This window comes from Streptomyces sp. NPDC055239, assembly GCF_053606205.1.
Map to the genome: position 1 here is coordinate 740,994 of NZ_JBSGRD010000002.1, position 224,531 is coordinate 965,524.

A 224,531-nucleotide genomic window follows, 5' to 3' on the forward strand; every position below is an offset into this window, starting at 1 on the left:
TCGGCACGCGCGGTCTGGGCGCCTTCACGCTGACCGTCGGCGGCCAGGTCGTCTTCGACGGGTCCGAGGTGATGGGCCCCGAGTCCGACCCCTTCGAGGCGTTCTTCGGCTCACCGGTCGAGCGCGCCAAGGTGGGTCTGACAAAGGGCGAGACGGTCGAGGTCTCCCTGCTCCACCCGCTCGACAAGGAGTACGCGGCCCCCCTGCCCGGCGTCGTGTTCTCCTTCGTGCACCTGGAGCCGCAGCGGGACGCCGACGAGCTGATCGCGGAGGCCGTCGACGCGGCACGGGGCGCCGACACCGCCGTCGTGGTCGTCGCCACCACCGAGCGCGTCGAGTCCGAGGGCTTCGACCGCAAGGACCTGCGACTCCCCGGCCGCCAGGACGACCTCGTACGCGCGGTGGCCGCGGCCAACCCCCGTACGGTCGTCGTCGTCAACTCCGGCTCCCCGGTGGAGCTTCCGTGGCGCGAGGACGTCGCGGCCGTGCTGCTCAGCTGGTTCCCCGGACAGGAGGGCGGCGCGGCGCTCGCCGATGTGCTGCTCGGCGCCGAGGAACCGGGCGGGCGGCTGCCCACGACGTGGGGCGCCTTCGCGGACGCGCCGGTCACCCAGGTCACCCCGAACGAGGGTCAACTCGCCTACACCGAAGGCGTGTTCATCGGCTACCGCGCCTGGGACCGTGACACCGAGGAGCACGCGGGCGCCACTCCCGCGTACGCCTTCGGTCACGGCCTCGGCTATACCGACTGGGCCTACGAGTCCCTCGCCGTGGAGGGCGCGACGGCCACGGTCCGCGTCCGCAACTCCGGCCGGCGAGCGGGCCGCGAGGTCGTCCAGGTCTACCTCGCCCCGGCCGCGAACGACGGCGACCGCCCGATCCGCTGGCTCGCCGGCTTCACGGGCGTCGAGGCGGCGCCCGGCGAGAGCGCGGAGGTGCGGGTCGAACTCCCGCGCCGCGCCTTCGAGACGTGGGACGAGGCCACCAACTCCTGGACGTACAGGTCTGGTTCGTACGAGATTCAGGTGGGCCGCTCGATCGCCGACCGCCGCTTGAGCGAGACGATCGCCGTCTGACATGAACCGTCTGACGTGAACCGTCTGACGTGAACCGGCCGCCCTAACGTACCGAGAAGCCGTACACCGTCTCCGACCTGTACACCCCACCCGGCCGCAGCACCGTGCTCGGAAACTCCGGCCGGTTGGGGGAGTCGGGGAAGTGCTGCGTCTCCAGCGCGACCCCGTCACCGGGCGCGAACGGCAGCGGCTGCGCGAAGTGGTCCCCCGTGTACAGCTGGATGCCGGGCTCCGTCGTCGCGACGGTCAGCACGCGCCCGGACGCCGGGTCGCTCAGCTCCGCCACCTCGACCGGCAGCTCGGTGATCCCCTTGTCCAGCACGTAGTTGTGGTCGATCCCGTCCCCGACCTTCCGCGCCGTCCGGAAGTCGAACCGCGTCCCGTCGACGTCCGCGTGCGTCCCCGTGGGAATCTGCGTCTCGTCCGTGGGCGTCATGCGCGCCGCGTCGATCCGCAGCTCGTGCCCGCCCGCGCCGCCGCTCCCGGGCACGGCCCCGGCGAGGTTCCAGTACGTGTGGTTGGTGAGGTTCACGACCGTCGGGGCGTCGGTCGTCGCCTCGTACGCGATCCGCAGCTCGCCCGCCTCGCCCAGCGTGTACGTCACCGACAGCGCGAGCCGCCCGGGATACCCCTCCTCGCCGTCCGGGCTCACCCGGGAGAGCCGCACCCCGTGCTCGACCTCCGTGGCCTCCCACACCCGCTTGTCGAATCCGGCCGCACCGCCGTGCAGCGCGTTGGGTTCGTTGTTCCGCGCCAGGCTGTGGGTCCTGCCGTCGAGGGCGAACTCACCGCCCGCGATCCGGTTCGCGTACCGTCCCACCAGCGCACCGAAGTACGGCCCTGGGTGGTCGAGATAGCCCTGGAGATCGTCGAAGCCCAGGGACACGGGATCGCGTCGCCCCGAGCGGCCGGGAACTTCCGCCGACTGGATGATCCCGCCGTACGTCAGGACGCGTACCCGTACCCCACCCCTTTCCAGGATCCAGCGATGGACGGGCGTGCCGTCGGGGAGAGTCCCGAAGAGTTCACTGCGCATGATCGCGACCCTACGCCGGGTCGCCACACTGCCAGCCTCCCAGGTCCCCTAGGCCTCTAGGCCCCTAGCTCTTGGGGTCCTTGGCCTTCACTTGCCGGTAGGCCAGCTCGGCGAGGCGCGACTGGCCGTCCTTGCTGGGGTGGAACCAGTCCCAGTGGCTCAACTGGTCGCCGTCGAAGCGGTAGTCGAAGACGGCGCCGCCGTCGTACCGGCAGCGCAGATCCTTCGCGCACACCTCCTTGAGCACCTCGTTGTACGCGATCACGCGGCTGTGCACCGTGGCACGCCGCTCCGTCGCCGCCGCGTCCCTGGCGTCCGGGTCCGCCAGCATCGAGGAGCAGATGCCGAGCTTCCAGATCTGCTTGCCCAACGGGTTCGTACGCCCCTGGGACCAGAGCCGCTTCAGATCCGGTACGGAGGTGACGTACACCTGGGTCTTGGGAAGCTCGCGCCGCAGTGTGCGCATCGCCTTCTCGAAGTCGGCGCGGAACTCGGCGACCGGGGTCATGGAATCCGCCGAGGGACGGCAGGCGTCGTTCGCGCCCGCCATCACCGTGATCAGCTCGGGGCGCTTGAGTGCGGCCTGCTCGACCTGCCCGGTGAGATCTTCCATGCGGGCGCCGGTCTTCGCGTAGTTCCAGCTGTTTCCCGCGGCCCGCTCCTTCCCGAGCAGGCGGGTCGCGAGGCTGCGCACATCGGGACCCGTGCCGGTCGCCCAGGACGCCTCGGGGCAGTCGGCGAGCACCGAGCAGGCGTCGAAGCCGCGGGTGATGGAGTCGCCGACGGCAGCCAGGGAGTTCGGGCTCGCGTCCCACGTAGGGGTGGGTTTGGGGGAGGGTTTGCCGGCCGATGGTCCGCCCGGCGCCGGGGAGTCGCCGCCGGATGCGTCACATGCGGTGACTGCCGTGGCGCCGAGAAGAACCGCCGTCGCCATCGCGACGGCGGCACGTGGACGGTGCCTTCGGTTCCGCATCCCCGGGTCCCCTCTGTCGCGGGCCGATCCGTTGCCACGATCAGTGTCGTAGGCCGACCGCGCCGTTTCGACGCACCTGCGAGTGAATGGTGGGTGATTCCTGGCCTTGGGACCGACGGTACGTCACACTCCTTGCGCCGACGCACGGTAGCCTCGCCACCCAGTGGCACTCCGCTCTTTCGCTTCCGCTAAATTACATCACGTCACATCTGTCCCGTTTTTGGGAGTTTCCCTGATTCGGGGCCACAACGCTCGGCACGGGCGCGAGGCCGCTGGGGAAGGCGAACCTCGACCCACACTGGAGGTCCCGGTGACGACACGTGGAGTTCTGTACGTGCACTCCGCACCGCGCGCGCTGTGTCCGCACGTCGAATGGGCAGTCGCGGGCGTACTCGGCGCGCGCGTCAACCTCGACTGGATCAGGCAGCCCGCGGCGCCCGGCAGCTGGAGATCGGAGTTCTCCTGGCGCGGCCCGGTGGGCACCGCGTCCAAACTCGCTTCAGCCCTGCGCGGCTGGCAACTGCTGCGCTTCGAAGTCACCTCCGAGCCGTGTCCCACGGCCGAGGGCGAGCGGTACAGCGCCACCCCCGAACTCGGGATCTTCCACGCGGTCACCGGTATCCACGGCGACATCCTGATCCCGGAGGACCGTCTGCGGGCCGCCCTGGCCCGCTCCAAGGGCGGCGAGAGCGACCTGGAGGCCGAGCTCGCCAAGCTGCTCGGCAAGCCCTGGGACGACGAGCTGGAGCCCTTCCGGTACGCGGGCGAGGGCGCGCCCGTGCGGTGGCTGCACCAGGTCGTCTGACGCCTCAGCTGCATGCGCGAAGGGCCCCCACCATTCGGTGGGGGCCCTTCGCTATGTACAGGCGCTATGTACAGGCGACTACGCAGATGCTCAGACGCTCCTGAACGCGAGCACCACGTTGTGGCCGCCGAAGCCGAACGAGTCGTTCAGGGCCGCGATCCTGCCCTCGGGCAGCGCGCGGGCCTCGTCGCGGATGACGTCCGCGTCGACCTCGGGGTCGAGGTTCTCGATGTTGATCGTCGGCGGGGCGATGCGGTTCTTCAGCGCGAGGACCGTGGCCACGGTCTCCACGCCGCCCGCGCCACCGAGCAGGTGACCGGTCATCGACTTCGTGCTGGCGATCGCCATGTGGTCGACGTCGTGCCCGAACGCCTTGCGCAGAGCCTTGATCTCCGCGACGTCACCCTGCGGCGTCGAGGTCGCGTGCGCGTTCACGTGCACGATCTCGGCGGGCTTGAGGTCCGTACCGTCGATGAGGTTCTGCAGCGCCGCCGCGATGCCGTTGCCGGACGGCTCGGGCTGCGTGATGTGGTGGGCGTCGGCCGAGATGCCCTGGCCGACGGCCTCCGCGTAGATCTTCGCGCCGCGGGCCTTGGCGTGCTCCTCGGACTCCAGGACGATCACGCCCGAGCCCTCACCGAGCACGAAGCCGTTGCGGTCGGCGTCGTAGGGGCGCGAGGCGCCCTGCGGGTCGTCGTTGTTCTTGGACATCGCCATCATGTTGCCGAACGCGACGATCGGCAGCGGGTGGATCGCCGCCTCCGTGCCACCCGCGACGACGACGTCGGCGCGGCCGGTGCGGATCATCTCGATCGCGTAGCCGATGGCCTCGGCGCCGGAGGCGCACGCCGAAACAGGGGTGTGCACGCCCGCGTGGGCGCCCAGCTCGATGCCGACGTTGGCCGCCGGGGAGTTGGGCATCAGCATCGGCACGGTGTGCGGGGAGACGCGGCGTACGCCCTTCTCCTTGAGCACGTCGTACTGGTCGAGCAGGGTGGTCACGCCGCCGATGCCGGAGGCGATGACCGCGCCGAGGCGGTCGGGGTCCACGGACGTGTCCTCGCCCGCCTTCGCGGTGTAACCCGCGTCGGCCCAGGCCTCCCTGGCCGCGATCAGCGCGAACTGCGCCGAACGGTCCATCTTGCGGGCCTGCGGGCGCGGAATGATCTCGCCCGGCTCGACCGCGATCTGGCCCGCGATGCGGACGGGAAGCTCGGCCGCCCAGTCCTGCTCGAGAAGACTGACCCCGGAACGGCCTGCGAGCAGGCCCTCCCAGGTCGAGGCTGCGTCGCCACCCAGCGGTGTGGTTGCGCCGATACCGGTGACGACCACGGTGCGATTGGTCGGGTTCACAGGAAAATTCTCCACGGTGTTGAGGGGATCAGCGGCGCCACCGCCGGGTGGCGACAGCAGAGCAGCCTTGATCAGGCCTGGTAATTCAGCAGAGAGACCTGATCAGGCCTGGTGCTTGAGGATGTAGCTGGTCGCGTCGCCGACCGTCTTGAGGTTCTTGACGTCGTCGTCCGGGATCTTGACGTCGAAGCGCTCTTCGGCGGCGACGACGACCTCGACCATGGACAGCGAGTCGACGTCCAGGTCGTCGGTGAAGGACTTGTCCAGCTGGACGTCCTCGACCGGGATGCCGGCGATCTCGTTCACGATCTCCGCGAGACCGGCGACGATCTCTTCCTGAGTGGCGGCCATGTTGGCGCTCCTTCTATGTATCCAGAGGGTGTGGCGGCATCCGTACGGATCGGATGATCCGGACGTGATGCCTAGGGGAGGGTAACGACCGTGGCGGCGTACACGAGACCCGCCCCGAAGCCGATGACGAGCGCGGTGTCGCCGCTCTTCGCCTCGCCGGTCGCCAGAAGCCGCTCCATCGCGAGCGGAATCGAGGCTGCCGACGTGTTGCCGGTGGTGCGCACGTCACGGGCGACCGTGACGTGTTCCGGCAGTTTCAGAGTCTTCACCATCGAGTCGATGATCCGCTCGTTGGCCTGGTGCGGAATGAAGACATCCAGTTCGTCCGCGGTGATTCCGGCCGCGTCCAGCGCCTGCTGTGCGACCTTCGCCATCTCGAACACGGCCCAGCGGAAAACCGCCTGGCCCTCCTGCGTAATGGCAGGGAACTTGTCGGGGGAGCCGTTGCGGTACGCCTCCCAGGACTCGGTCTGCTTGATCGTCTCGGACTTGTCGCCCTCCGAGCCCCAGACCGTCGGGCCGATCTGCGGCTCCTTGGAGGGGCCGACGATCACGGCGCCCGCGCCGTCACCGAACAGGAAGGCCGTCGCGCGGTCCTCCAGGTCGGTCAGGTCGCTCAGCCGCTCGACGCCGATGACGAGGACGTACTCGGCGGAACCCTCGACGATCATGCCCTTGGCGAGCGTCAGGCCGTAGCCGAAGCCCGCGCAGCCCGCGGAGATGTCGAACGCGGCGGGCTTGCCCGCGCCGATCTTGTCCGCGATCTCGGTCGCGATGGCCGGGGTCTGCTTGAAGTGCGAGACGGTCGAGACGACGACCGCACCGATCTGCTCCGGGGTGATGCCCGCGTCGGCGATCGCCTTGCCGGAGGCCTCGACGGACATCGCTGCCACGGTCTCCTCGTCGGAGGCCCAGTGGCGGGTCGCGATGCCGGAGCGGGAGCGGATCCACTCGTCGGACGAGTCGATCGTCTCGAGGATCACCTCGTTGGGCACTACACGGGTCGGGCGGTAGCCGCCGACACCCATGATGCGCGCGAACGGGGCGCCCTTACTGGGCTTGATCTTCGACATGCTCTCCTGGCTCCTTCTCAGGCACCCGCCGCGTCGGCGGCGGATGCGGTGTCGGCGATGAGCGCAGATGCGGCGTCGAGGTCGTCGGGTGTCTTCAGGGCCACCGTCCGCACGCCGGGCATGGCGCGCTTGGCGATACCGGTCAGCGTGCCACCGGGGCACAGCTCGATCATCGCCGTGGCGCCCAGTTCCTTGAACGTCTCCATGCACAGGTCCCAGCGCACCGGGTTGGCCACCTGGCCGACCAGGCGGGACACGACGTCCGAGCCGGTCGTGACGGCCTGACCGTCACGGTTCGAGACGTACGTCAGCCGCGGGTCGGCCGGGTCGAGGGCCTTGGCGGCCTCCTCGAGCTTGGTGACCGCGGGGGCCATGTGGTGCGTGTGGAAGGCGCCGGCGACCTTCAGCGGCACGACGCGGCGCACGCCCTCGGGCTTGTCCTCGACGAGCGCGGCGATCTGCTCCGCGGTGCCCGCGGCGACGATCTGTCCGGCGCCGTTCACGTTCGCCGGCGTCAGGCCGAGCTTCTCCAGGTGCGGGATGGTGACCTCGGGGTCGCCGCCGAGCAGCGCCGCCATGCCGGTCTCCGTGATCGCCGCGGCGTCGGCCATGGCCAGACCCCGGGCGCGGACGAGGCGGAGCGCGGCATCGCCGTCGAGCACACCGGCGTACGCGGCGGCGGTGATCTCGCCGACGCTGTGTCCCGCGACAGCGCCGGGCTTGTTCGCGCCGAGTGCGTCACCGAGTGCCTCGGCGGCGAGCAGACCGGCGGCAACGAGCAGGGGCTGGGCCACCGCGGTGTCGCGGATCGCGTCCGCGTCGGCCTGCGTGCCGTAGTGGGCAAGGTCGAGCCCGATGGCGTCCGACCACGCGCCGAGGCGGTCGGCCGCGCCGGGGAGATCGAGCCAGGGAGTCAGGAAGCCGGGCGTCTGGGCGCCTTGGCCGGGAGCGACGAGTACGAGCACACTCACACTCTCTCTTGTGGACGGTAGGAGCCGCCCGTGGGGACAGGGACGAAGAACGGCTGGGGGAATTGTAGGGGCCCGACAAAATCCTACGGTTGGAGATCTCCGTCGGCCAGACGCCCCAGGATCAGTGCGATCCGCAGCGTGAATGCGGAGCGCACGTCCGACGGCGACCAGCCGGTGACGTCTGTCACACGTCGCAGCCGGTAGCGCACGGTGTTCGGGTGCACGAAGAGCATCCGGGCGGCACCTTCGAGACTGCTGGCCTGTTCCAGATAGACGCTGAGCGTCTCCAGGAGAGCTGAGCCCGCTTCCTCCAGTGGTCTGTAGATCTCCTCCACCAACTGCTCTCGCGCGGCGGGATCGCTCGCGATCGCGCGCTCCGGAAGGAGATCGTCCGCGAGGACGGGACGCGGGGCGTCCTGCCACGCGGCGCAGGCCTTGAGCCCGGCGGCGGCGGCCTGCGCGGACCGGGTGGCGGCGAGCAGGTCGGGCACGATGGGCCCGGCGACGACGGGCCCGGCCGCGTAAGGGCCGATCAGGCTCTTGGCGACCTGCAGAGGATTGTCGCTGCCGCCCGCGATGACGACAAGACGGTCGCCGAGCACACCGGTCAGGACCTGCAGCTTTGCGTGGCGTGCGGCGCGGCGGATGGCTTCGACGGTCAGTTCGCTGTCGCCGTCGGGCGCGGTGCCAAGGACGACGCAGACGTGCTCGGGGGAGTTCCAGCCGAGCGCGGCGGCCCTGCTCACCGCCCCCTCGTCGGCTTCCCCGGAGAGCACGGCGTTCACGACGAGCGACTCCAGGCGGGCGTCCCAGGCACCGCGTGCCTCGGCGGCCTGCGCATAGACCTGCGCGGTGGCGAAGGCGATCTCGCGGGCGTAGACGAGGAGCGCCTCACGGAGGATGGATTCATCCCCCGGGGCCGCGACCTCGTCGATCGCGGACTCCATCACCTCGATCGTCGTACGCACCATCTCGACGGTCTGGCGCAGGGTGATCGCCCTGGTCAGCTCGCGCGGGGCGGTGCCGAAGACGTCGGTGGAGATGGCCTGGGGGGCGTCGGGATGACGGAACCACTCGGTGAAGGCGGCGATGCCGGCCTGCGCCACCAGGCCGATCCAGGAGCGGTTCTCCGGCGGCATCGCCCGGTACCAGGACAGCGTCTCGTCCATGCGCGCGATGGCCTGGGCGGCGAGGCTGCCGGATGACTGTTCGAGGCGCTTCAGTGTGGCTGAGTGCGCGTGAGCCTTCCGGTGCGCGTCCTGACGGGCGGCTTCCTCGTGGCGCGCGGCTTCCTCGTGGGCTGCCTGATGGGCGTCCGGGCGGGCTTCGTTCGCAGAGGGTTCGGGCACGGGGACAAGACTGCCTTATCGGGACGGGGGTGTGCGGTGCCGGGTCTAACGTGGGGTGTGTGATTGATGTACGGCGCTCCGGCGATCGGTACCGCGGCGGGGAGCCCGGCACCGGTATCGAGACTTTCCACGCCTTCTCCTTCGGGCCCCATTACGACCCGGACAACCTTCGCTTCGGCGCGATCCTGGCCTGCAACGAAGAGCGTCTGGCACCCGGCGCGGGCTTCGACGAACACCCGCACAGCCACACCGAGATCGTGACCTGGGTGGCGGAGGGCGAACTGACCCACCGCGACTCGACCGGGCACGCGTCGGTCGTGCGCGCCGGTGACGTCCAGCACCTGAGCGCGGCGGGCGGCGTCCGCCATGTGGAACGCAACGACGCCGAGACCCCCTTGGTCTTCGTCCAGATGTGGCTCTCTCCTCTGACGCCCGGCGGCGACCCGGCCTACGAGGTGGTCCACGGCATCGCGGACTCGACCCCGTACGCGGTCCCCGCGGCAGGCGCGCTCCTCCACGTCCGACGGCTCGGCACGAACGAACGCACCGCGATCCCGGACGCACCCTTCGCGTACGTGCACGTGGTGCGGGGTGAAGTACACGTGGGCGGCGAGGAACTGCGCCCCGGGGACGCGGCACGGATCACGGAGGCGAAGAACCTGGAGGCGGTGGCCGCGGCTGAGGGCGGGGCGGAGCTGCTGGTGTGGGAGATGGCGGGCGGCTGAGGACCCGCCCGCCGTGGCCCGGGCCCTCAGAGCTCGGCGAGCGTCACGTCAGAGCTCGGCGAGTACCGCGTCGGTGAACGGAGGCCACGCCTCGGCGGCCCACGGGCCGAACGCCCGATCCGCCAGAGCGACACACGCCGCCCCCGCATCGGGATCGACCCAGAGGAACGTCCCGGCCTGACCGAAGTGCCCGAACGTCCGCGGCGAGGACGAACTCCCCGTCCAGTGCGGCGACTTGGAGTCCCGGATCTCGAACCCGAGCCCCCAGTCGTTGGGGCTCTGGTGCCCGTACCCGGGAAGCACGCCCTTCAGCCCCGGATACGCCACGGACATCGCCTCGGCCACCGTCCGCGGATCGAGCAACCGCGGCGCCTGCACCTCGGCGGCGAACTTCACCAGGTCGTCAACGGTGGACACCCCGTCCTTGGCGGGCGACGCACCCCCGTCGAGCGAGGTGGCGTCCATCCCCAACGGCTCAAGGACGGCCTGCCGCAGATACTCCCCGAAGGGAATGTCCGTCGCCTTGGCGACATGATCCCCGAGAACCTCGAACCCCGCGTTCGAGTACAGCCGCCGCGTCCCGGCAGGCGCCGTCACCCGATGCTCGTCGAACGCGAGACCACTGGTGTGCGCAAGGAGATGCCGCACGGTCGACCCCTCGGGTCCAGCGGGTTCGTCGAGCTCGACGGCCCCCTCCTCGTACGCCACGAGGACCGCGTACGCCGCCAGCGGTTTGGTGACCGAAGCGAGCGCGAAACGGTGCCCTGTGGGTCCGTGCGCCCCGACGACCGTGCCGTCCGAGCGGACGACGGCGGCGGCAGCGGTGGGGACCGGCCAGTTCTCGATCAACGCCAGGCTCTGCATGCGTACGAGCCTATGCGCCCTACAGCTTCAACCGCATCGAGGGGTCGGGCTTGCGCACGAAGCCGAGCGAGGCGTACAACGGCTCCGCATCCGCCGACGCATTGAGATCGACACTCCCCGCGCCACGCTCCCGGAACCAGTCCAGGAGCACCTCCATGCAGGCCCGCGCATGCCCACGCCGCCGCTGATCCGGATCGGTGGCCACGCTGAACACATGGCCGATGACGCCCCGCGGATTGCCCGCCCGCCCGATGCGGTACTCAAGCGTCCCCACCACCAGCGCCGCCAGCTTCCCTGGATGATCGGGCCAGTCGATGACGAAGGCGGCGAAGTCGCCCTTCGGATCAGCCAGTTTGCCGCGCACGACGGCGAGGGACTCGACCTGCCATCCGGTGTCGGACCGATTGGCGGCAGCGGTGGCCGAACCGGTGCCGAACACCGAGTCGATCATCACCTGGCGCAGTCTGATCAATTCCTCGGCATCATCCGGCGTGGCGCGACGCACAACACTCATGATCGACACCGTAGCCACCACCCGAAGCGGTGTCCTCCGATTTCCCGAGGGTCTGTTCCCGTCAATAATTTCCTCCCCGCTTTCCTCCCGGTTCTGCTTGCCTAGAGCGCACTCCAAGGTTTTAGCGTGGGGGCATGACGGTGATGGAGACCGAGACCACCCGCACACCGCGCCCCGCGCAGGGCGTGACCGACGCGACCCCCGGTACCGCCGAGAGCACCGACGGTGTCGGCGCCGACGGCATCGCGACCAAGGAAGACACCTGCGCCTCGGCACCCACCACGCACCCCCGCCCGAACGGCAGGGACCACTACACGATCAGCGAAGTCGTCGCCTTCATCGGCCTGACCGCGCACACCCTGCGCTGGTACGAGCGCATAGGCCTGATGCCTCACATCGACCGCTCCCACACGGGTCAGCGCCGCTACCGCAACCGCGATCTGGACTGGCTCACCTTCGTCGGCAAGCTCCGCCTGACCGGCATGTCGGTCGCGGACATGGTCCGCTACGCCGAGCTGGTGCGCGAGGGCGACCACACCTTCACCGAGCGCCACGAACTCCTCGAGCAGACCCGCCGCGACGTCCGCACCCGCATCACGGAGCTCCAGGACACGCTCGCCGTACTCGACTACAAGATCAACTTTTACGCTGACGCCCGCCCGGCGTCGGAGAGGCTCTGACACTGATGACCGCAGAGACGCCCAATAGTCCCGACCCGATCGCGAAGGTACGGCTCGGGGCGAGCGGCCCCGAAGTCGGCGTCCAGGGACTCGGCTGCATGGGCATGAGCTTCGCCTACGGCCCCACCGACGCACAGGAGGCCCGAGCCACCCTGGAACGAGCCCTCGAACTGGGCGTCACCCTCTACGACACCGCCGATGCCTACGCCTCCGGTGAGAACGAGAAGTTCCTCTCTCCCTTCTTCAAGGCACACCGCGACGAGGTGGTCATCGCCACCAAGTTCGCCCTGGCCATCGACCCGAACGACTCGACCAAGCGGATCATCAACAACGACCCCGCGTACATCCGCGCCTGCGTCGACGCCAGCCTCCAGCGACTGGGCGTGGACGCCATCGACCTGTACTACATGCACCGCCGCGACCCGCGGGTGCCGATCGAGGAGACGGTCGGCGTGATGGCCGAGCTGGTCGCCGCGGGCAAGGTCAAGCACCTGGGCCTCAGCGAGGTCACAGGCCCCGAACTCCGCGCCGCCCACGCCGTCCATCCCATCGCCGCCCTCCAGTCGGAGTGGTCGCTCTTCAGCCGTGACATCGAGCAGGGCGTGGTCCCCGTCGCCGCCGACCTCGGCGTCGCCCTCGTCCCCTACTCCCCGCTCGGCCGCGGCTTCCTCACCGGCTCCTTCGTCAGCGCCGAGAAGGAACTCACCGAGGGTGACTACCGCCGGCAGCAGCCCCGCTTCACGGGCGACAACGCCGCCGCCAACGCGGCCCTCCTCGAACCCGTCCGCACCGTCGCCGCCACCCACGGCGCCAGCCTCGGCCAGGTCGCCCTCGCCTGGGTCCAACAGCAGGCCCAGGCCCACGGCCTCGCCGTCGTCCCGATCCCCGGCACCCGCAGGCGCACCCGCGTCGAGGAGAACACCGGGGCCACCCGCCTCGAACTCACCTCCTCCGAACTCGCCCTGCTGAACCCCATCGCCACCCAGGTCGCGGGCGACCGCTACGCCGACATGACCTCGACCTCGGCGGGCCGCGAGTAGCAACCAGCCGGCCGCCCTACCGGGTGGGGCCCGAGTCGCAACGGCCCCCACCCGGCGAGGCTCCTCCCGGGCAGGTCCCGGGCAGGTCCCGGGCAGGTCCCGGGCAGGTCCCGGGCGTGGCCTTGCTGTGCACGCAAGACCCGCTGTTCATGCAAGACCCAGTGCGAAGACCGCGAACCCTGCAGCCAGGAGCCCGACGAGTGCCCTCCGCGCATGCGTGGCCCGCTTCCACGGTGCCTCGAAGCCGCGCGCATAGCGGCCTATGAGCAGCAGGAGCGCTCCGAAGACCGGAAGCCAGGCGACCCGGGCCGCTATCCAGCCCCAGGTGTCCGGACCCGCCGTCAACCCGGGCACCGTGCCGCCGAGGAACGAGCCGGGCACGGCCGCCGCGAGCATCGCCGTCTGATGCCAGCACAGGATCGTCATCGCCGACAGGTTGATCACGACGACCGGCGCCCACAGGGCGGGCCTGCGCAGCAGCTTGCCGATGCGCTCGCGCAACAGGATCGCCGCGCCGCTCTGCCCGGCGGCCAGCGCCAGGACCAGCAGCGACGGGGGATGCGAATTCGTCCGGGCCTCACCCGGGACGCCGACCATCGACGCCGGATAGTGGAAGACGAGCAGCAGAGCGGCGAAGAGGGCTGTCCCTCCGACGAGCAGCAGCCACGCACCGCGCCTGTCCAGCTTCTCCTCACCCCAGCTGACGCCCAGTTGGTAGGCGAACATCCAGCCGGGCAGCAGATTCAGCAGGCTCAGCCAGGACGGCATGGCGTCCCCGAAAGGGCCGTAGCGCAGGAAGTCGACGACGGCGACCGAGCCGAGCAGCGGCGCCGCGGCCCAGGCACCGAACCGCTCGGCCGCCCTTATGCACCATGGGGTGAGCGCCGTGATGACCGCATAGATCCCGACGAACCACAGTGGCTGTATCACCAGCGTGGACGCCGTGCGCAGAGTCGTGCCCGGCACTCCCGTCACGTACAGCACCGGGATCAGAGCGGCCCAGACAGCCGTCACCCCGAGGACCGGGCGCCCCAGGCGCGCCACCCGTCCGCGAAGCCAGCGTCTCGTCGACTCTCCGCGCGCCGCCGCCCGGCGATACGACAGGACGGACGCATAGCCGCCGACCAGGAAGAAGATCCCGAGCATCTGCAGCACCCAGCTGAGCGGTGCGAAGAATCCGAACGAAGCCAGGGGGCTGGCATTGTGCAGCGCGCCGCCCGCATCGAGCGTGAATCCACCGAGCAGCCAGTGCCCGGTCGGCACGGCGAGCAGGGCGAGCGCACGCAGCCCGTCTATGGCCCGGTCACGATGTGCGGGCGTCTTGGCGTCGATCGCCGACGCGGTCTTGCGCAGCTTGTTCAGGGTGGTCACTGGGGTGAGGCTCATGGCCGCTCTCCGATGGGGCGGGTACCGGCGGCAGATGCGCTTCCGTCGGTACCGGTGGTGTTGTCCGGTGTGCCGGGGGCCGTGGTCTGCGCGGCGATGGCGGCGAAGGCCTTGAGGGAATCCGTCCCGGGGGCGAAGTAGCCGGTGTGGCCCTCGGCTCGCTCCGCGGGAACACGTCGGGCGCCGAATCCCGGGTCGGCAGGGTCCTCGCCGTGGCCGAGGCCGAACAGCTCGACGTTCGGCACGTCACCGATCCAGTCGCTGTCGTCCTTGGCCGCCCAGACACGGGCGGAGGTGTGCAGATCGGCCACGCTGTCCGCACGCATACCGGGGGAGCCGAGCACCACCAGGTCGGACGCCGTCAGCTGTGGAGCCGCAAGACCGCACACCACCGAGCCGTAGCTGTGGCAGAACACGGCGGGGCGTGGGGTACCGGACGCCGAGAGGCCTTGCACGAACCGCGCGAGCCGGGGAGCGCCTGCCTCCGCGAGGTGTCCCGTCGCGGCGTCGGGGCCGAGGCCGACCGGAGTGGTGTACCCGACCCAGGCCACCACGGCCGTGCCCTTGCCCGCCGCGGCGTGCAGGGAGCGTGCCATCCCGGCCGGTGTGCCGTACTCGTCCGTCGAGCGGTCGAAGGTGTTCAGGTCGATGTCGGAGCCCGGCACGACAACGGATACGTGCTTGGCGCTCGACAAGTCTCCGTAGACCTCCGCGACTTGGCCTCTGCCACGCGGGTCGAGAGCGAGTATCTGGCGCCCGGGCCTGAGGAGTTCTTCGTAACGCGCGACCAGGGACCGGGCTTGCTCGTGGTCCTGCGAGGTGAGACCCGGGTTGCTCTCGCGGGCCTGCTCGCGGGCGCGTTGGGCTTTCAGGGAGAGGGAGTTGGCCTCGTACCGCAGAGAGACCGGAGCGCCGTCCAGGTTGCCGACGACCGAGGGATGCCGCGTCGCAAGCCCGTGCTGCTGCTCCTCGCTCAACGAGCCGAAGAACGCGGCGACTCGGGCGGGGGCCGTGGCCGCCGGATCCGGCAGCCGGACGCCCCACGTATGGTCCGCGCGCCAAGCCTGTGTACCCGGCGGAGGGCCCGTGACCGGCTGCTGCTCATTGCCGACGGCCCAGCCGGTCGTGCCGGCCGCGATCGTCGTCGTGAGTGCCGCGGCGATCAGTGTCCGCCTGCCGCGGGTCTTCCAGCTCCCGCGGGCTTTCCAAGAACGAAGGCGCATGGCCCGTCTCCCTCCCCGTCTCGTGGCACGCTCTGGCGTGACGAGAGGAAAGTAGGGAGACGGTGCCCGGCGGCACCTCACTCTGGGGAGCCAACTCGCAGGTGATACCGGGGTATGTGGGATACGTGGAGCTCATACCCCGGTATGAGGGCGGGCGCTCTACTGCTCCCCGGGCGTGACCAGGCCCGACTCGTAGGCGAAGATCACGGCCTGCGCGCGGTCCCGCAGGTCCAGCTTGGAGAGGACCTTGCCGATATGGGTCTTCACCGTCTGCTCCGCGAGGACCAGGTGTTCGGCGATCTCCTGGTTGGACAGGCCGCGCGCGATCAGCGCCAGTACCTCGGTCTCACGCGGTGTCAGGCCGTTCAGCCGCAGCGACTGGTCATTGCGCGGCCGCTGCTTGACGAAGTCCGTGATCAGACGACGGGTCACCGACGGAGCGAGCAGCGCCTCGCCCCCGGCCACCACGCGTACCGCCGAGATCAGATCGGCGGGCGGGGCGTCCTTGAGGAGAAAGCCCGAGGCTCCGGCACGCAGCGCCTCGTACACATAGTCGTCCACGTCGAAGGTGGTGAGCATGAGCACCTTCGGCACGTGCACCACGCCGGGCGGCGGGTCCAACAGGGCGCGGGCCGCGGCGAGTCCGTCCATCTCCGGCATCCGGACGTCCATCAGAACGACATCGGGGTGGTTCTTGCGGCTGACGTCCACACCCTCCTTGCCGTTCGGCGCCTCACCCACGACGTCGATGTCGCTCTGGGCCGCAAGGAGTGCGGCGAACCCGGCCCGCACCATGTTCTGGTCATCGACGATGATCACGCGGATGGTCATGCGGTGCCGGAGTCCTTCGTGAGGAGGGGGAGTTGGGCCGCCACACGGAAGCCGCCGTCGGGCAGCGGCCCGGCGTCGACCGTGCCGCCGACCAACCGTACGCGTTCGCGCATGCCGACGAGTCCGTGACCTGTGCCGCTGTGCTCCAACGAGTCGGGTGTTTCGGTGGGCGGGCCGTTGACGACGAGGATCAGCAGATGTTCCTCGTCCAGGGTCACGGTGATGGTGGTGCGCGCTCCCGGCGCGTGCCGCATGACGTTCGACAGGGCTTCCTGGACAATGCGGTACGCGGACAGGTCGACGGCCGGTGTGACGTCGGCCAGGTGTGTGAGCACCGACAGTTCAGGACGTGACAGATCGATGGGCAGGCCGGCGCGCACCGTCGCCTCCACCAGGTGCGGCAGCCTGCTGAGCCCGGGCTGCGGGGCACGCTCACCCGGTGCGTCCTCGCTGCGCAGCACCGCGAGCAGCCGTCGCATCTCGGTGAGGGATTCACGGGCGCTGGCCGCGATGCTGCCGAACTCCTCACGTGCGGCGTCCGGAAGGCCGTCGAGGCGGTAGGGCGCGGAGTCGGCCTGCACCGTGATCACCGACATGTGGTGGGCGACGACGTCGTGCAACTCCCGGGCGATGCGGGCCCGTTCCTCGAGGAGGGTGCGCTGGGAGCGCTCGGCCTCGCTGATGGTCTCCTGCTCGACGAGTCTGCGCTGTGCGTCACCACGCTCGCGCAGCAGCGCGCCGAGCAGCAGCGCGACACCGCTCAGCACGATCAGCAGCACGCCGGTGTCCTGGCTGCCTCCGTCGCGGAAGGCGCCGAGGACGAGGCTTACGACGACGGTGACCAGCCAGATGCCCAGAAGGGTGCGGCGGCTCTCGCGCAGGGACAGCAGCAGGCACACGACCACGTAACTCACGATGATCATGGCGGTCCAAGGGGCGGGACGGTCGTCGCCCGCGGACAGCGTCACGATCGCCCCGAGAACATCCGCGACGATCATGATGCACCAGGCCGCCAACGGGCGGCTGACCGCAAGGAGCAGCGGTGCGGCCTGCGCGACACCCAGGGCGCCCGCCAGACCGCCGCTCACCCCGTAGTCGTTCGTCAGTACCTGTGTGGTGACCGGGATGAGTGCCGCGACGAAGCCCAGCGCGATGATCAAGGGCGTCAGCCGCATCCAGCGCCTGGGAGCCCGGGCGAGAAGCGGCTCGGTCCGCCCGGCGGGCTTCGCGAAGAAGGCTCCTGCCCTCTCGAGCCCTTCACGGACGCCCGCGGACGCACGCCGCAGGGTGACCCCTCGTCCGTCCGGCTCGGAGGCCGGTGGGCGGGGATCCTGGTCAGGTGGTCTCGGCGCGCTGCTCATGGCCTGATCAGAGTAGGCATGAAGTCACGGCTCTCCCACCCGCTGGGGCACAGCTCCCACCCCGCCCGCCCTACTGGGGGACGGCTCTCGCACCCCGCCGGGTCACAGCTCCGCCAGGAGCTCGGCCTTCTTCGTGGTGAATTCCTCGTCCGTGAGCAGACCGGCTTGGTGCAGCTCACCGAGGTGCCGGATGCGTTCCGCGATGTCCGCGGGGTCGCGCCGCGTCACCGGGGCGGCACCGGGGACCGTACCGGGCGTCAGGGCAGCCGGGCCCGATGCCCGCACCGCGGCGAGCACCGACGCCGCGAAGGGCAGCGACTCGTGCACCGGGCCGTACCCGAGACCGAAGACGACCGCCGCCGGATCCTGATCCGCCTGTGCGGGCTGGGCGACCGGGGTCTCACGGCGCAGCAGCCGCAGATGGCCCTCGAAGACCTCCGGGGAGCGCCACTCGACGCCGCTCAGGTCCGTGACCAGGAAACTCTGGTCGCCGGCTTTCCACTTCGCGGACGAAGCCCCCGTCCAGAACCATCGGAAGGCCACCGACTTGCCGTCGAAGGACGCCTTCCCGTCGTACGCCTTGAACTGCAGCGGAGTCTCCGGCGGGGCCACCAGGTAGCGGTCCGGAGGCACGCCGTCGTCCTGGGTGAGCTGGGCCCGCAGCTCGTCCGCGTAATACTCGGCGAGCGTCTCCCGCTCGGCGGGCAGCACGAGCCGATACGGGTCGCAGCCGTCCTTGAGCTGGCCCCCGGCCACCTCCATCAGCGGATCCGCGCCCGGTCTCGGCACGGCGTGCAGGACGACCGTCCCGCGCTTGCCGGGAGTAAGTGTCACCGCTGCGATCGCCTCGTGAGGGATGCGGCGTTCACCGAGCGCCTGAAGGAGCTTCGGCGTGCGGATCCCCCGTTCGAAGCGGATGAGCACGGAGTCGGACTCGAACTCCCAGGCGGCGTGAAATCCGGCCAGTACATCACCCATGCGGCTCATCGTAGGCGGCACGCTCGCCTCCGTCCCTCCTGCGGCGTGCCGCTGTTTCGTCGATTTCTACGCGCGTCAGGCCACTGTCGTGCCGGAAAATTCCTTCCGACAGGCGTCATTCCCACTCGCGCACCGCACCGAACGGTATGTACCGGTGCCGATGTCGGCGAAGTTGCTGAGGCTCTCCGTACCCGGCTCGAAATAGCCGGTGTGGCCGATCGCGCCCCGTGCGGAGAGCACGCGCGCGCCGAAGTCCCGAGAGATGGGATCGGCACCGTGGCCGAGCCCGCCGACCTCCATGTTTGGCACATCCTGGATCCAGTCGTCGCCGTCCCTGGTGGCCCAGATCCGGGCACCTGTGCCCAGCTGTGCCGCCGTGTCCGCCCGCATGCCGGGGCTGCCCGCGACCGCGATGTCGGAAACGCGGGAGGGCAACTGTCGCGCGGCCACCCCGCACACCACCGAGCCGTAGCTGTGGCAGTACAGCGCGACGGGTGAGTGCCCCGGCAGGCCGCGCACCAAAGAGTTGAGCCGGATCGCGCCTTCGTCCGCGCGCATGGACGTGGCTGCGTCCACACCGAGGCCGATGGGCGCGGTGTAGTCGGCCCAGGCGATCACGGCGGTACGCGCGCGTGGGCTCGCGGAATGCTCCGCGCGGTACAGCGACGTGGCCATGCCGACGGGCGCCGAGTACTTGCGGTTCGTCCGCTCGAAGGTCAGCAGGTTCGTGTCCACCCCGGGCACCACGACCGACACCCGGGAGGCCCGGTCGAGGTCTCCGAAGACCTCGGCTATACGCCCCGACCCCATGGGATCGAAGGACAGGACCTGTCGACCCGGGTGCATCATCACGCCGAAGCGCTTCATCCTGCGTTCCGCCTCTTGTTGCCCGAGAGGGGAGAGCCGGTTGTCGTGCATACGTCGTCGCTCGGTCTTGCGCGCTTCGTCCAGGGCGTTGTGGTTCGCCCGATATCGCAGCTCTACGGGGGCACCGTTCATGTTGCCGACCGCTAGGGGGTAGCGGGTGGCGAGAAGGGTGCGCTGCTTGGCGTCGAGCGAGGCGAAGAAGTGGGCGAGCCGACCGGCCGGGGCACTGGGGTCGGGCAGGGCCCGTCCGTTGATGCGCCCGTTTTCCCAGGCGGAGATGGAGGCCGCGAGCGGCGATGCAGCGTCCTTGTGGTGGCGTACCGCGGTCCAGCCCGTGGTCGCGAGCATGACGAACACGACGGCGAGGGCGAGCAGTGCGCGCCAGGCGCTTAGTTGAGGGGAGGAGTCGAAGGAAGTCACTACGGAACACCCTAGGAGAGTCGTGACGCCCACCGTGCACTGGGTGAGGCAGATCACGTTTCGCATGGGGTAATTGAGGCAAAGCGGGCGCACTTTGGATGCATTCGTCACGCTCCGTAGGTCATACGTACGCGTAGCGCACCCGGGTGCACTCTTACTGGTGGCGGGTCAACCAGTCACTCAATGTATTGATTTGTTCGATGCGTCGACTCGTGCCGTGACCTGACGCGGGGCTTTCGCGTCGTCACTCTCTGCGCCAGTTCTCCGCCAACGCGGGCCCCAACTGGTCGAGATAGGTCTCGGTGATCGCGCGGATCGACTCCACGCTGGAGTCCTCGCCCGCGCCCCACAGGCGTCCGGTCACGCGCATGACCCCATTGAAGGCGGCCACCACCACGCGCGGGCGCGGGTCCGTCTCCAGGTCGAGCCCCTCGCGCTCGGCGATCACGCGCGCGACCTCTTCCTCCATCTCTATGGAGCGGCGCAGGTGGGCGGCGAGCAGGGAAGGGGTGGACTCGATCATCTGGTAGGTCCGCATGTGGAGTTCGACCGGGACGACCTCCTCGATGGACCGGCCCATCGCGTCCCAGGCGCCCATGACGGCCCCGCGCAGAGCCACGAACGGCGCTTCACCGGCGGGGCGTTCGCGCAGCGCCTCCACGAACCGCTGCTCCACCATCTCCTGTACGGCGAAGGCGGTCTCCTGCTTGTTGGTGAAGTACCGGAAGAACGTGCGCTGAGAGACGTCGACGGCTTCGGCGATCTCGTCGACCGTCGTCTCCTCGAACCCTTTGGTCGTGAAGAGCTCGAGCGCCGCGCGCAGGAGCTGATCACGGGTGCGCTGCTTCTTCCGCTCGCGCAGCCCGGGCCGCGAGGGCTCGCCGGAGATGCACCCGAAGTCCTCGGCCTGCGGTTTCGCGGGGTCCGCCGCTCGCTGTCCGGTCGTCACGTCATGACCCTCTTTCCGCCGCTTTGACCAGCTCACCCTACCTGTGAGCTACGTGACAGCTACCGACTTGTGAAACCGTTTGTCAACTGTCAGCGACTGACACTAGCCTCGAACGTATGACTAGTCAGATCACCGTCGACAAGGCGGAAAAGGAGCCGGATCCGGCGCCCGCTCCGGCCCCGGCCAAGGGGCTCCGCGGCCACCCCTGGCTGACGCTCTTCTCCGTCGCGATCGGCGTGATGATGGTCGCCCTGGACGGCACCATCGTGGCGATCGCCAACCCGGCCATCGCGAAAGACCTCGGCACCACGATGGCCGGAGTCCAGTGGATCACCAACGGCTACCTCCTCGCGCTCGCCGTCGCACTGATCACCGCCGGCAAGCTCGGTGACCGGTTCGGCCACCGGCAGACCTTCCTGATAGGCGTGGCGGGCTTCGCCGTGGCCTCCGGCGCGATCGGGTTCTCCGGCAGCGTCGGCCTGGTCGTCGCCTTCCGCGTGCTCCAGGGCCTCTTCGGGGCCCTGCTGATGCCTGCCGCGCTCGGTCTGCTGCGCGCCACCTTCCCCGCCGAGAAGCTGAACATGGCGATCGGCATCTGGGGCATGGTCATCGGCGCGTCGACCGCGGGCGGCCCCATCGTCGGCGGCCTGCTCGTCGAGCACGTCAGCTGGCAGTCGGTGTTCTTCATCAACGTGCCCGTCGGCGTCATCGCCCTCGTCCTCGGCCTGGTGATCCTCAAGGACCACCGCGCGGAGAACGCGCCGAAGTCCTTCGACATCCCCGGCATCGTCTTCCTGTCGGGCGGCATGTTCGCGCTGATCCTCGCCCTCATCAAGGGCTCGGAGTGGGGCTGGGGCGGGACCAGGACGCTGCTCTTCCTCGCGGGCGCCGTGGTTCTCTTCGCGCTCTTCGCCTTCTGGGAGACGAAGGTCAAGGAACCGCTCATCCCGCTGGGCATGTTCAAGTCCGTGCCGCTGTCCGCCGGTGTGGTCCTGATGGTCCTCATGGCCTTCGCCTTCATGGGCGGGCTGTTCTTCGTCACGTTCTATCTGCAGAACGTCCACGGCATGAGTCCGGTCGACAGCGGCCTGCACCTCCTGCCGCTGACGGCCATGATGATCGTGTCGTCGCCGATCGCCGGTGCGCTCATCACCAAGTTCGGCCCGCGCGTCCCGCTGGTCGGCGGCATGGTCGCCACCGCCGTCGCGATGTTCGGCATGTCCACGATGACCACGGACACCGCGACGCTGCCGATGTCGCTCTGGCTCGGCATGCTCGGCCTCGGCCTCGCGCCCGTGATGGTGGGCGCCACCGAGGTCATCGTCGGCAACGCCCCGTTGGAGCTGTCCGGCGTGGCAGGCGGTCTCCAGCAGGCGGGCATGCAGGTCGGCGGCGCTCTCGGCACGGCGGTGCTCGGTGCGCTGATGGCCGCCCGGGTCGACAGCGACCTCCCCGCGAACTGGGCGGACGCCAAGCTGCCGCCCATGACGCCGGACCAGCAGGACCAGGCGTCCTCCGTCATCGAGATGGGCGGGGCCCCGGTTCCGCCGAAGGCGCCGGAGCCGATCGCCGAGGCGATCACCAAGGTCGCGCACGACACCTTCGTGTCCGGGATGGGCCTGGCCTTCACCGTCGCCGGTGGTGTCGCGGTCGTCGCGGCCCTGGTCGCCATGTTGACCAAGCGAGGCGCCAACGCCGAAGCAGGCGCCGGAGTCGGACACATTTAGTCCGGCACATCTCGGTCCGGCACATCTCGGTCCGGCACATCTCGGTCCGGCACATCTCGGTCCGACACATCTCGGTCCGACACATCTCGGTCCGACACGTCTGGCCGAAGGTATCTGTCGGGGCAAGCATCTGCCCGGCGATCACGCATCAGGGAAAGCCCCTCAGGGTTCAACTGGGGGGCTTTCGCCTATCTGGGTGACGCACATCCGTACCCCTTCCGACGGAGCAAGCGAGTGGGTCACAGTTCTGGCAAGTGATCGACACGACACGGGAGTTGAAGCAGATGCGCACGACCACGACCACGATCATGACCACGACCTTCGCCGCGGCCGCACTCGCCACAGTGACCCTTACGCCCGTACAGGCCGGAGCCGCGACACCGTCCACCCGGGCCGACTTCGCGACACCGGCCAGGCACGCGGGGGCCGCCGCACCACCCCGGCTCGCCAGGTGCGGGCCGGGGGAGCTCTGTCTATGGGAGAAGACGGAGTTCAAAGGCGCGCGACGGACGTATGAGCTGTCCGGGATCGACATCGAGAGCTGTGTAGCGCTGCCGGAGGGGGGCAGCGCTCAAGCACTCGCCAACCGCACGGGCCGGCCGGTCACCACGTATCAATCCGCGGAATGCGCGGAGACCGGCGAGTTCGACACCTATCCAGGGGGTGGCACCTGGCTCCCCGAATCGCCCTACCGCGTAAGGGCGTTCAAGGTCTGGGAGAACTGACTCCATGTTCCGGGAGGACTGACTCCCCGCGCGCGTCAGCTGACTCCCCGCACGGGTCGCGGGAAACGCCGGAGGGCGGCGGGAACCATCGCCCCACCGCCCTCCGAACGACCTACTGACCTACCGACCTACGCGGCCACGGCCTAGGCGTCGCCGCCCGCAGCGCCCGGGTCAGCCGCCATGACGTCGAGCAGCTGATAGCGGTCGATGGCCTGCTTCAGCACGGAGCGGTCGACCTTGCCCTCGCGGGCCAGCTCGGTCAGCACGCCGACCACGATCGACTGCGCGTCGATGTGGAAGAAGCGGCGCGCCGCACCGCGGGTGTCCGCGAAGCCGAAGCCGTCGGCGCCCAGGGACTGGTACGTGCCGGGGACCCAGCGCGAGATCTGGTCCGGGACGCTCCGCATCCAGTCGGAGACGGCCACGAACGGGCCCTCGGCGCCGGACAGCTTGCGCGTCACGTACGGGGTGCGCTGCTCCTCCTCGGGGTGCAGGAGGTTGTGGCGCTCCACGTCGACCGCCTCGCGGCGCAGTTCGTTCCAGGAGGTCGCCGACCAGACGTCCGCCTTGACGTTCCACTCCGAAGCGAGGATCTGCTGTGCCTCGACCGCCCATGGGACCGCGACACCGGAGGCGAGGATCTGCGCCGGGATGGCGCCCTGCTCGCTCTCCTTGAAGCGGTAGATGCCCTTGAGGATGCCGTCGACATCCACATCGGCGGGCTCGGCCGGGTGCTGGATCGGCTCGTTGTAGACGGTGAGGTAGTAGAAGACGTCCTCGCTGTCGGGGCCGTACATCCGGCGCAGGCCGTCCTTGACGATGTGCGCGATCTCGAAGCCGAAGGCGGGGTCGTAGGCGACGCAGCCCGGGTTGGTCGAGGCGAGCAGCTGCGAGTGGCCGTCCGCGTGCTGGAGGCCCTCACCCGTCAGCGTGGTGCGGCCGGCGGTGGCGCCGAGCACGAAGCCGCGGGCCAGCTGGTCGGCCATCTGCCAGAACTGGTCGCCGGTGCGCTGGAAACCGAACATCGAGTAGAAGACGTACACGGGGATCAGCGGTTCGCCGTGGGTGGCGTAGGCCGAGCCCGCGGCGATCAGCGAGGCCGTGCAGCCGGCCTCCGAGATGCCGTCGTGCAGCATCTGGCCGGTCGGGGACTCCTTGTAGGCGAGGAGCAGGTCGCGGTCGACGGCCTCGTACTGCTGGCCGAGCGGGTTGTAGATCTTCGCGCTCGGGAAGAATGCGTCCATGCCGAAGGTGCGGTACTCATCGGGGGCGATCAGCACGAAGCGCTTGCCGATCTCCTTGTCCCGCATGAGGTCCTTCAGGATGCGGACGAACGCCATGGTGGTGGCGATCGACTGCTGACCTGAACCCTTCTTCGCGGTCGCGTACGTCTTTTCCTCGGGAAGCTGGAGGGGCTTCGAGCGGACCACGCGGGTCGGGACGTAACCGCCGAGGCCCTTGCGGCGGTCGTGCATGTACTGGATCTCTTCGGAGTCGCGGCCGGGGTGGTAGTACGGCGGGGCGCCGCCCTCCAGCTCCTTGTCCGTGATCGGGATGTGCAGGCGGTCGCGGAAGCCCTTGAGGTCGTCGGCCGTCAGCTTCTTCATCTGGTGCGTGGCGTTGCGGCCCTCGAAGTTCGGGCCGAGCGTCCATCCCTTGACCGTCTGCGCCAGGATCACGGTCGGCTGGCCCTTGTGGGCCTTGGCGGCCGCGTACGCCGCGTAGACCTTCTTGTGGTCGTGTCCGCCGCGGCCCAGGTGCAGGATCTGCTCGTCGGTCATGCCGTCGACCATGGAGCGCAGGCGGTGGTCGTCGCCGAAGAAGTGCTCACGGATGTACGAGCCGGTCTCGGTCGCGTACGTCTGGAACTGGCCGTCCGGTGTGGTGTTGAGCCGGTTGACCAGGACGCCGTCGCGGTCCTGCGCGAGCAGCGGGTCCCAGCTGCGGTCCCAGACCAGCTTGATGACGTTCCAGCCGGCGCCGCGGAACTGCGACTCGAGTTCCTGGATGATCTTGCCGTTGCCGCGCACCGGGCCGTCGAGGCGCTGGAGGTTGCAGTTGACGACGAAGGTCAGGTTGTCCAGGCCCTCGCGGGCGGCGATGGAGAGCTGGCCGAGCGACTCGGGCTCGTCCATCTCGCCGTCGCCGAGGTAGGCCCAGACATGGGACTTGGAGGTGTCGGCGATGCCGCGCGCCTCCATGTAGCGGTTCATCCGCGCCTGGAAGATCGCGCCGAGCGGGCCGAGGCCCATGGAGACGGTCGGGAACTCCCAGAAGTCCGGCATCAGACGCGGGTGCGGGTAGGACGAGAGCCCGTTCGGGGCCTTCGACTTCTCCTGGCGGAACGCGTCGAGCTGCTGCTCGGAGAGCCGGTCGAGCAGGAAGGCGCGGGCGTAGATACCGGGGGACGCGTGCCCCTGGAAGAAGATCTGGTCGCCGCCGTCGCCCTCGTCCTTGCCGCGGAAGAAGTGGTTGAAGCCCACGTCGTAGAGCGAGGCGGAGGAGGCGAAGGTGGCGATGTGGCCGCCGACCCCGATGCCGGGGCGCTGGGCGCGCGACACCATCACGGCGGCGTTCCAGCGGGTCGCGTTCAGGACCTTGCGCTCGATCTCCTCGTTGCCGGGGAAGAAAGGCTCGTCCTTGGTGGCGATCGTGTTGATGTAGTCCGTGCTGCGCATCTCGGGCACTGCCACGCGCTTCTCGCGCGCGCGTTCGATAAGTCGGAGCATCAGATAGCGGGCGCGCTCACGGCCGCGTTCGTCCACCGCGGCATCAAGGGAGTCGAGCCACTCCTGGGTCTCTTCGGGATCGAAGTCCGGGACCTGACTCGGCAGGCCGCCAATGATGATCGGGTTGCGATCGGATCCGGAAGCCACGCTGTTCCTTCGCTGTTGGGGCTTTCGCCTGGGTTCTGCCTGGCTGTGAGACGTTCCCCATCGTGTACCGCGTAGTCGGAATCGTCATCTCTACCGAGAGGTAACCGAGGCGTCCGTCCGGCGGCGCTGGGGTAGGCTCGACCAAATCGCAACGATACGCCCATCCCGCCTAGCCGGTTCGTAAGGCCGTTCGGACCCCAGTTCCGACCGGCGTCGTACGAGCGAAGTGCGAGCGGAGAAGCATCTGGCAGATGGGCCTTGAGGTGCGGCGACACGGCCGGGAACGTCACCGTTTCGGCGGTCTTGACGGCCGGGTACTTGCGCGATCCGGTCCGCCCGTGTGGACTACCGCCAATGTCCCGCGCACGCGCGTGGATGAAGGCATTCCCGAAAACATGATCAGGAGGCAAGCCGTGAGCGCGACCGCGGACCACGCGGAGGAGCGGACCAACCCTGCCGCGAGGCTGGGATTCCAGCCCGAGCAGGTGGTCCAGGAGATCGGCTACGACGACGATGTCGATCAGGAGCTCCGCGAGGCCATTGAAGGGGTGATCGGCAGCGAGCTCGTCGATGAGGACTACGACGACACTGCTGACGCCGTGGTGCTGTGGTTCCGCGAGGACGACGGCGACCTGACGGATGCGCTGGTGGACGCCACCCAGCTGATCGAAGAGGGCGGCGACCTCTGGCTGATGACGCCCAAGACCGGCCGTGACGGGTACGTCGAGCCGAGCGACATCAACGAGGCAGCCCAGACCGCAGGCCTTGCGCAGACCCGGACCATCAACGCCGGCAAGGACTGGACGGGCAGCCGTCTGGTCACGCCGAAGGCGGCAGCCAAGAAGCGGTGAAGCTGCCGCTCAGGCAGCAGGAAGTCGACTGAGCCAAGCGCCGTGAGCCCCCACCGACACATGCCGGTGGGGGCTCACGCATGCGCGTGGGCCGGTGGACCGGGTGAAGTGCCTGCCATGGAAAGCGCCCGCCATGGGGAGTGATCGGACGAAACGCCCGTTGCGTAGGGTGGTCATCACCCGAACAGCTCCATCGAAGGGATGCTTGGCTCATGGCGCTCGCTGGACTCGAGACCGGTACTTTGGCCCCGGACTTCGAGCTGAAGGACAACCACGGCAGGACCGTGAAGCTGTCGGACTTCCGCGGCGAGAAGAACGTGGTGCTGCTCTTCTACCCGTTTGCTTTCACCGGTGTGTGCACGGGCGAGCTCTGCGCGCTGCGCGACGAACTGCCGAAGTTCGTCAACGACGAGACCCAGCTGCTCGCGGTCTCGAACGACTCCATCCACACCCTGCGCGTCTTCGCCGAACAGGAGGGTCTTGAGTACCCCCTGCTCGCCGATTTCTGGCCGCACGGTGAGGCGTCGCGCGCCTATGGGGTCTTCGATGAGGAGAAGGGCTGCGCCGTGCGCGGCACGTTCATCATCGACAAGGAGGGCGTGGTGCGCTGGACTGTCGTCAACGGCCTGCCGGACGCCCGGGACCTCAACGAGTACGTCAAGGCGCTCGACACCCTGTGATGCCTCAGGGACACCCCTGTGATTCCTCAGGGGTGACACCCTGTGATTCTTCAGGTGCAGAGCCTGTGGCGGCCGGGAACCGGTCACTAGGATCCACTCGTTGATCCGATGGGAAGCACGACCGGCTAAGTGTGACCTGCAAAGCATGACTGGGGCTCCCCGCCCCTGGACATCAATTTGGGAGGAATTGTGGGAGTCAGCCTCAGCAAGGGCGGCAACGTATCGCTGAGCAAGGAGGCCCCCGGCCTGACCGCGGTTCTGGTCGGCCTGGGCTGGGACGTCCGTACCACCACCGGTACGGACTTCGACCTCGATGCCAGCGCCATCCTGACCAATGCCGAGGGCAAGGTCAGCAGCGACGGCAACTTCGTGTTCTTCAACAACCTGAAGAGCCCGGACGGATCCGTCGAGCACACCGGTGACAACACCACCGGTGAGGGCGAGGGCGACGACGAGGCGATCAAGGTCGACCTCGCGGCCGTTCCGGCCGACGTGGACAAGATCGTCTTCCCGGTCTCGATCTACGACGCCGAGACCCGCCAGCAGTCGTTCGGCCAGGTCCGCAATGCTTTCATCCGCGTCGTGAACCAGGCGGGCGGCGCGGAGATCGCGCGCTACGACCTCTCCGAGGACGCCTCCACGGAGACGGCGATGGTCTTCGGCGAGCTGTACCGCAACGGAGCGGAGTGGAAGTTCCGCGCCGTCGGCCAGGGGTACGCCTCGGGTCTGCGCGGCATCGCGCAGGACTTCGGCGTCAACGTCTGAGCCGAGTAACACCCTCCGCCTTGTCGTCCGGCGCCGCACACCACGAGTGCGGCGCCGGACGTGCTCAAAACTCTCGCTCCCGACAGGGGAGTCCGGGGAACTCTTGCTCTCGAATCACGGGGAGGACCACATCATGGGCGTCACGCTCGCCAAGGGAGGCAATGTCTCCCTCTCCAAGGCCGCACCGAACCTCACACAGGTCCTGATCGGCCTCGGCTGGGACGCGCGCTCCACGACCGGAGCACCCTTCGACCTCGACGCCAGTGCGCTGATGTGCAACTCGGGCCGGGTCATCGGTGATGAGTGGTTCATCTTCTACAACAACCTCAAGAGCCCGGACGGCTCTGTCGAACACACTGGCGACAACCTCACGGGTGAGGGTGACGGGGACGACGAGTCGCTCCTGATCGACCTCTCCAAGGTGCCCGCCAACTGCGACAAGATCGTCTTCCCTGTCTCGATCCATGACGCGGACAATCGTGGCCAGACGTTCGGCCAGGTCAGCAACGCCTTCATCCGCGTGGTCAACCAAGCCGATCAGCAGGAGCTCGCACGCTACGACCTCTCCGAGGATGCCTCCACGGAGACTGCGATGATCTTTGGCGAGCTCTACCGTTATGGCGGAGAGTGGAAGTTCCGTGCCGTTGGGCAGGGGTACGCGTCAGGTCTGCGAGGCATCGCTCTAGACTTCGGGGTCAATGTTTCGTAAAGCCGGGGACCGGCGCGGGGGAGACCGCTACACGGGAGCCCGTACACACACGATTGGGTAGCCAGTGCTTCTGAAAACCTTCGGCTGGTCGTTCGCGGTTACCGCGCTCGGCCTGGTCGCGGCGGTGTTCTACGGGGGGTGGACAGGGTTCGGGATCGTGGCGATCCTGACCATCCTCGAGATCTCGCTGTCCTTCGACAACGCGGTGGTCAACGCCGGGATCCTGAAGAAGATGAGTGCCTTCTGGCAGAAGATCTTCCTCACCATCGGTGTGCTGATCGCCGTCTTCGGCATGCGGCTCGTCTTCCCCGTCGCGATCGTGGCCATCAGTGCCAAGATCGGCCCGATCGAGGCTGTCCGGCTGGCTCTCAACGACAAGGACCAGTACCAGCAGCTGGTGACCGACGCTCACCCGTCGATCGCCGCGTTCGGTGGCATGTTCCTGTTGATGATCTTCCTCGACTTCATTTTCGAGGACCGTGACATCAAGTGGCTCGGCTGGCTCGAGCGCCCGCTTGCCAAGCTCGGCAAGATCGACATGCTGTCGGTCTGCATCGCGCTCATCGTGCTCATGGTCTCCGCGATGACCGTCGCCACCCACGCCCACCAGCACGGTGGCATGCATGTGGACAAGGCACAGACGGTGCTCATCTCCGGCATCGCCGGACTCATCACCTATCTAGTGGTGGGCGGCCTCTCCGGATACTTCGAGAACAAGATCGAGGAAGACGAGGAGCGCGAGCACGAGGAGGAGGAAGCGGCCAAGAAGAGCGGCAAGAAGGTTCCTGCGGTCGTTATGGCCGGCAAGGCCGCGTTCTTCATGTTCCTCTACCTCGAGGTCCTGGACGCGTCGTTCTCCTTCGACGGCGTCATCGGCGCCTTCGCCATCACGAACGACATCGTCCTGATGGCGCTCGGCCTGGGCATCGGTGCCATGTACGTCCGTTCGCTCACGGTCTACCTGGTCCGCCAGGGCACCCTCGACGACTACGTGTACCTGGAGCACGGCGCGCACTACGCGATCGGCGCCCTCGCCGTGATCCTCCTGGTCACCATCCAGTACGAGATCCACGAGGTGATCACCGGCTCCGTCGGTGTCCTCCTGATCGCCTGGTCCTTCTTCTCGTCCGTGCGCCGCAACAAGGCGCTGGCGGCGGCAGAGGGAAAAGGCTCGGGCTCGGACGAGAAGACTGAGGTCTCCTCGGGCGTGTGAGTTCGGGCCCGACTCGTTCCCGGCGTGTGACCCGGGGCCGAGTGAGGAACGCTTCTGAACGGGGCGGCCATCGAGGACGAGTCCTCCTGGCCGCCCCGTGGCATTCGTGACGGGCCCATGGGGCTCTGGCAATCATTGGGGGCGGCGATGTCCTTCTGGGACGGTTTATTCCGTGGGCGCTCTATGGACTTCGAGTCGGGCAGCGCCGCGACGAACTCCATCGAACTCACCAAGCGGCACCCGACGGTCTCGCTCAACAAACAGGGCGCGGCCACCGGCAACCTTCGGGTCAACCTGCATTGGCAGATGCGAACGTCCGACATCATCGGCAAGCGTGAGAGCGGTGGCCTGCTGCGTCACCCTTTCAGGATGTTCCAGCCCGACGTGGTCCAGGCGCACACCCAGGGCGTGGTCAACGTCGACCTCGACCTCGGCTGCCTGTACGAGACGATGGACGGCGCCAAGGGCGTCGTACAGCCGCTCGGCAGCTTCTTCGGGGATCTGAACGCCCCGCCGTTCGTGAAGCTCAGCGGCGACGACCGGTTCGGTTCACCGTCCGGCGAGACGATCTACGTGAACCTCGACCACCGCGAGTCGATCAAGCGGCTGCTGTTCTTCGCCTACATCTACGACCAGACACCGGCCTTCGACCGCACGCACGCCAAGGTGACGCTCTACCCCAGCAACGGCCCGCGGGTCGAGATCGACCTGGACGAGCGCCATCCGCAGGCCCGCTCCTGCGCGATATTCACGCTCGAGAACGTCAAGGGCGAGCTTGTCGTGCGCCGCGAGGTGAAGTTCGTGTACGGCTTCCAGGCAGAGCTCGACCGGCTGTACGGCTGGGGACTGCAGTGGGGCCGTGGCTACAAGTCGCAGGTGGGAGGGGCCTAGCAGGCCTGGCGGGCATTGCTCCCCTGTTCGAGACGCTCAGCGCGCCAGGAACTGCGGGCCCTGCGGCGGCAGCCGGAAGTTCGGGTCGGGCAGGGGGGCCACCGGCTGCGGATAGCCGTACGAGGGCTGCGGGACCGGCGCCGCGTGGGCGGGCGCGTGCTGCGGATAGCCGTAGGAAGGCTGCGGGGCGGGCTGGTGGCGCGGCGGCTCGGGAGGGTAGCCGTAGGCGGGCTGCGGCGCCGGAGCGGGGAAGGGCTGCGGCGCCGGAGCCTGAGCCTGTGTGGTGGCCGACGCGGACAGCGGAGGCTGGTGCTGCTGCGGATACGGCTGCGGAAGCGAGGCCTCGGGCGTCGGGTCGGTCACCGCCTCCGATTCGTCCACGGAGATGCCGAAGTCGCCCGCGAGCCCCTCCAGGCCGTTCAGATATCCCTCGCCCAGGGCGCGGAACTTCCACACGTCACCGCGGCGGTAGAGCTCGCCGCAGATGAGGGCGGTCTCGGCGCCCGTCTGCGGGGTGATGTCGAAGTAGGCGAGCGGTTCGGTATCGCCGGCTGTGGCGTCGTACAGCAGGATGCGCAGCGCGCGTACGTGCTCGAAGGCGACGTTCTCGGCGGAGGCGACGAGCAGGACTCGTCCCACCACGGGATCCAGGCCTGCCAGATCCGTCTGGACCGTGTCGGTCAGGCCCTCGGAGAGGCCCTGGGCGACCCGCTTCTTGCCGAGCCGCCAGACCTTGCCCGACGGGTGGCGCGGCTGGTTGTAGAAGACGAAGTCCTCGTCGGAGCGCACACGGCCGTCGGCGCCGAGCAGCAGCGCCGACGCGTCGACGTCCGGGACGCCCTGCCCGGGGGTCCAGCGCAGCACTGCGCGGACGGCCGTGGCTTCGAGCGGGACGTTCGACCCCTTCAACATCGCGTGCGTCATGCGGTCATCCTGCCTTCCCGGTCCTGTACGGGACAACGCGGGGGTGACGGTGTGTGGCCTGTGTGTCTGACATGGCCGGGTTACCTGAATTTCATGCCCATGGGGAACCCTTGACACCCGTCCCTACGTACTATTACCGGCCACATCACGTCGGTCGCGCCGACGAGTACAGGGGAAATCATGCGTCATTTCGGGCATATAGCCCCAGAGGTGCGACAGCGTCTCTTTCATCGGGAGCCGTGCTCCTTCACCGCGGACTCCGCTCCGAGTCTGCTGGCTGTCGCCCTCGGGGCCACGCTCTACAGCCCTGCCACGCGTCCCCGCCTCGCCGACGACATCCTCAAGCAGGCCGGTCGTGGCGTGATCTCGATGGTGCTCTGCCTCGAGGACTCGATCGACGACACCGAGGTCATCGGCGCCGAGGAGAACCTGGTCAGGCAGTTCGCCGACCTGGCTGAGCGGGACCTGGCCGGGGCCGAGCGGGACGGCCCGGAGCCGCCGCTGCTGTTCATCCGGGTCCGGGAGCCCGAGCAGATCGTCGACCTGGCGAACCGCCTGGGACCCAGCATCCGACTCCTTTCCGGATTCGTGCTGCCCAAGTTCACCGAGGAGCGTGGCGTCGCCTTCCTGGAGTCGCTCGCCATGGCGGAGGCCACCAGCGGCCGACGGCTCTTCGCGATGCCCGTCCTCGAGTCGCCCGAGCTGCTGCACCTGGAGAGCCGCTCCGAGACCCTCGCCGGAATCGCCCGCACCGTCGACAAGTACCGCGAGCGGGTGCTCGCGCTGCGGCTGGGCGTCACCGACTTCTGCTCTGCGTACGGACTGCGCAGGCCGCCGCACATGACCGCGTACGACGTCCACATCGTGGCCTCGGTCATCGCCGACGTGGTCAACCACCTCGGCAGGGCCGACGGCACGGGGTTCACCGTGACCGGCCCCGTGTGGGAGTACTTCCGCGTACAGGAGAGGATGTTCAAGCCGCAGCTGCGCCGGAGCCCCTTCCTGGAGGGCCGGGCGGAGGAGCTGCGGCAGGCGCTCATCGAACACGACATCGACGGGCTGCTTCGCGAGATCGAGCTCGACCGGGCCAACGGCCTGCTCGGCAAGACCTGCATCCACCCCTCGCACGTGCTGCCCGTGCACGCGCTGTCCGTCGTCAGTCACGAGGAGTTCAGCGACGCCGAGGACATACTGCGCCCGGAGCGGGGCGGCGGCGGGGTCATGCGCTCGACCTACACGAACAAGATGAACGAAGTGAAGCCGCACCGCGCGTGGGCCGAGCGGACCCTGCGGCGCGCCGAGGTCTTCGGCGTCGCACGCGAGGACATCGGCTTCGTGGAGCTGCTCACCGCCGGGCTTTCCGGCTGACTGCAAGGAACGTAGGGACTGTGAACGAAGACGTGGTGTGGTCAGGGACGTGGGTCGCCGAGCGGCTCGGTGTGGAGTTGGCCGGGGACGAGGGGCTGAGCGGCCTGCTCGGCCTCGCCCTGCGCCGCAACCCCAAGCGGGCGCACCTCCTGGTATCGAACGTCCTCGGCAAGCACGTGCCGCAGCATCCTTCGGTCGTGTACGCGGCCGGGCGCGATCTCGGTGTCAGGGCGCGCGCGCTCCTGGGTGACACGGAGGCCCGGCGCGCGGTCGTACTCGGGTACGCGGAGACGGCGACCGGCCTCGGCCACTGCGTCGCGGACGGCCTCGCCCTCGCGCCCTACCTCCACTCCACGCGCCGCCCGGTCGACGGGGTGCGCAGGGCGGGCGGCTTCGAGGAGTCCCACTCGCACGCGACCTCGCATCTGCTGCTCCCCGAGGACCCCCGGCTGCTCACCAGTGACGGCCCCCTCGTCCTCGTCGACGACGAGTTCTCCACCGGGAACACGGTCCTCAACACCATCCGCGCGCTGCACGAGCTCTTCCCGCGCGAGCGGTACGTCATCGTGGCGCTCGTCGACATGCGCTCCCCGCAGGACCAGGGCCGCCTGGCCGACTTCGCCAGGGAGATCGGCGCACGGGTCGACCTGATCACGATGGCGTCCGGCACGGTGAGCCTGCCCGACGGGGTCTTGGCGAAGGGGCAGGCGCTGGTCGAGGAGTACGAGGCCGCAGCGCTCCCCGCCCCGCGCCGGGAGGGCGGCTCGGTCACCCGGGTCGACCTCGGCTGGCCCGCGGAGGTCCCGGACGGCGGGCGCCACGGGTTCACCCCCGAGCACCGGGTGGCCCTGGACGCCGCACTGCCGGGGATGGCGGGGCGCGTCGCCCAGGCGCTCGCTGCGACGCAGGCACCGGACCCGCAGGCACCGGACCCGCAGGCTTCCGGCGCGCTCCCGCGCCGCGTTCTCGTCCTCGGCTTCGAAGAGCTGATGTACGCGCCGCTGGCCCTCGGTACGGCACTGGAGGAACGCCTCGGCACCGACGCGGCGGAGGTGCGGTACTCCACCACCACGCGCTCACCCGTCCTCGCCGTCGACGACCCCGGCTACGCCATCCGCAGCCGCCTCGTCTTCCCCGCGCACGACGCGCCCGCCGACGGACCCGGCGAGCGGTACGCGTACAACGTCGCGGGCGGCGGCTTCGACGCGATCGTCATCGTGGTCGACTCCGTGGGCGATCGCCCCGAACTCCACGCTCCCGACGGCCTGTTGGCGCAGCTCGCGGCGCACACCCCGCAGGTGCTGCTCGCCGTCGTGCCGTCGTACGTCCCCGAGAGCGCTCCCGAACACGACCGTGAGCACGTCCCTGAGTACGTCCCTGAGCACGTCCCCGAAAGGCCCTCCATGCTGCCCGAGCCCCTTCGCGGCCCCGCCTTCTCCTCGTACGCCCCCGAAGACGTCGGCTGGCTGCTCCAGGACCTCTCGGACGTACGGCTCGAGGCGCCCACCGAGGAGCGCGAGGAGGCGATACAGAGCGGTGGCGCGCACTACGCCGAGTCGCTGCCGGTCGAGTACCAGCCGAGCCCGCAGTACCAGGAGCTGTTCCGCGCGGCGCTCGGCACCTCTGCCGCGCGTATCGCGCAGGCCGTCGGCACCGTCACCGAGACCGTGCTCGCCGAGCGGTCCCCCCGTCCGGTCCTCGTCTCGCTGGCCCGCGCGGGCACGCCCGTCGGCGTCCTGATGCGGCGCTGGGCCAAGGACCGGGACGGCCTTGACCTGCCGCACTACGCCGTGTCGATCGTGCGTGGCCGCGGCATCGACGCCAACGCGCTGCGGTGGCTCGCCGCCCACCACGACCCGGCCGACGTCGTCTTCGTCGACGGCTGGACGGGCAAGGGGGCGATCACGCGCGAACTCGCCGACGCGGTGCGGGAGTTCGAGGAGTCAGGCGGGGCCACCGGCTTCAACCCGGAGATCGCCGTGCTCGCCGACCCCGGCTCCTGCGTCCGCACGTACGGCACCCGCGAGGACTTCCTCATCCCCTCCGCCTGCCTCAACTCGACGGTCTCCGGGCTGATATCGCGCACCGTCCTGCGCGCGGACCTGGTCGGACCCGACGACTTCCACGGGGCGAAGTTCTACCGTGAGCTCGCCGACGGCGATGTCTCCCTCGACTTCATCGACGCCGTCGCGGCCCGCTTCGACGAGGTGGCGGATGCCGTCGACGTCCAGGTCAAGGAGCTGCTCTCGGCTGACAGGGCGCCGACCTGGGAGGGCTGGGCCGCCGTCGAGCGGATCAGCGAGGAGTACGGCATCCACGACGTGAACCTGGTCAAGCCGGGCGTCGGCGAGACTACCCGCGTTCTGCTTCGCCGCGTTCCCTGGAAGATCCTGGCGCGTGCGGGGGCGGGGGCCGACCTCGATCACGTACGACTCCTCGCGGAGCAGCGCGGCGTACCGGTCGAGGAAGTGGACGAACTCCCTTACACCTGCGTCGGATTGATCCACCCGCAGTACACGCGCGGAGCCACCGGAACGGACGGAAAGGCGGTGGCCTCCAAGTGAGCACGCAAGTGAGTTCGCAAGTGAGCGCGTCCCGGCCGGTGCTGGTCGCCAGCGACCTCGACCGCACCCTCATCTACTCCGCCGCCGCCCTCGGCCTGACCATGCCCGACGCCGACGCGCCGCGCCTGCTCTGCGTCGAGGTGTACGAGAGCAAGCCCCTGTCGTACGTCACCGAGACCGCCGCCGGGCTCCTTGACGAGGTGGGCCGCGGAACGGTCTTCGTGCCGACGACCACGCGTACGCGCGAGCAGTACGGCCGCATCCATCTGCCGGGCCCCGCGCCGAGGTTCGCGATCTGCGCCAACGGCGGGCATCTGCTGGTCGACGGGGTTTCCGACCCCGAGTGGCGGGCGGGCGTCGGCCGCAGGATCGCCGCCGAGTGCGCCTCGCTCGACGAGGTCCGCGCGCACATGGTGCGCACCGCAGACCCGGCCTGGCTCCTGAAGGAGCGGGTGGCCGAGGACCTCTTCGCCTATCTCGTCGTCGACCGCGCCCTGCTGCCGGAGGGGTGGGTCAAGGAACTCGCCGGGTGGGCGGAAGGGCGCGGCTGGACCGTCTCCTTGCAGGGCCGCAAGATCTACGCCGTGCCCAAGCCGCTGACCAAGAGCGCGGCGGTGCGCGAGGTGGCCCGCCGTATCGACGCGCAGGAGATACTCGCCGCCGGTGACTCGCTGCTCGACGCCGATCTGCTGCTCGCCGCCGACCGCTCGTGGCGTCCGGGGCACGGCGAGCTGGCCGACACGGGCTGGACGGCACCGGGGCTCACGGTGCTGCCGGAGCGGGGTGTCGCGGCGGGGGAGGAGATTCTGCGGGGGTTCCTCCGCCATGGCCTGCGGGGGTTCCTCCGCCACGGTTCTCAAGGCGTCTGACCTCTGGCCGGTCCGCTGCCGCTAGCCTTGGCCCATGCCCCGATACGAGTACCGCTGCCGTTCCTGTGGCGACACCTTTGAACTGAGCCGCCCGATGGCCGAGTCCGCCGCCCCCGCGGCCTGCCCCGCCGGGCACGAGGACACGGTGAAGCTGCTGTCCGCGGTGGCCGTCGGAGGCTCGGCCTCGGCGTCCGCCCCTGCCCCGGGAGGCGGTGGCGGAGGCGGCTGCTGTGGCGGGGGCTGCTGCGGCTGAAGCGCCCCGTAAGGGGCGCGGGGAACTGCGCGATCGGCTCTCACCGGCCAGCTGGTCCATCACCGCACGCCGATCGCAGAGCTAACGCACCACGGTCCCCGGCCCCGCCCCGAGCAACCCGAGTTCCGCACGCGCGGGCGCCCCTTCCCAGTCCCCGTGCGACGCCACGGCGAAGGCGCCCGTCGTCACGGCTCGGTCCAGGCGCCCCGCCACGTCCTCGCCGTCGAGCAGCGCCGACAGATACCCGGCGACGAACGCGTCCCCCGCGCCCACGGCGTCCACCGCCCGCACCGGGCGTGCCGGAGCGTGCAGTTCGCCGTCGGCGGTGTACGCGGTGGCCCCGGCGGCGCCGAGCTTGACCACGACTTCGCGGACTCCCTGGGCGAGGAGTGCCTCGGGGAAGGTGGAGTCATCGACCGGTCCTGGCATCTCCGTTACGCACAGGGGCAGTTCGTCGTCGGACGCGATGAGGACATCGACGTACGGAATCCAGGAACGCATGACCGCGGCGGACTCCTCGTCGCTCCACAGACGTGAGCGGAAATTGACGTCGAGGCAGACCGTCGTGCCGTGCTCCCCGGCCAGTTCGAGGGCGCGGCGGCAGGCGGCCAGGGCGGAGGGGCCGAGGGCCGGGGTGATGCCGGTGAGGTGCAGGACGTGGGGTGCCCCGGGAGCGGTGAAGGCGCGCTCGACCGCGGACGCCGTGAGGCGTGAACCGGCCGAGCCCGCGCGGTAGTAGTGCACGCGGGTCACTTCGGGCAGTCGCGGCTCGAAGAGGATCAGGCCCGTGGGCGCGTCCGGATCGCGGGTCGCGCCGCTGACGTCGACCCCCTCGGCGCGCAGCGTGCGCAGCACGAGCTCGCCCGCCTCGTCATCCCCGACGGCACCCGCCCACCGCGTCGCGTGGCCGAGCCGGGCGAGGCCGATGGCGACGTTCGACTCGGCGCCCGCGATGGACACGTCCATCGAACCGCCCAGCTTCAGCGGCCCGCTGCCGCGCAGGGCGACCATGGTCTCGCCCAGGGTGAGGACGTCCGTGCGCGCCCCCTGAGTGACGGCGCTCATCGACCCGCCCCCGCGACCGCCACGAACCGTGCCGCGCGCTTGCGCAGCGCGTCCAGGTCCCCGCCGTCCGCCGCGTCCCCGATGAGCGGGGAGCCGACGCCCACGGCGACCGCGCCGAGCGCCAGATACTCCTCGGCGGCGGCCGCGTCCACGCCGCCCACCGGTACGAAGGGCAGATCGGGGAAGGGAGCCCGCAGCGCCTTGAGATAGGCGGGGCCGCCCATCGCCGAGGCGGGGAAGATCTTCAGCGCGGTCGCGCCCGACGTACTCGCCGCGATCACGTCGGTGGGGGTCAGAACCCCGGCGGCGACGGGCAGTTCACGCCGTACGGCCTCATCCACTCCGGCCCCGAGACCCGGCGTCACGATGAGATTGGCCCCCGCCTCCCAGGCGCGCCGCGCGTCGTCCGCCGTGAGGACCGTGCCCGCGCCGAGCCAGGCCTCGCCGCCCAGCTCGGCGCGCGCCCGGCGCAGGACGCCCAGGGTGTCGGCGCCGCTGAGGGACACCTCGACGAGCGGCACGCCCGACTCGACGAGCGCCATGACCGTCCGGAAGGAGGCCTCCGCGTCGGTGCCGCGCACGATGGCGACCAGGCGCCGGGTCCGCAGGTCTTTACTGAAGGCAGTGGTGAGGTCCGACATGCCCCAAGGCTCGCACAGGGCGTTCAGCGTGCCTGCTCAGGGTGCTTGCGGAGCTTCCGGTGCTTGCGGAGCTCTCGGTGCCTGCGGTGCTTCGAGGTGCTTGCGGTGCTCAGCGTGCTGCTCGGGGTGGCGTGCCCTCCAGTACGGGTTGTCGTGCGGCAGGGCCGAGCCGACCCTCCCGTACATCCCGAAGATCATCAGCAGGATGCCCACCACGAAGCTGAACAGGACGTTCGGCATGCGGAAGGCGAGGAAGTTGAGGCCCGTGTCGAGTAGGGCGAGGTTGACGAAGCCGCTGAGGATGAAGGCGCAGCCCAGGACCATGTTGAGCGTCGAGGCGAAGTTGCCGCCGATCACCATGCCGACGAGCAGGAGCAGCCCGACGCAGATCGACAGGATGCTGAGCGCGCCGTTGGTGTTCAGACCGGCGACGGTGTCGCCCCCGGTGTCGAAGAAGCCGATCTTGTCGATCAGGCCGAGGACGCCGAACGCGAGCAGGACGAGCCCCATGAGGCCCGCGCCGCCGCGGTAGACCGTGCTGAGGCGGTGGTCGACGGGCAGGTGCTCGTTCAGCGTGACGTGCCGCCTGGGCCGCTTCGGCCCTGTCTGAAGTACATGCGTGGCCATGTCCGCCTCCCTTGGGTATGCGCGGAGGCCGCTTCTGTACGTTGTCACTTCTGTACGGATTTACTACTGACGATGTTTTTACTGCTGACGCCCGCGTCCGGAGACGTCGGCGTACGTAACTCCAGGATCCGCCCGCGGGCCCCGGACCGCCAGCAGAGGCGCTCGAACCAGTCGCCCCAAGGTCCCTGGCCCCTAGGCCCCCTGCCCCCGCTCCTCCCGGATCTGGCCGACCACCCGCGCCACCGTCTGCCGTACGGCTTCGGTCTCGGTCAGGAAGTGCCAGTAGTCCGGGTGGCGGCCCTCCAGGGAGGCCACCGCGCGGTCCAGACGGGCGACGGACTCGTCGAGCGGGCGGGCGTGCCGCTGCTCCGGGGTCTGGCGCCCCGCCATGGCCAGGCGCTGGGCGTCGCGGATCGCGAAGCGGGTGCGCTCGATCTCCTGCTGGGGATCCTTCGACACCGCGTTGAGCCGCTGCAACCGGTCGCCGGCGGCCGATACCGCCTCGTCCGTCGAGTTCAGCAGGGCGCGGACCGTGGAGAGCCGGGCGGTGGCGTCCGGCCAGCGCTGCTCCTCGCGCGCCTGCCGGGCCTCTTTGAGCTTGGCCTCGGCCTGCCGTACGTTCTCGGCGGCCTCGTCCGGCACGTGCTGCAGGTCCTGCCAGCAGGCGGCCGTGAAACGCCGCCGCAGCTCGCTGAGGACCGGGTCGACCTGGCCGCTGCGGGTGGTGAGCGCCTGCGCGCGCGTACGCAGCGAGACGAGACGGCGGTCTATCTCGGCGGCCCGCTCGGGCAGGTGCTCGGCCTCGGCCCGCACGGCTTCGGCGTCCCGAAGGACGCGGTCGGCCCGCTGCAGCGTCTCCGGCACGCCGTGCTGACCGGCTCCTTGATTGAGCTTGGTCAGCTCCGGGCCGAGCGCGGCGAGGCGAGCGGCGAGGTCGTCGGCCTTGAGTCCGGCCTCTCGTACGGCATCGAGGGCGTTGCTGGCGGCCAGGAGGGTCTGACGGGCGCGCTCGACGGCCGGGGCGAGCCGGGCGAGCTGCGTCTCCGCCTTGTCGAGCAGGGGCCCGAGCCCCTGCTGGAACCGCTCCAGGTCGCCCCTGGCCTTGTCCAGCTCGCCCTTGGCCTGGGTGAGCTCGGTGCGAGCGCGGGCGGCGACGGAGGTCTCGAGGTCGTCGCGGTCGAGGTCGTGCGCGTCCACCGCGTCGATGTACTGATGGCTGACCTCGTCGATGCGCTGCCCGATGGCCTCGAAGTCGGAGACGGCCCGCTGGGCTGCGGGCGTGGAGTCGACGGCGACGATGGTCTCGATGGAGATCCGCAGATCGCGCTGGGCGGTGTCCAGCTCGTAGAAGGCAGCGGCCGCCGCGTCCTTGGCGGCCTGCGCGTCGGCCCGCATGCTCTCCCCACGTCCGCCGAACCACCGCCGGGTGCCGCCGCCGGCGAAAGCGGCGGGGAGGGTGAGGGCAAGGAGGGGGAGGGGCAGGAGGGCGAGCGCCACGGCATCGCGGAGAGGGGACTGGCGGCGGGGGCGGCGGCGACGGTCCTGGTGGTCGTCCGTGCGGGGAGGCGGCCGCACGCTCCCGCAGCGACGTACATCCTCATCCGGCACCAGCACCACTGAACCGCTGGACGTAACCGGTGTGTACGGCTGCGAAGGTGTCGCCGTCACTATCCCTCTCCCGTGCTGTCATCCGCCTTGCCCGGTGTCACATTCTCCCACCGGTTAATGACGAACACACGGGCCGGTTAGTTCGCGCTGCGCACCGTGACTTTGCCGTCTTCGCTACGGGCGGACACCAGGTGCGGACTACCACTGTCACGGGGAACGGAAACATCCACGGCCCCGTCGGCGGTCTTGGTCACCACGTCGTACGAGACGTCGCGGCCGTCCTTCTTCTTCGGCACCTCGATGGTGACGGCGCCGTCCGTGCTGCGCGCCTCTACGCGGTCGGGCACGGACGCCAGCTCCAGCCGCACGGCACCGTCCTTGGAGGTGGCACGGACGCGCGCCGACCGGATGCCGGTCGCATCGACCGCTGCGTCGTCGCTCTCCAGAGTCAGTGGCCCGGTGGAGTCCTTGACGCTGACGGAACCGTCCTCGGTGCGAATGGAGAGCGGCTCCCGGAACCCCTTGGCGTTCACGCGTCCATCGTCGTTCTCCACCTTCAGGGCCACCCCACGAGGCACCTCGATGCGGTGCTTGGCCGAGCAGTCGGCGAAGACGCCGGAGCACTTCATACGCAGGGTCAGCCGATCCCCGTCCATGGCCCAGGTCACCTTGGGGCTTCCGCCGAGCACAGTGGACCCGTCGAACCACCGGGTCACCTTGACCTTGCCGTCATCGGAGTCCCCGGTGACGAACTCGAGGGCGGAATCGTCGGAGTCGACGGTCAAGGTCTTCCCCTCAAGCGCGAAGGTCCGCCGCTCCGGATCCGAGTCGTCATCGGCACTGGCCCCACAGGCCCCGGCGAGGAGGGCGACGGCGACGACGCCGCCGACGGCGCCGAGGACACGGAGGCCGCGGGAGCTGGGGCCGCGTGAGCTGAGGCCGCGGGCACGGCGGGTGGTGCGGCCTTCGCCACGACGGTGAACGGAGCGGACGGTCATGAAGATTTCCCCCTGAGCGTCTGTGGCGCGCGGTCCATGCCACTACTGCGCCACGACTGCGCCGTGACTGCGACTTCCCCCCGGGCGCTTCCCCGGGCGCTCCAAGACCTTACGAGCGGCCCCCGCCCCTCGCCGATCCGGCCCGCTCCCGGATCGGGGTGGGGTTAACCCCACCCCGCGGCCACCCATACGGGTTTGCGGGGCGGGGCCACAGGCAGGGTAGGCTGTCGAAACATCCCGGGCGCGTAGCTCAGTGGTAGAGCGCTGCCCTTACAAGGCAGATGTCGGCGGTTCGAAACCGTCCGCGCCCACCGAGGACAAGTAGCAGGCGACTGTCTGCTTTTGACCCCTCAGCCGTGATCGGCTGGGGGGTTTCTTCATGGCCGAAGGGTGAGGCTTCGTGTGCCGAGTCTGAACAGGGCGTAGCTCGCGACGGCGACGGCGAGGTAGATCAGGAGCAGGGCGGGCAGCACCCCGGGCGGAACGCTCGTGGCGATCGGCAACCAGGTCAGGAACCACGGCCCGGAGCGTTCACTTCTCCAGCTGAGGGCCGGGAGCGCACTGTGATGCGGAGTGACTGTGGTCCGTCGTCCCGATGCTTCCGTCCTTCAGCTGGGCCCGGAGTTCATCGATCTCCAGCTGCATGGATCTCATCTGCTGGTGGGTGTCGAAGAGGTAGCGGACCTTGGTGCGCAGGGTCAGCGGATCGATGGGCTTGAGGGCGACATCGGCCACGCCGAGCAGAAAGGCCGTCGAGGCTACGTCGCGGCTGACGTCGAAGCCGGTCAGCAAGATGATGGGGATGGACCGGGTCTGGTCCAGTCGGCGTACATAGCGCACGACGTCGAGACCGCTCACGCCCGGCATGCGCACGTCGAGCAGGATGAGCCCGACGTTCCCGCGCAGGACCATCCTGAGGGCGTCGTCGCCGTTGGTCGCGCTCACCATCGGATAGCCGAGAGGGGCCAACGCGCTCTCCAGCGCGAACAGGGTGTCCTTGTGGTCATCGACGACGAGGATCACGGAGTTGGTAGGCATGGACTCGAGCCCCCTCTGTCCGTAACCACGCTATGCCGATGCCGAGTTGCAGTATCCATTCGTCACCACACGGGCGGTACCTAAGTGCATGACGGCAGTATCAACCGCCACAGAGGAAGCGCCCATTCCAGCCGTGGGCGGGAGGGGCCGTCCACGGTCGGATTCGACTCGTGGCGGGGCGGCGTGCAGGTCGGCTCGGCCTCTTCGGCTCGACGGCGGACCGTCGTCGCCGACCCGCCGCCGGGGAAGTTCCTCCAGTGGCGGGGCGGAGGAAGCGTGCATAGAACGGGAGACACGTACACCTGCGGGGTGAGGACGCCCCGCTGAAATGGAGAACGAAAATGGCCGCTGAGTCATTCTCTGCCGCGGGGGATATTTCCGGGACCGACGAGTCACTGGTTTCGACGTCGGTTCACTGGGGGACCGTGCAGCTCGGCGCCCCGCCCCGCGATCAGCCTGCTCTGCGGCCGCACGCGGAGGACCTCGACACCGACCAGGCCGCCCACGACACCGGTCGGCCGGCCCACGACACCGGCCAAGGCACCGACGACGTACCCCCGGAACAGGCCGCGCCCGGCGTCGACGACGCCGCCGTGGAAGAGCTCATACGGGTCGCCGTGGTGTCCAGGCCCCTGGACGACGTCGTCGACCTCGTCACCCTCCTGGAGCAGTCGCCTGACGGCATGCCGACCGCCGCCTCGGTACTCCGCCTGGCCGCCGTGGCCCGCTCCGTCGACGACGTCACCCAGCTGGTGGAACTGCTCGGCCCGCCGCAGCACTCCGCCGAGCACATGGACGAGGCCATTCGGTACGCCGCCGAAGAACGGCCTATTCCGGAGGTCAGCCGTCTCGTTCACCTGCTGTCCCGCCCTCCGCACGACCCGCACAGCGGCGCCGAGGCGGTGCACGCCGCTGGTACGACCAGATCCGTCGAGGATCTGATGCAGCTGATCGGCAGCCTGAGGGAGCAGAAGGAACACGAGGGACACGAGAGACGCGAGGGGCACGAGGAGCAGGACGGACGCGAGGGACACAGAGGAGATGGCGGAGCCGGGGGTGCCGACGGCGTCGGAGCTGGAACTCCGGCCGCACCGGTCGCTCCGTCCGCCGAGGCCACCCGCCCCTCACCCGTCCCTGCTGCCGCGGCCACGCGCGCACAGGGCAAGACGCTCCTGGCGTGGCTGCGCCGCGTGGCAGGCATCCTTCTGCTGCTCTGCGCGGCGGCTCACTTCCCGCTGAACTGGTCGGACGCGTCCACCGTCGGTGTCTCCGCCGCGCTCGGCGTCGTCGCCGTCTGCGCCGTGACGGGCGCGGCACTGTGCCTGAGCGGGTCGCCGATCGTCGCTGTGGCGAGCACCTTGGTGGCCGGTGCGCTGACCGTCACCCACCTCGTGGGTGATCGGATCGACTCCACGACGCTCTCCTACGTGCTGCGGCCCGACGGGGTGACAGCACCGATTCCGGCCCTGTCGGCGGCGGCCGCGGCGCTGGCCTCACTGCTGGTCGTGGCGCTCACGGTGGCCGGCCTCAGGGCCGCGGCCAACCGGAGCTCCAAGCTGTAGGACAAGCTGACGAGCCGCGGGACAAGCTGTGGGATGAGACCGGGTGGCCCGGCAGGACACTGCTCCTGCCGGGCCACCCGGCGTCGGCGAGGACCACCGGAAGGAGCAGGGCCTCAGGAAATCGATCGGGTGGTCGGCCAGAACCTTGGCGATCACGGGAGAGTTGGGGAATTCGGCAAGGGCTGTGTGAGTGTCCGACCTGTGGATGCTTCGGGCGTACGACCGTCGTGCTGCCGCCGGCCCTGCCGGAAGGGATCCACCTCGTGAAGATCGCCAAGGCTGCCGCTGGTGTCGTCGGTGTCGGGCTCGCCCTGGGGGCCGTTTCTCCCGCGTTCGCCGCGCCGCAGCCGCCGGTCGGCGGTGGGGCGCAGCTGCTCGACTCCGTCACGAGGACGACGGAGGAATCGACGCGGGACGTACAGGGAACTCTCGGCGGGGTCGACGTCGACGAGAAGACCGGCGAGCTGACGGCCGACAACCCCGCGGCCGCCACGTCCGTGGTCGACGACGCGGCCCTGGGGGCGGTCTCGATGCTCGGGGGGCTTCCCGCGGGTGCGCCGACCAGCTGACCCGTCGGGGTGGTGTTCAGAGGGTGGTGCACCCCGTGGCCGTGGTCGTGGTGGCCGTGGCAGGGGTGCCCCATGGTGGGGCGACAGCTAGCACTCCATCTTCCAAGTGTGGGAGTCGCCGCTGTCGTTGGCCCAGCCGTTGGAAGTGATCTCCTGGCCGGGGCCGAGGCAGACCGTACCGAAGCCGATCAGGCCCGGGTTCTCGTAGACCTGGACGTGGTCCTTGATGCCGGGTCCTGAGATGCCGTGGTTGGCCCAGGAGGAGTCCTGGTCCTGGATGGGGTCCTCCCAGTCGTGGTCGTCGCCCGACCAGTTCGTGCGCTGGCCGCCGAAGTCCGCGTCCGTCCAGGCGCAGAACTGGCCGCTCGGACACGAGGCGGCCTGGGCCGCGGACGACGAGGCCACGGCGGTGCCGAGTGCCAGGAGCGTGGCGGCGAGCAGGGCCATGGGCTTGTGGCTACTGATCATGATGCGTGCTTCTCTCTCTGCTGATGAGCGGTGAGTCGGGTCGTGGCCTGGTGCACGGCGTGTGCGTGCAGGGTTCGCCAGTCGGCCAGTTCCTGCCGGTGCTCGGCGCGGACCGACGCGAGGGTGCGGTGGCGGTACGCCGCCTCCGGCTTGAGGTTGTTGGCGATCGTGGAGACCTCGAACCAGCGCCGTTGATCGCCGTAGAGCGTGCGTTGTGCCGCGGCGAGGCAGCCGTCCGTGTGGGCGCGCACGGTGTACCCGGTGGGGAGTTTGAGGGAGAGCTCCGTGCGGCCCGTGCCGAACAGGGCTGCTGCCGTGCGCTCTTGGGCCTTGTCGTTGTCGTTGTCGTTGTCGTGGTGCGGGCGTGGTGGCGTGAGGCCCTGCCTCTGCAAGCAGGCGTCCGTCAGCTGTTGTTGGGCCGATCTGATGACGTCGTTCGGTGGGAGCGCGGGGGCCGTGGGCGACTGCGCGCACGCGCTCAGGAGGAGTAGGGAGGGTGAGAGGAGCAGCGCGGCCAGGAGTGGCCATGGGCGGTGGGGCATCTACGTACGTCAGCCCTGCTCGCAGCCCATGGTTGTATCGCTCACGCCGTCCAGCTTGGTGGCCCACGCCGTCCAGTTCTCGTCGTAGTCGTCCGCGCGGATCTCGCGGTAGAGGCAGCTGGATCCGGCGCCGAAACTGATGGCGTAGACAGTGCCGTTGATGCGCGACTCGAAGGAGTAGGCGTGGCGCTGTGTGCCGTTCTCGGCCTCCGCGTAGCCGGGCGGGCCGTAGCACCAGGCCTGGCCCATCATGCCGGGCTCGGTCCAGAAGCAGACCCGCCCGGGGGGCGTCGCGACGCCCGGTCGGGTGGCGTGGGGTTCGGCGGTGGCCGAAGGGGCGACCGCGGTCAGAAGGGCCGCGACGGCGGCGGTGACTACGGCGGTTCCGAAGCGCATGCGAGTGAACTCCCGGGGCTGGTCGATGCGTTGTGCATGACCTCAATCCCCAGCGTTTGCGCAGGTAAGCGCGCTGTCACCCGGAGTGATTACTAGTAGTACCGGTGGTGCGGCCACCCGACGGCGACCGCACCGCTCAACGTCCGAATCAGTGCCCGAATCAGTGCCCGGGTCGGCGCCCCGTCGGGATGCCGATCGGCATCCCGGTCGGCGCCCCTAATCAGGATGCGTCCGGCGGTACCTGCGGTCCCAGCGCTCCAGACGTTCCTTCCGGATGCGGTAGTCACGGTAGTTCTTGGGGACGCCACCGCCGCCACCTCCGGCGCCACCGCTTCCGCCCGCGCCGCTCCCGCTGCTGCTCTTTCCCGAGCCCCCGCGGTCGTACTGCTGGATCATGAAGAAGACGAGCGCCGCGGCGGCCAGCCACAGAATTGGCTGGCTGAAACCCAGGCCGATCAGCGTAAGAAGCAGGACCACCAGCAGAATATTCATGCCAGCACCTCCTCGGCGTAGCTGAGTCAACGCCCGCTGTCACTCGGTGTCAATGGCTTTCTCGTGGGTGTGTTTGAGTCGTGCGCGGGCCGTCACGGCGTCCGGGCCCGTCACCTGATCCCAGAAGCGGTGGCAGGTGACGAACACCGCCAACTCCCTTTCCCGCGAGCGGAGTTTCTCTACTTCCGCTTGTTCGTCCGGGGTCCATCCTGGAGAGGCCGGGCGCTCCACCTTGCGCCAGCCGTGGTCGTCGCTGAAGCCGTCGAGCGGCGTGACCGACCAGGGGAGCCGCTTCAGCAGGGCCAGGAGTTCGGCCCGGACCTGGTGCAGTTCCTCCTGACCCGCGAGGAGGTCGTCAGGGAAGTCGTATGCAGGGGTTGCAGGCACGCGGTAATGCTACTCCTGTTCGAATTTTGAGTGCGAGGGGTCTCGTGTGGTCTGGCGAGGTCTCGTGGGTCTCGTGGGCGGGACGACTTCACGCCCGCGTCTCATTCGCGGCAAGCTGTAGACATGTGCCGAAGCATCAAGACGCTCCGTCCGCCCGCCATCCCCGAGGACGCCACCGAGGAGGAGATCCGGGCCGCCGCGCTCCAGTACGTGCGCAAGATCTCGGGGTTCCGTGCCCCGGCCGCGCACAACCGCGAGGTCTTCGACCGTGCCGTGGACGCGGTCGCCGAAGCCACCGCCGAGCTGCTCGCCGGGATCGAGGTGCGAGGGGGCAAGCCGCGGGTGACCGAAGAAGCCCCAGCGGCCTAGTTCGCCGTCACCGTGCGCGGTCGCCGCACCAGGAACGCCGCCCCCGCGCCCGCCGCGAAAAGCGCGACCAGTGAGACGCCCGTGGCCAGCCACGTCGCGCCGAGCCACTGCCCGCCGAAGTAGCCGAGCGCGACGCTGTAGCCCGCCCAGGCCACCCCCGCGAGCGCCGACCACGGCAGGAACTCACGCACCTTGCGGTGTGCCGCGCCCGCCGCGAGCGAGACGATCGAGCGGCCCGCAGGGGCGAAGCGTGCGACGACGACCAGGACGCCGCCGCCCCGGGCGAGTGCCGTGCCGAGTCGTTCCTGCGCGGTGGTGAGGCGGCGCGAGCGGGCGATGGCGCGGTCCAGACGCTTGTTGCCGCGCCAGGCGAGACGGTAGACGGCCAGGTCGCCGAGTACCGAAGCGGTGGCCGCGCAGAGCAGCAGGAGCAGGATGTCGGGGACCTCGCGCGCGACGCTCCCCGCCCCCGTGCTCGCCGTACCGGCCGCGGTCGCCGCCGTGGCCGCCGTGATGACGAGGACGCCGCTCGGCAGCACGGGCAGGACGATGTCGAAGAGCACGGAAAGTGCCACTACCGCGTAGATCCATGGGCTGCTGGTCAGTGAGCCCAGACTCTCAAGCACCGAAATTCCCCGTAATTCCCCGGTCGACGACTTGGCTGCCGCGACGTCGCGAGGAACGGCAGGGGCGGCTTGGTGACAGCTGTACAGCGTACGCCGCGCTCGCCGCCGGAGATCCGCTGGGGGCTCATATGTTCGCTACATCACGTTCACCCGGCTGCCGCTCCCGACGCGGCGTACGGCGCCGAAGTCCCGTACCAACAGAGTGAGTCAACGGACGGTACGGAAGGAGCGGGACGATGGTGGCAGGAATGCTCGCCGGGGCCCTGGCGGCGGCGGTTTTCGCGGCGGGCGGCGGCGTGGTCGGCGGGGATGATGCGCCTTGTTACCGGGAGCGGGTCGGGGCGCGGTTCGCGCCGCCCACGGCCTTCATCCCCTCGTCGGCGATCACGTACGACCAGAAGCTCGTGCCCGCCGGATCCTCGATCGAGGTCGAGCAGCGCGGCGGTCCCGGCGACATGGCGGTCACGGTGCGGGTGAAGGGCCTGAAACCGGGGCACGCGTACGGCGCCCACGTGCACCAGAAGCCGTGCGGCGCCGACCCGGCCGCGGCCGGCGGGCACTACCAGCACCGCGAGGACCCGGTTCAGCCCTCGAAGGACCCGGCCTACGCCAACCCGGAGAACGAGGTCTGGCTGGACTTCACCGCGGACCCGGACGGCTCGGGCGGGGCGAGCGCCCGCCACGGCTGGGAGTTCCGCGCGGGCGGCGCCGGATCCGTCGTGCTGCACCGGGAGCAGGGCGGCGCTGGGGACCGGGTGGCGTGCTTCACGGTGCCGTTCGCTCCCGTCGGCTGACGTCCTTGAACGTGCCGAACGTGCCGAGTGTGCAGAACGTGCCGGTGCCCTCTTCCTCGTAGACCTACGAGGAAGAGGGCACCGGCATATGAGCGCGTGCGCGTCAGGCGGCCACCGGCGTCCGCTCCGACGCCGTCTCGTCCTCGCGCTCGCCGCGCGAGGCGAAGAGGCGGTCGAGGCCGAGGGCGCCCGAGCCGGTGAAGACGAACAGGAGCATGGCCCAGCAGAAGATCGCGGAGGCCTCTCCGCCGTTCTGCAGCGGCCACAGGGCTTCCGGCTGGTGCACCTTGAAGTAGGCGTACGCCATCGAGCCCGACGAGATGAAAGCCGCGGCGCGGGTGCCGAGGCCGAGGGCGACCAGGGCGCCGCCGACCAACTGGATGACGGCCGCGTACCAGCCGGGCCAGGTGCCGGCGTCGACCGTGCCGCCGCCCATCGCGCCGCCGAGCACTCCGAAGAGCGATGCGGCGCCGTGGCAGGCGAAGAGCAGGCCTATGACGATGCGGAAAAGCCCGAGGGCGTAGGGCTGGGCGCTGTTGAGACGTCCAGTCATGGGGGGTCTCCTTCGGTTTTCGGGGACGGTAACCGAGCGGAGGCCCAAGGTTAGGGGTGCCTAATCAATGCTTGCAAGTTCAACATCTGGCCATTCGGGGGATTCCGCTTCCCTCGCGGACGGGATCACTCCACTCGTGGAGGGGGTCTCCGCCGCTCCCGCCGCCGTCCGCAACGCGGCCCGCGCCACCGCGTCCGCGTCCGACAAGGTCACCGAGTCGACGCCGGGCCTGGCCCCTGCGGCTGTCACCCAGTGCACACCCTCGGTGGGCACTCCGAACGCGAACCGCCTTGCGTGGGAACGACCTTGACGGTCAATCAGGTGATAGGGGCGGGGTGTGACGTCGACGCCTCCGGTCTCGTAGCCGTCGACGACGTGGGCGCGACACTGGCCGGTGTCGAGGAGCCGCCCGAGCAGCTCGTCGGCGGTGCGCCGCACGTCCGGTTCGGGGAGCCGGGCCTCGACGACTGTGGTGACGGACACATTCGACCCCGGTACGTCGGGGGAGTGCGCGAGATACGCCCCGTCCGCGGGCCGCACGTCGAGACGCGGGCCGAGCACCTCGACGACACCCGCCTCGATCAGCGCCGTCATCTCCTCGATGCGGCGCCGGGGCGGGCCGATCGAGAGAAAGGCGTTCAGGGGCGTGTACCAGCGGTCCAGGTGCTCGCGGCGGGACGCCCCGGCCAGGCCGCCGTGGTCGAGGATCAGGCGGAGTTCGTTGCGCAGGTCGCGCAGCACGTCCAGGGCGGACTTCAGCGGACTGGCCACGTTTCCGAGGGCTGCCTGCGCGGTGTCCTCGCGCAGATACACGAGCAGCCAGGTGCGGAAGTCGTCCGGGGAGCGGAAAATTTGGCCGAAGTAGGGCTGTGCAAGCCGGTCCCAGGACCACCGTGCTGCCTCGGGTATCCCGAACTCATCAAGAACCAGGGCCTCTTGAGGGCTGTGGTGCGGCGCCGCGAGGAAGGCGTCCCGCAAGTCCTTCGCCCGCTCGCCGGGTTGGGCGAGGGCGGTGTAGTAGACCGTCTCCACCTCCTTCGCGACGAGCGGCCATATCTCGTCCAGGAAGTCCGGGGCGTCACCGCTGTCCGCCCGCTTGCGGAAGCGGGCTATGACGTCGGAGGTGAGGACGAGCGGCTCGTGCCGTCCGTACGCGCCCTTCGCGTTGTCACCGCGCGCCTGGTAGGGGATGCCGCGCCGCGACCCCGCGTACAGCTTCGGCTCGCGCCCTGAGGGCTGATAGCGCAGACCGCCCCCCGGCGCCGGGGTGAAGCGCCCGCCGCGGCCCTGCGTCAGGAGCGCCATGTGGTCGAAGAAGTTCAGACCGAGGCCGCGAAGGAGGACGCGTTCGCCGGGGGCGACGGCCGACAGGTCGACGTCGGCGGGGTTGGCCGGAGGTATGTGGCGCAGGCCGTGCCGTGCGGCGTGCGCGGCGAGATGCTCCTGCCGCTCGTCGCCGACCGCGGGCAGGTGGCCCTGCGCGAGGACGACGGCGCCGAGCCCGGAGAGTTCGCTGCCGTCGTCGAGTACGAGGGTCTGGGCGCCGTCGCCCGCGCCGTCCGCGGAGTCGAGCCGCACGGCGCGTGCCGCGTGCACCTCGACCCGGACCGCTTTGGGGGCACCGCGCAGTGTCTCGGCGAAGACCCACTCCAGATAGCGGCCGTAACAGGCGCGCGTGGGGTAGTCGTCAGGGCCGAGCCCCGGCGCGTGTCCGGCGGCGGCCCACGTGTACAGGCTCGGGCCCGGCCGGATCGGCCCGGCGCAGTCGACGCTCTCGTCGGTGAAGAGGGTGACCTGGGAGGCGACCGTGTTCATGAGCAGCTCGGCCGGCTGGGCGGTCCGCCAGACGTGTCCCGATCCCGGCGGCGAGGGGTCGATGACGTGGACCGTCAGCCGTGTCCCCGGCGCCAGGAGTTCGGCCGCCGAGGCGCAGAGGCGCTCCAGGACACTCGTGCCGCGGGGCCCCGCGCCGACGACGGCGACAGCGATGTCATGTGCCGGGGCGGCCGCTGCGAATGGTGCGGACAAGGGCGTGACTCCCGGGCGTGCGAGGGGGTGGTGGGGGATGTGGTGGGGGCAGAGGGGGTGGGTGGTGCGGGTGGGGAAAGCGGACGGTCCGCCTCATCATGCCGCCGGAAGTCCGGAAGTCGAACCCCGAAGCGGGGGATCGTCAGACGGGTGTGGCCTGTGTCACGTGACTCCTGCCGGGCCCCGGTGACGTTTGCGGGGCTATGGGAAGCGGCGGGGCTATAGGGGCCATAGGGGCTATTGCGGCTGAAGAGAGTGCAGGCTCACGAAAGCCGGGATTCCTGCGTCGTCACGAGCCGTACGCCGCTGCTGCCCGCACCCTTCATCACCTGCGCCTGATCGAGCCGCACCTGGGCCGAACGGCCCCGCAGCGTCAGCGTCATGAGCTGGTTGCCGAACCAGGGCCCGCCCGTCTTGCGCCATTTGATGGCCGCCCGGGTTATTCGTCCGTGCCGTACGAAGCGGCGGCCCAGGGCGCGGCCCACCTTGCTCCAGCCGAAGTGGAAGCCCAGCTTGATCGACGCGGGAATGGAGTTGTGGACGGGGGAGCACGTCAGCTGCAGGACGCGGGCATCGGGGCCGCCGCCGTCCGGCCAGGTCGGTTCCGCGATGTACGCGTGGTGGACGTCGCCGGAGAGCACGCACACCGTCGCCGGGGCGCCCGCCCCCGTGCCCGCCTCGGCGATCAGGTCCGTCAGCGCGTCGAAGGAGGAGGGGAACGCCGCCCAGTGCTCCAAGTCCGAACGCCTGCGCAGGTTCTCGCCGAAGCGGGCCCAGCGCGCGCCCCGCTCGCCACGGCAGAGCGCGGCGTTCCAGCCCTCGGCGTCATGGATGAGGTGGGGAAGGAGCCAGGGCAGCGACGTACCGATCAGGAGATGGTCGTAGCCACCCGTGCCACCCGTGTCGCCCGCGCCACCCGTGCTGCCCGCGCCACCCGTGCCGTCGAGGGCCTGCTCGCGCAGCCAGCGGGCCTCGTCCGGGTCGATCATCGCGCGGTTCTGCTCGTCCAGGACGCGCGCCGCCCGGGTGTCGACCATGAGCAGGCGTACGCGGCCGAAGTCCCGGCGGTAGCTCCACCGGGTCGCCGCGGGGTCGGCGTCAGAGGCGGAGGCGAAGGCGCGCAGCGCGTCCGTGCCGTCCGGCGACGCGCGGAGCTCGGCGTACAACTCGTCCCGCTCGAGCTCGGCGGGCGGCAGATTGCCGAGGTGCTGATAGACCCAGTACGACATCAGTCCGCTCAGCACGCGCTCGCGCCACCAGGGCGTGGCGCGCATCTCCGCGAGCCAGGACGCACTGGTGTTCCAGTCATCGATCACGTCGTGATCATCGAAGATCATGCAGCTCGGCACGGTGGAGAGCAGCCACCGGACCTCGGGGTCGAGCCACGATTCGTAGTAGAGGTGGGTGTACTCCTCGTAGTCCGCGACCTGGTCGCCCGGCGGGTCGTTCAGGTTCCGCCGTGCCGCGAGCCAGCGACGCGTCGCCTCGGACGTGTTGTCCGCGTACACCTGGTCGCCCAGGAGGAGCAGGACGTCCGGCCGGTCGGCGTCCGTGCCGCCCGCGATGCGGGCGGCCAGGGTGTCCAGGGCGTCGGGCCCGACCGGGTCGTGCTCCCCGCTCGGCGGGGCGGCCCAGCGGCAGGAGCCGAAGGTGACACGCAGGGCCTCGTCGTCGCCCCCGCCCGGCGTGCGGATGGTGCTCGGCGGGAAGGGCGAGTCCTGCGGCGGCCACACGGGGGCTTCGCTGTCGCCGAGCCGCACCTCGTACGCGGTCTCGGAGCCCGGACGCAGACCCGTGACCGGGATGAGCGCGTAGTGGTGGCCCGCGATCTGGAACGTGTTCGCCGTGCCCTTGGCGCCGTCCTCGCACCGCACTTCGGCGGTGCAGGGACGGTCGGTCTCGACCCATACCGTCGCCGTCGAACCGTCGACGTACCTCAGCAGCGGACCCAGGCGCAGCCGTGCCACGATGATCACTCTCCTCCGTCGCCCCGTACGGTACGGAACGACGGAGGCCGGTGGGGAGGTTCCGGGGATTCCCCCTGGTTACAGGCCCGTGACGTCACTGCTTGCGGGCCGGTGACCTCAGCAGCCGTTGAGGATCGAGGACAGCTTGCTCTTCTCCTCCGCGTTCACCGTGAGGCTGTAGTGGTGCTTCACGTCCACCCACATCCGTGCGTAGTAGCAGTGGTACGAGGTGGTGGGCGGCAGCCACTTCGCCGGGTCCTTGTCGCCCTTGGCCTGGTTGACGTTGTCGGTGACGGCGATCAGCTGCGGGCGGGTGAGGTCGTTGGCGAAACCTTCCCTCTGGGCGTTGGTCCAGCTGCTCGCGCCGGACTTCCAGGCCTCGGAGAGCGGGACGACGTGGTCGATGTCGACATCGCCCGACGCGGTCCAGGTGCCGCCGTCGTAGGGGGACTTCCAGGTGCCCGACGTGGCCGCGCAGCTGGAGTCCTGCTCGACGTTCGTGCCGTCGCGCTTGAGGACGACCTCGCGGGTGTTGCAGGCGCCGGACTGGGTGCTCCAGTGCGGGAACTTCTCCCGGCTGTAGCCGTCGGACGAGCCCTCGGCCTTCTCCGTGAGCTGGCCCAGGTAGGTGCGGGCGGTCGCGGCGGAGACCGGCGCGGGGGGAGCGGCCTGGGCGGGGGCGCCGGTGAGCAGGGCCGCGCCGGAGGCGAGCGCGGTCAGGGCGGTGAGAGTGGCGAGGCGTCGACGCGCGTAGACAGCGGACATACGAACTCCCTGGGTGTGGGGGGATGTTGGCCGTTGGGGTGGCCATGCTGACGCGGTGGGGTTTCCGGTGGATGTGCGTCAAGTGACAGGGTCGCGTCAATCAGGTGGTCAGTTCAAGAGTTCTGGCGCCGTGTCATGTCCATTCATCTGTAAGGGAGTTGGCGAACGGATGTCCGAGAGCCCGGGGAGTGTGACCCGGGTCACTTATTCGGAGGGTCGAAAGGCCCTGGCCCGAGGGGTGCGGACGTCCCGTACGATGGATGGCGCAGAAGGGGAGTAGCTCTTCGCCGGACCGTCGACATACTGCTCAGCTCGTCTGAGCCGGCGCCCGGAGGCAGACCCCGTCATCGACGTGGTCGGCCAGCGAGACCTTCGGCAAGCAGTACCCGACGTACATGACCGTGTACGTCCGTGTGTGCTGCCGTGCCGAGGTGTCGTACTGATGTACAGATTGCTCTCGGTGGGGCAGCCCCGACCGATTGAGGAACCTTGATCAGCATCAGCGTGATGGCGCTCGTCTTCGGCGTCGTCTTCCTTGCCGAACTCCCGGACAAGACAGCGCTGGCCGGGCTCGTCCTCGGGACGCGCTACCGCGCCTCGTACGTCTTCGTCGGGGTCGCGGCCGCCTTCGTCGTCCATGTCGTGCTCGCCGTGGCGGCGGGCAGTGTCCTTACGCTCCTGCCGCAGCAACTCCTTCACGCGATCACCGGCATCCTCTTCCTGGGTGGAGCGGCGATGCTGCTCCTGAAGGGCGGCGACGAGGAGGAAGAGGTCCGAGAGCCCAAGGACCAGAGCTTCTGGAAGGTCTCCGGCGCGGGATTCATGCTGATCCTGGTCGCGGAGTTCGGTGACCTGACGCAGATCATGACCGCGAACCTGGCCGCCCGGTACGACGACCCGCTCTCCGTGGGTCTGGGTGCGGTGCTCGCGCTGTGGGCGGTCGCCGGGCTCGGGATCGTCGGCGGAAAGGCGCTGATGAAGCGCGTGCCGCTCTCGCTCATCACCAAGATCGCCGCACTCCTGATGCTGGCGCTCGGGCTGTGGAGCCTGTACGAGGCGATTGCCTGAGGCGTCTGACCGGCGCCTGTGAGGGGTGTGACCTGCGCTGCTGGCGCCTGGAGGCCCCTTTTTGTATCGTGGAGGAACAAAGTAGCTCCGCCCGTGTTCCCTGACCGGCGGGCGGGGCTGCCTTGATTCTTCCGCGATCCTTCCGCGACCTTTCCTCCGCGGAATCTCTCTCTGTGCTCTGGAGTGCGCCGATGACGGCTGAGACCGCCTCTGTTCTGACCACCCGGGCCCTCCTCCTGGACATGGACGGAACCCTCGTCAACTCCGACGCGGTGGTCGAGCGCTGCTGGCGGCGCTGGGCCGAGCGGTACGGGCTCGACTTCGACGAGGTCATCAAGGTCGTCCACGGGCGGCAGGGGTACGCGTCGATGGCGGTGCTCCTTCCGGAGCGGCCCATGGAGGAGAACTACGCGGAGAACCGCGAGATGCTGGTCGCTGAGACCGCGGACATGGAGGGCGTCGTTCCCATACCGGGAGCCGCTGCCTTCCTGGCGTCCCTCGAGGGGCTGCCGCACGCGCTCGTGACGTCCGCCGATGTGCCGCTGTCCACCGGGCGGATGGCCGCCGCCGGTCTCTCGCTTCCCGCCGTGCGCGTCACCGCGGAGAGCGTGGGGGCGAGCAAGCCCGATCCCGAGGGGTTCCTCAAGGGGGCCGCCGAGCTCGGGTTCGACCCTGCTGACTGCGTTGTCTTCGAGGACTCAGGGGCGGGGATCGCCGCGGGGCTCGCGGCGGGCATGCGGGTCGTGGGTATCGGCCCAAGGGCTGGGGAGTTCGGGCCCACCGTGCATGTCGCTGACTTGACGCAGGTGCGGGTCGCCGCCGCTGAGGGCGGGACGCTTCGGCTGACGTTCGGCTGACGTCTGGTTCAGGCTGCGAGGGGCTGCAAGGCGCCCGGCATCTTCGCGATGCCGGGCGCTTTGCTGTTCGGCGCCCGGCAGCGGAGGCGAGTCGAAGTGAGGCGAGGGCGAGTCGAGTCGACGTGAGGCGGCTACCGGGGTTGCCGATGCTGCCGCGGTTTCGATGTCTCCGCCTCGAGTGCCGCCCGCGTCTCCTCCCCGTAGACCCCCTTCGCGTCTTTCCGCGTTCCCCGGGCGAACTGGTAGCGGGCCACCGCGTCCGTGACCGGGGCGTCGTAGGTGCCGTCGGTCTCGCCCATGTACAGGTACAGCTGTTGCAGGCGCTGCTGCAGCTCCTCGACCTCCGGGCCGCTGTCACCCTGGCGCAGGACTGTGCCGGTCGACGGTGCGTCCGCCTTCGCCGAATCCGTTGCCCGCGCCGTCGATCGGCTCGGCGGCCGGGTGGGCCTGTCCTTGTCCGAGGCCGTGCGTGACGGTGACGGGGGCGGGCTCGCCTTCTGTGACGCGGACGACGGGGCCGAGGCCGAGGACGCGGGCGCGGAGGGTGGCGGGGAAACCGCCGTCGGCGTCGACTCCTTGGCGGCGGAATCGGACGGAGCGTTCATCGCACGGGTCGGCACGTCCGGCAGCGCTCGATCGTCCCGCTGCGGCTTGTCGGGCGGGAGCAGCACCGCCGCGAGCACGGCGACGGTCACCACGGCCACCGCGCCCATGCCCGCGTACAGACCGATACGAACACGCCGCGGCTCCGGTTCTTCATCGTGCGGCAGAGGGGCCGCGGGCGAGGACAGATGCGGGCCGCCCTCCGACGTACGGCCCTCCGCGCCGCTCTCCGACGCACGGCCCTCCGCGCCGCCCGCCGCGAACAGCCCCACGTCCGCCGACCGCGGGAGAGCCACCGTCTCCGGCGGGAGAGGGAGCGAGGGGGCCGGTTCAGGTTCAGGCACAGCCTCGTCCGCCGACCCGGGCTCCGGCAGCGTCACGTAAGGACGTATCCGCAGCGGATCGAAGTCCTCCGCCGCGGCGGCGTCCGCGGACCTCGCCTCTCGCGCCGCGTCGGCGGCCCGCTCCGTACAGCCGCAGGCAGGCGCGCTGCCCGGCTCCCGCGACGTACCGCATTCGGGACACAGCCGACCGTCTCGTTCGCCGTCGGCGCCGTTCGGACGTCTTTCCGCGCTGCTCACCTTTCGCACCCCACCCCTAGAGAACTCCAGCGATTATGCAGATCCCGGCCTCAACAGGCCATAAGGGGTCCAACGGACGAGGAGGGAGGAGGGCGCGGAGGGTGCCCTCAACCTGCCTTCGGGGCCAGTTTCTTGACGTACCAGCACTCGGCGTACATCCGCTCGGTAAGTGGCTCGCTCTCCTCGTAACCGTGTCGTGCGTAGAGCGCCCTGGCCTCGACCAGATCGAGGCGCGTGTCGAGGATGATGCGCTCCGCACCGAGCGCGCGGGCCGCGTCCTCGGCGGCGGCGAGGAGGAGTGCGGCGCCGCCCTTGCCGCGCTTGTCCTCGCGGATGAAGACGCGCTTGAGTTCGGCGGTACTGACGTCCTTCATGTCGCCCATCAGCCGCACTCCGGCGGTCCCCGCGGGCTCGCCCCCGTGGCGGGCGACAAGGAGTACACCGTTGGGCGGGCGGAGGTCGTCGCCCGTCTCCGCCGCGACCTCGCGCTCCAGCTCTTCGGGTGCGGTCCTTCGCCCCTGGTGAAGGAGGTAGTACCGGTCGCTGACCTCCGTGTAGTACGAGCGCCAGAGCGCGGCGGTGACAGGGGAGTCGACGGCTTCGGGGGCGACGGTCCAGGAGGTATCGATAGGGCTGCTCATGGGGCCATTCTCAGGAGGCGACCGCCCTGCCCCGCAAACGAATTACGGCGCCCTGCCCGCTGCTCAGTCCGTGCGCCCCGTCGCGGCGACGCTCACGCCGAGCCCGATCATGGTGAGCCCGCCGACCCCGCCGACCATCGAGAGCCGCCGCGGCGAGTGCGCGAACCAGCCGCGCGCGGTGGCGGCGACCAGGCCCCACACACTGTCGGACGCCACGGCGATCGCATTGAAGACGAGGCCGAGCACCAGCATCTGCAGCATGACGTGCCCCTGCTCGCGGTCGACGAACTGCGGAAGAACGGCGGCGAAGAAGACGATGGTCTTGGGGTTGGCCACACCGACCGCGAACCCTTCCCACAACGTCCGCAGACCGCCGCTGCGCGCAGGTCCTTCACCGCTGAACGCCGCGTGCAGCGAGCCGCGTCGGCGCACCGCCTTGACCCCCAGATACACCAAGTAGGCGGCGCCGAGCAGCTTGAGCGCCGTGAAGACGACGACCGAGCGCTCCACGACGGACCCGACCCCGAGCGCGACGGCCACGACGAGCACGTACGCGCCGATCGTGTTCCCCACCACCGTCGTCAGCGCGGCCCGCCGCCCCTGCGCAAGGGCCCGCCCGATCACGAACAGGACACTGGGCCCGGGAACCACGATCAGCAGGAACGACATGGCCGCGAAGGCGGGTATCCGGTCGGTGGACATCATGGGCCCATCGCACCACGGGGGCGGTGCGCGCCGGTATCGCTTTTCCCCGCTCCCGGAGGCTTTCCTGGCTGCCGCTAGCTCTTGGGCGCGGCCTGCTGCACGACCTCGAAGGACCACACCGCGGAGCTGGTCGACGCGGGCTTGGGCCGCTCCCCGCCGGCTGCGCCGCCGCCCTGGTGCGCCGACTTCATGGGGCCTTCCATCCACGCCTTGAACGACTCCTCGTCACGCCACCGCGTGTAGACCAGGTAGTCGTCGGTGCCCTCGATGGGGCGCAGCAGCTCGAACCACTCGAATCCGTCGGAGTTCTCCACGGCGCTGGCGCGGGACGCGAAGCGCTTCTCCAGGATCTCCCGCTGCTCGACGGGTACGGCCAGGACGTTGATCTTTACGATGCTCATGCGCCCATCCTCGCGCATGCCCCCTACGCGCTCGGTCCGGGTGCCTTCCGCTCGGGTTCGGTCATAGGTTCATTGTCACGAGGACCCGTGCTTTCGCGCCAAGGGCGATTTAGGATGCGGCGGCGCGGTGTACGGAGCGGGGCGTGGTGCGCTCCGGGGGTTCGCGTCCGGTTCGGCGAGAGTGGGGGAGCGTACGTGCTGGAGTTGACCATGGCTTCTTTGGCCGGGGCGGATGAGGGGGCGACCGCGGGCATGCTCATGGCGGACGCGCCGAGCGCGCCGGGTGCCGTGTTGCGGGTGGGGCGTGATGGTGGCGTGTGCCGCCTGGTGCCGCCCGACGACTGGCTGTTCGTGTCGCGTACGCATCTGGAGTTCCGCTGCGGGCCCGACGGGGCCTGGGCCGTCACCTGGCTGCGCGGATCGCATCCCGAGCCCGCGGCGGAGGTACGGCTCACTGTGGGTGGGGTGGCGTCGCCCCTTGAGTACGGGGGGACGGCACCGCTGCCCCGTGGCGGCTCCGGCGATGTCGTCATCCGCGATCGTGCCGGGCCGCGCAGCGTGAACGTCGGGTTCTTTCACGAGAGTTGAGAGGGGGAGGGAGGGAGGGGAGGGTGGGGCTGGAGGGTCAGTCCAGTACGCGGGCCAGGGCCAGGCCGTCGTAGCCCTTCGTGCCCACCGTCTGCAGTGCCGTGCCGGTCAGCTTCGGGTGCCGGGCGATGAGTTCGAGCGCCTCGCGCGTGCCCTGCACGCTGGGGTCGGTGCTGTCCGCGTCGGCCACCCCACCGCTTCGCACGACGTTGTCGACGATGATCAGGCTGCCGGGGCGGGTGAGCTTGAGCGACCACTCGACGTAGTGCGGGTTGTTCGCCTTGTCCGCGTCGATGAAGACCAGGTCGAAGGGGGCCGTGTCCTCGGCCACCAGCGCGGCGAGCGAGTCGAGGGCTGGGCCCACCCGGACCTCGGTGAGCTTGTCGAGGCCGGCGCGGGCGAGGTTGCCGCGGGCCACGTCGGCGTGGACCGGGGAGTACTCCAGGGTGATCAGGCGGCCGTCCGCGGGCAGGGCGCGGGCCAGCCAGATCGTGCTGTAGCCGCCGAGCGTGCCGATCTCGAGGATGCGGTGCGCGCCCTGGATCTGGGCGAGGAGCTGAAGCAGCTTGCCCTGGTTCGGCGCGACGCTGATCTGCGGAAGACCGGCGGCGTCGCTGTCGTGCAGGGCCGCGGTCAGTGCCTCGTCGGCGGGGGCGAGCAGGCCGGTGAAGTAGGTGTCCACCGCGGTCCATTGCTGCTGGGTCATGGGGGCCTTTCCGGGTGTTCATTAGGTTCGCTAACGATGTTAGTGGGGTGAGGGTCGATTGTCAGTGGGGACTCGCATACTGGGGTTGTCGGGCCGGGTCGGCCGGACATGGGCTGGGCCGCGGGGCGGGGGGCTGGGATGACTTACGGGACTGAGCGGGTGTTGCCCGCGGTGGAGATCCGGGGGCTTGCCGATCGTTGGCTGCCGCTGATGGCTTCGCCGGGCAAGGAACAGGGGAGTGACGCGGGCGCGGGGGACTTCGTGTGCTCGCCCGCCGGGTTGTGGCTCGCGCTGGCCGCCGTCGCGGTGGGCGCGCGGGAGGAGACCGCCGGGGAGCTGCGGGAGTTGCTCGGCGTCGCGGGTGAGGAGGCCGCCGGTGTGGTCGAGGCAGCCGCGCGGGCTCTGGCCGGTACGGACGCGATGGCCGTCGCCACCCGCGTGTGGAGCCGGGTCCCGGTGTACCGCGCCTATCGGGAAGCGCTGCCGGACGTGGGATTCGGGCCGATGGACCCGGACGGCATCGACGCGTGGGTGCGGGAGGCGACGGGCGGTCTGATCCAGCGACTGCCGGTGGTGATCACTCCGGATGTGCTGCTGGTTCTCGTCAATGCCCTTGCTCTCAAAGCGCGTTGGGAGATCCCCTTCGAAGGGGCGGGCACGCGCGACCAGGACTTCACGGACGCGTTCGGCGTGCGGCACCGGGTGCCCACCATGCATCGGCCCGTTCCGCTGAACTGCGCCTGGACGGTGGGCGGCGCGAGCGTCGTCGAACTGAAGTGCCGGGCGGAGGACGGGGTGGAGGGCGGGGCTGAGGGCGGGCGTGCGCCTGCCCGGGTGCGGTTCGTGCTCGGCGAGCCGGGGGCGGGGGCGGCTGAGGTGCTGCCGCTCGCGTGGGCGCCTGAGGGGCGGTGGACCGGGATCGACGCCGAGCAGATCAACATGGCGCTGCCGCGGTTGTCCTTGCGGACGCGGATCGATGCGACGGAGCAGTTGGCCGCGCTCGGTGTGCAGTGGGCCATGAGCGAGGGGGCCGACTTCTCCGGGATGTCGCCGGAGCGGCTCGCGATATCGCAGGTGGTGCAGGAGGCGGTGGTGAAGGTCGCGGAGGAGGGGGTTGAGGCGGCGGCGGTTACGGCTGTGCCTATGGCGCCGGGCGGGGCGTATGTGCCTCGGCGGATCGAGTGGATCGCCTTCAACCGGCCCTTTGGGGTTGTGGTGCTTGACGGGGTGGGGGACGTGCCCTTGTTTGCGGCTTGGCAGGCGGGGGCGCCGACGGGGTAGGGGGCGGGCCGACCCTGCGGGGCATTTCCCCAACCCCGCCCCTTCCCACAAACCCGCTCGGCGCGGGGGCCTACTGCCTTGCGCGTGCCGTCATCACCGGCTTCGCCGAGTTCGTCCTCAAACGCCGGACGGGCTGGAGCATTCCGGCCAGGCGGGGGGGCTCAGCTGGAAGAGGATGCCTCCACCGCCGGCGGCGACCCCGGCAGTGGCTTGCCCGCGCTCTCGCTCATGAACCACACCGCGATCCCGCCCACCACGGCCGCGGCCATCATGTAGTACGCGGGCATCATCATGTTCCCCGTCGCCCCGATCAGCGCCGTCACGACCAGCGGTGTCGTGCCTCCGAAGATCGACACGGAGATGTTGAAGCCGATGGAGAGCGAGCCGTAGCGGACCTTGGTCGGGAAGAGGGCGGGGAGTGTCGACGGCATCGAGGCCGTGAAGCAGACCAGGAGCAGGCCGAGCGCCGCCATGCCGAGGCCGATGGCCCAGAGCGAGCCCTCGCGGATCAGGAGCAGGGCGGGGACCGAGAGGAGCAGGAAGCCCGCGCAGCCCGCGGCGATCACCGGGCGGCGGCCCACGCGGTCCGTCAGCGCGCCCGCGAACGGCTGGACGCACATCATCAGCGCCATCACGGCGAGCACGACCATCAGCCCGTGCGTCTCGTCGTACTTCAGCTCGCTCGTCAGGTAGCTCGGCATGTACGAGAGCAGCATGTAGTCGGTGACGTTGAAGACCAGGACGAGGCCCATGCACAGGAGCAGCGCCTTCCACTGGCCCGTGACCATGTCGCGCAGGCGCACCTTCGGGCGGGACTGCTCGTCCTTCTGCGCCTTGGCGAGCTCCGCCGCGAACGCGGGGGTCTCCTCGAGGCGCATCCGCAGGTACAGGCCGATCAGGCCCATCGGGCCCGCGATCAGGAACGGGATGCGCCAGCCCCAGGTGAGGAGGTCCTCCGAGGACAGGAGCGCCGTCATCAGGGTGACCAGGCCCGCGCCGCCGATGTAGCCGGCCAGTGTGCCGAACTCCAGCCAGCTGCCGAAGAAGCCCCGCTTCTTGTCGGGGGCGTACTCGGCGATGAAGGTGGACGCGCCCGCGTACTCGCCGCCCGTCGAGAAGCCCTGCACCAGGCGGGCGATCAGCAGGAGGATCGGGGCGCCCACGCCGATGGAGGCGTAGGAGGGGATCAGGCCGATCGCGAAGGTGCCCGCCGCCATCATGATCATGGTGAGGGCGAGAATCTTCTGGCGGCCGATGCGGTCGCCGAGCGGCCCGAAGACCATGCCGCCGAGCGGGCGGATCAGGAACGCCGCCGCGAACGCGCCGAAGGTGGAGAGCAGCTGGGCCGTGGGGTTGCCCGACGGGAAGAAGACCTTGCCGAGGGTCACGGCGATGTAGCTGTAGACGCCGAAGTCGAACCACTCCATCGCGTTGCCGAGAGCGGCCGCCTTCACCGCCCGCTTGACCAGCGCCGGGTCGACGACGGTGACCTCCGCCGCAGTGGGCGTGGGCGTGGGCGACGAGGACGGCGGGGCCTCGGTCTGCCGAGCTACGGGTGCGGCGGATGCGGCTGCCGGCAAGGGTTCGCTCGCCTGCCTCTCGGTTGACGACAAGGACAGAGCCGCCCGGTGAGAGGCGGCTCGAAAACGACCATAGGTGTAGGCAGCATCATTACGTTGGGTACCCGGTCAACCGCACACTGCCGGAAAAGTGCCGCTATCCAGGGCGAATGGTTCCGCTTGTGGAGAGGGCGAGAAGGCATCCTTGTGACCTATGTCGCGCCTTGTGCGGGGAACCGCGCCCCACGGTCCTGGCAGTCATCTCATGTGCGGGGAGTGGACTGTTTGTGGAGGTCCGGCAGCAGTCGGACGAATCCAGCCAGTTAGGAAGTCCACACAAAAGCCGGTAGAAAGCGGTGTGGCTGACAGGTGAAATGGAGGTTGCGCGCGTCTCTCCCGAGGGCGCGTGCCTTTCGGAGCCGGCTGCGGACCCGCAGTCGACCGGCACATCTCGGAGCCGACGGTGAACTCCCGGAGCCGACCGGGCGTTGGAAACGAGCAGAGGACGACGAGCGGGGCGGGAGGGCCGACAACGCGTGGCGAATGTTGAGCACGGAGGGCACGGAGGACCGGGAAATGCCTTTGGGGCCGGAGGGCCAGGCACACCAACGGCACGGATCGGGGCGGTCCGTGCCGCCCTCTGGCTGGTCGCCGCCGTACTGGCGCTGCGGCAGCTGATCGTCGTCCTGCGTACGCCGGAAGGGGACCGGCTCACCGATCTGGAGACCTGGATCGGCCCGGAAGGCGTCCTCCATGTGAACGGCTCCTTCTACGACACGGACAAGTTCACCGGCACCCCCTTCGCCGGACTCGTGCTCAAGCCCTTCTCCCGCGCGGCCGAGCAGGCGCTCGGCTGGGGCTGGACGTTCGGCACGCTGGCCTTGGTCATAGTCCTCGGCATGGTCGCGGCGCGTGCCCTTCCGCAGCCCGTGGCCCGACGCACCTCGCTGCTCGCCGCGCCCGTCGCGATCTGCCTCCTGATGCTGTCGCTCCCGGTGCGCAACACCCTGTACCTGGGCCAGACCAGCATCATTCCCGTACTCCTCGTGCTGCTCGGTTGCTTCGCGGTCCGTGGCGAACGGGCCAGCGGCATCCTCATCGGCATAGGAGCCGCGCTCCAGCCCACCGTGCTGCTCTTCGCCGCCCTGTTCTGGTTCACCGGCCGCAGACGCGCATCGGCCTCCACCGGCGCCACCTTCCTCGCCTGCACCGCGCTCGCCTGGGCCGCGATGCCGCACGACTCCTGGACGTACTGGGTGCACCACCTGGCGGGAGCGGGCCTCGGCGCGAGCCCCGGTGGTCTCGCCAACCAGTCGCTGCACGGTGCGCTGCTCCGGTTCGGCCTCGAAGGACCGCTGGAGATCGGCCTCTTCGTCGCCCTGGGTACGGCCGTCATCGGGCTCGGCCTGCGCCGCGCCGTCCGCTATGCCAAGGACGGACAGCTCCTCCTCGCCGTCGCGATCACCGGCTGCGTCGCGGTCGCCGTCTCGCCGACGACCTGGCAGCACCAGCTCCTGTGGGTGCTGCTCGCGGTGGTCGGCAGGGTCGGCAAGAAGCAGTCCGACCGGTACATGTGGCCAGTGGCCGTCGTCCTGGTCTCGACGCTGCCCGCGAAGATGATGCTGCCGAACATGCCGGTCGTGGAGCCCGTCCGGGACAACATCGTGCTGATCGCCGCGCTCGCCGCGGCCACCGTCGTGCCGTTCCTGTCCCGTACGGCTCCGCAGTACCAGGCGCCCATCCCCACCGACTACGCCGAGCCCGTGCCCGCGCGCTGGAGCTGGGTGCCGCTGCTCCCGTTCTGGCGCCGGGTCACCACGCGGCCGAACCTGCTGCTCGAACTGCTCCTGATCCGCGTCGGCTACTCCGCCTACCAGCAGGCGCGGCTCGCCGCCACGGGCGGCACCAACTCGGGCGGCCGTGCCACCGCCGAGCACCACGGCGCACAGATCCACTCGATCGAGCAGTTCCTGCGGATCGACATCGAGCACTGGGTCAACCACACGGTGGTGAACATCGGCTGGCTCAAGGAGTTCTTCAACTTCTACTACACGTCGTTCCACTTCGTGGTGCCGCTGACCATCCTCGGCGTCCTCTACGTCCGGCGCCCCGCCGACTACCGCTGGGCACGCTCCGCGCTCGGCTTCGCGACGGTCCTCGCACTCGTCGGGTTCTGGCTCTACCCGCTGGCCCCGCCGCGCCTGATGCCCGACCTCGGCTTCATCGACACGGTCCACGGCGTGCAGGACTTCAGCAAGCCGGAGTACGGCACACTGACCGCGCTCACCAACCAGTACGCGGCGATGCCCTCGCTGCACTTCGGCTGGTCGCTGTGGTGCGGTGTGGTGATCGTGGCCCTCGCGCCGAAGTGGTGGATGAAGGCCCTCGGCCTGCTGCACCCGCTGTTCACGGTCTCCGCGATCGTCGCCACCGGGAACCACTGGGTCCTCGACGCGGTGGGCGGCGCGACCGTCGTCGGCGCCGGATTCGGCCTCGGCCATCTCCTCGCAGGGCCCCGCGTGGGAAGGACCCTGAAGGTGGGGACGGGGGCGGAGCCGGTCATCGACATGTCGAAGGACTCGGCGAAGGACCGTACCCCGAGCTGATCTTGTACGTCCCCGGCGTGGACACCGTGAGCCGGGTGAAGTCGCCGTGCTGCTTCAGGCAGGCTCCCTCTGCCCGAAGCCACGGCGAGTACACCAGGCGCAGCGTCACCGGCTTCCGCGTGGGAACGCGGACCACCATGGCCGAGCCGGTCGACTGCACGACGGACGCGGGCTTCGACACCATCGGCACCGGGTCCTTCACCCGGAACACGCGCCAGTACGAGTCCCGCCACACCGGCTCGAGCCACTTGGGGCCACTGGCGACAAGGGCGGCCTCGTCCTCGGCGAACCCGTCCGGCTTGCCCGAAGGCAGCACCACGTAGCCGACCGCCCACTTGTCCAGCCACGCCCGGTAGGTGGCGGCCGAGAAGGTCCCGTCGTAGAAGAGGCGGCCACGCTCGATGTCGAGCTGCCGGTTCCAGCCGCGCGCCATGTTCACGTACGGAGCAAGGGCCGTGGCCTCGCGGTGATTGCGGGCCGGGACCACCTCCACGCGCCCCCGGTCGGCGTCGAGGCGCTCCAGCTCCTCCACCACGCCCTTGGTGTCGGCGGCCCACTTGGGCACGGTCGTCGACACCGTCAGATCGTCCGCCGTCTTCTGCCCCACCCAGGCCGTGGACAGGACGAGCGCGATGATGAGCACGGTCCTGCGTACGCGGGACAGCGAGGGCATCAGGAGCGCGGCGAGCAGCGCGGCGGGCGCGAGCAGTTCGGCGAGGCGCTCCACGTTCGTGCCGATGGGGGACGGGATGAGATACGTCAGGACCGTCCCTGCCGCGTACACCCCGGCGCCCCACCGCAGCACCCGCCACTCGCGCGGCGCCGCCACGATGAGCGCCAGGCTGAACGCCACGGGCGGGAAGATCCGGTCGAACGGCATCAGCTGCTCGCCGTTGAAGGGGAAGAGCACGGTCGTCGCCCCCACGACCACCACCGGCGGCACGATGAGCGCCGCGGCCCGCCCCCAGTCACGTACGAGGAAATAGGCGGCGCCCGCCACCACGAGGAAGAGGCCCGCCACCGGACTGGACATGGTGGCGAGTGCCGCGCACACCACGGCGGCCCCCACGCGCCGCTCCCGCACGAGCACCAGACACGCGGCGAACCCGAAGGCGATGCCGAGCGCGAACGTGGTGCGCCCCGAGGCGACGTTGCACCACACCGCGAGCGAGGCGAGCACCGCCGGCCACAGCGGGCGCCGTACCCCGGTGCGTTCGATCAGCGCGGCGACCAGCCAGGCCCCGGCGACGCCCGACACCACCGTCACCGTCTTCACGCCGAGGGCGGCCATCAAGTAGGGCGAGATCAGGCTGTAGTTGGCGGTGTGCATGCCGCCGTACCAGAAGAGGCCGTACGCGGATGCCCCGTGCTCGGAGGCGAAGCGCGCCCAGGCCTCCTGTGCCGCGAGGTCGCCGCCGCCGGTGGCGAGGAACGCCGCCCACACCGCGTACAGCGGGAGCGTGGGCAGGGTGGCGATGAGCGGGATGCGGTGGCGTCGGCAGAACTCGCGGAGGGAGGTCTTCCGCTCCTTGGGTGCGCTGCCTGATGGCGCGAGGGAGAAGTCGGCGGAGACCAAGGCGACCGTTTCCGTTCGAAGTCTTGGAGAGGCAAAAAGAGGCAAGAAGGGGCAAGGCTTGCTTCTCAAGACGCGTAACGCAACGGAAACGTTGGCTGCGGGCGGCACCTGACCGGATATGCACCCTGGCTGCGCCGACAGCCGGGGGAAGGCAGGGGCGGGGCGTAGGGAAGAGTGCCCCTGCCTCCCTGGCGGCAGGTCAGCCGGTGTTGACCTGCAGTTCCTTGACTCCGTTCAGCCAGGCCGAGCGGAGCCTGCGGGGGTCGGAGACCAGGCGCAGATCGGGCAGGGCATCCGCGATCGCGTTGAAGATGAGGTTGATCTCCAGGACCGCGAGCGACTTGCCGAGGCAGAAGTGCGGGCCTCCGCCGCCGAATCCGAGGTGCGGGTTCGGGTCGCGTGAGATGTCGAACTTCTCCGGCTCGTCGAACACTTCGGGGTCGTTGTTGGCCGAGGAGTAGAAGATGCCGACGCGGTCGCCCTTCTTGATCGTCACGTCCCCGAGTTCGGTGTCCTGGGTCGCGGTGCGCTGGAAGGAGACGACGGGGGTCGCCCAGCGCACGATCTCCTCGGCGGTGGTATCGGGTCGCTCGCGCTTGAAGAGCTCCCACTGCTCGGGGTGCGTGAGGAAGGCGTGCATGCCGTGGGTGATGGCGTTGCGGGTCGTCTCGTTCCCGGCCACGGCGAGCAGGATGACGAAGAAGCCGAATTCGTCGGAGGAGAGGTTGCCCTCGTCCTCGGCCGCCACCAGCTGGCTGACGATGTCCTTGGCCGGGCACTCCTTGCGGGCGGCTGCGAGGTTCATCGCGTAGGAGACGATCTCCATGGCCGCCTCGGCGCCGACCTCCTCGGTGATCGCGTACTCCGGGTCGTCGTAGGCCGCCATCTTGTTGGACCAGTCGAAGATTTTCGTCCGGTCGTCCTGGGGTACGCCGATGAGCTCGGCGATGGCCTGGAGGGGGAGTTCGACGGCGACGTTCGTGACGAAGTCGAAGGAGCCGTCGGCCGAGGCGTTCGCCAGGGCCGTCTCGACGATGGAGCTCGCGCGATGGCGCAGGGCGTCTTCGAGCGAGCGTATGGCGCGTGGCGTGAAGCCGCGCTGCACGATCTGGCGGACCCGTGTGTGCTCGGGCGGGTCCATGTTCAACATGATCATCTTCTGGACCTCGATCTGGTCCCGGCTGATCGTCTCGTTGAAGCGGATGACCGCGGTGTTGAGGTTCGAGGAGAACAACTCCGGGTGCGTGGAGACGTACTTGACGTCCGCGTGTCGCGTGACGGCCCAGTAGCCCGCGTCGTCGAAGCCGGAGATGCGCGGCGGCTGGGTGATCCAGCGCACCGGTTCCGTCTGCCGCAGCTGGGCGAACTCCGGTAGGGGTACGCGCTCTTGGAGCAGGTCGGGGTCGGTGAAGTCGAACCCGTCGGGCAGCGCTGGACAGGGCATCGGCAACTCCAGGAGCTCGGTCGGGCAGCGTCACTTTTCTTCTGACGGTCCATCAGGAGATGTCCCGCAAGGTAGTAACGGGTTCTACAAGTGGCAAGGCCCACGGCGAGCCGTCTTTCGTGCAGGTAGTGCGCAAGGTGCGTGCAAGCCCCTTGCGGTGCCGGGCTCCCGCTCAGCAGACTGCATACAGAACTAGAACGCGTACTAGTTCTCCGTGTGGGTGCCGGGACGCCCCCGCGGGATGTGGATGGAGAGGACGCCCATGGCCGCGGAACCTGTCATCGTCGAAGCCGTACGCACCCCCATAGGTAAGCGCGGCGGCGCGCTCGCCAATCTCCACCCCGCCTATCTGCTCGGCGAGACCTACCGAGAGCTCCTCGGGCGCACGGGCATCCACGCGGACTGCGTCGAGCAGATCGTGGGCGGCACCGTGACCCACGCCGGGGAGCAGTCCATGAATCCGGCGCGCACGGCCTGGCTCACGATGGGCCTTCCGTACGAGACCGCCGCGACGACGGTGGACTGTCAGTGCGGCTCGTCGCAGCAGGCGAGCCACATGGTCGCGAACATGGTCGCGGCCGGTGTCATCGACGTGGGGATCAGCTGCGGCGTCGAGGCGATGTCACGGGTGCCGCTGGGGTCAGGATCCAAGCACGGGCCCGGCAAGCCGTTCCCCGAGGAGTGGAACGTAGACCTGCCCAATCAGTTCGAGGCGGCCGAGCGCATCGCACGCAACCGGGGTCTCACGCGGGAGAACGTCGACTCGCTCGGCCTCATCTCGCAGGAGCGGGCCGGCATCGCCTGGGCCGAGGAGCGCTTCAAACGCGAGACGTTCGCCGTCCAGGTCCCCACGACGGAGGAGGAGCAGGCCGCCGGGCAGGGCATGTGGCGGCTCGTCGACCGGGACGAGGGGCTGCGGGACACGTCGATGGAGGGCCTCGAGCGGCTCAAGCCGGTGATGCCGACCGCCGTGCACACCGCGGGCAACTCCTCGCAGATCTCGGACGGGGCTGCGGCGATCATGTGGGCGTCGAAGCGGATGGCGCGGGCCCTGAAGCTGAAGCCGCGAGCGCGGATCGTGGCGCAGGCGCTCGTCGGGGCCGATCCGCACTTCCATCTGGACGGGCCGATCGACGCGACGCGGGCGGTCCTGGGCAAGGCGGGGATGTCCCTGAAGGACATCGACATCGTGGAGATCAACGAAGCGTTCGCCTCGGTGGTCCTGAGCTGGGCGCAGGTCTTCGAGCAGGACCTGGAGAAGGTGAACGTGAACGGGGGCGCGATCGCGCTCGGTCACCCGGTCGGGGCGACAGGGGCACGCCTGATCGCCACCGCCCTGCATGAGCTGGAGCGCCGCGACAAGGAGTTCGCGCTGGTCACGATGTGCGCGGGCGGGGCTGTGGCTACGGGGACGATCATTCAGCGGCTCTGAGTGGACTGCTCCCTCGCGTACGACGAAGGCGGCCACCCCCTCTCCGGGGGTGGCCGCCTTCGTGTGGTTCAGGGAGCCCTGGTTCAGGGAGTCCCGACGGCTCAGTACGAGCCGTTGGCCTGCCAGTGGTTCCACGCGCCGACGGGGCTGCCGTAGCGGTCGTTCATGTAGTCGAGGCCCCACTTGATCTGGGTCTCGGGGTTGGTCTTCCAGTCCGAGCCCGCCGACGCCATCTTCGAGGCGGGCAGGGCCTGGACCAGGCCGTAGGCGCCGGAGGAGGAGTTCGTGGCCTTGTGGTTCCAGCCGCTCTCGTGCTCCACGATCTTGCTGAACGCCTTGTACTGAGCGGGGTCCTTGATCATCTTCTTCGCGATCGCCTGCGAAGAGGAAGGCGCCGCGGCGGGAGCGGCGGCCGGAGCCGCGGCCTTCGCCTCGGTCGGGGCGGCGGCCTGGGCCGCGCCCGCGCTGAACACCATGCCGGTCGTGGCGAGAGCCACGGCGGCACCGGCGAGGGCCTTCTTCGGAGTGGCGATACGGCGGAAAAGCGTGGCGGACAAAGCGTGACCTTCCGTGGGGAACATGGTGTCGCGGGCATGCCGTGGGCCACGGGGTGTGGCTGGGGGAATGCGTCTGCGCCGGGGTCCTGGGCCGGGGTCCTGGGTCGGTGGCGCTGTGCGACTCGATCCAGAGAAACAGGGCTGAAGCGTCTCCGCAATGACCCCTTTTACTAGTGGATGTCGCATGCAGGAAGAAGGTCCTTTGTGTGACGTGGCTCTCAATCCCCAGGTCAGGGCGCATATTGACGCGTCCGCGACAAGGCGAATGCTCTACGAGCCCCCTTCGTAGAGGACCAAAGACCTGTGCGCCGCCTCACCCCGAAGGGGCCTCCATGTAACGGAGAGCGGGCAGCCGCCTACGCCTTGGGCCCCTCGAATGTGACCTGGGCCTCGAAGGCGGCCCTGCGCGTGGCCCGGCGCAGCGCCTTGAGGACCGCGGGCCCCAGCGCGAGGCTCAGCAGGACGGTGACGACGGCGCGGGGCAGGTCCCAGCCGAGCGAGGTCGCAAGGCAGTACGCGATGAAGCGGCCGAGGTTGTCGCCGACGGGGTCGCCCGGCACGAAGGACACGCCGGTCGCCAGGCCGCCGATGTAGGGCCAGCCCTGGAGGTTCATGACGGTGCCGTACAGGACGGACGAGACGGCTCCATAGGCGGCGAGCAACCACAGCTCGCGCCGCCCGCGAAGGCTGTGGGCGCCCGGCAGCAGCCCCGCGCCCATGCAGACCCACCCCATGGACAGCATCTGGAACGGCATCCACGGCCCGACGCCCCCGGTGAGGAGCGCCGAGGCGAACATGGACACGGAGCCGAGCACGAACCCGAACCCGGGCCCGAGCACACGCCCGCTGAGCACCATGAGGAAGAACATCGGCTCGATCCCGGCCGTCCCCGCCCCCAGCGGCCGCAGCGCGGCCCCCGCCGCGGCGAGCACCCCGAGCATCGCGATGGCCTTCGCGTCGAGCCCGACATCGGCGATCGTCGCCACGACGACGGCGAGGAGCAGCGGCAGCAGCGCCGCGAACAGCCAGGGCGCGTCCTGGGCGTGCGCGCTGAGCCCCGATTCCCCGCTCGCGACGAGCGGCCACCCGAAGGCCACGACGCCGACCGCGCTGACGAGCGCGAGGGCGCCGATGGAGCGCGGGCCGAGGCGGATGGGGCGGGCCTGGCGGGGGACGGCCCGACCGGTGGCGGGAGCGGGGCTCACGCGGTCCCACCCTCCTCGCGCAGCGCCTCCCGTACCTCTGTGACCGTCAGCCACTTCTGCGGGGCCAGGATCTTGGTGGTCTGCGGGGCGAAGGAAGGGGACGAGACCACGATCTCCGGGGTCGGGCCGTCCGCGACGATCTCGCCGTCGGCGAGGATCGCCACCCGGTGGGCGAGCTCCGCCGCCAGTTCCACGTCGTGCGTGGCCAGGACGATCGCGTGCCCTTCGGCGGCCAGGCCGCGCAGGAGCGTGACCAGGCGGGCCTTGGCCGCGTAGTCGAGGCCCCGGGTCGGCTCGTCCAGGAGGAGAAGGGGAGGGCGTGCGGTCAGGACGATCGACAGGGCCAGGGTCAGGCGCTGGCCCTCCGAGAGGTCGCGGGGGTGGGTGTCGTCCGCGATGCCGGGGAGCAGCTCGGTGACCAGGGCGCGGCAGGTACCCGCCTCCGCCGCCGCGTCGTGGTCGGCGGCGGCGCACTCGGCGGCCACCGTGTCCGCGTAGAGGAGGTCACGTGGTTCCTGGGGGACCAGGCCCACGTGGCGGATCAGCTCGCGCGGGCCCGTGCGGTGCGGGACGGCGCCGCCCACGCGGACCGAGCCCGCCGACGGTTCGAGCAGGCCGACCAGTGTCGAGAGGAGCGTGGACTTGCCAGCGCCGTTGCGGCCCATCAGGGCAACGGTCTCGCCCGCGCGGACGGTGAGGTCCACGCGGCGCAGGGCCTCCACGCGGCCCCGGCGGACGGCAAGGCCGGTGATGCTCGCGGCGGCTGCCTCCGTGGCATCCGTCTTCGTGCACCTGCGCAGGACTGGGCGGCGCGATTCGGGAGGAGGTGTGGCCGTGGCCTCCTCGCGTTCGTGCGGACCGGCTCCCGCGAGAGCAAGGCGCTCCCGCAGCGCGCCCGCCCTGCGCCGTGCGTCCCGCACCGTCAGCGGCAGCGGGGACCAGCCCGCGAGGCGGCCGAGGCCCACCACCGGCGGGTAGACGGGCGAGACGGCCATCAGCTCGGCGGGATCCCCGAGCACGGGTGCCTCGCCCGGCGCCGCGAGCAGCAGCACCTGGTCCGCGTACTGCACGACCCGCTCCAGGCGGTGTTCGGCCATCAGGATCGTCGTGCCCAGGTCGTGGACGAGCCGCTGCAGTACGGCGAGTACTTCCTCGGCGGCGGCCGGGTCGAGGGCCGACGTCGGTTCGTCGAGCACGAGGACCTGGGGGTGGGGCGTGAGCACCGAGCCGATGGCGACGCGCTGCTGCTGACCGCCGGAGAGCGTGGCGATGGGGCGGTCGCGCAGATCGGCGAGGCCGAGCAGGTCCAGGGTCTCCTCGACCCGGCGGCGCATCACGTCGGGGGCGAGTCCGAGCGACTCCATGCCGTACGCGAGCTCGTCCTCGACGGTGTCCGTCACGAAGTGCGAGAGCGGATCCTGGCCCACCGTGCCGACGACGTCCGCGAGTTCACGTGGCTTGTGGGTACGGGTGTCGCGCCCCGCCACCGTCACACGGCCCCGCAGGGTGCCCCCGGTGAAGTGCGGCACGAGCCCGCTCACCGTGCCGAGCAGCGTCGACTTGCCGACCCCCGAAGGCCCGACGAGGAGCACCAACTCACCCTCGGGCACGGCGAGATCGACCCCGCGCACGGTGGGCTCCGCGACCCCTTCGTACGTCACGGAGACATCCTCGAAGCGGATCATGAGGACTCCTTGGAGCGAACGCGGGTGGAAACAGGGGCGGCGGAATCGGCGGGCACCGGCGCCACGAAGGCGGGCAGAAGACCGATAAGGACGGCCGCCGCCGGCCACAGCGGCAGCGTCGGCGCGGTCAGGGGGACGACTCCGGGGTGCAGGGCGGCAGCGTCGTACGAGGCGGCCCAGATCATCAGACCCGCCACCGCGATCCCCGACCCTGCGACGAGCCAGGCGCGGACGCCCCAGGGGTCGGGGCGGTAGCGGGTGCGGACGGAGCGCCGACCGCCCAGGCGCAGTCCCGCGAGGGCGGCGAGCAGACCGACGGCCAGGACGGGCAGGCCGTACCCAGTGCCACCCGCCGTGAGCAGGCCGTACGTTCCCGCGCAGACGCCCATCAGGCCGCCGAGCGTCAGTACCGCCGTGGTCCTGCGCACCCCTGCGGGCACCGGAGCGCTGCGGCCGAAGCCGCGCGCGTCCATCGCGGCGGCCAGGGCCACCGACCGCTCAAGGGCGCCCTCAAGAACCGGGAGCCCGACCTGGAGCAGCCCCCGGATGCCCTTGTCCGCACGCCCGCGAAGGCGCCGCGCTCCCCGAAGACGCTGCACGTCCATGATCAGGTTCGGCGCGAACGTCATCGCGACGACGATGGCGACCCCCACCTCGTACAGCGCGCCCGGCAGCGACTTGAGCAGCCTGGCCGGGCTCGCGAGGGCGTTGGCCGCGCCGACACAGATGAGGAGTCCCGCGAGGCGCACCCCGTCGTAGAGCGCGAAGAGCAGCCCCTCGGCCGTCACCCTGCCCCCGATCCGCACGCCCTTCGCCCAGTCGGGCAGCGGCACTTCGGGGAGCGTCACGATGACGTGGCTGCCGGGGATGGGGGAGCCGAGGACGACGGCGAAGACGAGCCGGATCGCGATCACGACGAGACCCAGCTTCACGAACGCGCCGTACGACCGCGCCCACGGTGCCGACGTCCTGCGTGCCGCGACGACATAGCCCGCGACCCCGATGAGGAGACCGAGCAGCAGGGGATTGGTGGTGCGGGACGCCGCGACGCCGAGCCCGAGCGCCCACACCCACCAGGCGCCCGGGTGCAGCGCGTTGCTCCGGTGCGCTTCGGGGGCCAGGCGCCGCCGCAGCGCACCGGGTGCGGTGCTCGGGTGATCGTTCATGGTGCGGGTCAGCCGCGTCGGCGGCGTGCCTGCCAGAGGGCGGCCCCGCCGAGCAGGGCGATGGCGGCGACACCCGCGATCAGGCCGACGGAGGGACCACCGGAGTCGCTCCCCTTGTCGCTCGCGGCGGGCGTCTTCTCCGACTTCTTCTCGGACTCGCCGTTGCCCGCGACCTGCTCCCCGCACCCCGACTTCGGGTAGTCGGCGATGGCGCACAGGAGCGCGTTGCTGTCGTAGCGCAGTGGTTTCGCGACCGCGGCGAGGGCGTCCGCGCTCGTCGCGTCCTCCGCGATCAGCGCGCAGGCGGTACGCGGCTTCGGCGGGGTCTCGCCTTCGGGGGCGTCACCCGGGGTACCGAAGTCGATGACCAGGGCGATCCGTTTGCGGCCGTCCTTCGCGGGGGTCTTGGCACAGATGGCGGCGAAGTCCGCGGCGGTGCTGGTGTCGCCCGTGTCGCCAGTGGTGCCGCGCGGCTTCGCGGAGTCCTGCGAGTCCTCGGACACGGAGAACCGGAAGCCCTGGACGGCGCCGTCTTCGGGCCGTGCGGTGCTGGGCCCCTGGCTCGCGTAGGCCCACTTGGAGCCGTCCCGGTCCCAGAAGGACCAGTAGCGGTAACCGGCGGCCTGGGCGGGGGCGGCGGCGAGGACACCGAGCAGGGCGGCGACGAACGCCCCCACCACCAGGTGGCCCCACCGCGCGCGACCCCGCGTCACAGCTGCTGCTTCTTCTTGTTGCCGCTGTACAGGAAGCCGATGCCGATACCGGCGACCATGCCGACGCCGATGATCCACCAGATGCTCAGGCCGCCGCCGTCGTCACTGTCCTTCTTCTCGTCGGCGGCCTTCTCGGTCGCCTGCGGGGCGGGACCCGTCGCGTTCAGCTGCTTGACCAGGTCCGCGCCGCCGAAGTCGCGCGGGTCGAGGCCCGATGCGTGGGCGGCGAAGATCAGCTGGGCGTAGGCGGCGGGGCCTGACTTCTTGGCCCACTCCGCGGAGTTCTTCGACAGCCACTCGGCCGACTTCTTGGCCTGCTCCGGCTGGCCGGCCGCGGCGAGCGCGAGCACGGAGTCCGCGGTGTTGCCCAGGTCGGGCATGTTCTTGGCGCCGGGCAGCGAGGACATCAGGTGGTCGTCGCCCTTGGCGAGGGTCTTCAGGAGGTAGCCCGTGCCGTTCGACGCCGCCTGCTCGGCGGTGTCGGCCTTCGCGCACTTCGGGGCTGCGGCCTCCTTCTTCGCCTCGTCCACGACCAGGCCCTTGCCGTGGGCGCCGAGTACGCCCGCCGCCGTGGCGTCCGCGTTCGGCGCGAGCTTGCCGGTCTTGACGTCCGCGAGGCCGAAGGCTCCGCCGTCCTTCTCGCAGCTCATCGAGAGGGCGGGCAGCGCGTCGTACGCGGACTTGCCGTCCTGCGACTTCACCGACTGCGGCTTCTCGCCCGCGGCGGCGAGCGCGCCGATCACGATGCCGGTGGAGTTGGCGTCGGAGTCCATGCCGGGGCTGTAGCCCCAGCCGCCGTCCTGGTTCTGCACCGACTTCAGCCAGCCGACGCTCTTCTTGACCGCCTTGTCCTGACCGCCGAGCGCGGCGAGCGCCTGCACGGCGGACGCCGTCATGTTGCTGTCGACCATGGTCTTGGAGTCGCACGGCTCGCTCGCGTCGGCGCGGTACGAGGTGAAACCGCCGCTCGAGCACTGCTGGCCCGTGAGCCAGTCGACGGACTTCGCGGCGGGCTTCACACCGACCGCGTCCTGGGCGAGCAGCGCGTACGACTGCCGGAACACGCCGTCGAACTTGGGGTCCGAGTCGCCGTAGAGACCGGAGGGAAGCGCGGCGGACGGCGACGGCGACGGGCTCTCCGCGAAGGCGGCCGGGGCGGCGGCCGAACCGAACACGGCGACGGCGGCCAGGACCGCTGCGCTGCGGCGAACGTTCATGATGCGGCGGGTGCCTCTCCCTGCGGGGAGCGGGGCAGCACGGGCACGTAGCGGGCACGGGCACCGGGCGGCTCCGGCTCCGTATACCTCGACGGTGCCACTCATCGGGGGCCCCGATGAAGCGAGCCGGTCATGCTCCGTACCGGGCATTCCGGCTACCCGCTGACGCGGTTCACGGCTGCGGGTCAGCGCCGGATTCGCACCGGCTTTCCCCCGTACGGGCATGATGACGACGGGCTCACTCTACCGGCCCGTAGGGAGCCCGGCCCGGGGTGCCCGCCCCGGGGGACCCGAGGTCACACCGCCCGGTACCGCACCGGATCGTTGCCCACTGCCTCCGCCCGCCCCAGCTTCACCAGGCGCCGCACATGGGCCTCCGCCTCGGAGACCGCGATGTTCCGCGAGCCGTAGCGGATCTCGGCCCAGGGGCGGTTCCACTCCATCTGCTCGGCGAGCTGCCAGGGGGTGAGGGGCTTGGCGAGGAGGGCGAGCAGGTCCGTCAGACGCTCCTCGTGGTGGGCCAGGATCTCCCGCACCCGGGCCGGGGCGTCCGTGAACGCGTACTGATGCGCGGGAAGGACCTCGGCGGGGCCCAGGCGGCCGATGCGCTCCAGGGAGTCGATGTAGTCGCCGAGGGGGTCGGTGACGGTGTCGTCGTCGGGGTCCTCGTAGAGGCCGATGTGCGGGGTGATGCCGGGGAGCAGATGGTCGCCGGAGAACAGACGGCCGTGTCCGGGCAGTCGCGCCGGGTGCTCCTCCTCCAGGTGCAGGCAGACGTGGCCGGGGGTGTGACCCGGGGTCCAGATCGCGCGGAGCCTGCGCCCCGGCAGTTCGAGCAGCTCGCCCGGTGTGATGTCCCGGTCGGGGAGCGCGGCGGCCATGCCCGGGAGGCGGGGTGCGCGGCCAGCGTCGCGGGCGGCGAGCAGCGGTGTCAGATGCTCGGCGGGGGCGCCTGCGGACGTCAGCTTCTCCACCATGTAGTCGAACCAGCGCGCGGGCGGCCCCGTGCGCGTGCGGCGTACGACCGACGCGTCCGCCTCGTGCATGGCGATCCACGCGCCCGATGCCTCGCGGACCTTGGCCGAGAGGCCGTGGTGGTCGGGGTGGTGGTGGGTGATGACGACGCCGTGCACCGCTTCGACGGACGTGCCGCAGGCGGCGAGGCCGGTGGCGAGGGCGTCCCAGGACGTGGGGTCGTCCCAGCCCGTGTCGATGAGGACCGGGCCCGCGTCGGTGTCCAGGAGATGGACGAGGGTGAAGCCCAGGGGGTTGTCGGGGATCGGGACCTTGATGCTCCATACGCCCCCGCCGTGCTCGGTCACCTGCGGTTCGGTCACCTGCGTCATCGGGCGCCCTCTTCTTCTCTCGTCCGTAACTAGAACTAGTTCCAATGATCGCCCAAGTCGACCGTTCACTCAGGCTACTTGAGCCTTGCCCTCCGTGGACTACTGGAACTAGAACTGGTATCAGTTCTGAAACAGTGTCAGAAAGCGTGCCGCGCAGGCGGAATCCCGCAGGAGGCAGTCAGCCATGACCGAGCTCGTGGAACACGGACAGCTGTTCATCGGCGGGGAGCTGGTGGACCCCCTCGGCAAGGACGTCATCGAGGTGATCTCGCCGCACACCGGCCGGGTCTTCGCGCGGGTGCCGCACGCCGCGCCCGCCGATGTCGACCGGGCCGTCGCCACTGCGCGGAGGGCGTTCGAGGACGGGCCCTGGCCCCGGATGACGCTCGACGAGCGGATCGAGGTCATCACCAAGATCAAGGACGCGTTCGCGGTACGGCACGAGGAGATCGCCCGCGTCATCAGCTCCGAGAACGGCACCCCGTACACCTCGAGCGTGATGGTGCAGGCCCTGGCCGCGATGATGGTCTGGGACTCGGCGCTCACGGTCGCGCGCAACTTCACCTACGAGGAGGAGCGCGACGGAGCACTCGGCAAGATCCTCGTCCGGCGCGAGCCGGTCGGCGTCGTGGCGGCCGTCGTCCCGTGGAACGTCCCGCAGTTCACCGCGGCGGCCAAGCTCGCGCCCGCGCTGCTCGCCGGGTGCCCGGTGATCCTCAAGACCTCGCCCGAGGCGCCGCTCGACGCCTACATACTCGCGGAGATCGCCACCGAGGCGGGTCTTCCGCAGGGTGTGCTCTCGATCATCTCGGCGGACCGCGAGGTGAGCGAGTACCTCGTCGGGCACCCCGGTATCGACAAGGTGTCCTTCACCGGTTCCGTCGGCGCGGGCAAGCGCGTCATGGAGGTCGCGGCCCGCAATCTCACGCGCGTGACCCTGGAGCTGGGCGGCAAGTCGGCCGCGGTGATCCTGCCGGACGCGGACGCGTCGGCGGCGGTCGCCGGCATCGTCCCCTTCGCCTGGATGATCAACGGCCAGGCGTGCGTGGCCCAGACCCGCATCCTCGTGCCGCACTCGCGCTACGACGAGTTCGCCGACGCCTTCGCCGCCGCGGCCGGAGCGCTCAAGGTCGGCGACCCGCTCGACCCGGCGACCGAACTCGGCCCGCTGGTCGCCAAGCGGCAGCAGCAGCGCTCGCTCGACTACATCCGCATCGGCCAGGAGGAGGGCGCCAAGATCCTGACGGGCGGCGGGCGTCCGGCGGGGCTCGACGAGGGCTGGTACGTCGAGCCCACGCTCCTCGGCGGCGTGGACAACTCGATGCGCGTCGCCCGCGAGGAGATCTTCGGCCCGGTCATCTGCCTTCTTCCGTACGGCGACGAGAGCGAGGCCGTGAAGATCGCCAACGACTCGGACTACGGGCTCAGCGGCAGCGTGTGGACGGCGGACGTGGAGCGCGGCATCGACATCGCGCGCCGGGTGCGCACCGGAACGTACTCGGTGAACACCTTCAGCCTCGACATGCTCGGACCGTTCGGCGGCTACAAGAACTCCGGTCTGGGGCGGGAGTTCGGGCCCGAGGGGTACGGCGAGTACTTCGAGCACAAGATGATCCACCTCCCGGCGGGCTATGAGGGGACGGGTGCCTGATGGGTGACCGCTGGCACGTCGAGGTGGACCGCTCCGTCTGCATCGGCTCCGGGATGTGCGTGATCACGGCACCGGGCGGGTTCGCGCTCGACTCCGCCCGGCAGTCGCACCCCGCGGATCCCGAGACCGACGCCAACGAGAAGGTGCTCGAAGCGGCCGAGGGGTGTCCGGTCGAGGCGATCACGATCACGTTGTCCGGCAGCGGGGAGGTCGTCTTCCCGCCGGAGGACTGATCGGGCTGGCGTTGGCCGGGACTTCACTTCCGCGACGCCGCCGACACTGGGTTGCATAAGCCCTGTACGTATTATGTTCGATCGAACGGGTGCGAACAGGACTTTACCCATGCGTTCCGCATGGCCGATCGATGACATCCGTGACTGTCCGTCCCCTTTGCGGCCTGGAAATCTCTCCTCCAGACCACAAGGGGGAGGGGACACCGTGGACAAGCGGTACGAGGTCTACTGTCTGGCCGACAGGCACTTCTACGAGACTCCGGACCGTTTGTCCGTGGGCGGCAGCGCCCCCGATTTCGAGACGGCGGGGCGCCCGGTCCCGCCGGGATGGCGGTCGGCGCGCCAGGGCGACTGGCTGACCTTCGTCCCCGTCGACGAGGACGGGCACGCGAGGACCGCGCCCCAGCAGGGCTGGAAGATCCACGTCTCCGCCACGCTGGAGAACGCCGACCGGATCGCCGCAGTGGTCACGGACTACTGCGTGCCGCGCTCCGTCCCCTTCAAGTACATCGCGGGACGGCGCCTGCTCCACCTGCGCAACAGCAAGTACGCGGGGCGCGACGGCAGCGGGAAGTTCGCGACGATCTACCCCGCCGACGAGCAGCAACTGCACGCTGTTCTGGGCGAGTTGGGGCGATTACTCGCAGGGCAGGAAGGCCCCTACATCCTCACCGACCTGCGCTGGCAGGAAGGCCCGCTGTACGTCAGGTACGGCGCCTTCACCCGCCGCATGTGCGCCGACGAGCGCGGTGGTCTCGTCCCCGCGATCGAGGACGATCAGGGGTGCCTCGTCCCCGACTCGCGCGACCCTGCCTTCCGGGTCCCCGAGTGGGTGACGCTCCCGCCGTTCCTCGAATCCCAGCTGACGGCGCGCAACAACACGACGGTCAGCGACCTGCCGTACCGCATGGAAAAGGCGCTGCACTTCTCCAACGGCGGCGGGGTCTATGTGGGCACCGACACCAGGGACGGCCGCAAGGTCGTCCTGAAGGAAGGCCGGCCGTACGCGGGCCTGGCGTCCGACGGGGCCGACGCCGTGGCCCGTCTGGAGCGCGAACGGGACGCGCTGGAGAAACTGGCGGGCCTCGGCGTCGCGCCCGAGGTGCGGGACTGGTTCGAACTGGGCGGCCACCGCTTCCTCGTCATGGACTTCCTTGAGGGCCGCACCCTCAACTCCTTCTTCGCGGACCGCCATCCGCTGCTTGTCAGCGAACCGGACGCCGACGCGATCGCCGCGTACACGGCCTGGGCGCTGCGGATCCACCGTGCCGTCGAGGAAGCCGTCGCGGCCGTGCACGGACGAGGTGTCGTCTTCAACGACCTCCACATGTTCAACATCATGGTCGCGCCCGACGAACAGTCCGTCTCCCTCCTCGACTTCGAGGCGGCGGGGCGTGTGGGTGAGGGCGGCAGGCAGATCGTGGCCCACCCCGGATTCATCGCGCCCGCCGACCGCGAGGGCGTGGACGTCGACCTCTATGCCCTCGCCTGTCTGCGGCTCGCGCTCTTCCTGCCGATCACCACACTGCTCGCCGTCGACCGGGGCAAGGCGGCGCACCTCGCGACAGTGATCGCGGCCGAATTCCCTGACGTACCGGCGGAGTTCCTCGCCGAAGCGGTGGCGGAGATCGAGCGCGGCGGGCAGGACGGGGCGTCCGTGTCCACGCCCGCATCCACGCCCGCATCCACACGTGTATCCGCACCTGTATCCGCACCGCTCGTCGACGTCGCCGACTGGCCCGCAAGCCGGGACTCGATGGTCAAGGCCATCCTCGCCTCGGCCACCCCGGAGCGCGACGACCGGCTCTTCCCCGGCGACATCGCGACGTTCACCGACGGCGGCGGGCTCGGCCTCGCACACGGCGCGGCCGGAGTGCTGCTCGCCCTCGCCGAGGGCGGCGGCGAACGCTACGAAGAGGGCGAGCGCTGGCTCCTGAAGCGCACCGAATCCGCGCCGCCCGGCACGCCCCTCGGCCTCAACGACGGCCTCGCGGGCATCGCCCACGTACTCGAACGGCTCGGTCACCGCACCCGCGCGCTCGACCTGATGGAGCTCATCCTCCAGGAGAACTGGCAGCGGCTGCCCTCCGACCTGAACGGCGGCCTTGCCGGGCTCGGCCTCGCCCTCGACGCCCTGGCGCACAGCGCAGGGGAGGAAGGCCTGGCCCAACACGCTCTCCGAGCGGCTGAGTTGATCGGCGACCGCCTCGCTGCCGCTGCCGAAAACCCGCCGAAGAAGGGGCGGCCCCGGGCCGGACTGCTGCACGGGGCGACCGGCCCCGCGCTCCTCTTCCTCCGGCTCTACGAGCGGAACGGCGACACCGCCCTCCTCGACCTGGCGGCGCGGGCCCTGCGCGCGGACCTCGACCGGTGCGTGGCAAGGCCCGACGGCAGCATCGGGGTGGACGAGGGGTGGCGCACGATGCCCTACCTCGGCGACGGCAGCGTCGGCATCGGGATGGTCGTCGACGACTACCTCGCGCACCGGGACGACGCCGGGTTCGAGGCGCTGCGGCCGGGCATCCTGACCACCGCGCGCTCACGCTTCTGCGTGCAGCCGGGCCTGTTCCAAGGGCGGGCCGGACTGCTTACGCACATCAACCGCAGCACCGCACCCGGCATCACGCCCGAGGACGTCGCCGCGCAGATCGAGGGACTCGGCTGGTTCGCGATGCCTTACGAGGGCCAACTCGCCTTCCCCGGCCACCAGATGCTGCGTCTTTCGATGGACCTGCACACCGGAACGGCGGGCTGTCTTCTCGCCCTCGCCGCCGCCCTGGGGGACGGCGGAGCACACGTCCCCTTCCTGCCGCCTCTGAGGCGGCCCCAGAGCCGGTCCCGCCACGCAGCGGGGTCGTGACACCACCCGATAAGGACAACTGCGTCCCCAAAAGAGAGGCAACTCCCATGGCACTTCTCGACCTGCAGAGCATGGAGTCCGACGAGATGACCGGTGGCGGCCACGGTGGTGGCGGCAGCAACGTGAGCCTCCTCCTGTGCTGGAGCGACGCGAGCGTCCTGCTCTGTCTGTGACACCGGTCCGTGCCTGACCGGCACGGTTCCTGGGGGACCGGGCGGCGCCTCTCCTCAGAGGCACCGCCCGGCTCCACCGATGTCAGGGGCTGTTGTGGCGGATGGCTGTTACGGGGCGATCTGTCGCGGACGGCCGTTGCGGGGTGCTGCGGCTCGGCCGCTCTGTTGCGGACGGGCAGGTCTCGGGTAGCGGTCCCGGGCGCCTCGTCGCGGACAGCATCTACTGGCACTCCGCCCCGGCCACTCCATGACCCACTCCACCCCGGCCACTCCACGACGTGCAGCCGTCACGTGGCGTTCCACCACGGCCGCTCAACCCCCGGCCACCCCGCCCGGACACGAGGACTGCGAGGACCCGTACCGCATGGCGACCACGACCACCCGGCCTCCTCGGCCCGACAGGCCCGGCCACGACGCGGGACTGTTGAAGGCCGCCACCCGCCACAGTGCCGCCCGTTGCGTGGCCCTGGTGCTGTGCAGCGTCGCGGGGGCCGGAGCGAGTCTCCTCCTGCCGTTCGCCATCGGCCGCGCCCTCGATACCGTGCTCGCGGGGCACGCGGCCGGACACGTCGGTGCCGACGCCACCCGCTGGATCCTCGTGTGCACGGCGCTCGTCGGCGCGAGCGCACTTCTCGACGCCTGCGACGGCGTCCTCACCGGAACCACCAACGCCCGCACCACGGCCTGGCTGCGCGGCCGGGTCGGGCGCCACGTCCTTGCCGTCGGGCCGCGCGCCACCGCCCGCTTCGCCCCCGGCGACCTGGTGGCCCGCCTCATCGACAACGCGGCACACGCGGGCGTCGCGCCCGCCACGCTCGCCGCGCTTCTCGCCGCCCTGGTCGCGCCCGTCGGCGCCGTCGTGGCCCTCGTCCTGATCGACGGCTGGCTGGCCGTGGTGTTCGTCGTGGGCGCACCCGTACTCGTCCTGCTCCTGCGGGCGTTCGTGCGCGTCTCGTCCGACTGCGTGGCGCGCTACCAACAGGTCCAGGGCGACATCGCGGGCCGCCTCGGCGAGGCGATCGGCGGGGCCAGGACCGTCACGGCCGCGCACACCGAGGACAAAGAGGCGCGGCGCATCCTCGGGGCGCTGCCCGAACTCTCCCGCCAGGGACATCGGATGTGGCGGGTCCAGGGCCGCTCCCAGGCGCAGGCCGTCGCGGTCGCGCCCCTCCTGCAGATCGCGGTCGTCGCGGTCGCGGGCCATCTGGTGGTCCAGGACCGCATCACCGTCGGCGAGTTGCTCGCCGCTTCCCGGTACGCGGTGCTCGCCACCGGGATCGGCATGCTCGTCGGACAGCTGGGGGCACTGGTACGGGCGAGGGCGGCGGCGAGGCGCCTGGGGGAGGTGCTCGCCGAGCCCGAGACCTCGTACGGGCAGTCTGAACTGCCCTTGGGCGATGGACTGCTGGAAGTGCGTGGCGTGAGAGTGACTCGCGGCGGGCGTGCCGTGCTCGACGGGGTCGACCTGACGGTTCCCGCAGGCGGCACGCTCGCCGTGGTCGGGCGCTCCGGCGCGGGCAAGTCGCTTCTGGCGTCCGTCGCGGGCCGGCTCGCCGACCCCGACGAAGGGGACGTACGCCTCGACGGTGTCCCCCTGCGCTCGCTCAGCCGCGAGGAGCTGCGCCGCGAAGTCGGCTACGCCTTCGAGCGGCCCGCGCTGCTCGGTACGACCCTGGAGGGCACGATCGGCTTCGGCGCCCCGCGCCCGACGCCGCCCCGCATCCGCGAAGCGGCCCGCGCCGCCCACGCCGACCCCTTCATCACGCGCCTCCCCGACGGCTACGCGACACCCTGCGCAGAGGCGCCCCTCTCCGGAGGCGAGGCTCAACGCCTGGGACTGGCAAGGGCGTTCGCGCGAGGCGGGCGGCTCCTGATCCTTGACGACGCCATGTCGAGCCTGGACACGGTGACGGAACACCACATAGCCGAGGCCGTGCTCCACCACACCCCGCACCGCAGTCGCCTGATCATCGCCCACCGCGCGGCGACGGCGGCCCGCGCGGACTCCGTGGCCTGGCTCCACGAGGGCCGGATACGCGCGGTGGGCACGCATGCGGAACTGTGGGAGCGGCCCGAGTACCGGGAGGTGTTCGGAGCATGAGGCGCGAGGAGTCGTCCTGGGCGGCCCCGCAGGGCCCCTACCGCCGAGGTGTCCGCTTCCTGTGGCGCAGGTGGCCGGTGCTGCTGCGGCTCGCGCTCTGGTCCGTCCTGGAGACCGGGCAGACCTTCCTCACCGGATACGCCCTCGCACGCGCCCTGGACGACGGATTCCTCGCGGGCCGTGAGGCGGTGGGTCTCGGGTGGCTCGGCGGGGCCGGGCTCGGCGTGGTCGTGGCCGCGTACGGCACGGGACGGGTGTACCGCTCGGTCGCCGATCTGGTCGAGCCGCTGCGGGACACCCTGGTCAGGCAGGTCGTCGGGCGGGGACTGCGGGACGCCGACGGCGCCTCCGTCTCCCGGCTCACCCAGCAGGTGGAGATCGCCAGGGACACGTTCGCCGGCCTGGTCCTGGTGTCCCGCTCCTTCGTCTTCACGGCGGCGGGCGCACTGATCGGCCTGTTTTCGCTTGCCCCGCTCCTCCTTCTTGTGGTGGCGCCGCCGCTGCTCGCCGGTGTCGCCCTGTTCGTGGCGAGCCTGCGGCCCCTGGCCAGGCGCCAGGAGAGGTTCCTCGTCGCGGACGAGGGCATCGCGGGTCAACTGGGCGCGGTCACACCGGGGTTGCGGGATGTCGCGGCGGCGGGCGCGGAGCGGGACGTGGCCGCTGACCTGGACCGGGGCGTCGCCACGGAGTACGCGGCGGCCCGCGCCCTCGCCCACTGGGGCCTCCTGCGCACGGCCGCCCTGACGACCGGCGGCCAGCTGCCGCTCGTCCTGCTCCTCGTCACGGCTCCCTGGCTCCTGAACCACGGAGTGACCCCGGGCGCCCTGGTGGGGGCGATCGCCTACGTCACCCAGGCGCTGCTCCCCGCCCTGCACAACCTGATCCACGGCCTGGGTACGAGCGGCTCCCGCCTGGCGATCGTCCTGCGCCGCCTGACGTGGACTCCGGGGGGTCCGGGCGAGGGGACGGCGGCGGCACCCGCGCCGGGTGCGGGTGAGGAGAACGCAGCAGAGGCCCCCGCTCCTGAGCAGGCCCCCGCCCCTGAAGAGGCCCCCGCGCTCCAGCTCTCCTCCGTCACCTTCGCCTACGGCCCCCTCGCCGAGCCCGTCGTACACGACCTGTCGCTCACCGTCCCGCGCGGCGGCCATCTGGCGGTCGTCGGCCCCAGCGGGATCGGCAAGTCGACGCTGGCCGGGCTCGTGGCCGGGCTACTGGAACCAGGGGGCGGTGTCGTCCGCGTGGAGGGGCGGCCCGTGCGAGGTCAAGAGGCTGTGGGGCGGCGGGTGTTGATCCCGCAGGAGGCGTACGTCTTCAGCGGTACGGTGCGGGAGAACCTGGAGTATCTGCGCGCGGACGCCGTCGGCGACGCGGAGCTGCTGAGCGCCGCGCGGGCCGTCGGACTCGGCGGGGTGATCGAGCGCCTTGGCGGGCTCACCGCCCCCGTCGACCCGGCCACGCTCTCCGCGGGTGAGCGTCAGCTCGTCGCGCTGACCCGCGCCTATGTCTCGTACGCGCCCCTGGTCCTGCTCGACGAGGCCACCTGCCACCTCGACCCGATGGCGGAGGCCCGCGCAGAGCGGGCGTTCGCGGCGCGCCCCGGCGGCACCCTCGTGGTGATCGCCCACCGCATCAGCTCGGCCCGCCGCGCCGACCGGATCCTGGTGATGGACGGGACGCACACCCTGTGCGGCGGCCACGACGAGCTTCTTGGCAGCTCCTCGCTCTACCGTGAGCTGTCCGGCAACTGGGGCCCTACGGATCCGGGTCCACTGAACGGGGCGTCACACCCAGCCCTCCCCGCGCGAGATCCGTATGGCGTCGATCCTGTTGCGGGCCCCGGTCTTGCGGGTGATGGCGGCCATGTAGTTGCGCACCGTTCCGTTGGACAGGTGCAGGCGGTTCGCGATCTCGGCGACGGGCGCGCCCTCGGCGGCGAGGGACAACACCAGTAACTCGCGGTGGGTGAGCGGCATCTGAGCCGCTTTCAGGAACCCGAACCCAAGGGAATCGTCCACGAACCGCCGCCCGGCGGCCACCTGTCTTATCCCGGCGAGCAGCCTGTCGGGCGGGCTCGCCTTGTCCACATAGCCGAGGACGCCTGCCTCCATGCAGCGGCGCAGCAGCCCGGGACGGTTCCCGGACACCAGGACGAGGAGCGGGCTTCCGAGCCCGCCGCTCACCGGATGGGAGTGCTCCCCGAACTCGGCGGAGGCGTAAGCCGTTTCGCCGTCGGGGTCGACCACGCAGACGTCGGGTCGCACCGCGCCGGTACGGTCGCGTGCGCTGCGCCACGGTGCATGGAACACCTCCAAGTCCGGCTCACGGGCGATACGTTCCGCGAGCGCCGATCGCAGTAGACAGGCATCGTGCACGAGAAGAACCCGGATCACGTTCTGATCCCCCAGGTCTTCGTTTCTGGTCCCGATGGCTTCATTCAGCACGTAGACCATTCATAGCGGCGTCAACCACTTGTACGGACGCGGAAACTGGCCAAGCGCGACCCGGGCGAGGCTCAGGGGCGCAATTGCCAGATGCGCGTGCGCCCCCTGTGCAACGACTAAGGGTTTGTGGTCTCAGGGTTTGCGATCGGCCTCGGGAGACGTCAGATCGATCAGACGGCACACCATCTCGATGTCGATCTTGACCTGCGCGATCGACGCCCGCCCCGAGAGCCAGGTGATCAGCGCGGAGTGCCAGGTGTGCTCGATGACCCGGACGGCCGAGAGCTGCTCGGGGGTCGGGGCGTCCGCCAGGCCCATCGCGTCCAGGATGATCGCCGTGGTCAGCCGCGAGACCGTGTCCACCTCGGGGCTCACCGAGCGGTCGGCGAAGGTCAGCGCCCTGACCATGGCGTCCGCCAGATGGGGCTCGCGCTGCAGGGCGCGGAAGGCCCGCATCAGCGTCTCGGCGCACCGCTCGGCGGGCGTCTCACCGGCGGGCGGGCGCTTACGGATCGTCGTGTGCATGTGCTGCAGCTGGTCCTGCATGGTGGCGACCAGGAGATGCACCTTGGAGGGGAAGTAGCGGTACAGCGTGCCGAGGGCGACACTCGACGACTCGGCGACCTCGCGCATCTGCACCGCGTCGAATCCGCCCCTGCTCGCGAGTTGGGCGCTTGCGTGCAGGATGCGGCGACGGCGCGCCTCCTGCCGTTCGGTCAGGGGCGGCGACGCCGGATCAGCTGCTGCGACTTGCGCTGCCTTGGCTTCCGATGACATATGTCCCGTTGTTCCGTCGTCCCGTTCCGGTCACGTGGTCGGCAAGCATGGCAGGGCACCCGCCGTGGCGCGAATCACCTGATCCGGGCCTTACAGCGCGGCTACCTGCCGGTAGATTCAAAGCTCGTTCAGCGATCATTCAGCGATCAAGTCTGAAACTTGTTCTAGATTACCGTCCCGGCGTAACCTCGCGGACAACCGCAGGGAGAAGGGGGCCGAGAGTGACCGCTGAGGCCATGGAGGCGGGCCCCCGGACGGGGCCACAGGGCGCTGATGGCGACCGTCCGCTGCGCATCGCTCTCCTCACGTACAAAGGCAACCCGTTCTGCGGGGGCCAAGGCGTCTACGTACGTCACCTCTCGCGCGAGCTGGCCCGCCTCGGCCACAGCGTCGAAGTGATCGGCGCACAGCCCTACCCCGTCCTGGACGAGGGCTTGGCGGGCCTCAAGCTCACCGAGCTGCCGAGCCTCGACCTCTACCGCTCGCCGGACCCCTTCCGCACGCCGAAGCGCGGCGAGTACCGCGACTGGGTCGACGCCCTCGAAGTGGCGACGATGTGGACCGGCGGCTTTCCGGAGCCCGCGACGTTCAGCCTGCGCGCCCGCCGCCATCTGCGCGCCAGGCGGGGCGAGTTCGACGTTGTGCACGACAACCAGACGCTCGGCTACGGCCTGCTCGGCGATCTCGGCGCCCCGCTCGTCTCGACGATCCATCACCCCATCACCGTGGACCGCGGCCTTGACCTGGACGCGGCGCCCGACTGGCGGCGCCGCATGTCCGTGCGCCGCTGGTACGCGTTCACGCGCATGCAGAAGCGGGTGGCCCGCCGCCTGCCCTCCGTGCTCACCGTCTCCGGCACGTCGCGCCAGGAGATCATCGACCACCTCGGCGTACGCGAGGACCGCATCGACGTCGTGCACATCGGCGCCGACACCGACCTCTTCTCGCCGGACCCCTCGATCCCCGAGGTGCCGGGCCGGATCGTCACCACGTCCAGCGCGGACGTCCCGCTCAAGGGCCTCATCCACCTCGTCGAGGCGCTCGCCAAGGTCCGCGCCGAGAACCCCGCCGCCCACCTCGTCGTCGTCGGCAAGCGCGCCGAGGACGGCCCGGTCGCGCAGGCGATCGAGAAGTACGGCCTCGCTGACGCCATCGAGTTCGTCAAGGGCATCACCGACGAGGAACTGGTGAACCTCGTCCGCTCGGCCCAGGTCGCCTGTGTCCCTTCGCTCTACGAGGGCTTCTCGCTCCCCGCGGCCGAGGCGATGGCGACGGGGACGCCGCTGCTCGCGACGACCGGCGGTGCGATCCCGGAGGTCGCGGGCCCCGACGGCGAGACCTGCCTGGCCGTGCCGCCCGCCGACCCCGGCGCGCTCGCCGCGGGCCTGAGCAGGCTGCTCGGCGACCGCGAGCTGCGGGTCCGCCTCGGCGCGGCAGGACGCGAGCGGGTCCTCGCCAAATTCACCTGGGCCCGCGCCGCCCAGGGCACCGCAGACCTGTACCGCGCGGCGATCGCCGGAAAAAACGCGGCCCCGCAATCCGGCCGCCCCCCGGCCACCACCCCGACGTACTCCGGGAGCCCTCGCTGATGCTGACCGTCGATTTCACCCGCTTCCCGCTCGCCGCGGGCGATCGCGTACTTGACCTGGGCTGCGGCGCGGGCCGGCACGCCTTCGAGTGTTACCGGCGGGGGGCCCAGGTGGTGGCCCTCGACCAGAACGGCGAGGAGATCCGCGAGGTCGCCAAGTGGTTCGCCGCGATGAAGGAGGCGGGCGAGGCTCCGGCGGGCGCGACCGCCACGGCGATGGAGGGCGACGCGCTCAACCTGCCCTTCCCCGACGCCTCGTTCGACGTCGTGATCATCTCCGAGGTGATGGAGCACATCCCCGACGACAAGGGCGTACTCGCGGAGATGGTCCGTGTCCTGAAGCCGGGCGGCCGCATCGCGGTCACCGTCCCGCGCTACGGCCCCGAGAAGATCTGCTGGGCGCTCAGCGACGCGTACCACGAGGTCGAGGGCGGCCACATCCGCATCTACAAGGCGGACGAACTGCTCGGCAGGATGCGCGAGGCGGGCCTGAAGCCGTACGGCACGCACCACGCGCACGCCCTGCACGCGCCGTACTGGTGGCTGAAGTGCGCGTTCGGCGTGGACAACGACAAGGCGTTGCCGGTGCGGGCGTACCACAAGCTCCTGGTCTGGGACATCATGAAGAAGCCACTGGCGACGAAGGTGGCGGAGCAGCTGCTCAACCCGGTCGTGGGCAAGAGTTTCGTGGCGTACGCGACGAAGCCGCACCTGCCGAAGGCCGACGTGACGTCTGACGCCGAGTCCGACGCGAAGACCGACGTCAAGACCGACGCGTGACGAGCCCGGAGCGGACGGAACACCTTGTCCTGCCCGGCGTCCTGACGGCCGATCAGGCAACCCGGACAGTCCACGGGATTCTGGCCGTCCAGCGCGAGGACGGCGCGATTCCCTGGTTCCGCGGCCACCACCTGGACCCCTGGGACCACACCGAGGCCGCCATGGCGCTGGACGCGGCGGGCGAGCACGCGGCGGCGGGCCGCGCCTACGACTGGCTCGCGCGGCACCAGAACCCGGACGGGTCCTGGTACGCGGCGTACGCCGACGGCGATCCGCACGACGTGAGCGACCGGGGCCGCGAGACGAACTTCAGCGCGTACGTCGCCGTGGGCGTCTGGCATCACTACCTCTCGACGGGCGACGACACGTTCCTGGACCGCCTGTGGCCCACGGTGGCGGCGGCGGTGGAGTTCGTGCTCACGCTGCAGCAGCCGGGCGGCCAGATCGGCTGGAAGCGCGAGCCGGACGGGACGCCGGTCAACGACGCCCTCCTGACGGGCAGTTCCTCGATCCACCAGGCGCTGCGCTGCGCCCTGGCGATCGCCGAGCAGCGCGAGGAGGCGCAGCCGGACTGGGAACTGGCGACGGGCTCGCTGGCCCACGCCATCCGCAGTCACCCCGAGCGCTTCCTGGACAAGGACCGCTACTCGATGGACTGGTACTACCCGGTTCTCGGCGGCGCGCTGGCGGGCGCGGAGGCCAAGTCCCGCGTGGAGGAGGGCTGGGACCGCTTCGTGGTGCCGGACCTGGGCGTACGTTGCGTCATCCCCAACAACTGGGTGACGGGCGGCGAAAGCGCCGAACTCGCTCTGGCCCTATGGGTATTGGGCGAATCCGACCGCGCCCTGGAGATCCTCCAGTCGATCCAGCACCTGCGCGATGCGGAGACCGGCCTCTACTGGACGGGCTACGTCTTCGACGACAAGGCGATCTGGCCCGAGGAACTGACCACGTGGACGGCGGGCTCGCTACTGCTCGCGGTAGCGGCACTGGGCGGCGACGAGGCCACCTGCGCGGTGTTCTCGGGAGAACGCCTGCCGGTGGGCCTCGCGCCGGAGTGCTGCGGGGCGGCTGCGGGATAGCTGCGCCGTGCTCAGTAGCGGCGCAGGCGTCCTGCGATGGCGTGGCCGATGAAGACGTATACGAGGGCTGCCAGGCCGTAGCCGCAGACGACTCGGGCCCAGGCCTTGTCGAACGTGAACAAATCGTGTGACCAGCCGGCCAGCCAGCGGGCCACGTCGTGGATGAATTGGACGAGGTCGTTGGCGCGGTTCGCGTCCAACAGGTACATGAGGATCCACAGGCCGAGGATGATGGCCATGACGTCCGCGACGATGACGATGACCCTCGCTGCAGTGCTGCCACGTGCTTGTCGGGTGGACATGACAGCCGTGTACCTGGATCGGGCCGGTTGAAACCCGTACGGGCTCGCCCGGGTGGCGGGCCCGCCCGTCCGGGGTGAGGCTGCCGGGAGAGCTGTCCACTCCCGGAGGTCTCCGTGTTGCTGTCCGCCGCGACCGTACGCCGGTCGCTCGTCGCCCCTGTGCTGTGCGGGGCCCTGCTCGGTGGCTTGACCGCGTGCGACAGCGACGCCGACGCCGCTGACACCGCACACGCGTCGTCCACACCGTCCGCCACCAGTTCCGCGCAGAAGCAGAAGCTCGCGAAGACGCGGTTCGTGGCGAACGCGGGGATCGCCGCCGGGGCGACGTACCAGTGGATCGTGAAGCCGTTTCGCGCGGGCAAGTTCAAGAAGGGGGCCAACGGGCGGAAGTTCGCCCTGATCAAGGCCGGGCTCGCGGGGACGCTCGCCTACAACCGCCTCAAGGCGGCATCGAAGAACGCCAAGGGCGACCCGACGCTGTCCAAGGCGGTGGCTCCGCTGACGGCGGGCATCGACGCGTTGAAGGACCTTCCCTCGAAGCTGCGCAAGGGGGACTCGACCGACTCGGTCGTGAACTCCTTCGACGACGTCATCAACAAGGTGAAGGACGCCGGTAAGGGCGCGGGAGCTGAGATCAAGGACAAGGTGCCGTCGGCCGGGGACTTGGCGAAGAGCTGAGGACATCTTGTACCGGGGGTCCAGGGGACGGAGCCCCATGGTTTCGGGAAGGGGCGGGATGGGGGATCGCCCCGCAGGGATTTCCCCGCAGGGCCCGCCCCTACCTAGCTGTTCAACTCCGCAAGCACCCGCAACGTATGCCGATCAGGCGCCAGCACAAGCAGATCCGTCACCGGCCCCTTGCGCCACAACTCCAGCCGTTCAGCAATCCGTTCACGCGGCCCCACCAGCGAAATCTCGTCGGCGAACTGATCCGGCACCGCAAGGACCGCCTCCTCCCGCCGCCCCGCAAGAAACAGCTCCTGAATCCTCCGCGCCTCCTCCTCGAACCCCATCCGCGCCATCAGATCCGCATGAAAGTTTCGCGCGGAGTGCCCCATTCCGCCGATATAGAACCCCAGCATCGCCTTGACCGGAAGCAAGCCCTCCGCAACGTCGTCGCAGACCTTCGCCCGCGCCATGGGTGCGATCATGAAGCCGTCCCGCACGCCCGCGAGCGACGCCTCGTACACATCGGCCCGCATCGGCGACCAGTAAAGGGGCAGCCACCCGTCCGCGATCCGCGCCGTCTGCGCGATGTTCTTCGGCCCCTCCGCGCCGAGGAGCACCGGCAGATCGGCCCGCAGCGGATGCGTGATCGGCTTCAGGGGCTTGCCGAGGCCGCTTCCGTCCTCCCCCTGGTAGGGGTGCGAGTGGAAGCGCCCGTCGAGGGCGACCGGTCCCTCCCGCCGCAGCACCTGGCGGATGACGTCCACGTACTCCCGCGTGGCGGTAAGCGGCGACTTCGGGAACGGCCTGCCGTACCACCCCTCCACCACCTGCGGCCCGGAAAGACCGAGCCCGAGCATCATCCGCCCGCCGGAGAGGTGGTCCAGGGTCAGCGCGTGCATCGCGGTCGTCACCGGCGACCGCGCCGCCATCTGTACGACCGCCGTACCCAGCTTGATCCGCGAGGTCTGCGCCGCGATCCAGGTGAGAGGGGTGAAGGCGTCGGACCCCCACGCCTCCGCCGTCCACACGGAGTCGTACCCGAGCCGCTCGGCCTCCTGGGCGAGTGCCACGTGCCCGGGGTCGGGGCCGCGCCCCCAGTAGCCGAGAGCGAGTCCCAGGCGCATACCTGTGCTCATCCCCGATCCTTCCTGACGGTCCGTCAGTTCAGTGCAGGGTGGCGACTGTACGACAACGGCCCCCCGCCCGGAAGGGCGAGGGGCCGCGAGCTGCGGAAGAGATCAGCCGATCAGCCGCGCTGGATCCCCGTGGTGTCCTGCAGCACGCCGCGACGGCCGTCCTGCGTCTGGGCCACCAGGCCGGGACCGCGCTGCTCGACGGCCAAGTACCAGGTGCCGGGCGCCAGTTCGGCGATCGGCGTCGGCGAACCGTCCTCCGCGTACAGCGGACGCGGCACCGGCACGGCGAACCAGAACGGCGAGAAGTCACCGGTGGCCTGCGCCGCCCCGGGAGGCGGCGTCTGCTGCCCCGGCTGCGGCTGACCCGGCTGGGCGCCGAAGGGCTGACCCTGCTGGGGCTGACCGGGCTGGGCGCCGTACGGCTGGCCCTGCTGCGGCTGGCCCTGCGCACCGGGGTACCCGTAACCACCCTGCGGCTGGCCGCCGTAGGGCTGGGGGGCGGCGGGACGCGGGGCGCCGATGAGGGGGGCCTTGAAGGCCGGGACCGTCAGGGAGAGGACCGCCCCGGCGACCAGGACCAGCGTGGCGATCAGGGAGAGGATGGTGCCGATACCGGCGTCGATGCCGCTGTCGCCCTGCCCCATGTTGTCGAGGCCGCTGGCCGGGTCGAAGATCTGGCCGAGGGCGCTCCAGAGCGCGGCCACGGAGAACACGACGCCGAAGTGGCCGAGGTCGATGCCGAGGACCTTCGGGGCCGCGGGCAGGCCGCGGGCCACGATGATGCAGACGGCGCCGATGAGCCCGGCCAGGGTGACGCTCATGAGGAACGGCCCGCTGTTCCAGGCATTGGGCATGTCGGCGGAGTCCGAGAGGGTTTTGATGTCCCAGATGTCCAAGAACGAGGCGATGAACAGCAATACCGCTGCCCCGATCACCACGCCGTCGCCTCGAGTGAGAGAGCGGATATTCACTTCAGGTCCTTCGTCAGTCGTCTCGTCGGTGGAGGCGTCGCTCGCCCCAGGTGGCGGCGCGGAGCGCGGGGATGGCCCCCCATCGTACGAAGGACATTATCGTCCGCACGGGTGGGGTGTCTGCTCGGCATAAAGACCTATCGACGCGTATCGACGCCTTATCCCCGCAGAAAGCTCACGATTCCGTCAGAGATCCCCTGAGCCGCCTTCTGCCGCCAGCTGCCGTTGGTGATCAACGCCTCGTCCTTGGCGTCCCGCATATTGCCGCACTCGATGAACACCTTGGGGACGGTGGACAGATTGAGGCCGCCCAGGTCCTTGCGCACGTCGAGCCCCGTGCCCTTGCCGATGTAGTTGGACGGGGCGCTGCCCGTCGCGCTCAGGAACTTGCCCGCGACGCGCTCACCCAGGGCGCGCGACGGGGCGACGATCTTGGAGGTGTCCGCCGAGCCCGACTTCACCGACGCGGGCAGGATCACGTGGTAGCCGCGGTTGCCGGCCGCCGAGCCGTCGGCGTGGACGGAGACGACGGCGTCCGCGTGGGCGTTGTTGCCGATGCGGGCACGCTCGTCGACGCAGGGACCCCAGGGGCGGTCGCCGTCCTGGGTGAACTTCACCGTGGCGCCCTGCTTCTCCAGGAGCGTGCGCATGCGGCGTGAGACGTCGAGAGTGAACTGGGCCTCGCTGTAACCGTTGTTGGTGGAGGTGCCCGTGGTGTCGCATTCCTTGCGGTTGGTGCCGATGTTCACCAGGCGGTTGATCTCGGCCGTGTGCCTGCCGTTGCCCGGGTTGTGGCCCGGGTCGATGACGACGACCTTGCCCTTGAGGGGGCCGGAGGCCGCGGGGCCGCTCGACGACTTCGGCGGCTTGGTCGCGCTCGGCTCGTCGCTCGCCTTGTCGTCGGCTTCCTCGCCCTTACCGGCCTTGTCACCCTTGCCGTCGTCCTTTTCGGACGCCGACGGGGACGGCTTGTCCGCCGACGAGCCCTGCGCGGACGCGGACTGGCTCGACGCGGGGAGAGTTCTGGGCGGCTCGCTGCCGCCGGGTCCGCTCGTCGCCTCGTAGATGAGCCACCCCGCCAGGCACGTCGGCACCAGCGCGGCGAGCGTCACGGTGAGGGGGCCGCTGCTGAAACGGCGGGGCGGGCGTGGGGGCTGGCTTTCGGGACCGACGTACGACACGGGTGACACCTTACGGGCCGTTCATGTGCTCCGCAGCGTCCCTGGCCTCTCCGCCGCAAGCCCGTCATCTCGCCGACGGCGAGGTCGGATCCCCGTTCTTGTCCGTCGTCAGATCCCCGCGCCCGTCCGTCGCAGTACGCGCAGGGAGTCGGTTGCCGAGACCTCGGTGAACGCGCCGGACTCCAGGGCCCGGAGGTAGACGCGGTAAGGGGCCTGGCCCGTCATGATGTCCGCCGGGTCGGGGAAGACGTCGTGGATCACCAGGAGGCCGCCGTCGGCGATGTGCGGGGCCCAGCCCTCGTAGTCGCCCGTGGCGTGCTCGTCCGTGTGTCCGCCGTCGATGAAGACGAGACCGAGCGGCCCGCCCCAGGCCTTCGCCACCTGCGGAGAGCGCCCGACGATCGCGATCACATGCTCCTCCAGGCCCGCGTGGTGGAGCGTGCGGCGGAAGGTGGGGAGGGTGTCCATCCGGCCGATCTCCGGGTCGACCGTCGCCGGATCGTGGTACTCCCAGCCCGGCTGCTGCTCCTCGCTGCCGCGGTGGTGGTCCACGGTGATCGCCGTGACGCCCGCCGCGCGTGCGGCGTCGGCGAGCAGGATCGTGGAGCGGCCGCAGTACGTTCCGACTTCCAGGAGCGGCAGGCCGAGCGCTGCCGCTTCCGCTGCCGCCGCGTACAGGGCGAGGCCCTCGCCGGCGGGCATGAAGCCCTTGGCCGCTTCGAAGGCGGCCAGGGTCTCCGGCTCGGGGTGCCGGGCGGATGTAGGGGCCATGGGGGTTCCTCCCGGTCGTGAAAATGCGGCCGTATAAATGCGATGGGGTTCGTCTGCGGGCCGCCTTATGCTGCCGCATGGCCCGGCCGTTGACCGAGGCGGGGCCGTACACAGGAGTGGAAGGCGGCATGACCATGCAACTCGTACCGGCGGATCCGACGGTGCTGCATCCCTTTCCGGACCAGCCTCGTGTCGTACTCCTGAAGCCGCTGGTGAAGTCGCCGCTGATCGAGGTGGGGGAGTACTCCTACTACGACGATCCGGATGACGCGACGGCCTTCGAGACGCGCAATGTCCTTTACCACTACGGGCCGGAGAAGCTCCGTATCGGGAAGTTCTGCGCGTTCGGCACGGGGGTGCGGTTCATCATGAACGGCGCCAATCACCGGATGGACGGGCCCTCGACCTTTCCGTTCCCCATCATGGGCGGCTCGTGGGGCGAGCACTTCGATCTGATCAGCGGGCTGCCGGGGCGGGGAGACACCGTTGTCGGCAACGATGTCTGGTTCGGGCACGGTGTGATGGTGATGCCCGGGGTGCGGATCGGGCACGGGGCCGTTGTCGCCTCCGGCTCGGTTGTCGTTGACGACGTTCCTGATTACGGCATCGTCGGCGGCAATCCCGCCAAGCTCATTCGTACGCGGTACAGCGAGGACGAGGTTGCGCGGCTGCTTGCCGTGGCCTGGTGGGACTGGCCTGCGGAGCAGCTCACCGAGCATGTCCGGACTGTGATGTCCGGGACGATCGATGAGCTGGAGAAGGCGGCTTCGCGGGGTTAGAGGGTTTCTTTCCCCAACCCCGCCCCTTCCCGAAAACCGTGCCTGCGCCCCGGACCTACCTGGGGCTCCGCCCCAGACCCCGGTCCTCAATCGCCGGACGGCTGAAAGATCTCAGCCTGTCCGGCGTTTGAGGACGAACTCGGCGGAGCCGGTGATGACGGTACGCACAAGGCACAGGGCCCCCGCGCCGAGCGGGTTCGCGGGGAGGGGCGGGGTTGGGGAGAGCCCCGCAGGGATCACCCCTACGCCAGCACGTCACTCCCACCCGGCAGCGGGAGATCAACCTCCACCGCGTCCCCGCGATGCGCCGCCGCCGACGCAAGCGGCGCATGCCCGGCTGCCGTCGCGGCGAGGACGTACGAGCCGTCGCCCGGGACGGAGAGCGAGTAGCGCCCGACCTCGTCCGTGAGGGCCGAGCCCGCCTGCCGCCCCCTGCGGTCGATCAGCGTGACCTTGGCCCGCGCGACCGGCGCCCCGGAGGGGCTCAGTACCCGGCCGTGGAAGCCGGCGAGCGCCTCCGTGGCGGCACGCAGGTTCGCGTCCTCCTCGCTGCTCGCCCGGAGCTGGGTCTTGACCGAGCGGCGGGCGGAGGGCAGGAACAGGGCGAAGACGAGGCCCAGGGCGACCGCGCCCGTGGCGATCAGGAAGGACGTGCGGAAGCCCGTCATCGTGGGGATGGCGACACCACCCACGTGGTCCGCCGTGTTGGCGAGGACCATGCCGATGACGGCGCTCGAAACCGACGTACCGATGGAGCGCATCAGGGTGTTGAGGCCGTTGGCCGCGCCGGTCTCCGACGGCGGCACGGCCCCGATGATCAGCGCGGGAAGCGAGGAGTAGGCGAGGCCGATGCCCGCGCCGATCACCACCGCGATGATGATCGTCTGCCAGGCGGCGCTCATCAGGCCGAGGCCCGCGCCGTAGCCGATCCCGATGATCAGCATGCCGAGGATGAGGGTCACCTTCGGGCCGTACTTCGCCGAGAGGCGCGCGTACACCGGCGCCGTGAACATCATCGTGAGGCCGAGCGGTGCCACGCACAGGCCCGCGACGACCATGGACTGGCCGAGGCCGTAGCCGGTGGAGGTCGGGAGCTGGAGCAGCTGCGGGAGGACCAGCGAGATCGCGTAGAACGCGACGCCGACCGTGATCGAGGCGAGGTTCGTGAACAGGACCGCCGGGTGGGCCGTGGTGCGCAGGTCCACCAGCGGCGCCTTGAGGCGCAGCTCCATCACGCCCCAGAGGACCAGGACGAGCGCCGCAGCGCCGAACAGGCCAAGGGTCATGCCCGAGGTCCAGCCCCAGTCGCTGCCCTTGGTGATGGGCAGGAGGAAGAGGACGAGACCGGCGGAGAGGCCAAGGGCGCCGATGACGTCGAAGGTGCCCTCGGCCTTCACGTTGCTCTCGGGTACGAAGAGGACGGTCAGGAGCATCGATATGACGCCGAGGCCCGCCGCGCCGAAGAACAGCATGTGCCAGTCGGCGTGCTGGGCGGTGAGTGCCGCGAGCGGCAGGGCGAGGCCGCCGCCGACGCCGATGGACGAGCTCATCAGGGCCATCGCGGAGCCGAGCTTCTCGCGGGGCAGCTTGTCGCGCATCAGGCCGATGCCGAGCGGGATGGCGCCCATCGCGAAGCCCTGGAGGGCGCGGCCGACGATCATCACGACGAGGCTGTCGGTGAAGCCGCAGATCAGCGATCCCACGACCATCACGGCCAGGCTCGTCAGAAGCATGCGGCGCTTGCCGTAGAGGTCACCGAGCCGGCCCATGATCGGGGTCGAGACGGCGCCCGCGAGCAGGGTCGCCGTCATGACCCAGGTGGCGTTCGACGGCGTGGTGCTCAGCAGCGTCGGCAGGTCCTTGATGACCGGCACCAGGAGCGTCTGCATCACCGCGACGACGATGCCGGCGAAGGCGAGTACGGGGACGACTCCGCGGGTGCCGCGTTGTTGGGTCGTCGACTGCGTCATTACGTGGGGCCTCCGGGGCGGTGCAGATGCTGGCAGGGGTACGTGCAGTAGGAACCTGTTTCCCGAGGCGACTATTCCGACGGATGTCGTACGAGGGGAAGTCTTGACCTGTTGTTAACCGGGCGCTTACGGGAGGCCCGCGGTCGACGGCGAGACGGGCGCGCATCTGACCTTCCGTCATATTGGAACGTGTTCTAGTCTGTCGCCGTCCCGGAAGCTGCTACCGGCGAGGACGCGCATGAGCATCGGAATCACGCAGGAACAGCGGGAGTTGGCGGCGGCGGTGCGCGGCTGGATCGCCCGTGCCGTACCGCCCGAGGAGGTGAGGAAACTGCTCGACGCGCCGCCCGGCGCAGGCGGCAGGCCCGCCTACTGGGACGGCCTCGCCGAGCAGGGGCTGCTCGCGGTGCACCTGCCCGAGGAGTACGGGGGCGGGGGCGGCGACCTCGTCGACCTCGCCGTAGTACTGGAGGAGGCCGGGCGGGCCGCGCTCCCGGGGCCATACCTGGCCTGTTCCCTCGCCTCGGAGGTGCTGCGCCGCGCGGGCGCCCGCGAACTGGCCGCCGACCTGGCGTCCGGGGCGCGGATCGGCGCCGTCGCGCTCGGTGCGGGCACGCTCACCGCGGTGTCCGTGGCGGACGGCTGGGTCCTGGACGGCACCGCGCCGCCCGTACTCTCCGGAGCGGACGCCGACCTGCTGATCCTCCCCGCGGAGGCCACGGGGTCCGCTGAGCCGGGGGCCGCGGAGTCCGCGGAGTCCGCGCGCGGGACCGTGTGGCTCGCTGTCGACGCGGCCGAGCTGACCGTACGTACGCAGGAGAGCGCCGATCCGACGCGGCCCACCGCCGAGGTGACGGCGGACGGGGTGGAGGTCCCGGCCGCGCGGGTGCTCGACGTCGACGCGGCACTCGTACGCGACCTGGCGTGCGCCCTGTACGCGGCGGACGCGTGCGGGGCGGCGGCCTGGGCGCTTGAGACCGCCGCCGAGTACGCGAAGGTACGCGAGCAGTTCGGGCGGCCGATCGGGCAGTTCCAGGCGGTCAAGCACACTTGCGCGGACATGCTGGTCCGCCTCGAACAGGCGCGGGCACTCGCCTGGGACGCGGCGCGGGCGGCGGACGAGCCCCCGGAGGTGAGAGGACTCGTCTCCGCGCTCGCAGCCGGGGCCGCGCTCGACGCCGCGTACTCCTGCGCCAAGGACGCCATTCAGATCCTCGGCGGCATCGGCTTCACCTGGGAACACGACGCGCATCTGTATCTGCGCAGGTCACTGGCTGCCCGGCAGCTGCTCGGCGCCGGTGACACGCACCGGCTGCGGGCGGTACGGCTGGCGGAGAGCGGGGCGCGGCGCGAGCTGCGGATGGAGCTGCCGCAGGAGGCGGAGGCCTACCGGGATGCGGCCCGCGAGGCCATCGCACCGGCGCGTGGACTCGACCCGGCCGCCGCCCGCAAGGCACTCGCGCCGACCGGCTACGCGGCTCCCCATCTGCCCGAGCCGTACGGCCTGGGCGCGGGCCCCATCCAACAGCTCGCCGTCCAGGAGGAGTTGGCGGCAGCCGGGGTGCGCGTCAGCGATCTCGGGATCGCCACCTGGGTGGTGCCCTCGCTCATCTCGTACGGGACCAGTGAGCAGCAGGAGCGGTTCCTCGCGCCGACGCTCAGGGGCGAGGTGCTGTGGTGCCAGCTGTTCAGCGAGCCGGAGGCGGGCTCCGACCTGGCCTCGCTGCGGACGCGGGCTGAGCGGGTCGACGGCGGCTGGCTGATCAACGGCCAGAAGGTGTGGACGAGCGCGGCGCAGTGGGCGGACCACGGGATCCTGCTCGCCCGCACGGACCCGGACGCGCCCAAGCACAAGGGCCTGACGTACTTCCTCATCGACATGAAGCGGGCGTCGGGCGTCGACATCCGCCCGCTGAAGGAGATCACCGGGGACTCCCTCTTCAACGAGGTCTACTTCGACGACGTCACGCTGCCCGCCGACGCGGTCGTCGGCGAGGTGAACGACGGCTGGCGGGTCGCGCGCCACACCCTCGGCAACGAACGCGTCCACATGGCCGACCAGTTGACCTTCGACACCGGCCTCGAAGCGCTCATCGCGCGCGCCGGGGATCTCGACGGCGCCTGCCGCGCGCGGATCGGCGCGCTCGCAGCCGAGGCGCACGCGCTCGCCTGCATCGGCCTGCGGACGACGATGCGGCAGGTGTCCGGCGCGGAACCGGGCGCCGGGGCCTCCATCCGCAAGCTCGTGCAGACGCCGCACCAGCAGAAGGTCGCGGAGCTCGCCGTCGAGCTGCTCGGCCCGGCGGGCGCGGTGCGCGAGGGCGCGGGGGAGCGGGCACTGCACGGCTTCCTGATGTCGCGCTGCCTGACCATCGCGGGCGGGACCACGCAGGTGCAGCTGAACGTCGTCGCGGAGCGCCTCCTCGGCCTGCCGAGGGACCCCGAGCCGCGCCCCATCATCTAGCCGCGCCCCCACCACATAGAAGGAGCTGGCCAGTGAAGGCGTACATAGTCGGCGTCGGAATGACGAAGTTCGAGAAGCCCGAGACACGGGACTGGCAGTACTGGGACATGGCGAAGGAGGCGGGGACGAAAGCGCTCGGCGACGCCGGGATCTCGTACGAGGACGTGGAGCAGGTCCCGGTCGGCTACTGCTTCCAGGCCTCGACGGCCGGGCAGCGGGCCGCGTACGAGCTGGGCCTGACCGGCGTCCCCGTCTACAACGTGAACAACAACTGCGCGACGGCGTCGACCGCGCTGATGATGGCGCGGCAGTTCGTCGAGGGTGGCATCAACGACTGCGTGCTCGCGCTCGGCTTCGAGAAGATGGCGAGGGGAGCGCTGGGAGGCGGGAGCGACGGGGGCGACTTCAAGACGTCCCCCGTGGCCCGGCACTACGGCGTGATGGCCGCGGCCCACGGCTTCGAGATGACACCGCCCACCGCCCAGATCTTCGGCAACGCGGCGCGCGAGCACATGGAGAAGTACGGGACGACCGAGGCGCAGCTCGCCGCGGTGGGCGCGAAGAACCACCGGCACTCGGTGCACAATCCGTACGCCCAGTTCCAGGACGAGTACACCGTCGACGAGATCCTCGCCGCCAAGACCATCCACCGCCCCCTCACCAAGCTGCAGTGCTCGCCGACGTCGGACGGCTCCGCGGCGGCGGTCGTCGCCTCGGAGCGGTTCGTGGAGCGGCACGGCCTTCAGGACCGCGCCGTGGAGATCGCCGCGCAGGCGATGACGACGGACACGGGGGATTCCTTCGACTCGGGCTCGTGCATCGACGTCGTGGGGCAGCCGATGTCGAGGGCGGCGGCCCGGCAGGTGTACGAGAGGTCGGGCCTCGGCATCGAGGACGTCGACGTGATCGAGCTGCACGACTGCTTCTCGATCAACGAGCTCCTCACGTACGAGGCGCTCGGCATGTGCGGGGCGGGGGAGTCCGGGAAGCTCGTCGAGAGCGGGGCGACGACGTACGGCGGGCGGTGGGTGGTGAACCCGTCGGGCGGCCTGATCTCCAAGGGGCACCCGCTCGGCGCGACCGGCATCGCCCAAGTGGCGGAACTCACATGGCAGTTGAGGGGAGATGCCGGGGCCCGGCAGGTGGCCGGGGCCCGGGTGGGGATGGCGCACAACATCGGGCTCGGGGGCGCGGCGGTGGTGACGTTGCTGCGTAAGGGATAGGGGGCTGGAAATGGGCAGGGACGGCGGCCGTGGGTCCTAGGACTCAGGGCCGAGGATCTTTGCGCCGAAACCCCGATGCACGGGGCACGCAATCCCTGAGAACATGCCCGTCATGGTCCAAACGCCCCCTGACACTTACATAGCCGCGACCTCGCGGAAGTCCGCACCCGTCTGGGCAGTGCTGCTCGCCGCCTGCGCGGGGCAGTTCCTCGTCGTCCTGGACGTGTCGGTGGTGAACACCGCGCTCCCCTCCATGCGGTCCGACCTGGGCATGAGCGCCGTCGGACTGCAGTGGGTGGTCAACGCGTACTCGATCGCCTTCGCCGGCTTCATGCTGCTCGGCGGGCGGGCCGGTGACCTCTTCGGCCGCAAGCGGATGTTCCTGGTCGGGCTCGGGCTCTTCACGGTGGCCTCGCTCGCGGGCGGGCTCGCGCAGGCCGAGTGGCAGCTGCTCGCGGCGCGGGCGGTGCAGGGGCTCGGCGCGGCGGTCCTCGCCCCTTCGACCCTGACGATCCTCACGTCCGCGGTGCCCGAGGGGCCCGCCCGGATACGGGCGATCGGGACCTGGTCGGCGGTCGGCGCGGGCGGTGGCGCCGCGGGCGGTCTGGTCGGCGGGGTCCTCACCGACCTGCTCTCCTGGCGCTGGGTGCTCCTGATCAACGTGCCGATCGGTGCCCTCGTCATCGTCGCGGGCGTGGCCTGGCTGACCGAGAGCCGGGCCGGTGAGGCACGCCGCCTCGACGTGCCGGGCGCGGTGCTCGTGACGGCGGGGCTCGCCACGCTCGCGTACGGGATCGTGCAGACGGAGGAGAAGGGCTGGACCGCTTCGGCGACCCTGGTGCCGCTGGCCGCAGGGCTCCTGCTGCTCGGCCTCTTCGTCCTGGTCGAGGCGCGTACGAAGATGCCGTTGATGCCGCTGAAGCTGTTCAGGGTGCGGTCCGTTTCGGCGGCGAACGCGGCGATGTTCGTGTGTGGCGGCGGGATGTTCGCCATGTGGTTCTTCATGACGCTGTACGCGCAGAACGTCCTGGGGTACTCGGCCCTGAAGGCGGGCCTGGCGTTGATTCCCTCGTCGCTGACGATCGTCTTCGGGTCGAAGCTGGCGCCTCGGTTGATGCCGGTGCTCGGGGCGAAGAACGTCTCCGTGCTGGGGATCTTGGTGGCGGCGGCCGGGTTCGGCTGGCAGTCCCTCATGACCGCTGACGGCGGCTACGTCACCTCGATCATGCTGCCCGGCATCGTGATGATGTTCGGCGCGGGCCTCGCCACGACGCCGCTGGCTTCCCTTGGCACTTCGGGGGCGGAGCCTGGGGACGCGGGGCTCGTCTCGGGGCTCATCAATACGTCGCGGACGATGGGCGGCGCGCTGGGCCTCGCGGTGCTCTCGACGGTCTCCGCTTCGCGGATGGGGGGATCGACCACGCCGGAGGCGCTGACGTCGGGGTACGCGATGGCGTTCCGGACCAGTGGGTGCATTTTGTTGGTGGGGGTGCTGGTGCTGTTGGTGTGGATGCCGCGGGACGCTTCCAAGCGCTGACTTTCCCCAACCCCGCCCCTTCCCGATAACCCGCTCGGCGCGGGGGCCCTGTGCCTTGGGGTTGCCGTCATCACCGGCTTCGCCGAGTTCGTCCTCAATCGCCGGACGGGCTGAAAATTCACTCCGGCCGGGCAGGTCTTTTAGCCGTCCGGCGCTTGAGGACGCCCCCGCGCAGCGGGTTTTCGGGAAGGGGCGGGGTTGGGGAAAAGGTCCCTCAGGTCGGCTAAAGCCAGCCCCGCTGCCGCGCCTCCCGCACCGCCTCCATCCGGTTCCGCGTCCCCGTCTTCCCGATCGCCCCCGAGAGATAGTTCCGCACCGTCGACTCCGAGAGGTGCAGCTTCGACGCGATGTCGGAGACCGTCGCTCCGTCCACGGAGGCCCGCAGCACATCCGCCTCCCGCGCCGTCAGCGGACTGGGCCCCGCGCTCAAGGCCGCCGCCGCCAACGCGGGGTCGATCACCGTCTCGCCCCGCAGCGCCTGGCGGATGGCCTCGGCGAGGTCCTCCACCGGGCCGTCCTTGACCAGGAAGCCCACCGCGCCCGCCTCCATGGCCCGGCGCAGATAGCCGGGCCTGCCGAAGGTCGTGAGGATGAGGACCCGGCACTCGGGGCACTCGTCCCGCAGGTCCGCCGCCGCGTCGAGCCCGCTGCGGCCCGGCAGTTCGATGTCGAGGAGCGCCACGTCGGGGCGGGAGTTCAGCGCCGCGTCGACGATCTCGTCGCCCGCGACGACCTGCGCGACGACCTCGATGTCCTCCTCCATGCCGAGCAGCAGCGCAAGGGCGCCCCGCATCATGCCCTGATCCTCGGCGAGCAGGACTCTGATCATGGGGTGCGCTCCTCCGTAACGGGGCCGGTCACAACCGGGCCGGTACTGAACTCGGTGACCGGCAGCTCCGCCGTGACCCGGAAGCCGGAGCCGCCGCGCGGTGCGGGGCCGGACTCCAGGGAGCCGCCCGCCGCCGCGAGGCGTTCGGCCAGGCCCGTCAGCCCGCTGCCGGGCGCTGTCGAGCCTACGCCGCGGCCGTCGTCGGTGATCAGCAATCGAGTCCGTTCGGCGGTGCCCGCCACCTCGATCTCGCAGCGGGTCGCCTCTGAGTGGCGTACGACATTCGTGGCGGACTCCCGGACCACCCAGCCGAGCAGCGCCGCCGTCTGGGGGGCCAGGGGCGGCCCCGACTGGCGTACGACCGCCTCGATGCCCGCCGCGTCCAGGAGATCGCGGGCCCGGTCGAGCTCCGTGGCGAGGCTGCCCTCGCGGTAGCCGGTGACCGCCTCGCGGATCTCGGTCAGGGCCTGGCGGCCGACGGACTCGATGTCGGCGACCTGACCGAGCGCCGCGTCCAGGTCGCGGGGGGCGAGCCGGCGCGTGGCCTCAGCCTTGACCACGATCACCGAGAGCGTGTGGCCGAGGAGGTCGTGCAGGTCACGGGAGAAGCGCAGACGTTCCTTCTCGACGGCACTGCGCGCCAACTCCTCGCGGGTGGTGCGCAGTTCCTTGACCGTCTCGGAGAGGGCCAGGATCGCGGCCGTCACCATGACGGAGAGGAACGTGCCGTACGCGATGCCCGCCGCGTCCCAGCCCTCCCGCAACCCGCCCACCACCGCCGCGGAGATGCTCAGGGCGAAGCCCGCGGGAGCCAGCTGCCTGCCCCGCAGGACCGAGCCGGTGGCCAGGCCGAGGAGCGGGAAGAACATCAGCCAGCTGTCGCCGTAGCCGATGGCGAGGGCGAAGGTGACCGCGGTGAGGCCGAGCAGCGAGTACTTGGTGGCGCGCGCCTCCCGGGCCTGCCTGGTGAAGGCGCGGAACACCACGCTGATGTAGAGGGAGTTGAAGGCGAGGAGGCCGATGCCGGCGATCCAGGGGTTGCCCGCCTTGCCCTGGAGGAGGTTGGAGAAGGAGCCCATGCCCATCAGGAGCCAGGGCAGCATCGCGAAGCCGTTGGGCGGGCCCAGGTCCTCGGGCCTGCTCCGGCCCGACTTCTCCCGCTCCCGCATCTCGGCGTACTGCGCCCTGCCGCTGTGCTTCCAACCCGCGATACGCGTGTGCCTCTGCCAGAAGTTCTTCACCGGCACTGCCTCTCCGACATTGCTTCTCCTGTCGCACCCGTGGTCTGTCGTCGGCGTCGTCATGCGGTCCGCGCAGCCCGGCGGTACGAGGTCACAGCGTACGAACCGAACGCGAGCAGCCAGGCGGTGAGGACCGCGAGCGTGCCGAGACCGATGCCGCCGCCGTCCGTCACGGACGTACCGAGCTGTGCGAAGCGGTGTGTGGGTGTGTAGTCGGACAGGGCGCGCAGCCAGCCGGGGAACAGGCCGACGGGGAACCAGAGGCCGCCGAGCACCGCGAGCCCCAGATTGCAGGCCGTGTTCACGACGCCCGTGGTCTGCGCGGTCAGGCGGTAGCCGTTGCCGAGCCCCAGCATCGTGAAGGGCAGTGAGCCGAGCCAGAGCAGCACCGCGGCCGCCGCCCACTGCCAGGCCTCCAGGCGTACGCCGTTGACCAGGCCGCCCGCGGCGAACACCGCCACGATCGCCGGGAGCACGGTCACCGCACCGGTCAGGGCCCGGCCCGTCACGACCTCGCGCGGGGTCATCGGAGTGACGCGCAGTTGGCGCAGCCAGCCGATCGTCTTGTCCTCGGCGACGCCGGTGCCGGTGTTCATGGCGGCGATCATGGCCCCGTACGCGGCCATGCCGATCATCGACGTCGTCTTCCACTCGTCGTAGCCGGAACCCCCGCCGATGTTGGTGAACAGCAGATACATGAGGACCGGGAGCCCGATGCCGCCGATCACGAAGCCGGTGTCGCGGAGCGTCCTGCGTACTTCGAGCCTGAGGTAGGCGAACATCACACGGCCTTCGGGGTGAGGGGAGCGGTCTTCGGATCGAGAGGCGCGGTCAGGGACAGGAACGCCTCGTCGAGCGAGGCCGCCGCGACCTGAAGGCCGCGGATCGCGCCGAGCTCCGCGAGCGCGATCACGGTCGCGTCGGAGTCCGTCGTACGCAGTCGGGCCCGGTCCCCGTGCACTTCGACGGAGACCACACCGGGCAGCAGCGTCAGGCCCTGTGTGCCGCGCCCGGCCAGGTCGAAGGAGACGGTGTTGCCGCCCGCGGACCGCTTGACCTGCTCGCCGCTGCCGTCGGCGACGATCCGGCCGTGGTCCATGACGACGATCCGGTCGGCGTGCCGGTCCGCCTCCTCCAGGTAGTGGGTGGAGAACAGGACGGTGTTGCCGCGCCGCGCGTAGGACCGCATCGACGCCCAGAACGTCTGGCGCGCCTCCACGTCGAGGGCGGCGGTCGGCTCGTCGAGGACGATCAGCGAGGGGTTCCCGGCGACCGCGACCGCGAACCGCACCCGCTGCGTCTGGCCCCCGGACAGCTTGTCGACGCGCCGACCGGCAAGCTCCTCGATCCCGGCGAGGGCAAGGGCCTCGCCGACGGGCAGCGGCGCCGGATAGCGCCCGGCCACGAAGGAGACGAGCTCGCGCACGGTGACCCGCGGGACCAGGCGGCCCTCCTGGAGCATGGCGCCCACGTGCCCGGCGCGCACGGCGTCCTCTGGCGGGCCGCCGAAGAGTTCGACGCGGCCCGTGTCGGGGTCGTCGAGGCCGAGCAGGAGGGAGATCGTCGTGGACTTGCCCGCGCCGTTGCGGCCGAGCAGGGCGACGGTCTCCCCGCGGTGGATCTCCAGGTCGACGCCGTCGACGGCGCGGAGCGGGCCGAAGGCCTTGACCGCGCCGCTGAAGGAAACCGCCTGCTCGTCGGGACGCTCGGAGGGGACTGTCTTCGTCATGGCTATGACGCTACGAATCCGGGTTGGTGCGGCGGCAGATGTGGTTGTACGGACTCGGCCGGTACAAATGTCACACGCGTGATCAGTGTCGTATCTGACGTGACGTCAGGAGTCTTCACAACTACCGGACGCTCAGCTATACATGGGATCGCCGGACTGGAACGCGTTCTAGAACGGGCTCCTCCGGCCCTGTTGCGACCTCGGTGCGACCGACGGTGCGGACGGTCGCACCGAGGTCTTCAGACCGGCCAAGGAGCTGCCAACCACATGCCCATCGATGCCGCGAAAGCACTGGCCGCGGAGCCCAGGTCGGCCGAGATCACCTGGGATCACAAGGACGTTCAGCTCTACCACCTGGGCCTGGGAGCGGGCGTCCCCGCCACCGGCCCCGACGAGCTGCGCTACACCCTGGAGTCCAAGCTGCACGTCCTGCCCAGCTTCGCGACCGTCGCGGGCGCGGGCATGGGCGTCGTCGGCGGGCTCTCGTCACCCGGCATCGAAGTGAACCTGGCCGCGGTGCTCCACGGCGGCCAGAGCATCACGCTGCACCGCCCGATCCCGGTCAAGGGCAAGGCCACCACCACCTCCAAGGTCGCCGCCGTGTACGACAAGGGCAAGGCCGCGATCCTCGTCCTGCGCACCGAAGTGACCGACGGGGAAGGCCCGTTGTGGACCAGCGATGCCCAGATCTTCGTACGCGGTGAAGGCGGATTCGGCGGCGAACGCGGCCCCTCCACCCGCCTCCCGGCCCCCGAGGGCGAGCCCGACAAGGTCGTCGAGCGCGCCGTCCGCGAGGAGCAGGCGCTGCTCTACCGCCTCTCCGGGGACTGGAACCCCCTGCACGCCGACCCCGAGTTCGCCAAGCTCGCGGGCTTCGACCGGCCGATCCTGCACGGCCTGTGCACCTACGGGATGACGCTGAAGGCCGTCGTCGACACGGTCCTCGGCGGCGACGTCTCGCGGGTGCGCGGCTACAGCACGCGCTTCACCGGGATCGTCTTCCCCGGCGAGACCCTGCGGATCCGGATGTGGCGCTCCGAGGGCCGCGTCCAGGTGGCGGTGACGGCGGTCGAACGGGACGACGCGCCGGTACTCGCCGACACGATCGTCGAACACGCCTGAGGCGACGGACACATCTGAGGCGACGGACCCATCTGAAGCGACGTACACGCCTGAATCTTCGTACGAGAGGAGCCGCACCATGCGCGCAGCCGTGCTGCACGAGATAGGCCAGGACAAGCTCGAGGTCCTCGACGACGTCGAGACGGTGGGCTTCGGTCCTGGCAAGGTGAAGATCCGGGTACGGGCCACCGGCCTGTGCCACTCCGACGTCTCCGCGATGAACGGCGTACTTCCGCAGCCGGGGCCTTTCATCCCCGGCCACGAGGGCGCGGGCGAGATCCTCGAAGTCGGCGACGGGGTGAGCGGGATCAGCCGGGGAGACAGGGTCCTGGTGTGCTGGCTGCCCGCCTGCGGCCAGTGTCCTGCGTGCAAGCGCGGCCAGAGCCAGCTGTGCCTCGCCGGGTTCATGAATGCGGGCACGCCCAACTTCAAGCGCCCCAGCGGTGACGTCTTCGGCTTCGCGGGCACGGGGACCTTCACCGAGGAGGTCGTGGTCGACGCGGGCTGCGCCGTGCCGATCCCGGACGACGTGCCCTTCGACATCGCGGCCCTCATCGGCTGCGGAGTCACGACGGGGCTCGGCGCGGCCATCAACACCGCTGATGTGAAAGCCGGTTCGTCGGTCGCCGTCATCGGCTGCGGCGGTGTCGGCATCTCCGCGATCCAGGGCGCGCGGCTCAAGGGCGCGGCGCAGATCATCGCCGTCGACCCGGTCGAGTCGCGGCGCGAGGCCGCACTGCGGTTCGGCGCGACGGAGGCGGTCGCGCCGGACGCCCTTGAGGACGCCAAGCAGCGGGTGACCGGCGGCGAGGGCTTCGACTACGTCTTCGAGGTCGTCGGGAAATCCGCCACCGCCCGCACGGCGTACGAGACGACGCGACGGGGCGGCACCCTCGTCATCGTCGGCGCGGGCGCCATGGACGACAACCTCCAGCTGAACATGTTCGAGCTGTTCTTCGACGAGAAGAAGATCCTGCCGTCCATGTACGGCGGCGGCGACGTCCTGCAGTCCTACGAGCGGGCCATCGCGCTGTGGCGCGCGGGCCGGATCGACCTGGAGAGCATGATCACCCACCGGGTGCCGCTCTCCGAGATCAACGAAGCGCTTGACCAGATGCGTACGGGCGTCGCGCTGCGTACGTGCATCGAGATCTGAGAGGACGTCGATCCCTGATGGCACAGCCATTGCCACGGCCGCTCGAAGGTTTGGCCGCGATCGTCACAGGAGCGGGCCGGGGCCTCGGGCGTGCGGAGGCCCTGGAGCTCGCCCGGCTCGGCGCGAGCGTCGTCGTCAACGACTTCGGTCAGAGCGGCCGCGACGGTTCGGGCGAGGCGTCGGCGGCGCCCGCCGAGGAGGTCGCGGCCGAGATCCGGGCGGCGGGCGGGCAGGCGGTCGCGCATCTCGGCGATGTCGCGGACCACGAACAGGCGCGCGGGCTCGTCCAGTTGGCGATCGACACGTACGGAAAGCTCGACATCCTGGTCAACAACGCGGGGATCCTGCGAGACCGGATGATCTTCTCGATGAGCGAGAGCGAGTGGGACTCGGTCATCCACGTCCACCTCAAGGGCCACTTCAACACGACGCACTTCGCGTCCGTGCACTGGCGTGAGCGCTCCAAGGCGGCGGGTGGACCGGTGTACGGCCGGATCGTCAACACCTCATCTGAGGCGTTCCTCGCGGGTTCGGCGGGCCAGCCGAACTACGCGGCGGCCAAGGGCGGCATCGTCGGCCTGACGACGTCGAGCGCGCTGGCGCTCGGCAAGTACGGCGTCACGGCGAACGTCATCTGCCCGCGTGCGCGGACGCGGATGACGGAGGACGTCTTCGCGGGGTTCCAGGAGCCCGGCGCCGACGAGCTGGACGCGCTCGCTCCCGAGCATGTCGCTCCACTGGTCGGCTACTTGGCTTCGCCTGCGGCGGCCGGGGTCAATGGGCAGTTGCTGGTGGTCCACGGCGGGATGGTGGCCGTGGTGGAGCGGCCCAAGGTGGCGGCGAAGTTCGACACGGCGAAGGACGCATTCTCGTACGAGGAACTGGACGAGGTCCTTTCGCCTTATTACGCGGGGCGGCCGGTGAACGAGACCTTCGCGGCGTCTGAGGTACTCGGGCTGAAGCGGGGGTGAATGTCGCCTGACGCGACAAACGCCGGACGGGCTGGACACATCCAGCCCGTCCGGCGTTTGAGGACGAACTCGGCGGAGCCGGTGATCGACGGCGCCCAGGCCAGGGGCCTACTCCTCGCCCGGCCGACGGTGCCGCCCCTGCGGCGCCCCGCCCTCATCATGCTCAGCCACAGGCCCCCGATGCCTACCGGCGCCGGAACTGCCCGCCGCCTCCCGCGGCTCGGGATTCTGCTCGGACTCCGTGCTCATCTCGGTTCTCATCAACACACTCACCCCGTAAACCGGTAAATCTGTAACCCTGTAAATCCGTAACGCCGTAAGAAGGTCGTTCGATACGGCCGGACGAGTCTAACGAACGCCCGTACGCCCCGTGAGAGGCGCCTGCTGCAAAGGAACGGGCCGCGCGGCGACCGGCGAGGGCGCCGCCGCCGGAGGAGCCGGTTCCGCCTCCGCGACCCCGCACGGCACCGCTTCCGTGGCGTAGGGAAGCCGCAGTGCTCCCTCGCGCGTCCACCACCCTGAACCGGCCAACCACCCGGCAGGCGCGGCCAGTTGGTGCACACGTCTCTCGGCGGGACGCCATATGCCGAGCCAGCTCCCCGCCGCCCCGTCGATCCGCAGCGCCACCGCACAGCCCTCCGGCATCAGCGTCTGCCCGGGCTGGATGGCGAACGGCGTCACCGCGAGGTCGGGCAGCCGCAGGCACTCGGGGAAACGCACCGGGCGCGTACCGCCGAGGACTCCCCAGCCCAGCCGGTCGTGCCCCGGCGCGTCCGAGCGGATCAGGAGCAGCCCGCTCTCTGCGTCCGCGAGCAGCACCCGGTCATTGCTCTCGTCGGCGATCTGAAGGAGGGGGGAGACCTCGCCGCCCCGCCCCAGATCCACCGCCACCGCCTTGACCCGGCCGCCCAACTCCCGGTCCAGGGCGAGGATCCGGCCCTCCTCGTCCAGCCAGGCCCCGCCCGAACAGCGCCCCGGGATCTCGGCGACGTGCTCGGGCCCGAAGGCGCCGCCCGCCACCAGCCACAGGGCCGTCGATCCCTCGCCCACCGCGAGCGCGTAGGCCTGGCCGCCGACCGGTGACGGCGGCAGCAGCGTGAGCCGGGACTCGCCGCACTCCACGGCGCCGAGCGGCACCTCGCCGGTCTGCGGGCCCGTCGGGTACAGGAGCGCGAAGACGTGCCGTCCGTCGACGGCGCGGTGGATCAGGACCCGCCCGTCGGTCATCGGGAGTACTTCCGTGCCGGGCTCCTCCGGCCGGCTGCCGGGCAGCGGCACCGCGTAGGGCTCGGGGGAGTCGAGGGTCCAGCGCTCGGGGAACCAGGAACCGCCGTCGTAGGTGAGGCGAGCGGCGTACGTGCCGTCGGTGGTGATGACTGGGGGTGTCGCGGGCGCGGGGCGGGACGTCGGCGCGGTGATGGGCTCGGGCTCAAGCGTGGGCGCTGTCATGGGGGGTACCTCCGGGCCACGAAGCTAGTTTTCGCACGCACTGCCGTGGCACCTGTGGTCATCCGCTTCACACAGAAGGGTGGCGATGTGCCGATTCGCCTGAGGGCGTGGGGGTGGTTGTGCTGGGCGAGGAGGGCGCGCTTAAAGTAAGGCGAACCTAAGTGGTTGAGGAGCGGTCCGAGCAGCACATCAGCGCGGACGGCGGCTCGGCCACCACACCCCCTGGAGCCCCGATGTCCCCGTCTGTACGGTCCCTGCCCGCACGGTCCGAGCGAGCGCGCCGCCACCGCGCCACCGCGGCCATCGCCCTCGCCGTGGCCGGCGCGCTCTCCCTCGCGGCCTGCGGGTCGGGTGACGCCGACGGCTCCGGCAAGTCCGACAACGGCAGCGGCAGCAAGGCCGTCGCCCAGGGCGGCGACGACTTCTCCAAGGCCGCCGAGCAGACCGCGAAGATGGGCACCACGGCGAAGCCGGGCGAGTTCCCGCGCACCATCACGCACGCCCGCGGCAAGACCGAGCTCAAGGCGCAGCCGAAGCGGGTCGTGGTCCTGGACGTGGGCGAGCTCGACAACGTCGTCTCGCTCGGCGTCAAGCCCGTCGGCTACGCCCCCACCGAAGGCGACGACGGCATCCCCGGCTACCTGAAGAAGGACGCGGGGAACCCCAAGGACATCGGCACGATCAACGCCCTCAACCTGGAAGCGATCGCGAACCTCAAGCCGGACCTGATCATCGGCAGCGAACTGCGCGCGGCCAAGCTCTACCCGCAGCTCTCCAAGATCGCCCCGACCGTCTTCTCCATCCGCCCCGGCTTCACGTGGAAGGAGAACTACCTCCTGAACGCAGCCGCGCTCGACAAGACGGCCAAGGCGAAGGAGGAGCTCGGCGCGTACGAGAAGAAGGCCAAGGCGCTCGGCAAGGAGATCGGCGACGGCGGCAAGAAGCCGACGATCACGATGCTCCGCTACATGCCCGACCGCGTCCGCCTCTACGCGAAGGCGTCGTTCATCGGCACGATCCTCGACGACACCGGCCTGCCCCGCCCCAAGAACCAGCAGGTCAACGACCTCGCCACCGAGATCAGCACCGAGAAGATCGACGACGCCGACGCCGACTGGATCTTCACCGGCGTCTACGGCGACGCCAAGAAGACGGGCCGCACCGAGGCCGAGAAGAACCCGCTGTGGAAGAAGCTCGACGCGGTCAAGGCCGGTCAGGCCAAGGACGTCCCGGACGAGACCTGGTACCTGGGCCTCGGCGTGACGGCGGCGAACGAGGTCCTCGGCGACCTCAAGGGCTTCCTCGTCAAGTAGTACGCGGCTGAGCGGTACGAGCGGTACGCCACCGGTGCGTGGCCGGTAGCAGTACGTAAGCCATGGCCAGTGGGGCACGGAGGGAAGGTAGCCTTTCCCCGTGCCCCGTCTGTCTGAAGTCATCGCCGCCCTCGACGCCCTGTGGCCCGCCGAACTGGCCGAGAGCTGGGATGCCGTCGGCACGGTCTGCGGCGACCCCGACGCGGAGGTCTCCCGGGTCCTCTTCGCCGTCGACCCCGTCCAGGACATCGTCGACGAAGCGGTGAAGCTGGGCGCCCAGCTCCTCATCACGCACCACCCGCTCTACCTGCGCGGCACGACCACGGTCGCGGCCGACACCTTCAAGGGCCGAGCCGTCCACGACCTCATCAAGAACGACGTCGCGCTGCACGTCGCGCACACCAACGCGGACCGCGCCGATCCCGGCGTCTCCGACGCCCTCGCGGGCGCGCTCGACCTGCGCATCGTGCGTCCCCTCGTACCGGACCCGGCCGACGCCCAAGGGCGCCGCGGCCTCGGCCGGATCTGCGAGCTCGAACACCCCCTGACGCTCCGAGAACTCGCCGCCCGCGCGGCCGAGCGACTGCCCGCCACCGCGCAGGGCATCCGGGTCGCGGGCGATCCGGAGCAGCTCATCCGCACCCTCGCGGTCAGCGGCGGCTCCGGCGACAGCCTCTTCGACGACGTACGCGCGTCAGGCGTGGACGCCTTCCTCACCGCCGACCTGCGCCACCACCCGGTGTCGGAGGCCCGCGCGCAGACTCCGCTCGCGCTGCTCGACGCCGCGCACTGGGCCACCGAGTGGCCGTGGTGCGAACTGGCGGCGACCCAGCTCGATCAGATCTCCGACCGTCACGGATGGGGACTCCGCGTCCACGTCTCCAAGACGGTCACCGACCCCTGGACCGCCCACGCGGCCTCGAATACCCACACCACAGGAGCCCCCAACTGAACGCCGCGCCCGCCGACCAGATCCGACTCCTCGACGTCCAGGCACTCGACGTACGCCTCCAGCAGCTGGCGCACCGGAAGAAGTCCCTGCCCGAGCACGCCGAGATCGAGTCCCTTAACAAGGACCTCGCGCAGCTGCGCGACCTGCACGTCGCCTCGACGACCGAGGAGAGCGACTGCTCCCGCGAGCAGACCAAGGCGGAGCAGGACGTCGACCAGGTGCGCCAGCGCGCGAACCGCGACCAGCAGCGCCTCGACTCCGGCGCCGTGACGTCCCCCAAGGACCTGGAGAACCTCCAGCGCGAGATCGCCTCGCTCGCCAAGCGCCAGGGCGACCTGGAGGACGTGGTCCTCGAGGTCATGGAGCGCCGCGAGTCCGCGCAGGAGCGGGTCTCCGAGCTGACGGAACGTGTCTCCTCGGTCCAGGCGAAGATCGACGACGCGACGGCCCGCCGTGACGCGGCCTCCGAGGAGATCGACGGCGAGGTGGCCACCGCCTCCAAGGAGCGCGAGGTCGTGGCGGGTTCGGTCCCGGCCGACCTGCTCAAGCTCTACGACAAGCTGCGCGTCAAGGAGGGCGGCGTCGGTGCGGCCAAGCTCTACCAGCGGCGCTGCGAGGGCTGCCGCATCGAGCTGGACATCACCGGGGTCAACGAGGTGAAGGCGGCGTCCCCCGACACCGTCGTGCGGTGCGAGAACTGCAGCCGCATCCTGGTCCGCACGTCCGAGTCCGGCATCTAGGAGCCTTGCCCGTGCGGGAGTTCATCGTCGAGGCCGACGGCGGGTCACGGGGTAACCCGGGGCCCGCGGGCTACGGCTCGGTCGTCATCGACGCGACCACGGGGGAGACCCTGCGGGAGGCCGCCGAGTACATCGGCGTCGCGACGAACAACGTGGCCGAGTACAAGGGGCTCGTGGCCGGTCTGAAGGCGGCACACGACCTCGACCCGGCTGCCTCGGTCCACGTCCGCATGGACTCCAAGCTCGTCGTCGAGCAGATGTCGGGCCGCTGGAAGATCAAGCACCCGGACATGAAGCCGCTCGCCGCCGAGGCCGCGCGGGTCTACCCGGCGTCCCAGGTGACGTACGAGTGGATCCCGCGCGAGAAGAACAAGCACGCCGACCGTCTCGCCAACGAGGCGATGGACGCGGGCAAGCGGGGCGAGCGGTGGGTGGCGTCGGACTCGACGGCGGAGCTCGACGCGCGGGCTGCGGGCAACGTGGCCGCGCAGACCCCGCAGACCCCGCCGGTCGGCTGGTCTGCTCCCGCCGACCTCGGCGCCCCCGCGACCTTCGTGCTGCTGCGGCACGGCGAGACCGCGCTGACGCCCCAGAAGCGGTTCTCCGGCAGCGGCGGTACCGACCCGTCCCTCTCCGAGGTGGGCCGTGAGCAGGCCGAGCGCGCGGCGGCGGCGTTCGCCGCGCGGGGCACGATCCAGGCGATCGTCTCCTCGCCGCTGAAGCGCTGCCAGGAGACCGCGCAGGCCGTCGCCGCCCGCATCGGCCTCGACGTACGCGTCGAGGACGGGCTGCGCGAGACGGACTTCGGGGCCTGGGAGGGCCTCACCTTCGGCGAGGTGCGTTCGCGTCAGCCCGAGGAGCTGAACGCGTGGCTGGCCTCACCCGATGCGCCGCCGCCGGGTGGCGAGTCCTTCGCCGCGGTGGCCCACAGGGTGTCGGAGGCGCGGGACCGTCTCACCGCCGAGTACGCGGGCCGTACGGTCCTCCTGGTCACGCACGTGACGCCGATCAAGACGCTGGTGCGGCTCGCCCTCGGGGCACCGCCGGAGTCCCTGTTCCGCATGGAGCTCTCGGCCGCGTCCGTGTCGGCGGTGGCGTACTACGGGGACGGCAACGCGTCGGTACGACTCCTGAACGACACGTCTCACCTGCGGTAGGGCTTGGCGGGGTGAGCGCGCCCGAAGGGGCGCGGGGAACTGCGCGACAAGCCCCCACCGGCCCGCGGGTGCGCACGCGCGTCAAGCCCCCGGCGAGGGATCAGCGCAGGGCCGCTGCCTCACGGGCCAGGGCCTCGACGCGGCCCCAGTCCTTCGCCGAGACCGCGTCAGCGGGAAGCATCCAACTGCCGCCCACACAGCCGACGTTCTTCAGCGCGAGGTACGACGGCGCGGACGCGAGGCCGATGCCGCCCGTCGGGCAGAAGCGGGCCTGCGGGAGCGGTCCGCCGAGCGACTTGAGGTAGGCGGTCCCGCCGGCGGCCTCCGCCGGGAAGAACTTCATCTCGTGCACGCCACGCTCGATCAGCGCCACGACCTCCGACGTCGTCGAGACTCCCGGCAGGAACGGCACCCCGGACGCCTTCATCGCGGCGAGCAGCGTGTCCGTCCAGCCCGGGCTGACCAGGAAGCGGGCTCCGGCATCGACGGAGTCCGCGACGTTCCGGGGCGAGATGAGGGTGCCCGCGCCGACCACCGCGTCCGGCACCTCCGCGGCGATGGCCCGGATCGCGTCGAGCGCGGCGGGCGTCCGCAGCGTCACCTCGATCGCGGGAAGGCCGCCCGCGACCAAGGCGCGCGCCAGCGGCACGGCGTCGGCGACGTCCTCCACGACGACTACGGGGACGACGGGGGCCAGATCGAGCACGGAGGCGGAGGCCGCTGCGGAGGAGGAAGTCATGGGAGCATCCTGCCCCGGTGCATGCAGCATGCGCAAAGGGCGTTGCGCATGCTGCAACCAGAGCTCGAAAAGTCGAGCGGATCAGTGGATCTCCCGGACCACCACGTCCAGAGCCCACGCCTTGCCCGCCTTCACGGGCGCCTCGCCCTCCACCACGTGCCCGAGGTCCCGCAGCGCCTCGACCAGCTCGGCAGGGTCCTTCGGCTGGGTGCCGGTCTCAAGCAGAGAGCGGACGATCCGGCCCTTCGTAGCCTTGTTGAAGTGCGAGACGACGGAGCGCTTCTCGACGCCGTCGACCATCTGCGCGTGCAGCACCCGCACCGTCGCCGTCCGGTCCGCGACCTCGCCCTTCGGCTTCCACGCGGCCGTGTACGCCGATGAACGCAGGTCGAGTACGAGACCGTCGCCCGCCGCGTCGGGCATCGCCGAGGCCATCGGCGTACGCCAGTAGGAGCCAAGTGCGCCGAGGCCCGGCAGCTTCACGCCCATCGAGCAGCGGTAGGAGGGGATGCGGTCGGTGATGCCGACGGCGCCCCACAACCCGGAGAAGACGAGGAGCGAGCGGGCGGCGCGGCGCTTGGCGGCGGCGTCCAGGGTGGCGAGGTCGAGGGCGTCGTACAGAACGCCGGTGTAGATCTCCCCCGCGGGGCGCGCGCCAGCCGTGCGGAGCTCGGTGTTCTTCGCGACCTCACCACGCAGGCCCTCGCTGAGCCCGAGTACGACACGGGCCTTCTCCTCGTCCGCCATGCAGAGGTCGACCAGCTCGTCGAGCACGGCCTGCCTCGCGTCCGCGAGCGCCGGCAGAGAGAGCGACTCCGGCTTCAGGGGGGCGCCGCGGCCGGAGGGCGCCTTGCCTTCGGAGGGCGGCAGCAGGACGAGCATGGGTCTCCTTCGGAGGGCAACGGAGTGGGGGTGCGGCCCTGCGCCAGCGTAATCGTCCCGGCGGCCCGCGCCCGCGCACCGGCCTCGCGTCCCCGGCCCCCATCGCTCCCGCAGCCGCGCGACGCACGTGAGGGGACGTGCCGGTATGTCCGCCCGGAGCACGGCTCGCAGGACTCCGGAGCCGAAGTAGCGGTGCGTCCACAAGCGGATGGCGAGGACGGACATACCGGTGCGGCCCCGCCCCGGAACAACGAGGCGCCCCCACAGCGGCGAGGTGACCGGGGCGGACAAGGCACCCGACCAGGGACCCGCACCAAGGCCTGGGCGCCCGCCGTGCCGCCCCGCCCCACCCCGCCTACGCTCGACCCATGCCCCGTCGCCATCTCCGCGTGACCGGCGCAGCCGAAGCCCCGTTGCGGGCCGCGCTGCGTGAGCTGCGTACGAAGCTGGATGTTCCCGGGGAGTTCCCCGCGGACGTACTCGCCGACGCCGAGCGGGCCGTCGCCGCCCCGCGCCTGCCCGCGCACGACGCGACCGACATCCCCCTCTTCACCATCGACCCGCCCACCTCCGTCGACCTTGACCAGGCCATGCACCTGTCCCGGCGGCAGTCCGGCGGCTTCCGGGTGCGGTACGCCATCGCCGACGTCGCCGCGTACGTCACACCGGGCGCACCGCTCGACGCAGAGGCCCACCGGCGCGTCACCACCCTCTACTTCCCCGACGAGAAGGTGCCGCTGCACCCCACCACGCTGAGCGAGGGCGCGGCCAGTCTCCTGCCGGGCCAGGACTGCCCCGCCGTCCTGTGGACGATCGACCTCGACACGGAGGGGCGTGCCGTGTCCACCGACGTGCGCCGCGCCCTCGTACGCAGCCGCGCCAAGCTCGACTACGACGGTGTGCAGCGGGCCATCGACGACGGCACCGCCGAGGAGGCACTCGCGCTGCTCGGCGACATCGGGCGGCTCCGCGAGCAGCTGGAGGTCGAGCGGGGAGGCATCTCCCTCAACGTGCCCGAGCAGGAGATCGTCGAGCGGAACGGTGCGTACGAACTCGACTTCCGGGCCACGCTCCCCGCCGACGGGTGGAACGCCCAGATCTCCCTCCTCACCGGCATGGCCGCCGCCGAGCTGATGATCCAGTCGGGCGCCGGAGTCCTGCGCACCCTGCCCACCGCCCCCGACGGCGCCGTCGGCCGCCTGCGCCGCACCGCGAAGGCGTTGCAGGTCGACTGGCCGCACCACGTCCCGTACGCCGAGCTCGTCCGCTCCCTCGACCCGCACCAGCCGCACCACGCCGCGTTCCTCCAGGAGTGCACCACGCTCCTGCGCGGCGCCGGCTACACCGTGTTCAGCGGCGGCGACGTCCCCGACCTCACCACGCACGCCGCCGTCGCAGCCCCCTACACCCACTGCACGGCCCCGCTCCGCCGCCTCGTCGACCGTTACGCCGCCGAACTGTGCCTGGCGGCCGTCGCCGGGGACGAGCCGCCGGAGTGGGTGCTCGCCGCGCTGCCCGACCTGCCCAAGGAGATGGCGGACGGGACGCGGCGCGGCAACACCGTGGAGCGGGAGTGCGTGGACCTCGTCGAGGCCGCCCTGCTCAAGGACCGGGTCGGCGAGCTCTTCGACGGGGTGGTGGTGGACGTGCAGGAGCGTGAACCGTCCGTCGGTACCGTCCAGTTGACCGACCCCGCGATCGTCGCCCGTATCGAGGGCGGCACGGGCGGTCTTCCGCTGGGGGAGCGGCTGCGGGTGCGGCTCACGCAGGCCGACCCCGGGGCGGCGAAGGTGCGGTTCGCGCCTGCGTGAGTTCCGGGGGCTGCTTCGGTTCTGGGGCCTGCGTGAGTTCCAGGGCCTGCTTGAGCGCGGCCCGCAGCTTCTCCGGCTCGTCGGAGTGCAGCCGTACGGTCGTCACCGGCTGCCGCCCGCCGAGAAAACCCACTGCCGTGACGGGCTCCGTCAGCTCCAGCGTGAGGGAGGTCTGCGCGGCGACGGGAATGTTGAGCACCCCGTCGGCGGCCTCGTGCGTGAAGCGCCGCTCACCGCTCACGGAGGCGATCCGGTCCAGCGGTATCCGCAGGTCGCGGTGGGCGCCGTGGCGTACGCGGAGCGCGTCGGCGGACAGCACGTGCGGCCGGGTCACGGAGGCCGCGTGCACGCCGAGCATCAGGACCACGGTGTAGACGTCCACGACGAGCATCACCGCGTGGATCGCGGGCCAGCTCCGCAGCAGTACGGCCATCCCGACGGTCTCCACGACGCAGACGAAGACGAGACCGTAGAGCATCGCGGCCTGATCGCGGGCGTGCCCGAACGCCAGATCCCCCTCGCGCACACCGTGCCGCCGCCGTGCCACCCAGAGCCCGAGGCTGCCGAGGACCCGCAGCTCGTGCCGGAGGATCCGGCGCACCGGCTCCGGCACGACCTCCCGGACCGCCGCGCGCCCGCCCCGCCGGTACAGGACCGAGAGTCCCACGCCCTCCACGACGAGCAGCGCCATGGCGGCGGCCTCCACGCCGATGAGTACGTCGGTGGGGAGCGAGGCGCCGGTCAGCAGGCAGACGACGAGGACGAGTTCGACGGGTACGACCACCCAGGCGAGGCCGCGCAACAGGCCTTTCACCGCGCACCCCGCTCCATGAGCAGCCGCATCCCGCGGCGGACGGCCTCCGCCTGCGCGGGAGCGAAGTCGGCGAACAAGGCATCGAGGAAGCGGTCGTCGCGGCCTCTGCCGAGCCCGTCGGCCAAGGCCCGTACCCCCTCCATGCCCAGCTCCTCCAGGAGTGAGTCGGGCAGCGCGTCGGCGAGCGCCCGGCCCGCTTCGTCCATGGCCGCATCCGTACGAGGGTCGGCGAGATCGGTGTCCACGAGGGCGTCGAGCAGCGCGTACACCTCGTGCGCGCGCTCCACCGCCTCCGGCGTGGCAAGGGCGGGGCGCATCGCGGCCAGGAGCCTGTCCCGGTCCTCCGGGGGCGCGGTCGTGTCGATCAGGGCGAGCAGCTCCCTGTCCTTCGCGGCCATCGCGGACTCGGGCCCCGTGCGGCCGACGCTGGAGCGGGCCACCTCGGCGAAGAACTCGCCAAGTTCGGGGGAGACGGGCCCTTCGGCGGACAGCACCCCGCGCTCCGCGCCGTCAAGGAGGACCCGCAGCCGCTCCCGCCGCTCGTGGATCGCGGCCTCCTGCCGGGCGAGATCCGCGTCCAGCTCGGCGAGCACCTCGGCGAGCTCGCGCCCCGCGTCGTCCGCGAGCACGTCCCGCACCTCCGCGAGCCCGAGCCCCAGCTCGGTGAGCCGCCGGATCCGGGCGAGCGCGACGGCGTGCCGCAGCCCGTACTCCCGATAGCCGTTGGCCCGTCGATCGGGTTCGGGGAGCAGCCCGAGGTGGTGATAGTGCCTGATGGCCCGCGTGGTGACGCCGACGATGCCGGCGAGCTCTCCGATCCGCATCCCGTTCATGAGGCCAGTAGAAACGTTGACGTTGCGGCAAGGTCAAGCACCGACGGGGCCGGGCATGGAAAGAGGCGGCGCGGGCGTTGCACCCCCTGAGCAGGCGACGAGGGGGAAGCGGCATGAACGGTGGGACAGTGCACGACGCAGTGCACGACGCAGTGCACGGCGCGGTGCACGACTCAGGGCCCGGCGGCGGCCGCGAGCACGCGATCTGGACCCGCACTCGCTTCGAACCGTGCGCGCCGCCGCTCGACCTCCTGACCGCCCGCTTCGACCGGCACCGCTACGCCCCGCACTACCACGAGGAGTTCACCGTCGGCGTCTGCGTCGGCGGCTCCGAGGTCATCGACTACCGGGGCGGACGCCTCGACGTGGGCCTGGGATCCATCGTCGTACTGGCTCCGGGCGAAGTGCACACAGGAGGACCCGGCGACCACCAGGGCGGCTACGCGTACCGGGCGATGTACCCGGCGCCGCACCTCCTCGCCGAGGGAACGGTGACCGCACCGCACTTCGGCGACCCGGTCCTGCACGACCCGGAACTGGCCGCGGCGCTGCGCACGGCACACACCGAACTGAGCGCCCACGCCGCCGACCCGCTCGAGGCCGAGTCACGCCTCCCCTGGCTGCTGACCGCGCTGGCCCGCAGACACGGCGGCACCGCGCGGCTCCTGTGCGACACGATCCCCGGCGCGGACCAGATCGCCCGCGCCGTACGGGACCGCCTCGCGGACGAACTCCTCGCCCCGCCCTCCCTGGCCGAACTGGCGGCGCCCCTCGGCCTCTCCCGCTACCAACTCCTGCGCGCGTTCCGTACGTCGACGGGGATGCCGCCCTATGCCTGGCTGGCCCAGCACCGTGTGACACGGGCCCGCGCGCTCCTGGAGGCGGGTCTTCGACCGGCACAGACGGCGACCCTGGTGGGCTTCGCCGACCAGGCGCACCTGACGCGGTGGTTCCGCCGGGTCATGGGGGTGACCCCGGCGGCGTACCGCACCAGCGTTCAAGGCAGCCGCAACAGCGTTCAAGACGGTGACGGCCGAACGGCCTGAAACTGCCCGCATGACTGCACGCGGCTGGTTCCTCTTCTCCCTCATGGGCGTCCTCTGGGGCATCCCGTACCTGATGATCAAGGTGGCGGTCGAAGACCTCTCACCATCGATGGTGGTCTTCACCCGCTGCGCGCTCGGCGCCGCGCTGCTGCTCCCGTTCGCCCTGCGGCAAGGGGGACTGACCCGCGTCCTGCGCACCCACTGGAAGCCGATGCTGGCCTTCGCCTGCATAGAGATCCTGGGCCCCTGGTGGACCCTGACGGACGCCGAACGCCGCCTCTCCAGCTCCACGGCGGGCCTGCTCATCGCCGCCGTACCGATCATCGGCGCGGTCCTGGCCCGCTTCTTCGGCGACACGGAACGCCTCGGCGCACGCCGCTCGGTGGGTCTTGGCCTGGGCCTGGGCGGAGTCGGGGTCCTCACCGTCCCGCACCTCACGGGCGGCGACGCCTGGTCGCTCACGGAGGTCCTGCTGACGGCGCTCGGCTACGCCACGGCCCCCCTGATAGTGGCCCGCCACCTCAAAACGGTCCCCACGCTCCAACTGATAGCCCCCTGCCTGACCCTGGCGGCGGTCGTCTACGCACTTCCCGCGGCGGCGACCTGGCCGACAACGGTGCCGAGCCCCGCCACCCTGGCTTCCCTCGCGGGCCTGGGCATCATCTGCACGGCCCTGGCCTTCGTGGTCTTCCTCGAACTCATCCGCGAGGCGGGCCCGACCAGGGCGGTCGTCTTCACCTACGTGAACCCGGCGGTGGCGGTGGCGGCAGGAGTCGCGTTCCTCTCCGAATCCTTCACGGCGGGCATGGCGGCGGCCTTCGCACTGATCCTGGCGGGTTCGTTCCTGGCGACGGGGACGACGGGGGCGGCAGGGGCGTCCGAGGGCCGGAGCTCCGGCACACGGCGGGTAGCATGGTCGACACGGCAGACGAGCCGGGCGGACGGCCGCGTGAAGCTCCCCTCACCAGGGGCTCTTCCCGAGGAACGTCCGGGCTCCACAGGGCAAGGTGGTGGCTAACGGCCACCCGGGGTGACCCGCGGGACAGTGCCACAGAAAACAGACCGCCGGGGGCCTCGGCCTCCGGTAAGGGTGAAACGGTGGTGTAAGAGACCACCAGCGCCTGAGGTGACTCAGGCGGCTAGGTAAACCCCACCTGGAGCAAGGTCAAAAGGGGCCCTGGAAACAGGACCCTGCGCGGACGACCGAGGGCTGCCCGCCCGAGTCCGCGGGTAGACCGCAGGAGGCCCGTAGCAATGCGGGCCGTAGATGGATGGCCGTCTCCCCGGCCGCCGCGAGGCGCCCGGGCGACAGAACCCGGCGTACAGCCCGACTCGTCTGCCCCTTTTTTAGGCCCTGACCAGGGATTTTTCCTTGGTCAGGGCCATATTTCTTGTAGGGGGTTCCCGGGCGTGTCCGTCACGCGGGCTTCAGGTGCTGCTCGAGCCTCTGGAGTGTGGTCCAGGCTCCCGGGTCCGAACCGTCGCCGAGCGGGTAGTGCAGGGTGGGTGCGGTCGCGGGGCCGAGTCGGGTGGGGGCGACGTCGAGGGGCGATCGTTGCGCGTGGGCGAGCCCGATCTCCTGCACGGCGGCGGGGCCGAGCGTGAAGGAGACCGGGTTGGGCGGGATCTGGAAGTGTGGTGCGACGGTCAGGTCGCGGGGAGCGGTGCGAAGTGAGGCGAGCATGGTGGTCAGGCCGTGCTCGGCGGCCAGAGCCGCGGTGAGGGGCTCGATGGCGTCCAGGGGCGGGGTCTCGTCGGTGCTGTAGCCGAGGGTGAGGGTGATGTCCTCCTCGACTCCGGCGGTGGTGCGGGTGACATGGACTGTGGCGATCGCGGGGCGGTCGGAGTCGCCGATGGCGACAAGCCAGGTGGGGCGGGGGGCGCGATGGCGTGCCAGGTCGGTCAGCTGGCGTGTGGACCAGGGGAGGTTGATCGGCTCCGCGGTGCTCCAGCCGACGGGCGGAGCGCCGGTGAGGTGGTGCCACGTGGCTTCGAGTGCGCCGCCGAGGGTGAGGTCTTCGTCGGCGGGGTGCTGGGTGCGGAGGGAGAGCATCAGCTGGCGTTCGCCGGGATCGGGGTCGTTGGCGCTGGTGAAGGTCTTTGCGAGGGCCGGTTGGCCGTCCTGGCCGCGCACAGGAGTGAAGTGGCCCTGTTGCCAGTGCAGTTCGACGCCGGAGAGGCCGTCGTAGTAGCCGCAGTCGGGGTCTTGGACGACCCAGCGGTTGGGGTGGCCGTGCAGGGCGGCGCGGGTGGGGAGGGTGAGGCGGGTGTGTGCCGGGGTGACGATCTGCAGGGCGCGATCATCGGCGGTCGCCCCGCGCAGGGCGTCGGCGAGCCAGCTGGTCATCGCGACCACGGGGCGGTCCTGGATGACGACCGCGGCCTTGTCGGTCAGGACGTCGACGGCCGGTGACGCGGAGTCGGGGGCCGGGTTCGCGGTGACGTGGTCGGAGGTGAGCGGCACGACGTCGGTGTGGGCGGCTTTCGGGGGCCAGACAGTGCCGCCCAGGACGGCAGCGAGGCGCCCGGCGAAGGAGCCCGCGAGCCGCTCGCCCTCCTCGACGGCGGTGGAGGCGCGGGACTCGGTCCACCAGAACGGGCCGTCGGGGGTACTGACATCGGCGCCGAGGAGGCGTTGTGCCTCGCCGGGGACCTGGATGAGCAGGGGTGATTCGACGGAGACGAGCGGGCGGCCGTTCGGGGCGCAGAGTTGGATGACAGCTCCCTCGGCCAGGGAGTTGATGCCCAGGTCGGGGCCGCCGGCGAAGAGCCCGGCGAGCAGGGTGTTGACGTCGGGCATGGTGGGGGTGAGGGCGATGACGTCCTTGGTCACGGGTGTTTGTTCTCCGCGGTGTCGTCGGCCTCACGGGGTTCGGCGAGGGCGGTCTGGATGAGCTGGTGGCGGCGGCCCCGGCGGATGAGGGTGCCGCGTCCGGGGGGTTGGGTGGAGGCGTAGAGGCCGGGGAAGAGTTGGCCTTCGGTGCGGTCGCCGGTCATGAGGAGGGCGGTGGTGCCGGTTTCGCGCAGGGTGGTGAGGAAGGGTTCGTAGAGGGCGCGGGATGATCCGGCGACGCGGCGGGTGACGACGAAGTGCAGGCCGATGTCCTGGGCGGAGGAGATGTAGGGCAGGAAGGGTGCCAGGGGTTGTTGGCCCGCGGTGGTGAGGATGTCGTAGTCGTCGACCAGGATCACGATCCGGGGTCCGGTGAACGACGGTCCCTCGGTGATCGCGTCCGGGTCGGCGGTTTCCGGCAGGCGTTTTTCCAGTTCGCCCGCGATGCCGGTGGCCAGGGCGGTGGCGAGTTTGGCGTTGTGGGCGTAGCCGCCGCGGTAGGGCTCGGGGACGACACCGCGCAGGCCGCGGCGCGGGTCGAAGACGCCGAAGACCAGTTCGTCGTCGCTGTGGCGGTCGATGAGCTGCCCGGTGATGAGCTTGAGCAGGTTGGTCTTGCCGCACTCGTTGTCGCCCAGGATCAGCAGGTGCTGGTCCGGCCCGAGCAGGTCCAGGAGGGCGGGTGCGAGGTTGTCCTGGTCGACGCCGAGCGGGATGCGCGAGGGCTCGGCGGCAGTGGAGGGCAGCTTGGTGGCGGGCAGGGCGGTGGGCAACACCCTCACGGGGGCGGCGAGTTCGCCGTGCCAGCTGGCCCGCAGCGTACGCCCGGCGCGTTCCAGGGCGGGGCCCAGGTCACTGGTGGTGGGTTGGCCGTCGATGCGCGGCAGGGCGGTGTGGGCGAAGAGTTTGGCGTCGGTCAGGATCCGGCCCGGGGTGTCCGCGCTCAGGGTCTCGGAGAGTTTGCGGTCGACGCTGGAGTCGGAGGGGTCGTTCAGGCGCAGTTCGACGCGGGTGCCGAACATGGACTGGGTGGCGATGCGGACGTCGTTCCAGCGCAGCATTCCGGCGACGATGTGGATGCCGTAGCCGCTGCCGCGCTTGAGGAGGTCGGCGATGGTGTCGTCGAGTTCGGCGAACTCGTCGCGCAGGGCGCCGAAGCCGTCGATGAGCAGCACGATGTCGGTGGAGCCCAGCTCGGTCAGCTTGCCCTGGGCGCGCAGGTGGCGCAGCTGGTCGACGGAGTCGATGCCGTGTTCGCGGAAGAGTTCCTCGCGCAGGGCGAGTTGGGCGCGGACCTCGGCGACGGTGCGGGCGGCGCGCTCGTGGTCGGCGCGTCCGGCGATGCCGCCCACGTGCGGCAGTCCGGCCAGGGCGGTCAGGCCGCCGCCGACCAGGTCAAGGCCGTAGAGGGCGGCCTGGTGCGGGGTGTGGGTCAGGGCCAGGGAGAGCGCGAGGGTGCGCAGCAGGGTGGTCTTGCCGGACTGCGGGCCGCCGATGACGGCGGCGTGCCCGCCGGCCACGGTCAGGTCCAGGATCCAGGGTTTTTGCCACTGCTTGGCCGGGTCGTCCAGGACACCCAGGGGCACGCGCATCGCCTCGCCCCGCTGGGCGAGGTGCAGGCCGCGCTCGGAGGCCTGGACGGGTCCGGCGGCGGCATCGAGGGTGATCGCGTCGGGCAGGGGCGGCAGCCAGATGCGGCGGACCGGCGGGGCGGCGGTGCACAGCTGGTCGACCATGGCGGTCAGGACGGTCGGGCCGGTCTCCCGCTCCCGCATCGCGGGCTCTTCGGACGCGCCGGAGGTGGGGTCCTGGCCGGTGTTGAAGGTGGGGTAGGGCCAGGCCAGTGGTTCGGCGTCCGTCTGGTCGCGCTGGGTGGGGCCGCGGTGGGCGCCGGAGACGTAGCCCGCCTTGAAGCGTTCGTAGGTGGAGGTGTCGACCTTGAGGTAGCCGAAGCCGGGCAGCGGCGGCAGCTGGAAGGCGTCCACGGTGTCCAGGACGGTGCGGGATTCGTCGGCGGAGAAGGTGCGCAGGCCCAGGCGGTAGGAGAGGTAGGTCTCCAGGCCCTTGAGCCTGCCGGATTCGATGCGCTGGCTGGACAGCAGCAGGTGCACGCCGATGGAGCGGCCGATGCGCCCGATGGACAGGAACAGGTCGATGAAGTCCGGTTTGGCGGTGAGGAGTTCGCCGAATTCGTCGATGACGACGAACAGGTGGGGCAGGGCTTCGAGTTCGGGCTGCTTTTCGCGCAGGGCGGCGTAGTGGCCGATGTCGGCGATGTTCCCGGCGTCCTTGAGGACCTGCTGGCGGCGCTTGACCTCGCCGGCCAGGCTGGTGTGCACGCGCTCGACCAGCCCGGCCTGGTTCTCCAGGTTGGTGATGACCCCGGCGACGTGCGGGAGCTGGGTGAAGGGGGCGAAGGTGGCGCCGCCCTTGTAGTCGACCAGGACCAGCGCCAGGTCCTCGGGGGAGTGGGTGGCGGCCAGCGCCAGGACGAGGGTGCGCAGGAGTTCGCTCTTGCCGGAGCCGGTCGCCCCGACGCACAGGCCGTGCGGGCCCATGCCCAGTTCGGAGGACTCCTTGAGGTCAAGGAGAACGGGTTCGTGGCGGTCGTTGAGGCCGATGGGCACGCGCAGGAAGTCACGCTCGCCGCGTGGCGCCCACAGCCGGTCGAGGTCGAGGGCGGCCGGGTCCTCGATGCCCAGGAGGGTGGGGAAGTCGACGGGGCCGGAGATGGGGGTGCCCTCGGCCGCGGACTCGGCCGACAGGCGCAGCGGGGCGAGCATGCGGGCCAGGCCCTCGGCGCCCGCGAGGCTCATCTCATCGGCGATGCCGTGTCCAGGCAGCGCGTCGGGGGCACGCAGGTCTTCGACGCTCACCTGGTCGCCGTCGACCGTGATCCGCACGGACACCTGGTCCGGCTCGTGGACCTGCTGTTCGAGCAGGTGCAGTACGGTCACGCCCATGCCCGTCAGGTCGACGGCGGTGTCGGGGCGGGGGAGTTCGCCGGCCGTATCGCCGTGGCAGTCGCTGACCACCAGGAGGCGGTCGGACATGCGCAGGGCGTTGCGGTCGGACAGGCCGCGGCGTACTTCGGCGGCGTAGGAGGAACGGCGCCGCAGGTCCGGGGCGCACTGCCGGGCGAGCTGCTCCAGGCTCGGGGCGATGCGCCGGGCGGCGACCGGCCCGTCCTCCTGCTGGGTGTCCAGGACGTGGGGCAGCCACTTCACCCACTCCCACTCCTCCAGGCGTTCGCCGGGCACCCCGAGCGCAAGGGCGACGTCGTCGGGGGCGTGGGTCACCGAGGTCTGGATCAGCAGGGCACGGGCAACACGTAGGACGCCGTCCCGGTCGCCGATGATGCTGACGTTGCCCGCCCGGTCCAGCGGAGCCATCAGCGGGAAGTCGCTCGCGGTGGTGAACCGGTGCTGCAGCGCCCGCGCTTCGTTCAGCATGAACGGATCGGGCGGGGTCAGCACGCCGCTGCCCTGGTTCTGGCCGATCGCCAACTGCTGCACGGGCACGTCGCCGGTGCCCAGGCGCACCCGTAGGAAGTCCGCGTCCAGGCGGCGCCGCTCCCACAGCCGGGCCGGGTCACGGACGAGGTCGTACAGCGCGGAGGGCGGCGGATTGAGGACCCGGGCCTGCCGTCGCAGCTCCCGCTCGGTGGCGCCCAGTTCGTCGCGCTGTTCTTCGACGTACTCCAGATAGCGCTCGCGCTGGGTACGGCGGGTGCGCTGGGCCTTGCCGCGCTGGGACAGGAACAGGGCGACCGCGCCGAGCAGGGCGAAGACCAGGACGATGGCGCCGATGGCGGCGAACTGGCTGTTGCGGATGACCGTCATCATGACGACCGAGCCCATGACGCCGGCCATCGGTAGCAGCGCGGTCGCCGCGTTGCCCATCTTGCCCTCGGGCAGGTTGGGCGGCGGCTCGATGGTGCGTTCGGGGGCGGCGACGGGCGGCCGGGTGGAGCGGGCCGGGCGGTGTATGAGGTGTCTGGTCATCGCACCCGCACCGCCCGCTGCATCGCCTCGGCGGCCAGTTGGACGGCGGCGTCGCGGGAGCTCTGGCTGAGCATGCCGGTGTGGATGGGGCCTCCTTGGGCCAGATGACGGTCGTAGGGCAGCGGCACCACGGCGGCTCCCGACTCCCGCAGATGCGCGGCAGCCGTCTTCAAGTCGAGTGTCGTATCGGGGGAGTTGGCGGACAGGGCGACGACGGTGGTGGCCAGGGCCGAGTGCGGCAGCTGGGCCAGCCAGTCAAGGACCATGCGGGTGCCGTTGACGCCCTCGGCGGTCATCGGGGCGACCACCACGCGGGCGTGGGCGGTGTCCATCGCGGTCCGCGCCACGTCGCCGGGCAGCGACTCGCAGTCGGCCACCGTCACGGCGAAGTAGCGGCGCAGCGCGAGGGTGACGGTGCGATAGGTCGGTACGTCCAGTGGGGCGCCGACCCGTCCCTGGCTGGCCGGAAGCAGCCATCCGCCGTCGCTGACCGGGACCAGATAGCCGGTGACGTCGGTGAGTTGCATCTCCGGGCTCAGGATCCGGGCCAGGTCGGCGCAGGACCAGCGCACCGACTCCGCTCCGAGGCGCACCGGCAGGGTGCCGAGCGCGGCATCGGCCTCCAGGGCGAGTACCGGATCGTGCCGGTAGTGATTGAACGTACGGGCAAGCAGCGCGGAGACCGTGGACTTGCCCACCCCGCCCCTGATCGAGGTCACGGCGATCACGCGGCCGGTGGTCACCGGCTGCTGGACCTCGCGGGCGAGGCGGGTCTGCTGGGCGACCTCCTGCCCGGCGGACGCGGTGAGCCTGCGCAGCGAACGCCCCGTCCGCCGCGCCGCGGAGTCTCCGTGCTGCGGGCCGCCCAGAGCGCGGGCCAAGCGCGGATCGACGGTGGGTACGGACTCGGGGGTGGGCAGGGGGAGACGCGGGTCGCGCGGCGCGGGTTGGGCGGCTGCCGACGGACGGGGGGACGGAGTTGTGGTTCGCGGCTGCTCCGGAGCAGGCTCCGAGGCCGGCAGGCGCCGGACGGCAGCCTCGGAGTCCGCGGGAGCGGCACCCAACTCCCGCAGCACATCGCGCTGCCAGTCACTTTCCTGCTGAGCCATGCCGCACCCCTAAGCGAAGGTGTCGAGCAGTCGCCCGTACACACCGAACACCCCGATGACCAGAGGCAACAGGGCAATGACTCCGACGGATTCCAGCAGGTCGCCGACGCGCCTGAGCCGCACCCGCACATGCTCGGCGGGCTGCACCGCGAGCACCACGAGAGGTACCAGAGCCAGTACGACCAACAGAGCCAGCGGCCCTCCGGCGGCCGACCGCTCGAACCACACCCGGACAAGACCCACCACGACGACGGCCGAGGCGGCGAACAGCCCCACCACCTCCGCGACGAGCGGATAGGCACGCGCCCGCAGCCCGAGAACGACGGCGGTGACGGCGGCCACCAGGACGGTCCACACCGAGGGCGCACGCAACACCATCACCCCGGCCGCCGCGGCGGAGACGCCCAGCACGAGGGTGGCCAGGGCCAGTCCGCGGTGCGTGGCGGTCAGTGCCGTACCCACCTGGTACCGGCTCACCGAAGTACCTCCCGTACGCCGGTCATCGAGCCCCGACAACCCCGATGCCATCAAGGCGACCCGCGGCAGCACACCGAGTACCACGACCGACACGACAGCGAGCAACGCGCCCATGCGGGCCTGCTCGACCTCGGCCCGAGCACCGTCCTGCAGAGCGAAGGCCGCTTCCCACAGCACCAGGCACCCCAGAGCGGCCGCCGCCCCGACGAGGGCGCCTCGCCCCAACGGCGAGAACCACCCCAGAAGCAACAGCACGAGTACGGCGTTGAGGGCGACGCCCGCCAGCAGCATGGGGCTTCCCCAGGCATGCGCATCGCCCAACGTCCACGCGCCGAGAGCCCCCAAGGCACCCGCCGACACGATCAACGTGGTGGCAAGTCCGGGCTGCTTGCGCCACCCCAGCAGAACCCCGGCAAGGCCTGTCACCACGGCGACGGCCACCAGCGCGTTGCCCGCCGTTTCCGACTCGAATTCACCGGCGGCCAGTACCCCCGCCACGACCACCCAGAACACGGTGGCCAACCCGGCGACGATCCGACGAGCCGCGGGCCGCCATCGCCAGGCCCGCACATCCAGATCATCGGCGGCTTCATCGGTGACGTCATGCACGACGGGCGCGGACGGCGCGTCCTCGACGCGCACCAGCCGCAGCACGGCACCGTCGGCGACACCGGCCGACTCCAGGGTGCTGTCGTGCGCCAGCGCAGAACCGTCCGCCGTGACCAGATGCCGCAACATGGGCCGGGCGGCGGCCTGGTCATCAAGCAGCCGCAACACCTCCGGGAGCAACAGCCCGACAGGCTCTTGGGAGGGAAGGACGAGATCCACCCGCCGCTGCTCTCCCACCAGAGTGACCCGGCTCAAGGCCGTACGACTCGTACCGCTCGTGCGGCTCAACGGCCCCGCAGATATCACGCGTTCGAACCTATCATCGAGAGGAAGGGGCTACGGAGGGTGAAGGGGAGGGTGTGGACGGCGAGGAAGAGGGCACGGAGGAGCTGTACGGGGTCTTCCCGATAATCCGATGCGAAATGAACGACCACCCCACGCACCCGGCACACAACACCGCCGCGATCACCACCCCTGCGAACACCTTCCCCAACCGCTCATCGACGGTGCGCCGTTGCCGCTGGGCCCCGAAGAGCAGGGCATCCCGCAACCGCCGACGCCGAACCGACACCGACTCCAACAGCTGACTGTCGTAATCCTGGGCTGCCACTGGTGTCCGCTTTCCGTCCCGTTTATTCGTCAGTATGTTACGGGGGTATTGTCAGAACCCGGGCTTCTGGCGGTGCATTCCTAGTTGAAGGCGGCACTGTCAAAATTCCCGAATAGAGGTCTCTCAGGTGGCGAACTCGCCGAGCCAGCTGTGCTGCAGGATGTGCTTGGGCAGGTAATCCGACTCGACTTCGATAGGGATCTCCCCGTCGTAGGCGAGGCAAGCGATGGCCAACGGCCCCAGAGCGATACCGCCGTCAATATCGCTCTCCCGGTCCTCGTTCAGGGTCCAGTAAGTCTGGTGGAGCTTCAGTGCCTCGACCAGAGCCTGGCTGAAACCCTCCTCATCCTTGGTCACAAATCGGTAGAAGAGGTTGATCGGCGGATAGAGGATGCCGTCCAACATGTCACGCGGGGCGACATGTGCCACTGACGGATCGGAAGCTCGGAACGTGGCCGTGAGCTTCTCCACCAAGCCGGGGCGGCGCAGCCAGTAAGTCTGCAGGGTGTCCACCCAGTGGTAGATGTACTCGTCATACTGCCCTTCCGGAGCGCGCAAGCGGTCCAGCGGGATCTCGCACAGCTGCGTCATCCGTCCCTGTTCGCGGCAGATGACAGCCAGCCAGAACGCCTGCAACCATGCGCCCGCATCGGCAGTGGAGAGTGGGCCGACGGCCCGCAAGCTGCGTACCTTGCGGTCGATACGGCACTCGACGGTGCCTTCGCTCACTCCAGTTACGGCAAACAGCGCAGAACCCAACTGCATTGCCGTGACGGCGGCCTCCCAGGTCTCCACCGCTGCTGCCCGCGGGTCGATGACGCAACGAGCTCGCAGGTTCAGAAGCGATGTGTTGAAGGCCCCGTCGATGGTGGACGCGGACTCCTCAAGCCGATCGACCTTCCTGCTGAAGTGCTGGCTGAGCCGGTCCGCATACTGCTCGGCCTCAAGTCCTGATGGCAGCGCATGCCGGTCGATGCGTACAGTCACGGAAGGGTCCCCTTGCTGATGTCGAACCGGCGATACTTGTACCCGGTGTACGTGCCCGTGTTCTTCTCGCCCTTGACGACGACATATTCTAGCTTCCCCTCGTTGAGCGCATTATCGAGGGTTTCCACCAGATCGAACTCGCCACGAGCTTCCATGGCCTTGATGATGTCGTTGAAGTATTCCCTACTCCCCTGGGATACCTGTCGACCGCTCGGAAGAGTGCGTCGACCCAGCTCGGTCGTTGGGCTGCTCTTGGCCTCGACAACGACCACTCGGCCATCCTCGTGCGTCCAGACCTGGTCGAACTGATCATTTCCACTCTTCGGCCCGAGAAGGGTCTCCTTGTTGAAGTCCGGGTACTTCTGGGCGATGTAATGGTGCTCGGCCGCCGCCTCGCCGAAGGCCTCGGTCTTCTCTCCCATCTGAGTGTGGGATTCCTTGTACATGCCCCGGGCCTCGCCCCATTGGGCAGCTGTATCGATGGTTCCCTGTGCTTCGTGGGCCTTGCCTGTCTCCGCCTTCAAGTCCGAGACCAGGTTGTCCCAGTTGATGGCGAATTGGCGAGTGCGGGCCGCCTCTTCAAGAATGCGACGTCGTGCGCGATTCGTTATGTTATCGGCGTCCACAGAGACGTAGTCGTCATCGAGATAGTGCGGCTTGGGCGGCGCTGGTGCGTCCTTGGCGCGGATCCACGGCGCGTCGTCAGACAGCTGAGTGAGCTGGGGCGGGGTGTAGCCGCTCTCGTCGTAGCGCTCCAAGAGCTTACGAGTGCCGTCCTTGCGGTAGAAGTGTTCGCGGTACCCGGGCTCATGGTTGGCTCGATAGACCTGAATTTCCTCGATCTGCTCCAGTGTGAGCGATCTACGAGGCCCGTAAGGATTGGGGCCCTCCCGCATGAAGCTGGGGCGTTCAGCCTGGCCGGGCTGCCTCGGGACATCGCCGTCAGGTCTGGCCGGGCTGTTGCCGGCTGCGTTGTCGCCCGCTGAACCCAGATTGTCCAGGCCGTCGCCGCCCGCTGCACCGGGGGGCGGCACGGAGCCGCGCCCTGGACCGGGGGGCGGCACGGAGCCGCGCCCTGGACCGGGGGGCGGCACGGAGCCGCGCCCCGGACCGCCGGGTGCGTCGTGGCCCGTCGAGCTGCTCGGGCCGGGCACGTCGCCACTCCGGGCCCCGGCTGCCCCTCCAACCTCGTTGTGCCCGTTGCCTCGTGGGGAACCTGTGCCACCTCCGCCGACAGGGGGCTCGTGGCCGGCCTGCGGCGGAAGGTGTTCGCCCGCGTGGGCACTGGCTCCGGGCGTCCGAGCCCCGGCGCCGACCAGGGCAGGCTCGCGCTGCGATGGCACTTCCTCGGGAACCGCCCGCTCCGCAGCCGCCTTCTCGTTCGGGGCGGTATCCCTGATCGGGTTGCCCTCCGCGTCGACGCGGACGAACTTGCCGTCCTCGACTCGGACCCTGGAACCGTCGAACTCGAGGTCGGTGTGTACGCGCCCCAGCTCGGGTGCGGCGTCCGTGCCGGTGCGGACGCGGCCGGTCAGTTCGGCGACGCTGGGCAGCTTGCTGAAGGCCTTGCCGCCCACCGTGAGCCCGGCGGAGAGCGGGTCGGCGTAGGTACCGATCTTCGCTGCGACACCGGCGGCCTTCGAGGCCAACCCGGCCTTGCCGCCCTTGGCGACGGCCCCAATGGGACCGGCGCCAAGGGTGAGGATGTTGAAGGCGGTGGTCCCCGCGGCCTGGACCGGGTGTTCTTCCCACTGGTCCCAGGCGACGATGGACTTGGCGAATTCACGGGCGGCCGTCTTCTGCCGCTTCACACCGTCGCTCTCGTCGTCCGGGCCGATGGTGTGGTCCATGACCCAGTCGTAGGGGGTCATGGTGTACTGGCCGATTCCGCCGAGGACATCAGCGAGACCGCTCCAGGCGTCCTTCGCCGAGCCACCGATGCCGACCAGATGGCCCAGGCCTTCGAGCGTGGCTCCGCCACCGCCGACGATGAAGCCGTCCCAGACGAAGTGCTTTACGTGCCGGTGGATCTCCCAAGCGTGGATGGATTCGCTCATCCGGCTGCCCCAGGGCGTTTCCTCGGCGTGCTTGAGGGCCTCGGCGTCATAGCCGTACATCACGGTTTTCTTCGTCGCCTTGTGACTGCCGTCGTCCTCGATGAACTTCGGGCCGTTCACGATCGCCGAGATCTTGGTCGCGGCTCGACGCTCGGCCGCCTCGAAGGCGGTCTTGGTGGCGGCGACGCTGTCCGTGAGTTCGTTGTTACGGTCGATCTTCTTGTCGTCGTACGACCAGTCGTCATCGCCCTCGATGCTGGCGCGGAACGTCACAGCATCGGCCTTCAGCGTCTCCAGGCGCTCGGCCAGCGGTTGCGCCTCGCTGGAGAAGGTGTCCAGGGCGTCGGCCACCGTCTCCAGATCAGCGGCGAAGGCGTCTGCCCTGTCCATCACCGGACGGGTGCTTGCGAACAGATCGTCCGCCTCCGGCGCGGTGTAGTACGCCCCCAGCATCTGGAACCGGGAGTGCACATCGGCCCCGCCGTTACGGATTCCGATGGCGTCGCTGCGCAGCGCGGAGACGTCCTTGTCCAGCTGCTCGAAGTTGCCGGTGAACTGCGGTATGCCTCCCGGCTCGATCACCGTCACTTGTCGGCGCCCTTCTTGCGGGCGTCTGCGAGAATGGCCTTCATATCTGGGGCCTTCTCCGCATTGCGCTGTGCCGTCGCGGCTTGCTCCAGGTCCCCGTGCACGTAGTGATTGGTCGCCTCGATCGCTCCGTTCACCGACTTCGCGGCCCGAGCGCCGGGGAAGAGCGCATCTCCCGCGCTCTTGTCCACGAACAGCGCCAGAGCCATTCCGACCGGACCGACGGGCGCGTCCCCGCAGTACCCCGAGCTGATGGTGCCGGCCGAAGTGGCCGCACTTTCGGCGTCGGTCCCGTACGCCTTGACGTCCTTGGCCACGTCGTCCATCGCGAGCCCCACCAACGACGTCACCGAATCCACCCCGGACGGTGAAATGTCCCACGCAGGCATGCCAAACCCCCTACTGATCCCCGTAATTCAGCCCTGCTGCTTCGTGCTGTCGGCCAGCCTGCCCGTCAGCCGATGTTGTCGACGGCGGCGCGTGCCCGCGCGAGCGTCGACTGCGCGGTGCCGTCGTTCTGCTCCAGCGTGGTGCGCACGAGGCGGATGATTTCCCGCACCTCGTTGGCCGCCTTGTTCCAGCGGACTTCCTTGCCGTGGTAGTCGTCTGACACGCCGTCGGCCTGGTAGTCGGCCATCGCGGCCTTCACCGCGCGGTCACGGTCGCCGAGCACTCGTTCCAGCTGGCCGATGATGATCTGCAGGCCGCCCTGTACGTCGGACGAGGCGCCGGTGTCGTAGGAGCGGCGGTCCTGGGTTCCAGCCATGGCGAAGTTCCCCCTGTGTAAAAAGTGTTGGGTGTGCGAATCGGCCGAGTCGGCGGGCTCAGGCGGAGAAGCGGGCGCCGTCGAAGTTGGCCGCGCCCATGTTCTGGTGGGCGTTGTCGGACTGCTCCTGGTCGCCGGAGCCGAACGCGGTGTCCATGCCGGCCTGGCCGCCCAGGATCGAGGACAGTGCCCCGTTCAGGTCCGATGTGATCTCGTCCGCGCGCAACTTGAACGAGTCGAAGGTCGCCTTGCCCGCTCCGTTGAACTTGCCTTCCAGCGGCTCTGCCGCCTGGACAAGGAGGTTGATCAGCGTCCCGAGATCGTCGCTGGACCCCACGGTGTTCTTCCCCAGCACCGCGAGAGTCGTGTCTCCCATGTCGAACTTCATGAGTCCACCCCCGTGTATCCCCAAATGTGTGGTGCGCCGTGGGCGGTTCTGCCGTCACGGCATGCACACGCATCACTCACGCCCCGTATTGTATCGAACATCCTGTCCCATAAGGGGCTGTGGGTGCGACGCATTTGGGGACGGGACGGCGTGATCTGCGCCATGACATGTGTCGTGACCTGGGCCGCCTCAGAACACCGAAAGCCCCGTAAGCGTCGTGAACCGGTCGAGTGCCGCGACCCCCGACACCGAGTTGCCCCGCTCGTCCAGGCCCGGGCTCCAGACGCAGATGGTGCAGTGGCCGGGGACGACGGCGATGATGCCGCCGCCTACGCCGCTCTTGCCCGGTAGGCCCACGCGGTAGGCGAAGTCGCCCGCCGCGTCGTACGTTCCGCACGTGAGCATGATGGCGTTGACCTGCTTGGCCTGGCTGCTGCTGAGCAGGCGGGTGCCGTCCGCGCGGATGCCGTGGCGGGCCAGGAAGCCGGTGGCCAGGGCCAGGTCGGCGCAGGACGCCTCGACCGAGCACTGGCGGAAGTACTGGTCGAGCAGGGTCGGGACCGGGTTGCCGATGTTCCCGTAGGCCGCCATGAAGTGGCCGAGCGCGGCGTTGCGGTCCCCGTGGGCGGCCTCGGACGCCGCGACGGTTTCGTTGATGGTGAGCCGGGCGTTGCCGCTCTCCGCGCGGAGGAATGCGAGGAGGGTTTCCGCCGCGTCGCCCGTCTGGGTCTGGAGGCGGTCGGTGACGACGAGCGCGCCCGCGTTGATGAAGGGATTGCGGGGGATGCCGTTCTCGTACTCCAGCTGCACGAGCGAGTTGAAGGGGTTGCCGGACGGCTCGCGGCCCACGTGTTCCCACAGGGTGTCGCCCTCGCCCGCCAGGTCGAGCGCGAGGGTGAAGACCTTGGTGATGGACTGCGCGGAGAACGGGTGCCGCCAGTCACCCACCCCGTACACCGTGCCGTCCGGCTCCGCGACGGCCATGCCGAACCGGCGCGGGTCGCACGCCGCGAGCGCCGGGATGTAGTCGGCGGGCCTGCCGCGTCCCGGCGTCTTCTCGATCTCGGCCGCGATGCGGTCAAGGACCGGCTGGTAGGTCTGGGGCGAGGTCGGAGTCGGATTCGGTGTCGGGGGCGGGGGCGGCGTCATGATCGCCATTTTGCACCCGAGTGGGAGCGGGCCTGGGAAGGAGACTCGTCGCCGCGGCTGGAATTGGCCGTAGCATGTCAAGAATCACGGGAGCGTGCCTTGCCACCTCAAGGGGCCCATGCCTCAATGAGCAGCGGTTCGGGATGCTGACCACCCGTCAGTTCCCGGTGCCGTCTCTCTCCCCCCCCCGGCACCCCCCCCACCTGAAGGCAGGACCTCATGAGGCATGGCAGCAACTTAATCAACAGACAAGGCAGATTCGGCTTCGGCAGACTCGGTGCCGGGTCGGCGTTGGGCGTCGGTCTGGTCGCCCTGGGCGCGATGGTGATGGCGCCCGCCGCCACCGCCGTGACCCCGGACACCGCGACCATCTCGTTCGACTGCGGTACCTGGGGCTCGGGTTCGGCGACCCTCAAGGCGACCCAGAACGGTACCGCCGCGACCATCAGCGTCTCCACATCGGCGATCAGCGCACCCATCGACCTCGCCGCGAACTCGGTCGCCTCGACCCTCACGCTCACCAAGAACGGCTCGGGCACGGCGACCTTCACCGGCAACTCCAACCCGGCCATCCCCGCGGGCGGCCAGGTGTCCACAGGGCCGCTCAACGGGACCGTCGCCACCGGCGACAGCCTGGCGGGCAAGTCGCTGAACGTCGTGGTCTTCGGGATCAGCGTGACCTGCAACGCCACGTCGGCGCAGGCGCCCGGGCCGTTCGTCTTCTGACGGCACGGCACTGCACGTTACGGCGACCGGCGAGTTCTTCGAGGGGCGGCGGCGCTCAGTCCTGGGCGGTGCCGTCCCTCTCGTCCGCCTCGGCCTCCGCCGCCAGCGGGCGCCAGTACTGGTTCTTGCCCTCGTCCCGTACGACGTACCCGAGGTCCTGCAGCGCCCCGCCGAGATCGCGGACGTCCTCCCTGGCATCGCTCTTCCACGCCACCTTCCGTGCCGCGAGAACCGCGTGCGCCTCGGCGGGCAGGCCGGGAGCGCCGGGGATCCAGCGGCGGAAGAGGGACGCGTACGGGTCGGCGTCCCGCCACGGGTAGCCGTGGGCACGGAACGCATCGGCCAGGGTCGCCGCCGATGCCTTGTGCTCGCCGCGCGTCGCCTCGCGTGACGTCTCGTCCAGGACCACCAGGTTCTTGCCGTCCAGGAACACCGCCGATACGCGGTCACGTCGGATCGTCCGCGTCACGCTGTCCTTCTCGGTCTCCAGTTCCCCGTCGGTGAGTTTCAGCTTCAACGCCTCGTCGATGTCCGTGAAGGCCAGTACCGCCCCGGCCACCAGAGCGACGCCCACCACGACACCGGTCTGCCACGGCTTGTCCAGCGACCCGACGAACGTGATGCCGTCCCGCCAGGGCAGCACCGGCAAGCGAGTCAGCCAGCGGGCGAGCGGCGGCAGAGCGAGGCCGATCAGCAGGCCGAGGACCGGCATGCCGATGAGCAGGGTCAGCAGGTCCGCGCGCGGGTATCCGAGCACCGTCGTCCGGCCCTTGTGGAGCGAGACGGGGCCGAGGCTCTCTTCGCTGGTCATGCCCTCGACGCTAGGCGGGCACGGGCCGCGGGGGAGCGGCCGAAAGTCGATGGGTGGCGAACTTCGGTCGGTATCGCCACGGGCGGTGCCCCTGAATTACGTTGCCGCCGCCCCACGCTCCCCCTACCGTGCCGATCATGCTGCCCACTGTGGACACAGACGAGCAATGGGACGTCGTCGTCCCCGACGAGGCCGTCATGCGGCCCGGAGTCGAGGACCTCTGCGACCGGCTCGGCCTCGCGGGAGCACCGCTCGACCGGTTCACCGAGGGGACACAGCCCGTCTACGCCGTCGGGGACGACCTCGTACTGAAGCTCTTTCCCGGTGCCGCCGCCGACGACGGCATCGTCGAGGAGCGGGTGTTGAGCCATCTTCAAGGGCGGTTGCCCGTCTCCACACCGCGGGTGCACGCGGCAGGGGCGTACGAGAACGGCTGGCGCTACGTGCTGATGTCCCGGCTGCCCGGCGAGGACCTCGCCGCCGCCTGGCCGCGCATCCCGCGCGTCGACCGGGAGCGCCTGGTCACCGAGGCGGGTGAGGCGCTCGCCGCGCTGCACGACCTGGACCCCGGGCCGCTCGACGATGTGCTCGGGCCCGGCGACTGGGGAGACTTCCTCGGCAGGCAGCGTGCCGGGGCCGTCGCGCGGCAGCGCAAGTGCGGGCTGCCGGAGAGCTGGGTGGAGCAGATCCCCGACTTCCTGGACGCGGTGCCGCTGCGTGCCGACGCGCCGCGCACCCTCTTGCACACCGAGTTCATGCGCCAGCACCTGCTGGTCGGTCCCGCCGCCGCCGCCGCCGCCGCCGCCGCCGCCGCCGCCGACGACGACGACGCCGACGCCGACGGACGGCTCGGGCTCACGGGGCTCTTCGACTTCGAGCCCGCCATGATCGGGGACAGGGCGTACGACTTCGTGGGCGTGGGCCTCTTCGTCACGCGCGCGGAGCCAGGGCTGCTCGGCCGTTTCATGCGGGCCTACGGCCGTACCTTCGAGCCGTGTGAACTCCTCGCCCACACCCTGCTCCACGTCTACAGCAACCTGCCTTGGTATCTGAGGGAGCTGCCCGCCCCGCCGAAGCCGACCCTCTACGCGCTGGCCCAGGCGTGGTTCGACACCGGCATCAAGGTCAGATAGGCCAGACCGAGCACCTCGCGGTAGCCCCGCAGCCAGCTGTTGCGCTGGCGGTCCGTCTTCTCGCGGGTCTCGGCGGCCAGCGGGTGGTCGGGGTGCGTGGCGAGCCACTCCTCCACGTCCGTGCGGTAGCCGGATTCGAACTCCTCCCACTCCTGCGTGCTCGCCGTCTCCACCCACAGGGGGCGGAAGCCCCCCGCGATCGCCGCGTCCACCAGGTCGCCCAGGAAGAGGTGTTCGCCCGCGTGGGCATCCGGCCACATCCCGGCGAGTTCGGCGGGGGTGGGCGTGCGCTGCCAGAAGCCCTCGCCGAGTACGACACGGCCTCCGGGGCTGACCAGGCGGCGCAGTTCGCGCAGGGCCGCGGCGGTGTGGCCGGGCGGCTCCGCGGAGCTGAGCGCGTGGCTGGAGCCCAGGCACAGGACGAGGTCGGCGGGGCCGCGGGTGGTGTCCGTCGCCGACTCCTCGACGAAGGAGACCCGCTCGGCCAGACCGCGCTCCTTGGCGGCGGCGCGGCCCCTGGCCAGGTCATCGGCCGACAGATCGACGCCCACGCCGGTGGCGTCCGGGGCGGCTTCGAGTACGCGGAGCAGCAACTCGCCCCAGCCGCAGCCGACATCGAGAACAGAGCTGATGCCGGTGTCGGTGTCGGTGTCGGTGCCGGTGCCCGGCGCGACGCGCGCGACGATGCGTGCGGCCCGTGCCTCGGAGAGCGGGCCGTGGAAGGTGAGGCCGGTGAGGCGGGGCGGCAGGTCCGGGCCGGTGATCTCGGTCATGGGCGACGACGCTATCCCGTCAACTCGGGCCGCGAAAAGCGACTTTCGCCGTGAGGTGCCCAGCCGTGAGGTGCCCAGCCGTGAGGTGCCCAGTCGTGAGGGGGCGGTCAGGCCTCTTCCGGGCCCGCCTGGCTCCGCTCCTGTTCGCGTACGTTCCTCGCCCGCGAGCCCACCGACACGAGCGCCCCGACGGCCGTGCCCGCCAGAGCCGCCGGCACCATCCAGTTGCGGTTGAAGGAGTGGCCGAGGGCACTGTCGACGGAGTAGGCGCCGGGGCCCGTGACGGCGAGGGCGGCGGAGACGATGCCGAGGAACGCCGGGTACTCGTAGCCGCCGCCCTGGCTGAAGAAGCCGTTGGGGGCGTGTACCGCGGTCGCCCCGGCCATGGCTCCCGCCGCCGCGGAACCGGCGGCGGGGGTCGCGAGGCCGAGTGCGAGCAGCGTGCCGCCGCCTGCCTCGGCGAGACCCGCGATGACGGCGTTCGCCTTGCCGGGCGCGAAGCCGATGGACTCCATGAAGGCACCGGTGCCTTCGACGCCGTGGCCGCCGAACCAGCCGAAGAGCTTCTGGGCGCCGTGGGCGGCGAGGACTCCGCCGGTTGTGACGCGGAGCAGGAGAAGGCCCAGGTCGCGGCGGTCGAAGCAGGAACTGGTCATGGCGCTGTCTCCTGAGGCGAGAAGGGGGGCTGCTTGTCTCGGTGTCGTCACCCCACCGTCCGTCAGAGCCTCGCCGCGCACCTGGCTCAATCGGCCGTACGGGTGACCCCGCCCGGTGGCGGGGCCGGGCGGCCGGTGTGACCGTGGGCGCATGAGCATTCAGGTAAACCGGCTCTCCGACCCGACGGTCCGGGCCTTCGTCACCGCCGTCAACGCCCACGACCAGGACGCCTTCCAGGCAGTCCTCACGCCCGACGCGGCCATGTCCGACGACGGTTCCGACCGGAACATCGCCGACTGGACCGACCGCGAGATCTTCTCCTCGCACGGCCACATGGACGTGGAGAACGAGTCGGACGGCGGGCGCGCGCTGATCGTCACGTTCCGCAACGACACGTGGGGAGAGATGCGGACGAGGTGGCAGTTCACCGTCGACGGCGGGAAGGTCTCGCGGTTCGAGACGGGGCAAGCCTGAAGCAGGCAGGAGCGACTTACGTATGTGGCGTGAGGGCTTGCCTTCGCGCGCGCTTCAACTCCTAGCGTCCGTGGGCATGGAGACGACACGTAGGACATTGGGGCGCAGCGGTATCGAGGTCAGCGCGCTCGGACTTGGCTGCTGGGCCATCGGCGGCGAGTGGTCGGGGCCGGGCGGTGAACCGTTCGGGTGGGGTGCGGTCGACGACGAGGAGTCGGTGCGGGCGATCCGGCGGGCCGTGGATCTCGGCGTGAACTTCTTCGACACCGCGGACAACTACGGGACCGGGCACAGCGAACGTGTCCTGGGGCATGCTCTCGGCGCGCGGCGGGACGACGTCGTCATCGCCACGAAGTGGGGCAACCTCTTCGACGAGGAGAAGCGGGCCGCGCTCGGGCGTGCGGACGACTCCGTCGCGTACGCGCGCCGTGCGCTGACCGATTCGCTGAAGCGGCTCGGCACGGACCGCGTCGACCTCTACCAGCTGCACATCGGCGACGCGGACCCGGAGCGTGCCGCGCAACTCCGGGACGCGTGCGAGGAGTTCGTGCGGGAAGGGCTCATCCGGTCGTACGGCTGGAGTACGGACGACCCGGCACGGGTGGCGGTCTTCGCCGAGGGGCCGAACTGCGCGGCGGTGCAGCATCGTTGCAATGTGCTCCAGGACGCGCCGGAGATGCTGGCGCTCTGCGAGGAGCTCGGGCTCGCGAGCGTGCTGCGGAGTCCGTTGGCGATGGGCCTGCTCACCGGGAAGTTCAGCGCCGGGCGCGTGCCGGAGGCCGGAGACATCCGCAGCGCGCCGCCCGCCTGGCTGCCGGGCTTCGGAACGGGCGGGGGCGCGGATCCCGAGTGGCTGGGGCGGGTGGACGCCTTGCGCTCCGTGCTGACCGGCGGCGGTCGGAGCCTCACGCAGGGGGCGCTCGCCTGGCTCTGGGCACGGAGCCCGATGGCGGTACCGGTGCCGGGCTTCCGGACCGTGGCGCAGGTCGAGGAGAACGTGGGGGCGATGGAGTACGGGGCTTTGAGCGAGGGGGAGTTGGCGGAGGTCGAGCGCATTCTGAGTGAGGTGCGTGAGGTGGGCGGGGAATAGTTCGGTCGGGGTGATCGGAGGGTCCCTCTCAACGTAAAGTCGCAGCTCACACGTCTATACACAGTCTCTATACATGCCATGTATAGAGACTGTGTATAGTCTCCTGCATGGTTTCTGCGTACCTTCTGCCGATGAAGACCGCGGCAGCGCTTTTCCCGCTCCTCGCGCTGGTGCTGTTCCTCCCGACGGCGATCGTCCTGTACCGCCGCCACGGCACCATGTCGCAGTGGCGCGCCCTGTCGCTCCTCGGCTTCCTCTACTACGCGATCACGGCCCTGTGCATGACGCTCGTCCCGCTGCCCAAGCGGACGGCGGACATGTGCAAGACGTTCGCGGCGGTCGCCCACCCGCAGTGGATGCCGGGCAACACCTTCAGCGACATCTGGAAGGAGGCGCACCACAAGGTCACGCTGAACGCGCTGGTGTTCCAGAACCCCGCAGTCAGCGGTGCGGTCCTGAACCTGGCCCTGCTGCTCCCGCTGGGCGTCTTCGTCCGCTACCACCTGCGGCGCGGCCTCGCGGCCGCTGCTGTCGCGGGCTTCGGAGCCTCGCTGTTCTTCGAGGTCACGCAGGGCACCGGGCTGTGGGGCACCTACCCGTGCCCGTACCGTCTGTTCGACGTCGACGACCTGCTGCTCAACACCGCGGGAGCGCTGCTCGGCTGGTACGTGGCCGGACCGCTGGCCCGACTGCTCCCGACCTGGGAGACGCTGGGCGAGGCGGCGTCGGCCCGACAGCCCGTCACCCCCGGACGGCGCCTGGTGGCGCTGCTTGTCGACCTGACCGGAGTCTCGGCCGTCACCGTCACCGTCCTCGTGGTCCTGGCCAGGGCGGAAGGCGTGTACGGCGAATCCCATCCCGTACCGCAGGTGATGGTCGTGGTCTTCGCCGTGTGGTTCGTCGTACTGCCCTGGCTGACGGGGACGACCCCGGGCAAGCGGCTTCTTCTGCTGAAGCTGGCGCCGGCCGAAGGCGACGAGCGGCCGGCGCTGTGGCGGATCGGGGTCCGCGCGTCGCTCCTTGGCGTGCTGACCCTCCCGCTGATGGCGACCCTCGTGGCCGCGTCGATGGTCCTGCTCTACGGGCCGTCGTGGGTGGTGCGCCGGGTCCGGGACGCTACGGCGGCGGACGCGCGCGCGATCCAGTGGAAGCTGATCGACCACTTTCCGCAGGTGCTGCTGATCGTTCTGGTAGTGGTCCTGCTCGGCGGGTACGCGCTGATGACCCGGAGGCGGAAGCCGGACCTCTGGCCCCACGAGCGGGTGTCCGGGGTGCGCACGGTGGCACTGACGCACACCCGCGCCGACACCGGTTCCCGCATCGAGCAAGCGGACGCTCCGCAGGCCCCCGGACCGGGCACCGACGCGTCGCAGACCCCGGCGCCCGAATCCACTTGTACGGCGTCGGGACGCCACTGACCCGCGGGCAGGTAGACCACTGAGCGGACGTCAGCTTGGGGCCTGAGGCCTCGGCGGAGGACGGAAACTACCCCTCGATCCGTACCGCCGCCCCGCTCACCCGCGCCCTCGCGTCCCCTTCCCGCAAGGTTACCGTGAGTACCCCGGGGCGCCCCATGTCCGCGCCCTGGTGGAGGGTGAGCTCCGACTCCGCCGGGATCAGGGACAGTTCACGGGCGTACGCGCCGAACGCCGCCGCCGCTGCGCCCGTTGCGGGGTCCTCCACGACTCCGCCCACCGGGAACGGGTCGCGGGCGTGGAAGGTCAACTTCGATTCTCGCCAGACCAGTTGGACCGTCGTCAGGTCCAGGCGGTGCATCAGGTCGGCGAGGCGTTCGAAGTCGTACGAGAGGTCGGCGAGGCGTTCGCGGGTCGCGGCGGCCAGGATCAGGTGGCGGGCGCCCGCGTAGGCGATGCGGGGCGGCAGCGCCGGGTCGAGGTCGGCCGCGGGCCAGTCGAGCGCGGCCAGGGCCTCGGTCAGGTCGGCCGCCGCGACCTCCGTGACGTGCGGTTCGACGCTGGTGAGCGTCGCCCGCAGAGTGCCGTCCACCTCGGTCACGGTCACCGGTACCGTGCCCGCCCGCGTGGAGAAGACGAAGTCGCCCGCACCGCTGCCCCGTTCGGCCAGCGCCACCGCCGCCGCGACCGTCGCGTGCCCGCAGAAGGAGACCTCGGCCTGCGGGCTGAAGTAGCGCACATCGAAGGCGCGGCCCGCATCCCCGGAGCCGGAGCCGGAGCCCGAGCCCGAGTCGGACCCGGAGCCCGGGATCAGGAACGCCGACTCGCTGTACCCCACCTCCGCCGCGATCCCCAGCATCGCCGCATCATCGAGCCCGGCGGCGTCGAGCACGATCCCGGCGGGGTTGCCGCCCGCCGGGTCGGTCGCGAACGCGGTGTAGCGCAGTACGTCAGGAGAGGCGGCGTCAGCCGAGTTCGTCGTCATGTCGCAGGGCAACCGTTCCGCGACCCCGGTCATTCCCGCGGCTCCCCAGCGCGGGCCCCCGACCGGCCGTCACGGAGCGGCTGCCCTGCCCCCCTCCCCATTCACTGTGGCAAGTGGCCTTCAGCGGCAGGCAGTTCAGTCAGCAGAAGGCAGTTAAGTCAGCAGCCGTCAGTGCCGTCAGCAACCGTCAGTGGCAGGACTTGTAGCCGCGGTTGCTGGTCGTCCAGGAGCAGGAGTCCTTGAGCGAGCCGCTCGGCTTGATGAGACGGGCCTTGTCGCTGGTGTTGTTCCAGACGTACGAGCCGCGGCCCCAGTAGCGCACGCCGGACGCGTTGGTGCCCTTGCCCGTGCGGACCTTGACGGTCTTGCCGGCGCCGATCTTGTAGCTGCCGAAGGTGTACGTGTAGCCGGTGTTGTCCTTCAGCTTGTAGCCCTTGAGCTGGATCGCCGATCCGGTGTTGTTGTGGATGTTGACCCACTCCGCGTTCAGCGAGGAGTTGGAGCGGGTGTCCCGGCCCGGGCTGTCGTACTGGATGTACCCGAGGTGCAGCCCGCCCTGGTGGCGCGCGGCCGTGGCCGCGGTCGCGGGGGACGCGGCGAGCAGCGAGGCCGAAAGGGCGGCGGCGGCGAGAACGGCCGGGACGGCGGAACGTATGCGCAAGGTGTGCTCCGTGTGTGCTCTGAATGTGGAGTTCTCGTGGAGGGCTTGCTGAGCATACGGGGTGCGATGCGCGTAATTGACGCGGTGTTTCCTATTCCGTTTGTGAAGATGTGGGCCGACCGTGAGGGCGGGGTCACGGTCGGCCACCAGGAGAGCAGCGGTAGCCGCTGTAGCCGCTAACCCCGCCCGACGAACGGCATGTTCGTAGCAAGGACCGTCGCGAACTGCACGTTCGCCTCGAGCGGCAGCTCCGCCATGTGGCGCACCGTCCGCGCCACGTCCGCCACGTCCATCACCGGCTCGGGCGCCAACTCGCCGTTGGCCTGCAGGATTCCGTCCCGCATCCGCTCGGTCATGTCGGTCGCCGCGTTGCCGATGTCGATCTGGCCGCAGGCGATCCGGTAGGGGCGGCCGTCAAGGGAGAGGGACTTCGTCAGGCCGGTCAGCGCGTGCTTCGTCGCCGTGTACGCGATGGAGTGCGGGCGCGGGACGTGCGCGGAGATGGAGCCGTTGTTGATGATCCGGCCGCCCTGCGGTTCCTGCCCCTTCATCTGCCGGAAGGCCGCCTGCGCGCACAGGAACGCCCCGTGAAGGTTCGTGTCGACGACGTGCCGCCACGCGTCGTACTCCAACTCGTCGACCGGGACGCCGCCGGGGCCGAACGTACCGGCGTTGTTGAAGAGGAGGTCGAGACGGCCGAAGCGGTCGTGCACGGCGGCGAAGAGCGCGGCCACGTCCTCGGGACGCGAGACGTCGGTGCGTACGCACAGCGCGTCGGTCTTGGCCGGGGCGTTCGCCTCCGTGGACTCCTCGGCGTGCGGGACGGGCCGCACCGCGGCGCCCTCCGACACTCCGGCGGCGATCGCGGCGGTCTCCTCCAGGGTCTCCGTGCGGCGCCCGGCGAGCGCCACGGACCAGCCGGCCCGCAGCAGTTCCACCGCCACGGACCTGCCGATCCCGGAGCCCGCGCCGGTCACCACGGCGGTCCTTGATTGCTCGGTTGGATGCCCAGTTAGCTCTGCGTTCATGGCCCCGCAGCGTACGGGAGGGGTGTCCACGCGGACATCATCCGTCCGCCATGCAGGTGTTGTGTACGCGACAGGCGCGCGTCGTCCCTCACCACTTGCATGCCATGGACACCAATCGTCAGGGGAGGGCCACATGACACCCGCAGGCCAGCAGGACACAGCAGAGCTCCGAGCCGCCGCCAGTCACTTGGGCCGCCGGCGCTTCCTCACCGTCACCGGCGCCGCAGCCGCACTCGCCTTCGCCACCAACCTGCCGACCGCGGGCGCCGCGAGCGCCGCCGAGTTGGACGCGCACAGAATCGCCGACAACCCGTTCACGCTCGGTGTGGCGTCCGGGGACCCGCTGCCCGGCTCGGTCCTGCTCTGGACCCGCCTCGCCCCGTCCCCGTACGAGCCGGGCAGCGGTCTGCCCGCTCAGCGCGTCACCGTCCAGTGGGAGCTCGCCCACGACGCCCGCTTCCGCCGGATAGCCAGACGCGGTTCCGTCATCGCCCACCCCGAGTTCAACCACTCCGCGCGCGTCGAGGTGGGCAACCTCGACGCCGGCCGGACCTACTACTTCCGCTTCAAGACGGGGAAGTGGATCAGCGAGACGGGCCGGACCCGCACCGCTCCCGCACTCGGCGGCAAGGTGAGCTCCCTGACGCTCGCCGCGGTCTCCTGCCAGGCGTACCACGACGGCTACTTCACCGCGTACAAACACCTGGCGCAGGACGATGTGGACGTCGTCTTCCACCTCGGCGACTACCTCTACGAGTACGCGGTCAACTCGGTCGGCGGCAACCGCAACTACACCGACCGCACCCTGCCCGCCCTCTACAACCGCGAGACGCAGACGCTCGAGGACTACCGCCTGCGATACGCCCTCTACAAGTCCGACCCCGATCTGCGCGCCGCGCACGCCGCGCACCCCTTCGTCGTCACCTGGGACGACCACGAGGCCGAGAACAACTACGCGGGCGACCTCGACGAGAACGGCAACCCGCCCGCCGAGTTCCTGGTCCGTCGCGCCGCCGCCTACCGCGCGTACTGGGAGAACCTGCCGCTGCGCAGCCCCCAGCGGCCCAGTGGCCCCGACCTCCAGCTCTACCGCCGCGTGCAGTGGGGCAAGCTCGCGCAGTTCGACGTCCTTGACACCCGCCAGTACCGCTCCGACCAGGCGTACGGGGATGGCTCCCACGTCCCGGGGCCCGAGTCCACGGACCCGAAGCGCACCCTCACCGGCGCCACGCAGGAGCGCTGGCTCATCGAGGGCTGGCGTCGCTCGCGGGCGCTGTGGAACGTCGTGCCGCAGCAGGTCAACTTCTCCGAGCGCAAGCTCGACCTCAACGCGGTGGCGAAGGTCAGCATGGACGCCTGGGACGGCTACACCGCTTCCCGCGACCGCGTCCTTGCGGGCGCGGCATCGGCCGGGATCGAGAACCTGATGGTGCTCACGGGCGACGTGCACGTCGCGTACGCCTATGACATCAAGGCCGACTTCGCCGACCAGGGGTCCAAGACGGTCGGTACGGAGATCGTCGCCACGTCCATCGCGAGCGGCAAGGACGGCGCCGACAAGCCCGCGAACTGGGACACCTACACCAAGGCCAACCCGCACATGAAGTTCTACAACGGGCGCCGCGGATACGTGACCGTGGACCTCGGCCAGGAGTCCGCGCGCGCCGACTTCAAGACGGTCTCCGCGGTGTCGGCGCCGGGGGCGCCGATCACGACGGCGGCTTCGTTCGTGACGGAGGCGGGGAACCCGGGTCTGAAGCCCGCGTAGTCCCGTAGTCCCGTAGTCCCGTAGTCCAGCGGTTCTGTACGGGTGCGCTCACTCGCCGGGGTAGCGCACCCCGATCCGCTCCCGCACCGCGTCCAGGGTCCGCATCACCGCGAGGGTGCTGTCCAGAGGGACGAGGGGGGACTCGGTGTCGCCCGCGCGCAGGCGGTGCATGACCTCGGCGGCCTCGTGCTTGAGACTGTCGCGGGGGCCGTCATCGGGGGCGGCGGTGAACTCCTCGGGCTCGCGGCCGTCGCGGTGAAGGACGAAGCGTTCCGGGAAGAAGAAGCCGTCCGGTACGTCGATGCGGCCCCGCGAGCCGGTGACGGAGGCGGCGACGGGGGTGCCCGCGTTGATGGAGCAGTGCAACAGAGCGTGAGCACCGCTCTCCCACGAGAGCAGCATTCCCGTCTGGAGATCGACGCTCTCATCCGAGAGCGTCGCTCTCGCGGTCACCTCCGAAGGCTCCCCGAGCAGCAGATGCGCGAACGACACCGGGTACACGCCGAGATCGAGCAGCGCGCCACCGCCCTGCGCCGGGTCCCGGAGACGGTGCGAGGAAGGGAAGGGACCCGCGAGCCCGAAGTCGGCCTGTACGGTCCGCACCTCACCGATCGCCCCGTCGTCGACCAGCGTCTTCAGCCGCCTGATCAGCGGATGGCAGTACATCCACATGGCTTCCATCAGGAAGAGGCCACGCCGCCGGGCGAGCGTCACCATCTCCTCTGCCTCCCGCGCGTTCAGCGCGAACGCCTTCTCACAGAGCACCGCGCGGCCCGCGTCCAGGCAGAGACCCGCCGCGGCCCTGTGCGACGCGTGGGGCGTCGCCACGTACACGACGTCGACGTTCTTGTCCTCGGCGAGCGCGCTCCAGTCCCCGTACGCCTGAGGTATCCCGAAGCGCTCGGCGAACGCCTTCGCCGAAGCGTCGGTCCGCGACGCCACCGCGACCACCTCCGCGTCCGGCATGTCGAGGAGGTTCGCCGTGAACGAAGCGGCGATCCCGCCCGTCGCGAGAATGCCCCAACGCACGGGTTCGAGGTTGTCTTTCACCACTGGGGCCCCTGTCCATACCGCGAAAATGGTCTCAACCAGCACAGCTGAGCTGAGAGCATAGGTAATCGCACGCCTAATCGGGAGGGAATCCGCATGCCGGAGCACGGCAGCCGCACCACGAGTGGGTCCAAAGACCCCCTCATACGGCAGTCCCGGACAGCGGAGCCGGGCCCTGCCCCCGCTGTCCCCGCCGCTCCGGCCCTGACGGCCCAGCGCCGCACCGGCCTGCTCGTCACCCTCGTCCTCGGCGGCCTCACCGCGGTACCGCCGCTCTCCATGGACATGTACCTGCCGGCGCTCCCGGAGGTCACCCGCACGCTGCACACCTCCGCCGCGACCGCCCAGCTGACCCTCACCGCCTGCCTCACCGGCATGGCGCTCGGGCAGCTCGTCGTCGGGCCGATGAGCGACAAGTGGGGGCGGCGCAGACCGCTGCTCATCGGGCTCTTCGTCTACATCTTCGCCACCGCGATCTGCGCGTTCGCGCCCACCGTCGAACTCCTCATCGCCTTCCGCCTGTTGCAGGGCCTCGCGGGCGCCGCGGGCATCGTCATCGCCCGCGCCGTCGTACGCGATCTCTACGACGGCGTGGAGATGGCCCGCTTCTTCTCCACCCTCATGCTGATCTCCGGGGTCGCCCCGGTCGTCGCGCCCCTCATCGGCGGCCAGGTCCTGCGCTTCACCGACTGGCACGGCATCTTCGTCGTGCTCACCGTGATCGGCATCGCCCTCACCGCGCTTGTCTGGCGCTGCCTCCCCGAGACGCTCGCCCCCGAGAACCGGCACAGCGGCGGCACCGTCGAGGCGCTGCGCACCATGAAGTCGCTCCTCGCCGACCGCGTCTTCACCGGGTACATGATCGCGGGCGGCTTCGCGTTCGCCGCGCTCTTCGCGTACATCTCCGCTTCGCCGTTCGTCATCCAGGAGATCTACGGGGCGTCCCCGCAGACCTTCAGCCTGCTCTTCGGCGTGAACTCCATCGGCCTGATCGCCGTCGGCCAGATCAACGGCAAGATCCTCGTCGGCCGGGTCAGCCTCGACAAGGCGCTCACCTTCGGCCTCGTCGTGATCACCCTCGCGGCGACCGCGTTGCTCCTCATGACGTCGGGCGTCTTCGGTGACGTCGGTCTGTTCCCCGTCGCGGCCGGGCTCTTCGTCCTGATGTCGGCGATGGGCCTCGCGATGCCCAACACCAACGCCCTCGCCCTGATGCGTACTCCGCACGCAGCGGGCTCCGCGTCGGCGCTGCTCGGCACGTCCTCCTTCCTCATCGGCGCGATCGCGTCGCCCCTCGTGGGCATCGCGGGCGAGGCCACGGCCGTCCCGATGGCCGTCGTCCAGCTCGTCTGCGCCCTGGCGGCCATCGGCTGCTTCATGGGACTGTGCCGCCCCTGGCAGCACTCGGCCAGGCCGAACCGGGAGGGGACGGACCACTGACCGCGCCACGCCTGCTGCGCGCCGGGACGCCGGATCGCGCGGGGCTCGACACGGACGAGATGGGCCACCTCGTACGCGAGGTGCGCGCCCTTACGCGCGGCGAGAGACCCTGGTGCTCCGGCGCCGTCGTACTCGCCGGACGCGGACCGGTGATCGCCGTCGAGGAGGCGGTGGGCCGTGCGGTGCGCTACGCGGCGTACGACCCCGAGAAGGACGCGGGTGTCGAACTGCCGCCCGCGCAGCAGGTGCTGACCCGCACCGGCACCCCCTTCGACCTGGCGTCGCTCACCAAGCTGTTCACGACGGTCGCCGCGATGCAGCAGCTTGAGCGGGGGACGCTCGGCATCGACGCGCTGGTCTCGGCGTACGTCCCCGAGTTCAGTGGGGCCGCCGAGCACGGCATCACGGTGCGCCAGCTGCTCACGCACACGTCGGGGTTGCGGCCCGAACTCCCCCTTTACGACTGCCCCGACGACGCGGCGCGCCTCGCCGTCCTGCGTGCGGAGGCCCCGTCGAGTCCGCCGGGCGAGCACCTCTACTCCGACCTGAACATGCTGCTCCTCCAGCACGTCCTGGAGCGCCTCACGCGCCGCCCGCTCGATGTCCTCGTGCGCGAGGGCATCACCAGGCCGCTCGGCATGGCCGCCACCGGCTTCGGGCCGCGCCCGGACGCCGCCGCCACCGAGGACCAGCGCAGGCCCTGGGCGAAGGCCGACCGGGGGATGCTGCGGGGTGAGGTGCACGACGAGAACGCGTGGGCGCTCGGCGGCGTCGCGGGGCACGCCGGGCTCTTCTCCACCGCGCGTGACCTGGCGGTCTTCTGCCGGGCGCTGCTGTGCGGCGGCTCGTACGGCAAGGCACGCATCCTCGGCCCCGACTTCGTGGAACTGATGCTGACGCCGCCGGGGCTCGGTTTCGGCGTCGACCAGGCGTGGTTCATGGGGGAGCTCGCGGGGCGCGGGGCGGCGGGGCATACGGGGTTCACGGGGACGTCGCTGGTGATCGACCCCGTCACGGACACGTTTCTGGTTCTGCTGGCGAATACGGTGCACCCGCGTCGTGGGCACGCCGACAGCGGACCTCGGGCGCGGGCTGCGTCCCGGCTGGCCCGGGCGGCGCGCTGAGGGCTTCGCCGGGGTGCGGTGATTTGCCCGCGGGCCGGTGGGGGCTTGTCGCGCAGTTCCCCGCGCCCCTTACGGGGCCCGGTCGCGCCCCGCGGCGGAGCCGCATGTGTCACAGCCCCGCGCCCCTTACAGGGCGCGTCTTCGCGCACCCTAGAATCGCGGGGTGAACGTCCCGATTTCCCCGGCGTCTTCTGCCGAGACCCTGCGCAGTGCCCTCGCGGGGGTTCTTGACGGGTTGCCGCCCAAGCAGGCCGTGCAAGCTGTTGAGCGGCTGATTGCCAACTATCGGGGGCGTACCCCGACCGACGCCCCGATTCTGCGGGACCGTGCGGACGTCGCCGCGTATGCCGCGTACCGCATGCCCGCGACCTTCGAGGCCGTGCGTTCCGCGCTCGGGGCCCTCGCCGACGCGGCGCCCGCGGGGTGGGCGCCCGGCAGTCATGTGGACGTCGGTGGTGGGACCGGCGCGGCGACCTGGGCGGTGAGTGCGACCTGGGACGGGGAGCGGCCCGTCACGGTGCTCGACTGGGCCGAGCCCGCTCTGGCATTGGGGCGTGAACTGGCTGCCGCCAACCCCTGGCTGAAGGCGGCGCAGTGGCAGCGCTCTCGAATCGGATCGGCGCTCAGCATCGAGAGCACCGATCTCGTCACGGTGTCGTACGTGCTCGGGGAGCTGACGGAGAGCGACCGCCGCTCGGTCGTGGACGCGGCGGCCGCAGCCTCCGCGCAGGCCGTCGTCATCGTCGAGCCCGGCACCCCCGACGGATACACCCGCGTCATCGAGGCGCGCGACCGGCTGATCGCCGCCGGGTTCCGTGTCGCCGCGCCCTGCCCGCACAGCTCCGCCTGCCCCATCGTGCCCGGCGAGGACTGGTGCCACTTCTCCACCCGCGTCAGCCGCTCCTCCCTGCACCGGCAGGTCAAGGGCGGCTCACTGGCCTACGAGGACGAGAAGTTCAGTTATGTCGCTGCTGTCCGCTTCGACGCCGAACCTGCTCCGAAGCGTGTCGTGCGCAAGCCGCAGATCCGCAAGGGCCAGGTCCTGCTCGACCTGTGCGCGACGGGCGAGACACTGCACCGGGAGACGGTGACCAAGCGCCACGGACCGCTGTACCGCGCGGCCCGCGACGCGGAGTGGGGCGACGCCTGGCCGCCCCACCCCGACGACGGGCTAGACGCGTAGCTCCTGCGTGCAGCACTTCACGCTGCCGCCGCCCTTGAGCAGCTCGCTCAGATCCATGCCGACGGGTTCGTAACCACGCTCCCGCAGCGGTGCGAAGAGGCCGATCGCGCCCTGCGGAAGCAGCACGTGCAGGCCGTCCGACACCGCGTTGAGCCCCAGGGCCACGGCCTCCGGCTCCTCGGCGATCAGCGCGTCGGGGAAGAGGCGCCGCAGCACCGCCTGGCTGCCCGGCGAGAACGCGGGCGGGTAGTACATGACGTCGTCCCTCACGTCGTCGAGCACCGCGAGCGCCGTGTCCAGGTGGTAGTAGCGGGGGTCGACGAGGTCGAGTCCGAGCACCGGGCGGCCGAAGAACTCCTGCGCCTCCCCGTGCGACAGGGGGCTGGCCCGGAAGCCGCGGCCGGCAAGGACGTACGAGGACGTGACGGCGAAGTCGCCCTCGCCCTCGTTCACGTGCGTGGGTTCATGGAGGTCCGTGAAGCCGTGCTCCCGGAACCACTCCAGGTGGGCGAGGGCCTCGGGACCGCGCTCGGGGTAGGCGAACCGCGCGCCGAGCACGCGGCCCCCGATGACGGTCGCGCCGTTCGCGGCGAAGACCATGTCCGGCAGACCCGGACGCGGGGTGAGCTCCTCGACGGTGTGGCCGAGCGAGCGGTAGCGGTCGCGCAGGTCCTCCCACTGGGCGACGGCCAGGGGTACGTCGACCGGTTTCGAGGGATCCATCCATGGGTTGATGGAGTACGTGACCTTGAAGTGTGCGGGTGAGCACATCAGATAGCGCCGGGGTGTGGCGCGACGAGGAAATCGACTCAACGAGGGCTCCTCACGTACCGCGGTGGTCAGTTCCTGCCCATAGCGGGTCAGTTGTGCCCATGGTGCGGTCTGAGGAGCCCTCGCGCAGTGATCTGAACGGGTGGTTCGACGAGTGGTCCACCCGGGGACGTGGATGGTTAAGACGCCATCCACGTCCCCGCCTCACGACTCGTCGCGCGGCCATCACGACTCGTCGCGCGCCGAGCGGCCTTCCTGCAGTTTGCGCAGCAGCTCACGCTTCTGCGCCTGCGGGCTGAGCCCGCCGCCGACCTGACCGCCCCGGCCCCCGCCGCGCAGTGCCTTGCGGGAGAGGGTGGTGCGTGTACCGCCCACGCCCAGCATGTTTCCTGCTCCGCCTCGCGTCATGTGCGTACCTCCGGATCGAGAGCTGTCAACGACTTCTACGAGACGTCTCGTCTCGCTTCTTCGACCACTTTGAGCGAGACGGTGCGTCTTGTCAAGCGTTAATGAGACGGTACGTCTCGGCTCGTCCGCTGCTACATTCGACGGCATGACCACGAAATCCGCCCCTGACTCCAAGCGCCGCAGCGAACGCTCGCGCCGCGCGATCTATGACGCCGCCCTCGACCTGGTCTCCGAGGTCGGCTTCAACAAGCTCACGATCGAGGCGATCGCCTCCCGTGCGGGCGTGGGCAAGCAGACGATCTACCGCTGGTGGCCGTCCAAGGGCGCCGTCCTGCTCGACGCCTTCCTGGACCTCGGCCAGCAGGCCAGCGCGGAGGCGAGCGCCGCGGCGGGCCACGAGCTGGAGCACGAGATCCCGGACTCGGGGGACCTGGAGGCCGACCTCAAGTACGTCGTGCGGGCCACCATCGACGAGCTCAAGAACCCCAAGTACGACGTGCCGTACCGGGCGCTCGCCGCCGAGGGCATGCTCAACGACGAGATCGGCGCCGAGTACGTGGAGAAGTTCCTCGAACCCGGCCTCCAGCTCTACGTGAAGCGCCTGCGGATCGCCCAGGAGGCGGGCCAGGTCGCGCCCGAGGTGGACCCCCGCATCGCCCTGGAACTGTGGACGGGCCCGCTCGCCCAGCGCTGGCTGCAGCGAACGGGACCGCTCACGCACGAGTACGGCGACAAGCTCGTCGAGTACGCCCTCTACGGAATCGCGCCCCGCTGATCAGGCTCGCTGATCACATCGGGTTCACCGGCCACCGCTCCCGCAAGCCCGCGGCGCTCACGCTCTTCACGCCCTTCGTGCCCTTCGCCGGCGTCCGCGCGAGCAGCCCCGGCGCGTCCGTGATCACGCCGTTGCAGCCGAGCCGCAGGGCCCGGTCGCGCTGGCCCGGAGTGGTCACCGTGTGCGCCCACACGCGGGGGACCCCGGAGTTGACCGCGCGCAGGAGGTCGATGTCCCGCGCCTTGTGATCCACGTCCAGTACGTCCACGTACCCGGCCCACTGCTCGGGCCGGTCCGTGCGCATCTGTGTCCTGGAGCGCCACACCTGTGCGAGCAGGCCCATCCGGTGCGCGCGCAGGGCGACGCCGGGATCGTTGGAGTTCACGAACACCGAGCGGGTCAGGCCCCGTGCGCGGATCAGCTTGCCGAGCGACCGCAGACCGCGCGGATCCTTCGCCTCCAGCATCAGTACGATCCGGCCGCCGAAGCGGTCGAGGATCTCGGCGACCGTCGGCGGCCGCTCGGAACGCCAACTGCCGGGCAGACCAGGGCCGGGGCGCAGCCTGACCTTCTTCCACTGGCGCAGGGTGAGCGAGCTGACCGGCCCCGTCGACGTCGTCGTACGGTCCAGGGTCGCGTCGTGCATGGCCACGAGCGTGCCGTCGCGCAGTATCCGCGTATCGGCGTCGATGACCTGGGCGGTGCCGCGTTCGTACGCCGCCACCAGGCCGGACATGCTGTTCTCCGGCACCTCCAGGGCGCCGCCGCGGTGTGCGGTGTACGTGACGTGGGGGAGTGCTTCCACCGTCAGGGGGCCGCCGCCCCATTCGAGCGGGGCGAGGGGGCCTGCGGCCGGCGCGGCTGGTGCGGCGAGGGTCAGTGTGGTGAGGCTCACGAGCCCCGAGAGTCCGGTGAGGACAGTCCTGGTGACCATGCCGAACACGGTAGGGGGGTATGTCCCCGGTTAGTACGCAATGACGCGCGATGTCACCCTGCGCCTTGCATCACCCCAGCTACCCCGGATGTGGGCTCTGGCCCCCCGAGGAGCAGGATGGTGCGACCATGGGACATGCTTCTCGGCACACATGCGAGGTGAGGGGATTGATGGGCGCGGAGTTCGGTCGCCGTTCCGGCGGGCAGAGCAGGATTTCCCAGTGGCTTCGCCGACGTCCCCGACCCAAGGACACGGCGGGTGACGAGGCGGACCGCGAGGCCCTGCTCGTCGCCGCGGCGGAGGCGGGTCTGCCGCTCTCACCGGCCGCGCACCCTTCCGCGTACCGATGTTCCTGTGACCGCATAGGCTGTCCGACCCCCGCCAGGCACCCCATCTCCTTCGCCTGGCAGACGCAGTCCACGACCGACCGTGGGCAGGTCGAGCGCTGGGCCAGGCATCAGCCGCAGGCCAACTTCATCACCGCGACGGGCATGGTCCACGACGTCCTGGACGTGCCGCTCGCCGCCGGGCGCGAGGCACTGGCCAGGCTGCTTGCGGACGGCATCGACGTAGGTCCTGTCGCCGAGTCCGAGGGCCTCATGGACGACGGGCGGATGCTGTTCTTCACGCTCACCCGTGGCACCCCGGAGGACGAGGACGAGTGGTGGCCCTGTGAGCTGGACTGCCACCCCGAGACGACGAACGAACACCCCGGTCTGCGCTGGCACTGCCGCGGTTCGTACGTCCTGGTGCCGCCCGCGCGCCTTCCCGGCGATCTGTCCGTCAGCTGGATCCGCGGCCTCGAGCACGCGCTCCCGGACCCGCTGACGCTCCTGGAGACGCTCACCGACGAATGCGCCCGCGTCGCGGGCGAGCCCCAGCACGACGTCGCCGCCTGGCCGTCCAGAGGCTGACGCCCGGCAGCAGCGGGGCCGGCCCGGCCTACTCGCCCCGCGCGCCCGTCAGACCCTGGATGCGGCTCAGGAACGACACCTTGCCCGAGCCCTTGGGGTCGATGACGAGTTGGTTGGAGACGCGCTCCAGCGTCATCGACTGCTTGACGTCACCCTTCAGGAGAGGCTTCACCTCGGGATCCACGGGGATGTTCACGCCCTTCGCGGCGGTCCGCTTCTCGTAGTGGTGCGTCGAGAAGAAGACCATCGCGCCGCCGTCCTGGGTGCGCAGGCCCACCGGGGCGAACGTTCCGTCGTTCCGCGGCTCGTCGATGTACTGGATGGCGAAGCCGTTGCGGCGCTTGGCGTTCTTGTCGCGGGCCGCCTTCCACAGCGACGTGTGGTCGCCCGGCGCGAACGTGTCGCCGCCCGACTTCAGATACGTCGTGTACTGCGTGCCGAGGTTCTTCGGCGCCACCGCCAGATCTTTGGAGCCCGGCTCGACCGGCTCGGCCCAGCCGTCCTTGTCCTTCTTCAGCTCCGGCATCTTGTCGGGGGACACCAGGTTCAGATAGGACGCCTCCCACAGCTGGTCCTTGCTGCCCTTGGTGAAGACGAGGACCCAGCGCAGGTCGCCTCTGCGGTTGGACTTCGTGTCCGCGACGAACCACCGGGGCCAGCCGGCCTTCTTGGGGATCGAGAACTTCGCGTCCGTCAGCTCGAGCGGCACGTGGTTGGGGCTGCCGCCCGGACTCCGCGCACCCCGCACCTTCAGACCCGCCTGGTTGATGGCGCTCAGCGGGCCCGTGAGCCGGGCCGCGTCCAGGGCCGGGTCGTACGCCTTCTCGGCCTTGTTGTACGCGGTGAGGAAGTCCTTGAGGGCCTTGTCCGCCTCGGACTTGGTCGCCGTCGGCACGACCTCACGCTCGCCGTGCACGGTCACGCAGCCGCTCGCCGTCAGGGCGAGGGCCGTCACCACCGCCGACGCCATGACAGGCCGGATACCGGGCCGGTGGACAGGCCGATCGAGACCGCGACCCCTGCGAACCTTGTTCATCGGAATACCTTCACCTACCCCTTCCCGGGGCCGAACCATACCGGGCGGGGGAAGGGGCGTGGGCAGGCGGTCGGGCCTCAGGAGGTCCGCGGGTTGCCCGGCGATCGTATGTACAGGCGTTCAGGCTCGACGCGTGCTGCTCAACCCTGTTCCGGAACTGTTGCTTTCTCGGGCACGGCGGCCTTCTGGGACGAGGGCCTCGTGGGCGCGAAGAAGAACACCAGGGTCGGCACGAGGTACAGCAGCCAGACCACGACCTGGAGCACCGTCGGGTCGGGCTGGAAGTTGAAGACGCCCTTCAGGAGCGTGCCGTACCAACTGTCCGGCGGAATCGTCGCGCTGATGTCGAACGCCTTGTTCCGCAGGCCGCCGACGAACTCGGCCTCCTGCAGATCATGCACGCCGTACGCGAGGACGCCCGCCGCCACGATCACCAGCATGGCGCCGGTCCAGGTGAAGAACTTGGCCAGATTGATGCGGACCGCGCCCTTGTAGAACAGCCAGCCGAGCGCGATCGCGGTGAGCAGACCCAGGAGCACGCCGATCAGTGGACCGTGCGTACCGTCGCTGGACGCCCGCACCGAGGCCCACACGAACAGCGCGGTCTCCAGGCCCTCACGGCCCACGGCGAGGAACGCGGTGGCCACCAGGGCGCCCGTGCCCATCTGCAGCGCCGCGTCCAGCTTGCCGTGCAGCTCCTTCTTGAGATGACGGGCCGTACGCCGCATCCAGAAGACCATCCACGTCACGAGCGCGACGGCGACGATCGACAGCGAACCGCCGAGCGCCTCCTGCGCCTTGAACGTCAGCTCCTGCGAACCGAACGTGAGCCCGCAGCCGAAGCCGAACGCGAGCGCGCACGCGACACCGATGCCGATCCAGATGGGCCGCAGCGCGTCACGCCGCTCCGTCTTCACCAGATACGCGATGAGGATGCAGACGACCAGACTGGCCTCGAGCCCTTCGCGAAGCCCGATCAGATAGTTACCGAACATGTCCGTCAGATCCCCTCAGCTGAACAGTGTCCGGCCCCACCAGTCGTCCTTGTCGCGGACGCCCGGCGGGATCGCGAAGACCGCTGAACCCACGTGCTGGATGTACTCGTTGAGCGCGTCGGAGCGCGCCAGGTTGCGCTGCACCGGAATGAAGCCCGTACGGACGTCACGCTGGTAGGCGAGGAAGAAGAGCCCCGCGTCGAGGCGGCCTAGGCCGTCGGTGCCGTCCGTGAAGGAGTAGCCGCGGCGCAGGATCGTCGCGCCGTCGTTGGAGTCCGGGTGCGCGAGCCGGACGTGCGCGGTCGGCTTCATCGCCTTCAGGAACGGCTCGTCGTGCTCCTTGGCCTTGCCGACCGGGGCGCCCTTGCCCTTGTCGCGGCCGAAGATGTCCTCCTGCTCGCCGAGCGAAGTACGGTCCCAGGTCTCGACGTTCATACGGATGCGGCGCGCGACGAGATACGAGCCGCCGTCCATCCAGCCGGGCCCGTCCTTCTCGCCGACCCACACGTGCTCGGCCAGCGCGGAACGGTCATCGCCCGAGACATTGCGGGTGCCGTCCTTGAAGCCGAAGAGATTGCGCGGTGTCTGTGAGCCCGGCGTCGTGGAGGACGTCTTCCCGAAGCCGAGCTGCGACCAGCGCACCGCGACCTTGCCGAAGCCGATGCGGGCGAGGTTGCGGATGGCGTGCACGGCGACCTGCGGGTCGTCCGCGCAGGCCTGCACGCACAGATCGCCGCCGCCGCGGGACTTGTCGAGGTTGTCGCCGGGGAACTTGGGCAGATCGACGAGCGCCTCCGGGCGCCGGTCGTCGAGTCCGAACTTCTCGAAGAGACCCGGCCCGAAACCGATGGTGAGGGTGAGCCGGGACGGTTTGAGGCCCAGCGCCTCGCCGGTGTCGTCCGGCGGTGCCTCGGTGAGCCCGCCGTAGGCGCCCTCACCGACCTCGTGCCCGGCGGTCATTCGCGCGGCGGCCTTCGTCCAGTCCTTCAGAAGCTGCACGAACTGCTCGCGGTCGTCCGTCTTCACGTCGAACGCGGCGAAGTGCAGCCGGTCCTGAACGGCGGAGGCGATGCCTGCCTGGTGCGTGCCGTGGAAGGGGACCGCGCCGCCCGCCGAGGCCGCGGGCGCGGCTTCGTCCCCGGACCGGGCCATCGCGACGGCGCCCCCGGTGACGGCGGCGCCGAGCGCGAGCCCGGCGCCGCCCCAGCCGAGGAGCGAACGCCGCGAAGGAGCAAGGGAGTTGGCGTCGTGGTCCGGCGCGGACGCGCTGCTGATGCCGCCGCTGCTGTCGGTGTCGCTCGTGGTCTCGGTCATCGTTCCGGTACCCCTGCCGCTACTTGCTCTTGGCGACGGCGGCGGCCAGCTTCGACAGCGGCTCCGCGAGCGCGTTGACGCCGTCCTGGAGCTCCTTCTGGTCCGCCTTGCCGACCTTGTCGTACGACGTGAACTCGTAACTGTCCTTGCCGCCGCCCTGGCGGTGCTTGCCGAGCAGCTTGTCCAGGGCCGCGAACTGCTTGTCGAGCTCCTTGGTGAGCGCCGGGTCGTTCTCCGACGCGACGGACTTGAGCAGGCCGTACGCCTTCTGCGCACCCTCGATGTTCGCCTTGAAGTCGACGAGGTCGGTGTGCGAGTAGCGCTCCTCCTCGCCGGTGACCTTGCCGGTGGCGACCTCGTCGAGGAGCTCCTTGGCGCCGTTGGCCATGGAGGTCGGGGTGATCTCCGCCTTGCCGACGCGCTTCTGCCAGTCCAAGAGGTCCTTGTCCAGCTGGGTGGCGAGCTCCTTCTCGCGCCCACCGATCTTCTTGTCCTTCCACAGGGCCCGCTCCAGACGGTGCCAGCCCGTCCAGTCCTTCTCCAGGTCCTGGCCCTCCTCGAGGCCGTCCTCGCGGACGTCGACCTTCGGGTCGATGTCACCGAAGGACTCGGCGACCGGCTCGGTGCGCTCCCAGCCGATGCGGGAGTTGGCGTACGCCTTCTTCGCGGCCTCGATGTCGCCCTTGCGGACGGCGTCGGTGAAGAGCTTCACCTTGGGCAGCGTCGCGTCGGCCTGCTCCTGCGCGTAGGCGCGGTAGTCGGCGACGGCCTTGTCCAGGCGCGGGTCGCGCTTGGCGGTCTTGCCGCCGCTGACGGTGACCTTCTGGCGGATGCCGTCGCCCTTCATGCCGGGCTTGCAGGCGATCTCGTACGACCCGGCCTTCACCTCGGCGGTGAGCTTCTGCTTCGTGCCGGGGCCGATGTTCTCGCGCTCGCTGACGATGCGGTCGTCGGGGAAGAGGAGGTAGACCTCGGTGACCTTGGAGCCCTTGTTCTCGATGGCGAGCTCGACGTGCCCGGCGGGAAGCTTGGTCGTGGAGACCTCGCACTTGTCGTCGGTGGCGGTCACCTCGACGGTGTTGCCGCCGCCCTTGGCATCGCTCTTCTCGGTGCAGCCCGTGACGGCGGTGAGCGCCGCCGCTGCGGCGATGGCAGTGGCGACGGGGAGGCGGACGGGGCGCATAGGGGCTCCAAGACGGTTCACGGATGATGCCGACGTGCCGGTGAGGCGGACCTAACTTAACTGAGCCTTACCTTGTCGATACCCAGCCGTTCAGTGATTCACCTCTCACCAGGTGAGAGGTGCTTACAGGGGTGTCACGGTGGGGTGATGGGGGATTCATGGCGCAGTAAAGCGGGGGTCAAGAAGCGCTTTTCGGGCCGTCGATCACCGGCTTCGCCGAGTTCGTCCTCAAACGCCGGGCGGGCTGGAAATTCCAGCTCAGCCTCGCACCGGGGCGACAAGTGGAGCCCCTGTGCGGGGATGCGGAAACACCTCGACCGGCTGCCGGTAGACCTCGCTCAAGAGCTCCCCGGTGAACACTTCCCCCGGAGCCCCCTCCGCGGCGAGGCCCCCACCCCGCAACACCGCCACGCGATCCGCGTACGCCGCCGCAAGCCCCAGATCATGCAGCACCACCACCACCGCGTCCCCCGCAGCGGCCCGCTCCCGGCAGATCCGCAGGACCAGCTCCTGATGCCGAAGATCAAGCGCCGCCGTCGGCTCATCGAGAAGGAGCAGCGGCGCCCGCTGCGCAAGCACCCGCGCAAGGGCGACCCGGGCCCGCTCCCCACCGCTCAGCGCGGAGAAGGGACGGGCGGCGAACTCGCAGACCTCCGTCGCGGCCATCGACTCCCTCACCACACGGTCGTCGTCGTCCTCCAGCGCCGTACCGGCCCAGGGCGCACGCCCCATCCGCACGACATCCTCGACAGCGAACGGGAAGGACAGAGAGGCCGCCTGCGGCAACACGGCCCGCCGCAGGGCGAGTTCACGGGCGGGCCACTCCGTCACGGGACGCCCGCAGACGCGTACGACACCCTCCTCGGCCGGGAGATCCCCGGCAAGCGCGGCCAACAGGGTCGACTTCCCGGCCCCGTTGGGCCCCACCAGGGCAAGCACTTCCCCCGCCCGCGCGGTCAGGGACACCCCGGCTAGGACCTCGCGCCCCCCGAGCCGCACCACGAGCTCCGACGTCCCGGCGAGCGTGTCGCCGGGAGAGACGGGCCCCGGCAGCGCACGCCCGCCGCCACCGGAGGAGAACAGCCGGTGGGCGATCCACCCGATCACGCCCGACCCCCTTGTCATGCCCGACCCCCTTGTCATGCCCGACCCCCCTGTCATGCCCAACCCCCTTGCTTACGACGGGTCCTGCGCAGCAGCCAGAAGAAGAACGGGCTCCCGAAGAGCGCGGTGAGCACCCCGAGCGGCAGCTCCGCGGGCGCGGCCACCGTCCGCGCGGCGAGATCCGCGCCGACCAGGACGACCGCCCCGCCAAGCGCACTGCCCGGCACGAGGAAGCGATGCCCAGGACCCGCCGCCATCCGCAGCAGATGCGGGACGAGAAGCCCGACGAACGTGATGATCCCGGCGACGGCCACGGCGGCGGCGGTCAGCAGCGCCACCACGAGAACAAGCACGAGCCGCAGCCGCTCGACGTCGACCCCGAGATGCCGCGCGGGCCGTTCACCGAGCGCGAGGAGGTCCAACTTCCGTGCGTACAGCGGCGCCACGGCCAGACCGGCCACGGCGCACGGCAGTACCGCGAGCACCTTCGGCCACGTCGCCCCGGCGAGCGAGCCGAGCTGCCAGAAGGTGATCTGGGTGATCTGCGCGTTGTCCGCGAAGAAGATGCAGAGCCCGATCAGCGCCCCGGCGAACGCGTTCACCGCGATGCCGGTGAGGATGAGCGTGACGACCTCCGTACGCCCGCCGTTGCGCGAGAGGACGTACACGAGGAGGACAGTGGCGAGTCCGGCGACGAACGCGCAGACCGTCACGGTCCAGTTCCCGAAGAAGCTGAGGCCGAGCGCGATCGACGCCACCGCGCCGACGGCCGCGCCCGCCGAGATCCCGATGACACCGGGCTCGGCGAGCGGATTGCCGAACACGCCCTGCATGAGCGCCCCCGCGCAGCCGAGCGACCCCCCGACGAGCAGCGCCAGCGTCACGCGCGGAAGGCGCACGTTCCACAGGACGCTCTCGCCGACCCGGTCGAGCGCGCTCCCGCCGAGACCGATCCGGTGCTGCACGGAACTGAGAACGTCCCAGAGCGGGATGTCGTACGCCCCGATTCCGGCGGAGAGCAGACAGAGGAGAACGAGGGCAGCCGTGAGCCCGATGGTCAGGGAAGCGGCCGCGCCCCGTCGGCGGACGCGCGGAGCCGACGGCTCGACGCCGGTGGACCCGGCGTCCTGTGCCGCCTTGGTCAGGACCGTCACTTCTTGCTCCCGTACAACTGCTCCACAAGGGACTTCAGGACCTGGTCCGTACGCGGCCCGTAGTTCAGGAGTACTCCGTCGTCGATCGAGACGATGCGGCGGTCGAGCCCGGCCGGGGTCTCGGCGACACCCGGGACCTTGAGGAGCCCGTCCACACCGTCCACCGATTCGAGCCCCTTGGACATCACCAGGATCGCGTCCGGCGCCGCCTTGGCGAGCGCCTCACTCGTGATCGCCGTGAAGTCCTTCTTCAGGCCCGACGCCTTGCCCGCGTCGACCGCGCCCGCCGCCTCGAGGAGCGAGCTCGCGCCGGACTCGCGGCCGCCGAGCAGATAGACGGACGCGGAGCCGCGCAGGTAGAGGAAGGCGACACGGGGCTTCTCGGTGCGGGCGGACGCCGGGATGGACTTCCGTACCTTCGCGATGCGTTCCCGCGTACGGGACTTGAGCGCGTCGCCCGACTTCTCGACCCCCAGCGTCCTTGCCACCGCGTCGATCCGGGGGCCCACGTCGTCGAGGCCCTTCGCCGCGTCGAACACGACGAGCGGGATGCCCGCGTCACGTATCTGGTCGATGGCCTCGGCGGGTCCCGTCGTGGTGTCCGCGAGGACGACCGTCGGCTTCAGGGACAGGACGCTCTCCGCCGATACGTCGTGCGCACGTGTCACCACCGGCAGCTTCTTCGCCTGCTCGAAGGTCGCGGTGATGTCGCGTGCCACGACGTTCTTGCCGAGCCCGAGCGTGAAGACGATCTCGCTGAGGCTGCCGGTGAGCGGCACGATCCGGCTCGTGTCCTCGACGGTGACCTTCTTGCCGTCGGCCGACGTGACGGTGGCGGGGAGCACGGCGTCGGGGCGGGACTTCAGCGGCTCGACCCGGTCGGGCGCGGAGGCCGCTGCCTTCGCCTTCGGGGACGTGTCGCCGCCGTCGCCCGACGATGATCCACACCCCGTGAGGGCCAGGGCGAGAACGGCGGTCCACGCGCCGGCGATACGGAGTGAGCGCGGCCTACGCACCGAAGTCCACCGTCCTGTCGTGCTGTTGCTGAGGGTGCTGGGGGTTCCAGCCGGAGTGATCGTAGTTTAGGTTAGCCTTACCTCATTAGCCACATCTGGAGGGGTCCCATGTCGCCGTCAAGACGGGCGCGAGCCAACGCTCGCGCCGGAGCCGTGGCCGTGCTCACCGCACTCGTCGGAGCACTGCTCCCGGCGGGCGCCGCGCACGCCGAGGACCGCACGGTCCAGGGCGGACGGCTCGACTGGGGCATCAAATCCTCGTTCCAGAGCTACGTCACCGGCCCGATAGCCCAGGGGAGTTCGACCTTGCAGGGCGGCGCAGCCACGGTCGGCGGCAGCCAATTCCGGTTCCACTCGGCGAAGGGTTCCTACGACCCGGACAGCGGGGCCTTCAGCGCCGGGTTCTCGGGCGGGGTGCACTTCCTCGGCCACAAGAAGGGCGGCTCGTACGAGCTGGACCTCACCATCAGCCGCCCCACCGTCAAGATCTCCGGCGGCTCCGGCACGCTCTACGCCGACATGGTCAGCAAGGAGAAGGGCACGGGCAAGGTCACGTCCAACGCCCAGGTGCCCCTCGCGACCCTGGGCATGTCCGGCATCAACATGAAGGGCGGCTCCGGGCCGATCGCCCTCAACAACCTCCCCGCGACGCTCACTTCCCAGGGCGCCAAGGCCTTCGCCGGGTACTACACGGCGGGCACCGAACTGGACCGCGTGAGCCTGTCGACGGACCTCACGGCGAAGTCCGGCTCCGACAAGCCCTCGAAGTCACCGTCACCGAAGCCGTCGAAGTCCTCGGACTCCGGGAAGAAGGCGAAGGCGGGCCGGATCGAGGACGCCGCCGTCGACTGGGGCGTGCGCCGCACCTTCCGGGAGTACGTCACCGGGTCCATCGCCAAGGGCGAATGGAAACTGACCGCCGGGGCCGAGGACGGTGGCGCGCTCTTCCGCTTCCCCCAGGGCGAGGGGACGTACGACAAGAAGAAGCAGACCCTCGACGCGGACTTCGCGGGCACGGTGCGCTTCACCGGTGCACACGGGCTCGACCTCGCGCTGAGCAAGGTCGCCGTCGAGGTGAAGGACGGCAAGGGCACGCTGTTCGCGGACGTCGACAGCAAGGGCAACAAGGGCAGTGAAGACGTCACGCTGAAGAAGGCCTCGCTGGTCACCTTCGCGGCCAAGGCCGAGGAACTGAAGCCGAAGGACGGGCTCGTCTCCCTGACCGAAGTGCCCTCCAAGCTCACGGCCGACGGCGCCAAGGCGTTCGGCGGCATGTACAAGGCGGGCTCCGGAATGGACCCGCTCTCGCTCGCCGTCGCCCTCGACGCCGACGCGAAACTGCCCGCGCTGCCGGACCTCGGCTCGTCCGCGAGCCCGACGCCGCAGGCGAAGAAGGCCGGACAGGACGCCGGGCCGAAGACCGAGAACGCCGCCGACTCGTCCGACTCCTCGTCGCCCGCCGTGCCGATCGGCATCGGCGCGGGTGTGGCGGTGCTGCTCGCGGCGGCGGTCACGTTCGGAGTCGTACGCAAGAAGCGTGCGGCGACAGGCGCCCCGGGCACGGCGACAGGCGCCCCGGGCACGCAGGACGCCCCCGGCTCGGATTCCTGACCCTTCCCCCCCTCTTCTCTTCCTCCCCCTCTCTTCCTCTCCCCACCTCTCTCCAAGGAGAAGCCTGACCATGGCTGCCACCCGTCGTCCCATAACCCTCGCGGCAGCTGTCGCGACCGCCGTCACGCTGGGCGCGACCGCCCTCACCCTTCCCGCGCTCGCCGCCGACGGTGGCGCCGCCGCCGCGCCGAAGCTGGAACTGAAGGACGGCACGCTGGACTGGGGCTTCAAGGAGTCCTTCCGCAACTACGTCACCGGCATGGCCGCGGGCAAGATCGAGGCCACGGACGGCGCCAAGCAGGCCGCAGGCAACGGGGTGTTCACCTTCACCGACGGCACGGGGACGTACGACACCGGGACGCACGCCACCGACACCGCCTTCAAGGGCAGCGTCCGGTTCTCCTCGACGGCACACGGCTTCGACATCAAGGTCGCCGACGTGAAGGTAAGGACCAAGGGCACGACCGGCGCCATCCAGGCCGACGTCAGCCTCAACGGCACGGCCCAGAACGACATCGACCTCGCCAAGCTCGACCTGACCGGCATCACGCCCGGCACGGGCGAGGGCGGCGCGATGACCTTCAAGGACATCCCGGCGACGCTGACGGCGGACGGCGCCAAGGCCTTCAACGGCATGTACAAGGAAGGCGACAAGCTCGACCCGGCCACCCTCTCGGTGAAGGCGGGCGGCGCCCCGACCGAGAAGCCGACCGAGACGCCCAAGCCGACGGACAAGCCCACCGAGACGCCCAAGCCGACGGACAAGCCCACCGAGACGCCCAAGCCGACCGAGAAGCCCACCGAGACCCCGAAGCCGACGGCCACGCCCACCGAGACCCCCAAGCCGACGTCCGGCACGGAGCAGCCCGCGGGCGAGGTCCACGACGGCACGCTCGCCTGGGGCGTGAAGAAGAGCTTCCGCCGCTACATCGACTCCGGCGACGGCGCCACGCTCTCCGGCGGCGCCGAGAAGAACGACAACGGCTACGACTTCCCGTACGCCAAGGGCGATGTGGACAGCGACGCGAAGAAGCTGACCGCGTCCTTCGGCGGCGCCGTCCGCTTCCAGTACAAGGCGCACGGCCTCGACATGAAGTTCAGCGACATCAAGGTGGCGGCGAACGGCACCAAGGGCACGCTGACCGTGGACGTCACCACGCCCAAGGGCAAGAACAACGACGTGAAGTTCGCGACGCTCGACCTTTCCAAGGCGTCGTACGCGGCGAAGGACGACGTCGTCGTGCTCGACAAGGTGCCCGCGGTGTTCACGGCGGCGGGCGCGAAGCAGTTCGAGAGCGAGGACGCGCCGTCCGGTTACAAGGCGGGCGAAGCGATCGACCCGGTGACGGTGGCGCTCTCGGTCGCCGAGGGCGCGGAGCTGCCCAGCGGCAATGGCAGCGGCGGCTCGACCGGCGGATCGGGCGACTCCGGTTCCACCGGCGGGGGTTCGTCCGACCTCGGCGGCGGTTCGGTCGGCGGCGGTACGGGCGGCTCGATGGCGTCCACCGGCGCTTCGGTGCCGACGGGTGCGCTGCTCGGTACCGCGGGCGCGATCGTCGCCGCGGGTGCGGGCGCGGTCTTCATGGCCCGGCGCCGCACTTCCTGAGGATGCTTGAATGCCCGGGTGACGGAACTACTTGACGGACTTGACGTCCTGCGAGTCTTCTGCGGGCCCGACGGTCGGCACGGCAACGAACTCGGTGTCGTGCGCGACGGGGCCCGCGTCCCCGGGCGGGGCGAGCGGCAGGGCATCGCGGCGAAGCTCGGCTTCAGCGAGACGGTGTTCGTCGATGACCCCGAGCGCGGGGTCATCGACATCTACACCCCTACGTCGCGCCTCCCTTTCGCCGGACACCCTTGCGTCGGTACGTCCTGGCTGCTCGACGTCCCTGAACTCGTCACGCCCGCGGGGGTGGTGGAGGCCCGTCAGGACGGGGAGTTCAGCTGGATCGCGGCGCGGGCCGAGTGGGCGCCTGGGCGGACTTTGCGTGCGTACGGCAGCCCGGCCGAGGTGGACGCGCTCGCGGTGCCCCCGCTGGGGGAGTGGGTGTACGCGTGGGCGTGGGAGGACGAGGCTGCGGGGCGGGTCCGGGCCCGGGGCTTTCCCGGTCGGGACGACGGCATCCGGGAGGACGAGGCCACGGGGGCGGCGGCGTTGCTGTTGTGCGCCGAACTGGGCCGGGCGCTGAACATCACGCAGGGGCGTGGGTCGCAGATCCTCGCGGCGCCTGCGCCTGGTGGGTTGATCGAGGTGGGGGGAAGGGTGCTGGCCTCCGGCGGTCTTACGTACCGTTGATCACCGGCTTCGCCGAGTTCGTCCTCAATCGCCGGACGGGCTGAAATCTTTCAGCCCGTCCGGCGATTGAGGACATCTCGTCGGGGGCCCTACGCCGACAGCGGGAACTCGTCCCCCAGCTCACGGAACACCCCGGTGTTCAAAGCGAAAGCGCGCTTGCACTCGTCCACGATCCGCTGCCTCTCCAACTCGTCCGGGACGACCTCTCCCAGACCGTCGAGCAGCTCCCGATAACCCCGCTTGAACGCGGCCGGGTTGGAGATCCCCTCGAACACGTAGAACCGCACCCCGTCGCCCTTACGGGCAAAGCCCCACGTCTGCTCGGCCTTGCCGCGGATGATCTGGCCGCCGGAGAGATCGCCGAGGTAGCGGGTGTAGTGGTGGGCGACATAACCCCCGGGCCACTCCTGGGCGCACTCCGCCACCCGTGCCGCGTACGCAGCGGTGGCCGGAAGGGGTGCGGCGTCCGCCTGCCACCCCGCGCCCCGCAGATGCGCGAGGTCCCGCTCGAGCTCCGCGACGCGCAGCAGCTCGGGCTGGATGAAAGGACCGGCGACCGGATCGTCCCGCAGCGCCGCGGCGCCCTCCTCCAGGGCGCGGTACACGAACCACAGCTGTTCCGTGTAGCGCGCGTACGCGTCGACGCCCAGCTTGCCGCCGAGCAGGTCGCTCATGAACGTCGAGGTCTCCGCCTCCGTGTGCTGCTCGTGCGAGGCGGTGCGGATGACCGTGGAGAACGGATCCATGAGGGACCTCCGAAGCCGAAGATAGCGAGAAAGCCGAAGAAAAAGGCGGGAACCAGTAAGGCCGCTACCGATCATCCAAGTTAGGCTTACCTAAGTCAACTGGTTCCCGACGTCCTGTCGGTAAAAAAGCTACCCGCTCGGAGCTCAGGGAAGCGTAAGAATCTCCGCCCCGCTGTCCGTCACGACGAGCGTCTCCTCGAACTGCGCTGTCCGCTTGCGGTCCTTCGTCACCACGGTCCAGCCGTCGTCCCACATGTCGTAGTCGTGCGAGCCGAGAGTCAGCATCGGCTCGATGGTGAACGTCATGCCGGGCTTGATCGTCGTCGTCGCGTGCGGGCTGTCGTAGTGCGGGACGATCAGGCCGGAGTGGAAGGACGTGTTGATGCCGTGGCCGGTGAAGTCGCGGACGACGCCGTAGCCGAAGCGCTTGGCGTACGACTCGATGACGCGGCCGATGATGTTGATCTGGCGGCCGGGCTTGACCGCCTTGATGGCGCGGTCGAGCGACTCGCGCGTCCGCTCCACGAGGAGCCTGGACTCCTCGTCGACGTCCCCGACCAGGTACGTGGCGTTGTTGTCGCCGTGCACACCGCCGATGTAGGCGGTCACGTCGAGGTTGATGATGTCGCCGTCGTTGAGGACGGTGGAGTCCGGGATGCCGTGGCAGATGACCTCGTTGACGGAGGTGCACAGAGACTTCTGGAAGCCGCGGTAGCCGAGCGTGGAGGGGTAGGCGCCGTGGTCGCACATGTACTCGTGGGCCACGCGGTCCAGCTCATCGGTGGTCACCCCGGGCGCGATGTGCTTGGCGGCCTCGGCCATCGCGCGCGCGGCGATACGGCCCGCGGTGCGCATGAGCTCGATGGTCTCGGGGGTCTGCACCTCTGGCCCCGTGTACGGAGTGGGCGCGGGTTTCCCCACGTACTCCGGGCGCCTGATGTTTCCCGGAACGGGGCGGATGGGGGAGAGCTCCCCTGGGACGAGCAGTGACTGGCCAGACATGCCAGCGAGTCTAACCAGCGCTGGTGGGGCAGCATGGCGGGAGAGAGAGGAGCAGACCATGCCACTGTTCAAGAAGCGGACCGTCGGTAAACCGGGTGAGTGGTACTACTGCCTGGAGCACAAGAAGGTCGAGGAGGGCCCCGACTGTCCGGGCAAGGACCGCTTCGGGCCCTACGCGTCCCGCGAGGAGGCCCAGCGCGCGATGGAGACCGCCGCCGAGCGGAACCTGGAGTGGGAGACCGACCCGAAGTGGCACGACAAGGACCCCGAGGGCGGCAGCGCCTGATTCCGCACCGGGGCGCGGCCCGTCACCCGGTGACGGACCCCTCCCGGCGTCGGGCGGCGTCCTCGTCCGTGCTCGCGTCGTACGAGAGCAGCTTCGGCAGCACCGCTGTCAGCGCGGCGACCGAGGCCACGCAGGCGAGGCCGCCCGACCAGATGGCGGTGCGGGTGCCGGTCCAGCCTGCGGCGGCCCCCGCGCGGACCTGGCCCAGCTGCGGGCCGACGCTGTAGGAGAGCACCTCGATACCGGCGAGCCTGCCCCGCAGCTCGTCCGGGATCGTCTGGTTCCAGATCGTGGAGCGGCCGAGCCCGCTGAGCATGTCGCCCGCGCCCGCGAGCGCCAGGCACACGAGCACCAGCCAGATGTTCGCGAACCACCCGGCCGCCATGATCGCGAGCCCCCAGCCCGCCGCTCCGAACACGACGAGCAGCCCGTGTCGCTTTACGCGTGACGTCCACCCGCTGGTCAGGCTGAGGAGCAGCGAGCCGACCGCCCCGGCCGCGTACATCAGGCCGAGCGCCCACTCGGCGTTCAGCTCCTCCGCGAGGAACGGGAAGATCGTGTTCGGGAAGGCGAAGAACATCGCCGCCATGTCGATCGCGTACGTGCCGAGCAGCACCGGCCGTGACCACGCGTACCGCGCGCCCTCCGCGAGGCCCCGCAGGGACGGCTTCTCCGCGTCGTGGGCCGGGGGCGCGGGCGCGATGCGGGTGCACAGGGCCACGGAGACGGCGAAGCAGGCCACCGTCACCGCGTACGCGGGTGCGTGCCCGGCGTACGCGACGACCACGCCCGCCAGCGAAGGGGCGGCGATCGCGCCGACGTTCCAGCGCAGCGAGTTGAGCGCGGTGGCGGCGATGAGCTGGTCGTGCGGCACGATGCGGGCCATGAGGGAGTCGAGCGCGGGGCGTTGCAGCCCCGCGAGCGCGGAGACTCCCGCCGCCACGACGTACAGGGGCCAGAGCAGCGGCTCGGGGAGCAGCGCGTTCATGAGCAGCACGGCGGCAAGGAGGCCGAGTCCCGCCTCGGTCAGGAGAATCACCTTGCGCCGGTCGACCGCGTCGGCCAGCGCGCCCCCGTAGAGCCCGAAGACGATCAGCGGCACCAGCTCGACCGCGCCCATCGCCCCGACGGCGAGCGGCGAGTCCGTGAGGTCCTTGATCTGCAACGGCAGCGCGACCAGGGCCATGAAACTGCCGAAGGTGGTGACGAGTCCCTGGACCCAGAGCAGCCGGAAGTCACGCGTGGAGCGCCAAGGGGAGAGGTCGGGCAATATCGAGGAGAGAGACACGAACAGCCATGATCAGCGCGGCGGGGGCCGCGGGGCAACCGTTTTCTCCGGCGCCTTGCCGGGCGGGGAAAGACCCGCCGCGAAGCGGCGGCCCAGGGCGGGTGACGTCACCACCGCGCCGGCAGCGGCGCAGTTCAAGCGCCCGTCGCCTACCACCGCGCAGGCGGCGGCGCCGTCAGTTGGTCTGCGAGGCGTGAGAGACGGTCCCGCAACCGCCTCCGCCCCCGCGCCGCAGGCAACGAGTTCTCGCCGGCCGCCGCGCTCACCAAGTGCTGGACCATGTCCAGGTCGAGCTCGGGCGACTCCGGCACGGCGAGAGCCTCGTGAGCCATGGCCCGCAGATCCCCGTGCCCCGAACCCAGGGCAAGCACCGTCGCCCCCGCCGCACGCGCGTCATGCACCCGCTCCAGCAGCCCCGCCCCCGGCGGCTCCGCGGGCGTGTCCGGCGCCACCACCAGCAGCGTCTCGCCGCGCCGCGCCGCCTCGATCCGGCCGAGCCCGGTCGACAGATGCGCGGGGTCGCCCTCCCCCACCCGGTGGCGTACGAGTGTCGGCGTCAGTTCCGGCGTCCCGGACCACGCCGCCTCGTCCACGAGATGCGCGGCCAGATGCCAGGGCTCGTACTCCTGCGTGCCCACGAGCAGAAGACCGCCCCCGTGCGGCACCACGGAGGACCGCAGTGTCCCCGCGAAGCGGCGCGTCGCGCCCACCCACTCGGTTCCTGCGAGCACTTCGCGCAGCAGCGCGACCCGTACGGCGTCCATGGGGCCGCATCCTGCCTCAACGCAGGAGTCGTCAGGCGCAGTTCACCGGGAATTCGCCCGAGGTGGGGAATGACCGGGGATGGCTGATGAGACAACTGTTCCCACTGTTCCCTTCCGGGCCGGGCGCGAGGGCTACGCCAGCTTCCGCATCCCCGCCGTCGTGCTCACGAACTCCGGCTCCCTCCTTGCCTTCTGCGAGGGGAGGGTCGGCTCGCAGGAGGACTTCGGCAACATCGATGTGGTGCTGAAGCGGTCCGGTGACGGCGGTCGCACCTGGGGCCCGCTCCAAGTCGTCGCCAAGAACGGCGACAACCTCGCGGGCAACCCCGCCCCCGTCGTCCTCGACACCGGCCGGATCCTCCTCGTCCACGTCCGCAACGCCGCCGCCGCGACCGAGGACGCCATCCGGCGCGGCAAGGTCTCCGCGGCGAACGGGCGGCGGGTGTGGGTGCAGCACAGCGACGACGACGGGCTCACCTGGTCGGCGCCCCGGGAGATCACCGGGCAGGTGAAGAAGGCGAACTGGCGGTGGTACGCGACCACACCGGGCCACGCGGTGCAGACCGGTACGGGCCGGGTCGTCGTGCCCGCCAACCACTCCCTGCCGCCCACCGGCACGGACAACGGCACCGAGGGCAAGTACAACGGCGGCCACAGCCTGCTCAGCGACGACCTCGGCCAGACCTGGCGCATCGGCTACATCGACGACAACACCAACGGCTATGTGAACGTGAACGAGACCACCGCGGCCGAGCTCCCCGACGGCCGCCTCTACTTCAACACCCGCAACGACTCCCCGGCCCCCGGAACCCGCGCCGACGCCCACTCCCGCGACGGCGGCCAGAGCCTGGTCAAGCCCTTCCGGCCGCAGGCGGGGCTCATCGGCCCGGTCGTCGAATGCAGTGTGCTGCAGCTGCGTACGCCGGACGTGCTGTTGTTCTCAGGGCCCGCCGACCCCGGCTTCCGCGCCCTGATGACCGTGCGCCGCAGCCGCGACGGCGGCACCACATGGCAGGACGCCCACACGGTGGACGGGCTGCCCGCCGCGTACTCCGATCTCGTCCGTGTCGACGAGGAGACCGTCGGACTTCTCTACGAGACGGGTGACTTCAGCGCGTACGAGACGATCACCTTCCGGCGGATACCGGTGGCCGCGCTGGCCTGAACCAGGAGCCGGGCGGCGGCCGGGCGGTGAGTAAGGTCGGCCGCATGACCTCTAACGACAGTGTGCAGAAGGCTCCGGCGAAGGACCCCTGGGAGCTGCCCGACGTCTCCGGGCTCGTCGTCGGCGTGCTCGGCGGCACCGGCGACCAGGGCCGCGGCCTCGCCTACCGCCTGGCCCGCGCGGGCCAGAAGGTGATCATCGGCTCCCGCGCGGCCGAGCGGGCGCAGGCCGCGGCCGACGAGCTCGGCCTCGGCGTCGAGGGCGCCGAGAACGCGGAGTGCGCGCGGCGCAGCGACATCGTGATCGTCGCCGTGCCGTGGGACGGGCACGGCAAGACCCTCGAAGCGCTGCGCGAGGAGCTGAGCGGCAAGCTCGTCATCGACTGTGTGAACCCGCTCGGCTTCGACAAGAAGGGCGCCTACGCCCTGAAGCCCGAGGAGGGCAGCGCCGCCGAGCAGGCCGCCGCCCTCCTTCCGGACTCCAGGGTCACGGCCGCCTTCCACCACCTGTCGGCCGTCCTGCTCCAGGACTCGGCGGTCGAGGAGATCGACACCGATGTGATGGTCCTCGGCGAGGTCCGCGCCGACACGGACCTCGTCCAGGCCCTTGCCGCGCGGATCCCCGGCATGCGGGGCGTCTTCGCGGGACGCCTGCGCAACGCGCACCAGGTCGAGTCCCTGGTGGCCAACCTGATCTCCGTGAACCGGCGGTACAAGGCACACGCGGGCCTTCGCGTGACCGACGTCTAGGACGTAGCGGGCATGGGGGACACTGGGTGCGGACGCCGTTCTCGTACGTCGCTGCGTGCGGTGTCCCCGCGTCACCCGAACCGACCCCCGACAGGAGCCGACCCCCATGCCCCGACTCGCTCTCTACGCCCTCACGGTCTGCGTCCTTGCCGTCGCGGCGGCCGTGGTCTCCTTCGTCCAGGGCAACCCGATCGGCGTCGTCTGGGTGCTGCTCGCGGGCCTCTCGTCGAACATGGCGTGGTACTACCTGCGCCGGGCGAAGGCCGAGCGGAACGCGCGCGCCGCTACGGGTTGAGCGTGCAGTACTGGCTCGGGTCGCCGTCCCAGAAGCGGTAGAAGTCCTGGCCGCAGTAAGTCATCAGGTCGTTGACGCCGAGGCCGCGCAGGATCGCGTCGATCGCGTCGAAGAAGGCGCCGTTCACCTCGGGGATCCACAGGATGCCGAAGACGGCGATCAGGCCGAACGGCGCGAACGGCTCCACCTGGCGGCGGATCTTGTGCGAGAGCCAGGGCTCGATGACTCCGTAGCCGTCGAGGCCGGGGATGGGCAGCGAGTTCAGGATCGCGGCCGTCACCTGGAGCAGGGCCAGGAAACCGAGCGCGAACCGGAAGGTGTCCGGGACGCCGGAGAGTGCGTCGAGCCAGAAGGGCGCGGTGCAGACGATCGCGAACAGCACGTTCGTGAGCGGCCCGGCGGCCGAGATGAGGCTGTGCTTCCACTTGCCGTGGATCCGGCCGCGCTCGATGAAGACGGCACCACCGGGCAGACCGATCCCGCCCATGATCACGAAGAGCACCGGGAGCACGATGCTGAGCAGCGCGTGCGTGTACTTGAGCGGGTTGAGGGTCAGATAGCCCTTCGCGCCGATGGAGATGTCGCCGCTGTGCAGGGCGGTGCGGGCGTGCGCGTACTCGTGCAGACAGAGCGAGACGATCCAGGCGGCCGTCACGAAGAGGAAGACGGCGATCCCCGGATTGTTCGCGAATCCGGTCCATACGGCCCAGCCGGAGACCGCGGTGACGGCGGCGATCCCGAGGAAGACGGGGCTGATCCGCCGGTCGCTGCGTCGGGTGGGAGCGGTGGTCATGGGGCGGGGCTCCTGGGTCTGGCGGGCCGGTTGTCGTACGGGACCGTACCCCGGCGTACGACGAAAACGTCTCGCACTCAGTGGGGAGTTCCAGGGAGGGTGGGGGGTATGGCGCTGTGGAACGTGATGTGCGGGCACGGGTACCTTCGGCGGGAGGTGGGGGTGCCGGTTTCGATCGAGGTACCGGAAACGAGCATGTGACCGGCGGCTCTCCCGCACCGCGGGCTCGCAGGGATGCGGCCCGGCAGCGCTCGACGACGGACTTCGCGGCGCCGGTGACCGACGGTGCGCCCGGGCCCGGCGCGGCACCCGTTACCGACCCTCACCTCCACCGGAGACAATGGACCCCGTGCGCTACCGCATTCTCGGCACCACTCAGGCGATTCAGGCCGACGGCACCCCCACCCCCGTCGGCGGCACAAGGCTGCGCGCTCTCCTGACGGTCCTCGCCCTCCGCGTCCCCCGCCCCGTCCCGGCGTCCGTACTCGTCGACGAAGTGTGGGACGGCGATCCGCCCGCCGATGCGACCGGCGCACTGCAGGCACTGGTGGGGCGCCTGCGCCGGGCCGTCGGCGCCGGGGCGATCATCTCGACCGACGGCGGCGGCTACGCGCTGTGCGCCGCACCGGACGACATCGACCTGTACCGCTTCGACCGCCTCGCGCGCGAGGGCGCGAACGCCCTCGCGGACGGCGACGCGGCCAAGGCGGCGATGCTCCTGGACGACGCCCTCGCCCTGTGGCAGGACCCCGCGCTCGCCGACCTCCCGGACCGCGCGGCGCAGGCCGCCCGGTGGGAGTCCCGCCGGCTCGAAGCCCGCCGCGCCAGGCTCGCCGCGGCCCTCGCCCTCGGCCGGGCCGAGCAGGCGCTGCCCGAGCTCGCCGCCCTGTGCGACACCCACCCCCTCGACGAGCCGCTCCAGGCCCTGCGGCTGCGGGCGCTGCGCGACGCGGGCCGCCCGGCGCAGGCGCTCGCCGCGTACGACGAAGTGCGCCGCCTCATCGCGGACCGCATCGGCGCCGACCCCGGGCCCGAACTCCAGTCCCTCCACACGGAGTTGCTGCGGCACGACGCGCCGCAGGCGCCGCCTGCCCGGCCCCGCCCGCCGCAGAAGGCACAGGGCAACCTGCGGGCCAGGCTCACCTCCTTCGTCGGCCGCGAGGGCGACATCGAGGCCATCCGGGGCGACCTGGCGCGGGCCCGCCTCGTCACGCTGCTCGGGCCCGGCGGCGCCGGGAAGACGCGGCTCTCGCAGGAGGCGGGCGAGGCCTACGCGGGCGGTGTGCCCGACGGCGTATGGCTGGCCGAACTCGCGCCGGTCGAGGACCCGGACGCGGTCCCTGAGGCCGTCCTCACCGCGCTCGGCGCCCGCGAGACGGTGCTGCGCGGCGCGGGCGCCGAAGAGCTGCGGGCGGCGTCGGACCGGCACGGCGACGACCCCGTCGTACGCCTCACCGAGCACTGCGGGTCCCGCCGCATGCTCCTGATCCTCGACAACTGCGAGCACGTCATCGACGCCGCCGCCCGCCTCGCGGACCGGCTGCTCGCACACTGCCCCGGCCTCACCGTCCTCGCCACGAGCCGTGAACCCCTGGGCGTGCCGGGGGAGTTGCTGCGCCCCGTGGAGCCTCTGCCGGAGCCGATCGCGCTGCGCCTGCTCGCGGACCGGGGCGCGGCGGCGCGACCCGGCTTCCGCATCGAGGACGACAGGGCGGCCGCGGCGGAGATCTGCCGGCGCCTGGACGGCCTGCCGCTCGCCATCGAACTGGCCGCGGCCCGCCTGCGCATGCTCACGCCCCGGCAGATCGCCGACCGCCTGGACGACCGCTTCCGTCTCCTGACGAGCGGCGCCCGCACGGTCCTGCCCCGCCAGCAGACCCTGCGCGCGGTCGTCGACTGGTCCTGGGGCCTCCTCGACACCTCCGAGCGCACTGTCCTGCGCCGCCTCTCCGCCTTCTCGGGCGGCTGCGACCTGCCTGCGGCGGAGGCGGTGTGCGGGGCCCCGGCCGAGCCCGCCGAGCCCGCCGGTGGGACAGGTGTGCAGCCGCTCGACGTCGCCGACGTACTCGGTTCCCTCGTCGACAAGTCTCTTGTCGTCGCGGCTCCTTCGCCGCAAGGCGTGATGCGCTACCGGCTCCTGGAGACCGTCGGCGAGTACGCGCGCGAGCGGCTCGACGAGGCCGGTGACCGCGCCGCCGCCGAGCGGGCCCACCTCGTGTACTTCCGCGAGTTCGCCAGGCTCACCGAACCTCGGCTGCGGGGCGGCGGACAGCGGCGGGCCGTCGAGGGGCTCGAGATCGAGTACGAGAACCTGCGCACCGCCCTGCGGCACGCCGTCGCCGCCGAGGAGGAGCAGGAGGCGCTCTGTCTTGTCCTCTCGCTCTCCTGGTTCTGGACGATCCGCGACCTGCGCGTCGAGATCCGCAACTGGTCCCGCGACGTCGTCGCTCTGGGCCCCGACCCCTTCGCCCGCCCCGTCACCCCGGTGGAACCGCTCTACGAACGCTGTACGGACGCCCCGCTGCCGATGCGCCCCGAGGTGCTCGAAGAGGCGCGTCGCGGAGTCCACCTCATCCAGCTCTCCTGCATGGACATGAACCTGGAGGCCTGGCAGACGCCCGAGTCCGTCGAGAGACTCGCGGGCATCCGGGAGGCGTACCGCCCCGGCCTTCCGCAGACCTGCTGGTCGCCGGGGAGCCTGTGGTTCTTCGCGGTGCTGATGGAGGGGGACATCACCCAGCTGTACGAACTCATCGACGCGACCATCGTCACCTGCCGCGAGCTCGGCTACGACTGGGAGCTCGCCGCGTCCTTGCAGCAGCGCGCCAACGTCCTGGCCAACCGCGCCGACTGGGCGGGCGACGCCAGCCGTGACGCCGACGAGTCCCTGGAGATCTTCACCCGGCTCGGCGACGTGTGGGGCATGGCCGAGGCGCTCTCCTCGCGCGGCGAGGCCCATGAGCGGCGCGGCCGGTACCGCCTGGCCGCCGAGGACTTCGCCGCCGCCATCGAGCACGCGGAGCAGCTCGGCGCCCCCGCGCAGGTGAGCGTGCTCACGGCCCGGCTCGGGGCGGCGCTCGCCGAAGCGGGCGAACTGGCCCGTGGCGAGGAACTGCTCTGGTCGGTCCTGGAGCATGACGGCATGGGCGGCGGCAACGGCGAGTCCATGCCCGCTTCCCGGTTCTTCCTCGTCGACCTGCTCGGCCGCACCGGGCGTACCGCCGAGGCGCGTGAACAACTCCGTCTCCTCCAGGAGGAGTTCAAGGCCGTCCAGTTCGTCATCTTCGAGGGGTTCACGCTGGGCGCCGAGGCGTGGCTCGCCACCGTGGACGGCCGCCATACCGAAGGTCTCGCCGTGGCGCGCCGTGCGCTCGACAAGTCCCTCGACCCGCTGACCAAGATGATGGCGCCGCAGATGACCTCCGTCCATCTCACCACCGCCGCCCGTGCCCTGGCCGCGCTCGACGGCGGTCGGCACGCCGCCGACGCCGCGCGGCTGATCGGCGTCGCCCGCCGTGAGCTGCCGTCCGGTCACTTCGCCGCCGCCGCGGAGCGCGAGATCCACACGGCCGCCGAGGAGTCGGCGCGCGCGGCACTGGGTGACACCGCGTACGAAGCCGCGTACGAGGAAGGCGGCGGCCTCTCCGTGGAGGAGGCCGCCGCTCTCTGCGACAGACACATCACCGGCTAGCGGATCCGCGCTCAGCTCTTCGTGCGGAACTTGTGGATCGCGATCGGTGCCATCACCACCGTGAGCACCACCGACCAGCCGACCGTCACCCAGATGTCGTGGGCGACCGGGCCGCCCACCATCAGGCCGCGCGCGGAGTCCGCGAGCGAGGACAGCGGGTTGTAGTCGGTGAAGGCCTGCAGCCAGCCCGGCATCGACTGCGTCGGCGCGAAGATCGACGAACCGAACTGCAGCGGCATCAGGATCAGGAAGCCCATCGCCTGCACGGACTGGGCGCTCTTCAGCGCGACACCGAGGACCAGGAAGATCCACATGATGGCCGAGCCGAAGAGTGCGGCCAGACCCACGGAGGCGAACAGGCCGCCCCAGTTCGTGATGTCGAAGCCCACAAGGACACCGACGACCATCATGACCGCCGTCGCGACGAACATCCGCATGAGCTCCACCACGATCTTGGCGAAGAGCACCGAACCCTGACCGATCGGCAGGGTGCGGAAGCGGTCCATGATGCCGTTCTGGAAGTCCTGGTTGAAGCCTGTGCCGACGGCCATGGCGATGTTCATGCTCATCATCGCCATCATGCCCGGCACCACGTACTGCACGTACTGGTCCTGGCCGCCGCCGAGCGCCTGCCCGATGGAGCCGCCGAAGACGTACACGAACAGGAGCGTGAAGATGATCGGCATCAGGATCGCGTCGAGCATCGACTCCGGGTCCTGACGGATCCACAGCAGATTGCGGCGGACGAGCGCGCTGGTGTGGCGCACGTGGTCGCGAAGCCCGATACGGGCGTCGGCCTCTCCCTGATGGAGAGGCGGCGTGAGAGTGGCGCTGCTCATACGGCAACCTCCTCGAGTTCGGGGCGGACGTCCTGCGGGGCGCTGGCCTTGTGGCCGGTGATGGAGAGGAACACCTCGTCCAGGCTGGGCAGTTCGGTGGCGATCGAGCCGATCGTGATGCCGCGCGCGGTGACCGCGCCGACCACGGCGGTGAGCTGCTCGTCGCTGAGGATCGGTACCAGGACCGTGCCGGACTCGGCGTCCACCGTCGAGGTGGCGATGCCGGTCAGGCCCATGTCGTCGAGGGCGCTTGCCAGCGGGTGCAGCTCCAGCGGGTCGGCCGGGCGGATGCGCAGGGTGCGTCCGCCGACCTTCGCCTTCAGCTCGTCGATGCCGCCGTTGGCGATGACCTTGCCGCGGTCGATGACGGTCAGCTCGGAGGCGAGCTGCTCGGCCTCCTCCATGTACTGGGTGGTGAGCAGCACGGTGACGCCGTCGCTGACCATGCGCTTGACCTCGGACCACACCTCGTTGCGGGTGCGGGGGTCGAGGCCGGTGGTCGGCTCGTCCAGGTAGAGGACGGACGGGTTGCCGATCATCGACGCCGCGAGGTCGAGGCGTCGGCGCATGCCGCCGGAGTACGTCTTGGCGGGGCGGTTCGCCGCCTCGGTGAGGGAGAACCGCTCCAGGAGGGAGTCGGCCTTCGACCTGGAGTCCTTGCGGGAGAGGTCGAGGAGCCGCCCGATCATGTACAGGTTCTCGCGGCCCGAGAGCTTCTCGTCCACGGCCGCGTACTGGCCGGTGAGGCCTATGACGCGGCGGAGCTGGCGGGGCTGCTTCACGACGTCGTAACCGGCCACGAAGGCGGAGCCGGAGTCCGGGACGACGAGGGTGGAGAGGCAGCGGACGAGGGTGGTCTTGCCGGCGCCGTTCGGGCCGAGGACGCCGAGGACCGTGCCCTCGCGTACGTCTACGTCCACGCCGTCCAGTGCTTTGGTCTCGCCGTAGTGCTTGACCAGTCCCCTTACGGTGACGGCGTTTCCGGCGCCGCCGGGGGTGTTGTCGATTCGCTTCATGCCGCAAGGTTGGCAGCCGCCACCGACAAACCGCCGACATCCCGCCGACACCTGGCCGGTGGGGCTCACACCGCTCACTTTCCACCCCGGGTGGGGCGCCTCGGGTGGGCCTGCGCGGCGGCTTTCCCTGCGGGTGGGCGGGAGACATCGCCGCGAAGCGGCGGACGAAAGGCCGCACACGAGGCGGCGGACCGTAGGGCCCCGTACGCGCAGCGGCGGATGTGAGGGGGGTGCGCTCACCCGGTGAACCCATCAGGTCACCGGGTCAGGGAAGGCGGGACCCCGGCAAGCCACAAGCCCCGCCCCCGCCCCGCCCCCCGGCGAGAGAAAAGCGGACAGCCCGTCGACGGGGGATTTCGACGGGCTGCCGGTGGTGCCGCTATGGCTCAAGCGCCGAGCGCGACCGCGCCCAGCCGTATCAGTGGACCGAGTGCTCCGCGGCGGGGAACGCCCCGCCCACCACATCCTCCGCGAACGCCCTGGCCGCGCCGGTCATCACGGCCCGCAGATCCGCGTACTGCTTCACGAAGCGCGGCATCTTGCCGCCGGTCAGGCCCAGCATGTCCGTCCAGACCAGGACCTGCGCGTCGCAGCCCTCGCCCGCGCCGATCCCGACCGTCGGGATGTGCAGGGAGCGGGTGACCTCGGCCGCCAGCTCCGCGGGGACCAGTTCGAGGACGACCGCGAACGCCCCCGCGTCCTGCGCGGCCTTCGCGTCGCTCAGCAGGCGGTGCGCCGCCTCGTCGCCGCGGCCCTGCACGCGGTAGCCCATGGTGTTCACGGACTGCGGCGTGAGGCCGAGGTGGGACATGACCGGGATGCCGGAGGAGACGAGCAGCTCGGTCTGGGCGAGCGAGCGTTCGCCGCCCTCCAGCTTCACCGCGCCGACCCCGGCCTCCTTCACCAGGCGCGTCGCCGAGCGAAGGGCCTGGACGGGCCCCTCCTGGTACGAGCCGAAGGGCAGGTCGCCGACGATCAGGGCACGCGACGTGCCCCGTACGACGGCCGCGGAGAGCATGGTCATTTCATCGAGGGTGACGGGCACGGTGGTCTCGTACCCGAGGTGACAGTTGCCCGCCGAGTCGCCGACCAGCATCACGGGGATCCCGGCCTCGTCGAAGACGGACGCGGTCATCGCGTCGTACGCGGTGAGCATGGGCCACTTCTCGCCCCGCTCCTTGGCGGCGGTGATGTCCCGGACGGTGATGCGGCGGGTGCTCTTGCCTCCGTACAGCGCCTTGCTGCTGCTGTCGGTGGACTGGCTCGCGGCGGGCCCCGCAGGCTGGGTCTGGGCAGTCTGGGCAGTCTGGGCAGCCGAAAGTTGCGTCATCGCAACGGCTCCTTCTCTTATCTCGAGGCGCCCTGACGGCGTCCCCGGATCCTCTCCATGGTGGCATCGCGTGCCGTCCGTCGGCTAGTGGACACTTCGGTAAAGTCTTTACAATACGAGACGGTCTCGTATCGGAACGGGTCTAGCGTGGGAGTCATGACTACTCCCGCCGGCACCACCCCGCGCATACCGGAAGCCGTACACCGGCGCCGTTGGGCGATCCTCGGCGTCCTGATGCTGAGCCTGCTGATCGTGGTGCTCGACAACTCGATCCTGAACGTCGCCATCAAGACGATCTCGACCCCGGCGCCCACGGGCCTCGGCGCCACCCAGAGCGACCTGGAGTGGGCCATCAACGCCTACACCCTGGTCTTCGCCGGCCTCCTCTTCACGGCGGGCCTGCTCGGTGACCGGCTCGGCCGCAAGAAGATGCTGCTCGTGGGCCTCGCCGTCTTCGGTGTCGGCTCCGCGCTCGCCGCCGAGTCGGGCTCGTCCCTCCAGCTCATCCTGTTCCGCGCGGTGATGGGCTTCGGCGCCGCCTTCGTGATGCCCGCCACCCTCGCCGTCCTGATGAACGTCTTCGAGCGCGACGAGCAGCCCAAGGCCATCGGCATCTGGGCGGGTGGTGTCGGCCTCGCCATCGCGATCGGGCCCATCACCGGCGGCGTACTGCTCGACCACTTCTGGTGGGGCTCGGTCTTCTTCGTGAACGTGCCGATCGTGATCATCGCGATCGGACTGATGATCTGGCTCGTGCCCGAGTCGCGCGACCCCAAGCCGGGCCGCATCGACCTGTTCGGCGTGGCCCTGTCCATCGTCGGCCTCGTCCTGCTCGTCTACGGCATCATCAAGGGCGGCCAGCTCGCCGACTTCACCGACCCCGCCGTCCTCGCGACCATCGTCGCGGGCCTCGCCGTACTCGTCGGCTTCGTGCTGTACGAGAAGCGCAGCGATCACCCCTCCATCGACATCTCGTATTTCAAGAACCGCGTGTTCTCCGCGGCGATCAGCTCGCTCGCGCTCGTCTTCTTCGCGCTGATGGGCGTGACGTTCTTCGCGGTCTTCTACACGCAGAGCGTGCGCGGCTACTCACCTCTGCAGACCGGCCTGTTGATGCTGCCGCTCGCCGCCGCGCAGATCATCTTCGCGCCGCGCGCCCGCCTGGTCGTCGACCGCTTCGGCGTCCGTGCCGTGTGCTCGGGCGGGCTGCTGCTCCTGTCCGCCATGCTCGCCGCCTTCACGATCCTGGAGGCCGATACGCCGATCTGGATCCTGGAGGTCATGTTCTTCCTGATGGGCACCGGCATGGCGCACACCATGACGCCCGCCAGCGTCGTCATCATGCAGGCGCTGCCCCGCGAGAAGGCCGGCTCCGCCTCCGCGCTGAGCAACACCTTCCGCCAGGTCGGCGGCGCGCTGGGCATCGCGGTGCTCGGCTCCGTGCTCTCCGCGGCCTACCGCAGCGGTGTGGAGGACAAGCTCACCCTGCTGCCCGCCGGCATACGGCACACCGCGGGCGAGTCCATCGAGGCCACCCTCGGCGTCGCGGCCAAGCTCGGCCCGCGCGGCGAACCGCTGGTCACAGCGGCCCACGACTCCTTCCTGCACGCCATGCACATCACGGCGCTCTGCGGCGCGGGCGTCGCCCTGATCGGCGTCGTGGTCGTCGCCCTGTTCCTGCCGGGCCGCACGCCCCAGGAGCCGCAGGCGGAGCAGAAGGAGACCGACGCGGTGGGCGCGGGGCACTGACCGGAGTGACGGGGGACGGGGGCGTGACCGGGGGTGCCGGGCCGGGCAGGAGGGACAATCGGCCTGGTAGAGCGTCGGACGACGAGAGACGGAGCACACAGACGTGGCCCACACCGCCAAAGGCGTCCGAGGGCGCCCCCGCAGCGAGGCCGTCGAGCGGTCGATCGTCGAGGGCGTCCTGAAGATGATCGAGGACGGTGTGCCCCTCGCCGACCTCTCCATCGAGCGGATCGCGCGCACGGCGGGTGTCGGCAAGGCCACCATCTACCGCCGCTGGAGCGGCAAGGAAGAGCTCTTCGTCGACATCCTGCGCGGTGTGGACGGCCCGCTTCCCGAACTGGCCGGGGACTCGATGCGCGGCGATCTCATCACCTGCCTCGACCATCTGCGCAGACGCGGCGTGAGCATGAGGTCATCCGCACTCCTGCACAACGTGTTCGCGCAGATGAAGAGCCTGCCGAAGCTGTGGGACGCGTACCACGCGACCGTCGTCGAACCGCAGCGCCGCATCATGATCGGCGTGCTGCGCCGAGGCGTCGAGAACGGCGAACTGTGCCCGGGCGTCGACATCATGCTGGCCAACGACCTCTTCGTCGGACCCATGCTCGTGCGCACCGTCATGCGCTCCGACGCGCCGCTCGACGAGGACCTCGCCGAGCGGATCGTGGACACTGTTCTCGCGGGTCTGCGGCCTCCGGGGTGAATGTGAGTGTTTCGTTACAGAGGCCCGTTGTGCGGTGAGATGTGGAACTCGGCGCGCCACACCGCTCGTCCTTGTCCCGTACGGCCGTCACGAACGGCGGGGAGGACACCCGTTCATCGCCTAGGGTTTCAGGGGCGAGGACGGTTGCACGGCATCAGTGAGGCGACGAGCGTATGACGCAGGCGTATGTGACGGAGACGGGCAGCGACGGTTCGGAACCGGGCCGCCAGGGGTCCCGGTTCCGCCGCCTGGTCGAAGGGTGGCGCGGCGACCGGGGCATCTGGAGGCGTGGGCTCGTCACGGCCGGGGTCGCGCTGCTGCTCGCCCTGGTGATGCTCTTCCACGCGCAGATCCCGAACGGCATCGGCAACCTCGGCAGCCTCATCGAGACCTTCCTGCCCTGGCTCGGCCTCCTCGTCCCGGTGCTCCTCGTCATCGGATTCGTCCGCAAGTCGGCCACCGCGCTGATCGCCGTGCTGCTTCCTGCCGTCATCTGGGTGAACTCTTTCGGCGGCCTGATCTCCGACAAGTCAGGTAAGGGCGGCGATCTGACGGTCGCCACGCACAACGTGAACGCGGAGAACGGCGACCCGGCGGGCACCGCCCGTGACGTCGCCGCGTCCGGCGCCGACGTCGTGGCCCTCGAGGAGCTCACTGCGGGCGCCGTCCCGACGTACGAGAAGGCCCTGGCAGGCACCTACAAGTACCACTCGGTGCAGGGCACGGTCGGCCTGTGGAGCAAGTACCCGCTGACCCGCACCAAGCCCGTCGACATCAAGCTGGGCTGGACGCGCGCGATGCGCACGACGGTCGACAGCCCCAAGGGCCAGGTCGCCGTGTACGTCGCCCACCTGCCGTCGGTACGGGTCAAGCTGGACGCGGGCTTCACCGCCAACCAGCGTGACGCGAGCGCCGACGCGCTCGGCGAGGCGATCGCCGACGAGAAGCTCTCCAAGGTCGTGCTGCTCGGTGACCTGAACGGCACGATGAACGACCGCGCCCTGAACGTGGTCACCTCGCAGATGCGGTCCACGCAGGGTGCGGCGGGCGACGGCTTCGGGTTCAGCTGGCCGGCGTCGTTCCCGATGGCGCGGATCGACCAGATCATGGTCAAGGGCGTCGAGCCGCTGTCGTCGTGGACGCTGCCGGAGACGGGCAGCGACCACTTGCCGATCGCGGCGCGGCTCGAGCTCTAGCCTCTGACCGGCGGGGGAGCGGGACGGGGCAGTTCTTGCCCGCTCTTGCCCGCGGGCCCGTCGTGGCTGGTCGCGCGGTTCCCCGCGCCCCTTCGGGCGCGGCCCTTCCGCCACATGACGCACATCCGTTCTTAACCTCACGGAATACTGGGCCTGAGAGGCTTTGTTCCGCTAGTAAACTTACGGAACATCCGTCCCCCTCGCAGCTGTCCTGCTGCTCCCCCGCACTCCTCTCGCGCTCCCCGGAAGGTTCTTCATGCCCCTGGCCCTGCTCGCCCTAGCTGTGGGCGCCTTCGGCATCGGCACGACCGAGTTCGTGATGATGGGCCTGCTGCCCAACGTCGCTGACGACCTGGGCATATCCATCCCCAGCGCCGGTCACCTGGTCTCCGCGTACGCCCTGGGCGTCGTCATCGGCGCCCCGCTGCTCGCCGCCGTCACCGCGCGCATGCCGCGCCGCCGGGTCCTCATCGGCCTGATGGTGCTCTTCGTCGCGGGCAACGCGCTCTCGGCCGCGGCCCCCGACTACCACTGGCTGATGGCCGCCCGCTTCCTGAGCGGCCTCCCGCACGGCGCGTTCTTCGGCGTCGGCGCGGTGGTCGCCACCGGCCTGGTGGCTCCCGAGCGCAAGGCGCGCTCGGTCTCGCTCATGTTCCTCGGCCTGACCGTCGCCAACATCGTGGGCGTGCCCGTGGCCACGGCCATGGGGCAGCAGCTCGGCTGGCGCGCGACGTTCCTCGCGGTCAGCGCGATCGGCCTGGTGGCCATAGCGGCGCTCGCCCTCCTCGTCCCCGCCGACCACGGCCACGGCGAGAGCGGCGGCCTGCGCGGCGAGATCCGCGCGCTCGGCAGCGTTCCGGTGTGGCTCGCGCTCGGTACGACCGTCGCCGGTTTCGGGGCGCTGTTCTCCGCGTACAGCTATGTGACGCCCATGCTCACGGACGCGGCGGGCTACGCCGAATCCAGCGTTACGTTGCTGCTCGCGCTCTTCGGCGTCGGCGCGACGGCGGGCAACCTGCTCGGGGGCCGACTCGCCGACCACTCCCTGCGGGGCACGCTCTTCGGCGGACTCACGGCGCTCGTCGTGGTCCTCGCCCTGTTCCCGCTCCTGATGGGGGCGGCGTGGAGCGCCGCGATCGCGGTGACGCTGCTCGGCATGGCGGCGTTCACGACGGGTTCGCCCCTGCAGCTGATGGTCATGGAGAAGGCGTCCGCGGCCCCGTCCCTCGCCTCGTCCGCGAACCAGGCGGCGTTCAACCTCGCCAACGCGGGCGGAGCCTGGATCGGCGGCCTCGCGCTGGCCGCGGGCTTCGGCGTGACGTCACCGGCGGTGGCGGGCGCGGTCCTCGCGGTGCTCGGCCTTGCTGTGGCCGGAGTGGCGTACCTGGTCGACCTGCGGTCGCCTGTGTCCGGCGGTGGCCGCTTGGTGGCGGCGCACTCGGTGTCCGACCGTGAGACGTCCCACGCCGGGTAACCCGGTATCCGGGTGAGTGGGTGGGGCGGCTCCCACCCACCGCACCGTCAGACGGACTCGCGCCACCGATTGGTGATCGGAAGGCGTCGGTCCTTGCCGAAGCCCTTCGCGGAGATCTTCGTGCCCGGCGGGTACTGCCGCCGCTTGTACTCGGCGGTGTCCACCATCCGCAGCGTCTTGACGACCAGCTCCCGGTCGTACCCGGCGGCCACGATCGCGTCCGCGCCCTGGTCGCGGTCGACGTACATCTCCAGGATCGCGTCGAGGACGGGATAGTCCGGCAGCGAGTCCGTGTCCACCTGGTCGGGCCGCAGCTCCGCGCTCGGCGGCTTGCTGATGGAGTTCTCCGGGATCGGCGGGGTCTGCCCCCGGTCGACGGCAGCGCGGTTGCGCCACTCGGAGAGCCGGAAGATCAGGGACTTGTAGACGTCCTTGATCGGCCCGTACGCCCCGACCGAGTCGCCGTACAGCGTCGAATACCCCACCGCGAGCTCGGACTTGTTGCCCGGGGCCAGGACGATGTGGCCCTCCTGGTTGGAGAGGGCCATCAGCATCGTGCCGCGCAGCCGCGACTGGAGGTTCTCCTCGGCGAGCCCGGTCAGGCCGAGCGACCCCATGTACGCGTCGAACATCGGGCCGATCGGCACGGTCCGGAAGTTCAGTCCGGTCCGCCTGGCCAGGTCTTCCGCGTCGCTGATCGAGTGGTCCGACGAGTAGCGGGACGGCATGGCGACGCCGTACACGTTCTGTGCGCCGAGCGCGTCGCAGGCGATCGCGGCGGTGAGCGCGGAGTCGATGCCTCCGGACAGGCCGATCAGTACGCTGCTGAACCCATTCTTCGCGGCGTACGCACGCAGTCCGACGACCAGCGCCGAGTACACCTCTTCGTCGTCGTCGAGCCGCTCGGCGTACCCGCCGGTGAGCTCGGGATCGTACGCGGCGACGGGCTCCTGCGAGACGGTGACGTGCTCGATCCGCAGACCGTCGTCCACGATGCCCGACGGCGGCTCGGCAGCGGCGGCGGGCAGCTCCAGATCGAGGACCACACAGCCCTCGGAGAACTGCGGCGCCCGCGCGATGACTTCGCCGTCCCGGTCCACGACGACCGAGTCGCCGTCGAAGACGATCTCGTCCTGGCCGCCGATCATGGCGAGATAGGCGGTGGTGCAGCCGGCCTCCTGCGCGCGCTTGCGCACAAGCTCGAGGCGCTGGTCGTCCTTGTTCCGCTCGTACGGCGACGCGTTGATCGAGAGCAGGAGGCCAGCCCCCGCGGTGCGCGTCGCCGGGACGCGGCCACCGTCCTGCCAGAGGTCCTCGCAGATGGCGAGCGCCACGTCGACGCCGTGCACGCGCACGATCGGCAGGGTCTCGCCCGGCACGAAGTAGCGGAACTCGTCGAAGACGCCGTAGTTCGGCAGGTGGTGCTTGGAGTACGTCAGGATCGCCTCGCCGCGGTGCAGCACGGCGGCGGCGTCACGCGGGGCGCCCGCGGGCTGGCCGTACTTCGGCTTGGCCTCCTCGGTGCGGTCGAGATAGCCGACGACGACCGGCAGCTCGCCGTACCCCTCGTCGTTCAGCCGCGCCGCGAGCGTGCGAAGCGCCTTGCGCGAGGCGTCGACGAAGGACGACCGCAGAGCGAGGTCCTCGACGGGATAGCCGGTCAGCGCCATCTCGGGAAACGCGACGAGGTGCGCTCCCTGCTCGGCGGAGTGCCGGGTCCAGTGGACGATCGCCTCGACGTTCCCGGCGAGATCGCCGACGGTCGAGTCGATCTGATTCAGGGCGAGGCGTAGTTGAGGCACGGTCCCCAGTGTAATCGTCAAAGCGACGCGATGCCCCCGGGGAGGGTGTGGGGCGCCCCACTGAAAGGGGACGCCCCACGGGTCCGACGGTCAGCTGCGGTAGCCGAGGACCGTCATCATTCCCGCCTCCGAGTGGTAGACGTTGTGGCAGTGGATCATCCACAGGCCCGGGTTGTCGGCGTCGAAGTCCACCGCCAGGGTGCCGTTCGGCAGGATGACCGCGGTGTCCTTGCGGGGGCCGCCCGCCACGTTCGCCAGGCCGAACGTGTGGCCGTGCAGATGGACCGGGTGCCACATCGACGTCGAGTTGGCGAAGACCAGACGGACACGTTCGCCCGCGCGGACGGGGTGGCGCTGGTCGGGGGAGTAGGGCTTCTTGTCGAAGGCCCAGTCGTACTTCGCCATCCCGCCGGTCAGCTGGATCCTGATCGTCCGGTCCGGCTTGCGGGACCGGAGGCCGACCGACTGCGCCGCCCGCAGCTTGTCCGCCGTCAGGAGGCGGCCCTTCAGCTCCTTGGGCCGGGTCGATGCGGAGGGCGCCGCGCCGCCGCCCGTGCGGAGGATCGCGAGGCCGGACGCCTTCTTGCCCTCGGCCGCCGCGGTGAGCGGGAACGCGCCGTCCTTGGCGGTGACCAGGACGTCATAGCGCTCGCCCATGCCGAGCAGCAGCGCGTCCGTCTTCGCGTGCTCCACGGGGAAGCCGTCCGTGTGCGTCACCGTCATCTCGTGGCCGCCGAGCGCCACCCGGAAGGCCGTGTCGCCGCCCGCGTTGATGATGCGCAGGCGGATGCGGTCGCCGGGGCGGGCCTTGAAGGAGGAAGGGGCTTCCGGCGTACGGCCGTTGATCAAGTAGTACGGGTACGCCACGTCACCCGCGTCCCCGCCGAGCAGGTCGCTCTTGGCGCCCATCATCATGCGGGAAGGCCCTGAGGGCTTGGGCGTCGCGTCGGTCCGCAGCGACATGTTGGACATGTCGTGGCCGCCGGTGTCGTCGCCGCCCATGTCGTGGCCGCTCATGCCCTTGCTGAGCTCCGCGAGTACGCCGTCCGGTGTCGAACCGTCCACCCCGTCGACCCAGTCGTCAAGGACGACGACCCACTCCTTGTCGTACTTCAAGGGCTCCTTGGGGTCCTCGACGATCAGCGGCGCGTACAGACCGCGGTCCTGCTGGGTGCCCGAGTGGGGGTGGAACCAGTAGGTCCCCGGGTGCGGCACCGCGAAGCGGTAGGTGAAGTCGGCGCCCGGCTTGATCGCCTTCTGAGTGAGGCCGGGGACGCCGTCCATGTCGTTGCGCAGGGCAAGGCCGTGCCAGTGCAGGGACGTGGCCTGGGGGAGGTGGTTGGCGAGCGTGAGGGCGAGGGTGTCGCCCGCGGTGACGCGGACTTCCTTGCCGGGCAGCTGGTCGCCGTACGCCCAGGTGCTGACCGTGCGGTCGCCGAGGTCGAGCTTGGCCTTCATGGCCATGAGCTTCACCTCGCGGACCGCGCCGCCGCCGGCTCGCTTCTTCTCCGCGTCGGCGACTTCCTTGCCGGAGGGGTCGACATAGCCCTCGGGACGGCCCTCGGGACGCGCCTCGGGCTCGGAACCGCCGCCGTGCCCGGCGTGGCCGGAGTCCTGACCGGAGCCGGAACAGGCCGTCAGGATTCCCGAACCGGCGACGGCGGTCGCGGCGCCGAGCAGGGTGCGCCGTGAAGGGGTTCGACGCGAAGGGGTTCGATTCGAAAGGGTGCGCAGGGGTTGATCGCGCATGGCTGAGTACACCTCGTCGTGGTGGTGCGTGCGGATGGGCGCATCCGCTGCTTCTGACATACCGCTCGACGCCCGAAGGCGCGGGCAGCGTGAAGCAGCCGGTGCGGCGGCCTAAATGCGCAGCACAGAGAGACGGGAGAGGAGTATGCGGGGCGGTGGCGGATTGGGCCGGAGTCCGTCGAGGAGCCGGGCGAGTGGCCGCGCGGGAGCGGCGAAGCCGCCGGGGCGCAGCAGGCCTGCCTTCAGGAGCAGTACGAGGGTGAGCGCGGCGAGGACGGCCAGGCACACGGAGAGCGGGTCCATCCCGCCCATTCCGGCGGGTGCGGATGCGGATGCGGCCACGTGGGCCGAAGTCGCCTCGGGCGTGTCCGGCATCGCCATGCCGGGTTGCAGGAAAGTCCCGCCCGGGAGGGCTGAATGCCTGCTGGGGGCGGGACTTTCCTGCATCGCTGCTTGATCGCTTGCGCTGCTGCTGCCGTGGCCGCTGCCGTGGCTGGTCGGGTGGCCGAGCGTATGCATCGTCACGATGCCGAAGAGCAGCGCGGCGAGCAGCAGGAGCTGTCCGCCGTTCGCCGATCTCTTCGATCTCCTCGTGACCGCCATGGGCGAAACCTTACCCCCGGCGGGTATTCGGCGACATGCGGGCCCCGGGTACTCCACTGATCATGACCCCATGACGATTACGGCGAAACCGTCACAAAAGCTACAGCAGCAGCTACTTCCTCCCGATCACCGGCAGCCGTTCCGTCTCACCACCGCTCGCGCCGCCACCGCCGTCCCCCTCCTGCTGGCGCTCGGCGCGGTCGCCTACAGCGCGTGGGTCCTCGAACCGTTCCTCGGGACGGGGCTGTCGCCGGTGAGTTCGTACGTGAGTGAACTCGCCGCCCGCGACCAGCCGTACAGCACGCTGTTCCGCACGACCGACCTGACCGCGGGCCTGCTGATCCTCGCGGGCGCGGTGGGCGCGCTGCTGTGGCTGCCGCGCCGGTGGGGCACGGTCGTGGGGTGGGCGGGGATCGCGCTCTTCGGAGCGGCCACCGTTGTCGACTCCCGGCTGCCGATGAGCTGCGCGCCGACCGCCGACGCGGTCTGCGAGGCGAGGGAGCGGGCGGGGCTCGTGCCCGGGACGCATGCGGCGCACGTGGTGAGCAGCAGTGTCGCGGTGACGGGGGCGCTTGTGGGGATGGTGGTGCTGACGCTCGCGGCGCGGAGGTACGGGGCGGTGCCCTCCCTCGCGGACCCCCTGGGTCTCCTCCTCGTACTCCTCGTACTCCTCGAACTGGCCGCGACGACTTGGACCTTGGCGGCCATCGCCGCCTTCGACGCGGGGTACGGCACGTGGGCGATGGGGGTGGGGCAGCGGCTCCAGGTACTGCTGATCGCGCTCTGGCTGGGGCTGCTGGCGCGTGCGGTGGCTGCGGCGGCACGTCGAGCATGAGTTTCGTACGGATCGGGGGTGGGGCCGGGGGTGGGACCGGGGTGCCGCACCACGTGGAGGTGACGGGGAGCGGGCCTGTGTGTGTGCTGAGCGCGGGGCTCGGGTTGGCGTGGTTCGACTGGGACGCGGTGGTGGAGCGCCTCGCCCCGTGGCGCACGGTCGTCCGCTTCGACCGGCCGGGGGCGGGACTGAGCGGGCACGCGCGCGTGGCACGCACGCTTGTCGGCGAGGCCGAGCGGATCGTGCGGATCCTGGACGCGGTGGGCCTGCCCGGTCCGGCCACGGTGGTCGGACACTCGCTCGCGGGCTTCCACTGCGAGGCGTTCGCCCGCCTCTTTCCGTCGCGCACGTCGGGCCTGGTCCTGGCCGACTCCAGCGTCGAGGAGCGACCGGGGGTACGGGTTCCGCGCGGGGTGCGGGTGGGGGCGGCGCGGGTGTGCGGGGCGGTACTCGGCGGGGTGGGACTGCCGCGGGCGGTGGGGCCTGGCCTGCGGAGGGTGGCGGTGTGGGGTGACTTGGCGTCGGCGGATGGGGTGAGGCGGGTCTACGGGGCGAGTCGCGTGTGGCGGGGGTCGCTCCTGGAGTACGCGACGTACGGCGACATGGCGGCCGAACTTGCCTCCCTCCGCGGTGAGTTCTCCCTCCCCGGGCAACTTCCGGTGACGGTGCTCGCCGCGTACTCGGGGGGCGGGACGAGATGGCTCGACCGGCAGCGAGCCCTCGCCGCCTCGCTCGACGCGGACTTCCGCGTGGCGTCGCCATCAGGCCACCTGCTGATGCGGGACGCCCCGGGGGGCGTGGCGGAGGCGGTGCTGTCCACATCCCGGTGAGACCGCCGCTCCGCGGCGGATTTTTCCCTCCCACCCCGGTTACCCGGCAGTGTGCGTGACCCGCGGAACGTCCGATGGCCGGGGCCCTGAACCACCGCTTCGCGGCGGATTTTTCCCTCCCACCCACCCGATTGCCCGGCATCAATCGGGTGGCAGGTGGGGACTCTCCGTCGCGCGGAGCAGTGGTTTGAGATGGCGCATGGCGGATGGATGCCTGCCCCGCCCCCCTGACTCCCGTCGCGGAGCGGCGGCGAATGCCCCGGACGTCGACGAGCGGTTCGGCGCAGTCGACCAGGAAGCAACCGCGCAGGTCAGCCCTGTTGGTACGCGTATTCGTACTCGTTGAGGAGTACGTATGAGGGGTCCAGGGCGGCGGCCTCGCGAGCCCGGTCCAGGAGCTCGATGAGCGGCGGCGGGATCAGCCCGAGACGGTCGAGGAACTCGGCCCGGCGCTCGGGCAGGTCGTCCATGTCGGCCGCCTCCCTGAGCTCCTCGTCCTCCTCCTCCCGCAGGGCAAGGAGCATCGCCTCGTCCACAGCCTGCCCCTGGCTCTCCAGGTTCACTGCCCGATCCGCGCAGGGCAGCACGGCCATCAGCAGCAGCGCGTCAAGGAGGTTGGCACCGACGATCCCGGCCGAGCCCTCGGAGTCGGCGAACAGCACGGGCCGGTCCTCGCCGTCACCGGCCCCGCACAGGAAGTACGTGCCGCCTCCGCCGTCCTTGGCGATCGCCTCCAGCGGCTCGCCCGAGGCGAGGTGCACCGGCTCCACGTGGGTGATCGGCCCATAGCGTGCGACGCCCGTGTCGAAGCCGAAGGGCCACTCGGCGAGTTCCGCGGCCTTCGGGTCGCTGCGGAGCATGCCGAGCAGGGAGGGCGATGACGTCATGCGGGCAACCGTAGGGCACGGTAGTGGCAGGCAGAAGCGGCAGGCTCCCGCTCCGCCGACGTGTCGGTGCAGCCCCAGTCGGAGGAGCAGCCGGACAGGGCGAGAACCACCAGAGCCGACGAGACACCGGCAAGTGCTCTTGCACGTACTCGCGCAAGTACCCGTGCAAGTACCCGTGCGGGGAACGCTAAGAAGCCCCGTCCCCCCGGCTCTCCCGGAGCCCCCGTACGCTCTCCCGGATCACGATGTGCGTTCCCAGCAGGTGCCTCTCCTGGCCGGAGCGAGGCGCGCCCGCCAGTGCGAGGCGGACCGCTGTTCGGCCCATTTCCTCCGCGGGGATGTGCACGGTCGTGAGGCCGGGAGTGATGTCCGCGGCCACCGGGTCGTCGTTGTAGCCGACCACCGAGACGTCCTCCGGCACCCGGAGCCCGTACTCCCGCAGCGCGATCATCGTGGCCGCGGCCACCCTGTCGTCGCCCGCGAAGACCGCCGTGAAGTCCGGCCTTCCGTCCGCCTTCTTGAGGAGGTCCATGATCGCCTCGTACCCGTGGTTCTGCCCGAAGCCGATGCCGTGCAGGATCGCCTCCTCGCGCGGCACCCCGTGGTCGGCGAGCGCGCGCAGGTAACCGGCGACACGGGCGTCGCCCGTGGTGTGTCCTGGCCGGTAGCCGATCAGGGCTATCTTGCGGTGGCCCGCGCCGAGCAGGTGGCTCGTGATCGCGTACGCGCCCGCCTCGTTGTCGTACTCGACGACCAGCGCGGGGACATCCGGCGCCGGTGCCGGACGCCCGCACAGGATCAGCCGGGAGCCCGCCGCGGCGAGCGCCTCCGCGTACCGCGACATCCGCTCGCGGTACTCGTCGTCCTCGATGACACCGCCCACGAGCACCACCGCCTCGGCGGCCTGTTCGCGCATCATCTGCACCAGGGCGAGCTCCCGGGCCGGATCGCTGTTCGTCGACGCGACGAGCGTGAGCCTGCCACGCTGGGCGGCCTCCATCTCCACGCCCTGTGCGACATGGGCGTAGAAGGAGCTCACCAGCTCGAACATGAGCACCGCGATCGTCTTGCGGCCCGCGCCCGCCAGGGCACGCGCGTGCGCGTTGGCGACGTAGTCGAGGTCCTTGACCGCCCGCAGCACCTTCGCGCGCGACGCCGTAGACGTCGGGTAGTTGCCCGCGAGGACCCGCGAGACGGTCGCGACCGAGACGCCCGCCCGCGCCGCCACGTCGCGGATGGTGACCCGCTCACCCACTGTGTCTCCTCAAGTCCTCAAGTCCTCACGCCGTCAACGCCGTCAAGTAGGCAAGTAGCAGAATCCGGAGCCGGGTTGCCCCCAAGGCAGCCCGCCCCCGGACCATCATCCCGCGCCCGCAAGCATCCCGCGCCCGCCCGGAATCCGGAATCAGTGCGCCGCCTCGTACTCCTTCGCGAACTCCTCGTGCGCCTTCGCGCCACCCTGCGTCTGCCACTTCTTGTATACGGCGTCCCAGTCGGACAGCTTCTTGCGGCCCGAAACGATCGCCGTGACGCCGTCCTCGATGACCTGCTGCATGGACGCGCCCTGCCGGTTGTACGTGTCCGACATCAGACCCCAGTGGTCGTCGCGCACGAGCTGCGGCACCACGGCCTTCTCCCACGTGTGCAGCCGCTCGGTGAGATCGGCGAAGCCGGGGAAGTACAGCGGCTGCGGTGCGTCCATGAGGTAGGCGAAGGGGAGGTTCGTCCTGTTCTCCACCAGGCCGAGGGAGTTGGCGATCGGGTCGCCGTGCTTGTTGTACTCGAAGTGCGTGCCCTCGACGCCCGAGTGCATCAGCTCGTACTCCTTGGAGCCGAACGGCGACGCCAGCCAGTCCAGGACCCGCAGCATCAGCTTGACGCGGTCCTTGGAGGCCTTCTTGATGACGGTGTAGCCGAAACAGCCGCGGTTCTGCTGGTAGACGGGCGTCGCGCCGTCGACCACGTACGGCACCGCGGCGTCCAGCGTGAACTCGTCCTTGATGCCCTGCGCGTTGGAGATGACCGCGCCCCAGCCGTCCGTCATCGAGCGGACCGTGCCGTTCTGGAACTGGGTCTTGAGGTCGACCTGGGAGATCGAGGTGGCGTCGGAGTTGTACGAGCCCGCCTTGCGCATCTTGGACATGTACTCAAGGGCGGCCTTGAACTCGTCGGTCCCGAACATGTCGGTGACCTTGCCGTTCTTGATCTGCCACTGGTTCGGCGCGCCGTGCCACATCGCGTGGTAGAGGTAGCCGAAGAAGCCGACCGACGAGGCGCCGAGCGCGTACTTCTTGTTCTGCGAGCCCTCGCGCGCCATCGTCTGGAAGTCGGCCGCCGACATGCCCGGCTTGTAGCCCGCCTTGTCGAAGGCCTCGCTGTTGATGAACATCGCGCCCTGCACCTTGGCGCGCTCGATCGGAAGGCCGTAGATGCCACCGGAGACGCGGCCCATGCCCTCCCACGCGTACGTGGGGATGTTGGCGAGGTTCGGGTAGTCGTTCACCGCGTCGCCCGACAGGTGCTCCGAGAGGTCGGCGCACCGCGACTTCACGAACTGCGACTCGCGCGGCAGGACGTAGCCGCCACCGAAGTTGATCATGTCGGGCAGGTCGTCGCCGGACATCAGCGTCGACATCTTGGAGCGGAAGTCCGCGTCCGGCACGACCGAGAACTCGACCTCGACACCGAGGGCTTCATTCATCGCCTGCCAGAACTTGTTCGATCCGACCGGCTTCGGCGGGGTGCCGTAGGTGATGGTCATGACCTTGATCTTCTGCTTGCCGTTGCCCGGCTTCTCGGCCGTCGCGGCGACCAGCTTCTCGGGGTACTTGGTGAAGCCCGGCTGTACGCCATCGGCGCTGGGCGCGAGGTCGGGCTTCGGGCCCTTGGCGGGTGTGTACGTCGGCCAGGGCGTCGCCTTCTTGTTGGCGTTGCTGACCGAACCGCCGCCGCTCGAATCCGTGGAGCAGGCGGTGAGCAGGGAGGGGGCCGCGACCGCGGCCCCGCCGACGGCTATGGAGCGCAGCAGCGTACGGCGCGACATCGAGGAACCGGACACAGTGTCAACCTTTCGGACGTGCGGAGTCTTGAGAGTCTTGAGAGAGGTGGCTCAGCTCTTGATGGCGCCCGTGAGCACGCCCTTGGTGAAGTACTTCTGGAGGAAGGGGTAGACGATCAGGATCGGCACGGTGGCGATCACCAGGACGGCCATCTGCATCGTCTGCGGGGCCGAGACGTTCGACGCGTCGCTCAGTCCGGTGTCCGCGATCTGCGAGCCGCCCATGACGTACGTACGCAGGACCTGCTGGAGCGGCCAGTGGTCGGACTCCAGATAGATCGAGGCATGGAACCAGGCGTTCCAGTAGCTCACCGCGTAGAAGAGACCGACCACCGCGAGGGCCGCCTTCGAGAGCGGGAGCACGACCCGCCACAGGATCTGCCAGTCGTTCGCGCCGTCGAGCCGCGCCGCCTCGTACAGCTCCTCGGGCACGCCCTGGAAGAAGCCGCGCAGGACGACCAGATTGAAGACGTTGATGAGGAGGGGGACGATCAGGGAGCTGTAGCTCTCCAGCATTCCCATGCCCTTGACGAGGAGGAACGCGGGGATCATGCCGGGCGGGAAGAGGAACGTGAAGAGGACGATAAGCAGGATCGGCTTTCCGCCGTACACCTTGGGGCGGCTCAGCGCGTACGCCAGGAACGTGGTGCACGCGAGTGAGGCGAGGGTGCCGATGATCGTGACGGCGGCACTGACCCCGAGCGCCTTCGTGACGATGCCGCCCTCGAAGACCTGCTCGTAGGCGCGCAGGGTCGGGTGCGTGGGCCACAGGACCCAGCCGCCGTTGGCGATGACCTCGCGGTTCGAGGCGAACGACGTCGAGATGATGACGAGGAACGGCACGAAGACCATGACCAGGATGGTGACGATCGCCAGGGCCTTGGCCACCTGGGTGACCGGCTTCGGCTTCTCCATCCAGGAGGGGCGGGTGGGGCGCACAGGGCGGGTGGGGCGCCCGGGGCGGACAGGTCGCGCCGGGCGCGCCGGTCGTCCGGGGCGTATCGCGGCGGTTTTCGTGCTCGTGCTCACTTGTAGACCCCCTGCTCGCCGAGGCGATGGGCGACCTTGTTGGCCGCGAAGACGAGAATCGCGCCGACCACGCCCTTGAACAGGCCTGCCGCCGCGGCGTATCCGGTGTCGCCGCCGACGATGCCCTGCCAGAAGACGAAGGTGTCGAGCACCTCACCCGCCTCGGGACCGACCGACTGCCGTTGCAGCAGCATCTGCTCGAAGCCGACGGAGAGGATGTCGCCGAGCCGCATGATCAGCAGCAGGATGACGACAGGCCGGATGGACGGCAGCGTCACGTGCCAGAAGCGGCGCCAGGGGCCCGCGCCGTCGATGGCGGCGGCCTCGTACTGCTGCTCGTCCACCTGCATCAGCGCGGCGAGGAAGATGATCGTGCCCCAGCCGGCGTCCTTCCAGACGACCTGTGCGACGACGAGCGCGGGGTACGCGTCAGGGTTGCCGATGATGTCGACGGAGTGCAGACCCGCCTGCCCGAGCACGGAGTTGAGCAGGCCGGTGTCGGCGAGCACCTGCTGGAACAGGGCGACGACGATGACCCACGACAGGAAGTGCGGCAGATAGACCACCGACTGCACGAAGCGCCGCGTCAGGTCCGAGGTCAGGCTGTGCAGGAGCAGGGCGAGGCCGAGCGGGACCGGGAAGAAGAAGACCAGCTGGAGCACCGCGAGGAAGAGCGTGTTCCAGGTCGCGTGCCAGAAGTCCGGGTCGCCGAACATCCGGTCGAAGTTCTCGAAGCCGACCCAGGGGCTGGCCCAGAGGCCGTCGAAGGGGACGTACTCCTTGAAGGCGACGGCGTTCCCGATGAACGCGCCGTAGTGGAACACCAGGAAGTACGCGACCCCCGGCACCATGAGCAGCAGCAGGACTCGCGAGGAGCGAAACCGTTTCCATCGCTCATCACGCCGTATTTTGTTGCCATTTGGCACGTTACTGCGCTTGCCGGGCGGCTTCACCGCCTCGGTTTCCGTCCGGTCCTTCATCACCGCTGACACGGCAGCCCCTCCGTCGTCGGAACAAGGTGACCGGAATCTAAAGCGGTTACTAAGCCTGGTCAACCCCCTTGACCCCGCGATCTCTTGACCACCGTCCCGACTTCGGCCTAGCCTCCAGGCGCTGTTGGGTAACCGGTTACTACGAGGGATGGTCACGCGTGGCAGACCAGGCAGAGTTGAAGGCTCCACCGATCAGTCAGGCGATCAGTGCGGCGGCCGGTGCGGATGCCGGACCGGCGACCAGACCGGCGGTCACCGCACTCGCCATGAGCGCGGAGGTGGCCGACCGGGTGTTCGCGCCCGACATCCGCGAACGGCTGGCCCGCAGCGTGGAGTTGGCGCCCGCCCTGCTCACCGGGCCGCTCACCGGAGCCGACGCGCGGGCGGTGCTCGCCGACACGGAGATCCTGGTCACGGGCTGGAACTGCCCGCCGGTCACGGCGGAGGTCCTCGCGCACGCACCCCGGCTGCGGGCCCTCGTACATGCCGCGGGGTCGGTGAAACCCGTGGTGACCGACGCGCTGTGGGACCGGGGCGTGGCGGTCTCGTCGGCGGCCGACGCGAACGCGGGGCCCGTCGTGGCCTACACGCTCGCCGCGATCACCTTCGCCTCGAAGGGCGCGCTTTCGACCGCGGCGGGCTACACCGCCGGGTGGCCGCCCTTCACCGAACGGAACGGCGCGGACGCCCGCACCATCGGCATCATCGGTGCGTCCCGCATCGGCCGCGGGGTCATCGCGGCGCTGCGCGCCTCCGACGCGGCCTTGCGGGTGCTGCTCACCGATCCGTACGTCTCGCGGGAGGAGGCGGCAGGGCTCGGCGTGGAGCTCGTCGACCTCTCGGAGCTGTGCCGAAGCAGCTCGATCGTCAGCGTCCACGCGCCCCAACTCCCCGAGACGCTCGGCATGGTGAGCGAGGAGATGCTGAAACTGATCCCGGACGGCGGCACTGTCATCAACACGGCGCGGGGCGCACTGGTCGACACGGAGGCGCTGGCCAGGGAGTGCGGGTCGGGGCGCCTCGACGCGTTCCTGGACGTGACGGACCCCGAGCCGCTGCCTGCGGGGCATCCCTTGCTGGTGCTGCCGAACGTACTGGTCACCCCGCATGTAGCCGGGGCGCAGGGGAGCGAGGTGCGCAGGCTCGGGGAGTACGCGGTGGGGGAGGTCGAGCGGTTCGTGCGGGGGGAGGAGCTGCGGGGGCGGTTGCTGAGGGAGGACTTGCCGCGGATGGCTTGAGGGGAGGGCTGCGCCCGGGCCTCGCGTGCCGTCGTCACCGGCTCCGCCGAGTTCGTCCGCAATCGCCGGACGGGCCGGGTACCCGGCCCGTCCGGCGATCGGGGAGCGTCACGGCTTCGCGCCCCGCGCCTTCAGCAGATCCGTCATCAGCTCGATCTCCGACTCCTGTGAGTCCACCATCCCCTGCGCGAGCCGGAGTTCGACCCCCACCTCGCACCGGTCGACGCACCCCTCGGCCATATGGATCCCGCCCTTGTGATGCTTGATCATCAGCTGGAGATACCGCACCTCGGCGGCCCGCCCGTCCAACTTCCCCAGCTTCTTCAGCTCCGTATTGGTCGCCATCCCCGGCATCAGCGCACCGTCCTCGCCCGGCGGCATGTCGCCCATCCCCATCCACTCCATCGGAGCGCCCTGGGGCACCTTCGGCAGCTCCCACAGGTCGAGCCAGCCGAGCAGCATGCCGCGCTGGTTCGCCTGCGTCTGGGCGATGTCGTACGCGAGGCGCCGGATCTCCTCGTCCTTCGTACGGTCGCGCACGATGTACGACATCTCCACGGCCTGCTGGTGATGCGTCGCCATGTCCCGGGCGAACCCCGCGTCGGCGGACTCCGTGGCCGGGGCGGACGTGCCGGACGAGCCGTGCGAGGAGGCCACGGCGACCGTGATCCCGCCGCCGGCCACGATCACCGCGGCGGCGGCGCCCACGGCCCAGCAGGTGCGCCGCCTCACTTGGCCTTGCCACCCGTGCAGGCGGCCCCCGGCTCAGGGGTCTGCTTGCCCTGTACGTAGCTGGAGAAGAAGGAGTCGACCTTCGGGTCGGCCGCGCCGGTCACCGTGCGCTGGTGGCCCCAGGCCGACAGCATGACCGGGTCCTTCTGGTCCTTGACCGGACTCATCAGGGAGTAGGGCGTCTGCTTGACCTTCTGCTCCAGCTTCTTCAGGTCGGCGGGCTTCGCCTCGTCGTTGTACGTCACCCAGACGGCGCCGTGCTCCAGGGAGTGCACGGCGTTGCGCTCGGGGAGCTCGTCCTTGTAGACGTCGCCGTTGCAGTTCATCCAGACCTGGTCGTGGTCGCCGCCCACCGGCGGGGTCATCGCGTAGCTGACGTCCTTGGTGACGTGGGTGCGGCCCAGCTTCTTCGCGTCCCAGACCTTCTCGCCGTCCGCGGTCGTCTTGAACGTCGGCGCGGACTTCCCGTCGGAGGCCGCCGTGTCGGAATCATCGGCCTTCTGGAAGAGGACGACACCGCCCACGGCGAGAGCGGCGACCACCACCGCGCTCAGAGTGATCGTGATGACGCGGCCACGGCGATCACGTGCGCGCTCGGCCTTGCGCATCTCCTCTATTCGGGCTTTGCGGGACGCGGTGCTCGTGTTCTTGGCGGAACCCATGATGTGTCCTTCGGCGGTAACGGCTGTATCGACGTAAAGGGCGGGACGCGCGTGGCGGAACATGCGGCTCATGCGGAACGTGCGGAACGTGGTGGAGCGGTTCGCTGATCGTAATGGGCGAGCCCGGCGGGCTGTAGGGGCAGTCCGCGCCGCCCGCTGTTACGGGCGCGCCGATCAGCAGGCACTATGGGCACAGGGCGGCACATGGCCCGCAACGCGCCTGAAACCGTGTGGTGGGATGCTCGAGTGCCCCGATGTGTCCTCAGATGCGGAATCGACACGGACGCAGGCGGCCTGACCAGCAAGGATGGGTGGAAGCGGAAGATGGACAAGCAGCAGGAATTCGTGCTCCGGACTCTCGAGGAGCGCGACATCCGGTTCGTACGCCTGTGGTTCACGGATGTCCTCGGCTTCCTGAAATCGGTCGCGGTGGCTCCCGCCGAGCTGGAGCAGGCCTTCGACGAGGGCATCGGCTTCGACGGCTCGGCGATCGAGGGATTCGCCCGGGTGTACGAGTCGGACATGATCGCCAAGCCGGACCCGTCGACGTTCCAGGTCCTGCCCTGGCGTGCGGAGGCCCCCGGCACCGCCCGGATGTTCTGCGACATCCTCATGCCGGACGGCTCCCCGTCCTTCGCGGACCCGCGCTACGTGCTCAAGCGGGCCCTCGCGAAGACCTCCGACCTCGGGTTCACCTTCTACACCCACCCCGAGATCGAGTTCTTCCTCCTGAAGGACAAGCCGCTCGACGGTTCGCGGCCCACCCCCGCCGACAACTCCGGCTACTTCGACCACACCCCGCAGAACGTCGGGATGGACTTCCGCCGCCAGGCCATCACGATGCTCGAATCCATGGGCATCTCGGTCGAGTTCAGCCACCACGAGGGCGCGCCGGGCCAGCAGGAGATCGACCTCCGTTACGCGGACGCGCTCTCCACCGCCGACAACATCATGACGTTCCGCCTGGTCATGAAGCAGGTCGCCCTTGAGCAAGGGGTCAATGCGACCTTCATGCCGAAGCCGTTCTCCGAGCACCCCGGCTCGGGCATGCACACGCACCTCTCTCTCTTCGAGGGCGACCGCAACGCGTTCTACGAGTCAGGATCCGAGTACCAGCTCTCCAAGGTGGGCCGCTCCTTCATCGCGGGCCTCCTGAAGCACGCCGCCGAGATCTCCGCGGTCACCAACCAGTGGGTGAACTCCTACAAGCGCATCTGGGGCGGCTCGGAGCGCACGGCGGGCGCGGGCGGCGAAGCCCCCTCGTACATCTGCTGGGGCCACAACAACCGCTCCGCGCTGATCCGCGTCCCCATGTACAAGCCCGGCAAGACGGGCTCGGCGCGCGTGGAGGTCCGCTCGATCGACTCGGGCGCGAACCCCTACCTGACGTACGCGGTCCTGCTCGCCGCCGGCCTCAAGGGCATCGAGGAGGGCTACGAACTCCCGCCGGGCGCCGACGACGACGTATGGGCCCTGAGCGACGCGGAACGCCGCGCGATGGGCATCGAGCCGCTCCCGCAGAACCTGGGCGAGGCGATCGCACTGATGGAACGCAGCGAACTGGTCGCGGAGACGCTGGGCGAGCACGTCTATGACTTCTTCCTGCGCAACAAGAAGCAGGAGTGGGAGGAGTACAGGTCGGAAGTCACGGCCTTTGAGCTGCGGAAGAACTTGCCGGTGCTGTAGAGCCCCGTAAGGGGCGCGGGGAACTGCGCGAGCAATCACAAAGAAGCCGCGGACGCGTCTGCCGAGCAATCGGGCAGATGCGTCCGCGGCTTCTTTGCGCGCCGCTAAGGGGCGCTCACAATCGCGTCCCGCAGTGAGGTAGTCGCCCGGACGCGATACTCCTGGATCGCCCACCCATTGCCATCGGGGTCCTTGAAGTACATGAACGTCCCGCCGTCCTGCGGGGCATGGGCCACCGGCTCGGTGATCTCCAGGCCGCGTGCCGTCAGCTCGGCATGCGCCGCCTTCGCGTCGGCTACGCAGAGTTGGAGGCCCTGGTAGGAACCGGGGGCCGGGGTGGGTCCTTCCACCATCGTGTCCCAGAGGGTGTCGGTGAGGGCGATGGAGCAGCCGGAGCCCGGCGGGGTCAGCTGGACGATGCGCATGCCCGGCATGACCTCCTGGTCGATGTCGACGTGGAAGCCGAGCTTGTCGCGGTAGAACTCCTTCGCCCGGTCGACGTCACTGACGGGGAGCGGGATCACCTCGAGTGTGTATTCCATGGGCCGAGTACATCAGGGCGCCGGGTCCCTGTCAGCGTGAACGGCGCCGTCCGCTCCGGGGTCGCAGCCCCCTCACGCGAAGCGCCACCGCGTCTGGCTGAACGGTTCGCCCTTGCCGAAGCCGAAGGCGGTGCGGGGGGCCACCTCGAAGACGTACGCATGGCCCGCTCCGTGGTGGAAGCAGCCGTCCCGCACCTCGTAGTGCCAGAAACTGCCGTACTTCTCCTCCCACGCCACCGCGAGGGGCCGCAGCCTGTCCTCGTCGGTGATCCGCACCGCGGCGCCCTCGACGACCAGGTCGTAACCCTTGTCCCAGAGATTGACGCCCGTGGTCAGCACGACCTCCGGGTTGGCCGCCACGTTCCGTGCCTTGCGCTCCTCGGGGCCCGTGCAGAAGTGCAATGCGCCGTCCAGCCAGACCGCGGGCAGCGGCGTGACGTGCGGTCGGCCGTCGGGGCGTACGGTCGAGATCCAGAAGAGCTCGGCGTCCCTGAGCTGCCGCAGCGCGTCGGGCCAGGGGGTCGCCACGGCACCCGCACTGCTGTATCGGGCATCCAGTTCCGTACGAGGTTCCTTGCTGCGAGGTTCCTTGCTACGGGGTTCCCTGCTCGGCATGATCCGTCTCCAGGCGTCGGCACCAGTGCTCCTGTCCAAGGATGGACCGCGCACGCGGGCAGAACTCATCGGTCAGGCCGTAGGCTCGATCCAGGAGTGATCGAATGGAGGCGCGGGGATGACGGTGCCGCAAGGGCGCAGAAGCAGTATGTTCACGCGGCTGCTGCGGCATGGTTTCACTGATCCGTCAGCCGCCGAACGGCTCCTCGGGGCTCCCGAGCTGTCCTCGGTGCGCACCGACCCGGTGCTGCTCGACGCCCTGAGCGCCGCCGCCGACCCGGACCTGGCACTCCTCGGCCTCCTGCGCCTCGTCGAGGGCCAGCCCGACGACCTCAGCCGCCGGGAGCTGCTCGACACCCTGGTCAGCGCCAAGCCGCTGCGTGACCGGCTGCTCGGCGTGCTCGGCGCCTCCGAGGCCCTGGCCGACCACCTGGCCCGGCACCCCGGCGACTGGCGGGCCCTGGCCACGTACGAGCTTGCCGACCTGCACCCCGGCGTCGAGGAGTTCGAGCGCGGCCTCGAGGACGCCACCGACCCGGACCTGCTCCGCGTCTCCTACCGCCGCTGCCTGCTCGCCATAGCGGCACGTGACGTCTGCGGCACGACGGACGTCGCCGAGGCTGCGGCCGAGCTCGCGGACCTCGCGACGGCGACCCTGCGCGCCGCGCTCACCATGGCCGAGACGGCGGCCCCCGCGGACGCCGCGCAGTGCAGGCTCGCGGTCATCGCGATGGGCAAGTGCGGCGGCCACGAGCTGAATTACGTGTCGGACGTCGACGTCATCTTCGTCGGCGAGGCGGCGGACGGCGCCGAGGAGGGCGAGGCGGTCCAGGCCGCCACCCGGCTCGCCTCGCACATGATGCGGATCTGCTCGGAGACCACGGTCGAGGGCACCATCTGGCCGGTCGACGCCAACCTCCGCCCGGAGGGCCGCAACGGCCCCCTGGTACGCACCCTCAGCAGCCACCTCGCCTACTATCAGCGCTGGGCCAAGACCTGGGAGTTCCAGGCGCTCCTCAAGGCCCGCCCGGTCGCCGGTGACCTGGCCCTGGGCGAGGAGTACGTCACCACGCTCGCGCCCCTCGTCTGGCACGCGGCCGAGCGCGACAACTTCGTGCCCGACGTGCAGAAGATGCGCCGCCGGGTGGTGGCGAACATCCCGGCGGGCGAGGTCGACCGCGAGGTGAAGCTGGGCCCGGGTGGTCTGCGGGACGTCGAATTCGCCGTACAGCTACTGCAGTTGGTGCACGGTCGCGGTGACACCTCGATCCGCAGCGGCTCGACCCTGGTGGCCCTCGAGTCGCTCGCGGCCGGCGGTTACGTGGGGCGCGTGGACGCCGTTCAGCTCGACGACGCGTACCGCTTCCTGCGCTCCCTGGAGCACCGCATCCAGCTGTTCAAGATGCGGCGCACCCATCTGATCCCCGAGGACGACGCGGACCTGCGGCGCATCGGCCGTTCCCTGGGCATGCGGATGGAGCCGATCACCGAGCTGAACCGTGCGTGGAAGCGGCACACCTCGGTCGTACGCCGCCTGCACGAGAAGCTCTTCTACCGTCCACTCCTGGACGCTGTCGCTCAACTCGCCCCCGTGGAGACCCGGTTGAGTACGGAGGCGGCCCGCGCGCGCCTGGTCGCCCTCGGCTACCACGACCCCGCCGCCGCGCTGCGTCACCTGGAGGCGCTGGCTTCGGGCGTCACGCGCAAGGCGGCGATCCAGCGCACCCTGCTCCCCGTGCTGCTCGGCTGGTTCGCGGACTCGGCGGACCCCGACGCGGGCCTCCTGAACTTCCGCAAGGTGTCCGACGCGCTCGGCAAGACCCCCTGGTATCTGAGGCTCCTGCGTGACGAGGGCGCGGCGGCCGAGAACCTGGCCCGCGTCCTGTCCGCCGGACGTCTGGCCCCTGACCTCCTCCTGCGCGCCCCCGAAGCGGTGGCCCTCCTCGGCGACCTGCGAGGTCTCGAACCGCGCGACCACGCCCACCTGGAGCAGGAGACCCTGGCCGCGGTGGGCCGCGCGGACGGCGCCGAGAAGGCGGTGACGGCGGCGCGAGGCGTCCGCCGCCGCGAGCTGTTCCGTACGACGGCGGCGGACATCATCGGCTCGTACGGCACGGAGGAGAGCCCCGCGGCGGCCGACCCCGGCGTGCTCCTGGACCGGGTGGGCGACGCGGTCTCCGACCTCACGGCGGTGACGATCGCGGGGACGTTGCGCGCGGTGGTCCGCGAAGGCTGGGGCGACACGCTGCCGGTGCGGTTCGCGGTGATCGGCATGGGCCGTTTCGGCGGCCACGAACTGGGCTACGGCTCGGACGCGGACGTCCTCTTCGTCCACGAGCCGCGCGAGGGCGTCGGTGACCACGAGGCGGCGAAGGCGGCGGCCCAGGTGGTCTCGGAGATGCGCAGGCTTCTCCAACTCCCGAGTGCGGACCCGCCGTTGCTGATCGACGCGGACCTGCGCCCGGAGGGCAAGAGCGGCCCTCTGGTGCGGACGCTCGCTTCGTACGAGGCCTACTACCGCCGCTGGTCACTCGTCTGGGAGTCCCAGGCGCTGCTGCGGGCAGAACCGGTCGCGGGCGACGCCGAGTTGGGCCAGGCCTTCATCGAGCTCGTGGACCCGCTGCGCTATCCGGCGGAGGGCCTCGGCGAGGACGCGGTCCGCGAGATCCGCCGCCTGAAGGCCCGTATGGAGGCGGAACGGATGCCGCGCGGCGCCGACCCGACCCTCCACACCAAACTGGGCCGCGGCGGTCTCTCGGACGTCGAATGGACCGTCCAGCTCATGCAGCTGACCCACGGCTGGGCCGAACCGGGCCTGCGCACGACCCGCACCCGCCGGGCCCTCGCGGCGGCCTGCGCGGCGGAGCTGATCCCGTCCGAGGACGCGGCGATCCTGGACGAGGCGTGGGTCCTGGCCGCACGGGTGCGCAACGCGGTGATGCTGGTGCGCGGCCGGGCGGGCGACACGTTCCCCTCGGACGGGCGCGAACTGGCGGCCGTGGGGCGGTACTTGGGGTACGACCCCGGGCATGTGGGGGACATGCTCGACGACTACCGGCGGACCACGCGCAGGGCGCGGGCCGTGATGGAGGAGCGCTTCTACGGGGCGTAGGCGGGCATGGATGTCGGGCGGAGTGCCTCGGGTTGCACCTTCCGTAGCGGCATGTGGTCCGGTGGACTCACGTCCCGCCCCACTCCCGCCCCACTGAGGAAGGCCCCTGCTCATGCATTCGTCCTTCATCCCGCCGCGCCAGGTCAAGATCGGTGACGCGGCGGCCTTCGTCGGCACCACGCCGCGGGCGATTCGTCACTACCACGAGATCGGCCTGCTCCCCGAGCCCGTGCGGGGCGGCGACGACCGCCGCCGCTACGGCTACGAAGACATGATCCGGCTGCTGTGGATCCGCAAGATGGCCGACGCCGGGATCGCCCTGGACGACATCCGTGACGCCTTCGCCGACACGGCTTTTGCCGGTGCCGACAGCGACGACAGCGACGACAGCGACGACGGCGACGACAGCGGCGACGGCATCGCGAGCATCCTGGAACGGCTGGAGGAAACCCTCGTCGCCCAGGAAGCAGAACTGCGGCGGCAACGGACTGCCGTGCAGCGCATGCGTACCGAGGGCAGCCGGATGGGTCTGCTCTCCGACTTCGTCACCAGCCGCCTCAAGAGCCTTCCCGAGGGCTCCCTGCGCCAGGCGGACCTGGACAGTCTGCTGGTCATCGAGCGGATCTTCGGCCCACTCGGTGCGGCCGTCCACGCCAACCGTTTCATCGCCCTGGCCACCCACCCGGATCTGCGGGAGGACTCCGACCGTGCTGATGCCGCCGAGGACGCACTCGATGACGAGGTCGCTGTCGACGACCCCCGCGTGGCCCAGGTGGCTGGCGAACGGCACGCCTTCGAAAAGGCGCTGCACGCCGTCATCGAGGACTCCGGCCTGGCGGAGAGCGACGACGCGCTCTTCGACTCCTGGGACGCCCTACACCCCACTACCGCTGATGAGGGCGAGGACGAGGCCGGCCGAAGCTCGGGCAGGGGGCAAGACACCATGAGTGCGTTCGAAGCCACCGGCAAGATGCCCTACGACCTCTCCCCGGCCCGCCTGCGCTGCATGGAATTGGCCGAAGAGCTCGACGCCCGCGAGTCACCCGCTTCCTAGAACGCGCCAGAAGCGCCGCAGCACCTCCGCTCCCCGCTCAGGGTCCTGGAGCATCCAGTAGTGGGTGAGGCCGTCCAGTTCCGTCAGCTCGGCCCCGAGCCGTTCGGCCATGTCCCGGTCCTGCGCGGGCTGCGCCATGGGGTCGCCGGTCGGCGCCAGTATCAGTCCCGGAGCGGCGGCGGGGCGGTCGAAGTCCTTGCCCCAGTCGGCGTGGAAGTTGGGCCAGGCCGAGCGGTAGAGCGCCAGGATGGCGGCGCTCATCTCCTCGTCGTGGACCTCGTCGATCTCCTTCGCGAGTTCGGCTCCCAGACCCCGTGGGCGCAGGAGGTCGCCGAAGGTGGGGCCGCTGCTCGTGGGTGACGTGCGCAGTCCGGCGAGCGACTCCTCGCCCTCCGGGCTCTTCTGCCAGTAGGTGGCCGCCTCGTGCCACTGGTAGTCGGGGTGCCAGCCGTGGGCGACGTCGGACACCCAGCTGCGTACCGGCACGTCGTAGGCGGAGACGACCCGCATCACGAGGTGGGCGCCCCAGTCGTGGCCGACGACGTCAACCGGCCCCTCAACGGCGCGCAGTTCGTCGGCGAGCCAGGCCGCGTACGTCTCCTTGTCCCGCACGTGGGCCGGGCGGGGGCTGCCGAAGCCGGGCAGCCGGAGGGCCACGGTGGGCTGCTCGATCCGTTGCCGGATGTCGTTCCAGATGGTCGGTGTCTCCGGCACTCCGTGCACGAATACGACGGTCATGGCTGCTCCCGCTACGGTGGACGGTGAAGTGGATTAGCTATCCACTTCACCGTAACACCAACCTGATAACCTATCCACCTAGCATCGTGAGGGACGAGGAAGAGAACGTGAGGGAGGAAGAATGAGGGCCGACGCCGTACGGAACAGGCAGCGGATCTTCGACGAGGCCCACAGCGCCGTCACGGCAGGGGAGATCACGCTCACCCTCAACGAGCTCGCACACCGGTCCGGCGTAGGGGTCGGGACGGTCTACCGGCTCTTCCCGACCCAGCGGGCGATGCTGGAGGCCATCCTGGAGGACTCGGTACGCGCCCTCGTGGGCGTGGCGACCGAGGCGGAGCAGCGGCCGGAGCCCGTCCAGGCCCTCATCGGGTTCCTCCACGCCGCACTCTCGGCGGCCCTCGCCCAGCCCGGCCTCATCGACATCCTGATCACCGAGACCGACGAGACGGACTCCCTGCGCCAGGCCAAGGGCGAACTGGGCGCAGCCGCGTCCCGCCTGCTCGCACGCATCCACCCGGAGCCCGCGCTCACCGGCGAGAACCTGCTGAAGCTCCTGTGCGGACTGATCCACGCCGTCAACGAGCACCCGGCGGACCGGCGACCCGCCGCGACCGACGCCTACCTCCGCATCCTCCAGGCGGGCCTCACGCCAAGCCCTGCCCCGTAGGCGTCACTCGGTCCCCGCGTCGCGCGCGACCCGGGGAGTCGTTCGCCGGAGCGGAGTCTTCTCCTCCCGCACCGCCACCTCACGTGCCAGCCGGTACGGCATCGCCCCGTACCAGAGCCGCGCCACCGCGAACCCGAACGCCAGGCAGATCATGCCGCCCACCGCGTCGAGCCAGAAGTGGTTGGCGGTGGCGACGATCACGATCAGTGTCGCCGTGGGGTAGAGCAGGCCGAGCACCTTCACCCACGGCACCGAGGCCAGGGCGAAGATCGTCAGGCCGCACCACAGGGACCAGCCGATGTGCATCGACGGCATCGCCGCGTACTGGTTCGACATGTGCTTGAGGTCGCCGGAGGCCATGGAGCCCCAGGTCTGGTGGACCAGGACCGTGTCGATGAAGTCGTGGCCGTTCATCAGGCGCGGGGGAGCGAGGGGGTACAGGTAGTAGCCGAGCAGGGCCACGGCCGTCGTCGCGAAGAGTGCCGTGCGTGTCGCCGCGTAGCGTCCCGGATGCTTGCGGAACAGCCAGATCAGGACGCCGAGCGTCACCACGAAGTGCAGTGTCGCGTAGTAGTAGTTCATCCCGACGATCAGCCAAGTCACGGAGTTCACCGCGTGGTTGACGCTCTGCTCCACGGCGATCCCGAGGTGCTGCTCGACCTTCCAGAGCCAGTCGGCGTTGTGCAGGGCCTGCGACTTCTGTTCCGGCACCGCGTTGCGGATCAGGGAGTACGTCCAGTAACTGACCGCGATCAGCAGGATCTCGAACCAGAGCCGAGGGCGGCGTGGCGCGCGAAGGCGACGCAGGAGATTGCGCCCATTGCGGTCATCCTGCTCGCCCGCGATGGGTGATGCGGTGGGCCGCTGCTGGCCTTCCAGTGTGGTCACAGTCATCTCACCCATAGGCACAGAGTCTGCCAGATACCGGCGTTCCGCCCGATCATCCCAAGGTCTGGTTCAGGCCGCATTCTCTACGCCCTACGGACGAGTGCATCCCCGAGGGGAAGAAGCTGTTGAACCCCGAACCACCAGCTCCGGCATGAAGACGAATTCGCTGTGCGGGGCGGGCGTGCCGCCGATCTCCTCGAGGAGCGTACGTACCGCCGCCTGCCCCATCGAGGGCACGGGTTTACGCACCGTGGTCAGGGGCGGATCTGTGAATGCGATCAGGGGGGAGTCGTCGAATCCCACCACCGAGATGTCGTCGGGTACCTCGCATCCGCGCTCACGCGCCGTCCGTATCGCCCCCAGGGCCATCATGTCGCTCGCGCACACGATGGCCGTGCAGCCGCGGTCCATCAGTGCGGACGCCGCGGCCTGCCCGCCCTCCAGGGTGTACAGCGAATGCTGGACCAGGTCCGCCTCGATCTCCTCCGGAGTCAGTGAAAGGAGGTCCTGCAGCGTGCGTACGAAGCCCTCGATCTTTCGCTGTACGGGCACGAACCGCTTGGGGCCCAGTGCGAGACCGATCCGGGTATGACCCAGGGAGACCAGGTGGGTGACCGCGAGGCGCATCGCCGCCCGGTCGTCGGGTGAGATGAAGGGCGCCTGCACCTTGGGGGAGAAGCCGTCGACGAGCACGAACGGCACGCCCTGCGCGCGCAGCTGCTCATAGCGCTGCATGTCGGCGGAGGTGTCCGCGTGCAGGCCCGAGACGAAGATGATGCCGGAGACGCCGCGGTCCACCAGCATCTCCGTCAGCTCGTCCTCCGTGGAGCCGCCCGGCGTCTGGGTGGCGAGGACCGGCGTATACCCCTGCCGGGTCAGGGCCTGCCCGATGACCTGGGCGAGCGCGGGGAATATCGGGTTCTCCAGCTCCGGCGTGATCAGCCCGATCAGGCCCGCGCTGCGCCGGCGAAGCCGCACCGGGCGTTCGTAGCCCAGTACGTCGAGTGCGGCAAGCACCGACTGGCGGGTGGCCCCGGCGACGCCGGGCTTGCCGTTGAGCACTCGGCTGACCGTCGCTTCGCTGACCCCCGCCTGCGCTGCGATGTCGGCCAGTCGCGCGGTCACAGGATTGGACTGTACCGGTCACATCTCAGGCTGCCCACCAGACGGTTGAATCTGCCGGGAGGTTCGTCCCGGTGGCGCCGGACGTCGTGTCCGCGCCCGCCTCCGTGCCCGCCTCCGTGCCCGCCTCCGCGCCCGCCTCCGTGCCCGCCTCCGCGCTGGACAGGAGCACGGTGCCGGGGGTGGGGACCGTGACGGGTGCGGAGTTGAGGTTCACCGTGCAGACGAACGTGCCCCCCGCCGTGGCGCGGCGGAACGTCAGCACGCCCTGAGGAGCGTCGAGCCATTCCACGTCGCGGCCCGCGCCGAGCGCCGGGTGCTCGCGGCGCACGGAGAGCGCGCGACGGTAGAACTCCAGGGTCGACGCGGGGTCGCCCTCCTGGGCCTCGACCGTGAGGTCCTTCCACCCCGCGGGCTGCGGCAGCCAGCTCGGGCCGCCCTCGACCGGTCCGAAGCCGAACGGCGCCCGCTGTCCTGACCACGGCAGCGGCACCCTGCACCCGTCCCGCGTCCCGTCCTGCCCGGTGCTGCGGAAGAACGCCGGATCCTGGCGCACCTCGTCCGGCAGCTCGGTCACCTCGGGCAGGCCCAGCTCCTCGCCCTGGTAGATGTACGCCGATCCGGGCAGCGCCAGCATCAGCAGGGTGGCCGCCTTCGCCCGGCGCAGGCCGCGCGCCGCGTCGCCGTCGGCGAAGCGGGTGCGGTGGCGTACGACGTCGTGGTTGGAGAGCACCCATGTGGCGGGCGCCTCAACGGCGTTCATCGCGGTCAGGGAGCGGTCGATGACGGCACGCAGGGCGTCCGCGTCCCAACCGGTCGTCAGATACTCGAAGTTGAACGCCTGGTGCAGCTCGTCCGGGCGCAGATACCGCGCGCTGCGCTCCACCGTGGGCGTCCACGCCTCGGCGACGGCGATCCGCTCGCCCGCGTACTCCTGGAGGATCCGCCGCCAGCTGCGGTAGATGTCGTGCACGCCGTCCTGGTCGAAGTAGGGGACGGCCTGCTTGCCGAGCAGCCTCACCTGCTCCACGTGGCCGATGTCGGGCAGGTTCGCCGCCTTGACCAGGCCGTGCGCCACGTCGATGCGGAAGCCGTCGACGCCGAGGTCGAGCCAGAAGCGCAGGATGGAGCGGAACTCCTCGTGCACCGCCGGGTGTTCCCAGTTGAAGTCGGGCTGCTCGGGTGCGAAGAGATGGAGATACCACTGCCCGTCCGCGACCCGCGTCCAGGCCGGGCCGCCGAAAATGGACTCCCAGTCGTTGGGCGGCAGTTCGCCGTCCGCGCCCTTCCCCGGCCGGAAGTGGAAGCGTTCGCGCGGCGCCGACCCCGGGCCCTCGCGCAGCGCCCGCTCGAACCACTCGTGCTGGTCCGAGCAGTGGTTGGGCACCACGTCGACGATCACGCGAAGGCCGAGCGCGTGGGCTTCTCGTACGAGGTCGGTGGCGTCCGGCAAGGTGCCGAACATCGGGTCGACCGCGCGGTAGTCGGCCACGTCGTACCCGGCGTCGGCCTGCGGGGACGCGTAGAAGGGGGAGAGCCAGACGGCATCCACGCCGAGCCGCCTCAGGTGGGGGAGGCGGGCCGTGACGCCCGGCAGGTCGCCCATGCCGTCGCCGTTCTGGTCGGCGAAGCTGCGCGGATAGACCTGGTAGATGACGGCGTCGCGCCACCACTCGCGGCGCGCGGAGTCGTCGGACGAGGTGTCGGCGGCAGGGGCGGCGGTGACGTACTGGGTCATGAAGTCCCTCAGTGGTCGGGGGATGTGCGGCACTGGGGTGAACGCCCCGCGCGAGGCGAAGGTCACGAAGACCGCGTACCGCGATCTGCCGAGGATTCGTGCGACCGGGCCCGCCTCCGCCCTCCGTAAGCCGGACGAGGCGCGGCGGACGCCGTCTCTCCCGCTGCCGGGAGGCAGGAGACGCCGGGGGCCGTCGCCGTGCGGTGCTCGGAGCTCGTGCCGTCGCCCTCGACGGCACTTCCCAGGAATCGAAGCAGCAGGTCACGGACGTGCCGAGTGCGTTCTCCGTACAGGCCGAATCAAGGGATTGTACGGGCAAGCAGGTGGCGAACGCGGCGAGTTCGGAGAGCTTTACCGTTCCGGGTCGTGCTGCCGCCGTCTTCTCCCGGGGTGAGCGGCAGGGCGCTAACTTGATGAGGCAGGCACCAGTCGGCCTGCCCGTTCCGCGCCGAGGGGTCCCGCGTGAGCGTCAAGGGCAAGCAGGTGGTCACGGTCAGCACGGTCCTGGTGGTCGACGACGTGCCCGCCAGCAGGTACGCGCTGAGCGCGGTACTGCGCAGGGCGGGACACCGTGTGCTGCTCGCCGCGAGCGCGAGCGAGGCGCTGATCGAACTCGACGTACGGATGCGGGCGGGGGACCTGCCGGACGTGGCGCTCGTGGACGTCGGCCTGCCGGACATGAGCGGCTACGAACTCTGCCGCCGCATGAAGCAGCTGCCCCCCATCGCCGCCCTGCCCGTCGTCCACTTCTCGGCGGCGGCCCGCCCGCCCGCCGACCGGTGCAGGGGGCTCGACGCGGGAGGCGAGTCCTATCTGACGGTGCCCGCCGAACCGGAGGAGATCCAGGCGGTCGTACGGGCCGCCGCGCGCGGCGCACGTGGCCGCAGTGACGCCCAGCTGCGCGTCGGACGGCTCGCGCTGCTCGCCGGGGCGATCCTCGACGTGCAGTCGGCGCGCTGCCTCGACGAGCTTGCCGACGCGGGGGCCATGGGGACCGCGCGGCTGACCGACAGTCCCGCCGCGGTGTTCGTCCTTGGCGAGGGCGGCGAGATCCACCGGGGGCTCTCGCGGCGCAGAGCCCGCGCTTCGCTGCCGGACCCCGGGGCGCACGAGGCGGTGGCCCGGCTGATGCGCCGCGTCATGTCGGGACGTACGGGCGTGCGCACCACGGTCGTACCGGCTCCGCTGTGGCCGGCGGGGTTCTTCCGCCCGGCGCGGCCCGACGGACAGTGGCGCGACAGGGCCCTTGAGGAGGCGGGCCTCGTCCTGGCCCGCCTGCGCGAGGGGCGCACGCTGGTGTGCCTCGCGACACCCGCGTACCAGGAAGGCCCCACCGGCGAGACGGGGCACCTCGTCGAGCGCCTCGCCCACGCCACCGCGCTGGCCGCCGAGCCCCTGCTGATGTACGAGGAGGAGCGCCACATCGCACTCACCCTGCAACGCAGCTTCCTGCCCTCGCAGTTGCCCGTACTGCCCGGCACGGATGTCGTCGTCCGCTACGAACCGGCGTCGCGCCAGGCGGAGATCGGCGGGGACTTCTACGCGGCGCTCCCCACCCCCGCCGGTGTCCTGACCGGCATCGGCGATGTCGTCGGACACTCGCTCGACGCGGCCACGGTGATGGTCGAGATCCGGCACGCCCTGCGCGCGTACTGCGTCGAGAACCCCGACCCCCGCGTGCTCGCGCTGCGCCTCGACCGGATGCTGCAGCACTACCACCCGGGCGTGACGGCCACGATGTGCCTGACCCTGGTCGACCCGGCCACCGGGCGCACCCGGATCGCCAACGCGGGCCACATCCCGCCGCTCGTGGTGCGCGACGAGGGCACGTCCGCGTACGTCGACGCGCGCGGGCCGCTCATGGGGCTCGGTCTGGAGAGGCCGCGACCGAGCGAGGTGGTCCTCGAGCGGAGCGATCGCCTGCTGATGGTCACGGACGGGCTCATCGAGACGCGCGGCACGGATCTCGCGGTGTCGATGGAGCAGCTGCGGGTCGCGGCCCTGGGCGCGCCGCGGGGCGTCGCCGACCTGTGCGACACGCTCCTCACCTGCTTCGGGCACGAACGGGAGGACGACATCGCGATGCTCGCACTGCGCAGGACGGGCTGAAGCGCGGGGCGGGACGGGCTGAAGCGTAGGGCAGGACGGGCTGAAAGAAACAGCCGCACACACCTGTACCCACAGGCTTACCCGTCAGTACATTGACGCCATGTCTAATACGGCCGCGTCCGAGCACATACCGCTCAAGGCACGCAAAGTCTCCTTCTCCTGGGAGGACACCCCGCTCCACTGGGTGCCGGGTGATCCCTTCGCCACGCACACGATCAACGTGCTGCACCTGCTTCTCCCGGCGGGCGAGCGCTGGTTCGTCCACGTGTACAAGCAGGTACTGCCGTACATCCGTGACGACCGGCTCCGCGAGGACGTGATCGGCTTCATCGGCCAGGAGGCCATGCACGCGCAGGCCCACGACGAGGTCCTGCCGCACCTCAAGGAGCAGGGCCTGGACCCCACGCCCTACACCGCCCAGGTCGACTGGCTCTTCGAGAAGATGCTCGGCGACAGGACGCTGCCGCCCGGCAAGGCCCGCAAGTGGTGGCTCATGGAGCGTGTCGCGATGATCGCGGCCATCGAGCACTACACCGCCTTCCTCGGCAACTGGGTCCTGAACGCGGACGAGCTCGACCGCAGGGGCGCCGACCCGACGATGCTCGACCTGCTGCGCTGGCACGGCGCGGAAGAGGTCGAGCACCGCTCCGTCGCCTTCGAGCTCTTCATGCACGTCGACGGCAGCTACCGCCGCCGCGCCCGCACCTGGGCCACCGCCTTCAGCGCCCTGGTCTTCCTCTGGCAGCGCGGCGCGCGCTTCTTCATGGAGAACGATCCGACGCTGACCGGCGGCAAGGCGTCCTTCAAGGACTTCTACCAGGGCGGAAAGAAGGGCACGCTGCCCACGACGCCGGACATGCTCCGCTCCATCCCCCGCTATCTGAGCCGCGCCTACCACCCCTCCCACGAGGGCAGCACCGCACAGGCCGCCGCCTACCTCGCCTCCTCCCCGGCGGCCACCGCCGCCGAGACCGCGACGGAATCGCTGCCGAAGGGGGCGCACTGACATGCCCCGCATCCGCACCGTCCTGCTCGTCACGGGCGCGGCCCTGCTCGCCAAGCGGGCCATGCGGCGCCGCATCGACGCATCGCCGCTCTGGCCGCTGCCCGCCCTGGAGGAACCGGTTTCGGGCCGCCCGCGCTCGCGCGCCCTGCGCCTGGCCGTCACCCGGCACGAGACGGTCGCCGACGGCGTCGTACAACTGCGCCTGGAGGGCGAGAACTTGCCCGCCTGGGAGCCCGGCGCACATCTGGACCTGGTCCTGCCCTCGGGCCTCGTCCGCCAGTACTCGCTGTGCGGCGACCCCGAGGACACCTCCTCGTACACCGTCGCGACCCGTCTGATCGGCGCGGAGCAGGGCGGGCGCGGCGGTTCGCGCGAGGTGCACGAGCAGCTTCGGGTGGGGGCCGAGGTGGAGGTGCGCGGCCCGCGCAACCGCTTCCCGCTGGCCGACGCCGAGGTGTACGTCTTCGTGGCGGGCGGCATCGGCATCACCCCGATCCTGCCCATGCTGCGGGCGGTCGAGGCCGCGGGCCGCGAGTGGCGGCTGCTGTACGGGGGGCGCTCCCGAGCCTCGATGCCGTTCCTGGAGGACGTGGAGAAACTGGCGGGCACGAGGGCGGGGCGGCTCACGGTCGTCGCACAGGACGAGGGAGGCCGCCCGGACCTCGCCGCCTTCCTCGCGGACCTGACCCCCTCCACCGCGGTCCACGTCTGCGGCCCCGAGGGTCTGATGGAGGCGGTGGCGGCGACGCTGCCCGCAGGAGCGGACCTGCACCTGGAGCGTTTCACGCCCCACACGTCGACGGACGGCAACGGCACCTTCGAGGTGGAACTGCGCCGCAGCGGGCGGATTCTCTCCGTGGCCGCCGACACCACCGTCCTCTCCGCGGTGCGCGCGGAGCTGCCCAATACCGCTTACTCCTGCGAGCAGGGTTTCTGCGGAACCTGCCAACAGCGGGTCCTGGAAGGGGAGATCGACCACCGGGACGAACTGCTCACGGATGCCGAGCGTGCCGACTCGATGCTGATCTGTGTGTCCAGGGCGAACGGCGGTCGAATCGTGCTCGACATGTGAGAGGTGTGAACAGTTGGGGTCCACCGGCCCCTTGGACGGCCGGATCTGCTCGGTAAGGTGTTCGCATGACTACCGGGGTGCGCCGCAGAATGGGTGTCGAGGAGCGGCGGCAGCAGTTGATCGGGGTCGCGCTCGACCTGTTCAGCCACCGCTCGCCAGACGACGTGTCCATCGACGAGATAGCAGCGGCCGCGGGCATCTCGCGCCCGCTGGTCTACCACTACTTCCCGGGAAAGCTCAGCCTGTACGAAGCGGCACTGCAACGGGCCGCCGACGACCTGGCCGACCGCTTCGTGGAGCCGAGGGAAGGCCCGCTCGGGGCGCGCCTGCTGCGCGTGATGGGCCGCTTCCTGGACTTCGTGGACGGCCATGGCCCCGGCTTCTCCGCGCTGATGCGCGGCGGCCCCGCCGTCGGCTCGTCCACCACCAACGCGCTGATCGACTCGGTGCGGCAGGCGGCGTACGTCCAGATCCTCGCGCACCTGGACGTCACGGACCCGCCGGCCAGGCTCGAATTGGTGATCCGCTCCTGGATCTCGCTCGCCGAGTCCACGGCGCTCATCTGGCTCGACGGACGCCGCATTCCGCGTGTCGAGCTCGAACTGCAACTGGTGCACGACTTCGCGGCGCTCTCCGCGGTCAGCGCCGCGTACGACGAGGAGATGGCCGCGATCCTGCGCCGCATCCTCGCCGCGGAGCCACCGGAGGGCCCGTTCACCGAGCTGATCACCCGCCTGATCGAACTGGTACCGCAGGAGCAGAGCAGTTGACCCACGCGAGAGTCGAGGCGCGCCGGGACGGCTGCCGCCTGGACCGCGTGTCGTCCGGCCCGCGCCTGCGGGAGTACTGGCGGCGGACGGGAGCACGTACGGGGTGACGCTCCTGGAGAGGGACCTGCGCGGCGCGGTCCCGTCCGACGCCTGACGGCGCTCAACGCAGCGTCGACACCTTCTTGCCATTCGCGAGCCGCCCGGTGAGCCCGGCGCGGGCGCCCCGCTCCAGGGGCGCGCTCAGGGTGTTGCCCGGAGTCGGGGACCCTCCGGCGGCCCCGATCGAGACGACGTCCTTGCTGCCGCCGCCCAGCAGGTACCAGGTACCGGCCCGGGACTTCCACCGCACTCCCGCGAGCACCGACGGCTTACGGCCTCCGCACGCCGCGGAGTCCTCCGCCTTCGCCGCGACGGCCGCCGCGCCCGCCGCCTGGAACTGCGCGAGGGCCCGGCCTCCGTCGCCCCGCCAGGTGTCGGCCCGGGTGCAGATCCAGGCCGCCGCGCCGTTCGCCTCGGGCAGCACCTGACGGGCGTACTGCCAGGAGTTCACGGAGCGCACGCCGTTCGAGCGCGCGTCGGTGAGCGAGCAGGCCGTGGACGACCAGTTCGCGGCGGTGGCCTCACGAGGGGCCTGCGGGCGGCCCGCGGTGAGATGGGCGGGGACGAGTTCGCCGAGGTCGGTGGAGAGCCGGTTCACGCCGGTGTTGTCGCGTAGTTGCAGCGCGTCCCAGGACGTGCACGAGCGGGCCTGCGCCGGACTGGCGAACGGCTCGGTCACGCCCTCGCCGTCGCGCTTGAGGGCCTCGGTGTTCCCCTGCGGCTTCAGCAGATCACGTACGGCGACACCGTCCACCCAAGGCGCGGTCAGGTACCGCACGTTGCCGTCGACCCGGTTCACCACCACGGCGCTCGCCTCGGCGCTCGTCGCGCCGTCCACGCGGGCGAAGTCGAGTGCGGCTCCGCTGGTGTCGTCCTTGGGCTCGGCGTACCGCACGATGCGCAGTCCGTCGTACAGGAGCACGACCTTCGCCGCGTCGACCTCGCCCGCGAAGAGCAGTTGAGCGGGCCCGGGAGGAGCGCCCGCAGCCGTGCCGGGCGTGGCGGAGACCTGCACCGACTCGCCGGGGCGTGCCCACACGGCCAGGGCCCGCCGCAGCAGAGCCTCGTCACCGACGAGCGCGCCCCTGGCGGGCCACACGGAGAAGTCGGCACGGGCGGAGCTCTTCCACGTGCCGGCCGCGACCTTCGTCAGCTGCCCCGGGTCGAGCGCCGCCTGCCCGGCCGGGTTCTGCGCGTAGGAGGGCGCGGCGGCACCGTCGGGCCCCCACCCGCCGCCCGGAAGCCCGAGCAGCGCCCCGCACACCAGGAGGGCCACGAGCGCGACGCCCGCGGCCTTCATGTGCTGCCTGCGGCGCATCAGATCGGTGGGCCGCGCCTGCAGCGAGCAGGGGTCGAACTCGGGGGACTTGAGCAGGTCGAACGCCGCGTCCACGGTGTCCGACTCGTTCAGCGCCGCACCCGGCTGCTCGACTCCGACAGCGGCGAGCACCTTGAGTACGTCACTGTCGGGGAGCCGCTCGAGACCGCGCAGGACGTACGCGGCGCGTGCGGGGCCCGAGAGCGCCGACAGCCTCTGATCCAGGGCGAGTTCGTCGGCGCCGCCTGACCGGGGGAAGAGCCTCAGGCCCCACACCTGCGGCAGCAGCGGCGGAAGCTGCGAGCGCTTGGGCCATGCGCCGCGCCGGAGCGGCAGCCCGGCGTCGAGCGCGGTGCGCAGGACGCGCAGCCGTACGTAGGCGTACCCGGGATCGCCGCCCCGTGCGTCCCCCGCACGCTGGAGCGGAATGGCCTCGTCATCGCCGGACCTGCGGCTGCGGGGGAGCGCACGCTGGGTCAGCGCGTGGGCGGTCAGGACCCTCCGGTTGCGCCCGAGGCTGGGCGGCAGGACCAGATAGGCGAGCCGCACCAGGCGCGGATAGTGCTCTACGAGGGCGGCCTCGGCCTGCTCGACATCGACGGCACCGGAGAGATCCCGGGACGGGGAGGGGGACTTCACATTCGACGACACGTTCAGCAAAACGAGCGAATCGTCGGATGGTCACCTCTCGGTGAGCTGTCGCGCGTAGTTGCCCATGGACCGCTGATAGCGAGGCAGATGGGGAGCGAGGGCGCCCAGAACCAAGGCCAGACCTTCACGCTCACGTCCGAGACTGGCGTAACAGAGGGCGAGGGTCGCGCGGACCGCGTCGTCCAGTTCGTCGTGCGGGGCTTCCAGTTCGGGCGTGAGAAGTGCTACGCCTTCTTCCGGCTTTCCGATGTTCCGCAGTGAGCTGGAGAGCTGGATGAGGGTGCGGC

At 70.4% G+C, this 224,531-nt stretch carries 205 protein-coding genes, 1 tRNA gene, 1 other RNA gene, 2 pseudogenes and 1 riboswitch (2 of these 210 cut by a window edge); of the genes and pseudogenes, 87 read left to right on the top strand and 122 right to left on the bottom strand.

The window, feature by feature from the left end; all coding sequences use genetic code 11:
• A protein-coding gene (locus ACWFRJ_RS09450; RefSeq protein WP_453526317.1) for a beta-glucosidase H crosses the window boundary here: on the top strand, positions 1–1,076 show its final stretch. The gene continues 1,399 nt to the left of window position 1, outside the view; only the last 1,076 of its 2,475 coding nucleotides appear in the window; the start codon falls outside the window, past its left edge; the stop codon is at positions 1,074–1,076.
• Positions 1,077–1,119: 43 nt separating this feature from the next.
• On the opposite strand, the gene ACWFRJ_RS09455 is transcribed toward ACWFRJ_RS09450, so the two are convergent.
• Positions 1,120–2,112, bottom strand: a complete 993-nt coding sequence (locus tag ACWFRJ_RS09455) for an aldose epimerase family protein (RefSeq protein WP_453526320.1) — start codon at positions 2,110–2,112, stop codon at positions 1,120–1,122.
• A gap of 64 nt (positions 2,113–2,176) precedes the next feature.
• Positions 2,177–3,085 (bottom strand): SGNH/GDSL hydrolase family protein, encoded by a 909-nt coding sequence (locus tag ACWFRJ_RS09460; protein WP_453526323.1) that lies wholly within the window; start codon positions 3,083–3,085, stop codon positions 2,177–2,179.
• Between the two features lie 310 nt (positions 3,086–3,395).
• Between ACWFRJ_RS09460 and ACWFRJ_RS09465 the strand changes: the two genes are divergently transcribed.
• Positions 3,396–3,890: a DUF3145 domain-containing protein gene (locus ACWFRJ_RS09465; RefSeq protein WP_361189458.1), complete on the top strand. Its 495-nt coding sequence runs from the start codon at positions 3,396–3,398 to the stop codon at positions 3,888–3,890.
• Between the two features lie 90 nt (positions 3,891–3,980).
• Here ACWFRJ_RS09465 and fabF read toward each other — a convergent pair whose 3' ends face one another.
• The 5 genes from fabF to fasR all read right to left on the bottom strand — a co-directional run bounded on the left by fabF (position 3,981) and on the right by fasR (position 8,861).
• Positions 3,981–5,243: a beta-ketoacyl-ACP synthase II gene (fabF, locus tag ACWFRJ_RS09470; protein WP_453526327.1), complete on the bottom strand. Its 1,263-nt coding sequence runs from the start codon at positions 5,241–5,243 to the stop codon at positions 3,981–3,983.
• A 102-nt stretch (positions 5,244–5,345) separates the two neighbouring features.
• A complete protein-coding gene (locus ACWFRJ_RS09475) occupies positions 5,346–5,594 on the bottom strand; it encodes an acyl carrier protein (RefSeq protein WP_160504853.1) in 249 nt (82 codons plus the stop codon).
• 71 nt (positions 5,595–5,665) lie between these two features.
• Entirely contained in the window at positions 5,666–6,667 is a 1,002-nt protein-coding gene (locus ACWFRJ_RS09480; RefSeq protein ID WP_453526330.1) for a beta-ketoacyl-ACP synthase 3, read from the bottom strand.
• A gap of 17 nt (positions 6,668–6,684) precedes the next feature.
• Positions 6,685–7,632 (bottom strand): ACP S-malonyltransferase, encoded by a 948-nt coding sequence (locus ACWFRJ_RS09485; protein ID WP_453527161.1) that lies wholly within the window; start codon positions 7,630–7,632, stop codon positions 6,685–6,687.
• A gap of 89 nt (positions 7,633–7,721) precedes the next feature.
• Positions 7,722–8,861, bottom strand: coding sequence for a fatty acid biosynthesis transcriptional regulator FasR (fasR, locus tag ACWFRJ_RS09490; protein ID WP_453527164.1), 1,140 nt, complete (start codon positions 8,859–8,861; stop codon positions 7,722–7,724).
• 185 nt (positions 8,862–9,046) lie between these two features.
• On the opposite strand from fasR, the gene ACWFRJ_RS09495 reads away from it, so the two are divergent.
• Positions 9,047–9,712, top strand: a complete 666-nt coding sequence (locus tag ACWFRJ_RS09495; RefSeq protein WP_453526333.1) for a pirin family protein — start codon at positions 9,047–9,049, stop codon at positions 9,710–9,712.
• A 48-nt stretch (positions 9,713–9,760) separates the two neighbouring features.
• On the opposite strand, the gene ACWFRJ_RS09500 is transcribed toward ACWFRJ_RS09495, so the two are convergent.
• A complete protein-coding gene (locus ACWFRJ_RS09500) occupies positions 9,761–10,576 on the bottom strand; it encodes a serine hydrolase domain-containing protein (RefSeq protein WP_453526336.1) in 816 nt (271 codons plus the stop codon).
• A 19-nt stretch (positions 10,577–10,595) separates the two neighbouring features.
• Positions 10,596–11,090: a GNAT family N-acetyltransferase gene (locus ACWFRJ_RS09505; RefSeq protein WP_453526339.1), complete on the bottom strand. Its 495-nt coding sequence runs from the start codon at positions 11,088–11,090 to the stop codon at positions 10,596–10,598.
• Between the two features lie 134 nt (positions 11,091–11,224).
• Here ACWFRJ_RS09505 and ACWFRJ_RS09510 point away from each other — a divergent pair, with 134 nt between their 5' ends.
• Together ACWFRJ_RS09510 and ACWFRJ_RS09515 are read left to right on the top strand one after the other, a co-directional pair.
• Positions 11,225–11,770 carry a MerR family transcriptional regulator gene (locus ACWFRJ_RS09510; RefSeq protein WP_453526342.1) on the top strand — a complete coding sequence of 182 codons (546 nt, stop codon included), beginning with the start codon at positions 11,225–11,227 and terminating at the stop codon, positions 11,768–11,770.
• Between the two features lie 5 nt (positions 11,771–11,775).
• Positions 11,776–12,810: an aldo/keto reductase gene (locus ACWFRJ_RS09515; RefSeq protein ID WP_453526345.1), complete on the top strand. Its 1,035-nt coding sequence runs from the start codon at positions 11,776–11,778 to the stop codon at positions 12,808–12,810.
• Between the two features lie 147 nt (positions 12,811–12,957).
• On the opposite strand, the gene ACWFRJ_RS09520 is transcribed toward ACWFRJ_RS09515, so the two are convergent.
• The 7 genes from ACWFRJ_RS09520 to ACWFRJ_RS09550 form a co-directional block, all read right to left on the bottom strand.
• The gene (locus ACWFRJ_RS09520; RefSeq protein WP_453526348.1) at positions 12,958–14,196 is read right to left on the bottom strand and encodes an acyltransferase family protein; all 1,239 of its coding nucleotides are present in this window, start codon (positions 14,194–14,196) and stop codon (positions 12,958–12,960) included.
• Positions 14,193–15,419 (bottom strand): alpha/beta hydrolase, encoded by a 1,227-nt coding sequence (locus ACWFRJ_RS09525; RefSeq protein WP_453526350.1) that lies wholly within the window; start codon positions 15,417–15,419, stop codon positions 14,193–14,195. Before ACWFRJ_RS09525 ends, ACWFRJ_RS09520 begins: the two co-directional genes overlap by 4 nt.
• A 159-nt stretch (positions 15,420–15,578) precedes the next feature.
• Complete coding sequence (locus ACWFRJ_RS09530) at positions 15,579–16,250, bottom strand: response regulator (protein ID WP_453526353.1); 672 nt, start codon at positions 16,248–16,250, stop codon at positions 15,579–15,581.
• Positions 16,247–17,611 carry a sensor histidine kinase gene (locus ACWFRJ_RS09535; RefSeq protein ID WP_453526356.1) on the bottom strand — a complete coding sequence of 455 codons (1,365 nt, stop codon included), beginning with the start codon at positions 17,609–17,611 and terminating at the stop codon, positions 16,247–16,249. The genes ACWFRJ_RS09530 and ACWFRJ_RS09535 overlap by 4 nt, the downstream gene beginning before the upstream one ends.
• Before the next feature lie 102 nt (positions 17,612–17,713).
• The gene (locus tag ACWFRJ_RS09540) at positions 17,714–18,598 is read right to left on the bottom strand and encodes a DUF4429 domain-containing protein (protein ID WP_453527167.1); all 885 of its coding nucleotides are present in this window, start codon (positions 18,596–18,598) and stop codon (positions 17,714–17,716) included.
• 66 nt (positions 18,599–18,664) lie between these two features.
• Positions 18,665–19,876 (bottom strand): alpha/beta hydrolase, encoded by a 1,212-nt coding sequence (locus ACWFRJ_RS09545; protein WP_453526359.1) that lies wholly within the window; start codon positions 19,874–19,876, stop codon positions 18,665–18,667.
• A 244-nt stretch (positions 19,877–20,120) separates the two neighbouring features.
• On the bottom strand, positions 20,121–20,765 hold the full coding sequence (locus ACWFRJ_RS09550) for a TetR family transcriptional regulator (RefSeq protein WP_453527170.1): 645 nt from the start codon (positions 20,763–20,765) through the stop codon (positions 20,121–20,123).
• Positions 20,766–20,941: 176 nt separating this feature from the next.
• Between ACWFRJ_RS09550 and ACWFRJ_RS09555 the strand changes: the two genes are divergently transcribed.
• Together ACWFRJ_RS09555 and ACWFRJ_RS09560 are read left to right on the top strand one after the other, a co-directional pair.
• Positions 20,942–22,552 (top strand): MFS transporter, encoded by a 1,611-nt coding sequence (locus ACWFRJ_RS09555; RefSeq protein ID WP_453526362.1) that lies wholly within the window; start codon positions 20,942–20,944, stop codon positions 22,550–22,552.
• 284 nt (positions 22,553–22,836) lie between these two features.
• Positions 22,837–23,277: a peptidase inhibitor family I36 protein gene (locus ACWFRJ_RS09560; RefSeq protein WP_453527173.1), complete on the top strand. Its 441-nt coding sequence runs from the start codon at positions 22,837–22,839 to the stop codon at positions 23,275–23,277.
• A gap of 143 nt (positions 23,278–23,420) precedes the next feature.
• Here ACWFRJ_RS09560 and aceE read toward each other — a convergent pair whose 3' ends face one another.
• Positions 23,421–26,153, bottom strand: a complete 2,733-nt coding sequence (aceE, locus tag ACWFRJ_RS09565; RefSeq protein WP_453526365.1) for a pyruvate dehydrogenase (acetyl-transferring), homodimeric type — start codon at positions 26,151–26,153, stop codon at positions 23,421–23,423.
• A gap of 413 nt (positions 26,154–26,566) precedes the next feature.
• On the opposite strand from aceE, the gene ACWFRJ_RS09570 reads away from it, so the two are divergent.
• The 6 genes from ACWFRJ_RS09570 to ACWFRJ_RS09595 all read left to right on the top strand — a co-directional run bounded on the left by ACWFRJ_RS09570 (position 26,567) and on the right by ACWFRJ_RS09595 (position 31,262).
• Positions 26,567–27,004: a DUF3052 domain-containing protein gene (locus tag ACWFRJ_RS09570; RefSeq protein ID WP_383271784.1), complete on the top strand. Its 438-nt coding sequence runs from the start codon at positions 26,567–26,569 to the stop codon at positions 27,002–27,004.
• 212 nt (positions 27,005–27,216) lie between these two features.
• On the top strand, positions 27,217–27,684 hold the full coding sequence (locus tag ACWFRJ_RS09575; protein WP_453526368.1) for a peroxiredoxin: 468 nt from the start codon (positions 27,217–27,219) through the stop codon (positions 27,682–27,684).
• A gap of 189 nt (positions 27,685–27,873) precedes the next feature.
• Positions 27,874–28,449 (top strand): TerD family protein, encoded by a 576-nt coding sequence (locus ACWFRJ_RS09580; RefSeq protein ID WP_361827689.1) that lies wholly within the window; start codon positions 27,874–27,876, stop codon positions 28,447–28,449.
• A gap of 133 nt (positions 28,450–28,582) precedes the next feature.
• Positions 28,583–29,158, top strand: coding sequence for a TerD family protein (locus ACWFRJ_RS09585; protein ID WP_453526372.1), 576 nt, complete (start codon positions 28,583–28,585; stop codon positions 29,156–29,158).
• Positions 29,159–29,222: 64 nt separating this feature from the next.
• Positions 29,223–30,371, top strand: a complete 1,149-nt coding sequence (locus ACWFRJ_RS09590) for a DUF475 domain-containing protein (RefSeq protein ID WP_453526375.1) — start codon at positions 29,223–29,225, stop codon at positions 30,369–30,371.
• Positions 30,372–30,518: 147 nt separating this feature from the next.
• Positions 30,519–31,262 carry a TerD family protein gene (locus ACWFRJ_RS09595; RefSeq protein ID WP_453526378.1) on the top strand — a complete coding sequence of 248 codons (744 nt, stop codon included), beginning with the start codon at positions 30,519–30,521 and terminating at the stop codon, positions 31,260–31,262.
• Positions 31,263–31,298: 36 nt separating this feature from the next.
• Here the strand turns inward: ACWFRJ_RS09595 and ACWFRJ_RS09600 are convergent, their stop codons facing one another.
• The gene (locus tag ACWFRJ_RS09600) at positions 31,299–32,186 is read right to left on the bottom strand and encodes a TerD family protein (RefSeq protein WP_453526381.1); all 888 of its coding nucleotides are present in this window, start codon (positions 32,184–32,186) and stop codon (positions 31,299–31,301) included.
• Positions 32,187–32,366: 180 nt separating this feature from the next.
• Here ACWFRJ_RS09600 and ACWFRJ_RS09605 point away from each other — a divergent pair, with 180 nt between their 5' ends.
• The 4 genes from ACWFRJ_RS09605 (at position 32,367) to ACWFRJ_RS09620 (ending at position 37,240) form a co-directional block, all read left to right on the top strand.
• Positions 32,367–33,554 carry an HpcH/HpaI aldolase/citrate lyase family protein gene (locus tag ACWFRJ_RS09605; RefSeq protein WP_453526384.1) on the top strand — a complete coding sequence of 396 codons (1,188 nt, stop codon included), beginning with the start codon at positions 32,367–32,369 and terminating at the stop codon, positions 33,552–33,554.
• A gap of 20 nt (positions 33,555–33,574) precedes the next feature.
• Positions 33,575–36,118: a phosphoribosyltransferase gene (locus ACWFRJ_RS09610; RefSeq protein WP_453526387.1), complete on the top strand. Its 2,544-nt coding sequence runs from the start codon at positions 33,575–33,577 to the stop codon at positions 36,116–36,118.
• Between the two features lie 101 nt (positions 36,119–36,219).
• Complete coding sequence (locus tag ACWFRJ_RS09615) at positions 36,220–36,987, top strand: HAD family hydrolase (RefSeq protein ID WP_453527176.1); 768 nt, start codon at positions 36,220–36,222, stop codon at positions 36,985–36,987.
• Between the two features lie 34 nt (positions 36,988–37,021).
• Positions 37,022–37,240 carry an FmdB family zinc ribbon protein gene (locus ACWFRJ_RS09620; protein ID WP_453526390.1) on the top strand — a complete coding sequence of 73 codons (219 nt, stop codon included), beginning with the start codon at positions 37,022–37,024 and terminating at the stop codon, positions 37,238–37,240.
• A gap of 81 nt (positions 37,241–37,321) precedes the next feature.
• Here ACWFRJ_RS09620 and ACWFRJ_RS09625 read toward each other — a convergent pair whose 3' ends face one another.
• From ACWFRJ_RS09625 to ACWFRJ_RS09645, 5 genes are all read right to left on the bottom strand, one after another.
• Complete coding sequence (locus ACWFRJ_RS09625; protein WP_453526393.1) at positions 37,322–38,305, bottom strand: sugar kinase; 984 nt, start codon at positions 38,303–38,305, stop codon at positions 37,322–37,324.
• Positions 38,302–38,946: a bifunctional 4-hydroxy-2-oxoglutarate aldolase/2-dehydro-3-deoxy-phosphogluconate aldolase gene (locus tag ACWFRJ_RS09630; protein ID WP_453526396.1), complete on the bottom strand. Its 645-nt coding sequence runs from the start codon at positions 38,944–38,946 to the stop codon at positions 38,302–38,304. The genes ACWFRJ_RS09625 and ACWFRJ_RS09630 overlap by 4 nt, the downstream gene beginning before the upstream one ends.
• A 36-nt stretch (positions 38,947–38,982) precedes the next feature.
• The gene (locus ACWFRJ_RS09635) at positions 38,983–39,573 is read right to left on the bottom strand and encodes a DUF4383 domain-containing protein (protein ID WP_453526399.1); all 591 of its coding nucleotides are present in this window, start codon (positions 39,571–39,573) and stop codon (positions 38,983–38,985) included.
• 192 nt (positions 39,574–39,765) lie between these two features.
• Entirely contained in the window at positions 39,766–41,070 is a 1,305-nt protein-coding gene (locus ACWFRJ_RS09640; RefSeq protein ID WP_453527179.1) for a hypothetical protein, read from the bottom strand.
• 248 nt (positions 41,071–41,318) lie between these two features.
• The gene (locus tag ACWFRJ_RS09645) at positions 41,319–42,179 is read right to left on the bottom strand and encodes a DUF4097 family beta strand repeat-containing protein (RefSeq protein WP_453526402.1); all 861 of its coding nucleotides are present in this window, start codon (positions 42,177–42,179) and stop codon (positions 41,319–41,321) included.
• A 239-nt stretch (positions 42,180–42,418) separates the two neighbouring features.
• Here ACWFRJ_RS09645 and ACWFRJ_RS09650 point away from each other — a divergent pair.
• Positions 42,419–42,490: transfer RNA gene (locus ACWFRJ_RS09650), tRNA-Val, on the top strand.
• Between the two features lie 66 nt (positions 42,491–42,556).
• On the opposite strand, the gene ACWFRJ_RS09655 is transcribed toward ACWFRJ_RS09650, so the two are convergent.
• On the bottom strand, positions 42,557–42,682 hold the full coding sequence (locus ACWFRJ_RS09655) for a hypothetical protein (protein ID WP_453526405.1): 126 nt from the start codon (positions 42,680–42,682) through the stop codon (positions 42,557–42,559).
• A gap of 28 nt (positions 42,683–42,710) precedes the next feature.
• Positions 42,711–43,217, bottom strand: a complete 507-nt coding sequence (locus ACWFRJ_RS09660) for a response regulator (protein ID WP_453526408.1) — start codon at positions 43,215–43,217, stop codon at positions 42,711–42,713.
• A 425-nt stretch (positions 43,218–43,642) separates the two neighbouring features.
• On the opposite strand from ACWFRJ_RS09660, the gene ACWFRJ_RS09665 reads away from it, so the two are divergent.
• A complete protein-coding gene (locus tag ACWFRJ_RS09665; protein ID WP_453526411.1) occupies positions 43,643–44,779 on the top strand; it encodes a hypothetical protein in 1,137 nt (378 codons plus the stop codon).
• Between the two features lie 263 nt (positions 44,780–45,042).
• On the top strand, positions 45,043–45,348 hold the full coding sequence (locus tag ACWFRJ_RS09670; RefSeq protein ID WP_453526414.1) for a hypothetical protein: 306 nt from the start codon (positions 45,043–45,045) through the stop codon (positions 45,346–45,348).
• 87 nt (positions 45,349–45,435) lie between these two features.
• Here the strand turns inward: ACWFRJ_RS09670 and ACWFRJ_RS09675 are convergent, their stop codons facing one another.
• From ACWFRJ_RS09675 to ACWFRJ_RS09695, 5 genes are all read right to left on the bottom strand, one after another.
• Positions 45,436–45,816, bottom strand: coding sequence for a peptidase inhibitor family I36 protein (locus ACWFRJ_RS09675; protein ID WP_453526415.1), 381 nt, complete (start codon positions 45,814–45,816; stop codon positions 45,436–45,438).
• Positions 45,813–46,358 carry a hypothetical protein gene (locus ACWFRJ_RS09680; protein WP_453526418.1) on the bottom strand — a complete coding sequence of 182 codons (546 nt, stop codon included), beginning with the start codon at positions 46,356–46,358 and terminating at the stop codon, positions 45,813–45,815. The genes ACWFRJ_RS09675 and ACWFRJ_RS09680 overlap by 4 nt, the downstream gene beginning before the upstream one ends.
• A gap of 9 nt (positions 46,359–46,367) precedes the next feature.
• Positions 46,368–46,754: a hypothetical protein gene (locus tag ACWFRJ_RS09685; RefSeq protein ID WP_453526421.1), complete on the bottom strand. Its 387-nt coding sequence runs from the start codon at positions 46,752–46,754 to the stop codon at positions 46,368–46,370.
• A 216-nt stretch (positions 46,755–46,970) separates the two neighbouring features.
• Positions 46,971–47,246, bottom strand: coding sequence for a hypothetical protein (locus tag ACWFRJ_RS09690; protein WP_453526424.1), 276 nt, complete (start codon positions 47,244–47,246; stop codon positions 46,971–46,973).
• 39 nt (positions 47,247–47,285) lie between these two features.
• A complete protein-coding gene (locus tag ACWFRJ_RS09695) occupies positions 47,286–47,633 on the bottom strand; it encodes a hypothetical protein (RefSeq protein WP_453526427.1) in 348 nt (115 codons plus the stop codon).
• A 123-nt stretch (positions 47,634–47,756) separates the two neighbouring features.
• Here ACWFRJ_RS09695 and ACWFRJ_RS09700 point away from each other — a divergent pair, with 123 nt between their 5' ends.
• On the top strand, positions 47,757–48,002 hold the full coding sequence (locus tag ACWFRJ_RS09700; protein WP_453526429.1) for a DUF2277 domain-containing protein: 246 nt from the start codon (positions 47,757–47,759) through the stop codon (positions 48,000–48,002).
• Here the strand turns inward: ACWFRJ_RS09700 and ACWFRJ_RS09705 are convergent.
• Positions 47,999–48,628 carry a DedA family protein gene (locus ACWFRJ_RS09705; RefSeq protein ID WP_389914286.1) on the bottom strand — a complete coding sequence of 210 codons (630 nt, stop codon included), beginning with the start codon at positions 48,626–48,628 and terminating at the stop codon, positions 47,999–48,001. The genes ACWFRJ_RS09700 and ACWFRJ_RS09705 overlap by 4 nt on opposite strands.
• Positions 48,629–48,864: 236 nt before the next feature.
• Here ACWFRJ_RS09705 and ACWFRJ_RS09710 point away from each other — a divergent pair, with 236 nt between their 5' ends.
• Entirely contained in the window at positions 48,865–49,422 is a 558-nt protein-coding gene (locus ACWFRJ_RS09710; RefSeq protein WP_453526432.1) for a superoxide dismutase family protein, read from the top strand.
• 103 nt (positions 49,423–49,525) lie between these two features.
• Here ACWFRJ_RS09710 and ACWFRJ_RS09715 read toward each other — a convergent pair whose 3' ends face one another.
• From ACWFRJ_RS09715 to ACWFRJ_RS09730, 4 genes are all read right to left on the bottom strand, one after another.
• Positions 49,526–49,975 carry a DoxX family protein gene (locus ACWFRJ_RS09715; protein WP_453526435.1) on the bottom strand — a complete coding sequence of 150 codons (450 nt, stop codon included), beginning with the start codon at positions 49,973–49,975 and terminating at the stop codon, positions 49,526–49,528.
• 60 nt (positions 49,976–50,035) lie between these two features.
• Positions 50,036–52,003: an FAD/NAD(P)-binding protein gene (locus ACWFRJ_RS09720; protein WP_453526438.1), complete on the bottom strand. Its 1,968-nt coding sequence runs from the start codon at positions 52,001–52,003 to the stop codon at positions 50,036–50,038.
• A gap of 263 nt (positions 52,004–52,266) precedes the next feature.
• Positions 52,267–53,970: an alkaline phosphatase D family protein gene (locus tag ACWFRJ_RS09725; RefSeq protein ID WP_453526441.1), complete on the bottom strand. Its 1,704-nt coding sequence runs from the start codon at positions 53,968–53,970 to the stop codon at positions 52,267–52,269.
• Positions 53,971–54,087: 117 nt separating this feature from the next.
• Entirely contained in the window at positions 54,088–54,735 is a 648-nt protein-coding gene (locus tag ACWFRJ_RS09730) for an HNH endonuclease family protein (protein WP_453526444.1), read from the bottom strand.
• A gap of 489 nt (positions 54,736–55,224) precedes the next feature.
• Between ACWFRJ_RS09730 and ACWFRJ_RS09735 the strand changes: the two genes are divergently transcribed.
• Complete coding sequence (locus tag ACWFRJ_RS09735; protein ID WP_453526447.1) at positions 55,225–55,803, top strand: TMEM165/GDT1 family protein; 579 nt, start codon at positions 55,225–55,227, stop codon at positions 55,801–55,803.
• 191 nt (positions 55,804–55,994) lie between these two features.
• Positions 55,995–56,660 (top strand): HAD-IA family hydrolase, encoded by a 666-nt coding sequence (locus ACWFRJ_RS09740; protein WP_453526449.1) that lies wholly within the window; start codon positions 55,995–55,997, stop codon positions 56,658–56,660.
• A 131-nt stretch (positions 56,661–56,791) separates the two neighbouring features.
• Here ACWFRJ_RS09740 and ACWFRJ_RS09745 read toward each other — a convergent pair whose 3' ends face one another.
• The 4 genes from ACWFRJ_RS09745 to ACWFRJ_RS09760 form a co-directional block, all read right to left on the bottom strand.
• Entirely contained in the window at positions 56,792–57,844 is a 1,053-nt protein-coding gene (locus ACWFRJ_RS09745; protein ID WP_453526452.1) for a peptidoglycan-binding domain-containing protein, read from the bottom strand.
• Positions 57,845–57,951: 107 nt separating this feature from the next.
• On the bottom strand, positions 57,952–58,485 hold the full coding sequence (locus ACWFRJ_RS09750; RefSeq protein WP_453526455.1) for a GNAT family N-acetyltransferase: 534 nt from the start codon (positions 58,483–58,485) through the stop codon (positions 57,952–57,954).
• A 63-nt stretch (positions 58,486–58,548) separates the two neighbouring features.
• Positions 58,549–59,190 carry a LysE family translocator gene (locus ACWFRJ_RS09755; protein WP_453526458.1) on the bottom strand — a complete coding sequence of 214 codons (642 nt, stop codon included), beginning with the start codon at positions 59,188–59,190 and terminating at the stop codon, positions 58,549–58,551.
• 74 nt (positions 59,191–59,264) lie between these two features.
• On the bottom strand, positions 59,265–59,591 hold the full coding sequence (locus tag ACWFRJ_RS09760; protein WP_453526461.1) for an antibiotic biosynthesis monooxygenase family protein: 327 nt from the start codon (positions 59,589–59,591) through the stop codon (positions 59,265–59,267).
• Positions 59,592–59,786: 195 nt separating this feature from the next.
• On the opposite strand from ACWFRJ_RS09760, the gene ACWFRJ_RS09765 reads away from it, so the two are divergent.
• Positions 59,787–60,179: a hypothetical protein gene (locus ACWFRJ_RS09765; RefSeq protein WP_453526464.1), complete on the top strand. Its 393-nt coding sequence runs from the start codon at positions 59,787–59,789 to the stop codon at positions 60,177–60,179.
• 37 nt (positions 60,180–60,216) lie between these two features.
• On the opposite strand, the gene ACWFRJ_RS09770 is transcribed toward ACWFRJ_RS09765, so the two are convergent.
• Positions 60,217–60,885 (bottom strand): O-methyltransferase, encoded by a 669-nt coding sequence (locus tag ACWFRJ_RS09770; protein WP_453526466.1) that lies wholly within the window; start codon positions 60,883–60,885, stop codon positions 60,217–60,219.
• A gap of 138 nt (positions 60,886–61,023) precedes the next feature.
• On the opposite strand from ACWFRJ_RS09770, the gene ACWFRJ_RS09775 reads away from it, so the two are divergent.
• A complete protein-coding gene (locus ACWFRJ_RS09775) occupies positions 61,024–62,166 on the top strand; it encodes a serpin family protein (RefSeq protein ID WP_453526469.1) in 1,143 nt (380 codons plus the stop codon).
• A gap of 161 nt (positions 62,167–62,327) precedes the next feature.
• Here ACWFRJ_RS09775 and proP read toward each other — a convergent pair whose 3' ends face one another.
• Positions 62,328–63,746: a glycine betaine/L-proline transporter ProP gene (proP, locus tag ACWFRJ_RS09780; protein ID WP_453526471.1), complete on the bottom strand. Its 1,419-nt coding sequence runs from the start codon at positions 63,744–63,746 to the stop codon at positions 62,328–62,330.
• Positions 63,747–64,261: 515 nt separating this feature from the next.
• On the opposite strand from proP, the gene ACWFRJ_RS09785 reads away from it, so the two are divergent.
• Positions 64,262–66,331, top strand: coding sequence for a bifunctional glycosyltransferase 87/phosphatase PAP2 family protein (locus ACWFRJ_RS09785; protein ID WP_453526474.1), 2,070 nt, complete (start codon positions 64,262–64,264; stop codon positions 66,329–66,331).
• On the opposite strand, the gene ACWFRJ_RS09790 is transcribed toward ACWFRJ_RS09785, so the two are convergent.
• Both ACWFRJ_RS09790 and ACWFRJ_RS09795 read right to left on the bottom strand, forming a co-directional pair.
• Complete coding sequence (locus ACWFRJ_RS09790) at positions 66,285–67,907, bottom strand: glycosyltransferase family 87 protein (protein ID WP_453526477.1); 1,623 nt, start codon at positions 67,905–67,907, stop codon at positions 66,285–66,287. The genes ACWFRJ_RS09785 and ACWFRJ_RS09790 overlap by 47 nt on opposite strands.
• 199 nt (positions 67,908–68,106) lie before the next feature.
• Entirely contained in the window at positions 68,107–69,351 is a 1,245-nt protein-coding gene (locus tag ACWFRJ_RS09795) for a cytochrome P450 (RefSeq protein ID WP_453526480.1), read from the bottom strand.
• Between the two features lie 262 nt (positions 69,352–69,613).
• On the opposite strand from ACWFRJ_RS09795, the gene ACWFRJ_RS09800 reads away from it, so the two are divergent.
• Complete coding sequence (locus tag ACWFRJ_RS09800; RefSeq protein WP_453526483.1) at positions 69,614–70,783, top strand: steroid 3-ketoacyl-CoA thiolase; 1,170 nt, start codon at positions 69,614–69,616, stop codon at positions 70,781–70,783.
• Positions 70,784–70,884: 101 nt separating this feature from the next.
• Here the strand turns inward: ACWFRJ_RS09800 and ACWFRJ_RS09805 are convergent, their stop codons facing one another.
• The 7 genes from ACWFRJ_RS09805 to ACWFRJ_RS09835 all read right to left on the bottom strand — a co-directional run bounded on the left by ACWFRJ_RS09805 (position 70,885) and on the right by ACWFRJ_RS09835 (position 78,672).
• Complete coding sequence (locus tag ACWFRJ_RS09805) at positions 70,885–71,340, bottom strand: lytic transglycosylase domain-containing protein (RefSeq protein ID WP_453526486.1); 456 nt, start codon at positions 71,338–71,340, stop codon at positions 70,885–70,887.
• A gap of 356 nt (positions 71,341–71,696) precedes the next feature.
• A complete protein-coding gene (locus tag ACWFRJ_RS09810; RefSeq protein ID WP_453526489.1) occupies positions 71,697–72,545 on the bottom strand; it encodes an ECF transporter S component in 849 nt (282 codons plus the stop codon).
• Positions 72,542–74,230: an ABC transporter ATP-binding protein gene (locus ACWFRJ_RS09815; RefSeq protein ID WP_453526492.1), complete on the bottom strand. Its 1,689-nt coding sequence runs from the start codon at positions 74,228–74,230 to the stop codon at positions 72,542–72,544. The genes ACWFRJ_RS09810 and ACWFRJ_RS09815 overlap by 4 nt, the downstream gene beginning before the upstream one ends.
• Entirely contained in the window at positions 74,227–75,396 is a 1,170-nt protein-coding gene (locus ACWFRJ_RS09820; RefSeq protein ID WP_453526496.1) for an energy-coupling factor transporter transmembrane component T, read from the bottom strand. Before ACWFRJ_RS09820 ends, ACWFRJ_RS09815 begins: the two co-directional genes overlap by 4 nt.
• Positions 75,397–75,404: 8 nt before the next feature.
• Positions 75,405–76,109 (bottom strand): SCO2322 family protein, encoded by a 705-nt coding sequence (locus ACWFRJ_RS09825; protein WP_453526499.1) that lies wholly within the window; start codon positions 76,107–76,109, stop codon positions 75,405–75,407.
• The gene (locus ACWFRJ_RS09830; protein WP_453526502.1) at positions 76,106–77,326 is read right to left on the bottom strand and encodes a prenyltransferase/squalene oxidase repeat-containing protein; all 1,221 of its coding nucleotides are present in this window, start codon (positions 77,324–77,326) and stop codon (positions 76,106–76,108) included. Before ACWFRJ_RS09830 ends, ACWFRJ_RS09825 begins: the two co-directional genes overlap by 4 nt.
• A 107-nt stretch (positions 77,327–77,433) precedes the next feature.
• A riboswitch (cobalamin riboswitch) is annotated at positions 77,434–77,583 on the bottom strand.
• A gap of 39 nt (positions 77,584–77,622) precedes the next feature.
• The gene (locus ACWFRJ_RS09835) at positions 77,623–78,672 is read right to left on the bottom strand and encodes an MBL fold metallo-hydrolase (protein WP_453526505.1); all 1,050 of its coding nucleotides are present in this window, start codon (positions 78,670–78,672) and stop codon (positions 77,623–77,625) included.
• A 184-nt stretch (positions 78,673–78,856) separates the two neighbouring features.
• Between ACWFRJ_RS09835 and ACWFRJ_RS09840 the strand changes: the two genes are divergently transcribed.
• The 6 genes and pseudogenes from ACWFRJ_RS09840 to ACWFRJ_RS09865 all read left to right on the top strand — a co-directional run.
• Positions 78,857–80,323, top strand: a complete 1,467-nt coding sequence (locus ACWFRJ_RS09840) for an aldehyde dehydrogenase (protein ID WP_453526508.1) — start codon at positions 78,857–78,859, stop codon at positions 80,321–80,323.
• On the top strand, positions 80,323–80,556 hold the full coding sequence (locus ACWFRJ_RS09845) for a ferredoxin (RefSeq protein WP_344521034.1): 234 nt from the start codon (positions 80,323–80,325) through the stop codon (positions 80,554–80,556). Before ACWFRJ_RS09840 ends, ACWFRJ_RS09845 begins: the two co-directional genes overlap by 1 nt.
• Before the next feature lie 205 nt (positions 80,557–80,761).
• Complete coding sequence (gene lanKC / locus ACWFRJ_RS09850) at positions 80,762–83,416, top strand: class III lanthionine synthetase LanKC (protein WP_453526511.1); 2,655 nt, start codon at positions 80,762–80,764, stop codon at positions 83,414–83,416.
• Positions 83,417–83,463: 47 nt separating this feature from the next.
• A complete protein-coding gene (locus ACWFRJ_RS09855) occupies positions 83,464–83,589 on the top strand; it encodes a SapB/AmfS family lanthipeptide (protein ID WP_383271570.1) in 126 nt (41 codons plus the stop codon).
• 364 nt (positions 83,590–83,953) lie between these two features.
• Positions 83,954–85,690, top strand: coding sequence for an ABC transporter ATP-binding protein (locus tag ACWFRJ_RS09860; RefSeq protein WP_453526515.1), 1,737 nt, complete (start codon positions 83,954–83,956; stop codon positions 85,688–85,690).
• Positions 85,687–87,219: pseudogene (locus tag ACWFRJ_RS09865) on the top strand (ATP-binding cassette domain-containing protein); the annotation flags it as partial. The gene ACWFRJ_RS09860 and the pseudogene ACWFRJ_RS09865, both read left to right, overlap by 4 nt.
• A gap of 252 nt (positions 87,220–87,471) precedes the next feature.
• Here the strand turns inward: ACWFRJ_RS09865 and ACWFRJ_RS09870 are convergent.
• Complete coding sequence (locus ACWFRJ_RS09870) at positions 87,472–88,080, bottom strand: response regulator transcription factor (protein WP_453526518.1); 609 nt, start codon at positions 88,078–88,080, stop codon at positions 87,472–87,474.
• 183 nt (positions 88,081–88,263) lie between these two features.
• Positions 88,264–88,908, bottom strand: a complete 645-nt coding sequence (locus ACWFRJ_RS09875; RefSeq protein ID WP_453526521.1) for a TetR family transcriptional regulator — start codon at positions 88,906–88,908, stop codon at positions 88,264–88,266.
• Between the two features lie 221 nt (positions 88,909–89,129).
• Here ACWFRJ_RS09875 and ACWFRJ_RS09880 point away from each other — a divergent pair, with 221 nt between their 5' ends.
• From ACWFRJ_RS09880 to ACWFRJ_RS09890, 3 genes are read left to right on the top strand one after another with little or no spacing between them, the layout of a single operon-like run.
• Complete coding sequence (locus ACWFRJ_RS09880; RefSeq protein ID WP_453526524.1) at positions 89,130–90,497, top strand: glycosyltransferase family 4 protein; 1,368 nt, start codon at positions 89,130–89,132, stop codon at positions 90,495–90,497.
• The gene (locus ACWFRJ_RS09885; protein ID WP_453526527.1) at positions 90,497–91,276 is read left to right on the top strand and encodes a methyltransferase domain-containing protein; all 780 of its coding nucleotides are present in this window, start codon (positions 90,497–90,499) and stop codon (positions 91,274–91,276) included. The genes ACWFRJ_RS09880 and ACWFRJ_RS09885 overlap by 1 nt, the downstream gene beginning before the upstream one ends.
• The gene (locus tag ACWFRJ_RS09890) at positions 91,273–92,358 is read left to right on the top strand and encodes a prenyltransferase (RefSeq protein ID WP_453526530.1); all 1,086 of its coding nucleotides are present in this window, start codon (positions 91,273–91,275) and stop codon (positions 92,356–92,358) included. Before ACWFRJ_RS09885 ends, ACWFRJ_RS09890 begins: the two co-directional genes overlap by 4 nt.
• A gap of 11 nt (positions 92,359–92,369) precedes the next feature.
• On the opposite strand, the gene ACWFRJ_RS09895 is transcribed toward ACWFRJ_RS09890, so the two are convergent.
• Positions 92,370–92,660, bottom strand: a complete 291-nt coding sequence (locus tag ACWFRJ_RS09895; protein ID WP_453526532.1) for a hypothetical protein — start codon at positions 92,658–92,660, stop codon at positions 92,370–92,372.
• A gap of 114 nt (positions 92,661–92,774) precedes the next feature.
• Between ACWFRJ_RS09895 and ACWFRJ_RS09900 the strand changes: the two genes are divergently transcribed.
• Positions 92,775–93,338 (top strand): hypothetical protein, encoded by a 564-nt coding sequence (locus ACWFRJ_RS09900; RefSeq protein ID WP_453526535.1) that lies wholly within the window; start codon positions 92,775–92,777, stop codon positions 93,336–93,338.
• 104 nt (positions 93,339–93,442) lie between these two features.
• Here the strand turns inward: ACWFRJ_RS09900 and ACWFRJ_RS09905 are convergent, their stop codons facing one another.
• The 4 genes from ACWFRJ_RS09905 to ACWFRJ_RS09920 all read right to left on the bottom strand — a co-directional run bounded on the left by ACWFRJ_RS09905 (position 93,443) and on the right by ACWFRJ_RS09920 (position 97,388).
• A complete protein-coding gene (locus tag ACWFRJ_RS09905) occupies positions 93,443–94,453 on the bottom strand; it encodes an LLM class F420-dependent oxidoreductase (RefSeq protein ID WP_453527181.1) in 1,011 nt (336 codons plus the stop codon).
• A 122-nt stretch (positions 94,454–94,575) separates the two neighbouring features.
• Positions 94,576–95,436, bottom strand: coding sequence for a hypothetical protein (locus ACWFRJ_RS09910; RefSeq protein ID WP_453526538.1), 861 nt, complete (start codon positions 95,434–95,436; stop codon positions 94,576–94,578).
• 158 nt (positions 95,437–95,594) lie between these two features.
• Positions 95,595–96,617, bottom strand: coding sequence for an N-acetylmuramoyl-L-alanine amidase (locus ACWFRJ_RS09915; RefSeq protein ID WP_453526540.1), 1,023 nt, complete (start codon positions 96,615–96,617; stop codon positions 95,595–95,597).
• A 108-nt stretch (positions 96,618–96,725) separates the two neighbouring features.
• The gene (locus ACWFRJ_RS09920) at positions 96,726–97,388 is read right to left on the bottom strand and encodes a class I SAM-dependent methyltransferase (protein ID WP_453526542.1); all 663 of its coding nucleotides are present in this window, start codon (positions 97,386–97,388) and stop codon (positions 96,726–96,728) included.
• Between the two features lie 134 nt (positions 97,389–97,522).
• On the opposite strand from ACWFRJ_RS09920, the gene ACWFRJ_RS09925 reads away from it, so the two are divergent.
• A complete protein-coding gene (locus ACWFRJ_RS09925) occupies positions 97,523–98,167 on the top strand; it encodes a CatB-related O-acetyltransferase (protein ID WP_453527184.1) in 645 nt (214 codons plus the stop codon).
• A 242-nt stretch (positions 98,168–98,409) separates the two neighbouring features.
• On the opposite strand, the gene ACWFRJ_RS09930 is transcribed toward ACWFRJ_RS09925, so the two are convergent.
• Positions 98,410–100,137: an MFS transporter gene (locus tag ACWFRJ_RS09930; protein WP_453526545.1), complete on the bottom strand. Its 1,728-nt coding sequence runs from the start codon at positions 100,135–100,137 to the stop codon at positions 98,410–98,412.
• A 238-nt stretch (positions 100,138–100,375) separates the two neighbouring features.
• Between ACWFRJ_RS09930 and ACWFRJ_RS09935 the strand changes: the two genes are divergently transcribed.
• The 3 genes from ACWFRJ_RS09935 (at position 100,376) to ACWFRJ_RS09945 (ending at position 105,361) form a co-directional block, all read left to right on the top strand.
• Positions 100,376–102,601, top strand: coding sequence for an acyl-CoA dehydrogenase (locus ACWFRJ_RS09935; protein WP_453526547.1), 2,226 nt, complete (start codon positions 100,376–100,378; stop codon positions 102,599–102,601).
• 32 nt (positions 102,602–102,633) lie between these two features.
• Complete coding sequence (locus ACWFRJ_RS09940) at positions 102,634–103,824, top strand: lipid-transfer protein (RefSeq protein ID WP_453526550.1); 1,191 nt, start codon at positions 102,634–102,636, stop codon at positions 103,822–103,824.
• 112 nt (positions 103,825–103,936) lie between these two features.
• Entirely contained in the window at positions 103,937–105,361 is a 1,425-nt protein-coding gene (locus tag ACWFRJ_RS09945) for an MFS transporter (protein WP_453526553.1), read from the top strand.
• A 223-nt stretch (positions 105,362–105,584) separates the two neighbouring features.
• Here the strand turns inward: ACWFRJ_RS09945 and ACWFRJ_RS09950 are convergent, their stop codons facing one another.
• From ACWFRJ_RS09950 to ACWFRJ_RS09965, 4 genes are all read right to left on the bottom strand, one after another.
• On the bottom strand, positions 105,585–106,190 hold the full coding sequence (locus ACWFRJ_RS09950) for a response regulator (RefSeq protein WP_453526555.1): 606 nt from the start codon (positions 106,188–106,190) through the stop codon (positions 105,585–105,587).
• Positions 106,187–107,359 carry a sensor histidine kinase gene (locus tag ACWFRJ_RS09955; RefSeq protein WP_453527186.1) on the bottom strand — a complete coding sequence of 391 codons (1,173 nt, stop codon included), beginning with the start codon at positions 107,357–107,359 and terminating at the stop codon, positions 106,187–106,189. The genes ACWFRJ_RS09950 and ACWFRJ_RS09955 overlap by 4 nt, the downstream gene beginning before the upstream one ends.
• A 131-nt stretch (positions 107,360–107,490) precedes the next feature.
• Positions 107,491–108,213 carry an ABC transporter permease gene (locus ACWFRJ_RS09960; protein WP_453526558.1) on the bottom strand — a complete coding sequence of 241 codons (723 nt, stop codon included), beginning with the start codon at positions 108,211–108,213 and terminating at the stop codon, positions 107,491–107,493.
• Positions 108,213–109,160 (bottom strand): ABC transporter ATP-binding protein, encoded by a 948-nt coding sequence (locus ACWFRJ_RS09965; RefSeq protein WP_453526561.1) that lies wholly within the window; start codon positions 109,158–109,160, stop codon positions 108,213–108,215. The genes ACWFRJ_RS09960 and ACWFRJ_RS09965 overlap by 1 nt, the downstream gene beginning before the upstream one ends.
• 267 nt (positions 109,161–109,427) lie before the next feature.
• Between ACWFRJ_RS09965 and ACWFRJ_RS09970 the strand changes: the two genes are divergently transcribed.
• The 3 genes from ACWFRJ_RS09970 (at position 109,428) to ACWFRJ_RS09980 (ending at position 112,409) form a co-directional block, all read left to right on the top strand.
• The gene (locus ACWFRJ_RS09970) at positions 109,428–110,282 is read left to right on the top strand and encodes a MaoC/PaaZ C-terminal domain-containing protein (protein WP_453526564.1); all 855 of its coding nucleotides are present in this window, start codon (positions 109,428–109,430) and stop codon (positions 110,280–110,282) included.
• A gap of 79 nt (positions 110,283–110,361) precedes the next feature.
• The gene (locus tag ACWFRJ_RS09975; protein WP_453526567.1) at positions 110,362–111,438 is read left to right on the top strand and encodes a Zn-dependent alcohol dehydrogenase; all 1,077 of its coding nucleotides are present in this window, start codon (positions 110,362–110,364) and stop codon (positions 111,436–111,438) included.
• Positions 111,439–111,455: 17 nt separating this feature from the next.
• On the top strand, positions 111,456–112,409 hold the full coding sequence (locus ACWFRJ_RS09980) for a 3-oxoacyl-ACP reductase (RefSeq protein WP_453526570.1): 954 nt from the start codon (positions 111,456–111,458) through the stop codon (positions 112,407–112,409).
• 348 nt (positions 112,410–112,757) lie between these two features.
• Here the strand turns inward: ACWFRJ_RS09980 and ACWFRJ_RS09985 are convergent, their stop codons facing one another.
• Complete coding sequence (locus ACWFRJ_RS09985; RefSeq protein WP_453526573.1) at positions 112,758–113,858, bottom strand: hypothetical protein; 1,101 nt, start codon at positions 113,856–113,858, stop codon at positions 112,758–112,760.
• Positions 113,859–114,091: 233 nt separating this feature from the next.
• Between ACWFRJ_RS09985 and ACWFRJ_RS09990 the strand changes: the two genes are divergently transcribed.
• The 4 genes from ACWFRJ_RS09990 to ACWFRJ_RS10005 all read left to right on the top strand — a co-directional run bounded on the left by ACWFRJ_RS09990 (position 114,092) and on the right by ACWFRJ_RS10005 (position 118,020).
• A complete protein-coding gene (locus ACWFRJ_RS09990) occupies positions 114,092–115,171 on the top strand; it encodes an ABC transporter substrate-binding protein (protein WP_453526576.1) in 1,080 nt (359 codons plus the stop codon).
• Positions 115,172–115,271: 100 nt separating this feature from the next.
• Positions 115,272–116,123 carry a Nif3-like dinuclear metal center hexameric protein gene (locus ACWFRJ_RS09995; protein ID WP_453526579.1) on the top strand — a complete coding sequence of 284 codons (852 nt, stop codon included), beginning with the start codon at positions 115,272–115,274 and terminating at the stop codon, positions 116,121–116,123.
• Positions 116,120–116,863 (top strand): zinc ribbon domain-containing protein, encoded by a 744-nt coding sequence (locus ACWFRJ_RS10000; RefSeq protein ID WP_453527189.1) that lies wholly within the window; start codon positions 116,120–116,122, stop codon positions 116,861–116,863. Before ACWFRJ_RS09995 ends, ACWFRJ_RS10000 begins: the two co-directional genes overlap by 4 nt.
• 11 nt (positions 116,864–116,874) lie before the next feature.
• Entirely contained in the window at positions 116,875–118,020 is a 1,146-nt protein-coding gene (locus ACWFRJ_RS10005; RefSeq protein WP_453526582.1) for a bifunctional RNase H/acid phosphatase, read from the top strand.
• A gap of 100 nt (positions 118,021–118,120) precedes the next feature.
• Here the strand turns inward: ACWFRJ_RS10005 and eda are convergent, their stop codons facing one another.
• On the bottom strand, positions 118,121–118,759 hold the full coding sequence (gene eda / locus ACWFRJ_RS10010; RefSeq protein WP_453526585.1) for a bifunctional 4-hydroxy-2-oxoglutarate aldolase/2-dehydro-3-deoxy-phosphogluconate aldolase: 639 nt from the start codon (positions 118,757–118,759) through the stop codon (positions 118,121–118,123).
• 81 nt (positions 118,760–118,840) lie between these two features.
• Positions 118,841–119,641: a peroxide stress protein YaaA gene (gene yaaA, locus ACWFRJ_RS10015; RefSeq protein ID WP_453526588.1), complete on the bottom strand. Its 801-nt coding sequence runs from the start codon at positions 119,639–119,641 to the stop codon at positions 118,841–118,843.
• Between the two features lie 368 nt (positions 119,642–120,009).
• On the opposite strand from yaaA, the gene ACWFRJ_RS10020 reads away from it, so the two are divergent.
• Positions 120,010–121,452, top strand: coding sequence for an RNB domain-containing ribonuclease (locus ACWFRJ_RS10020; RefSeq protein WP_453526591.1), 1,443 nt, complete (start codon positions 120,010–120,012; stop codon positions 121,450–121,452).
• On the opposite strand, the gene ACWFRJ_RS10025 is transcribed toward ACWFRJ_RS10020, so the two are convergent.
• The gene (locus ACWFRJ_RS10025) at positions 121,403–122,266 is read right to left on the bottom strand and encodes a hypothetical protein (RefSeq protein WP_453526594.1); all 864 of its coding nucleotides are present in this window, start codon (positions 122,264–122,266) and stop codon (positions 121,403–121,405) included. The two genes, ACWFRJ_RS10020 and ACWFRJ_RS10025, sit on opposite strands and share 50 nt — an antisense overlap.
• Positions 122,263–123,090 (bottom strand): MerR family transcriptional regulator, encoded by an 828-nt coding sequence (locus tag ACWFRJ_RS10030; RefSeq protein ID WP_453527192.1) that lies wholly within the window; start codon positions 123,088–123,090, stop codon positions 122,263–122,265. The genes ACWFRJ_RS10025 and ACWFRJ_RS10030 overlap by 4 nt, the downstream gene beginning before the upstream one ends.
• Positions 123,091–123,212: 122 nt before the next feature.
• Between ACWFRJ_RS10030 and ACWFRJ_RS10035 the strand changes: the two genes are divergently transcribed.
• The gene (locus tag ACWFRJ_RS10035; RefSeq protein ID WP_453526597.1) at positions 123,213–124,145 is read left to right on the top strand and encodes a helix-turn-helix domain-containing protein; all 933 of its coding nucleotides are present in this window, start codon (positions 123,213–123,215) and stop codon (positions 124,143–124,145) included.
• Between the two features lie 73 nt (positions 124,146–124,218).
• Positions 124,219–124,935 (top strand): annotated as a pseudogene (locus ACWFRJ_RS10040) (DMT family transporter); the annotation flags it as partial.
• On the opposite strand, the gene ACWFRJ_RS10045 reads toward ACWFRJ_RS10040, so the two are convergent.
• Positions 124,884–125,045, bottom strand: a complete 162-nt coding sequence (locus ACWFRJ_RS10045) for a hypothetical protein (protein ID WP_453526599.1) — start codon at positions 125,043–125,045, stop codon at positions 124,884–124,886. The pseudogene ACWFRJ_RS10040 and the gene ACWFRJ_RS10045 sit on opposite strands and share 52 nt — an antisense overlap.
• A gap of 29 nt (positions 125,046–125,074) precedes the next feature.
• Here ACWFRJ_RS10045 and rnpB point away from each other — a divergent pair.
• An RNA gene (rnpB, locus tag ACWFRJ_RS10050) (RNase P RNA component class A) lies at positions 125,075–125,484 on the top strand.
• 78 nt (positions 125,485–125,562) lie between these two features.
• Here rnpB and ACWFRJ_RS10055 read toward each other — a convergent pair.
• The 11 genes from ACWFRJ_RS10055 to ACWFRJ_RS10105 all read right to left on the bottom strand — a co-directional run bounded on the left by ACWFRJ_RS10055 (position 125,563) and on the right by ACWFRJ_RS10105 (position 139,722).
• Positions 125,563–126,978 (bottom strand): DUF6177 family protein, encoded by a 1,416-nt coding sequence (locus tag ACWFRJ_RS10055; protein ID WP_453526602.1) that lies wholly within the window; start codon positions 126,976–126,978, stop codon positions 125,563–125,565.
• Positions 126,975–130,982 (bottom strand): type VII secretion protein EccCa, encoded by a 4,008-nt coding sequence (gene eccCa / locus ACWFRJ_RS10060; protein ID WP_453526605.1) that lies wholly within the window; start codon positions 130,980–130,982, stop codon positions 126,975–126,977. The genes ACWFRJ_RS10055 and eccCa overlap by 4 nt, the downstream gene beginning before the upstream one ends.
• Positions 130,979–132,091, bottom strand: coding sequence for a type VII secretion protein (locus ACWFRJ_RS10065; protein WP_453526608.1), 1,113 nt, complete (start codon positions 132,089–132,091; stop codon positions 130,979–130,981). The genes eccCa and ACWFRJ_RS10065 overlap by 4 nt, the downstream gene beginning before the upstream one ends.
• A gap of 9 nt (positions 132,092–132,100) precedes the next feature.
• Positions 132,101–133,432: a type VII secretion integral membrane protein EccD gene (gene eccD / locus ACWFRJ_RS10070; protein WP_453526611.1), complete on the bottom strand. Its 1,332-nt coding sequence runs from the start codon at positions 133,430–133,432 to the stop codon at positions 132,101–132,103.
• Positions 133,433–133,496: 64 nt separating this feature from the next.
• The gene (locus tag ACWFRJ_RS10075) at positions 133,497–133,787 is read right to left on the bottom strand and encodes a hypothetical protein (protein ID WP_453526614.1); all 291 of its coding nucleotides are present in this window, start codon (positions 133,785–133,787) and stop codon (positions 133,497–133,499) included.
• A 123-nt stretch (positions 133,788–133,910) separates the two neighbouring features.
• Positions 133,911–134,774: an immunity 49 family protein gene (locus tag ACWFRJ_RS10080; RefSeq protein ID WP_453526617.1), complete on the bottom strand. Its 864-nt coding sequence runs from the start codon at positions 134,772–134,774 to the stop codon at positions 133,911–133,913.
• Complete coding sequence (locus ACWFRJ_RS10085; RefSeq protein WP_453526619.1) at positions 134,771–137,419, bottom strand: hypothetical protein; 2,649 nt, start codon at positions 137,417–137,419, stop codon at positions 134,771–134,773. Before ACWFRJ_RS10085 ends, ACWFRJ_RS10080 begins: the two co-directional genes overlap by 4 nt.
• Entirely contained in the window at positions 137,416–137,808 is a 393-nt protein-coding gene (locus tag ACWFRJ_RS10090; RefSeq protein ID WP_453526622.1) for a DUF6507 family protein, read from the bottom strand. The genes ACWFRJ_RS10085 and ACWFRJ_RS10090 overlap by 4 nt, the downstream gene beginning before the upstream one ends.
• A 65-nt stretch (positions 137,809–137,873) precedes the next feature.
• Entirely contained in the window at positions 137,874–138,185 is a 312-nt protein-coding gene (locus tag ACWFRJ_RS10095) for a pore-forming ESAT-6 family protein (RefSeq protein ID WP_135335255.1), read from the bottom strand.
• 58 nt (positions 138,186–138,243) lie between these two features.
• Complete coding sequence (locus ACWFRJ_RS10100) at positions 138,244–138,573, bottom strand: hypothetical protein (RefSeq protein ID WP_453526625.1); 330 nt, start codon at positions 138,571–138,573, stop codon at positions 138,244–138,246.
• A 189-nt stretch (positions 138,574–138,762) separates the two neighbouring features.
• Complete coding sequence (locus ACWFRJ_RS10105; protein WP_453526628.1) at positions 138,763–139,722, bottom strand: glutaminase; 960 nt, start codon at positions 139,720–139,722, stop codon at positions 138,763–138,765.
• Between the two features lie 219 nt (positions 139,723–139,941).
• Here ACWFRJ_RS10105 and ACWFRJ_RS10110 point away from each other — a divergent pair, with 219 nt between their 5' ends.
• Positions 139,942–140,448: a hypothetical protein gene (locus ACWFRJ_RS10110; protein WP_453526631.1), complete on the top strand. Its 507-nt coding sequence runs from the start codon at positions 139,942–139,944 to the stop codon at positions 140,446–140,448.
• A gap of 55 nt (positions 140,449–140,503) precedes the next feature.
• Here ACWFRJ_RS10110 and ACWFRJ_RS10115 read toward each other — a convergent pair whose 3' ends face one another.
• On the bottom strand, positions 140,504–141,259 hold the full coding sequence (locus ACWFRJ_RS10115; protein WP_453526633.1) for a YqeB family protein: 756 nt from the start codon (positions 141,257–141,259) through the stop codon (positions 140,504–140,506).
• Positions 141,260–141,396: 137 nt separating this feature from the next.
• Between ACWFRJ_RS10115 and ACWFRJ_RS10120 the strand changes: the two genes are divergently transcribed.
• Positions 141,397–142,392, top strand: coding sequence for an aminoglycoside phosphotransferase family protein (locus tag ACWFRJ_RS10120; protein WP_453526636.1), 996 nt, complete (start codon positions 141,397–141,399; stop codon positions 142,390–142,392).
• On the opposite strand, the gene ACWFRJ_RS10125 is transcribed toward ACWFRJ_RS10120, so the two are convergent.
• Positions 142,344–143,165 carry an SAM-dependent methyltransferase gene (locus ACWFRJ_RS10125; protein WP_453526638.1) on the bottom strand — a complete coding sequence of 274 codons (822 nt, stop codon included), beginning with the start codon at positions 143,163–143,165 and terminating at the stop codon, positions 142,344–142,346. The two genes, ACWFRJ_RS10120 and ACWFRJ_RS10125, sit on opposite strands and share 49 nt — an antisense overlap.
• Before the next feature lie 107 nt (positions 143,166–143,272).
• A complete protein-coding gene (locus tag ACWFRJ_RS10130) occupies positions 143,273–143,821 on the bottom strand; it encodes a DoxX family protein (protein WP_453526641.1) in 549 nt (182 codons plus the stop codon).
• A gap of 151 nt (positions 143,822–143,972) precedes the next feature.
• Here ACWFRJ_RS10130 and ACWFRJ_RS10135 point away from each other — a divergent pair, with 151 nt between their 5' ends.
• The 3 genes from ACWFRJ_RS10135 to ACWFRJ_RS10145 all read left to right on the top strand — a co-directional run bounded on the left by ACWFRJ_RS10135 (position 143,973) and on the right by ACWFRJ_RS10145 (position 146,804).
• Complete coding sequence (locus ACWFRJ_RS10135) at positions 143,973–144,296, top strand: nuclear transport factor 2 family protein (protein ID WP_453526644.1); 324 nt, start codon at positions 143,973–143,975, stop codon at positions 144,294–144,296.
• 76 nt (positions 144,297–144,372) lie between these two features.
• The gene (locus ACWFRJ_RS10140; protein ID WP_453526646.1) at positions 144,373–145,386 is read left to right on the top strand and encodes an aldo/keto reductase; all 1,014 of its coding nucleotides are present in this window, start codon (positions 144,373–144,375) and stop codon (positions 145,384–145,386) included.
• A 131-nt stretch (positions 145,387–145,517) separates the two neighbouring features.
• Positions 145,518–146,804: a VanZ family protein gene (locus ACWFRJ_RS10145; protein ID WP_453526649.1), complete on the top strand. Its 1,287-nt coding sequence runs from the start codon at positions 145,518–145,520 to the stop codon at positions 146,802–146,804.
• A gap of 67 nt (positions 146,805–146,871) precedes the next feature.
• Here the strand turns inward: ACWFRJ_RS10145 and ACWFRJ_RS10150 are convergent, their stop codons facing one another.
• The 3 genes from ACWFRJ_RS10150 to ACWFRJ_RS10160 form a co-directional block, all read right to left on the bottom strand.
• Entirely contained in the window at positions 146,872–147,786 is a 915-nt protein-coding gene (locus ACWFRJ_RS10150; protein WP_453527195.1) for a PhzF family phenazine biosynthesis protein, read from the bottom strand.
• Positions 147,787–147,973: 187 nt separating this feature from the next.
• Positions 147,974–148,447, bottom strand: coding sequence for a lamin tail domain-containing protein (locus tag ACWFRJ_RS10155; RefSeq protein WP_453526652.1), 474 nt, complete (start codon positions 148,445–148,447; stop codon positions 147,974–147,976).
• Positions 148,448–148,623: 176 nt separating this feature from the next.
• Positions 148,624–149,475, bottom strand: a complete 852-nt coding sequence (locus ACWFRJ_RS10160) for an SDR family oxidoreductase (RefSeq protein ID WP_453526654.1) — start codon at positions 149,473–149,475, stop codon at positions 148,624–148,626.
• Between the two features lie 133 nt (positions 149,476–149,608).
• Here ACWFRJ_RS10160 and ACWFRJ_RS10165 point away from each other — a divergent pair, with 133 nt between their 5' ends.
• The gene (locus ACWFRJ_RS10165; protein WP_453526657.1) at positions 149,609–151,243 is read left to right on the top strand and encodes an alkaline phosphatase D family protein; all 1,635 of its coding nucleotides are present in this window, start codon (positions 149,609–149,611) and stop codon (positions 151,241–151,243) included.
• 48 nt (positions 151,244–151,291) lie between these two features.
• Here the strand turns inward: ACWFRJ_RS10165 and ACWFRJ_RS10170 are convergent, their stop codons facing one another.
• Complete coding sequence (locus ACWFRJ_RS10170; RefSeq protein ID WP_453526660.1) at positions 151,292–152,272, bottom strand: Gfo/Idh/MocA family protein; 981 nt, start codon at positions 152,270–152,272, stop codon at positions 151,292–151,294.
• Positions 152,273–152,389: 117 nt separating this feature from the next.
• On the opposite strand from ACWFRJ_RS10170, the gene ACWFRJ_RS10175 reads away from it, so the two are divergent.
• From ACWFRJ_RS10175 to ACWFRJ_RS10185, 3 genes are all read left to right on the top strand, one after another.
• Positions 152,390–153,733 carry a Bcr/CflA family multidrug efflux MFS transporter gene (locus ACWFRJ_RS10175; RefSeq protein WP_453526663.1) on the top strand — a complete coding sequence of 448 codons (1,344 nt, stop codon included), beginning with the start codon at positions 152,390–152,392 and terminating at the stop codon, positions 153,731–153,733.
• Positions 153,734–153,792: 59 nt separating this feature from the next.
• Positions 153,793–154,857: a serine hydrolase domain-containing protein gene (locus tag ACWFRJ_RS10180; protein WP_453527198.1), complete on the top strand. Its 1,065-nt coding sequence runs from the start codon at positions 153,793–153,795 to the stop codon at positions 154,855–154,857.
• A gap of 163 nt (positions 154,858–155,020) precedes the next feature.
• A complete protein-coding gene (locus tag ACWFRJ_RS10185) occupies positions 155,021–156,040 on the top strand; it encodes a small ribosomal subunit Rsm22 family protein (RefSeq protein ID WP_453526665.1) in 1,020 nt (339 codons plus the stop codon).
• Here ACWFRJ_RS10185 and ddaH read toward each other — a convergent pair.
• The gene (ddaH, locus tag ACWFRJ_RS10190) at positions 156,029–156,853 is read right to left on the bottom strand and encodes a dimethylargininase (RefSeq protein ID WP_453526668.1); all 825 of its coding nucleotides are present in this window, start codon (positions 156,851–156,853) and stop codon (positions 156,029–156,031) included. The genes ACWFRJ_RS10185 and ddaH overlap by 12 nt on opposite strands.
• A gap of 183 nt (positions 156,854–157,036) precedes the next feature.
• The gene (locus ACWFRJ_RS10195; protein WP_453527201.1) at positions 157,037–157,195 is read right to left on the bottom strand and encodes a DUF6243 family protein; all 159 of its coding nucleotides are present in this window, start codon (positions 157,193–157,195) and stop codon (positions 157,037–157,039) included.
• Between the two features lie 169 nt (positions 157,196–157,364).
• On the opposite strand from ACWFRJ_RS10195, the gene ACWFRJ_RS10200 reads away from it, so the two are divergent.
• The gene (locus ACWFRJ_RS10200) at positions 157,365–157,994 is read left to right on the top strand and encodes a TetR/AcrR family transcriptional regulator (protein ID WP_453526670.1); all 630 of its coding nucleotides are present in this window, start codon (positions 157,365–157,367) and stop codon (positions 157,992–157,994) included.
• Positions 157,995–158,007: 13 nt separating this feature from the next.
• Here the strand turns inward: ACWFRJ_RS10200 and ACWFRJ_RS10205 are convergent, their stop codons facing one another.
• On the bottom strand, positions 158,008–158,928 hold the full coding sequence (locus ACWFRJ_RS10205) for a glycerophosphodiester phosphodiesterase (RefSeq protein ID WP_453526673.1): 921 nt from the start codon (positions 158,926–158,928) through the stop codon (positions 158,008–158,010).
• Between the two features lie 170 nt (positions 158,929–159,098).
• Here ACWFRJ_RS10205 and ACWFRJ_RS10210 point away from each other — a divergent pair, with 170 nt between their 5' ends.
• Positions 159,099–159,842 carry a bifunctional DNA primase/polymerase gene (locus ACWFRJ_RS10210; RefSeq protein WP_453526676.1) on the top strand — a complete coding sequence of 248 codons (744 nt, stop codon included), beginning with the start codon at positions 159,099–159,101 and terminating at the stop codon, positions 159,840–159,842.
• Between the two features lie 28 nt (positions 159,843–159,870).
• Here the strand turns inward: ACWFRJ_RS10210 and ACWFRJ_RS10215 are convergent, their stop codons facing one another.
• The 7 genes from ACWFRJ_RS10215 to ACWFRJ_RS10245 form a co-directional block, all read right to left on the bottom strand.
• A complete protein-coding gene (locus ACWFRJ_RS10215) occupies positions 159,871–160,812 on the bottom strand; it encodes a hypothetical protein (RefSeq protein WP_453526679.1) in 942 nt (313 codons plus the stop codon).
• Positions 160,813–161,018: 206 nt separating this feature from the next.
• The gene (gene efeU, locus ACWFRJ_RS10220; protein ID WP_453526682.1) at positions 161,019–161,873 is read right to left on the bottom strand and encodes an iron uptake transporter permease EfeU; all 855 of its coding nucleotides are present in this window, start codon (positions 161,871–161,873) and stop codon (positions 161,019–161,021) included.
• Between the two features lie 15 nt (positions 161,874–161,888).
• Positions 161,889–163,187 (bottom strand): iron uptake transporter deferrochelatase/peroxidase subunit, encoded by a 1,299-nt coding sequence (gene efeB / locus ACWFRJ_RS10225; protein WP_453526685.1) that lies wholly within the window; start codon positions 163,185–163,187, stop codon positions 161,889–161,891.
• Between the two features lie 19 nt (positions 163,188–163,206).
• On the bottom strand, positions 163,207–164,370 hold the full coding sequence (gene efeO, locus ACWFRJ_RS10230) for an iron uptake system protein EfeO (RefSeq protein WP_453526688.1): 1,164 nt from the start codon (positions 164,368–164,370) through the stop codon (positions 163,207–163,209).
• Positions 164,371–164,628: 258 nt separating this feature from the next.
• Positions 164,629–165,495: a heme ABC transporter ATP-binding protein gene (locus tag ACWFRJ_RS10235; protein WP_453526691.1), complete on the bottom strand. Its 867-nt coding sequence runs from the start codon at positions 165,493–165,495 to the stop codon at positions 164,629–164,631.
• A gap of 32 nt (positions 165,496–165,527) precedes the next feature.
• Positions 165,528–166,619, bottom strand: coding sequence for a FecCD family ABC transporter permease (locus ACWFRJ_RS10240; RefSeq protein ID WP_453527204.1), 1,092 nt, complete (start codon positions 166,617–166,619; stop codon positions 165,528–165,530).
• Positions 166,620–166,624: 5 nt separating this feature from the next.
• Positions 166,625–167,644 (bottom strand): heme/hemin ABC transporter substrate-binding protein, encoded by a 1,020-nt coding sequence (locus ACWFRJ_RS10245; protein ID WP_453526694.1) that lies wholly within the window; start codon positions 167,642–167,644, stop codon positions 166,625–166,627.
• Between the two features lie 108 nt (positions 167,645–167,752).
• Here ACWFRJ_RS10245 and ACWFRJ_RS10250 point away from each other — a divergent pair, with 108 nt between their 5' ends.
• The 3 genes from ACWFRJ_RS10250 to ACWFRJ_RS10260 all read left to right on the top strand — a co-directional run bounded on the left by ACWFRJ_RS10250 (position 167,753) and on the right by ACWFRJ_RS10260 (position 171,551).
• Positions 167,753–169,255 carry an HtaA domain-containing protein gene (locus ACWFRJ_RS10250; RefSeq protein ID WP_453526697.1) on the top strand — a complete coding sequence of 501 codons (1,503 nt, stop codon included), beginning with the start codon at positions 167,753–167,755 and terminating at the stop codon, positions 169,253–169,255.
• Between the two features lie 70 nt (positions 169,256–169,325).
• Positions 169,326–170,861, top strand: a complete 1,536-nt coding sequence (locus ACWFRJ_RS10255; protein ID WP_453526700.1) for an HtaA domain-containing protein — start codon at positions 169,326–169,328, stop codon at positions 170,859–170,861.
• 18 nt (positions 170,862–170,879) lie between these two features.
• Positions 170,880–171,551 (top strand): PhzF family phenazine biosynthesis protein, encoded by a 672-nt coding sequence (locus ACWFRJ_RS10260; RefSeq protein WP_453526703.1) that lies wholly within the window; start codon positions 170,880–170,882, stop codon positions 171,549–171,551.
• Between the two features lie 89 nt (positions 171,552–171,640).
• Here ACWFRJ_RS10260 and ACWFRJ_RS10265 read toward each other — a convergent pair whose 3' ends face one another.
• A complete protein-coding gene (locus tag ACWFRJ_RS10265) occupies positions 171,641–172,297 on the bottom strand; it encodes a biliverdin-producing heme oxygenase (RefSeq protein ID WP_453526706.1) in 657 nt (218 codons plus the stop codon).
• Positions 172,298–172,441: 144 nt separating this feature from the next.
• Entirely contained in the window at positions 172,442–173,299 is an 858-nt protein-coding gene (map, locus tag ACWFRJ_RS10270; protein ID WP_453526709.1) for a type I methionyl aminopeptidase, read from the bottom strand.
• Positions 173,300–173,357: 58 nt separating this feature from the next.
• Between map and ACWFRJ_RS10275 the strand changes: the two genes are divergently transcribed.
• Positions 173,358–173,585, top strand: coding sequence for a hypothetical protein (locus ACWFRJ_RS10275; RefSeq protein ID WP_453526712.1), 228 nt, complete (start codon positions 173,358–173,360; stop codon positions 173,583–173,585).
• A 22-nt stretch (positions 173,586–173,607) separates the two neighbouring features.
• On the opposite strand, the gene ACWFRJ_RS10280 is transcribed toward ACWFRJ_RS10275, so the two are convergent.
• Positions 173,608–174,873, bottom strand: a complete 1,266-nt coding sequence (locus ACWFRJ_RS10280; RefSeq protein WP_453526714.1) for an MFS transporter — start codon at positions 174,871–174,873, stop codon at positions 173,608–173,610.
• A 149-nt stretch (positions 174,874–175,022) separates the two neighbouring features.
• A complete protein-coding gene (locus ACWFRJ_RS10285; RefSeq protein WP_453526717.1) occupies positions 175,023–175,637 on the bottom strand; it encodes a hypothetical protein in 615 nt (204 codons plus the stop codon).
• A 79-nt stretch (positions 175,638–175,716) separates the two neighbouring features.
• Between ACWFRJ_RS10285 and ACWFRJ_RS10290 the strand changes: the two genes are divergently transcribed.
• The 3 genes from ACWFRJ_RS10290 to ACWFRJ_RS10300 all read left to right on the top strand — a co-directional run bounded on the left by ACWFRJ_RS10290 (position 175,717) and on the right by ACWFRJ_RS10300 (position 177,846).
• Positions 175,717–176,802 carry a sialidase family protein gene (locus tag ACWFRJ_RS10290; RefSeq protein WP_453526720.1) on the top strand — a complete coding sequence of 362 codons (1,086 nt, stop codon included), beginning with the start codon at positions 175,717–175,719 and terminating at the stop codon, positions 176,800–176,802.
• A 44-nt stretch (positions 176,803–176,846) separates the two neighbouring features.
• Positions 176,847–177,551 (top strand): NADPH-dependent F420 reductase, encoded by a 705-nt coding sequence (gene npdG, locus ACWFRJ_RS10295; protein WP_453526722.1) that lies wholly within the window; start codon positions 176,847–176,849, stop codon positions 177,549–177,551.
• 106 nt (positions 177,552–177,657) lie between these two features.
• On the top strand, positions 177,658–177,846 hold the full coding sequence (locus ACWFRJ_RS10300) for a hypothetical protein (RefSeq protein ID WP_453526724.1): 189 nt from the start codon (positions 177,658–177,660) through the stop codon (positions 177,844–177,846).
• On the opposite strand, the gene ACWFRJ_RS10305 is transcribed toward ACWFRJ_RS10300, so the two are convergent.
• Positions 177,836–178,639: a site-2 protease family protein gene (locus ACWFRJ_RS10305; RefSeq protein WP_453526726.1), complete on the bottom strand. Its 804-nt coding sequence runs from the start codon at positions 178,637–178,639 to the stop codon at positions 177,836–177,838. The two genes, ACWFRJ_RS10300 and ACWFRJ_RS10305, sit on opposite strands and share 11 nt — an antisense overlap.
• A gap of 340 nt (positions 178,640–178,979) precedes the next feature.
• On the opposite strand from ACWFRJ_RS10305, the gene ACWFRJ_RS10310 reads away from it, so the two are divergent.
• Positions 178,980–182,330, top strand: coding sequence for a BTAD domain-containing putative transcriptional regulator (locus ACWFRJ_RS10310; RefSeq protein WP_453526728.1), 3,351 nt, complete (start codon positions 178,980–178,982; stop codon positions 182,328–182,330).
• Positions 182,331–182,341: 11 nt separating this feature from the next.
• Here the strand turns inward: ACWFRJ_RS10310 and ACWFRJ_RS10315 are convergent, their stop codons facing one another.
• From ACWFRJ_RS10315 to panB, 3 genes are all read right to left on the bottom strand, one after another.
• Entirely contained in the window at positions 182,342–183,169 is an 828-nt protein-coding gene (locus tag ACWFRJ_RS10315) for an ABC transporter permease (protein WP_453526730.1), read from the bottom strand.
• Entirely contained in the window at positions 183,166–184,185 is a 1,020-nt protein-coding gene (locus ACWFRJ_RS10320) for an ATP-binding cassette domain-containing protein (RefSeq protein WP_453526732.1), read from the bottom strand. The genes ACWFRJ_RS10315 and ACWFRJ_RS10320 overlap by 4 nt, the downstream gene beginning before the upstream one ends.
• A gap of 418 nt (positions 184,186–184,603) precedes the next feature.
• Entirely contained in the window at positions 184,604–185,515 is a 912-nt protein-coding gene (gene panB, locus ACWFRJ_RS10325; RefSeq protein WP_453526734.1) for a 3-methyl-2-oxobutanoate hydroxymethyltransferase, read from the bottom strand.
• 156 nt (positions 185,516–185,671) lie between these two features.
• Here panB and ACWFRJ_RS10330 point away from each other — a divergent pair, with 156 nt between their 5' ends.
• The 4 genes from ACWFRJ_RS10330 (at position 185,672) to ACWFRJ_RS10345 (ending at position 190,637) form a co-directional block, all read left to right on the top strand.
• The gene (locus ACWFRJ_RS10330) at positions 185,672–187,264 is read left to right on the top strand and encodes an MFS transporter (RefSeq protein WP_453526737.1); all 1,593 of its coding nucleotides are present in this window, start codon (positions 185,672–185,674) and stop codon (positions 187,262–187,264) included.
• Positions 187,265–187,448: 184 nt separating this feature from the next.
• Positions 187,449–187,967: a TetR/AcrR family transcriptional regulator gene (locus ACWFRJ_RS10335; protein WP_453527207.1), complete on the top strand. Its 519-nt coding sequence runs from the start codon at positions 187,449–187,451 to the stop codon at positions 187,965–187,967.
• 173 nt (positions 187,968–188,140) lie between these two features.
• Complete coding sequence (locus ACWFRJ_RS10340) at positions 188,141–189,163, top strand: endonuclease/exonuclease/phosphatase family protein (protein ID WP_453526740.1); 1,023 nt, start codon at positions 188,141–188,143, stop codon at positions 189,161–189,163.
• 256 nt (positions 189,164–189,419) lie between these two features.
• Positions 189,420–190,637: an MFS transporter gene (locus ACWFRJ_RS10345; protein WP_453526743.1), complete on the top strand. Its 1,218-nt coding sequence runs from the start codon at positions 189,420–189,422 to the stop codon at positions 190,635–190,637.
• Positions 190,638–190,684: 47 nt separating this feature from the next.
• On the opposite strand, the gene ACWFRJ_RS10350 is transcribed toward ACWFRJ_RS10345, so the two are convergent.
• The 3 genes from ACWFRJ_RS10350 to ACWFRJ_RS10360 all read right to left on the bottom strand — a co-directional run bounded on the left by ACWFRJ_RS10350 (position 190,685) and on the right by ACWFRJ_RS10360 (position 194,791).
• Positions 190,685–192,439 (bottom strand): NAD+ synthase, encoded by a 1,755-nt coding sequence (locus ACWFRJ_RS10350; protein ID WP_453526746.1) that lies wholly within the window; start codon positions 192,437–192,439, stop codon positions 190,685–190,687.
• 90 nt (positions 192,440–192,529) lie between these two features.
• Positions 192,530–194,188: a multicopper oxidase family protein gene (locus tag ACWFRJ_RS10355; RefSeq protein WP_453526749.1), complete on the bottom strand. Its 1,659-nt coding sequence runs from the start codon at positions 194,186–194,188 to the stop codon at positions 192,530–192,532.
• Positions 194,189–194,299: 111 nt separating this feature from the next.
• Positions 194,300–194,791 (bottom strand): hypothetical protein, encoded by a 492-nt coding sequence (locus ACWFRJ_RS10360; protein ID WP_453526752.1) that lies wholly within the window; start codon positions 194,789–194,791, stop codon positions 194,300–194,302.
• 70 nt (positions 194,792–194,861) lie between these two features.
• On the opposite strand from ACWFRJ_RS10360, the gene ACWFRJ_RS10365 reads away from it, so the two are divergent.
• Positions 194,862–195,626, top strand: a complete 765-nt coding sequence (locus ACWFRJ_RS10365) for a DUF998 domain-containing protein (protein WP_453526755.1) — start codon at positions 194,862–194,864, stop codon at positions 195,624–195,626.
• Entirely contained in the window at positions 195,623–196,456 is an 834-nt protein-coding gene (locus tag ACWFRJ_RS10370) for an alpha/beta hydrolase (protein WP_453526758.1), read from the top strand. The genes ACWFRJ_RS10365 and ACWFRJ_RS10370 overlap by 4 nt, the downstream gene beginning before the upstream one ends.
• 311 nt (positions 196,457–196,767) lie before the next feature.
• On the opposite strand, the gene ACWFRJ_RS10375 is transcribed toward ACWFRJ_RS10370, so the two are convergent.
• The 5 genes from ACWFRJ_RS10375 to ACWFRJ_RS10395 all read right to left on the bottom strand — a co-directional run bounded on the left by ACWFRJ_RS10375 (position 196,768) and on the right by ACWFRJ_RS10395 (position 202,281).
• Positions 196,768–197,343, bottom strand: coding sequence for a hypothetical protein (locus tag ACWFRJ_RS10375; RefSeq protein WP_453526761.1), 576 nt, complete (start codon positions 197,341–197,343; stop codon positions 196,768–196,770).
• Between the two features lie 187 nt (positions 197,344–197,530).
• Positions 197,531–198,598 (bottom strand): LacI family DNA-binding transcriptional regulator, encoded by a 1,068-nt coding sequence (locus ACWFRJ_RS10380; RefSeq protein ID WP_453526764.1) that lies wholly within the window; start codon positions 198,596–198,598, stop codon positions 197,531–197,533.
• A 150-nt stretch (positions 198,599–198,748) separates the two neighbouring features.
• Positions 198,749–200,386: an extracellular solute-binding protein gene (locus ACWFRJ_RS10385; protein WP_453526767.1), complete on the bottom strand. Its 1,638-nt coding sequence runs from the start codon at positions 200,384–200,386 to the stop codon at positions 198,749–198,751.
• 66 nt (positions 200,387–200,452) lie between these two features.
• Positions 200,453–201,316 (bottom strand): carbohydrate ABC transporter permease, encoded by an 864-nt coding sequence (locus ACWFRJ_RS10390; protein WP_453526771.1) that lies wholly within the window; start codon positions 201,314–201,316, stop codon positions 200,453–200,455.
• Positions 201,317–201,426: 110 nt separating this feature from the next.
• Entirely contained in the window at positions 201,427–202,281 is an 855-nt protein-coding gene (locus ACWFRJ_RS10395) for an ABC transporter permease (protein WP_190081452.1), read from the bottom strand.
• A 407-nt stretch (positions 202,282–202,688) separates the two neighbouring features.
• On the opposite strand from ACWFRJ_RS10395, the gene ACWFRJ_RS10400 reads away from it, so the two are divergent.
• Positions 202,689–203,660 carry a hydroxyacid dehydrogenase gene (locus ACWFRJ_RS10400; protein WP_453527210.1) on the top strand — a complete coding sequence of 324 codons (972 nt, stop codon included), beginning with the start codon at positions 202,689–202,691 and terminating at the stop codon, positions 203,658–203,660.
• Between the two features lie 108 nt (positions 203,661–203,768).
• On the opposite strand, the gene ACWFRJ_RS10405 is transcribed toward ACWFRJ_RS10400, so the two are convergent.
• Positions 203,769–204,392 (bottom strand): DUF305 domain-containing protein, encoded by a 624-nt coding sequence (locus tag ACWFRJ_RS10405; RefSeq protein ID WP_453526774.1) that lies wholly within the window; start codon positions 204,390–204,392, stop codon positions 203,769–203,771.
• A complete protein-coding gene (locus ACWFRJ_RS10410) occupies positions 204,389–205,054 on the bottom strand; it encodes a DUF3105 domain-containing protein (protein ID WP_453526777.1) in 666 nt (221 codons plus the stop codon). The genes ACWFRJ_RS10405 and ACWFRJ_RS10410 overlap by 4 nt, the downstream gene beginning before the upstream one ends.
• 324 nt (positions 205,055–205,378) lie before the next feature.
• Between ACWFRJ_RS10410 and ACWFRJ_RS10415 the strand changes: the two genes are divergently transcribed.
• Complete coding sequence (locus tag ACWFRJ_RS10415; RefSeq protein WP_160504710.1) at positions 205,379–206,740, top strand: glutamine synthetase family protein; 1,362 nt, start codon at positions 205,379–205,381, stop codon at positions 206,738–206,740.
• 104 nt (positions 206,741–206,844) lie between these two features.
• On the opposite strand, the gene ACWFRJ_RS10420 is transcribed toward ACWFRJ_RS10415, so the two are convergent.
• Both ACWFRJ_RS10420 and ACWFRJ_RS10425 read right to left on the bottom strand, forming a co-directional pair.
• Positions 206,845–207,282: a VOC family protein gene (locus tag ACWFRJ_RS10420; RefSeq protein WP_453526781.1), complete on the bottom strand. Its 438-nt coding sequence runs from the start codon at positions 207,280–207,282 to the stop codon at positions 206,845–206,847.
• A 72-nt stretch (positions 207,283–207,354) separates the two neighbouring features.
• Positions 207,355–207,897, bottom strand: a complete 543-nt coding sequence (locus ACWFRJ_RS10425; RefSeq protein ID WP_453526784.1) for a pyridoxamine 5'-phosphate oxidase family protein — start codon at positions 207,895–207,897, stop codon at positions 207,355–207,357.
• 118 nt (positions 207,898–208,015) lie between these two features.
• On the opposite strand from ACWFRJ_RS10425, the gene ACWFRJ_RS10430 reads away from it, so the two are divergent.
• Both ACWFRJ_RS10430 and ACWFRJ_RS10435 read left to right on the top strand, forming a co-directional pair.
• Positions 208,016–211,009, top strand: coding sequence for a bifunctional [glutamine synthetase] adenylyltransferase/[glutamine synthetase]-adenylyl-L-tyrosine phosphorylase (locus ACWFRJ_RS10430; protein WP_453526787.1), 2,994 nt, complete (start codon positions 208,016–208,018; stop codon positions 211,007–211,009).
• Positions 211,010–211,121: 112 nt separating this feature from the next.
• A complete protein-coding gene (locus ACWFRJ_RS10435; RefSeq protein ID WP_453526790.1) occupies positions 211,122–212,063 on the top strand; it encodes a MerR family transcriptional regulator in 942 nt (313 codons plus the stop codon).
• Here the strand turns inward: ACWFRJ_RS10435 and ACWFRJ_RS10440 are convergent.
• Positions 212,049–212,801 carry an alpha/beta fold hydrolase gene (locus ACWFRJ_RS10440; RefSeq protein WP_453526793.1) on the bottom strand — a complete coding sequence of 251 codons (753 nt, stop codon included), beginning with the start codon at positions 212,799–212,801 and terminating at the stop codon, positions 212,049–212,051. The genes ACWFRJ_RS10435 and ACWFRJ_RS10440 overlap by 15 nt on opposite strands.
• Positions 212,802–212,922: 121 nt before the next feature.
• Between ACWFRJ_RS10440 and ACWFRJ_RS10445 the strand changes: the two genes are divergently transcribed.
• Positions 212,923–213,471 carry a TetR/AcrR family transcriptional regulator gene (locus ACWFRJ_RS10445; protein WP_453526795.1) on the top strand — a complete coding sequence of 183 codons (549 nt, stop codon included), beginning with the start codon at positions 212,923–212,925 and terminating at the stop codon, positions 213,469–213,471.
• A gap of 3 nt (positions 213,472–213,474) precedes the next feature.
• On the opposite strand, the gene ACWFRJ_RS10450 is transcribed toward ACWFRJ_RS10445, so the two are convergent.
• The 3 genes from ACWFRJ_RS10450 to ACWFRJ_RS10460 form a co-directional block, all read right to left on the bottom strand.
• On the bottom strand, positions 213,475–214,374 hold the full coding sequence (locus tag ACWFRJ_RS10450; protein WP_453526798.1) for a phosphatase PAP2 family protein: 900 nt from the start codon (positions 214,372–214,374) through the stop codon (positions 213,475–213,477).
• 75 nt (positions 214,375–214,449) lie between these two features.
• A complete protein-coding gene (locus ACWFRJ_RS10455) occupies positions 214,450–215,484 on the bottom strand; it encodes a LacI family DNA-binding transcriptional regulator (protein ID WP_453526801.1) in 1,035 nt (344 codons plus the stop codon).
• A 25-nt stretch (positions 215,485–215,509) separates the two neighbouring features.
• A complete protein-coding gene (locus ACWFRJ_RS10460) occupies positions 215,510–217,219 on the bottom strand; it encodes a glycoside hydrolase family 13 protein (protein ID WP_453526804.1) in 1,710 nt (569 codons plus the stop codon).
• A 462-nt stretch (positions 217,220–217,681) separates the two neighbouring features.
• Between ACWFRJ_RS10460 and ACWFRJ_RS10465 the strand changes: the two genes are divergently transcribed.
• The 4 genes from ACWFRJ_RS10465 (at position 217,682) to ACWFRJ_RS10480 (ending at position 222,176) form a co-directional block, all read left to right on the top strand.
• Positions 217,682–219,328 (top strand): SpoIIE family protein phosphatase, encoded by a 1,647-nt coding sequence (locus ACWFRJ_RS10465; protein ID WP_453526807.1) that lies wholly within the window; start codon positions 217,682–217,684, stop codon positions 219,326–219,328.
• A 100-nt stretch (positions 219,329–219,428) separates the two neighbouring features.
• On the top strand, positions 219,429–220,334 hold the full coding sequence (locus ACWFRJ_RS10470) for a metal-dependent hydrolase (RefSeq protein WP_453526810.1): 906 nt from the start codon (positions 219,429–219,431) through the stop codon (positions 220,332–220,334).
• Position 220,335: 1 nt separating this feature from the next.
• Positions 220,336–221,406 carry a PDR/VanB family oxidoreductase gene (locus ACWFRJ_RS10475; protein WP_453526813.1) on the top strand — a complete coding sequence of 357 codons (1,071 nt, stop codon included), beginning with the start codon at positions 220,336–220,338 and terminating at the stop codon, positions 221,404–221,406.
• A gap of 65 nt (positions 221,407–221,471) precedes the next feature.
• Complete coding sequence (locus ACWFRJ_RS10480) at positions 221,472–222,176, top strand: TetR/AcrR family transcriptional regulator (RefSeq protein WP_453526816.1); 705 nt, start codon at positions 221,472–221,474, stop codon at positions 222,174–222,176.
• A gap of 160 nt (positions 222,177–222,336) precedes the next feature.
• Here ACWFRJ_RS10480 and ACWFRJ_RS10485 read toward each other — a convergent pair whose 3' ends face one another.
• Positions 222,337–224,232, bottom strand: a complete 1,896-nt coding sequence (locus ACWFRJ_RS10485; RefSeq protein ID WP_453526819.1) for a hypothetical protein — start codon at positions 224,230–224,232, stop codon at positions 222,337–222,339.
• Between the two features lie 42 nt (positions 224,233–224,274).
• On the bottom strand, positions 224,275–224,531 hold the 3' portion of the coding sequence (locus ACWFRJ_RS10490) for a tetratricopeptide repeat protein (protein ID WP_453526822.1). Its footprint extends 238 nt past the window's final position; 257 of the gene's 495 nt are visible here — the last part of the coding sequence; its start codon lies off the right edge, out of view; it ends in the stop codon at positions 224,275–224,277.

Excerpts from the sequence above, each read along its gene's own strand:
- ACWFRJ_RS10305 (WP_453526726.1), bottom strand. The coding sequence starts at position 178,639 with ATGACCACCGCTCCCACCCGACGCAGCGACCGGCGGATCAGCCCCGTC.
- ACWFRJ_RS10065 (WP_453526608.1), bottom strand. The coding sequence starts at position 132,091 with ATGGCTCAGCAGGAAAGTGACTGGCAGCGCGATGTGCTGCGGGAGTTG.
- ACWFRJ_RS10035 (WP_453526597.1), top strand. The coding sequence starts at position 123,213 with ATGAACGGTGGGACAGTGCACGACGCAGTGCACGACGCAGTGCACGGC.
- ACWFRJ_RS10175 (WP_453526663.1), top strand. The coding sequence starts at position 152,390 with ATGCCGGAGCACGGCAGCCGCACCACGAGTGGGTCCAAAGACCCCCTC.
- ACWFRJ_RS10390 (WP_453526771.1), bottom strand. The coding sequence starts at position 201,316 with ATGGAGAAGCCGAAGCCGGTCACCCAGGTGGCCAAGGCCCTGGCGATC.
- ACWFRJ_RS09830 (WP_453526502.1), bottom strand. The coding sequence starts at position 77,326 with ATGAACGTTCGCCGCAGCGCAGCGGTCCTGGCCGCCGTCGCCGTGTTC.
- ACWFRJ_RS09815 (WP_453526492.1), bottom strand. The coding sequence starts at position 74,230 with ATGATCCGCTTCGAGGATGTCTCCGTGACGTACGAAGGGGTCGCGGAG.
- ACWFRJ_RS10030 (WP_453527192.1), bottom strand. The coding sequence starts at position 123,090 with ATGCGGATCGGAGAGCTCGCCGGCATCGTCGGCGTCACCACGCGGGCC.
- ACWFRJ_RS10335 (WP_453527207.1), top strand. The coding sequence starts at position 187,449 with ATGATCGAGGACGGTGTGCCCCTCGCCGACCTCTCCATCGAGCGGATC.
- ACWFRJ_RS09475 (WP_160504853.1), bottom strand. The coding sequence starts at position 5,594 with ATGGCCGCCACTCAGGAAGAGATCGTCGCCGGTCTCGCGGAGATCGTG.
- ACWFRJ_RS10105 (WP_453526628.1), bottom strand. The coding sequence starts at position 139,722 with ATGACGCCGCCCCCGCCCCCGACACCGAATCCGACTCCGACCTCGCCC.
- ACWFRJ_RS09645 (WP_453526402.1), bottom strand. The coding sequence starts at position 42,179 with ATGACCGTCCGCTCCGTTCACCGTCGTGGCGAAGGCCGCACCACCCGC.
- ACWFRJ_RS10425 (WP_453526784.1), bottom strand. The coding sequence starts at position 207,897 with ATGCCGAGCAGGGAACCCCGTAGCAAGGAACCTCGCAGCAAGGAACCT.
- ACWFRJ_RS09975 (WP_453526567.1), top strand. The coding sequence starts at position 110,362 with ATGCGCGCAGCCGTGCTGCACGAGATAGGCCAGGACAAGCTCGAGGTC.
- ACWFRJ_RS10440 (WP_453526793.1), bottom strand. The coding sequence starts at position 212,801 with ATGACCGTCGTATTCGTGCACGGAGTGCCGGAGACACCGACCATCTGG.
- yaaA (WP_453526588.1), bottom strand. The coding sequence starts at position 119,641 with ATGCTCGTCCTGCTGCCGCCCTCCGAAGGCAAGGCGCCCTCCGGCCGC.
- ACWFRJ_RS10300 (WP_453526724.1), top strand. The coding sequence starts at position 177,658 with ATGCCCCGACTCGCTCTCTACGCCCTCACGGTCTGCGTCCTTGCCGTC.
- ACWFRJ_RS09820 (WP_453526496.1), bottom strand. The coding sequence starts at position 75,396 with ATGAACGATCACCCGAGCACCGCACCCGGTGCGCTGCGGCGGCGCCTG.
- ACWFRJ_RS10475 (WP_453526813.1), top strand. The coding sequence starts at position 220,336 with ATGCCCCGCATCCGCACCGTCCTGCTCGTCACGGGCGCGGCCCTGCTC.
- ACWFRJ_RS10250 (WP_453526697.1), top strand. The coding sequence starts at position 167,753 with ATGTCGCCGTCAAGACGGGCGCGAGCCAACGCTCGCGCCGGAGCCGTG.
- ACWFRJ_RS09960 (WP_453526558.1), bottom strand. The coding sequence starts at position 108,213 with ATGTTCGCCTACCTCAGGCTCGAAGTACGCAGGACGCTCCGCGACACC.
- ACWFRJ_RS09770 (WP_453526466.1), bottom strand. The coding sequence starts at position 60,885 with ATGACCCAGCAGCAATGGACCGCGGTGGACACCTACTTCACCGGCCTG.
- ACWFRJ_RS09575 (WP_453526368.1), top strand. The coding sequence starts at position 27,217 with ATGGCGCTCGCTGGACTCGAGACCGGTACTTTGGCCCCGGACTTCGAG.
- ACWFRJ_RS09875 (WP_453526521.1), bottom strand. The coding sequence starts at position 88,908 with ATGTCATCGGAAGCCAAGGCAGCGCAAGTCGCAGCAGCTGATCCGGCG.
- ACWFRJ_RS10480 (WP_453526816.1), top strand. The coding sequence starts at position 221,472 with ATGACTACCGGGGTGCGCCGCAGAATGGGTGTCGAGGAGCGGCGGCAG.
- ACWFRJ_RS09970 (WP_453526564.1), top strand. The coding sequence starts at position 109,428 with ATGCCCATCGATGCCGCGAAAGCACTGGCCGCGGAGCCCAGGTCGGCC.
- ACWFRJ_RS10340 (WP_453526740.1), top strand. The coding sequence starts at position 188,141 with ATGACGCAGGCGTATGTGACGGAGACGGGCAGCGACGGTTCGGAACCG.
- ACWFRJ_RS10140 (WP_453526646.1), top strand. The coding sequence starts at position 144,373 with ATGGAGACGACACGTAGGACATTGGGGCGCAGCGGTATCGAGGTCAGC.
- ACWFRJ_RS09660 (WP_453526408.1), bottom strand. The coding sequence starts at position 43,217 with ATGCCTACCAACTCCGTGATCCTCGTCGTCGATGACCACAAGGACACC.
- ACWFRJ_RS10135 (WP_453526644.1), top strand. The coding sequence starts at position 143,973 with ATGAGCATTCAGGTAAACCGGCTCTCCGACCCGACGGTCCGGGCCTTC.
- ACWFRJ_RS10355 (WP_453526749.1), bottom strand. The coding sequence starts at position 194,188 with ATGCGCGATCAACCCCTGCGCACCCTTTCGAATCGAACCCCTTCGCGT.
- ACWFRJ_RS09480 (WP_453526330.1), bottom strand. The coding sequence starts at position 6,667 with ATGTCGAAGATCAAGCCCAGTAAGGGCGCCCCGTTCGCGCGCATCATG.
- ACWFRJ_RS09605 (WP_453526384.1), top strand. The coding sequence starts at position 32,367 with ATGCGTCATTTCGGGCATATAGCCCCAGAGGTGCGACAGCGTCTCTTT.
- ACWFRJ_RS09635 (WP_453526399.1), bottom strand. The coding sequence starts at position 39,573 with ATGGCCACGCATGTACTTCAGACAGGGCCGAAGCGGCCCAGGCGGCAC.
- ACWFRJ_RS10255 (WP_453526700.1), top strand. The coding sequence starts at position 169,326 with ATGGCTGCCACCCGTCGTCCCATAACCCTCGCGGCAGCTGTCGCGACC.
- ACWFRJ_RS09685 (WP_453526421.1), bottom strand. The coding sequence starts at position 46,754 with ATGCGCTTCGGAACCGCCGTAGTCACCGCCGCCGTCGCGGCCCTTCTG.
- ACWFRJ_RS10435 (WP_453526790.1), top strand. The coding sequence starts at position 211,122 with ATGCATTCGTCCTTCATCCCGCCGCGCCAGGTCAAGATCGGTGACGCG.
- efeB (WP_453526685.1), bottom strand. The coding sequence starts at position 163,187 with ATGACCGAGACCACGAGCGACACCGACAGCAGCGGCGGCATCAGCAGC.
- ACWFRJ_RS09800 (WP_453526483.1), top strand. The coding sequence starts at position 69,614 with ATGGCCGCGGAACCTGTCATCGTCGAAGCCGTACGCACCCCCATAGGT.
- ACWFRJ_RS10345 (WP_453526743.1), top strand. The coding sequence starts at position 189,420 with ATGCCCCTGGCCCTGCTCGCCCTAGCTGTGGGCGCCTTCGGCATCGGC.
- efeO (WP_453526688.1), bottom strand. The coding sequence starts at position 164,370 with ATGCGCCCCGTCCGCCTCCCCGTCGCCACTGCCATCGCCGCAGCGGCG.
- ACWFRJ_RS10410 (WP_453526777.1), bottom strand. The coding sequence starts at position 205,054 with ATGGGTTCCGCCAAGAACACGAGCACCGCGTCCCGCAAAGCCCGAATA.
- ACWFRJ_RS10110 (WP_453526631.1), top strand. The coding sequence starts at position 139,942 with ATGAGGCATGGCAGCAACTTAATCAACAGACAAGGCAGATTCGGCTTC.
- ACWFRJ_RS09920 (WP_453526542.1), bottom strand. The coding sequence starts at position 97,388 with ATGGCCCCTACATCCGCCCGGCACCCCGAGCCGGAGACCCTGGCCGCC.
- ACWFRJ_RS10315 (WP_453526730.1), bottom strand. The coding sequence starts at position 183,169 with ATGAGCAGCGCCACTCTCACGCCGCCTCTCCATCAGGGAGAGGCCGAC.
- ACWFRJ_RS09905 (WP_453527181.1), bottom strand. The coding sequence starts at position 94,453 with ATGCGCCTGGGACTCGCTCTCGGCTACTGGGGGCGCGGCCCCGACCCC.
- ACWFRJ_RS09700 (WP_453526429.1), top strand. The coding sequence starts at position 47,757 with ATGTGCCGAAGCATCAAGACGCTCCGTCCGCCCGCCATCCCCGAGGAC.
- ACWFRJ_RS09925 (WP_453527184.1), top strand. The coding sequence starts at position 97,523 with ATGCAACTCGTACCGGCGGATCCGACGGTGCTGCATCCCTTTCCGGAC.
- ACWFRJ_RS09625 (WP_453526393.1), bottom strand. The coding sequence starts at position 38,305 with ATGAGCGCCGTCACTCAGGGGGCGCGCACGGACGTCCTCACCCTGGGC.
- ACWFRJ_RS10020 (WP_453526591.1), top strand. The coding sequence starts at position 120,010 with ATGCCCCGTCGCCATCTCCGCGTGACCGGCGCAGCCGAAGCCCCGTTG.
- ACWFRJ_RS10265 (WP_453526706.1), bottom strand. The coding sequence starts at position 172,297 with ATGGATCCGTTCTCCACGGTCATCCGCACCGCCTCGCACGAGCAGCAC.
- ACWFRJ_RS09760 (WP_453526461.1), bottom strand. The coding sequence starts at position 59,591 with ATGAGCATCGTAAAGATCAACGTCCTGGCCGTACCCGTCGAGCAGCGG.
- ACWFRJ_RS09630 (WP_453526396.1), bottom strand. The coding sequence starts at position 38,946 with ATGTCGGACCTCACCACTGCCTTCAGTAAAGACCTGCGGACCCGGCGC.
- ACWFRJ_RS09980 (WP_453526570.1), top strand. The coding sequence starts at position 111,456 with ATGGCACAGCCATTGCCACGGCCGCTCGAAGGTTTGGCCGCGATCGTC.
- ACWFRJ_RS10285 (WP_453526717.1), bottom strand. The coding sequence starts at position 175,637 with ATGGACGCCGTACGGGTCGCGCTGCTGCGCGAAGTGCTCGCAGGAACC.
- ACWFRJ_RS09755 (WP_453526458.1), bottom strand. The coding sequence starts at position 59,190 with ATGATGTCCACCGACCGGATACCCGCCTTCGCGGCCATGTCGTTCCTG.
- ACWFRJ_RS10090 (WP_453526622.1), bottom strand. The coding sequence starts at position 137,808 with ATGCCTGCGTGGGACATTTCACCGTCCGGGGTGGATTCGGTGACGTCG.
- ACWFRJ_RS09535 (WP_453526356.1), bottom strand. The coding sequence starts at position 17,611 with ATGAGCAGCGCGCCGAGACCACCTGACCAGGATCCCCGCCCACCGGCC.
- ACWFRJ_RS10400 (WP_453527210.1), top strand. The coding sequence starts at position 202,689 with ATGAGCGCGGAGGTGGCCGACCGGGTGTTCGCGCCCGACATCCGCGAA.
- ACWFRJ_RS10095 (WP_135335255.1), bottom strand. The coding sequence starts at position 138,185 with ATGGCTGGAACCCAGGACCGCCGCTCCTACGACACCGGCGCCTCGTCC.
- ACWFRJ_RS09885 (WP_453526527.1), top strand. The coding sequence starts at position 90,497 with ATGCTGACCGTCGATTTCACCCGCTTCCCGCTCGCCGCGGGCGATCGC.
- ACWFRJ_RS09460 (WP_453526323.1), bottom strand. The coding sequence starts at position 3,085 with ATGCGGAACCGAAGGCACCGTCCACGTGCCGCCGTCGCGATGGCGACG.
- ACWFRJ_RS10195 (WP_453527201.1), bottom strand. The coding sequence starts at position 157,195 with ATGCTGGGCGTGGGCGGTACACGCACCACCCTCTCCCGCAAGGCACTG.
- efeU (WP_453526682.1), bottom strand. The coding sequence starts at position 161,873 with ATGTTCGGTAACTATCTGATCGGGCTTCGCGAAGGGCTCGAGGCCAGT.
- ACWFRJ_RS09510 (WP_453526342.1), top strand. The coding sequence starts at position 11,225 with ATGACGGTGATGGAGACCGAGACCACCCGCACACCGCGCCCCGCGCAG.
- ACWFRJ_RS09560 (WP_453527173.1), top strand. The coding sequence starts at position 22,837 with ATGCGCACGACCACGACCACGATCATGACCACGACCTTCGCCGCGGCC.
- ACWFRJ_RS10200 (WP_453526670.1), top strand. The coding sequence starts at position 157,365 with ATGACCACGAAATCCGCCCCTGACTCCAAGCGCCGCAGCGAACGCTCG.
- ACWFRJ_RS09500 (WP_453526336.1), bottom strand. The coding sequence starts at position 10,576 with ATGCAGAGCCTGGCGTTGATCGAGAACTGGCCGGTCCCCACCGCTGCC.
- ACWFRJ_RS09715 (WP_453526435.1), bottom strand. The coding sequence starts at position 49,975 with ATGACTGGACGTCTCAACAGCGCCCAGCCCTACGCCCTCGGGCTTTTC.
- ACWFRJ_RS10460 (WP_453526804.1), bottom strand. The coding sequence starts at position 217,219 with ATGACCCAGTACGTCACCGCCGCCCCTGCCGCCGACACCTCGTCCGAC.
- ACWFRJ_RS09615 (WP_453527176.1), top strand. The coding sequence starts at position 36,220 with ATGCCCGACGCCGACGCGCCGCGCCTGCTCTGCGTCGAGGTGTACGAG.
- ACWFRJ_RS10445 (WP_453526795.1), top strand. The coding sequence starts at position 212,923 with ATGAGGGCCGACGCCGTACGGAACAGGCAGCGGATCTTCGACGAGGCC.
- ACWFRJ_RS09945 (WP_453526553.1), top strand. The coding sequence starts at position 103,937 with ATGGTCCAAACGCCCCCTGACACTTACATAGCCGCGACCTCGCGGAAG.
- ACWFRJ_RS09855 (WP_383271570.1), top strand. The coding sequence starts at position 83,464 with ATGGCACTTCTCGACCTGCAGAGCATGGAGTCCGACGAGATGACCGGT.
- ACWFRJ_RS10470 (WP_453526810.1), top strand. The coding sequence starts at position 219,429 with ATGTCTAATACGGCCGCGTCCGAGCACATACCGCTCAAGGCACGCAAA.
- ACWFRJ_RS09555 (WP_453526362.1), top strand. The coding sequence starts at position 20,942 with ATGACTAGTCAGATCACCGTCGACAAGGCGGAAAAGGAGCCGGATCCG.
- ACWFRJ_RS09895 (WP_453526532.1), bottom strand. The coding sequence starts at position 92,660 with ATGTCCACCCGACAAGCACGTGGCAGCACTGCAGCGAGGGTCATCGTC.
- ACWFRJ_RS10210 (WP_453526676.1), top strand. The coding sequence starts at position 159,099 with ATGGGCGCGGAGTTCGGTCGCCGTTCCGGCGGGCAGAGCAGGATTTCC.
- ACWFRJ_RS10180 (WP_453527198.1), top strand. The coding sequence starts at position 153,793 with ATGGGCCACCTCGTACGCGAGGTGCGCGCCCTTACGCGCGGCGAGAGA.
- ACWFRJ_RS09585 (WP_453526372.1), top strand. The coding sequence starts at position 28,583 with ATGGGCGTCACGCTCGCCAAGGGAGGCAATGTCTCCCTCTCCAAGGCC.
- ACWFRJ_RS10125 (WP_453526638.1), bottom strand. The coding sequence starts at position 143,165 with ATGACCGAGATCACCGGCCCGGACCTGCCGCCCCGCCTCACCGGCCTC.
- ACWFRJ_RS09525 (WP_453526350.1), bottom strand. The coding sequence starts at position 15,419 with ATGCGCCTTCGTTCTTGGAAAGCCCGCGGGAGCTGGAAGACCCGCGGC.
- ACWFRJ_RS09600 (WP_453526381.1), bottom strand. The coding sequence starts at position 32,186 with ATGACGCACGCGATGTTGAAGGGGTCGAACGTCCCGCTCGAAGCCACG.
- ACWFRJ_RS10395 (WP_190081452.1), bottom strand. The coding sequence starts at position 202,281 with ATGGTGCCGGGGGTCGCGTACTTCCTGGTGTTCCACTACGGCGCGTTC.
- ACWFRJ_RS10165 (WP_453526657.1), top strand. The coding sequence starts at position 149,609 with ATGACACCCGCAGGCCAGCAGGACACAGCAGAGCTCCGAGCCGCCGCC.
- ACWFRJ_RS09540 (WP_453527167.1), bottom strand. The coding sequence starts at position 18,598 with ATGAGCCGCATGGGTGATGTACTGGCCGGATTTCACGCCGCCTGGGAG.
- ACWFRJ_RS10330 (WP_453526737.1), top strand. The coding sequence starts at position 185,672 with ATGACTACTCCCGCCGGCACCACCCCGCGCATACCGGAAGCCGTACAC.
- map (WP_453526709.1), bottom strand. The coding sequence starts at position 173,299 with ATGTCTGGCCAGTCACTGCTCGTCCCAGGGGAGCTCTCCCCCATCCGC.
- ACWFRJ_RS10205 (WP_453526673.1), bottom strand. The coding sequence starts at position 158,928 with ATGGTCACCAGGACTGTCCTCACCGGACTCTCGGGGCTCGTGAGCCTC.
- ACWFRJ_RS10115 (WP_453526633.1), bottom strand. The coding sequence starts at position 141,259 with ATGACCAGCGAAGAGAGCCTCGGCCCCGTCTCGCTCCACAAGGGCCGG.
- ACWFRJ_RS09710 (WP_453526432.1), top strand. The coding sequence starts at position 48,865 with ATGGTGGCAGGAATGCTCGCCGGGGCCCTGGCGGCGGCGGTTTTCGCG.
- ACWFRJ_RS10450 (WP_453526798.1), bottom strand. The coding sequence starts at position 214,374 with ATGGGTGAGATGACTGTGACCACACTGGAAGGCCAGCAGCGGCCCACC.
- ACWFRJ_RS10145 (WP_453526649.1), top strand. The coding sequence starts at position 145,518 with ATGAAGACCGCGGCAGCGCTTTTCCCGCTCCTCGCGCTGGTGCTGTTC.
- ACWFRJ_RS10385 (WP_453526767.1), bottom strand. The coding sequence starts at position 200,386 with ATGTCGCGCCGTACGCTGCTGCGCTCCATAGCCGTCGGCGGGGCCGCG.
- ACWFRJ_RS10130 (WP_453526641.1), bottom strand. The coding sequence starts at position 143,821 with ATGACCAGTTCCTGCTTCGACCGCCGCGACCTGGGCCTTCTCCTGCTC.
- npdG (WP_453526722.1), top strand. The coding sequence starts at position 176,847 with ATGACCTCTAACGACAGTGTGCAGAAGGCTCCGGCGAAGGACCCCTGG.
- ACWFRJ_RS09845 (WP_344521034.1), top strand. The coding sequence starts at position 80,323 with ATGGGTGACCGCTGGCACGTCGAGGTGGACCGCTCCGTCTGCATCGGC.
- ACWFRJ_RS09455 (WP_453526320.1), bottom strand. The coding sequence starts at position 2,112 with ATGCGCAGTGAACTCTTCGGGACTCTCCCCGACGGCACGCCCGTCCAT.
- ACWFRJ_RS10360 (WP_453526752.1), bottom strand. The coding sequence starts at position 194,791 with ATGGCGGTCACGAGGAGATCGAAGAGATCGGCGAACGGCGGACAGCTC.
- ACWFRJ_RS10430 (WP_453526787.1), top strand. The coding sequence starts at position 208,016 with ATGACGGTGCCGCAAGGGCGCAGAAGCAGTATGTTCACGCGGCTGCTG.
- eccCa (WP_453526605.1), bottom strand. The coding sequence starts at position 130,982 with ATGACCAGACACCTCATACACCGCCCGGCCCGCTCCACCCGGCCGCCC.
- ACWFRJ_RS09620 (WP_453526390.1), top strand. The coding sequence starts at position 37,022 with ATGCCCCGATACGAGTACCGCTGCCGTTCCTGTGGCGACACCTTTGAA.
- ACWFRJ_RS09530 (WP_453526353.1), bottom strand. The coding sequence starts at position 16,250 with ATGACCATCCGCGTGATCATCGTCGATGACCAGAACATGGTGCGGGCC.
- ACWFRJ_RS10150 (WP_453527195.1), bottom strand. The coding sequence starts at position 147,786 with ATGACGACGAACTCGGCTGACGCCGCCTCTCCTGACGTACTGCGCTAC.
- ACWFRJ_RS10215 (WP_453526679.1), bottom strand. The coding sequence starts at position 160,812 with ATGGCGTCGGCGGTGGTGACGGCCCTCGCCCTGACGGCGAGCGGCTGC.
- ACWFRJ_RS10290 (WP_453526720.1), top strand. The coding sequence starts at position 175,717 with ATGGCTGATGAGACAACTGTTCCCACTGTTCCCTTCCGGGCCGGGCGC.
- ACWFRJ_RS09775 (WP_453526469.1), top strand. The coding sequence starts at position 61,024 with ATGACTTACGGGACTGAGCGGGTGTTGCCCGCGGTGGAGATCCGGGGG.
- ACWFRJ_RS10420 (WP_453526781.1), bottom strand. The coding sequence starts at position 207,282 with ATGGAATACACACTCGAGGTGATCCCGCTCCCCGTCAGTGACGTCGAC.
- ACWFRJ_RS09795 (WP_453526480.1), bottom strand. The coding sequence starts at position 69,351 with ATGCCCTGTCCAGCGCTGCCCGACGGGTTCGACTTCACCGACCCCGAC.
- ACWFRJ_RS09730 (WP_453526444.1), bottom strand. The coding sequence starts at position 54,735 with ATGTCCGCTGTCTACGCGCGTCGACGCCTCGCCACTCTCACCGCCCTG.
- ACWFRJ_RS10120 (WP_453526636.1), top strand. The coding sequence starts at position 141,397 with ATGCTGCCCACTGTGGACACAGACGAGCAATGGGACGTCGTCGTCCCC.
- ACWFRJ_RS09985 (WP_453526573.1), bottom strand. The coding sequence starts at position 113,858 with ATGACAGCGCCCACGCTTGAGCCCGAGCCCATCACCGCGCCGACGTCC.
- ACWFRJ_RS10320 (WP_453526732.1), bottom strand. The coding sequence starts at position 184,185 with ATGAAGCGAATCGACAACACCCCCGGCGGCGCCGGAAACGCCGTCACC.
- ACWFRJ_RS10415 (WP_160504710.1), top strand. The coding sequence starts at position 205,379 with ATGGACAAGCAGCAGGAATTCGTGCTCCGGACTCTCGAGGAGCGCGAC.
- ACWFRJ_RS10365 (WP_453526755.1), top strand. The coding sequence starts at position 194,862 with ATGACGATTACGGCGAAACCGTCACAAAAGCTACAGCAGCAGCTACTT.
- ACWFRJ_RS09515 (WP_453526345.1), top strand. The coding sequence starts at position 11,776 with ATGACCGCAGAGACGCCCAATAGTCCCGACCCGATCGCGAAGGTACGG.
- ACWFRJ_RS09680 (WP_453526418.1), bottom strand. The coding sequence starts at position 46,358 with ATGCCCCACCGCCCATGGCCACTCCTGGCCGCGCTGCTCCTCTCACCC.
- eda (WP_453526585.1), bottom strand. The coding sequence starts at position 118,759 with ATGACTTCCTCCTCCGCAGCGGCCTCCGCCTCCGTGCTCGATCTGGCC.
- ACWFRJ_RS09840 (WP_453526508.1), top strand. The coding sequence starts at position 78,857 with ATGACCGAGCTCGTGGAACACGGACAGCTGTTCATCGGCGGGGAGCTG.
- ACWFRJ_RS09835 (WP_453526505.1), bottom strand. The coding sequence starts at position 78,672 with ATGACGCAGGTGACCGAACCGCAGGTGACCGAGCACGGCGGGGGCGTA.
- ACWFRJ_RS09950 (WP_453526555.1), bottom strand. The coding sequence starts at position 106,190 with ATGATCAGAGTCCTGCTCGCCGAGGATCAGGGCATGATGCGGGGCGCC.
- ACWFRJ_RS09990 (WP_453526576.1), top strand. The coding sequence starts at position 114,092 with ATGTCCCCGTCTGTACGGTCCCTGCCCGCACGGTCCGAGCGAGCGCGC.
- ACWFRJ_RS10100 (WP_453526625.1), bottom strand. The coding sequence starts at position 138,573 with ATGAAGTTCGACATGGGAGACACGACTCTCGCGGTGCTGGGGAAGAAC.
- ACWFRJ_RS10235 (WP_453526691.1), bottom strand. The coding sequence starts at position 165,495 with ATGACAAGGGGGTCGGGCGTGATCGGGTGGATCGCCCACCGGCTGTTC.
- ACWFRJ_RS09965 (WP_453526561.1), bottom strand. The coding sequence starts at position 109,160 with ATGACGAAGACAGTCCCCTCCGAGCGTCCCGACGAGCAGGCGGTTTCC.
- ACWFRJ_RS10375 (WP_453526761.1), bottom strand. The coding sequence starts at position 197,343 with ATGACGTCATCGCCCTCCCTGCTCGGCATGCTCCGCAGCGACCCGAAG.
- ACWFRJ_RS10310 (WP_453526728.1), top strand. The coding sequence starts at position 178,980 with ATGGACCCCGTGCGCTACCGCATTCTCGGCACCACTCAGGCGATTCAG.
- ACWFRJ_RS09595 (WP_453526378.1), top strand. The coding sequence starts at position 30,519 with ATGTCCTTCTGGGACGGTTTATTCCGTGGGCGCTCTATGGACTTCGAG.
- panB (WP_453526734.1), bottom strand. The coding sequence starts at position 185,515 with ATGACGCAACTTTCGGCTGCCCAGACTGCCCAGACTGCCCAGACCCAG.
- ACWFRJ_RS10275 (WP_453526712.1), top strand. The coding sequence starts at position 173,358 with ATGCCACTGTTCAAGAAGCGGACCGTCGGTAAACCGGGTGAGTGGTAC.
- ACWFRJ_RS09505 (WP_453526339.1), bottom strand. The coding sequence starts at position 11,090 with ATGAGTGTTGTGCGTCGCGCCACGCCGGATGATGCCGAGGAATTGATC.
- ACWFRJ_RS10370 (WP_453526758.1), top strand. The coding sequence starts at position 195,623 with ATGAGTTTCGTACGGATCGGGGGTGGGGCCGGGGGTGGGACCGGGGTG.
- ACWFRJ_RS09935 (WP_453526547.1), top strand. The coding sequence starts at position 100,376 with ATGAGCATCGGAATCACGCAGGAACAGCGGGAGTTGGCGGCGGCGGTG.
- ACWFRJ_RS09860 (WP_453526515.1), top strand. The coding sequence starts at position 83,954 with ATGGCGACCACGACCACCCGGCCTCCTCGGCCCGACAGGCCCGGCCAC.
- ACWFRJ_RS09930 (WP_453526545.1), bottom strand. The coding sequence starts at position 100,137 with ATGACGCAGTCGACGACCCAACAACGCGGCACCCGCGGAGTCGTCCCC.
- ACWFRJ_RS10160 (WP_453526654.1), bottom strand. The coding sequence starts at position 149,475 with ATGAACGCAGAGCTAACTGGGCATCCAACCGAGCAATCAAGGACCGCC.
- ACWFRJ_RS09750 (WP_453526455.1), bottom strand. The coding sequence starts at position 58,485 with ATGAGCAGCCCTATCGATACCTCCTGGACCGTCGCCCCCGAAGCCGTC.
- ACWFRJ_RS09740 (WP_453526449.1), top strand. The coding sequence starts at position 55,995 with ATGACGGCTGAGACCGCCTCTGTTCTGACCACCCGGGCCCTCCTCCTG.
- ACWFRJ_RS09675 (WP_453526415.1), bottom strand. The coding sequence starts at position 45,816 with ATGATCAGTAGCCACAAGCCCATGGCCCTGCTCGCCGCCACGCTCCTG.
- ACWFRJ_RS09955 (WP_453527186.1), bottom strand. The coding sequence starts at position 107,359 with ATGCGGGAGCGGGAGAAGTCGGGCCGGAGCAGGCCCGAGGACCTGGGC.
- ACWFRJ_RS09520 (WP_453526348.1), bottom strand. The coding sequence starts at position 14,196 with ATGAGCCTCACCCCAGTGACCACCCTGAACAAGCTGCGCAAGACCGCG.
- ACWFRJ_RS09690 (WP_453526424.1), bottom strand. The coding sequence starts at position 47,246 with ATGAATATTCTGCTGGTGGTCCTGCTTCTTACGCTGATCGGCCTGGGT.